Below are 230,686 nucleotides of genomic sequence, written 5' to 3'. Positions count from 1 at the left end.
CCTCCCCTTCGCAGGGGAGGGAACAGAATGGAAGCACAATATAAATTTGTGCTCGGACGGCCCCTCCCCCTGAGAAGGGGGAGGCTGGGTGGGGATCAGTAGTCCGTAATTACGCTTTCGCTTTTTCCAGCAGTAAATTAGCCAGCGCGCGCACGCCTAAACCTGTAGCGCCCGCAGCCCACTGATCGACGGCGCTTTTGCGGTAGGTTGCAGAGCAGTCAATATGCAGCCAGCCTTGACGGTATTCTTTAACGAAATAAGACAGGAACGCCGCTGCGGTACTTGCGCCGGCGCCGTATGCCGCACCGGCAATGTTATTGAGCTCGGCAAAGTTAGATGGCAACTGGCTGCGGTGGAATTCTGCCAGCGGCAAGCGCCAGAAAGCTTCATTCTCTTGCTCAGCGCTTTGCAGCATGTCGGCTGCCAAGGCGTCATCAAAGCTAAACAGGGCATGGTAATCGTTGCCTAGCGCCGTTTTAGCCGCGCCGGTCAAGGTTGCACAGTCAATGATCATCGCCGCATTCTGCTCAGAAGCATCAATCAGGCCATCAGCCAAGACCAAACGCCCTTCCGCATCGGTATTCATAATCTCAACGGTTTTACCGTTGCGATAGGTAATAATGTCGCCCAATTTGAACGCATTGCCACTGACTAGATTATCCGCGCAGCAAAGATAAAGTTTTACACGCTGGTTCAAACCACGAGAAACCGCCAGCGCCAGCGCTCCGGTGACCGTAGCTGCGCCACCCATGTCTGATTTCATGGAATCCATGAAGGCGCTTTGCTTCATGCTGTAACCGCCGGAGTCAAAGGTGATGCCTTTACCCACCAAGCAGGCCAGAACAGGCGCATCAGGGTTTCCAGTTGGGTTGTAATCCAGAGCTAACAGCACAGGAGAACGCTCCGAGCCGCGACCAACAGTGTGCAACCCCATATACCCTTGCTCGCGCAGATCTTCACCTTTGGTGATGCGGTAGCTGACATTGTCACAGGCAACGCTACACATCAGATCAACCGCGCGCTGTGCCAGCTGAGATGGCCCCACCTCTTCGGCTGGCGCATTGATCGTGTCACGCACCCAGTCGACGATCTTCAAACGACGATCTAATTCAGCGCGATCGGATTCGCTCAGATCGGGCCACTGCACTTGACGCGATCCTTTTGGCCCACGATAACCCTGCCAAAAAGCCCAGCATTTTTCCAAGTCCCAACCTTCACCGGCAAGATGAACCTGTTTGATGCCCTGTCCGTCAAGCTTGCGCGCAGCGCGCTGTACAGCAACAAGCTCGCCATTACCGTTCAAATGAATAACCATCCCTTCGCTACCGGAACTCAGCAATGCTTTTTCGCCCCAGCGCGCATCGGCTGGCTGATGGGATAGGCTTACGGGCATAAATTCGGTCGACATAAATCTTCTCCTGATATACCCAGCGTATTTGCAGCGACACGTCGTTGTATGGCAGCTCGAATAAGCGCGGGTATCATTATTAATCGTTAGTTTTTCAGTGAAATTGATTTGCGATTAGCGTGTTCTATCAATATCTGGATTGGAGTAATTTGGATTGTAGTAAAAGGGCCACCTTCACAGGTAGCCCTTTAACTTTTTACTCTGCTTCATCTAACCAGACTAGCAGGATAGCTTCCAGAATTTTTTCGTTCGATTTTGTAGGGTCATCGTCGAAATCTTCTAAATCGCAAATCCATTGGTGCATATCGGTGAAGCGAACGGTTTTAGGATCGATATCCGGAAACGCATCATACAGCGCTTCGCCAATCTCGCGGCTGTCTTGCCACTTCAGACCCATAATATTCTCCCAAACAAGCGTAACCGCTTATTTTTAATGCTCGCGAGCGTGGTTAACGGTATAACGTGGGATCTCAACAACCAGATCCTGATCGGCCACTTTTGCCTGGCAGCTCAGACGGCTTTCCGGCTCTAAACCCCAAGCTTTATCTAGCATGTCGTCTTCCAGCTCACTGCTTTCATCCAGCGAGTCAAAACCTTCGCGGACGATGCAGTGGCAGGTTGTACATGCGCAAGACTTTTCGCAGGCATGTTCAATTTCGATTCCGTTACGTAGAGCAACGTCGAGAATCGTTTCGCCTTCCTGAGCTTCAAGAACTGCGCCTTCAGGGCAGTGTTCCTGATTAGGAAGAAATACGATTTTTGGCATTTTTAAACCTCATCCACAGAATGACCAGCCAGCGCTCGGCGAACAGATGCATCCATCCGGCGCGCAGCAAATTCTTGCGTTTGTGCATCAAGCACTTTAATCGCAGCTTCAATATCTCCGGCAACATCACCCGCAGCGGCCTGCTCTAATGCAGTTACAGCCTGTTTAATGTTGCTCAGCTCTGACTCACTTAACAGCGCAGAATCCTCTGCCAAGGCACCGGTCAGACTCTCAAGCACGCGTGCGGCTTCAACTTTTTGTTCTGCCAGCATACGCGCGCTGATATCTCCACTGGCATTAGCCATGGAGTCTTTAATCATGGTGATGATTTCGTCATCGCTCAAACCATATGAAGGCTTGACCTGAATCGACGACTGAACGCCGGTGGATTTCTCCATCGCGGTAACGCTCAGCAGACCATCGGCGTCAACTTGGAATGTCACACGGATATGTGCGCCACCCGCAGGCATTGCCGGAATACCACGCAGTGTGAAACGCGCCAGAGAGCGGTTGTCTTGTACCAGCTCGCGCTCGCCCTGTACCACGTGGATCATCATGGCATTTTGGCCATCTTTGAAGGTGGTAAATTCTTGCGCGCGTGCCACTGGAATAGTGGTATTACGCGGGATCACCTTCTCAACCAAACCACCCATGGTTTCTAAACCAAGCGATAGTGGAATAACATCTAGCAGCAGCATTTCTGAATCGGGCTTATTACCCACCAGAATGTCGGCCTGAATAGCTGCGCCAATCGCCACCACGCGGTCAGGGTCGATAGAGGTCAACGGCATACGGCCAAAAAACTCCCCGACCAGCTCACGAACCAACGGAACGCGCGTTGAACCGCCAACCATAACCACTTCAATCACTTCATCAGCGGTCACGCCTGCATCTTTCAGCGCACGGCGGCATGACAGCAAAGTACGTTTTACCAACGTGCCAATCAGTTCATCAAACTGTTCACGAGTCACGCTGCCTTTCCAACCCGCAACTTCAACGTCGACTTTTTCAGCATCGCTGAGTGCGATCTTGGCCTCAACCGCCACGTCAAGGAACTGGCGCTGAATACGCGCATCGCTGCGATCGGCATAGCCAGATTGTTCACGCAGGAAATCGGCTAATAGGTGATCGAAATCATCGCCACCCAGCGCGGAATCGCCGCCGGTTGCCAGCACTTCAAATACGCCACGGCTTAGGCGCAAGATAGAAATATCGAAGGTGCCGCCGCCCAAATCATAGACCGCAATAACGCCTTCTTGGCCGGAGTCTAGACCATAAGCAATCGCTGCCGCCGTGGGCTCATTGAGCAAACGCAACACGTGCAGACCGGCTAAACGCGCAGCATCTTTGGTTCCCTGACGCTGTGCGTCATCAAAATAGGCAGGAACGGTAATGACCACGCCATCCAGCTCACCTTCTAAGGTCACTTTGGCGCGTTCAGCCAACGCTTTTAAGATCTCGGCAGACACCTGAATAGGGTTAACCGAGCCCCCTTCCGTGATCATCATCGGCAAACCATTTTCGCTCGCCTCAAACTGATACGGCATATGCGGATAACGCGCCTGAACATCAGCCAAAGAGCGTCCCATGAGACGCTTAGCGGAGCTGATGGTATTAACCGGATCTTGCGCTGCCTGTTGGCGAGCATCGTAGCCAACTACAATGTCATCTTTCAGATAATGAACGACAGAAGGCAGCAAATGACGGTCCTGCGCATCGGCCAGAGTTTCTGCTTGGCCGCTGCGCACGGTCGCCACCAATGAATTGGTCGTACCTAAATCGATACCCGCCGCTAAACGGCGTTGATGCGGAGCAGCACTCAGCCCCGGCTCACTAATTTGCAATAAAGCCATCTTGAGCTTCCGTTAAACAAGATTTGTCAGAACAATTTCTGTTTGAAAACATCCATTGAATCAACGCAATCAAAAATCGGTTATAGGCCCAGCAGTTTTTCTTCGAGTTGTTCCACTTGCTGCTGTAGCTTGTCGAGAAAACGTAGCTTACGCACGGTGTCTGCGGCTGATTCCCACTGCTGTTGATCCAGCTCGGAAAGCATTTGCGCACTGCGCGTTTTGGTCATTTTAGCGATCCGCGCAGAAAAGGCCATGAGCGCCTCTTCAGGATCGGCATGCCGCGCAATACCATCCAGCTCTTCACGCAGTTCAAGTTGTTCCATCAGGAACGACGTATCGCGCATGGTGTGCTGTTCATTGCCTAAGTCAAACCCTTGTAATAGCAGCATATACTCTGCGCGTTTAAGAGGGTGTTTTAACGTTTGGTAGGCATCATTGATGGTGGCAGCTTGTTGAATAGCCTGCATACGCTCGCGTTCCGGTTTAGACGCATAGCGATCGGGATGGAATTGGCGCTGCAATTCCTGATAGCGTGAAGCAAGAAGGCTGCCGTCCACTGGGTAGCGAACCGGCAGCCCGAATAATGTGAAGTAATCCATGCCGTGCTCTGATGTTGGTCTGTGGATGAGGTATCCCAGAATACCTCATATACCCTAAATAATTCGAGTTACAGGAAGGCGGCAAGTTTGTGGGTCCCTAGAAATATGGCTAGGGTCAACAAACGTAGCCAACGCACATGCGGCTCGAAGTATGACGGGTATACAAAACGTTGCGATACGTCAGTAGTCCGGCCAATCAGACGTTAAAGCTTTCGCCGCAGCCGCACTCGCTAGTCATATTTGGGTTGTTGAATTTGAAGCCTTCGTTCAGGCCTTCTTTCACGAAGTCCAGCTGAGTACCATCAAGATACGCCAAGCTTTTACCATCAACGATCACTCTTACGCCTTTGTCTTCAAACACCACATCATCTTCGTTAGGTGCATCAACAAATTCCAGTACATACGCCATTCCCGAACAGCCAGAAGTTCTCACTCCCAGACGTAAGCCATACCCTTTACCGCGGTTAGCCAAAAATGTCTGTACGCGCTGTGCGGCAGCGTCGCTCATGCTAATAGACATACAACAACCTCAATTCTTATTAAGCGTTTCTCTGATAACGGCTACTGGCGATTCAATCTTAAATCGCCAGTCCTGAAACCCACTGAAAAACGTCTACAGATTACTTAGCGGAATGCTTAGTTTTATAATCAGCAATCGCCGCTTTAATGGCATCTTCAGCCAGAATCGAACAGTGAATCTTCACCGGAGGCAGAGCCAGTTCTTCAGCGATATCAGTGTTTTTGATAGCCTGAGCCTGATCCAAAGATTTGCCTTTTACCCATTCGGTAACCAGTGAACTTGATGCGATTGCTGAACCACAGCCATAAGTCTTAAAGCGGGCGTCTTCAATGATACCCTCATTGTTGACTTTAATCTGCAACTTCATCACGTCGCCACACGCTGGTGCGCCGACCATGCCGCTACCAATGCTCGGATCTTCGTTGTCGAAGGAACCGACGTTGCGCGGGTTTTCATAATGATCAATAACTTTGTCGCTGTAAGCCATAACGTTACTCCTTAAATTTGAATCCTGAGATTAATGAGCAGCCCACTCGATGGTGCTGATGTCTACGCCCTGCTTGAACATATCCCACAGCGGAGACAGGTCACGCAGACGACCAATAGACTTACGAACCAGAGCGATGGCGTAGTCGATCTCTTCTTCCGTGGTAAAGCGACCCAATGAGAAACGAATTGAGCTGTGTGCTAACTCATCGTTCATTCCCAAAGCACGCAGCACGTATGACGGCTCCAAACTCGCAGAAGTACAGGCAGAACCAGAAGACACGGCCAGATCTTTCAGAGCCATAATCAGCGATTCGCCTTCGACGTAATTAAAGCTTACGTTCAGGATATTCGGTGCACCGTGCTCTAAAGAGCCGTTCAGGTACACTTCTTCAAGATCTTTCAGGCCATCCCACAAGCGGTCACGCAGCGCGCGCAGACGTGGAACTTCGGTAGCCATTTCTTCTTTAGCGATACGGTAAGCTTCACCCATACCGACGATCTGATGAACAGGCAACGTACCTGAACGCATACCACGTTCATGACCACCGCCGTGCATCTGTGCTTCAATACGAATGCGCGGTTTACGGCGAACGTACAGCGCACCAATCCCTTTCGGACCATAAATTTTGTGGGCGGAGAAGGACATCAAATCGACTTTCAATTTGCTCAAATCGATCGGCAGTTTGCCAACGCTTTGCGTCGCATCAACGTGGAAGATGATGCCACGGCTGCGGCACAGTTCACCGATAGCTTCGATGTCCTGAATCACGCCGATTTCATTGTTTACGTGCATGATAGAAACCACGATGGTGTCTTCACGCATGGCTGCTTCCAGCTCTTTAAGATCGATAATGCCGTTGCGCTGCGGTGCCAGATAGGTCACTTCAAAGCCTTCACGTTCTAACTGACGGCAAGTGTCCAGCACAGCTTTGTGTTCGGTTTTGCTGGTGATGATGTGCTTGCCTTTTTTCTGATAGAAATTGGCAGCGCCTTTAATCGCCAGGTTGTCAGATTCGGTTGCACCGGAGGTAAAGACGATCTCACGCGGATCGGCACCGACCAGTTCAGCAATGTTGTTACGTGCGATATCGACCGCTTCTTCCGCCTGCCACCCGAAACGGTGGGAACGCGAAGCCGGGTTACCGAAAGTACCGTCCAAGGTTAAAAACTGCATCATCTTTTCAGCTACGCGCGGATCGGCTGGCGTAGTGGCTGAATAGTCTAGATAAATCGGTAATTTCATTCTCTTGCTCCGTACATCACTTCCAAATTAGTACATTTAAAGAAAGTGTTATGGCTCGTCGTCGCAGCTGCTTATGCGCGCAGATTCACGTTAATCGTGTCCTGACGACCGTTAGTATTGGCACCACGACGCGTATCGGAATTCTGGCGATCGGCAACATCCAGCACTTCTTGGTTATTCACCAATTCAGCCAGAGTGATGTTATTCAGAAAACCGCTGATACGCTCACTCAGGTCACGCCATAGCGTGTGCGTCAGACAACGGGTTCCACCCTGACAACCTTCTTTACCCTGACAGCGCGTTGCATCAACAGATTCATCAACGGCAGTGATCACGGTACCTACGGCGATTTCGGCTGCGTCTTTACCCAGCAAATAACCACCGCCTGGCCCACGCACGCTGGAAACTAATCCATTTTTGCGCAGGCGTGAAAATAATTGTTCCAAATAAGAGAGCGAGATGCCCTGACGTTCGGAAATATCTGCCAGTGGAACTGGCCCTTCCTGGGAGTGCAATGCCACATCAAGCATGGCTGTAACAGCGTAACGGCCTTTGGATGTCAGTCTCATGGCAAATAGTAACCTTTAAGAAAAAAGATGAAACACGCTTACTTATCGAACGCGTTAATTTTCTCATTCCTGAGTAAAACAGTCAACTATTTAACCTAGTAATTCACTCAACTATTACATCTTGTTAAAAAAACGTTACCACTGGAACAACAATCCCTGTTTACTATCAGCATCTTACTCATCGGAATACCTGTGTATTTTACTATGATATTCCGATGAAAGCAGTCATGAATTAGTGCTTTCCGTGCTCTTGCTTCTCAATTGAAGCCAAAATACCGCGCAAAATGTTCAATTCTTGCGCTTCAGGGCGCGCACGCGTAAACAATCGACGCAGGCGGCTCATGATATTTCCTGGATGCGTTGGGCGAATAAAACCTGTCGCATGCAGCGTTTCTTCCAGATGAGCATAGAAGCGTTCGAGATCGTCTACCAACGGATACGGCTCTTCTTCTGCTACCGGCTGGTGAGCGGCAATACGATCAAGATGCGCAACGCGAATTTCGTACGCAATAATCTGTACCGCCATGGCTAAATTCAGAGAGCTGTACTCTGGGTTAGCAGGGATGGCGACATGATAATGACACTTTTGCAGCTCATCATTGGTCAAGCCCACGCGCTCACGGCCAAACACAATCGCCACTGGCGCATGTTCAGATTCCATCGCGCTGCGCTGGCCACATTCACGTGGTTCTAGCATTGGCCACGGCAGTGAACGCGAACGGGCGCTCGTTCCGACAACCAGGCTACAACCGGCAATAGCTTCATCAAAAGTGTCCACGATAGTGGCATTACCAATCACATCGCTGGCACCCGCAGATAAGGCGATAGCCTGAGAATCTGGCTTTACCAATGGATTGACGAGGTAGAGGTTGGTTAACCCCATGGTTTTCATAGCTCGTGCAGTCGATCCCATGTTTCCGGTATGGGAAGTCTCCACCAGCACAATACGAATGTTGTCCAGCATGCTAACTCTGATTTGGTTTGGATAATCGCGATATCTTAACATAAAGCGTCTATTGATCGTTTCTATTGATTTAATCCGTTTCTGATAGAATTCTCATTATTGGCTTTTCGTTGGCCTAGCAAAACGCCCCATCGCGATAGTTCTGCCAAATTATAAAGAAGAAACGAATTGAAATCAGACGTGGCTGTTTAATTCGCAGCCTGCTATACTGCGCGCCGTTTCCTGTTCTTTAACATCCCGTGGAAGATACCCATGCATCCGATGCTGAATATCGCCATACGCGCTGCGCGTAAGGCTGGTAACCTGATTGCCAAAAATTACGAAACTCCTGACGCTGTTGAAACTACACAGAAAGGCAGCAACGATTTCGTGACCAACGTTGACCGTGACGCTGAACACCTGATCATTGAGACTATCCGTAAGTCTTACCCTAAGCACACGATTATCAGCGAAGAGCGCGGTGAACTGGTCGGTGAAGATCACGACATTCAATGGGTAGTTGATCCACTGGATGGCACTGCAAACTTCATCAAACGTCTTCCACACTTCGCGGTATCTATCGCTGTACGCATCAAAGGCCGTACAGAAGTTGCTGTGGTCTATGATCCAATGCGTAACGAACTGTTCACTGCAACCCGCGGTCAGGGTACACAGCTGAATGGCTATCGTCTGCGCGGCACCACCGCTAAAGATTTAGACGGCACCATTCTGGCGACCGGGTTCCCGTTCAAAGTCAAACAGCACGCACCTGCTTATATTGCTATCCTTGGTAAACTGTTTACTCAGTGTGCAGACTTCCGTCGCACCGGCTCTGCAGCGCTTGATCTGGCCTATGTTGCCGCAGGTCGCGTTGACGGTTTCTTTGAGATCGGCCTGAAGCCTTGGGATTTTGCCGGTGGCGAATTGCTGGTTCGTGAAGCAGGCGGTCTGGTTACCGACTTTGTTGGCGGTCACAACTACCTGAGCTCCGGCAACATCATCGCGGGTAACCCTCGCGTGGTGAAAGCGATTCTGGCCAATGTCCGTGACGAACTGAGCGAAGCGTTGAAGCGCTAATACTTCCGCTCGTTGAGTAAAAAAACCGCCCTTTCGGGCGGTTTTTTCATTTTAGCGACTTGCCAGACAGTTAACCGTCACCGAGACGGAATTATTGGCAATACTCCAATTCCCCTTTCCCAGCGATAGTAACGAGCCAGAAACAATAAGCAGGATACAAACGTACCGTTTCATTGTGCGATCCATACAAAGACCGCTTCACAGCAACACCACCGGAGATCCTACCGTGAAAACAAGCACTGTGATGCGCTTGCATTAACGATCTGCGGATTTCCTTTCCTTCGATCCGGCGCCTGCTTGCAAGGCAGCGAAAAGGGCCGTCAGAAATCATACTCTGCAATTAATCGTTTATTAAACATGGCGTTTTTATCAAAACCACAAAAAATATTTGTATTAAAAACACCCACTAGGTGCCATAGATTCTTTGACTTCCACGGCAGGATAGGTTAAAAATAACCCACTGTGATGCGCTTGTTTATCTAGGCAATTTTATTACTGCAACATTGCTTTGATAATGAGACTTCGCCAGAAAGGCCGCTAACCTAACTGGCACAAAAAAACCGTCTTTAAGACGGTTTTTTTGTTTCTATCACAATACGTTAACGCCCAACAATCCTACCACTTCCCATCCCCGCAGGGATTGCGCTTTGATACATCAGCAAACCCACGAAGATCAGCAATACACCGCCGATAAACATCAACAATAATCCCCAATATGGGCTAAAGCTGCGGCCTCGTTCAATCGCCCAGCGAACAACTATCTGCCGCGCCATATGAACCAAAAGCGCAATTCCGCTGATCGTTAACGCCGTCCCCGCCGCCATCGCCATTGCAGCTAAAATACCCCAGCCATAAACTCCGATGACTTTGGAAAATAACAGCACCAAGATGGCCCCTGAGCACGGTCGCATTCCCATCGCTGCAACAACCGCAAACTGCGTTTTCCACGTAGTCGCCGCCGCAATTTCACTATCGCTCGCCACATGTTTATGCCCACAACCGCAGTTAGCCGAGTGACGATGCTCCTGATGAGCACTCTGATTCAACGGTTTAATAGCTGAAATCTGCAAGGGAGTAGAAGACGTCCGTTGCTTAAGCACGAAGACCTTCCTCAGAGCGCGCCAACAGAGAGCCGCACCTAAGACCATAACCAGCAGATAGCTGGCTTTCTCCAGCCAGAAACTACTTTGATGCAGATAGCGCGTTGAAAGCTGCAAAACGCCTAATACCCCTGAAACAAGAGCTATAGCGACCAGACCTTGTAGCAACGAAGCGGCTAACGTTAGGCGTACGCTGCTGCGTAATCGAGATGGATTGGTCGCCAGATAAGTCGTGATCACCACTTTGCCATGCCCTGGCCCCAAAGCATGAAGAACGCCATAGGCAAAACTCAGCGCAACCAGTGTTAAACCAGCCTGTTTTGAATTATCACCAACCTGCTGTAAAAGCTGAGACATCGATTGATGCAATGATTTTTGCCATTCAATCGCCACAAAAAGCCAATCGTTCCAGTGAACAGCGCCATACACCAACGCTGAAATCAGCAGCAATGCCGCTATCGCCAAAGGCATATAGCGCCATAGCGTCGACTTTTTTGGGATAGTCGGAACGATCAATGACATGTGATCTCCACGCGCTGCGCAAACTGTTTCCCTAACTCCATGTCTTCATCAGGAGCATCCGCTTTATCAAGATTTTGCGCATAGGCTTGTAGTGACGTATCAGGCTTAGGCGTTATCAATTCTAATTTACACCTCGCCTGAACATCGACAGGCAGGCTGATAGAGGTCGCATCAGCGTAGGTCATATCCACGTAATAAGTGGGATCGTAGGTCAGGACGGAAAAATGGGCGTTCAGAGGCTGCGGCTTTGCCAGCAGCATTTCAAATGACAAAATAGCGTTATTGCCATCGCGGCTGAGATGATATTGGCGTGGGCGATCGAGGAATTTGACCTTTTTGCCATCGTGATAAAATTCAGTGAAATAGTGCTGGCCAATCACGTTTGCCATCACTTCTGCGGCTAGCTGTTTCCAGATTTCCGACCCGTTCGCCGCATTGCCTGCATCGTAGAGCAGATCGGCTGATGTGAGCGGATCCATCGTCCACGTCATGTTCATTCCGATCAGTTGGTTATCGTTCATCACAAACGCATTTTTCATTTCAATAAAACTATGCGGGTGCGCTAACCCCGCGCGAGAAAAAATGAGCCCGCCGATCATGATTAACCAGCCAAAGCAGCACAGAAATCGCTGTTTTTTGATCCCAAAATACAACATAAACGCCCTATTTAATCCTTAGCAACAGCCGCAAAGCGCGGCAGGTAATCAAACTCATTCATTTCTGTATCACAAAAATACAAAAACTTGGCACATCAGCACCGCGCCTTTGCACAACTTTGCTATTCTTAGCCAACAAACATGTTCATTCACTGCTCGAAACTAAAGAGATATGAATATGAGTTTAGACACACCTCTGGTGCCTGAGCTCTCAGCACAGCAAAGGCACTGTAATCTTGTGCTATTGCTGTTCACACCGACAACCCCGCTACATCTGGCAACCATTGGCCGGATTAATCGTGTATTGCCCGAACAAGCCGAATTAGATATCCACAGCGTTGCACAAGAGATCATGCGTTTTCATGCGCTGCGTGTGATCTTCCATCCTAAACAAGGTTATCGGCTACAAGGTTCAGCTTACGATCAGCGGCTTTGTCTGCTGCACTGGTTAAGGCGCTCTCAACGGCTTGTTCCTAACAGCATTGAAACTATTTTTGTGCCCCGCATCAATGAGAGCCCAACAGGTATCACTACAGCTCATTTTTCACAACAAATCATCGATGTGCTCGTTCAGGCTGAAGCCACCTTGCAGCGTAATTTTAGCGACCAGCATCGCGATCTCATTCGGTCTTTTTTACACTACAGCCATTATCAAAGGCAAACCGCACAGCTCCCGGTCTTTCCGGCACATTTAAAGCGCTGGCTACAAGCCAAAGAAGAATACAGCGTGGCGCGAAATCTGTGCCATGCCGCTTTTGGGCAGCTACCCGCTCAGGCGCTCGATCTAGAATCAGAATTTACCACGCTGTTACTAACGCTCATTAAAACCTACCGCTATTTGCCCCACGCTTACCCAGAAGATCGGCGTTTGATGGATGAGATCGAGGTTGCCATTCGGCAAATAGAACATGCTACTCACGTGACATTTAGCCATCGGGAACAGCTTTGTACTCAGCTATTTGCCCATATGGGCCCCGCGATTGAACGCTGCTTATTTGGCTTAAAAATCAGTAATCTATTATTGGATGAAATCGAACGGCTTTATCCCGGGCTGATGAATATGACTCAACAGGCCGTTCGTCATATCGAACTCGATTACCATATTCATTTTCCACCCGAAGAACTGTGTCTAATCGCCGTGAGTTTTGGCGCATGGCTGATGCAGGAAGGCGTTCTGGCAGACAAATAGGCGGGTTTTCAGCGACAAAAAAGCCCGCTTTAAAGCGGGCTTTTCACATCAAGCCAAAAGATTATGCGTAAACCGGTAGGCGTGCGCAAATATCTAATACTTTCTGTTTAGTACGTTCGATGGTGGCTTCGTCGTTGATGTTATCCAATACGTCACACATCCAACCAGCCAGTTCACGCGCGTCAGCTTCTTTAAAGCCGCGGCGAGTAATAGCCGGAGTCCCCACGCGAACACCTGAAGTCACAAACGGGCTCTTCGGATCGTTAGGCACGCTGTTTTTGTTCACGGTGATATTGGCGCGACCCAGCGCGGCGTCAGCATCTTTACCGGTGATATTTTTATCAACCAGATCCAGCAGGAACAGGTGGTTTTCAGTACCGCCAGAAACCACTTTGTAACCACGGTTCAGGAATACTTCAACCATCGCTTTGGCGTTTTTAGCGACCAGTTGCTGATAAGCTTTAAACTCTGGCTCCATCGCTTCTTTCAAAGCAACGGCTTTACCGGCAATCACGTGCATCAGAGGGCCACCCTGTGCACCAGGGAATACCGCCGAGTTCAGCTTTTTATACATCTCTTCGCTGCCACCGTTCGCCAAAATCAGGCCGCCACGCGGACCAGCCAACGTTTTATGGGTCGTGGTAGTCACAACATGCGCATGTGGGACAGGGTTTGGATAAACACCCGCAGCGACTAAACCAGCAACGTGGGCCATATCGACAAACAGATAAGCACCGATGCGGTCAGCAATTTCGCGCATTTTCGCCCAGTCAACCACGCCAGAGTAAGCAGAGAAGCCACCGATGATCATTTTCGGCTGGTGTTTTTCAGCCTGAGCTGCCAAGTCGTCATAGTCGATATGGCCGCTTTCATCGATGCCGTAAGGAACGATGTTGTACAGTTTGCCGGAGAAGTTAACCGGAGAACCGTGAGTTAAATGGCCGCCGTGTGCCAAGTTCATGCCCAGCACGGTATCGCCTGGCTGTAACAGCGCAGTGTATACGGCAAAGTTGGCCTGAGAACCGGAGTGCGGCTGCACGTTGGCATAATCTGCGCCAAACAGCTCTTTCGCACGATCGATAGCCAGTTGTTCAACGATATCAACGTATTCGCAACCGCCGTAATAGCGCTTGCCTGGGTAACCTTCAGCATATTTGTTGGTCAGCTGAGAGCCCTGAGCCTGCATAACACGCGGGCTGGTATAGTTTTCTGATGCGATAAGCTCAATGTGCTCTTCCTGACGCACGACTTCCTGCTCCATTGCCTGCCACAGCTCGGCATCGTAATCGGCAATGTTCATTTCACGCTTTAACATCCGCTTCTCCTGACTCAGCTAACCTGAATTGTCTATTCGCTAGTGTTCAATAAAAATACACCCCGTAAGGCGACTGCCCACAGTGTAATATGTTTTCACCTTGTTACGATAGACCCTAGGCCATGTTTTTACGCAAACGTTTGGCTTGGCGCTACATAAGGCTTTAATACTGCACATGAAGACGCATGCCTGCAGGAGTTTTCTTCAAATGTGATATGCAACAATTTCACCTTGGCGAAACAAAAGCGATAAAAGCGCTAAGTAAATAACATCAGCACAACAAAAATAGGGATTTACAGCTCAAAGAAAAATCTGTAAGTTGCATTTTAAATACATCAATTAAAACACCTGCAATGACGAGGACTTTTTTATGTTGGATAGCCAAACCATCGCCACCGTTAAATCCACTATTCCATTATTAGCGGCTACGGGGCCGAAGCTCACTGCACACTTTTACGACCGGATGTTTGAACACAATCCCGAGCTAAAAGAGATTTTTAATATGAGTAATCAGCGCAATGGCGATCAGCGAGAAGCGCTGTTTAACGCCATTTGTGCTTACGCCACTAATATTGAAAATCTAGCAGCGCTGCTGCCCGCCGTTGAACGCATTGCCCAGAAACACGCCAGCTTTAATATTAAGCCAGAACAGTATCAAATCGTCGGTCATCACCTGCTGAAAACCTTAGAAGAAATGTTTAATCCGGGTGACGAAGTTCTGGAAGCTTGGGGCAAAGCCTATGGCGTTTTGGCCGATGTCTTTATCCAGCGTGAATCTCAGATTTACCAGCAAAGTGAAACCACTGAGGGTGGCTGGCGCGAACTTCGCCCGTTCAAAATCCTTAAGAAAGAAAAGCAAAGCGACTTAATCACCAGTTTTATTTTGGTTCCTGAAGATGGAAGTCGCGTAGCCGATTTCCAGCCGGGGCAATATTTGGCTGTTTATATCCGCCACCCAAGCCTGCCGCATCAGGAAATTCGCCAATATTCTCTGACCAATGAGCCAAACGGCGAATACTATCGTATTGCTGTAAAACGTGAAGGTCAGGGACAAGTATCGAATTTTATGCATGATATCGCGCAAGAAGGCGACGTGATCCACATCGCGCCTCCGCACGGTGATTTCTTCTTAGAAGTAAAAGAAAACACGCCTGTTGCATTAATTTCTGGCGGCGTCGGCCAAACCCCAATGCTTGGCATGCTACGCACGTTACAGGCTCGTGGTCATCAGGGCGAAATCCAGTGGCTACACGCAGCAGAAAACAGCAAGGTTCGCGCCTTTGCCGATGAAGTTAATACGATTATCTCCGCAATGCCTCAGGCTCAAAGCCACGTCTGGCTGCAAGAAACCAGCGCAGACGATCGTATTGATATCGATTTCAACTATCAGGGATTGATGGATATCACCCCACTCGCTGAGAAATTGAATAACCCAGAAATGCACTACTATTTCTGTGGTCCAGTTGGATTTATGCAGCATGTCGCCAAGCAACTACAAGCACTAGGCGTCGATGCCGACCGTATGCACTATGAGTGTTTTGGGCCACATAAGGTAGTGTGAGGGTTTTTGCATCATCGATTGATGATGTGATTATGTGATCACTGTGTAAGGTTTCGACCGCCAATCAGCAGCGGCTTTCACATGCCACTCTGTTGAAGGCGTTCGATAAGGGTGGGCCAGAGCGCCCACCCTTAACCCGCGCTCTTTTATCCGCAATGCCATCTCCGCGCCGGGTCGGCATGCGCCATCCATGGCGCCTCCTCCCCTAGTGGAAACCTCCTGTTTCCACTGCTCTAACTACCAAGACTTAAACAATTAAAAAAAATAGAGAAATAATATAAAAAGATAAGAAGGTAAAAATGTCTTTTGTCTTTTGTCTTTTCATGTTTAAAGAGTGCATTTTAGAGCCGCCAGCAGGGATGCTGGTGGCAGGTTGAGGGCGTACAGGATGTACGCTCCGAGACCGGTCGGCCAAACGACTCGGTAAAAAGCGCGAGAGTCGAGAGGTTGCGCGCTGGCAACCTCTCGTCGGACGCCTGCGCCAGTGGTTTCATAGAGCGCTATTTGCTCATGGGCGGACGAAAACCTTCACTACTCAAACATAAAAAAGGACGCAGCTACCGATCAGTCTCCCACCTCCACCCTCATCCCCATCTCCGTCACCTCCCCTTTCCCCAACAACACCAGCCCCGGTTGTCCATCCATATTATGGGCATCAACAGGATGGCTTTGCGGTTCAAGGCAAATAAACGGTTCATCAGGCATTTGAAACAGCATCAGATAAGGTACGGAACTGCGTAACGAAATCGTCGGCTGATTCGGCGTCACAAGATGAGCAATGCCACTCCACCCCGAATAGCCCTGATTCATCCACACATTATCCGGCACTTTCGTGCGGGTGAAATCCAGCGCTGCTGGCGTGTTACCCTGCCATGCTAAGGGCAAATGCAGTTCGCCCTCTGGCCAATAGCCTGAAGAGGAAAACTGAATTTGTGTCTGCGGTGTTTTCACAAAGAAAGGATGAAAGCCTAGCCCATAAAGCATCGGCTCCACGCCACAGTGGCGTAATGTAAGATGCGCGCTGAGTCCTTCGTCCGTGAGCCGATAAACCAAATTCGCCGAATAATCAAAACCACAGCTGTGTTGCACTCGTAGACCAAGGGAAATGTGTGTGCAGCTCAAATCTTGCAGTTGCCAGCGCTGTAGCCAGCCATCGCCGTGTAAAAAAAATTGGTTATCCAAGGCACTGTCCGGCAGACAAATTTCACGTCCGGCTAAGTAAAAGCGATTATCTCGCACTCGGTTCGCCAAAGGTAACATAGGAAACAACGCGCTTTCGCCCGGATGCCACCCAGTCGCCTGTTGATAAGGCCGAAGAATTTCCGTGCCACTACGCACGTCATCAAAGCTTAAGATCGCCGCGGACTGCGCTGTCACCCGCAGCCGAAACCGCGAGGTAGAGAGAGTATAGATATCCATCATGCTTGTTTCACGCTTGATTCAACGGGTTTGGTACTCCCCGCCAACTGATGTTCTAGCGCTTCCAGCGTAACACCTTTGGTTTCAGGCACGCTGCGTAATACAAACACAAACCCGAGCGCACAGATGATGCCATAAAGTAAGAAACTCCCCGATGCCCCCAAATTCGCATTCAACAGCGGGAAAGTGTAAGTCAGTAAGAAACAGGCAATCCACAGCGCCAAAGTCCCAACCGACATCGCCATACCGCGCACGCGGTTAGGGAAGATTTCAGACAGCAACACCCACGTCACCGGCGCAAGCGTCAGGGCATAAATCGCAATCGCAGCAAGCACCAGCAGCAAAACAGGCAATCCCATAATGCCCAGCGCATAAGCACCGGCAATCAGCACATAGATGATGGTCAGGCCTGCGGCTCCCAGCAGCATTAATTTGCGACGCCCCAGCTTATCCACCAGCGGTAAGGCAATAATGGTAAAGATCAGATTAATCAACCCGGTAGCCACTATCGATTTAAGCGTGCTGTTGATATCGAAACCGGCTGAAGCAAAGATCTCCTGCGCATAGTTAAAGATCACGTTGATCCCGCACCACTGCTGGAAAACCGCCAGCACGATCCCAATCACGATAATCGGCCTAACACGTGGATTCAGGAGCTCACTTGCCGCCACTTTCTGCGTATTTTCGCCAAGCGTTTCACGAATATCAGCCATCGTTTCTCGCGCATATTCGGCACTACCGATACGCCGCAGCATGCGTTCCGCTTTGTCCTGTTTACCGGCCTTCGCCAACCAGCGCGGGGAATCTGGTACCAAGAACATCAGGAATAAAAACAGCACCGCCGGAATCAGCTCTGCGCCAAACATCCAGCGCCAGCCAACTTGTCCATTCCAGCTTTGCAGAATGTCCTGCATGGTTGCCGAGCTGGCAACCGGTTCAGCGATCATCAGGTTAACCAACTGAGCGGCCAAAACGCCAATAACGATCGTCAGCTGGTTGATGGCTACAAATTTGCCCCGTTTTTCGGCCGGACTCACTTCAGCGATATACATTGGGCTCAGCGCGGAAGCAAGACCAATGCCTACGCCGCCAACGATGCGGTAAAACACGAACCAATCAAAGTGCGTTGCCACCGCCGTTCCCCACGCAGACGCAGAGAATAGAATGGCTGAAATTATCAGCGGCAGCTTGCGACCAAAGCGATCGGCGCACCAGCCAGAAATCAAAGCACCAAAAACACAGCCCGCCAATGCGGAGCTCATCGCCCATCCTGACTGAGCCGGATCGGTGATCCCAAAATAGGCTTCATAAAAGGGTTTAGCACCGCCAATAACCACCCAGTCATAGCCAAAAAGTAACCCGCCACAGGCCGCGACCAGACATATCATCCAGACGTAAGACATATTGAGATGGTTCTGCGTGGTTTTCATTTTTTCACCTTATTTTAACCTTGTAGGACAGAGGTTTACGCAGTCATAGAAATGTGGGCCACAACCGTGGCCCGTTGTGGCTTAGTGATTAAAGATGCCGTGTTGTACTGCTAGACATAACAAATGCGCTTTATCATGAGCCGGATTGCGTTTTAACAGCTCATCGGTGAGGCGTATAAAGCTCGCTTCATCGCTCAGCCCTAAATGCCCTAATGCCTCAACCCACAAGCAGTGTTGGCTATGCTGTTCCTGCGCCGATGCATCTAGAACAATCAGGTCAGGCAGAGAAACGGCGAAGAAATCAGGTTCTGATAAATCATTTCTATGCTGTTTAGCCCAATCGACCATGGATTGGAACTGCTGCTGAGCCTGCTCTCGCTCACCCAAACGCGCAGCCGCCATCGCTTGGTAAAACAGATAATCAACAGGCTGATCGTTGTAGTAACGTCCCGCACTCAGCGCAGAACCGCCCTGCAGTGCGTGCTGTAACGCAGATTGAGACTGCTCTTTTTCACCCATTTTCTCGGCGCAAATAGCCATTAAGAACCAGATGTCGTTGTCGCTTTGTCCCACCAAACGCCCTTCGCCGAGGTTGGAGGGATAGCTAAGCGACTGACGTAGCACGTCGTAGGCTTCGGCGTAATGGCGCTCCTGCATCAACGCCAACGCACGGCGCTGATGGTTAATTAAAAACTGCCCTGTGACTTTGCCTTCGCCGCCTTCCCATGGATGGAATTGGCGGCGCCACAGAATTTCAGCGGCCGCATCCACTTTATGGTGAATGTGATAAAGACTGAGCAGCTCAGCGGTGAGATCGTCACGTTTAAGCGCCACATCGCGGCGATCGTCCAGCAGTTGCAGGCGCTGTACGGTTGGAACCGCCGTTAGTTTTTGCAGATAGCTGAACTCAAACAACAGGCGTGGATTTTCAGGCTCAAGGTCAAGCGCACGCTGGAAATACTCCGCGGCTTGACCCAAATTGCCCTGCTTGTTAAATGCATAAATCCCAAGCACGCGGTGCAGCGCGGCAAAATCTGGCATCTGCCTTAATGCAAACAGCCAACAGGATTCGGCGCGGGCATAACTACGCTTGCTGTAGAAGAAACAGCCCAGGAGATATTGAGCAAAACCGTCTTGAGGAAGGCGTTGTAAAACAGCAATATCATCCAAGGTGTTAGGGAAGCGGACTTTAAGCGCAAAGTTCTCACGCGCCAGCTGTAAACAGTGGCTTCGCTCGCTTGCGTCCTGAGTTAATGCCGCACGATACAGCAGCGGGAGCGACTCTTGGCTGTTCAAAAGTTTCAGCAGCGCCAAAGCTTCTTTTTCTCGGCCTAATCCCACCAGCCATCCTGCTAACACGCAGGCGTTGACTCCTCGCGCTCCCGCAACCTGAGTCAATGCGCTCGCGTCGCCGTTCAAAACCGACTGCGCATACAGCAAGACATAGCTCAACGGATAGTGGGTCAACTGAGAAGTGACATATTCAAGCGCCTGTTTGGTCTCTCCCAACTGCTGTAAAACCAGTGCCTTTAACCCCATGGCTAAATTGTTTGCGCCGTTGAAATTCAGGCTCTGATTGATAAACGTCAGGGCTTGTTCCGCATCGCCTTTTCGCAACGCTAAGCGTGCCAAAGCATAAAACGCCGCATCGCGGCAATTTCCACTCCACGTGGCTTTGAAATAGTCATCATAGGCCTGTGTTTCTTGCCCTAGCTTTTCGCGGGCAGAACCCAGCAGCATGCTTGCCTGACCGCACTGCGGATTTTTATTCCAGCGCTGCGCACGTTGCAGAGCGGTATTGGCATGACTTGCCGCCAGCTCAAAATCAGCGCGGTTAAACTCAAGCGTTGCCAGCGCAACGTTACAGCGATAATCGAGAGGATCGATATCCAATGCACGGCGGTAATAATCAAAGGCTGAACGGCTGGCGTGGAGATATTGCTCAAGATGTTGGCCGATAAAATAAAGCTCATCGGTATTGGTGATTTGCTCTGGTTTTTGTGGCGCAGTCGCCGCCTGAGGCAGTGGGGTTTCTTCAGGGATATGCTCGAGATAGCTGATAATTTCGCAGCCATCGCGATCCAGCAACAAAAGCGTTAAGCGCTGCGGTGAACTAACAGGCAACGCGTGCAGCCATGCTTGAGCCGGTTGAAGAGAAAGCGGTTGGCGGAAAATTTCCTCGCCTTCGCCTTTCACCACTAGCGATACATCGTTCAACGGAGCAATGGCGTATAGACCAAGCTGTAATTCCCCGTTTATACGCTCAAGCTTAATCGCTGCCTGCGTATTGGCATTCTGCAAGGTTCCTAGCTTGCTGTATGGCAGAAAGTTCTGCACAAACACCTTTTCTTCGTAAGGCGCAAGCCAGGTAAAGTCCGGCTGGTTATCGGTGAATACGCCCGTCATCAGCTCAATGTAAGGACCGTTGTGATCGGTTAAGTTGCGATCCCACGCAAGGCCAAAATCGCAGTTGCCCCACGTCCACTGCTTTTTACCTGGGGAAACGTGGTGATCGGCGATATGCAGCAGACCGCCTTGCTCACCGTGATGATAAGCACCAACAAAATCGTAATCTGACTTATCAGCCATATATGACGTCGGCACGGGAATATTCTTGTAGCGGGAAATATCAACGCCAGCGGAGTAATCCACTTTATAGTAGGTGCCGGTTGCAATAGGGAAAGCCGAAACATCACGCTTGCCGTGGTCATACACCGCCGTGACATCGGGCGGGAACACGCTTTGGTGATCGTCGCCGCCTTTCACCGCAGGGTTTGCCCACCACAGGAAATGACGCGGCGTGGCGTTACCGTTGAAAACTTTGCCCTTAATTTCGATCAACGCTTTTTGTGGATACAGCGTAAAACCGGTCATAACCTGTAAACCACGCATCGGCTCAACCTCTCCCAGCCAAACCGTTTTACTGCCGTCGTCCTGTTGGCTAATCGTCACATCCACCGGCATAAACGTGGTTGGACGATGATGCTGCGGCCAGTTAAATTCAATTCCGCCAGAGATCCATGGCCCAACCAATCCCACCAGCGCAGGTTTAATGACTTCGTTGTAATACACAAAATCACGCTGCATCACTTTGTCGTAGGCTCGATGAATTCGTCCCCCGAGTTCAGGCAGCAACATAACGCGAATGAAATCATTTTCCAGCCATACGGCCTGATACTGACGATCTTCACATTCACCGGTTAACGTATCGATCACGCCATAGGGATAGACCGCGCCAGACGATCCTTGATAAACCCGCTTTTCTAAAAACATCGGGTTGGGATCTTCCGCTCCGGTGCGATAGGTCGGTAAGGTCACACTTTCTTGCCAAACTTTGACGTCGCCGTACATTTCCGCATCTCCAGTAAAAAAATGACAGTGAACTGATGTATGTTTGCAGTGTATGTGAGCGATTCTTTTCCGTTGTGAGCAACGCTCACGCAATACAGTTAACGGAGTTAAGTGAAATGTTTGATCTGGGATTGAATAATCAGCGGGTGCGTCATCTCAATAAGCGGATATTGATGGCGTTGATCTACCGCTATAAGCACGCCAGCAAATCGATGCTGGCGCAGCAAACGGGGTTATCCATTCCGGCGATTGGAAAAATACTGGAAGAGCTGCTGGATGAAGGGAAAATAGAGCACTCAGATCGCATGCTCAGCAACCGCGGATTAAGCGGTGGGTGCTATCAGATCCCCGCGGGTAATGCCCTTATTTTATGTATGAACATAACGCCAAACTGTATTGAGAGTCAGCTCGTCAACAGCCAGATTTTGCCCTTGGGTGAATATCAATTTACCGCCGTTTCAGCGCCCCACCCTCAAGATCTACTGACGGCCATTGAACAGGTCTATTACCAGCAGAGAAAGCTTTACCCACAGCGCACCATCCAGTTGGCACTGGCCGTTCACGGTCAGGTCGATCCTGTCACCGGCGTTTCACAAAATATGCCGCAGGCACCATGGAAAGAGCATATTGAAATGAAATATCTACTAGAGGAAAAGCTGAAAACTCGCGTTTTGCTCGACAATGACTGCGTGATGCTCGCGTTGGCGGAGAAATGGCAAAATACGGATAATCAGCAAGATTTTTGCGTTATCAATGTGGATTATGGGATTGGTTCGTCATTTGTGATTAACCAGCAGATTTATCGCGGTAGCTTATACGGCAGCGGACAAATCGGGCATACCATCGTAAATCCCGACGGCGTGGCCTGTGACTGTGGCCGCTACGGCTGCTTGGAGACCGTCGCCTCGCTTTCTGCGCTAAAAAAACGCGCGCGCATTTGGCTGAAATCTCAGCCACACAGCAGCATTCAAACCGATTGGGATTCACTCAGCAGCAAACACCTCATTGAGCGTTACCAGCAAGGCGATCTGCAGGTGCAATCATGGGTGGATAGCGCGGCAAGCGCCATTGGCCTCAGCCTGTATAACTTTCTGAATATTTTGAATATCAACCGGATCTATTTCTACGGTCGCAGCTGCGGCTTTGGCGATCGTTGGCTCAGTGCCATTATGCGTCAAACGGGGTTTAATCCTTTTGATCCCGCCGATCCGAATATGACAAACGCCACCCGCATCGGCTTTGGCCAACTGACCCGGCCACAGCAAATTATGGGGATTGGGTATTTATATGCCGAGAAGGCGTTGGAAGGGGTTTGAACATTCGGCTAGTTTAATTTTTCTTACCAAATCGATTCCCTCCCCGTCGAAGGGGGAGGGTTATAGCGTATTAGACCAATACTACTTCTTAATTTCAGCCCGCACTTTCCCTACCTGTTCAGCCGTAACGGGCTCTGCTTTATTTCCCCAGCTGCCGCGCAGATAACTCATCAAATCAGCGGCCTCTTGGTCATTCAGCGCCCAACCATAGCCCGGCATCGCATAAGACATATGCTGTTGCGTGACCGGCGTTTGCGCGCCGTCGAGCACCACGCGGATAAGCGTTTGCGGATTATCGGCATTCACCGTGAGGTTCCCTGCCAGACGCGGAATGGTGAAATCAACGCCCTCACCTTTCGGGGTATGGCAAGTAGAACAATAACGCGCATAGGTTTGAGCCCCAGACAGCATCGCACCCGCCGCCGGTTTGGTCGGCTTAGCGTCATTCGGTAAGGCTTCCAAGCTGAGCAGGTAAGTGGCGATTCCTTTTAGATCGCTATCTGTCAGGTATTGTGAACTGTGTGTAACCACTTCTCCCATTGGACCACTGAGCGCGGCATGGCGGCTGCGGCCTGTCTTGAGCAGTGACACTAAATCATCTTTGCTGACGTTTAGACCACGTAAAGAAGGCGCATACCAACCATCCAGCTCTGCACCGTTCAAGAAGCGTAGCTCGGCCTGATCCATACCTTGTTCCTGCATCGCCCAACCGCGCGGCGTATGGCAGGCACCGCAATGCCCAGCCCCTTGAACCAGATAGGCGCCGCGATTCCATTCATCGCCTTTTTCCGGCTGTGGCTGGTAAATGCCGTCTTGTAAGAACAATGAATTCCAGATACCTAAAGGCCAGCGCATAGAGAGCGGCCATGGAATATCGCTCTTTTGATTTTCAACCGTCTGCGGTTTCACTTCGGTCATCAGGTAGTCATATAGCGCCCGCATATCCTCAGGCGTCATTTTGCCATAAGAGGTGTACGGCATCGCGGGGTAGAGGTGATGCCCATCTTTCGCCACCCCTTTGCGCATGGCCTTATCAAAATCATCAAAGCTGTAGCTACCAATGCCGTATGTTTTATCTGGCGTAATATTGGTAGCGTAAATATCGCCCAACGGCGTTGCGAAGCGCATTCCCCCCGCCAGCGCTTGTCCTTGAGGAGAGGTATGACAGGCCGAGCAGTCGCCCGCTTTGGCCACATATTCACCGGCCGACATCGCACTTGCGCCCATACAGGTGCTTAACAACGTTAAAATCAGTAACGGTTTCATACGCTCTCCTTGTTCATCGCGGTTAGCTCGTTCACCGCTCTCCACGCCTGATCAACCGCAGAGTTCGCGTAAGGGCTCCAATCTGAATCCGAGTTGGCGATGGTAATACGCCCTATCGGCTGGCGTGCAGTATGAATAATTTGCTCGGCTTCTTTTTCATCATCGAACAGCCCGTTTAAGAAATAAGAGTAGCCGTGCGACCAGCGGTTAACCGTAATGGCTTGAATATCACGCTGATGATCGAAGCCTGCCTCACCAAACATGCCCTGCAGCTGCTCGCGGATCATTTTTTCATGCACTTCAAACGGTGTGCCTAAGAGCAATGCACGTCCCTTGCGCGACTGTTCACGCGGGCTTAAACCGCTGCCCGGCAGCGTGGGGACATACACCATATGCAGCCCGATAGGTTGGTTAGGATCGCGTGGATGCTGGTAGCCGCCCATGTTGACCGGATAATCTAGCTTCACGCGGCTATAAGGCGCGGCGGGAGAATAGATTTCATGCACCCCAAGTTTTACAAACGGCTGCCAGTTGCGGATCACCACTTTTGAATACACCAGCGGCGATTTCACGTTCTCTTTCAGCGCAGCGGCCTGTGTTTCAGGCATTTCCGGTACCAGATATGGGATCATCATGTTGTATCCCGCCATCACCACCTGCCCGGCACGAACACGATGCAGTTTGTCGCCCGTCAGATACGTCACATCAACGGAAGGTTTACCCTGCTCGTTCACGTTCGCGACATGTACACCGGTACTGTTTAAACGCAGCCGAACGAGAGAGTCTGGTTTATCTAACTGGCTGTAATCAAACTTCGCCAATACGATACTTTCCATCGTGTCACCCGGTGCAACGGCCGGAATTAAATGACGTACCATCAGGCGGGCCAAACCCGCGTTACCATCTGGGAAGTGGAAAATGTAGGGCTCATCGAGATCGGCCAGCGACTCGGCGTCCAGCGGAGGCAAATTCATGCCATCGAGCCCTGGTAATGCGCAAATACGCGCATCGCTACACGATGTAGCGTCAATACCAACCGCTTGGAAATCATTGGTACGCTGCTGGAAATAGCGGATCGCCATTTCACTCAGGCCCACTTTTTCTCGCAGGAATTGGCTGTAGCTATGGCTATCTAACCAAGCCACTTTTTCATCGGTATTGAGTTCAGGCAGATAATCTTTTTGTTCCGTGTGCAGCGCGATCAGCGCCTGACGATCGGATTCGGCTAGCGGAAAATCACTGATGAACGCGGTGATATCGCGGCCGTTTAAGCGTTCAGGGGCAATGTCATCGGCAACCGCTCGTCCCGGATCGCCGTTAACAATTTTATCAACGCCAAAGTTTTTGCGATCGAAATAAACACCACGGCTTAGCTTCATATCAGGATAGAAATTCTGATCGAAATCTTTCGCCATCTGTTCAATATCAACGTTGAGAGTTTTCAGCAGCCCCATTGCGACAGGGCTAAAGTTAGTACGCGGCGACTGGAAAGATTCACTGCCGCCGTAGCCGAGTATCGTTTTACCTTCAACGTTGAATTCGTTGCGCTTGGCATGCCCGCCAAAATCATCATGGTTATCGAGCAACAGAATGCGTTGATTTTTACCATGTAGCTGCTGCCAAAAGCAGGCCGCAGCCAATCCGCTGATCCCTGCACCGACGACCACCAGATCAAACCGATCTTCAATCGGCGTGCTTTTGGGATCGAAATGTTTGCCTTCACGCCCCAGTAAATGAGCCGCTTCAAACGATCCCGGATGGTTACCGCGTAAACCGGTCAAGGTTGGCGGATAGTAAAGGCTTTGGGTTAAAGCCTGAGGAGATGCTCGAAGTGCCTGCCACGGTGTTAATCCCGCTGCAATGGTGATTGCCATCCCATTGAGAAAGTCACGTCTTGTGATGCTCATAATGCTTCCCAGTTTTATTTTAAGATTTGAAATCGAAGGAAAATCACAATTATTTTACATGATGACAACGTATAGGTCAGCCATCAAATATTCTCAGGCTAAATATTGATATGACCCACCTCAGCCCTCCCCTTTGCAGAGGAGGGAGCAAAATGCTTTTTAGGATGGATTCAATTCTTCAAAGATATCTCCCCAAGAGCGGAAGACATGGAGGGGACATTGATTACCCGTGATTAATCATCACATGGCGCACCACGGTGTAATCCTCTAGGCCAAACATCGACATATCTTTGCCGTACCCAGAGAGTTTTTGCCCACCGTGTGGCATTTCACTCACCAGCATGAAGTGGGTATTCACCCATGTGCAGCCGTATTGTAAACGTGCGCTCATGCGGTGAGCACGGCCCACATCGCGCGTCCACACGGAGGAAGCTAAGCCATAGTTGGAATCGTTCGCCCAGCCCAAGACCTGCGCTTCATCATCAAACGGCGTGATGGTGATGACTGGCCCAAATACCTCTTTTTGCACGATTTCATCATCTTGTTTAGCCCCCGCTAAAATGGTTGGCTGGAAGTAAAAACCAGGACCATTAACGCGCGAACCACCGGTAGCTACCGTGATATGCGGCAACGCTTTGGCGCGTTCAACAAAGCCTTCTACGCGCTGTAGGTGCTGCTCGGTGATCAACGGCCCAAGCTCAGTGCTTTCATCGCCTGGATTCCCCATATCAAGCGTGGAGACCGTTTGCGCTAGCGCATCCACCACTTTTTGATAGATTGATTTCTGCACATACAGGCGGCAGGCCGCTGTACAGTCTTGCCCTGCGTTATAGAAACCAAATATGCGGATGCCTTCGACCACTTTTTCCACGTCGGCATCATCAAACACAATAACCGGCGCTTTACCGCCCAGCTCCATGTGTGTGCGTTTGATGGTAGACGCCGTGTGTTCAATAATATGCGCGCCCGTACCGATAGAACCGGTAAGGGAGACCATGCGCACTTTTGGGTGGCCTGTCAGTACGTCACCCACGTCTTTACCCAAACCGAACAGAACGTTAACGACGCCCGCAGGGAACAGATCGGCCAGCGTTTGGCACAGATGGAAAGCGGTCAACGGCGTTTGTTCCGATGGCTTCAGCACTACGGTATTACCCGCCGCCAGCGCGGGCGCTAATTTCCACGCGGCCATCATCAGCGGGTAGTTCCACGGTGCGATCGAGGCGATCACGCCAACCGGATCGCGGCGGATCATCGAGGTGTGATCAGGCAGATACTCACCGGCAACCGGGCCGCTTAAGCAACGGGTCGCACCAGCAAAGAAGCGGAAAACGTCGGCAATCGCAGGAATTTCATCTTCCAATACGCGCTGATAGGGCTTACCGCAGTTTTGCGATTCCAGCTTCGCCAGCACTTCGCCCTGCTGCTCAATCACATCCGCGACCTGCAACAGCAGCGCAGCGCGCTCCTTCGGCGTGGTTTGTCCCCATTCGGTGAACGCTTTGTCTGCCGCATTCACCGCCTCCTCAACCTGCGCGGCACTTGCCTGTGCAATATGTGCAATAACCTCCCCCGTGGCGGGATTGTACACAGGCAGCGCAGAACCTTGACCTTCGACCAAACGCCCGTTAATCAGCAGTTGTGTATGCATTGTTTTATCCTTCATTAAGAGAGGTGGCAGCGCAGCGCTGCCGGTTGTATACCCTTCTTATTTGGAGCTACTGCTGCGTTGGCTGCGCTCGTTCACCTGAATCACTTACTTATGTAAGCTCATCGGGATTAATGAGTCTCATCCCTGAGACTCACCCTACGGGCTTGCGCAAGCGCTGTTCAAATTGGTTCCAGACCAATTTGTCTCTCTCTTGCCGCCTTGCTGTAACTCCAACTAATTCGGGTATCTTCAGATACTTACAAACTAAAACATCTCACATCAAAATAGGCGTTATCGGCGCAGACAGTTTGTGGGCGGCCAGAGCGGAGCTACCGGAGCGTACATAAGTACGTGAGGATAGCGAGCACTGCCCAACCACAAAATGGCAAGTCAGATAGCCTATTTTTATTTACCCGCCCCTTCGACATCTTCCGAGCTTCTCGTCAGGTAATACGCACCTAAAATTGGGATCGCCGTCAGACACATCACGCACAGCGCAACCACGTTCGTGACCGGTACATCACGCGGGCGGTTAAGCTGATTTAGCAGCCACAGCGGTAACGTGCGCTCATGGCCTGCGGTGAAGGTGGTGACGATGATTTCATCAAATGACAGGGCGAAGGCCAGCATGCCACCCGCCAGCATGGCGGATGCCAAACTCGGCAGCATCACGTGGCGAAAGGTTTGCCAGCCATCGGCGCCCAGATCCATGGAGGCTTCAATCAAGCTGTGCGACGTGCGGCGAAAACGGGCAATGACGTTATTGAATACAATCACCACGCAGAAAGTGGCGTGGCCAATCACAATCGTCATCATCCCAGGTTCCATGTTGAGCGTTTTAAACGCCGAGAGCAGCGCGATACCCGTCACGATGCCGGGCAATGCAATCGGTAACAGGATCAGAAAACTGATGGTCTGCTTGCCAAAAAACTCACGACGATACAGCGCAGCCGCCGCCAAGGTGCCAAGAATAAGCGCGATGGTGGTTGCCATTGCCGCAATTTGCACCGAGAGCCATAGGGCATCCCAAACATCCTGCCTTCCCGCTGCAACCTCAAACCAGTGCAGAGTGAAGCCTTTTGGCGGAAAGCTGAACGCCGAGTCCTCGGTGTTAAAGGCATAGGCGGCAATAATTAAAATCGGGAAGTGTAAAAACACCAGCCCACCCCACGCGGCGATTTTGAGTCCCCACGGTGCAGCGTTGAGATCAGAGCGCATCGAAAGCCCCCAAACGTTTCACGATGGTTAGATAGATAGCAATCAGCACGATAGGCACCAGCGTGAAAGCCGCGGCCATCGGCATATTGCCAATCGCCCCTTGCTGGGCATATACCATGCTGCCGATGAAGTAACCGGGTGGCCCCACCAGCTGTGGCACAATGAAGTCACCCAGCGTGAGGGAGAAGGTAAAAATCGATCCGGCGGCAATGCCTGGAATTGCCAAAGGCAGCACGATATGACGGAAGGTTTGAACCGGACGCGCACCGAGATCCGCAGAGGCTTGTAACAGGGTTGGCGGCAAACGTTCCAGCGCGGCCTGAATCGGCAAAATCATGAACGGCAGCCAGATGTACACAAACACCATGAAGCGCCCAAGACCCGACGTCGACAGCGTACTGCCGCCAATATCAGGGATCCCCAGCACCCACGCCAGCACAGGCTCTAATCCCATGTAATGCAGGAACCATTGTGCCACGCCGTCTTTTGCTAACAGCAGCGTCCACGCATACACTTTAACGATATAGCTAGCCCACATCGGCATCATAATCGCGATGTAGAAGAAGGCTTTGCTACGACCGCTGGTGTATCGCGCCATGTAGTACGCGATAGGAAACGCCAGCAACCCGCAGGCCAGAGAAACCAGAATCGCCATCGTTAAGGTACGCACAATGATGTCGTAATTCGATGGATTGAACAGCGCCTTGAGGTTGTCGAGCGTGAAATCCGGCGTTACCGTCATGGTGAAATCATCAAAGGTATATGCCCCCTGCCATAGCAAGGTGAACAATGACCCTAGATAAATCACCCCAAACCATAGCAGCGGCGGCGTGAGTAACAGCAGTAAATAGAGCGTCGGGCGGCGGTATAAAAACGTGGAGAACCGGCGCGCCGGACGGTTACGAACTTCGGTGTAGTCCATGCCCATCTCCATCTCAGCGATCTCCCGCCAGCGCCACCATCGCATTCCTTTCCCAGCACAGGCGAACCGGTTCACCGGTATTCCGCACCGGCTGTAAAAGCTGCTCTTGCGTATTGCCCTGACTCACGAACAAACGAACGCCGTTGTCGATCATCACTTCATAGCGCGTTGCAGCACCTTGGTAATGGACGTCGCGTAAAACGCCCTGAACGTGGATCTCTTCTGGCTTCGCCACATCACGTGCAAAACGAATATGCTCTGGGCGGATCGAGAAGATCCCCGGCTGTCCGAGCAGAGTTTCTGCCGATGGGCCACGAATAACGTTTGAAGTACCGACGAATTCGGCCACAAAGGCGGTTTCCGGCTGCATATAAAGCTTTTGCGGCGTATCGACCTGCTCAATTCGCCCTTTGCTAAATACCGCCACGCGATCGGACATCGACAGTGCTTCGCTTTGATCGTGGGTGACAAAAATGAAGGTGATGCCCAGCTGGCGTTGTAGCTTTTTCAGCTCGGTTTGCATCTGCTCGCGCAGCTTGAGATCGAGCGCGCCAAGCGGTTCATCCAGCAGCAAAACACGTGGGCGGTTCACCAGCGCACGCGCCAAAGCCACGCGCTGACGCTGACCACCGGAGAGTTGAGAAGGTTTACGCTCGCCATAATCAGCCAGCGCAACGCTGTTAAGCGCTTCACGGGCACGGCTTATGCGCTCATTTTTAGCGACGCCTTTCACCATCAGTCCGTAGGCAATATTCTCCAGCACGCTCATGTGGGGAAATAGCGCGTAATCCTGAAACACGGTATTCACATCACGCTGGTAAGGTGGCAGTCCGGCAGCCTCTTGGCCTTGGATACGAATAGAACCGCTGGTTGGCTGCTCAAAGCCCGCAATCAAACGCAAACAGGTGGTTTTTCCTGAACCTGAAGGCCCTAGCAGAGAGAAAAACTCTCCCTCTTTAATCGTCAACGAAACGCGATCGACCGCATGAACGTCGCCGTAGAGTTTGGATACATCAATTAATTCAACAGAGACGCTCATTTTTATGTTCTCCGACAAAACTGTAAAATTTTTGGTGGATGCCTCAGTAGGCGTAGCGAGCGCAGAGAGTTTGAACATGGACAGCGCGCAAGAACCGGAACGTACACGTAGTACGTGAGGAGTCTGAGCACTGCCCTAGTTCAAAATATCAAGCGCAGTAGCCTAATGAGACATTCACTATCTGCCACCCATGATGGCAATATAGTCCTGCGTCCAACGGCTATACGGCACACACTGGCCTTGGCTTTCACACTTGGCCTGCGGTGTTTTCCAGAAGGCAATTTTGTCGAAGAATTTATAGCCGTTCGCTTCGCAACCGTTGCCACCTAATAAGGTGCTGGCTTTACAGCCCTCAGGCACGGCTGGCAGAGAGCCAAACCATGCGGCGACGTCACCTTGAACTTTTGGCGTGAGCTGCCAGTTCATCCATTTATATGCGCAGGTCAGATGCTTAGCCTGTGCGTGCACCATGGTGGTGTCTGCCCAGCCTGTCGCGCCCTCTTTCGGGAATACGGCATTGATTGGCTGGCCTTCGTTTTTCAGGCCGTTAGCTTGGAATGGCCATGAGCTACCGGCAGCGACGCCTTCGTTTTTGAAGTCACTCATCTGCACGGAAGCATCGTGCCAATAGCGGTGAATCAGCGGATGTTGCGTACGAAGTAAATCGAGTACCGCCTGATATTGGGTTTCGTTCAGCTCATACGGATCTTTGATCCCTAGCTCAGGCTTGGCGGTTTTTAAGTAGAGCGCGGCATCGGCGATATAGATTGGGCCGTCATAGGCCTGTACGCGCCCTTTGTTGCTTTTACCATCCGGCAGGTTTTGTGGTTCGAAGATTACGCCCCAAGTGTCTGGCGCTTTTGGAAATACTTTGGTGTTGTACATCAGCAGGTTAGGCCCCCACTGATACGGGGTGCCGTAAACTTCACCTTGGACGGTGTACCACGGTCCATTGACCATTCGAGGGTCGAGGTTTTTCCAGTTCGGAATTAAAGCGGGATTGATCGGCTGAACGCGTTTGCCATAAATCAGGCGCAATGAGGCATCGCCGGACGCGGTGACCAAATCGTAGCCACCTTTGGCCATCAGGCTAACCATTTCATCGGAGGTGGCTGCCGTTTTGATATTGACCTTGCAGCCGGTGTCTTTTTCAAACTGGGTCACCCAGTCATAGTTTTTGTCGCTTTGGCCACGTTCGATATAACCTGGCCATGTAATGATATCGAGCTGTCCTTCAGCCGGACCGAGCTTTTGCGGTAGTCCATCGGCCTGAGCAGTTGCAATCCCACCCAGTCCGCTGATACAGAGCGCCGAAAGCGCCGTGATAACTGTATTTTTCATTGCTATCCCCTGTCTGTGTAGTGCTGCTATTTAGTGCGGCAGATGGACTGCCTGCATTGTTATGTAATCAATTGCTTAGTGCTTAAAACTGCGCTTTTACTTTCGCCATGATGTGGCGCACAACGCTGTAATCCTGCAAAGCATCACCGGATAAATCCTTGCCATAACCAGAGCGCTTAAGACCGCCGTGCGGCATTTCGCTAACCAGCGTGAAGTGCGTATTAATCCACGTTGTCCCGTACTGAAGCTGCGCCGCTAGCTGCCACGCCCGATCGATATTTTTGGTCCAAACGGAAGACGCAAGGCCGTATTCAGATTCATTCGCCCAGTGCAACGCCTGCTCCAAGGAATCAACCGGCGTAATACTCACAACGGGGCCAAAAACCTCGCGCTGAACAATTTCATCCTGCTGCTGACAACCTGCGAGGATCGTAGGTGGATAGAAAAAACCGGGGCCGGAATGCATCTGCGCACCGGTGATCCGTTCGATATGCGGGTGACCCAGCGCCCGTTCGACAAAGCTGGCCACGCGATCGCGCTGTCTGGCGCTGATAAGAGGGCCCATTTCATTTTCGCTATCGTTGCTGCGCGCATAGCGTAAAGAGCTGGCTGCGTGGCCGAGAGATTCCACCAGCGCGTCATAAATTTTGCGGTCGGCGTAAACACGGCAAGCAGCGGTACAATCTTGTCCGGCGTTATAGAAACCGTAGCGACGTACTCCCGCGACCACTTCATCTAAATCGGCGTCATCGCACACGATCACTGGCGCTTTGCCACCCAGTTCCAAATGCGTGCGTTTCACGTTCTTGACCGCCGCCTGCATGATTTTCTGCCCGGTGACGATGTCGCCGGTAAGGGAAACCATACGTACCAACGGGTGATTCACCAGATAATTCCCCACGGTTTCACCGCGCCCATAAACAACGTTAATCACGCCCGTAGGGACGATGTTGCGTAATAAAGGGATCAGAGCCAGTGTGGAAAGTGGTGTGTGTTCGGAGGGTTTGAAGACGACGGTATTGCCCGCGGCTAACGCAGGAGCCATTTTCCATGCTGCCATCATCAAGGGGTAATTCCATGGTGCAATGGACGCCACCACGCCGATAGCATCACGGCGAATCATCGAAGTATGACCTTCCAGATATTCCCCTCCTAGCTGCCCATGCTGGCAGCGTACGGCTCCGGCGAAATAGCGAAAGGTATCAATAGCAGCGGGAATATCGTCTGAAAGAGCCTGATGGTAGGGTTTGCCGCAGTTGAGTGATTCAAGCTCGGCAAACATTGTTGCATGGCGTTCAATTACATCGGCAATTGCCAGCAGTACGGCAGCGCGTCGAACCGGAATAGTGCGAGACCATGATAGAAAAGCGCGTTGAGCAGACTCCACAGCGTCTGAAACCTGCTGAGCAGAAGCTTCGGCGAGCAACAGCAAAACTTCACCGTTGGCCGGATTGAGCAATTGCTCTTCTGGGCCTTCTCCCGTGACCAGCAGACCATCAATGAATTGCTGTGTGTTAAGTCCTTGCGTCGCGCTGCTCATGCTGCGTTCCTCTAGGGCAAAAGAGACATTATTAAAATGTCATTTATTTGTAATAAAAATGTAAATTAATTCATTTTAGCCTAGAGCAGCCGCTAGCTAGCGGCAAATACGAAATTATGAACGCTGCATTCGATTATTTAGATACCTGATGTTTTATAGGGATATAGGGGTGTTATAGCTTACGCGCCCCGCTATTCTCGCGGGCAATTTGCAGAAACGGGGTAACAAGCTCTGGCCTTGCACTGCCGCGCCGCCATGCCAATCCCACATCCAGCGGTTCTGGAGTATCGACTAGCGTGCGGGCTTCAATCATATTTCCCTCAAGCGACCACGGGCGATAGGCCATATCAGGAAGCAAAGCGACACCAATGCCAGCGGCAACCAAGCTGCGCACCGCCTCGGTGGATGCGGTGCGCATGGCGATGGTTGGCGTAAGTTTAGCTTTCTCCCATATGCGGCGTAGATGGCTGCCCATCTCGTCGGTGTTTAGCTGGATAAGCGGTTCTTTCACCACGTCGGCCAGACGAATGCTGTCATTTTCCAGCAACGGATGCAGTGGTGGGAGCCATAAGCGATATGGCGAGTGCATCAGCACTTCGGTTTGCAGCGCATCTCGGTCTTCGAGATTCGATAAAATAAGCACCCCAATATCAATCTCACCGTTTACCAATAAGTGTTCAATGTAAGGGCGTTCATCTTCAACCAGTTGGGTGGTGACATTGGGATAAGCCGCACGAAAACGAGTCAGCATATCCACCAGAAAGTAGCCGGCGACGAGGCTGGTTACGCCAATTTTTAGCGTTCCGCTAAGGTTCTCGCAACCCAACTCCAGGCTGCGCTTGGCATTTTCAACCGTGGCAAGAATCAAATATGACTGGCGTAGAAATTGATGTCCTTGATGGGTGAGTTCCATTCCCTTCGCATGGCGCTTAAATAATACGGCGCCAATCTCCTGCTCCAGCAACTGGATAGCCTGCGTTAATGAGGACTGGGAAACAAAAACCGTCTGTGCGGCGGCAGAAATCGATCCCGTTTCGGCAACGGCAATAAAATGGCGAAGCTGGCGTAAGGTCATCATGGGGAGATCATCCGTTTAAGTGCTGATGATCAAAGTGTAGACAGGAAAAGCATCTCGTTCGGTTTTATGTCAAAAGTATGACGGCGTTCGGATTTTCCGAATTGATATCTCTACTCACTGGGGAAAACTACGGTGGTCGGGGAATATTAAAATTGCGGAGTGCTAGATAGACGAAAGCCCTGAGTCATTGCTGACTCAGGGCTTCTGAATGTGGCGGAACGGACGGGGCTCGAACCCGCGACCCCCTGCGTGACAGGCAGGTATTCTAACCAACTGAACTACCGCTCCGCGTTGTTCCTTGTGGGAACGATGCGGATAATACGGATACCGCTCGGAGTCGTCAACTGTTTTTCTAACAAAGAATTTCAACTGAGCGCTTTTTCATCTTTTTGGCTATTTTTCAACAAATTCCGCGCAAAAAACTACTCAGCTTCAGCACGCCATAAACAGCTGCCGCCTTTCTTTTGCACCAAATCAAGCCGACGTTCATGTTCAGCTAATTCATCCGCATTGGCTCTCACCACTTTTAGCGCGTGTGCTTTACGGATTATCTTTTGTACTTCACCCGTTGGCCTCGCCTTCTCGCCTTCGCTCTCCATGGAGAATGTGAGCGACGTTTGCCCGCCCGTCATCGTTAAATAGACGTCGGCCAGTATTTGGGAGTCAAGTAATGCGCCGTGCAGTGTTCGCTTGGTGTTATCTATTTCGTAGCGATTGCATAAGGCATCCAAACTGTTGCGCTTGCCAGGGAACAAGCGGCGCGCCATGACCAAGCTGTCGGTGATCTTACAGAAGGTTTCCGTCTTTGGAATATCGCGATTGAGCTTACGGAACTCATAGTCCATAAACCCGATATCAAACGGTGCATTATGAATAACAAGCTCAGCACCGCGTATAAACTCCAGAAACTCGTCGGCGATATCAGCAAAAGTCGGTTTATCCAACAGGAAATCGTCGCTGATACCGTGAACACCATAAGCCTCTGGATCGACTAAGCGATCGGGCTTGATGTAAACATGGAAGTTACGCCCCGTTAAACGACGGTTGATGACCTCAACCGCACCAATTTCAATGATTCTATGTCCTTCGTAGTGAACCCCCAGCTTATTCATACCGGTGGTTTCTGTATCGAGGACGATCTGTCGAGTTATTCCTGTGCTCATAATGTCACTTTATGTCAGACTTAGGGTTTTGACTGCGGAGTAGTCTACCAGAGATGCTAAAACAGGTTGAGATTTTCACCGATGGTTCTTGCCTAGGTAACCCCGGTCCCGGTGGCTACGGTGCCATATTGCGCTACAAGCAACACGAAAAGACCCTAAGCGCAGGATACTACCTTACCACCAACAACCGCATGGAGTTGATGGCAGCCATTGTTGCATTGGAAACGCTAAAAGATCCCTGCGAGGTGGTATTGTGCAGCGATAGTCAATACGTTCGCCAAGGTATCACGCAGTGGATACATAATTGGAAAAAGCGTGGCTGGAAAACAACGGATAAAAAACCGGTTAAAAATGTCGATTTATGGCAACGCCTGGACCTCGCCATTCAATCACATAAAATTGAATGGGTGTGGATCAAGGGCCATGCCGGTCATGTAGAGAACGAGCGCTGCGATGAATTAGCGCGTACAGCCGCAGGTTCCCCCGATAGAGATGACACCGGCTACCAGCCTGACAACAAATAAAGCGAGATGTCAGGCGGTCTTTAGTCAGATCGTTTGCGAAAACTCTTCGTCGCGCCAACCGTTCCACGCCATCTCGCGCGCTGGCTTCTCTCTCGAAGAGCGGTCGGCGTGAGAGGAACGGTTCTTTTGCGCGCCACGATAATGCTTAGGCAGCCCAATACGGGTAAATGTTTGCCAAGGAATAAACCACCGCGACGATTCCACGGTAAAATTTGGCTGCGATTCTCATACAAAACTTCATAGTTTAGGAGTTGCAGCCAGTCTTGCATTCTCATCATGCTAAACATTCGGCTGCTGTAAGGCAGTCGATTACGCAGTTTGGGAACCAGTTTGCCTAAGCCAATCAAGCTGGTTGGATTAAACCCGGTTAAGATGAGCCAACCGTCATCCACGAGCACGCGGTCAACCTCACGTAGGATTCGGTGGGGATCGCTGGCGAAGCTTAGCGTATGGGCAAGCAGGCATGCATCAACGGATTTAGCGGCAAAGGGTAAACAGCATGGGTCGGCAATCACCTGTAGATTATCGCCTTTCACACCCACGCTAACCTGATGGGAAATACCGCATTTTTCGGTAGAGAGCTGAGAACTCAACGTGCCGATTTTAAGAAGATGATAACCAAATAGCTTCGGCCACCATGGCGCAAGCTGCTGCTCTAATGCGGCACGGTAATACTCTCCCCAAGGGATCTCACTCCAAGACAACGGAGGAGAAATCATTCGTGTTATCTGTGCTGGTTTCATCCGTTCACCTATACAGGGGGAATACCCCAATGGAGAGCTATCGATTATGAATCTTATCAGTATCCCTGCAATGCAAGATAACTACATTTGGCTGCTCGCCAACGATCAGCAAGAATGTTTGATCGTAGATCCCGGTGTTGCGGCTCCCGCTTTACACTACCTGACGGAAAATAAGCTTACTCCTAAAGCCATCCTACTCACGCATCATCATAATGACCACGTAGGCGGCGTGGGCGAGCTTTTGCAGCACTATCCGGATATTCCCGTATATGGGCCGCAAGAAACAGCCAATAAAGGCTGCACGCAGCAAGTTCGAGGACACGATGAAATTACCGTATTAGGTATGACTTTCAGCGTGTTGGATGTTCCTGGGCATACTCTCGGACATATTGCTTACTATGCTACCCCCTACCTGTTTTGTGGAGATACCTTATTTTCAGCGGGTTGCGGACGTATTTTTGAAGGTACGCCTGAGCAAATGTATGCCTCTTTACAGCTCATTGCGCAACTTCCTGATAACACCTTAATTTGTTGCGCTCATGAATATACTGAGTCAAATCTTAGGTTTGCAAGATACGTTTTACCAGAAAACAAAGAGATTGAAACATATCAGAAACAAGTTCACGAGTTACGGTTAAAACATCAACCTAGCGTGCCTTCTTTACTCAAAATAGAGAAGGAAATTAATCCTTTTTTACGTTGTTATGATAATGATTTACAACGAAATTTAGGATTCGAAAATCCACCAAATAAGACTTGGCAAGTTTTTGCCCGCCTACGCGACATGAAAGACAGCTTCTAAAGCTTTTTGTTGTGTTTTGAGGCTAGGCAAAGTATTATTGCTCGTCTTTTAATCACCAGTAGACACACACATGAAGGCTAAAGCAATTATCTTTGCCTCTATGTTGCTGGCCGGGTGCCAAGGCGTAAACCATCACGCTAATGAGCCCGAACAGTATGCACAGAGTTTGTCTTCAGTCAGTCGAAGTGAAGCAGGACAGCCCTCAAAGGACGCTCGAGCGACCTCCGCGCGATGGCTCAACGATAGTAGTAGTGACATTGCGCAGAAAGATTTGTGGGGCTTCATTAGTGACGATCTGAAGATGAAGGTTCCGGACAATAGCCGGATCCGCGAACAAAAAAATAAATTTTTAAGAAATAAGAGCTATCTCCACGATGTAACATTACGGGCAGAGCCGTATATGTACTGGATAGTCGAGCAGATTAAGCAACGTAAAATGCCGATGGAACTGGTACTACTACCCATAGTGGAGAGCGCTTTTAACCCACACGCAACGTCATCCGCTAACGCCGCAGGGCTTTGGCAGATAGTTCCTCAGACGGGGCGCAATTACGGGTTGAAACAGAACCAGTGGTATGACGGTCGACGTGATGTTGCCGCCTCTACCACCGCCGCATTGGATATGATGCAGCGAATGAACCGCATGTTTGGCGGTGACTGGTTATTGACGGTGGCTGCATTTAATAGCGGTGAAGGCCGTGTAATGCAGGCAGTCAAAGCGAATAAGCGTAAAGGTTTGCCGACTGATTTTTGGTCTTTGTCATTGCCACGCGAAACATCTATCTATGTTCCGAAGATGCTAGCACTGAGCGATCTGATCAAAAATAATAAACGTTATGGCATTAAACTGCCGCAGTCTAACGACCAACGTGCGCTGGCAAAAGTTGATGTAGGGCAACAGATTCAGTTGACTCAGGCCGCAGAAATGGCGGGCATGTCTCTGACGAAGATTAAGGCATTTAATCCTGGTTACAAAAAGAATGTAACCGCACCAAATGGCCCGCACTACATCATGGTGCCAAAAGCACATGTTGAGCAGTTTAAAGATTCACTGGCCGAAGGCGAGATAGCAGCAATCCAGCCCAGTGCACAGTTAGCATCAACGAACACCCCGTCTAAAGCGAAAGTTTCAGGCTATAAAGTTCGTTCGGGCGATACGATATCTGCAATTGCTAAGCGTTTAAATATCAGTCAGAAAGAGTTGTTGAGCATGAATAATCTGCGCAGCAACAGCAAACTGAAAGCCGGTCAGACATTGCAGGTTGCGGATAACGCCAGCACGTCGATCGCTGATAACAGCAGCATTACTTACAAGGTACGTAAAGGCGATTCACTGGCCAGCATTGCAAAACGTCATGGTGTAAACATCAATGATGTGATGCGTTGGAACAGCGTCATTACGAAAGCGAGTCAAATTCAGCCGGGCGATATGCTAACGCTGTATGTAAGAGACTCAGCTAACTCCAATAGCTAATGTTAGTAAGTAGAATCAGTTAAACGCAAAAAGCGCCGAAAGGCGCTTTTTTTATAGCTGGATTTTAACTCAACGATTTAGTCAGGTTTGAAATCAACCAATAATGGATTATGGTCAGATGCCTGTGTAACTAGCACCGATGCCTCAACAACACCAAGTCCACGGTAGAAAACAAAATCTAATGGCCGTCCAAAGGCCGTACGACGGCGATCGTTGGTAAAGTTAACCTCTTGTAGCTCCATCCCACTTGCAAACCGCTGTAGCGCATTAATGCGCTGTTTGCTCCAAGCGTTAAAATCGCCGGCCATGATCACTGGGCCTTTATGTAGAGCTATCTGTTCGCCAATCGGATCGAGCTGTTTGCTATATACGTCCACACCCAAGCTAAAATTTACAGCATGGATGTTTACAACCATTAATAACCGCCCGTCAAACAACGGATAAACCGTGACTAGCGCAGATTTTGATAATCGAATTAACGGTTCTTTTTCCCGCAGTGGGCAGCAATAAACCGGGTGTGCCGCGGCTAAAGTCATAACGCCAGAAGGATGCTGCGGGAACGAAAACGCAGGAACTTGATCGGCGGTAAGATAATTGCTTGTCGCAAATTTGACTAATTCAGGCGTAGTCTGCGCCTCTTGCAAAAGAACAAGCTGCGAGCTTCGACCATATTCCTTTAATACTGACAGCCAGTCTGAACGCTGCTGCTTAAAGATATTCCACACCATAATGCGTAGAACATTATCTGTTGGAAGAGATTGAGTAACGGGCAATGTTTGCCCCAGCTCATTCATTGCGCCGGGGAATACTCGCTCAGCAGGAAGACCCGCCACATACCTCATGGCATAATTTTTTTTCCGCACTTTCGCCGCCTGTTAGTTAAAACTCATTCAATCATTTCAACAATCGTTCGAGAATTATACGCCTTCCACAACGACATCAAAAAGAATCTAAAACACTTAGCTTGTTATAGGGACTAATACTGGGAAAAACAACTGTAGCGGGGGAAATGGCGAGTAAAGCTAGGTAAGTTAGGCATGAATTAGCGCTGATTTGGCGTTACCAAAACGCAAATACAAAAAAGCCTGCTATTGCTAGCAGGCTTTTTGCAAATAAGTGGCGGAACGGACGGGGCTCGAACCCGCGACCCCCTGCGTGACAGGCAGGTATTCTAACCAACTGAACTACCGCTCCACCGATTCTTTCTCTCACATCAGCATTCGTCTGATGTCAGTTTGTTCCTGTTATTTTCCGTGTCAGGGAAAAGGAACGAATTTAAAGCCTGACAGTTCCCTACTCTCGCATGGGGAGACCCCACACTACCATCGGCGCTACGGCGTTTCACTTCTGAGTTCGGCATGGGGTCAGGTGGGACCACCGCGCTATCGCCGCCAGGCATATTCTGTTATTTGTACCGCTCTCTGTATTTCTACAGCTAGCCATACAAACCAATCTGTTCACAAGCCTACTCTTTGTGTTTTCGCGTCTCTGCGTCTTAAAACACCTTTGGTGTTGTAAGGTTAAGCCTCACGGATCATTAGTACTGGTTAGCTCAACGTATCGCTACGCTTACACACCCAGCCTATCAACGTCTTAGTCTTAAACGTTCCTTTAGGAGACTCAAGGTCTCAGGGAAGACTCATCTCGAGGCAAGTTTCGCGCTTAGATGCTTTCAGCGCTTATCTTTTCCGCATTTAGCTACCGGGCAATGCCATTGGCATGACAACCCGAACACCAGTGATGCGTCCACTCCGGTCCTCTCGTACTAGGAGCAGCCCCTCTCAATCTTCCAACGCCCACGGCAGATAGGGACCGAACTGTCTCACGACGTTCTAAACCCAGCTCGCGTACCACTTTAAATGGCGAACAGCCATACCCTTGGGACCTACTTCAGCCCCAGGATGTGATGAGCCGACATCGAGGTGCCAAACACCGCCGTCGATATGAACTCTTGGGCGGTATCAGCCTGTTATCCCCGGAGTACCTTTTATCCGTTGAGCGATGGCCCTTCCATTCAGAACCACCGGATCACTATGACCTACTTTCGTACCTGCTCGAGCCGTCACTCTCGCAGTCAAGCTAGCTTATGCCATTGCACTAACCTCACGATGTCCGACCGTGATTAGCTAACCTTCGTGCTCCTCCGTTACTCTTTAGGAGGAGACCGCCCCAGTCAAACTACCCACCAGACACTGTCCTCAATCCCGATTAGGGACCGGAGTTAGAACATCAAACATTAAAGGGTGGTATTTCAAGGTTGGCTCCACGCAGACTGGCGTCCACGCTTCAAAGCCTCCCACCTATCCTACACATCAAGGCTCAATGTTCAGTGTCAAGCTATAGTAAAGGTTCACGGGGTCTTTCCGTCTTGCCGCGGGTACACTGCATCTTCACAGCGAGTTCAATTTCACTGAGTCTCGGGTGGAGACAGCCTGGCCATCATTACGCCATTCGTGCAGGTCGGAACTTACCCGACAAGGAATTTCGCTACCTTAGGACCGTTATAGTTACGGCCGCCGTTTACTGGGGCTTCGATCAAGAGCTTCGCCTTGCGGCTGACCCCATCAATTAACCTTCCAGCACCGGGCAGGCGTCACACCGTATACGTCCACTTTCGTGTTTGCACAGTGCTGTGTTTTTATTAAACAGTTGCAGCCAGCTGGTATCTTCGACTGGCTTCAGCTCCATCCGCAAGGGACTTCACCTACGCGCCAGCGTGCCTTCTCCCGAAGTTACGGCACCATTTTGCCTAGTTCCTTCACCCGAGTTCTCTCAAGCGCCTTGGTATTCTCTACCTGACCACCTGTGTCGGTTTGGGGTACGATTCAATGTTACCTAGAGCTTAGAGGCTTTTCCTGGAAGCTTGGCATCAACTACTTCATCACCGTAGTGACTCGTCATCACGCCTCAGGGTTGATAAAAGCACGGATTTACCAATGCTTTCCCCCTACACGCTTAAACCGGGACAACCGTCGCCCGGATAGCCTAGCCTTCTCCGTCCCCCCTTCGCAGTAACACCGAGTACAGGAATATTAACCTGTTTCCCATCGACTACGCCTTTCGGCCTCGCCTTAGGGGTCGACTCACCCTGCCCCGATTAACGTTGGACAGGAACCCTTGGTCTTCCGGCGAGCGGGTTTTTCACCCGCTTTATCGTTACTTATGTCAGCATTCGCACTTCTGATACCTCCAGCAACCCTCACAGGCCACCTTCAACGGCTTACAGAACGCTCCCCTACCCAACAACACCTAAGTGTCGCTGCCGCAGCTTCGGTGCATAGTTTAGCCCCGTTACATCTTCCGCGCAGGCCGACTCGACCAGTGAGCTATTACGCTTTCTTTAAATGATGGCTGCTTCTAAGCCAACATCCTGGCTGTCTATGCCTTCCCACATCGTTTCCCACTTAACTATGACTTTGGGACCTTAGCTGGCGGTCTGGGTTGTTTCCCTCTTCACGACGGACGTTAGCACCCGCCGTGTGTCTCCCGTGATAACATTCTTCGGTATTCGTAGTTTGCATCGAGTTGGTAAGTCGGGATGACCCCCTAGTCGAAACAGTGCTCTACCCCCGAAGATGAGTTCACGAGGCGCTACCTAAATAGCTTTCGGGGAGAACCAGCTATCTCCCGGTTTGATTGGCCTTTCACCCCCAGCCACAAGTCATCCGCTAATTTTTCAACATTAGTCGGTTCGGTCCTCCAGTTAGTGTTACCCAACCTTCAACCTGCCCATGGCTAGATCACCGGGTTTCGGGTCTATACCTTGCAACTTGACGCCCAGTTAAGACTCGGTTTCCCTACGGCTCCCCTATTCGGTTAACCTTGCTACAAAATATAAGTCGCTGACCCATTATACAAAAGGTACGCAGTCACCCCATAAAAGAGGCTCCCACTGCTTGTACGTACACGGTTTCAGGTTCTATTTCACTCCCCTCGCCGGGGTTCTTTTCGCCTTTCCCTCACGGTACTGGTTCACTATCGGTCAGTCAGGAGTATTTAGCCTTGGAGGATGGTCCCCCCATATTCAGACAGGATGTCACGTGTCCCGCCCTACTCATCGAACTCACAACGTATGCATTTTCAAGTACGGGGCTATCACCCTGTATCGCCGGACTTTCCAGACCGTTCCTCTGACACATACGCTGATTAAGGTTCTGGGCTGTTCCCCGTTCGCTCGCCGCTACTAGGGGAATCTCGGTTGATTTCTTTTCCTCAGGGTACTTAGATGTTTCAGTTCCCCTGGTTCGCTTCGTTAAGCTATGTATTCACTTAACGATAGTGTGACGAATCACACTGGGTTTCCCCATTCGGAAATCGTCGGTTATAACGCTTCATATCAGCTTACCGACGCTTATCGCAGATTAGCACGTCCTTCATCGCCTCTGACTGCCTAGGCATCCACCGTGTACGCTTAGTCACTTAACCTCACAACCCGAAGGTGTCTTTTTAGTGAACACGGTTACGAACCGGTTCAAGACAGCATTCAAGATTGCAAAAAATTGAGAGACTGCTTAATGCAAACTGTGTCAGTGTGTCTCACAGTTGCTTAAGCTTTCAAATTTCAGCTTGTTCCAGATTGTTAAAGAGCAATATCTTAAACACGACTCGTTAGAATCATCTTTAAGATTTTTTCGTTCATCAGAACGGATGATAATGTCTTTCACTCATTATCGGAATGGCGTCCCCAAGGGGATTCGAACCCCTGTTACAGCCGTGAAAGGGCAGTGTCCTAGGCCTCTAGACGATGGGGACACGAAAATACCGACAAAGCTCACGCTTTCTCGTTTCGTATCAGCATGAGTCTTAAAACTCACAACATCAACAGGTGCTCTTGCTCATTAATTTCATCAGACAATCTGTGTGGACACTGCACTTAACGCTATCTTTAGGTAAGGAGGTGATCCAACCGCAGGTTCCCCTACGGTTACCTTGTTACGACTTCACCCCAGTCATGAATCACAAAGTGGTAAGCGCCCTCCCGAAGGTTAAGCTACCTACTTCTTTTGCAACCCACTCCCATGGTGTGACGGGCGGTGTGTACAAGGCCCGGGAACGTATTCACCGTAGCATTCTGATCTACGATTACTAGCGATTCCGACTTCATGGAGTCGAGTTGCAGACTCCAATCCGGACTACGACATACTTTATGAGGTCCGCTTGCTCTCGCGAGTTCGCTTCTCTTTGTATATGCCATTGTAGCACGTGTGTAGCCCTACTCGTAAGGGCCATGATGACTTGACGTCATCCCCACCTTCCTCCGGTTTATCACCGGCAGTCTCCTTTGAGTTCCCGACATTACTCGCTGGCAACAAAGGATAAGGGTTGCGCTCGTTGCGGGACTTAACCCAACATTTCACAACACGAGCTGACGACAGCCATGCAGCACCTGTCTCAGAGTTCCCGAAGGCACTAAAGCATCTCTGCTAAATTCTCTGGATGTCAAGAGTAGGTAAGGTTCTTCGCGTTGCATCGAATTAAACCACATGCTCCACCGCTTGTGCGGGCCCCCGTCAATTCATTTGAGTTTTAACCTTGCGGCCGTACTCCCCAGGCGGTCGACTTAACGCGTTAGCTCCGGAAGCCACGCCTCAAGGGCACAACCTCCAAGTCGACATCGTTTACAGCGTGGACTACCAGGGTATCTAATCCTGTTTGCTCCCCACGCTTTCGCACCTGAGCGTCAGTCTTTGTCCAGGGGGCCGCCTTCGCCACCGGTATTCCTCCAGATCTCTACGCATTTCACCGCTACACCTGGAATTCTACCCCCCTCTACAAGACTCTAGCTGACCAGTTTCAAATGCAGTTCCCAAGTTAAGCTCGGGGATTTCACATCTGACTTAATCAACCGCCTGCGTGCGCTTTACGCCCAGTAATTCCGATTAACGCTTGCACCCTCCGTATTACCGCGGCTGCTGGCACGGAGTTAGCCGGTGCTTCTTCTGCGAGTAACGTCAATCACTGTGGTTATTAACCACAATGCCTTCCTCCTCGCTGAAAGTACTTTACAACCCGAAGGCCTTCTTCATACACGCGGCATGGCTGCATCAGGCTTGCGCCCATTGTGCAATATTCCCCACTGCTGCCTCCCGTAGGAGTCTGGACCGTGTCTCAGTTCCAGTGTGGCTGGTCATCCTCTCAGACCAGCTAGAGATCGTCGCCTAGGTGAGCCATTACCCCACCTACTAGCTAATCCCATCTGGGCACATCTGATGGCGTGAGGCCCGAAGGTCCCCCACTTTGGTCCGAAGACATCATGCGGTATTAGCTACCGTTTCCAGTAGTTATCCCCCTCCATCAGGCAGTTTCCCAGACATTACTCACCCGTCCGCCGCTCGTCACCCAGAGAGCAAGCTCTCTTGTGCTACCGCTCGACTTGCATGTGTTAGGCCTGCCGCCAGCGTTCAATCTGAGCCATGATCAAACTCTTCAATTAAAAGCTTGATTTGCTTAAGCAAGTTAAGCGATGCTCGAAAATTAACTTTCGTAATAATTCAACTAAATGAATTACTGCTTGGTCACTCTTCAAGACTTTAATATTTTATCGTCCGAGGACGTTAGATATTGTCTTGTGAGTGCCCACACAGATTGTCTGATAAATTGTTAAAGAGCAGCGAATTGCGAACATTCGTTCCAGCAACTCGGGAGGTGCATATTACGCTTTCCTCCTGAAGAGTCAAGCTTTTTTCTTTTCAGAAATTCGCATTGCTGCGATGCTTTTCTCTTCCTCACCGAGCGACGTTTGCGTCGTTGTTCCCGGTCAGTGGTGGCGCATTATAGGGACTTCTGAACGGCTGACAACCCCTAATTTAAAAAAACTTTTCAACCGCGCAAGTTTTAATCAAAAATTCGATTAATGGATGAATTTCATTCATTACCTGCTTTTATATTCATCAAACATAAAAAAGGCAGCCAATTGGCTGCCTTTCTATCTTTCTTTCTATATCACTATCTAGAGCCTTTAGAACGTCTCTATTACCTATTATTGTTTGGCAACGATTTGTTCATCAGCAACATCTAGCGTGATGTCTTTACCCGGAATCAGTTTTCCAGACAAAATTTGCTGGGCCAGCGGGTTCTCGATTTCCTGCTGGATAGCTCGTTTCAGCGGACGAGCCCCATAGACTGGATCGAAGCCCGCTTTTGAAAGCTGTTCTAATGCCGCATCGGTGATGGTTACGCTGTAGCCTTTCTCTTCGAGACGTTGGTACAGACGTTCCAGCTGAATCCGCGCAATCGCCTTGATGTTTTTCTGATCTAATGGATGGAACACAACGGTTTCATCTATACGGTTAATGAACTCAGGGCGGAAGTGGTGTGACACCACGCTCATCACCAACTCTTTCATTTCACCATAATCGAGCTGACCGAAACGATCCTGAATCAAATCAGAGCCAAGGTTTGAGGTCATAATGACCACGGTATTACGGAAATCGACCGTTCTGCCCTGCCCATCTGTCAGTCGTCCATCATCTAATACCTGCAGCAAGATGTTGAATACATCCGGATGTGCTTTTTCCACTTCATCTAACAAGATGACCGAATAAGGACGACGGCGTACAGCTTCAGTTAAGTAGCCACCTTCTTCATAACCGACATATCCAGGAGGCGCACCCACTAAACGTGACACGGAGTGTTTTTCCATAAACTCGGACATGTCGATGCGCACCATTGCGTCATCGCTATCGAACAAGAAGTTTGCTAGCGCTTTGCACAGCTCCGTTTTCCCCACGCCGGTTGGTCCTAAGAATAGGAAAGAACCAATTGGGCGGTTTGGATCAGACAACCCAGCACGGCTACGACGAATCGCATTCGAAACCGCTTCTACTGCTTCATTCTGGCCGATAACACGCTCATGCAGATCGTCTTCCATGCGCAGTAGTTTCGCGCGCTCGCTTTCTAACATACGTGATACTGGAATCCCTGTCCAACGTGCCAGCACTTCTGCGATTTCAACGTCGGTGACTTTATTGCGCAGCAGCTTCATCGTCTTACCTTCAGACTGCGTCGCTGCTTCTAACTGTTTTTCCAAACCAGGCAACTTGCCGTATTGGATTTCAGACATCTTGGCTAAATCACCGACACGACGAGCCTGCTCAAGCGCAATCTTCGCCTGTTCGATTTCAGCTTTGATATTCTGCGTACCGCTGAGTGAAGCCTTCTCGGCTTTCCACTCTTCTTCCAGTTCAGAATATTCACGCTCTTTATGCTCTAATTCTTCGTTGAGCATCTCTAAGCGCTTTTTACTGGCTTCATCAGATTCTTTATTCAGAGCCTGCTGTTCAAGTTTGAGCTGAATAATACGGCGCTCCAAGCGATCCAACGATTCTGGCTTAGAGTCCATCTGCATACGAATGCTCGATGCAGCCTCATCGATAAGGTCAATCGCCTTATCGGGCAGCTGACGATCCGCAATATAGCGGTGCGACAAATTCGCAGCCGCAACAATAGCAGGGTCTGTGATCTGCACGTGATGATGCAGCTCGTAGCGCTCTTTCAGCCCACGTAAGATCGCAATGGTGTCTTCTACCGTAGGCTCTGCTACGAATACTTTTTGGAAACGACGCTCAAGCGCAGCATCTTTCTCTATATATTGACGGTATTCATCCAGCGTAGTCGCACCAACGCAATGCAACTCTCCACGGGCTAATGCTGGTTTCAGCATATTCCCCGCATCCATTGCACCATCGCCTTTACCTGCGCCAACCATGGTGTGCAACTCATCAATAAACAGAATGACGTTACCTTCCTGTTTTGATAGATCGCTTAATACGGCTTTCAGTCGCTCTTCGAATTCACCACGGAATTTAGCCCCAGCGATCAGTGAGCCCATATCCAAGGAGAGAACGCGTTTGTTCTTCAGTCCTTCTGGAACTTCACCGTTGATAATTCGCTGTGCTAAGCCTTCAACGATAGCGGTCTTACCGACCCCCGGTTCACCAATGAGAACAGGGTTGTTTTTGGTACGGCGCTGCAATACCTGAATAGTACGGCGAATTTCTTCATCACGGCCGATCACCGGATCGAGTTTGCCTTGTTCGGCACGCTCGGTCAGATCGACAGTGTATTTTTTCAATGCCTGACGTTGATCTTCGGCATTTGCATCATCCACTTTCTCACCTCCACGCATCTGCTCAATGGCGGTACTGACTTTCTGAACGCTGGCACCTGCGGCTTTCAAGATATCGCCCAAATTGCCACGATCTTCTAACGCCGCAAGTACAAACAGCTCAGACGAGATAAAGGTGTCATTACGTTTTTGTGCCAACTTATCGCATAGGTTCAGAACACGAATCAATTCGTTCGATGGCTGAACATCCCCACCAGCGCCTTCAACCTGCGGCAAACGGGAGATAGCTTGTTCAAGCTCCTGACGTAAGCTCGCGGTATTAACACCAGCAGAGGTTAATAATGGTCGAACCGTGCCCCCATCCTGATTGAGCAGCGCGCTCATCAGATGTACCGGCTCTATAAATTGGTTATCACGCCCAAGTGCGAGTGACTGGGCGTCAGCGAGGGCAAGCTGGAACTTACTTGTTAAGCGATCCAGACGCATAATTCCTCCAAGATGTATCAAAGTTTCTACTGAAGAATATGTAAGGTCTACTCAACACTTTTCAAGGTCAATTAGCACGAAAATGACTACTTTTTGTTATGAGTCAAGTGGCAAACATTAAGTACAGTTTGTGGAAATGAGGATATGTGAATAACAAAAGCCTTAAAAAATAAGGCTATCGAAACCAAATCAGCGCCGCCATTCGCCCGGTAACGGGTTCTCGACGATAAGAGAAGAAACGCGATTTATCGCTTACGGTGCAGAGATCGCCACCTGATATCGTCTGAACACCAGCACGACATAAACGTAAACGAGCCAACTGATAAATATCAGCTAAATATTTGTCGCCATACTCAGCAAAAGCCCGTTCTGCATTGGCATCTTGCTCAATGAACTTTTCGCGGACCTCGCCCCCGACTTCAAAAGCAGTCGGGCCAATCGCAGGGCCGAACCAAGCAAGAATATCTTCTGGAGACGAATCAAAGCATGCCAACGTTTGTTCCAATAGACCGTCACATAAACCGCGCCAGCCAGCATGTGCAGCGGCAACTTCAGTTCCCTGGCGATTGCAAAAGAGAACAGGCAAGCAGTCAGCGGTCATCACCGCACAAACCTGCCCAGCGATATTAGTATAGGAAGCGTCGGCCTGATTATCAGCGCGATCGCTATTCTCATCTAAATGCAAAACACGAGTGCCATGCACTTGCTCTAACCAGAATGGTTCCGTTGGTGCAGCGGCAATATTTTTCAACCGGCGGCGGTTCTCTGCCACCACTGCGCCATCATCACCAACGTGCGTCCCTAGATTTAAAGCATCGTAGGGATGAACGCTAACCCCACCCTTTCGGGTGGTGTTAAAAGCAACAACGTTGTTTGGTGCTGGCCACAAAGGTGTGATCAACACATTCATAGCCAATCCATTTCGTCTTTGAACTCTTCAGTATCGGCCTGCAATGCTGAAATCAAATCGACCATATCCTGAGGCAATGGCGCATGCCATTCCATCTGAATACCGCTGATTGGGTGGTATAAACGCAGCATCGTTGCATGCAGCGCCTGACGATCAAAGCCACGCAAAATGGTAATAAACTCTTCCGATGCACCTTTTGGTGGACGAGGACGGCCACCGTATAACGGATCGCCTACCAGCGGATGGCTAATATGCGACATATGCACACGGATCTGGTGAGTACGGCCAGTTTCCAAACGCAAACGCAAACGTGTATGAGCACGGAAATGCTCCATAATACGGTAATGCGTCACCGCAGGTTTCCCCATTGGGTGAACAGCCATGTGAGTACGTTTGGTTGGATGGCGTGAAATAGGCTCTTCCACCGTTCCGCCCGCCGTCATGGTACCAATGGCTACCGCTTCATATTCACGCGTAATTTCGCGCGCCTGTAGCGCTTCAACCAAGCGTGTCTGGGCAGGAACGGTTTTAGCCACCACCATCAGACCCGTAGTATCTTTATCCAAACGATGAACAATACCCGCACGCGGCACGTCCACAATTTCAGGACAGTAATACAGTAAAGCATTCAGGATCGTGCCATCAGGATTACCGGCTCCTGGATGAACGACTAAGTCACGCGGTTTATTGATCACCAAAATATCGCTATCTTCATAAACGATATCTAATGGAATATTCTGCGGTTCCCAGCGAGCTTCTTCCTCAATTAGCGCATCAATGGCAATTTCTTCGCCACCGAGCACTTTTTCTTTTGGCTTGTTGATAATTTTCCCGTTAACCTTGACGCGATCGTCAAGGATCCACTCTTTTATACGAGATCGTGAATAATCAGGGAACAATTCGGCCAAAGCCTGATCTAAACGATGACCAAGCTGTGATTCCGTCACCGTTGCGGTTAGTTCTACTTGTTGTGCCATATGGGTTTCTTTCGTTAACGTTGGGTTTTCTCGGCGTTGCCGTTTAAAATAATGTGCTATTGTAGCTGGTCTTTGTCGGGAGCTTAACGGAGAGTCTCCCGGAACAACACAAAAAGGGTAATCAAAACGTCATGACGCGTATGAAATATCTGGTGGCTGCCGCCACGTTGAGCCTGGCGCTGGCAGGTTGCTCCAGTTCCAAAGATGCGGTACCTGATAATCCGCCTTCAGAAATTTATGCTACCGCTCAGCAAAAGTTGCAGGACGGTAACTTTAAAGCCGCTATTACGCAACTGGAAGCGTTAGACAACCGCTATCCGTTCGGGCCTTATTCTCAGCAGGTTCAGTTGGATCTGATCTACGCCTATTACAAATCAGCTGATTTGCCAATGGCTCAGGCGTCTATCGACCGCTTCATGCGTTTGAATCCAACACATCCTAATATTGATTATGTCCTGTACATGCGCGGCCTAACTGATATGGCTTTGGATGACAGTGCACTTCAGGGATTCTTCGGTGTTGACCGTTCTGACCGCGATCCGGAGCATGCCCGTCAGGCATTCCGTGATTTTAGCCAGCTGGTACAGCGCTATCCAAATAGTCAGTACAGCGCAGATGCCACCAAACGCCTTGTCTATCTGAAAGACCGTTTGGCAAAATATGAGCTGTCCGTTGCACAATACTACACCAAACGCGGTGCTTACGTCGCTGTTGTTAACCGTGTAGAGACGATGCTGCGTAACTATCCTGATACTCAGGCAACGCGTGATGCATTACCGTTGATGGAAAATGCGTACAAACAGATGAACCTGACCGCACAGGCTAACAAAGTCGCCAAAATTATTGCTGATAACTCGGCAAAAGCGTAACAGCTCATCATATTTGAACAGCAAAAAGGCAGCCAGTGGCTGCCTTTTTTGTATCTGATATACAGGGTTGAGAAAAACAGAGCGCAATAATGTTATTTTTAGGCCGTAGCAAAGCCGGAGCTTAGCCGTTTTTTCTGTCCCGATTTCCCCACTATGCTTGTTCTTCCTGTCTGACTCAAGCCCTAAATCGCCATGTCTTATTAAAAATCACAAATCGACTTATCTTTGCAAAAAGTGACAAAAATTCGTGATTTTAGTCTCACACTTTATTGAAAACGGCGTTATTCTAAAATTACCAAGACGGAAAAGACTGAGAGGTATGTATATGACAATTAGTATCACCAGTAAGCAAATGGAAATCACCACTGCCATTCGTCAACATGTCGAGGACCGTCTAAGTAAACTGGAAAAATGGCAAACGCATCTGATTAATCCGCATATCATTTTGTCTAAAGAACCAAAATTGTATGTTGCCGATGCCACGATTAATACGCCTAACGGACAGTTGATTGCCAGCGCAAAACATGAAGACATGTATGCCGCCATCAACGAACTGATTGCTAAACTCGAACGTCAGCTCAATAAAGTACAACACAAAGGTGAAGCGCGTCGCGCAAGTACCAGTGTCAAAGACGCTAACCTAGAAGAGGCCGACTTAGCAGAGGAAGACGTAGAATAAATCCATCCCCCAGTTACTCATCGACTAAACGCGCCAGGAGGCGCGTTTTTTGTTGACAGGCCAAAAGTAACACAGGTAAGTTAAGTTCTGGTTTTACTCTCATCGCTAACCACTACGACAGGCGTTTTACATGACTCAATCTATGTTTCTCTTCGCATTCTTTTTTACCTTCCCCTGATTGGGAGGCGTTTTTCCGTATAAAGAAAGCATGCGAAGAAAAACAAAAAAGCCTCCCAATCGGGGGGCTTTTTTCATTTCCACGCTTACAAACTCAACTTCAATACACTATAAGAAAGGCTCGATATGACAACAGATAACCCATTACTGGCATTACGTGAGCAGATCAGCGCTGTCGATAGCAAATTACTGGCGCTATTGAGTGAACGCAGAGAGCTTGCTGAGGCCGTTGCTCGAGCTAAACAAAAAAGTCACCGTCCGATTCGAGATAAAGAGCGCGAGCGAGAGCTTTTGAACTCTCTGACCGAACAAGGAAAAGCGCTTAATCTTGATGGTCACTACATCACTCGTTTATTTCAGCTCATCATCGAAGACTCCGTCTTAACCCAACAGGCACTGCTTCAGCATCAATACAATCACACCACACAAAAGTCTGCTCGCATTGCTTTCCTCGGGCCTAAGGGGTCTTACTCCCACCTTGCAGCTCGCCAATATGCCGCACGTCATTTCGAACAGCTGATTGAATGTGGATGCCATCGTTTTCAGGATATCTTCAATCATGTTGAAACTGGTCAAGCCGACTTTGCCGTATTGCCGATTGAAAATACCAGCTCAGGCTCAATCAACGACGTTTATGATCTGCTGCAACACACCAGCCTGTCGATTGTTGGCGAGCTCACCATTCCTATCGACCACTGCGTGTTAGTCACCGGCGAGACACGCCTCAGCGACATCAAAACGGTATACAGCCACCCACAGCCATTCCAGCAATGCAGCCAGTTCCTTAATGCCTACCCTGAGTGGAAAATTGAATACTGTGAAAGCACCGCCGCTGCGATGGAGAAAGTCGCAGCGCTCAACTCACCGCATGCGGCCGCACTTGGCAGTGAGGCCGGTGGCTCGCTTTATGGCCTACAGCCATTGGAACAAAATCTGGCAAACCAGCAACAAAATATCACGCGTTTTATCGTTCTCGCGCGTAAGGCCATTGATGTCACCTCTCAGGTGCCAGCAAAAACCACGCTGATTATGGCAACGGGGCAGCAATCAGGTGCGTTGGTAGAGGCCCTATTAGTATTTCGTGAGCACAATATTGTTATCACAAAATTGGAGTCTCGCCCTATCAACGGTAACCCTTGGGAAGAGATGTTCTATCTGGATGTACAGGCCAATATCAATGATGCGGCAATGAAAGCGGCATTGAAAGATTTGCAAGCAATCACTCGTTCGCTGAAAACACTCGGGTGCTACCCAAGCGAAAATATCGTTCCCGTTTGATTCCTATGAAAAACGCAAAAGCCTGCATAAGCAGGCTTTTGATATCTAAATTATCGCTTAGCTATTTCCGGCTATCATTTGCCTGACGTAACAGAGCTCGGCTTTCCGCTTGGAAATGCTGGGCGTGATCGCCAAACCAGTGTTCCACTTTTTTGAAGCTATCAATAAACGCCGCTTTATCATGGCTCTCCAGCAGGGCGATAGCCTCACCAAATCGCTGGTAGTAACGTTTAATCAGCGCCAAATTATTCTCTGATGACATGATGATATCCGCATACAGTTGCGGATCCTGAGCAAACAGTCGCCCCACCATCACCAACTCTAAGCGATAAATCGGAGACGAAAGCGCCAGCAGTTGTTCAAGCTGAACATTCTCTTCTGCCAAATGTAAGCCATAAGCAAAAGTCGCAAAGTGGCGTAGTGCCTGGATAAACGCCATATTCTGATCGTGCTCAACGGCGCTGATGCGATGGAGTCTCGCCCCCCAAACTTGTAGCTGTTCTAACAGCCATTGGTAAGCTTCCGGCTGGCGCCCATCACAATAAACCACCACCTGCTTTGCCAAACTGCCAACGTCAGGCCCAAACATCGGGTGCAGCCCTAATACGGGGCCACAGTGAGCGGCAAGCATAGCCTGCAACGGTTTATTTTTAACCGATGCAAAATCCACCAATAAACAATCATCAGGTAGCTTTGGTAAGCGCCCAATCGCCTGCTCAGTGAGATGAATTGGTACACTTACGATAACCATGCCCGCATCTGCGCATAGCGCTTCAGCTTTCGGCCAATCATCTTGTTCAAGAATACGCACTTCATAGCCGGAGAGGTGCAACATTTTCTCGAAGAGACGCCCCATCTGGCCTCGGCCCCCAACAATCACGACGGGACGTAAATCCGGCTTTAAGCTTTTAAAACCTTTGTCGTTTTCACTGGAGTAAGACTCACGCATCACGCGCCGCAAAACATCTTCAATCAGGTCGGGTGGCACACCTAACAGCTCAGCTTCTTTACGGCGGGATGCCAGCATTGATGCTTCACGTTCAGGAACGTAAATCGGTAAACCATAGCGGCTTTTCACTTCTCCCACTTCGGCTACCAGTTGCAGACGGCGTGCTAATAAATCCAGCAGTGCCTTATCAACTTCATCAATTTGATCCCGCAATGCGGTTAGTTCCGCCACCATGATGCTTATTCTCCTGCGCTACGGCTGCGTAGCGTTGCGCCTAGTTTTTGATGCATATCACGCAGAAGCGTATCCGTTGTTCCCCAATCAATGCAGGCATCTGTTACCGAAACACCGTATTTCATTTCACTGCGCGGCTGCTCTGAGCTTTGGTTACCTTCAAAGATGTTACTTTCTAGCATAACACCAATAATAGACTGATTTCCGGCACTAATTTGCTCAACTACTGACTCAGCGACCGCCGATTGGCGGCGGAAGTCTTTATTTGAATTGCCATGGCTACAGTCGATCATCAGCGCAGGGCGTAATCCAGCTTTTTGCATTTGGATTTCACACTCAGCCACATGCTCCGCAGAGTAGTTTGGCGTTTTGCCACCGCGCAAAATGACGTGCCCATGAGGGTTACCTTGAGTTTGCAGTAAACAAACCTGCCCTGATTGGTTGATCCCCACAAAGCGGTGCGCCATAGAAGCCGCTTTCATCGCATTGATCGCCGTTCCCAAACTACCGTCGGTACCATTTTTAAAGCCAACCGGCATCGACAACCCAGAGGCCATTTCGCGGTGTGTTTGTGATTCCGTGGTGCGAGCACCAATCGCCGACCAGCTAAAAAGATCGCCTAAAAACTGTGGTGAGTTAGGGTCTAATGCTTCAGTTGCCAATGGCAGCCCCATTTCAACCAAGTTCAAGAGCAGTTCGCGTGCTTTGATAAAACCAGCTTCAACGTCAAACGAGCCGTCCATGTGAGGATCGTTAATCAAGCCTTTCCAACCCACAGTCGTTCTTGGTTTTTCAAAGTACACGCGCATCACGATGTACAGCTGGTCACGCAACTCAGCTGAGATGGACTGCAAACGACGGGCATAATCAAGAGCAGCATCAGTATCATGAATAGAACAAGGGCCACAGACAACCAACAGACGATGATCTTTACCTTCCAAAATATTCGCAATGTCCTGACGAGAAGCCGCAATCTGTTCTTGCAGCTGCGAGCTCAGTGGAAAGCGATTTTTTAATTCTTCTGGCGTGATCAGTATTTGTTCGTCGCTAATGTGCACGTTATTTAATGCGTCTTTTTGCATAATCATGATAGTACCTGCCCTTTATTGAGTGATGACGCTCGTGATGATTTGAATCTTTGCTGCTTGCGTGAGTGCGTCTGAGAACCACCATATCATGCCATGTAAAGTTTTCAACCCATTAGTGTAAAGAAATAATTACCGTAAACTTTACACTACACTTCTCAACAAAATTTGAGGCAACGCCCAGTTTTGCTATTGCCCTGCAGGCCGAGGGTTTAAGCATGATAAAATACTGATTACATCATGGAGGACACATGCTTAAAGTCATCATTGTTGACGACGAACAACCCGCGCGCGACGAACTTAATGAGCTATTAACCAAACACGCCAGTATTGAGGTAATAGCCCAGTGTAACAACGCGTTGGAGGCTATCCCGACTATTCATAAATTACAGCCGGATGTGATCTTTCTTGATATTCAGATGCCACGAATTAGCGGCCTAGAATTGGTCTCTATGCTCGATCCCGACACCATGCCGTACATCGTTTTTGTCACCGCATTTGATGAATATGCTATTCAGGCATTTGAAAAACACGCCTTCGATTATCTGCTTAAGCCGATTGATAGCAGACGTTTAAGCAAGACATTAGAACGCTTGCAAAAAGGCATCAATGTAAAACAAAATTTACAGCCTTTTAGCGAACCTCAGCTTAAGCACATTCCTTGCCATGGTTTAAATCGTATTTTTTTGCTTAAGCTAGATGAAGTCGAGTACCTGTCATCCGAGCTTAGTGGTATCCACGTCGTCGGGATCCACCAAAGCGGATATACGCAGCTAACGCTCAAAACGCTGGAAGAAAAAACCCCCTTTGTTCGCTGCCATCGTCAATATATGGTGAACGCGGATCGCCTCAGCGAAATTCAGCTTTTGGATAATGGCTCAGCCGAAGTGATAACTCACACGGGAAAAAGAATTCCAGTGAGCCGCCGCTATCTGAAAAACTTAAAAGAGCGCTTGGGAATTACCTAATAAATGCACTTTACTGTAAAGGTGGTCGATTTCATTTTCCCCAATAAAGGTGGCGTGATGATAAAAAATCATATCTTTATTTTGTGCCTTGCCCTTGCAGCCTGCACGCAATATCCGGGCGGCGTAGATAAAGGCTCAATGTGGTTTAACGCTGGTTTTGAAGATGCCAGTATGGGGAAAGTGGTGCGCGATAACGATACGCTGATTGAATGGTATGGGAATCCTGATGTTGATCGGGCAGCATATTTAGACGGTTACAACCATGGTACACATCAGCTGTGCCAATCTTTTGCTATTGAGCAATGGGGATCGCAAGGTAAGCCTTTTCCTGCCAGCTGCGACAGCGCCGTGAATATTGCAGAATTACGTTTTAAATGGCAGCAAGGAATAAATAAAACATTGCCAAGATAGTAGGAAACAATAAAAAGCAACACGTCAGAATAGATATGTATCAGTATGTTTATTTAGATCAATTTTATTTGAAATTGCTTCACTGGTTTTTATAAACAGAGATCTCATTCGCAGATTAGCACATAAAGCTCATGGATATTATCCCTAGTACTTTTGGGTTAATTTTTAAAAGGGAACTTATGATAACGCTACAATTTGCGATAATTATTCTTTGTTTATTACTGGGGACGCGCTACGGCGGAATGGGGCTTGGTCTCATCAGTGGGATTGGACTCTTCTGCTTAACCTTTATTTTCGGTCTTGAACCCGGTAAACCACCGGTTGAAGTTATTCTGACTATCCTTGCCGTTATCGGTTGTGCTTCTGTTCTACAAACCGCAGGCGGCCTGAACGTTATGATGCAGTTTGCAGAGCGATTGCTGCGCAAACACCCACAGCACATCACAATTTTAGCGCCATTAACGACATGGACACTGACTTTCCTCTGCGGTACCGGCCACGTGGTTTACACCATGTTCCCGATTATCTCCGATATCGCCTTAAAGAAAGGTATTCGTCCAGAACGCCCGATGGCCGTCGCCTCGGTCGCATCACAAATGGCAATCACCGCGTCACCGGTCTCTGTCGCGGTTGTCTCCCTCGTCTCCATTTTGGGGGCAGCTCACGGAATTGGCCACGCCTATAGCATTCTAGAAATCTTGGCAATTTCCGTTCCTGCCTCACTCTGTGGCGTTATTGTTGCAGCCTTGTGGAGCCTGCGTCGTGGTAAAGACTTGGATAAAGATCCTGAATTTCAAGCAAAAATCAGCGATCCTAAACAGCGTGAATTTATCTATGGCACCAGCGAAACCTTGCTAAACCAGAAATTCGACAAGCGCGCCTACTGGTCTACATGGATCTTTTTCGCCGCAATCTTAGTGGTAGTTCTACTAGGTGCGTTCTCTGAATTACGCCCATCCTATGAAATGAAAGGCGTAATGAAACCACTGTCGATGAATCTGGTTATCCAGATGATGATGCTCATTGCAGGGGCCATCATCTTAATGGCCTGTAAGGTGAAACCTGCCGACATCTCAAGCGGTGCCGTATTTAAAGCCGGTATGGTTGCCATTTTCTCCGTATTCGGTGTGGCATGGATGAGCGACACTTTCTTCCAAGCGCATATGCAGGACCTTAAGCTTGTTCTAGAGGATGTGGTGAAGTCCCAACCATGGACTTATGCTCTGGTGCTGTTTTTAGTGTCTAAGCTCGTCAACAGCCAAGCAGCGGCGTTAACCGCGATTGCGCCAATGGGGTTACAACTCGGTGTCGATCCGAAGATGCTCATTGCCTTCTTCCCTGCTGCTTATGGTTACTTTGTTTTACCCACCTACCCAAGCGACTTAGCCTGTATTGGATTCGACCGGTCCGGTACCACAAAAATCGGTAAGTTCATCATCAACCATAGCTTTATCCTGCCTGGTTTTATTGGCGTAATAACCTCCTGTATCGTTGGTTATGTACTCGTCACATCCTTCATGTAGTTTTCAGGCTAACCGGTATTTGTCACAGCAAATACCGGTTCCTCCACAGGCTATTGTTCGCATATAAATAAAGAGCATAACCTGCTGGCGAAAACACAAAAAATAAGCTAAATGAACCCATTCTGAGCCAGCAGACGACCCGCTATAATGTGACGCTTGTCAACTTTGGCATTATCTCGTTACTGGAACCATCATGCTTTCTACACGCGCATACCGCGCAATGCCCCTGTGCCTGTCTATCTTGTCTGCTTTAACTAGCTCTGCTGCTTTTGCCGATACCTCGCTATTTACAGCGATGGATGATCCAACAACGGCGAAGAAGAGTTTCGACGGTAACGTTCAAGCAGGTTATAACTCTCAATCAGGTAACTCTGAGAGCTCGAACCTGCTGGCTAACACCACAATGACTTGGTTTAACCCTGAAACGGCATATAGCCTATGGGGAACGGCAAATAACACTAAATCAGGTGACACTCGTTCTTCAGAGAAATATCAGGCAGGCGCTCGTTCACGTTATAACCTTAGCCCTGACAACTATATTTTCGGGCAAGGCAGTTGGATCAACGACCGCTATGCTGGCTATGATTCCCGCTCAACAGGAACCTTAGGTTACGGCCGCCAAGTACTGGCAACGCCAGCGCAAAACCTGCGTGTAGAATTTGGTCCGGGTGTTCGTCACGACGAATATCATGGCGGTGGGCGTGAAACTCAGGCATTAGCCTATGCTGCTGGCAACTATGCTTACCAGCTGACTAAAAATACGCAATTCACACAGGGTGTTTCTGTTATGGCCAATGATGACACCACGGTCAACTCGGAAACCGCGCTAAACGTTGGGATCAATGACGACTTCTCTCTGCGTCTTTCATACAACGTGGTGTACAACACCGAGCCTCCGGCCAGTGCGCCAAAGAAAACCGACACGTCTACAGCTATTACCCTGCGATACAATCTGTAAAAATAACTTTATGACTCAATAGAAAAAGCCCGCTTAGCTGCGGGCTTTTTTGTGCCATTTGATCATGCGATAACAGCCATAAAAAAAGGGGTTAGCGCAATGCTAACCCCTTTAAAACTAATAACGTTTGGATGTTGCTTACGCTTTAGCGCCCAGACGCTCTTTGATACGAGCTGATTTACCGGTACGCTCACGCAGGTAGTACAGTTTAGCTTTACGAACGGCACCACGACGTTTAACAGTAATGCTGTCGATTACTGGTGAATGAGTCTGGAATACACGCTCAACACCTTCGCCGTTAGAAATCTTACGAACAGTGAATGCAGAGTGCAGACCGCGGTTACGGATTGCAATAACCACGCCCTCGAATGCCTGCAGACGTTTTTTAGAACCTTCAACGACCCATACCTTAACTTCCAGAGAATCACCTGGACGGAATGCAGGTACGTCTTGCTTCATCTGCTCTTGTTCGATCTGTTTAATAATGTTGCTCATAATATGTCTCTTACCCTAGGTAAACTGATATATCGGGTCGTTCAGCCTTGATAAACAAGTCGCTTAAACGTTCCCTTCATGGTCTTGCTGTTCTAGACGATGCTCCTTACGGAACTCGGCCAACAGCTTCGCTTGCTCGTCAGTCAGAGCTAGGCTTTCTAGAAGTTCAGGTCTTCTAAGCCAGGTACGGCCCAGCGACTGCTTCAAGCGCCAGCGACGAATCTCTGCATGATTTCCCGACAGTAAAACTGGCGGTACCTCCATGCCTTCTAACACTTCAGGGCGTGTAAAGTGCGGACAATCCAGCAGTCCGTCGGCAAATGAATCTTCCTCTGCTGAAGCTTGATGACCCAAAACTCCCGGAATAAACCGTGAGACAGAATCAATCAGCGTCATGGCAGGAAGCTCACCGCCGCTAAGTACGTAATCTCCGATTGACCATTCTTCATCAATTTCGGTTTGGATTACACGCTCATCTATACCTTCATACCGACCACAAACCAGAATTAACTTCTCATTTGTTGCCAGCTCGCAAACGCCTTGCTGGTCAAGTTTGCGACCCTGCGGCGAGAGATAAATCACTTTCGCCCCTTCGCCTGCCGCTGCTTTTGCAGCGTGGATAGCTTCCCGTAAAGGTTGCACCATCATCAACATCCCCGGACCACCGCCATAAGGACGGTCATCAACGGTGCGATGCCGATCGTGCGTGAAGTCTCGTGGACTCCAGCACTGCACGCTTAGCAGGCCATTCTTAACAGCCCGGCTAGTTACCCCGTAATCAGTGATTGCGCGGAACATCTCAGGAAATAAGCTAACTATACCGATCCACATAACTCAATCCACATAGCGCCATACCCTTTCAACAACGGATGCTACACGCCTTCCAATAATTGGAGGTTAAAAACCAGGATCCCAATCTACTTCAACAATGCGAGTAGTGAGATCGACTTTCTTGATTACCTGCCCGTCGAGGAACGGAATCAACCGCTCCTTGAGACCGAATGCATCTTTCAGGTTTGCCTTAACGACCATTACGTCATTAGAACCAGTTTCCATCATATCGATGATTTTACCCAGTTCGTATCCAGCGGAGGTGACTACCTGGCAGCCCATAAGGTCTTTCCAGTAATAATCGCCATCTTCTAGCTCTGGCAATTGCGACTCTTCCACTACGATCTCACGATTCGTTAGCGCATTCGCCGCATCTCGGTCATCAACACCTTTGATTTTGATAACCAAATCCTGATTGTGGCGCTTCCAGCTTTCTAGCTCGACATGCTGCCACTGACCAGCCTGCTGGATAAACCACGGCTGATATTCAAAAATGCTTTCGGCGTCTTCGGTGGATGAAAACACTCTGAGCCAACCGCGAATACCATATGAAGAACCCAGTTTCCCGAGTACCACGGGATTAGTAAGTTGTTTGCTCATTGTGACCACCGCAACGGATTAAGCAGCTTTCTTAGCTTCTTTGATCAGCGCAGAAACGCGATCAGAAACAGTTGCGCCCAAACCAACCCAGTGGTTTACGCGATCCAGATCCAGACGCAGAGATTCTGCCTGACCTGCTGCCAGCGGGTTGAAGAAACCAACACGCTCGATGAAACGGCCGTCACGTGCATTACGGCTGTCAGTTACTACTACTTGATAGAACGGACGCTTTTTAGCGCCGCCACGAGCTAAACGAATTGTTACCATAACATCCTCATTAGTTAATAGAACACCAGACCCCATCGAGGAACGGAGTCCGGTGTCTGTTGTTCTTAACGAACATAAAAGCCCGAAAATTTTACTCACTTTGGCGCGAAAAGCAACCGAAAGCGTACTTACGCCCCGGTTGCAGTTGCTAAAATAGGCAAAAGGAGGGATTAACGACCAGGGAATCCGGGTGGCATCATACCTTTCATGCCACGCATCATTTTCGACAAGCCGCCTTTCTTCATCTTCTTCATCATACGCTGCATTTCATCAAATTGTTTAAGTAAACGGTTGACGTCCTGCACTTGCATACCAGAACCCTGCGCGATACGACGTTTACGCGAGCCCTTGATAATTTCTGGGTTGGCACGCTCTTTCAACGTCATGGAGCTAATAATCGCCTCCATACGCACTAAGAGTTTGTCATCCATCTGAGATTTAACGTTTTCTGGTAGTTGCCCCATGCCTGGCATTTTTGCCAGCATTGAGGTCATCCCGCCCATGTTACGCATTTGCTTAAGCTGATCCATAAAGTCAGTGAGGTCGAAGCCGTCACCTTTCTTCAGTTTCTGTGCCAGCTTCTCGGCTTGTGCACGGTCAACTTTGCTCTCAATATCTTCGATAAGTGACAGAACGTCGCCCATACCAAGGATACGAGAGGCTACGCGGTCAGGGTAGAACGGTTCCAGCGCTTCGGTCTTTTCACCCACGCCCAAGAACTTAATCGGTTTACCCGTAATATGGCGAATAGATAAAGCCGCACCACCGCGCGCATCACCATCGACTTTTGTCAGCACCACGCCGGTTAACGGCAGCGCTTCATTAAAGGCTTTGGCGGTGTTCGCCGCATCCTGACCGGTCATGGCATCAACAACAAACAGCGTTTCAACCGGATTAATCGCGGCATGAACCTGTTTGATCTCGTCCATCATCGCTTCGTCAACGTGCAAACGACCCGCGGTATCGACGATCAGAACATCATAAAATTTCTGTTTAGCATGCTGCAAAGCACGGCTAACAATCTCGATTGGCTTCTCTTTAACATCAGACGGGAAGAAATCGATGCTCACTTGCTGAGCCAAAGTTTCTAGCTGTTTAATCGCCGCTGGGCGATAAACGTCGGCAGAAACCACCAACACTTTCTTCTTATGTTTCTCTTTAAGAAACTTACCGAGTTTACCCACGCTGGTTGTTTTACCCGCGCCTTGCAAACCCGCCATCAATACAACAGCAGGCGGCTGTGCGGCGAGGTTCAGCTCGGTGTTCACTTCACCCATGGCGTTCGTCAGTTCGTTTTTAACGATTTTGACGAACTCTTGCCCAGGGGTCAGGCTTTTGTTCACTTCGTGCCCTACGGCACTTTCTTTAACACGATTGATGAAGTCACGGACTACCGGTAGCGCAACGTCCGCTTCCAGTAATGCCATGCGTACTTCACGCAAGGTGTCTTTAATGTTTTCTTCGGTCAGCCGCCCGCGGCCGCTGATGTTGCGCAATGAGCGCGACAATCGATCGCTTAAATTTTCAAACATTGTTTCTGCTCAACGTTAAGACTGGCCGTCAAGGCGACGACGTAGATGGCGGCGAGTATAACACGAAGATGGCACCTTTCTCCTCCTTGCTGCGCGGATTGGTTGGAGCGTGACGCGGCTAACGCTATACTGGCCTCATAATTCACTCTGCTAATGCTAAATTCACCATGCCTGCATTTGCCATATTGGCCATGATTACCTACTTACTCAGCCTCGGTTTAATCATTCCGAGCCTGGTACAAAACAACCGAGCCTATCGCCGCTTGGCGCTTTTGTTCGCCGCTATTGCGCTCATTAGCCACGCCGTTGCGCTTCAGGCTCGTATTTTTGATGTCACCACAGGGCAAAATCTTAGCTTACTGAACATTGGTTCGATCGTAAGCCTGATGATCTGTTTTGTGATGACCGTCGTCGCCTCACGTGACCGTGGCTGGTTTTTGCTGCCGATTGTATACAGCTTTGCCTTAATTAATCTCGGGCTCGCCAGCTTCGTTCCAGGCGAATTCATCACCCATCTAGAAACGACGCCGTCTCTGATGATTCACATTGGTCTGGCGCTGTTCTCTTACGCAACACTGATCATTGCTGCGCTCTATGCCCTACAGCTTGCGCTTCTCGACTATCTGCTGAAAAACAAAAAACTCACGTTTACCGCTGATATGCCGCCGTTGATGAGCATCGAACGCAAGATGTTTCATATTACGCAGGTCGGTGTTGTGCTACTGACACTCACCCTGTGCACTGGCATGTTGTACATGGATAACTTGTTCAGCAAAGAGAACGTGCATAAAGCCGTACTGTCGATTTTGGCATGGTTTGTCTATGTTTTATTACTGTGGGGGCACTTCCGTGAAGGCTGGCGTGGACGCCGCGTCGTATGGTTCAGCTTGCTGGGCGCATTTTTACTGACGATGGCCTATTTTGGCAGCCGTCTTCTTCAGGAAGTCATGGTAAACTAACTCCCCTCCTCTTTTTCGCTCACCCCGTAATACCACGGGGTGAACCGTTCAATCGTTATAAGGAACACCTCCTTGGAGCACGTCTCTACGGGTACACTGATTACCATTCTGGTAATTATGGTCATTGTCTCAGCCTATTTTTCTGCGTCAGAAACAGGGATGATGACACTCAACCGCTACCGCCTCCGCCATCTCTCCAAGCAGGGATTACGTTCCGCTCGACGTGTTGAAAAACTACTCAAACATCCCGATCGCCTGATCAGTCTGGTGCTCATTGGCAACAACCTCGTCAACATTTTGGCTTCAGCCTTAGCAACCATTGTCGGGATCCGTTTGTATGGAAACGCAGGCGTAGCCATTGCAACCGGCGTTCTGACCTTCGTGGTATTAGTGTTTGCCGAAGTGTTGCCAAAAACGTTTGCCGCGCTCAATCCCGAAAGAGTCGCTTTCCCAAGCAGCGTATTATTGCTGCCGCTGCAAAAAATCATGATGCCATTAGTTTGGCTTCTAAATGGCATTACTCGCATTCTGCTGCGCATGTTTGGTATCCGGGCCACGGCGCATCCGAGCGACGCGGTCAGTAAAGATGAACTTCGGTCTATCGTGAACGAATCCAACTCACAGATTTCGCGCCGTAATCAGGACATGTTGATTTCAGTTTTGGATCTTGAAAAAGTGACCGTCGACGACATTATGGTGCCGCGCAATGAAATCGTCGGTATTGATATCAATGATGACTGGAAATCAATCTTACGCCAGCTAACACATTCACCACACGGACGCATCGTCTTATACCGCGGCTCACTTGATGATTCGATTGGCATGCTTCGTGTGCGCGAAGCCTATCGCCTGATGATTGAAAAGAAAGAGTTCAATAAAGAGAACTTACTGCGCGCCGCCGATGAAATTTATTATATTCCAGAAAGTACTCATCTCAGCGTCCAACTGCTTAAATTCCAACGTAATAAAGAAAAAATGGGCATCGTGGTAGATGAATACGGCGATATCAAAGGGCTGGTTTCCGTTGAAGATATTCTCGAGGAGATTGTCGGCGATTTCACCACGTCGATGTCCCCCTCTTTGGCAGAAGAAGTTATGCCACAAAGTGATGGCTCTGTGCTGGTAGATGGAACCGCGAATATTCGCGAGCTAAATAAGGCATTCAACTGGACGCTTCCCGCCGACGGCCCACGTACTATGAACGGTATGCTGCTTGAGGAATTAGAAGATATTCCACTGCCGGGCGCTCACGTCAACATTGGCCAGTACCATATCCAAATACTCGACGTACAGGACAATATGATTAAGCAGGTCCGTGTTTCGTCAGTGGCACGTACGAAAGCGAATGAGGACAGCGAGCGCTATAGCTCATAGCCCAATTCCCCCATTAAAAAAGGCGCATTCAGCGCCTTTTTTGTGTCTTGCGTTCAGAGAAACGAGACTAAATATGCAGCTCAGCCAGTTTTTCTTTAGGCAGGGCGAGATCGTCGTTATGGTTAACTCCAACGCCTTTCTCTAGGATATGACGAGCAATTTCATGCGCTTCCTGCAATGAGTGCATGGAATAGGTTCCGCACTGATATTCATTGAGTTCAGGAATTTTACGCTGGTCAGTCACCTTCAGCACATCTTCCATAGCCGCTTTCCACGCATTAGCCACGCGAGACTCTTCTGGCGTACCAATCAAGCTCATGTAGAAACCGGTACGGCAGCCCATTGGAGAGATATCGATAATCTCCACGCCGTTACCGTTCAGATGATCGCGCATGAAACCAGCAAATAGATGTTCAAGAGTATGGATACCGCGCTCAGGCAAGATCTCTTGGTTCGGGTGACAAAAACGCAAATCGAAGACCGTGATGTTGTCGCCGTGCGGGGTTTTCATATTTTTTGCTACACGCACCGCAGGTGCCGCCATACGCGTATGGTCTACAGTGAAGCTATCCAGTAGTGGCATTTCGTCACCTCCTCATAAAAAAAATGAATTTTTTTTTGGTTTAATGAAACCTTTTCTAACTCAGCGAGTCTGAATATATGAAAGACGCGCATTTGTTATCATCATCCCTGCTACAGAGATGCTATTTTGGCCACAGGTATTGTGGCCTTTTTCTTTTCTAGCGCCCAGCGTGTAAATGCAGATACTCTTCAAACCCCATAGCACCCGGCATTGAATCCTGAGCTTCCATAGCGGCCTGACGTTTAATCGATGCTTCCACCTGCTGCTGTAACTGTTCTTCGGTTAACACTTCCAATGGCTCTGAGCTCAACTGTTCGCGATAACGTTCGGAAAGTTCACGACCAAATCCACCCACGCCTTTTTCTTTCATCTGCTCCAGTACCTGAGCAGAATAGGTCAATGAAGCATCTTCAAAACAGGCTACCAGCTTAGTGCAAACTTGCTGATATTGCTTATTCCCATTGATGCTATCTAATACTTCAGCAACGCGTTGTAAATCCGCAAACAGCTCCTTGCCTACTTTAGCAAGTGGCTGACGCTCAGTATCACAGCCAATACCAATAGTTTGGCCAGGCTTACGCCCTTCAAGGATCACGCGGTTCCAGTTTTTACGCGTACACAGCAGTTCATCGCTGCTCATTTCAGGCGCATCAGCCAGTACACACCAAATCAGGAAAAGATCCAAGAAGCGTGACTGCTCAGCATTCACGCCAATGGCCGTAAATGGATTGATATCCAGAGAGCGCACTTCTATATATTCAATGCCGCCACGCAACAGCGCATCGGACGGAGACTCATCGCCTTTAGTGACACGTTTTGGGCGAATCGGTGCGTAGAGTTCATTTTCAATCTGCAAAACGTTGGCATTGAGCTGGCGATAATGACCATCGACCTTTACACCAAGCTTAGCAAACTCAGGAGATGGTGTATGAATCGCTTTTTTCAGCGCGGTGACATAGTCAGGCAGATTGTTGAACGTGATACCCAAATCATTCTGCGATTTATTGGTGTAACCTAAATCACTCAAACGCAGCGAGGTCGCATAAGGCAGATACAGCATATGCCCATCGCGCTCGAATGGAATATTGGTCTCACGACCGTTCAAGAACGATGAACAGATTGCCGGCGAGGCACCAAACAGATATGGGATCACCCAGCCAAAGCGGTAATAGTTGCGGATCAGGCGGAAATATCCCGCGGAGATCTGCTCTTTACCACTTTCGGCATCTTCAACACCAGCCCATGCACGCCAAAAATCAATAGGCAGCGAGAAGTTATAATGCACACCAGAAATGGTTTGCATCAGCGCACCGTAGCGATTCTTCAAACCTTCGCGGTACAACGTTTTAAATCGACCAACGTTAGATGACCCATACTGCGCCAGTACAATATCTTCTTCTTTATTGATAAAGCACGGCATGCTCATTGGCCACATACGCTCTGAGCCCAAATTGCGAGCTACATAGCGATGAATATCCGTTAAGAAGGAGAGCATGTGATCGATGCTGGGATCGACTGGAGTAATAAACTCCAGCAAAGACTCGGCAAAGTCAGTGGTTATCCAAGGATGAGTCAACGCTTTACCCAATATCTCTGGGTGACCAGAAGCGGCCAATTGGCCCTCAGGCGTTACGCGGAGCGTTTCACGCTCAATTCCGCGTCGAATTCCGTTAAGGGCATCTGGATGCGACTCCAGCCAAGTCAGTGCTTTAGATACGTCCGGGATCAAGTCGACCTCCCGCTAATCAAATAATAACTGCCAGCATTCATGTTCTGCCGCTGAGCGTTTCCACTCTCGCTTATGACCACCATGACATACCCTGTAGCGTCAGCCATGCTAACACCACATAACGTACCGCTTTCCCAATACTGAGATAAAGCGCCACGGGTACCCACGGCATTCGCAGCCAACCTGCTAACACACAGAGTAAATCACCAATGATAGGCACCCAACTGAGCAACAATGTTACCGCGCCATAGCGTTGTAACCAGCGTAACGACAGCTGTAACCCCCGCTGCGGTTTCATGTCCGGCAGCAGACGACCAATGATGACATTTGTTAATCCGCCCAGAATATTGCCAACAATCGCTGTCAGCACTAACCACCACGGAGAAACCTGCCCCGCTAACAGCAAGGCAGTTAAAACAATTTCTGAATTTCCAGGCAATAGCGTCGCGCTAGTGAAGCTACTGGCAAACATAGCGCCTAATGTCAGGAGAGAACTCATTACAACTTGCGCACGTCAACCCACGCCATATTGGCGCTTTGAGCGGCTTGAATGCCAAAGTCAGCATCTTCGAACACAACACAATCTTTAGGCGCGACGCCGATAAGCTCCGCACAACGTAAGAATGTGTCTGGTTCAGGCTTATGCCGCTTAACATCATCGGCACCGACGATCGCTTGAAAACAATCACGCAGCCCCAAATGGCGCAACAATGCATCTGCCATCCGGTGTTCACTCCCAGTTCCCACTGCCATCGGCCTTTTGCCTTTATAGGCTCGCACCACATCGATCAACGGAAGCGGCGTTACGCTATCCAGTAACATGGCTTCTACCGCAGCCGTTTTCAATGCGGCAAGATGATGTGGATCCATATCTGCTTGGTTATTTTCTATAATGACCTGGGCAATACGCCAAGTTGGAGAGCCATTCAGTGCCACCATCGCATGTTCATCGTAGGTCATTCCGTATTGGGAAAGTACCTGCCGCCAAGCCAGACGATGCGTCGGCTCGGTGTCGAGTAGAGTGCCGTCCATATCAAAAATCAGTCCTTGAAAGCGATCGTACATTGATTGCAGCTCCGTAACGATGGTGAATATATGGAAGGTTACTTTAACGCAAAGCTATTACGTTGTCGCTCTGAGAGTTTCAGGAGGAATTAATTGAAAAGCCAATGGATATGAAGAAAAATTGAGCTGAAAAATACTACGCACAGTGGATTTTAGATAAAAAAAAACCCCGTCAATGACGAGGTCTTAAGATGACATATTTGGGAGGTTATTCGGCGCAAGCGCCTCACTCTCTTAGTGTCATCAGTCTCTCTGACTATCATACGACAAGGTATGTTACATCAGAAAAACCAAATATGGTGCACTCAGGAAGATGACTCAACGCAAGCGTTTCGCCCTGCGGGCCGTTTTGCTAAAGCAACGTTATCATCCTTTGTGCTACCGCCAACACTTAATCACTATGCAATTCTGCATCTGCGATAAGTATTGTGAAATATGGTGCACCCAGGAAGATTCGAACTTCCGACCGCTCGGTTCGTAGCCGAGTACTCTATCCAGCTGAGCTATGGGTGCACAGGATACTGCTGATATCGTGACGCTGGTAAATCTTTAGCACCACAATCAATAATGGTGCACCCAGGAAGATTCGAACTTCCGACCGCTCGGTTCGTAGCCGAGTACTCTATCCAGCTGAGCTATGGGTGCACAGGATACTGCTGATATCGTGACGCTGGTAAATCTTTAGCACCACAATCAATAATGGTGCACCCAGGAAGATTCGAACTTCCGACCGCTCGGTTCGTAGCCGAGTACTCTATCCAGCTGAGCTATGGGTGCACAGGATACTGCTGATATCGCGACGCTGATAAATCACTGCATCACAACAAAATATGGTGCACCCAGGAAGATTCGAACTTCCGACCGCTCGGTTCGTAGCCGAGTACTCTATCCAGCTGAGCTATGGGTGCAAAATGGCGGTGAGGCGGGGATTCGAACCCCGGATGCAGCTTTTGACCGCATACTCCCTTAGCAGGGGAGCGCCTTCAGCCTCTCGGCCACCTCACCTTACGCATATCTTTCGATGCGTGCTGACTAACTTTGTTTAAGCTCATCGGCACTGCGTGGCGCACATATTACTTTCTGGGGTTTATAAGTCAAACATTTTTTCGAGACTCTGATTCGTTTGTGTAAAACACAGACAAAAAGCGCGATTTTAAGGCAAGCTGTTGATTTAATAATCACGAAATCAGCGTATAGCTCAGCTTAAATCTAAAAATGGATAGACAGAAAAAACGAAAAGAAGCGGTCTGGAGAAAGATAAAACGAAAGAAAGTTGAAAATGAGGGTATAGCAGAGGGAGTTTAGAGCGCAAATAACTGATTTAGCGTTAGCGCCCCGCAATGATGCGAGACGCTACACTAGGACTAGTAAGTCGTCTGTTGAGACTTTTCGGCCTGAATACGTTGGTAAATTTCTTCACGATGGACAGAAACCTCTTTCGGAGCATTTACACCGATGCGAACTTGGTTTCCTTTAACACCTAATACAGTGACCGTTACCTCATCACCAATCATGAGGGTTTCACCCACTCGACGAGTCAAAATTAGCATTCTTTGCTCCTTGAAAGATTAATTAGAGTCGGGTCTCTCAGCTTCCCCGCCATTATCCGTCATCTATTGTACCTATAACAAGTTCATAATGTGTAAGCAGATTAGGCTGGTCCACACTGTATGTACAAGTTTAGTCCAAAAGGTATACACCGTAGTAATTTTTATAACAAGCACGTTAACTAAAAAACAAAAAACGCCATACCTGACAATAAGATATGGCGTTTGTTTTTTGAACTACCTTAAGTTACAGCTTATCTGCAACCCAAGCTTCAACGCCTGCAAGCGCCTGAGGTAATGCAGCAGCATCGCTACCACCTGCCATCGCCATATCAGGGCGTCCACCGCCTTTACCACCAACCTGCTGAGCGACCATACCAATCAGCTCACCCGCTTTCACTTTGGCCGTAAGGTCTTTGGTTACACCAGCGACTAAGCTGACTTTACCTTCAGCGGTAGTTGCCAGAACCACAACGCCAGAACCAAGCTGATTCTTCAGCTCATCAACCATCGTGCGCAGCATTTTGGCTTCTACGTTATCCAGATGGCTTACCAAAAGCTTAACGCCTTTAACATCAACGGCTTTGCTGGAAAGTGATGCACTTTCCTGAGCGGCCTGCTGATCTTTAAGCTGTTGCAGCTCTTTTTCCAGCTGGCGAGTTTTATCCATAACGGCACGGATTTTATCCGCAACGCTATGAGCATCACTCTTCACTAACGATGCAGCTTCACGTAAAGCGTCGGCGTCTTGATGCATAACGGCAATCGCACCTTCGCCTGTTACGGCTTCAATACGACGCACGCCAGCCGCAGTACCCGCTTCAGAAGTGATACGGAACAAGCCGATATCCCCGGTCTGACGCGCATGAGTACCGCCACACAGCTCGGTGGAGAAATCACCCATGCTCAGCACACGAACGCTTTCATCGTACTTCTCACCAAACAATGCCATCGCGCCTTTCGCTTTGGCTTCATCGAGATCCATGATATTGGTCTCGATCGGCAGATTGCGGCGAACCTGAGCGTTGACGATATCTTCAACCTGACGAATCTGTTCAGGTTTCATGGCTTCAAAATGAGAGAAATCGAAACGCAGGTTACGATCGCTTACCAATGAGCCTTTCTGAGAAACATGATCGCCCAACACTTGACGCAAAGCAGCATGCAGTAAGTGCGTTGCTGAGTGGTTCAAACGAATACGGCTACGACGAGCTTCATCGATCGTCGCCTCAACGCTGTCCCCCACCTTCAACGAACCCTGTGCAACTTTCCCCTGATGTCCAATCGCTTGACCATACTTCTGAGTATCGGTTACGACAAAGCTCACGCCTTGCGCTGTCAGTTCGCCTTTATCGCCGACCTGACCGCCGGATTCAGCATAGAATGGGGTTTCGTTTAGAATAACCACACCTTCTTCGCCAGCATTCAGAACGTCAACCGCCTGACCATCACGGAACAATGCCGTCACGCTTGAACGCTGTTGGTTATGATCATAACCAGAGAACTTAGAGGCGCTATCAACACGGATCATGCTGTTATAGTCTGCTCCGAAGCCGCTCGACTCACGCGCACGACGGCGCTGCTCTTCCATTGCACGTTCAAAGCCAATCTCATCGACTTTCAAATTACGCTCACGGCAAACGTCAGCGGTCAGATCCAGTGGGAAACCGTAGGTATCGTACAAACGGAAAGCCGTATCACCATCCAGCGTATCGCCGGTCAGCTTTGATAGCTCGTCATCCAACAGCGCTAAGCCGCGTTCCAGAGTGCGGGCAAACTGTTCTTCTTCAGTTTTCAGAACCTGTTCAACCATTGACTGTTGGCGTTTCAGCTCATCAGCAGCAGAGCCCATCACATCAATCAGTGGGGCAACCAGCTTATAGAAGAAGGTCTCTTTCGCGCCCACCATATTACCGTGGCGCACAGCACGACGGATAATACGACGCAGCACATAGCCACGGCCTTCGTTCGAAGGCAGTACGCCGTCGGAAACCAAGAACGCACAAGAACGAATATGGTCAGCAATAACGCGCAGTGACTTGCTAGACAGATCGGTGGCACCGGTCACTTTTGCCGTTTCGGCAATCAGCGTACGGAACAGATCGATGTCATAGTTGGAATTAACGTGTTGCAGAACAGCGGCAATACGCTCCAATCCCATACCGGTATCAACAGACGGTTTTGGTAACGGCAACATGGTGCCATCAGACTGACGGTTGAACTGCATGAAGACGATGTTCCAGATCTCAATATAACGATCGCCATCTTCTTCAGCGCTTCCTGGAGGGCCACCCCAGATGTGGTCACCGTGATCGTAGAAAATCTCGGTACATGGACCACAAGGACCGGTATCCCCCATTTGCCAGAAGTTATCTGAAGCAAAAGGAGCACCTTTGTTGTCGCCAATGCGAATGATACGTTCGCGTGGCACGCCAACTTCGTCAGCCCAAATGTTGAAGGCTTCATCGTCGGTTTCGTACACGGTCACCCACAGTTTTTCTTTCGGCAGGTTAAACCAGTTTTCACCGGTTAACAGCTCCCATGCAAACTGGATGGCATCATGCTTGAAATAGTCACCGAAGCTGAAGTTACCCAGCATTTCGAAAAATGTATGGTGACGTGCGGTATAACCGACGTTTTCTAAATCGTTATGTTTACCACCTGCACGCACACAACGTTGAGACGTTGTTGCACGGCTGTAGTTGCGTTTATCGATGCCGAGGAAAACATCCTTGAATTGGTTCATACCCGCATTGGTGAATAACAACGTAGGGTCGTTATTCGGAACCAGAGAACTACTCTCTACGATCTGGTGTCCTTTGCTATGGTAGAAATCGAGAAACGCTTGACGGATCTCAGCGGTACTCTTGCTCATAATTGTCCCGGAGTCAGGCTAAAAGAACTGTAGTGAACAGACCCTCTCGCAATTGACTGCAAGTCGGCCGCGCACAAACATAAAGTGGGAATAAGATAAATTTTCTTCACTGGGAAGTAAAATCCCGCGTGCATTCAATCCGACAAATTGGAGAAAACAGCGTAAATTTCTTCCTGAAAGAAGCCTCGGTACAATAAAAATCGCTGCACCTTCGCTTTTTCTTTCCATTCTTGGGGGAGAGTTTGACCAAACTTACGATGCGCAGTTTGTTTTGCTAATGCACTCCAATCAATATCTGACGACGCAAAAGCGCCATGGATAAGATCGCGAGCAATGCCTTTCATACCTAATTCTTGCTGAATTCGTTGTACGCCATAGCCTTTTTGGCTGCGCATCACGAGATAGCGCTCAGCAAATCGACGATCGTCTAGCCAGTTATACTCATGGCAATAAGCGATGGCTTGTTCAACGTCCTCTTCAGAAACGTCTTGCGCCGCAAGTTTGCGGCGCAATTCAGTTTCGCTATGATCGCGTTGACCAAGTAACCGCATCGCCCGATTCAGTGTTTCAGTCACTCAGTCGTTCCTCGAGGCGGTACTCTATACCCGCATTGCGGGTATATTCTCAAGCACGGCGCGTGATTACGCGTCGTCTTCCAACAGCTCTTCATCAGCTGAAGGCTTATGGTTTGCGTTCTCTGCGGCTGCATGGCTCAACAACATTTCACGCAGTTTGGTATCTAACTCGGCACGAATAGCAGGGTTTTCCTGCAAGTATTTCATGGAGTTTGATTTACCCTGTCCAATCTTGTCGCCGTTATAAGCGTACCAAGCACCTGATTTATCAACCAACTTATGCTTAACACCCAGATCGATCAGTTCGCTTTCTTTAGAAATACCCGCGCCGTAAAGGATCTGGAATTCAGCCTGACGGAATGGTGGGGCAACTTTGTTTTTAACCACTTTCACGCGTGTTTCGTTACCGACAACTTCATCGCCATCTTTAATCGCGCCGATACGGCGGATATCTAAGCGAACAGAAGAGTAAAACTTCAGCGCGTTACCACCGGTGGTGGTTTCTGGGTTACCGAACATGACGCCGATTTTCATACGGATCTGGTTGATGAAGATAACCAAGCAGTTAGCGTTCTTGATATTAGCGGTCAGTTTACGCAGCGCCTGAGACATCAAACGCGCCTGTAAGCCGACATGGGAATCGCCCATCTCGCCTTCAATTTCTGCTTTTGGCGTCAGCGCAGCAACGGAGTCCACGACGATAACGTCAACCGCACCTGAACGCACCAGAGCATCACAAATTTCTAATGCCTGTTCGCCGGTATCTGGCTGAGAGATCAGCAAATCATCAACCTGCACACCTAACTTACCGGCGTAGATTGGGTCCAGCGCATGCTCAGCATCGATGAACGCACAAGTTTTGCCTGCCGCCTGTGCACTGGCAATAACCGACAGCGTCAGCGTGGTTTTACCGGAAGATTCTGGCCCGAAGATTTCAACCACACGGCCCATCGGCAAACCGCCAATGCCCAGAGCAACGTCCAGACTCAGAGAACCTGTAGATACAGAATCAATATCCAACGTCTGGGTATCACCAAGACGCATAATAGAACCTTTACCGAACTGCTTTTCAATCTGGCCTAACGCAGCGGCTAGAGCCCTTTGTTTGTTCTCGTCCATCTGTTACTCCATGCATAGCGAACCTGAAATTGGTGTTGATTATACTGTATAGTCATACAGTATCAAGCCTATTTTTCAAGAAACTCATTAAGCGTTGTTTGCAATGAAAAAACAACAGCTTGCAAGCGAATTGACTCACGGTCTCCGGAAAATTGTTGTTTTACAGCTAAAATTCGTCCTTCGCGGTCAGCAAAACCAAACCATACGGTACCCACCGGTTTAGCTTCCGATCCCCCATCAGGGCCCGCAATACCACTTACCGACAGCGCCAGATCGGCATTCGCAGCGTGCAAAGCGCCTTGCGCCATCTCACGTACGGTCTCTTCACTCACCGCGCCAAATTCATCCAACGTCGCTTCTGAGACACCAAGCAAATCATGTTTGGCGGTATTGCTGTAGGTGACGAAACCGCGATCAAACCAAGCCGAACTGCCAGCAATATCCGTAATGGATTTCGCCACCCATCCCCCGGTGCAAGACTCTGCGCAAGTTATCCATAGCCCTTGCTCTTTCAACTTATTGCCAACCAACATACTTAACTGATGTAAATGGTGCTCACTCATAAATAGCCCTTTGGCACAAAAGTTGTGAAACGATACTATCACTCATGCTGTATGCAGATCAGCCCATGCCCTTCTTTTTGCGGGATGTGTTCAGAAGAGAACTTTATCTGCTCGAAATAGCATTAAATCAAGTCAGTGAGACGTGTTCGAAGCGCTGGATCATCGCTAATGCTAAGCCCTGAGCTGGTTTAAACCGCTCGGTGGTGAAAGTGATGTGAGTACGGCTAAAAGGGAAAGTAAGCGTAAATTGTTGGGTAGCCGCCAGAGTATGCTCAACAAACAGCGGTTCTAAATTGTAGGGACAGTCGATCAGCAACGTTTTCGGATTAATCAGATGAATGATTTGACTCAGCGCCTTACCCAATAATTGCCCAGCATTGACCATAATCTCATCTACGTGTTCACGAGATTGTTGACGATTATCCCAGCTAAGCCCTGTCTGACGCTGGCCCAGTTGCGCATTGATAGCCGATAAGCTGATTAATGATTCGAGACATCCCTGCTGTCCACAGGTACAGGTTGGCCCCTGCGGCAAGACGGCTAAATGTCCAACCTCACCCGCCGTCCAACTTCCTCCTGAGTAGACCCCTTGCCGAGTCAATAACGCGCCGCCAATGCCCTCGCCAATACGAAGATAAAAACAAGTTTCATTTTCACCTGGAATTTCACCTTGACGTGCAATCAGCGCTGCCGCTTTAACGTTATTCCATATATCTACAGGTACTGAAACGGCCTTAGCTAAGGTTGAAAGTAGTTCGACTTTCCCCCATCCAAGATGGGAAGAGACATGCAGGATCCCCAATTTTTGATCCACAATCCCAGGAAAACCGATGCCAACCCCCATCAAAGCAGGATAGTTTTGCTGTAATCGCTGACAGTGGCGAGCAATCTCAACCATCACTTTTTCAGGTCTTGATGTGTCAAGATCGATAGTTTGTTCTTCGACAACTTCACAAAAATAATTACACGCCATCCAGTGTAAGCGATGACGTTCAATCATAATGCCTGCAGATATAATAGCCTCAGGTTTCAGCGCGATATGAATTTTAGGCCGGCCAATACTGTTAGTTTGCACAACACCCAGCTCTTCTACGTACCCGAGTGCCAGCAGATCTTCAACAATCAAAGAGATGGTATTTTTACTCAATCCTAGTGCATGAGAAATATCCAAACGAGAGCTGATCCGCTGATGACGCAAATAAGACAGTACACGTTTTTCATTGTACTGCCGTAACAGCGCGGGCCCCTTGCCTGAGTCTTTCATGCCGTCATTTTCCATCGAGGTTGACCATAGGCACGCATTATTACATAACGCTGAATCAGCTCGTCAACCTATTCCCCACACCAAACTCTCACACCATTTTTATAGGTTGCTAGCGGAACCAGTGACTCGTCTGCGGCTGGCTGTAGCATTACGGCATCAAATGGAGCGCCAACGGCCAACCCAAATCGCACAGGTAAATTCAGACGCGTAGCAGGACGTATCGAAGCCATTTCTAACGCACAAGCACGCGAAACTATAGAATTTTTTATTAGAAAATTGACGCCATATAATAACCCCTGTGCGGAACCTGCAAGCAGGGCGGGATTGTCAGCCATAGACAGTCGCCCTGAAGAACTCAGTACCACACTTCCACCAATGTGCGACTGATAAAGCCCCGGCGGCATACCGGCATGACAGGTTACATCGCTGACCAACATCGCACGCTCACCTTTGGCTCGAATAAATACCTTAAGCACTGAAAGGGGCAAATGTTCACCATCGGCAATCATCGCGCACCATAAATCATCTTGCGCCAATTGTTCCCAAATATAGTTGGGATGCCGCGGCAATACCAAATGCGCACCATTGCCAAGATGGGTAGACATTCCTGCGCCAGCGCGCACCGAGGAGGCGATTTGCTCTACGCTGGCAGCAGTATGCCCAATGGAAACGACTACATTTTGTTGGCAACAACGTCGAATAAAATCATCACACTGTGGCCATTCAGGCGATAAAGTGATCAATCGAATCCGCCCTTCTGCGGCCTTCTGCCAACGCTGAAATAATGCCCAATCAGGGGCTTTAATGTACTCTCGGTTGTGCGCGCCACGTGGTCCATCTTCCGCCGACAGAAATGGCCCTTCCAGATGAATCCCCGCAATGCACTGCTTAACTAGCGAGAGCTCCCGACAAGCGCTAGCCAACGTACGCACCATCTGCTCAATTTCCTGGTCATTGTTAGTGATCACTGTGGGCAAAAAAGTGGTGACACCTTGCGACCATAGCTGGCGGGCCACCTGCTCTGACGCTTTCTCGGCAAAGGGAAAATGGTTGAAATCAATACCACCGTAGCCATTAACCTGCAGATCGACTAACCCAGGGGCTATCAGCGGCAAAGAATCATCCGCCGGCAAGAGTCGAATATGCTGAATAATGCCCCCGCTGGCGCTAATTTCTACGGGCTGATTGTTACGGTAATCCCTGCCACGCACTATCACCTCAGACATGAGGTACCTCCCCAAACCCATCAATGTCAGTGTACAGCGTGCAGGCTGGATGAGTCCGCAACGCCGTTGCTGGGCATGAAACTGACTTTGGATAATGCAACGTATCCGCGATAGCCTGGCGCTTATTTTCACCTGGCACCATACAAAATAGGCGACCAGCCGCCATCAGGGTTGGAATCGTCAATGTCAGCGCATGGGTCGGTACCGCAGCCAACGACGGGAAACAGCCATCATTGACCTGTTGCTGCCGACAGGTGGCATCTAATTCAACGATTTTCATCACATAGGGATCGTTAAAATCAGCAACAGGAGGATCGTTGAATGCCAGATGACCATTTTCCCCAATACCCAAACACACCATGTCGATAGGTGCTTGTTGCAATAGGCGCGCATAATCACGACACAGTTGCTCAGGCTCTCCTGACGATGGAATAAGGTGTACTTCTCCAGGACAAACCACGTCAAACAGATGTTGCTTCAGATAATGGCTAAACCGCGCTGCGGAGTCGGAAGGCAAGCCAATATATTCATCCATGTGAAAAGCGACCACTCTGGACCAGTCAATATTTTTAGCCTGGCTCAGTGCGGCCAAAAACTCATTCTGCGACGGTGCGGCAGCAAAGATAATCCGAACCTGCTGTTGCTGTGTCAGCAATTGCCTCAGATGTAGTGCCGCATCTGAGGCAGAAGATTCCCCCATTGCTTGGCGGCAAGGAAAAACCTGAACATTAAGCAGTTCAACCTGTTGGGTAAAGCATGGTGATATCATCTTATCGTGTCCTGTTGTTCATCGAGATTCACTTTGATATAGCGGTTCAACCTTAGGTAATGACGGATTTTCTATCTGGTCTTGATTCAGCGCATTGAGCAGGCTATCAACTTGCAGGCTCACCGGGCTACGGCGCAACCATCCACTTAACGTATATACCGCCAGTGACAACAACACCGGAATAGCCACGATTTCAGCGGTACTCATGCCAGGGATCACAAATTTTACTAAGAAGAACGCTACAACGCCGACGGCCCACGAGCTAATAGCCGCAGTGGCATTACATTTCCGAAACCAAGGAAGTAGCCCAAGCAGCATGGGGATCGAAATGGGCCCCACCAAACCGCCAAACCAAATGATTAATAAAGAGAGCACACCCCCGAAGCGGTTAGCATTTATAGCAATGAGCAAAGTAATCAGAATAAATAACACCACCGTCATTCTCGCAACCACCAGCGAAGATTGCCCAGAGCCGAAGCGACGCGGAAACAGTACCGGTAAAATATCTCGGGTCACCACTGCGGTGATAGCATTGGTGTCGGAGGAGGTCATCGATAAGGTATGAGTAAACATGGCCACCAACACTAGGCCAATCAGCCCGTTTGGTAATAACTGCATCGCCATAATGGAATAAGACTGCGAGGGGTCGGTAATATTCGGAAACAGAATGGGGGCTGCCCACATCGGATAAAACAGGATTAATGGCCAGATCAAATACAACGCCGCTGACAACAACGCGGCTTTGCGGGCATCTTTACCACGCGGAGAAGCAATAAATCGCTGTGCAAGATTCCACGTTCCTCCGTTGTAGCTCAGGGTATAAATCACAAAATAGGCCAAAATAAAGCCCATGGAATATGGCCCAGCAACAATGTCCGTATGGCCTGCCGGCAGTTTGTCCCAAATAGCGGGCAGTTGACTAAAGCCACCAAGGTGGAAAGCAACAGCGCCTACCATCACGATGGCCGCAATAAATTGCACAACAAACTGACCAAAATCATTACAAGCATCCGCCCATAAGCCACCGAGCACGGTATAAAACAAGCACAACACACCTGAAATACTAATACCGAAGACCGGGTCAAGACCTGTAAATGCGTTGATGATGATTGCGATAGCAGCCCACTTAGCCCCAACGTCAAACGTCTTCAGTAATACACCGCTCCAAGCCAGGACTTGCTGAGTAGGCACGTTATAACGTGTAGCTAGGTACTCCATCGGTGATTCAATATTCATATGGATACGCAAACGTGCCCAGCGAGGGGCGAAAATAACCGACCCAATGAAGACCGCAATGGAGATGGGGAAAGCCCACCAAAAATAGATGGTGATGCCGTATTTATAGGCCACAGCGGCATAAGCGACGAACACCGCAGCGCTGTAGCCAGACATATGATGCGAAACACCCGACAGCCACCATGGCATTTTCCCTCCTGCTGCAAAAAAATCTTTGGTGCTGCCGACTTTACGCATAGCCCACAGCGTAATCATTACAATCATCAGCGCATAAAGCGCCATAACAACATAGTCTATCCCGTTCATCGCTAACTCCGTAGGCAAACCCACATTGGCGAATTCCGGCAGAAAAACGTGCCGGTCGACTAATTAATCCTAACTAAGGACCAATTAAACCTAGCACGCCGCATATGATCATTTTGTGAACATTATCACGGAGCTTTCTAATTTTTTTAATCGGAATGGGACCTATCCTATAGGTGAAATTCCAGTCGCTCCAAAGAAGAAGAGCCACATCACGTGGCTCTTCTTCATTTTGATAGTGAAAGTCCAGCGCTCTTATCTGGCATTACTCACCGCTTCACCTAACTGCCACACAGCCATCGCATAGTGGGTGCTATGGTTGTAGCGGGTAATCGTGTAGAAATTCGGCAGACCGTACCAATATTGGTAGCCAGTGCCCATATCAAGACGCAACAGGCTTGCCTGTTGGTACCCATCTAGAGAACTTTGAGGGCTAAGGCCGGCCTCTGCCAACGCAGTGATGGAGTAGTTGGTCTTAAAGCCGTTCTCAAGCGTTGGGGCTTGCCCATTGGCTGGTACCGCCACTTTTTTGCCTGGTTGCCAACCGTGCGCCTTAAAGTAATTGGCCACGCTACCGATGGCATCTTCAGGATCCCACAGATTGATATGACCATCGCCATTGAAATCAACCGCATAGCTCTTAAAGGATGATGGCATAAATTGGCCATACCCCATCGCCCCCGCAAATGAGCCCTTCAGGTTCAACGGATCGTCGCCCTCTTCGCGCGCCATTAATAAAAAGGTTTCCAGCTCACCAGAGAAATATTCAGCACGGCGCGGATAGGCGAACGACAGCGTTGCCAAGGCATCAATAATGCGGGTTTTCCCCATGACGCGTCCCCAGCGGGTTTCAACACCAATAATGCCAACAATAATCTCTGGCGGCACGCCGTACACCTGCTGAGCACGCTGCAAAGCATCCTGATATTGATTCCAGAACACAACCCCATTTTGTACGTTATCAGGAGTAATAAACTTGCCGCGATAGCGCAGCCAAGCACCGTTAGGCCCTGCTGGCGGACGCGTGGTTGGCGCTTGTCTATCCATCAATTTGAGCACGTAATCCAAACGTTTGGTCTGCGCCAACACATCGTGCAACTGCTGACGATCAAAACCATGCTCGCTGACCATTTTGTCTACGAAACGGTTCATCGCGGGATCGTAGGCAAAATCTCCCATTTGCACTTGGCCCGAGTGGGAAGGATCCAGTAAAAAACCGCCCTTGGCCGTTTGCGGCGTAGTTTCAGTCACGTCGTTAGAGGATTTTGGCTTGCTGCTACAGGCAGATAGCAAGACAACAATAGGCAGGAGCGCAGCTAGATAACGCATCGAATATCCATCGCAATGCAAGAAAAAGTGACCGATATGTTAGCGCGTTGTCTGGGGGGTGAAAACTGGAATCTCATCCAACGATGCTAAACAGACGTAAAACAGAGACCACCATAATTAATGTTTTTTATACCCGCTCACGCCTGAACATAAGACCTCACAAAATATAATTAACACTGGGAAAAATCTTATTTTTCAAAACAGTACAGAACAATAAACTGATTTAACGCTTATTTATGAAATGCTATACCATTAAATCCTTCAGTTATATATTATTTCCATTGATAATAGATATAAGCTATAAATGTCCTACGCTCATCCATGGAACGGAGGACTTATAGCCACTATGAAAACATCTAATTATTTACTTAACGGTTGGCTACGCCAGTAAAATCAATTTATTCATAAGAATATAGCCAATTTCCTGCTGTGCTCATGCGCGGTACGATTTTTTACACACTAATTACCACCACTATGAAGCTGTTCACTGGCAATCGGGGGATGCCATTAGTCGGTGTTAACGAGGTGAATATGTTAGATGACATAAGTTATAAAATTAATGACCTAATTTTATTTACGCCAGCCACCAGCGCTTTATCTTTTGTGAAACAACCGGATATTGAGCCTATTCTTATATCCAATATCACTAAGCGACTATTATTACTGCTACTTACTCACCAAGGTGAAGTCGTTAGTAGAAATCTACTATTTCAGAAAGTATGGGATAATTATGGTTTAATATCCAGCGATAGTAATTTAAATCAATGTGTTAGCAAGTTACGTCGTTTAATAAAAAGCATGGGGCTAGATGAAGAGTTCATCACAACCGCGCCTAAAATGGGTTTTATGCTGCGTAGCGAAATACAAATTGAAGCAGAGAAGTGTGAGCAAGATGAAAATAATTCTCAGCAAGAACCGTCAATTACTGAGAGAACGCATAGTCCTCCAGTTCAGCCAATAGAAACGCTCTTTGTACAAAAAAAAATCAGCGGCAGGCGAAAAAAATGGCTGTTATTGGCAAGCATTACGCTAGCCGTTGTAATTCTTATTGCAACGTTATCCATTTACTATCTATCCATAAGTAGAGAAATTTACATTGGTAAAGTCGGTGAGTGTAAAACGTTTATTGCGGACAACTCCCTCTATAGCCCTATCACAGAGGATGCTCGCAATAACATACTGGAATTCCTAAAGGCAAAAGAAGTTCGCTGCAAACCTGACGACTATATTTTGGTCAATCGAAGCAATAGGGTAAACAGCTATATTTCTGACATATCGAGAATCTTTGTTGTTAAATGCAAAATTTTGCGTGAGAACAAAATAGAAATATGTGAAAGCATCACTAATGAAAGATCCCTTTAGCTAAATTAAATTATCTTTAACTTTTCCAATGCCCGTAATTCCTTCGGGCATTTTTATTTCTGCGACCGTCACCACTTAAAAAGCTAAATTCATATTAAAAGGCTTATCACATCAAGTTCCCGTCAATTAACCCCCACAATAAAACAAAACTTAAAACTTAATAAACATTAATCAAAACAAACAATAAGAATAAAAAACTGTAACTACACAAAATGACAGTTTAAAATTCCAATTAATTTTTATTGAGTTAGGATAAAGGCATAAAACTAAGGGTTATTGATGATTCTACTTACATGGATGGTTTCTCTGGTTAGAGGCATTCCTGAATGGAAGAAGAAGGGAGAATAATTATGAAGCAAGTACGCCCGTTAAAAATATCAATGCTTGCCAGCTGTATTTCAGCTGCGCTGATTGCCTTTTCTATTCCAGCTTATTCACTGCCGGTCTCATCGTTACCAGACGACATTCGGGCAAAAATCCCCAACGCCGCAAACACAGAATATAATGCCGTCGCAGGCAGTCCTAACTACGTCTATGTCTGGGCCAATGAGCCCGTGAGAGTCTATGGCGATGACGTGACGCTAAATGGCCCCGGAGGCGAAGCCTTCAAACACACTGTCATGATCAATAATAATACTCAGACAGGTGCCAGCATCGGGGTTATTTTTGGCGATAATTTCACGGCAACTTCTGACGGTACCGACTACGACACCATCCGTACCCACGGTAATGCGAGCACGCCTGATAACCCTATGTTTGTCATTATTGGCGATAACGCCAAAATTTATGCCAAAGGGTCATCCGGCGACGCTATCAACACTGGCTATACATCCTATAGTTTTACAAACGGCACTGGCGGGCTTGGTTCAGCTAATGTTTATGTGGGCAAAAATGCACATATTGAAACATGGGGTCGCTCTGGGCACGGAATATCTGTATCAGCCTTTAGAGACGGAACGCTTGCCGCAAACAGCGTAACCGTTGGCGATGGTGCAACAATCATCAGCCATGGCGATAGCTCCAACGCTATCCGTACCGCTCAATCAGGATCCAGCATTAAAATCGGCAATGATGCTCAACTTAGCACCTACGGCAGCAGCGCTTACTCTGCTTACGCGACATCATCTAGCCAAATAGAATTAGGCAAAAATGTCCTACTCAGTACCGAAGGAACCTCGGCTCACGCACTTTACGCTACCAGCTCAGCAAAAATTCTGGTTGATGACGGCATGACCATTACCACTATAGGGAGTAAAGCATCTGGCATTTATAGTTTTAATAAGGGCGAAGTGACAGGTGGCAGCAATAATACAATTACAACAAACAATACAGATGCCTACGGTATCTACAGCTATTACGATGGCAACGTAGCGTTAGGCCAGACCAATATTATAACCTCAGGCAATGCGGCCTATGGTATCTATGCATATTCAGGTAAAGCCGCGGTAGGAGATGCGTCGTCTATCATCACAAACGGTGATGGCGCACACGGTGTATATGCACGTTTATACAATGCTCGATATACATCACCAGAGGTGACGCTGGGCGATGGCTCATCTATTCAGGTGAATAGCGCCAATGCAACTCACGGAATTTACAGCACGACAGCTGGCCTCGTCACTTTAGAGGGCGGGCTCAATGTGGCCACCGCAGGTCGCCAAACTGACGGTAGCTACGCACTCTATGCAGCCGGCGGCACCATCGATGGCTCTACCGGCGGTCAATATAATATTGACGGTGACATCAACACAGAAGGCACAGGCAGCCTTATCGATTTGAACCTAACCGACGGTTCAGTTTGGAACGGTGCAGCCTATCAAAGCAGCCTCGGTGAAAGCCGCGTAGCGCTGACCAATGCCTCATGGAATATGGACGGCGACTCCTCGGTGAGTGCGCTCACGCTAAATACAGGCAGCCAAATTAACTTTGCCCACAGCGATGCGGATCCAACATTCAAAACCTTAACCGTCACGGGCAACTACCACGGCGATGGCGGGCTATTGGTTATGAATACCCAGTTGGGCGATGATAACTCCCCGACCGACAAACTCGTTGTTACCGGTGATACCACTGGCTCCACTTATGTTGCGGTGAATAATGCGGGCGGCATAGGTGCACTGACCACCAACGGAATTAAAATCATCGAAGTTCAGGGTGATTCTAGCGGTCAATTCGTTCAGCAAGGACGTATTGTCGCAGGCCTGTATGACTATTATTTGCAGCGTGGTGATTCATCTTACACGCCGCCAACTGCTTATGATCCAGCGCAGTCAGTGCTAAATGACTGGTATTTGATTTCCAAACTTCCGCCTGAAGAGCCTGAGCCTCCAGTCGTTGAACCACCTGAAGAGCCCGAGCCTCCGGTCGTTGAGCCACCTGAAGAGCCCGAGCCTCCGGTCGTTGAACCACCTGAAGAACCTGAGCCTCCGGTCGTTGAACCGCCTGAAGAGCCTGAGCCTCCGGTCGTTGAACCGCCTGAAGAGCCCGAGCCTCCGGTTGTTGAGCCACCAGAAGAGCCTGAGCCTCCGGTCGTTGAGCCACCAGAAGAGCCCGAGCCTCCGGTCGTTGAGCCACCTGAAGAGCCCGAGCCTCCGGTCGTTGAACCGCCTGAAGAGCCCGAGCCTCCGGTCGTTGAACCGCCTGAAGAGCCTGAGCCTCCGGTCGTTGAACCTAAAGAACCTGAACCACCGGTAGTACCCAACAAGCCGAAAGATCTGGTCGTACGCCCTGAGGCGGGTAGCTACATTGCCAACCATGCAGCAGGAAATACTTTATTCACGACCCGATTGCACGATCGCTTAGGGGAAACCCAATATACCGACGTATTAACCGGTGAAGAAAAAGTGACCAGCATGTGGCTACGCCAGATCGGTGGGCGTAATAACTTTAAAGACAGCAGTGGGCAATTGAAAACCAGCACCAACCGCTACGTTATGCAATTAGGCGGTGTTATCGCGCAGTGGAGTACGGATGGTTTGGATCGTTGGCACCTTGGCCTGATGGCTGGTTACGCCAATGCGAAAAGCCACACCCACTCAAATAAATCGCGTCATGACTCGCGTTCAAGTATTGATGGCTATTCCGTCGGCGCTTACGGTACTTGGTATAACAACGATGCAGATAAGACAGGACTCTATGTTGATACCTGGCTGTTGTATAACTGGTTTAAAAACTCGGTAAACGGTGATGATTTACCATCCGAATCCTATGACTCTAACGGTTTCACCGGATCTGTGGAAAGTGGATATACCTTTAAAGTGCGCGAAAGCGAACGCCGCAAAGTGTTTATTCAGCCTAAGGCACAGCTAACGTGGATGGGTGTCAAAGCGGATCGTCACATTGAAAGAAACGGCACCCGAGTAGACAGCACGGGCAACAACAATCTGCAAACCCGACTTGGCGTTCGAGCCTATATGCAGGGTAATGCAGCGCAAGATGACAACAAAGATCGTACCTTCGAACCCTTCGCTGAGGTTAACTGGATCCATAATACCCAGCGATTCGGCGTAGAGATGAATAATGTCAAACTGTCCCAAGACGGTGCACGCAACATTGGTGAGGTAAAAGTCGGTATTGAAGGGCAATTCAGCCAACGCACCAGCGGCTGGATAAATATAGCCCAGCAAATCGGCGATGCCGGCTATAACGATACGTCTGGGATGTTAGGAATTAAATATAGCTTCTAAGCTTTGTTTCTAACGCCTTCGTTACATGAACAGCCCGCCTTCTTGACTACCTTCAATGAAGCAGGGCTGTTCATGTTAAGCAAATTTCGGGACCGGGGCTCGATATTCCATCGAACTCCGGCCTTTTGCAGTCAGGGCTATTCTGTAGTTTTGTACTAGTAGATGCTTTCCTTTATCGTACTTCTCAGCTCGTTAATACTACTTATCTGAGGTAAAAGCACTCCGATTACCATATAACACGCAAATATATCCCCACACTTTAAAATTTTTAATCTGCAAGAAAATCCCGTTTTTATACGCTGTCACATTAATAATATGTAGGAATACTTAGCCCCCGACAGACCTATAAAAGCCATCTGCGATACTGAACCACTATAGTATCAACTATATAATTGATACTATAGTGGCTCACCAATATCATAAATCTTCCTGAATAGGTGATGATATTTTCATTTCCATTACATCTGCCCCTAATGAATAGATATCAGAAAAATATTCTGGGTAGGTTTGCCCAACATGATACGGCTCTTTAATTAGAATAGGATTCTTGCAATGTAGACCTATGGTTGTAAGCCCCATAATTAAAGCATGATCATAATGGCCATCAACAATTACATTCCCTTCGTAACCATTAGGGTTACCATATATGATCAATTTATCATTCTCTTCTTCAGTTTTTATTCCTATTTTTAACATTTCAAGTCTATAGTCAGAAATACGATTTGATTCTTTATAACGAATGTGCTCAATGTTATAAAACACACTTTTTCCATTAGCAAATGCCGCTCTTGCTACAAGAGCAGGAACAGCATCGGGGGCAAGAGAACCGTCGAAATCAAGAGGTATAATTTCCTTTCCATCCGATTTTATATTAATAGAGTTATTACCTACACTAGTAATACTAGCACCACTTTCAATCAAATAATTAATAACAGCACCATTGCCGAGTTCTTCTTCAAAAAAACCATTTAGAATAACATTTGATGATAATGAAGAACAAAGAGTTAAAATTGCTGACGCACTTGCTGGATCTGAACCAATACTGAAATTTGATGGCTTAAATTTTTCTTTTCCACTGATGAAAAAATCCCTAAAACCATTATCATATCCAATATCTACTCCTGCACTACTCAAATTATTTATTGTTGTATGAACCATTGATGGTGCTGTAATTTCATCAATAACCTTTATATGCAAATCTCTATCACTTACCGCACCCAAGTAAAGAAGCCCACTTAAAAACTGAGAGCTTTTTCGACACGAAACTTCAGTATAAGAATTTAATTTCCTACTAGACTTTATTTTTATCGGTAAAAAACCGTCTTCACCAATACCCGTGCAGTGTACATTTAGTTTTTGTAAAGCACTAATCATTTCCTTTTGAGAGCGTTTAGCTAGCGAATTAATATAACTAGTAATAAAATATGATTCAGGTAAATATCCTGCAACCCCCATTAGCAATCGTAATACAATACCTGAGCTTTCAGGATTAAAGGTGATTATTTTATCTATATTATTAATATCAACTCCATTAATAACGGTATTATTCCCAATACAAGTAAATGAAGCCCCAAGATTCATACAATTTTTTATCATTGCAGTCGTATTATTTCCTGTGGCTAAATTAGCTATATGACACTTACCATTTGTAAGTGACGATGTTAATATAGCCCTTGTCGAAGAACTTTTTGATGACGGTAAATTAACTTCTCCATACATTGAATCAGTTGGTGATACTTTAGCATATAAAGGAAAGTTCCCACCATAATATTTCATGTACCCTCCACATTAAAAAAATTTTACTTTTGCGCCTAAATAATTCAAATGATGAATAAAATCTGGAAATCCATCATCTAATTTATCAGCTCCATCAACAATAGTTTTTTCTTTCGCACCTAATGCTATAATTATATTCGATGCACAAATTCTGTGATCTTCATAACTCTGCAACTCAGCCCCTCCTGCGACAGCCCCAGAACCTTTAAGGTATATTCCATCAAAGCGTCCGTTACTATCAAATAGTAAACTAGTCTCCCCCCCCATCAATCTTATATTTTCATTTATAACAAGTGATCTTTGACATTTATGATTATTAGTAGATGACACCTCCCTAAAAACCATCTTATTATAAGAGTTTATTGATGCGGATATAATATTAGATGCTACGGATGGAAGCTCGCACAAGTTAACTTCGTAAAGTTCATGAGTTCTAATACAATTGGAGTTAATTTCAACTATATTATTTCCCACATTTATTTTCAATCCTAACATTTCATATATATTAAACATTCTAACCTCATTAATAGTACCACCATAAAAATAATTTTTTATTCTTATCTTTGATTTTTTGTTAATACTAAGCAGAGAGGATGCAATATAACTTACAGAAGTAAAATCAGAAGGGATATTAATCTCAATATTTTTCATTACATAAGGAGTTAAGTGATAGTGATCATCAATTATTTTGATTTTACATTCAAGTAGTGACATTATATCTGTGGTAATCTTCACATATCCAAATCGACACCCACCACCCATAAATTTTATCTGGCCGTTAGTCAATGGAGATATTAATAATAAGAACGTCAAAAACTGTGTACTTTCATTTGTGCCAACCGGGCTTTTAAAATCATATTTTTTCCTTGATATTGAAAAAATATTTTCATTTATTTTTTCAATGTCTATGTTCAAATGTGAGAGATAGCCAATATCAATCAGAGATTTTCTATTGAACAGCGAGTTGTTACATTTTATTTTTATATCACCATCAGATAATGAAGCTAAAGCAAGAGTAATTCTAAATAGCATCCCTGAACCATTCGCCAATATAATGTCACTACATTTAAACGGAGGCCTTACTCCTTTAACTATAATTTTATTATGAGTCTTATACAAAACATTCAACCCAAATTGCTGTAATGCAATTAACAAATCCTCTGTTTCTTTACACCAAGATATATTATTAATAACTGTTTCAAACTCATTTATAAGACCAACTAACAGCGCTCTTTGAATATGTGGTTTCGAAGATGGAATGAACACATCACCATTAAGGATTGAATCAGAATCAATGCTCACTTTACTCATAATATCTACCTTTAGTTTTTAGTAATTTCGTTTCATCCTTTACATGACTCATAAATAAGGTTTAAACTAATTATTATTGAAACAAAAATAATCATTGGTTTTATTATTTTTTTTTCCTTTAGTAATTACTAGTTTCGCCCCAAAATACCCACCAAATATTTGACCTATAAGCATAACGATTCCAAGTGGCCAGATTATTTTTCCACCAAAAATGAAAAACAACACAGATGCTATATTTGATGATAAATTTAAAAAATTAGCATTCATCTGTGCTTTGTCAATGTGAACCCCCCACAATGAAATGTAAGCTATAGTATAAAAAGTTCCTGCACCAGCCCCCAGAAAACCATCGTAAAAACCAACCAATGAAATAATAAAACAAAATAGACATAGTGAAACTCTACGATTGACATTTTTATTATTAACTGTTGGTGTTAATATGAAATATATAGCTATCGCAATCATTATTATTGGTATTAATTTCCTTAAAAAACCAACATCAATAAACTGGATTAAAACTGTACCAACTGCAGCACCGACAAAAACACTAAAAAAAATGAATTTCCCAGTTTCTAGATCAATACCTCCTTTCCTCAAAAAACATAGCCCGGAGGTTACACAACTCCCAAAAGATTGGACTTTATTAGTTGCTAATGCATTAGACGGAGGCAACCCTAAAAGTAATAACGCACTAATAGATAAAAAACCACCACCACCTGAAACAACATTTATAGCACCTGAAATCATAGCAATGAAAAACATTACTATATATAAACTATAATCATGAAACATGACATACATGAGATGTCACCTCATTGAATAGAATTTAACCAACCTATCTACACTAATTAGAAAAAAAAGAACTTGATTATTCATCAAGTTATTATGCATTTTTTAGATATCTATTGTTTTTATTGATTTTTATATTTTTAACCAAGGAAATGAATTAATTTTTATTTTTATAATTGCAATGAATGTCGCAAAAGCCATCATATCTACCATTGAGTTCCATTCCTCCATTTAGTACTCCATTGGGCTATTTCTCAACAAGCTTCCATCTACGTACGGGTGATAGATACTACCTATAAATAGCTTGAAATATAATATAATAACAATCATCTCATCGACAAACCAGTGGAAAGCTGCCACTAATAATCACTATTAAATTTACACAATTAGTTTATTTATTCATATTATTAGCAGCTGTCAGATCATTTGCTAATGTTGATCTCTCATCGAGCTACACCTTACTCCCGACCAAACTACTCCTCACTGAACTATTGCTATCACTTATCTTGCCTTCACCAAACAGACCATCGCAGCAGCAACATCTAGTTTGAAGTATATTGCTCCGCATGATTTGCACACCACTGTGAGATGATCATTTTTCGATGCATGCAATAGTGCTAGCAAGGTTACATAACAAACTTGCGAAGCACTTCCAGATATTAACTATGTCAGTTTGCAGATCCCTACGTTAGTATAGTGCCCTAAAAAATCGTTCTGGATGACTGCTTCTCCAAACGATTTCGTGATGCTTAAACAGAATCTAAAAAATCACGATAATCTTAAAATTCAATATATTAGATATAGAAATTCTATGAGTGACATGACAAACCTAGACTCACACACCCCGATGATGCAGCAGTACTTAAAACTGAAAGCACAGCATCCTGATATCCTGCTGTTCTATCGTATGGGTGACTTCTACGAGCTATTTTATGATGATGCCAAACGTGCCTCTCAGCTCATGGATATTTCGCTAACCAAGCGCGGAGCCTCTGCCGGAGAGCCAATTCCCATGGCCGGCATTCCGCATCATGCCGTTGAAAACTATCTCGCAAAGCTGGTACAGCTCGGTGAATCCGTCGCTATTTGTGAACAAATTGGCGATCCGGCAACCACCAAAGGGCCTGTCGAACGCAAAGTGGTTCGTATCGTCACGCCGGGTACCATCAGCGATGAAGCGCTGCTTAAAGAGCGTCAGGATAACCTACTAGCCGCAATCTGGCAGGACGCGCGCGGCTTTGGCTTTGCGACTCTCGATATTAGCTCTGGCCGTTTTCGCGTTGCCGAACCAGCCGATCTCGAAACCATGGCCGCAGAACTCCAGCGCACTAATCCGGCAGAGCTGCTTTACCCCGAAGATTTCGGCTCTATGCCGTTGATTGAAAACCGCAGAGGCCTGCGCCGCCGTCCGCTTTGGGAGTTTGAGTTAGACACCGCTCGGCAACAGCTGAACCTCCAGTTTGGCACCCGCGATCTCAATGGTTTCGGCGTGGAGCAATCAACACAGGCGCTGCGTGCGGCTGGCTGTTTGCTGCAATATGTGAAAGATACGCAACGAACCACGCTGCCTCACATTCGTGGTATTACCATCGAGCGCCAGCAAGACGGCATTATTATGGATGCCGCTACCCGCCGAAATTTAGAGCTCACTCAGAACCTATCCGGCGGCGTTGAAAATACACTGGCCGCTATTTTGGATTGCACCGTTACGCCAATGGGCAGCCGTATGCTCAAACGCTGGGTGCATATGCCGAGCCGCGATCACAAAGCGCTCAATAATCGTCAACAGGCTATCGAAGCCCTTCAGCCTCTGGTTGAAGATCTTCAACCGCTACTGCGCCAAGTCGGCGATCTTGAACGAATTCTTGCCCGTTTAGCTCTGCGTACCGCTCGCCCACGTGATCTTGCGCGCATGCGCTATGCATTCCAGCAGCTACCTGAAATTCAGGCACTCATCGGCGACCATGCTACGCCTCACATTGCGACGCTGGCGAAAAACGCCGGTCAGTTTGATGAGCTGAAAGCATTGCTGGAAAGAGCGGTCGTAGAAACGCCTCCTGTTCTAGTTCGCGACGGTGGGGTCATCGCACCAGGCTACAACGAAGAGTTAGACGAATGGCGCGCGCTGGCCGATGGCGCTACCGACTATCTCGATCGTTTAGAAATTCGCGAACGCGAAAAGCTCGGTTTAGACACCTTGAAAGTCGGTTTCAACGGCGTGCATGGCTATTACATTCAGGTCAGCCGTGGCCAAAGCCATTTAGTGCCGATTCACTATGTACGTCGCCAGACCTTAAAAAACGCTGAACGCTATATCATCCCTGAATTAAAAGAGTATGAAGACAAGGTTCTGACCTCAAAAGGCAAAGCATTGGCGCTAGAAAAGCGTCTCTATGAAGAACTGTTCGACATGCTATTGCCTCATTTGGCCGATCTTCAGCAAAGCGCCACCGCGCTGGCCGAACTGGATGTGTTGAGCAATTTGGCCGAACGCGCTGAAACGCTAAACTATGTCCGTCCAGAACTCAGCGATAAGCCCGGTATTAAAATCGTTGGCGGACGCCATCCCGTGGTTGAGCAAGTGCTCAAAGAGCCTTTCATTGCTAACCCGCTGTCACTTTCCCCACAGCGCCGCATGTTAGTGATCACCGGCCCGAATATGGGCGGGAAAAGCACCTATATGCGTCAAGCCGCGCTCATTGTGCTTATGGCGCACATTGGTAGCTTTGTGCCTGCTGAGAAAGCCGTGATTGGGCCTGTTGACCGCATATTCACCCGCGTGGGCGCAGCCGATGATTTGGCATCGGGCCGTTCAACCTTCATGGTTGAGATGACCGAAACCGCCAATATCTTGCATAACGCCACGGAAAACAGTCTGGTGCTGATGGATGAGATTGGTCGCGGGACATCGACCTATGACGGCTTATCGCTGGCGTGGGCCTGTGCCGAGAATCTCGCCAGCCGCATTAAAGCCATGACGTTATTCGCCACGCATTACTTCGAATTAACCACGCTGCCAGAAAAACTGGAAGGCGTGTACAACGTTCACCTCGATGCCCTTGAGCATGGTGACACCATTGCCTTCATGCACAGCGTGCAAGATGGCGCGGCCAGTAAAAGCTATGGCCTTGCGGTTGCCGCGCTGGCAGGCGTTCCTCGTGATGTCATCAAGCGTGCAAGACAAAAACTCAAAGAGCTGGAAACCTTGTCGGCGCAAACCGGCAATAGCCAAATTGACGGATCACAGCTTCAGCTTCTAGCTGAACCTGAAGCCTCTCCTGCCGTAGAAGCTCTGGAAACGCTCGATCCCGATACACTCACGCCGCGTCAGGCATTGGATTGGCTGTATCGCCTAAAAGGCATGGTTTAAACTCTAAACTTGAAGCATAAAAAAAGGTGAAGCCGCAAAGCTTCACCTTTTTATTTTATGCATTATCGAAAGTCTTATTCGCGGAATAGAGCCTCAATGCTCAATCCCTGTCCTTGCAGGATTTCACGCAGACGACGTAAGCCTTCAACTTGGATTTGACGCACACGCTCACGGGTTAAACCGATTTCGCGCCCCACATCTTCCAAGGTAGCAGCTTCATAACCCAGCAGACCAAAACGACGCGCCAAAACTTCACGTTGTTTCGCGTTAAGCTCAAACAGCCACTTAACAATACTCTGCTTCATGTCATCGCTTTGCGTGGTATCTTCCGGACCACTTTCATTCTCATCGGTGAGAATATCCAGTAAGGCCTTCTCTGAATCGCCCCCCAGCGGAGTATCCACTGAAGTGATACGCTCGTTTAAGCGCAGCATACGGCTAACGTCAGTGACCGGACGATCTAACTGCTCAGCAATCTCTTCCGCGCTCGGCTCATGATCCAGTTTGTGTGAAAGCTCACGTGCAGTTCGCAGATAAACGTTCAACTCTTTGACAATATGAATCGGCAAACGGATCGTACGTGTCTGATTCATGATAGCCCGCTCAATCGTTTGGCGGATCCACCATGTTGCATAGGTAGAGAAACGGAAGCCACGCTCTGGATCGAACTTCTCGACGGCACGGATTAAACCTAAATTGCCTTCTTCGATCAGATCTAACAGCGCAAGGCCGCGATTGCTATAACGACGGGCGATTTTCACCACCAGACGCAGGTTACTTTCGATCATTCTACGACGAGACGCTTCGTCTCCGCGTAACGCTCGTCGGGCAAAAAAGACTTCTTCTTCTGCGGTTAGCAGCGGAGAGTAACCGATTTCGCCCAAATAAAGCTGAGTAGCATCAAGTACACGTTGTGAAACGGCCTGTGCCATCAGTTCATCGGATGAATCAACCTCGGTGGGTTCTTCAACGAGTACCTTCTCGTCAAACGCTTCTTCCCCGTTCTCATCGAAGTCTACTTCTTCATTTAACTCGTTAACTTTCAGCGTATTCTGGCTCATAGCTGTACCCTACCCGTGATATTGCGGGCAGAATACAGCGATTCTGCCCCGACTATCGCTGCGGCAAGTAGCGCAGCGGGTTTACGGATTTCCCCTTGTAACGAATTTCAAAGTGCAATCTTACTGAGCTGGTTCCGGTGCTCCCCATGGTTGCAATTTTTTGACCCGCCTTAACCTCTTGTTGTTCCCGGACCAGCATCGTGTCGTTATGGGCATAGGCGCTCAGGTAGTCATCATTATGTTTAATGATGATCAGATTTCCGTAACCACGCAGCGCGTTGCCGGCGTATACCACACGGCCATCAGCCGTGGCGACCACCGACTGGCCGCGTGAACCCGCAATATCAACGCCTTTATTTCCACCTTCGGCAGAAGAGAAGTTGTCGATAACTTTACCGTCAGTAGGCCAGCGCCAGGTTCCTACTGGAGCACTGCTGCTTACGCTACTGGCTGACGAGCTCGGAACTGTAGCTGCAGCAGTCGTTGTCGCCGCTGTAGCCGTAGATGCAGGCAACATTTTGCCAACATTCTGTTTACCCGAATTGTCAGAATACGCTGTGGTTGATTGAGAATCAACACCTGTGCTCTTAATTTGACCACTTGATGGTTGCGTAGGGACTCCGCTGGTTCCATCATTAGCAGCTAGCATGCCACCGCTGTTGCTGTTGGCGTCTAATTTGATTGTTTGACCAACATTGAGGCTGTACGGCGCAGGTATATTGTTTTTCTCTGCAAGATCGCGGAAGTCATTTCCAGAGATCCAAGCAATATAAAAAAGTGTATCGCCGCGTTTTACGGTATAAGTGCCGCCGTTATAGCTTCCCTTCGGAATATTCTGATAGCTACGATTGTATACAATGCGTCCGCCGTCACCGGCCTGAGCCGTGCTGGTATTTCCACCATTTGACAGCATACGGCCATTGCCGCCGCCATTTACCGAGCTTATCGGCGCAGAACTATTATCTGACGAACAACCAGCCAACCATAAAGTAATCAAAGTACACGCCGCTACCTGGCGCCACTTCATCATCGGGCTTCCCATGCTCATGCTTCCCCCATGACAGCAAAATCAGCGATATCCAACATATTCAGTCTCTTATCCGTCTAAATTACCGGTAGCCACAGCTTCAAGTAACCAGAACTTTACGCGCTCTGAACCGACTAGCCCAACCATTGGGCTAGCGAAGAAATACCAAACAAGACAAAAAATCAGGCAAGGTCACGATCAAAAACCTCACCCGCTGCATTTAGTTTCCAACCATATACTGCAATTAGTCATGAATTGGACACTAAAAACAGAGTGCGGGTCAAATGCGAATCAATAAGAAAAATCATTATGTCGATTTAACATAGCAGATATGTTCTCGATTATTCGCCTTGATGCACAAAAACATAGCCGATGCCCGACGGTAAAAAATAGGGGGCATGGCTGAAAAAATCAGGCTAACTCACCCTGAACGAGTGGCACAAATCTCACAGGTTCAATCGACTCAACGGAGAAATCATTTCCACGCCGCTGCACGCAGCGTAGCTGCTGAGTTTTATCAAATTCACCTACTGGCAGAACCAAGCGTCCACCGTCGGCTAACTGCAACAGCAATGCCTCAGGGATTTCAGGCGGAGCAGCGGTAACAATAATCGCGTCAAACGGCCCGCGCGATGCCCACCCCTGCCAGCCGTCACCGTGACGCGTCGACACATTATGCAAATCAAGCTGCTTAAGACGTCTTTTAGCCTGCCACTGTAGGCTTTTAATCCGCTCAACCGAGAATACGTGTTGTACGAGATGTGCCAGTACCGCGGTTTGGTAGCCAGAACCGGTGCCAATTTCCAGCACCTTAGACTCTGGCCCAACGCGTAACAGCTCCGTCATACGCGCAACCATATAGGGTTGAGAGATAGTTTGGCCTAAGCCTATCGGTAAGGCCGTATTGTCGTAGGCCTTGTGAGACATGGCCTCATCAATGAATTTTTCACGCGGAACTTCAGCCATTGCTTTCAGTACCCGCTCATCACCGATCCCTTGCTGCATCAACTGCTGCAATAAGGTCAGCACACGTCTATCTACCATTCCTCACCGACCTTAGTCTGTTCAAGCCACGAAGAAAGCAAATCCTGCGCGTGATACGCGGTTAAGTCCACCTGTAAAGGCGTAATGGATACGTAACCTTGCTCAACGGCGGCAAAATCAGTATCAGGTCCCGCATCATGTTTCGCGCCCGGAGGTCCGATCCAATATAAATCACGGCCACGCAGATCATGCTGATGAATCACCTTATCAGCCGGATGCCGACTACCACAGCGCGTCACTTTAATGCCTTTAATCTGTGACAAAGGCAAATCAGGTACGTTCACATTGAGAATACGCCCCGTGCGTAAAGGGTGCGCAGCCAACCCCTTCAGCAGGCGGACAGTCACCTGAGCCGCCGTGTCGTAATGCTGAAAACCATTGAGTGAAACCGCCAGCGCAGGAAAACCTAAGTGTCGCCCTTCCATTGCCGCGGCCACGGTTCCCGAGTAAATCACATCGTCACCCAGATTAGGCCCGGCATTAATACCCGATACAACAATTTCTGGATGAGGCCGCATCAAGGCATTCACGCCCAGATAAACGCAGTCGGTCGGCGTACCGTCGATCACGCTAATATCACCGTTCGCCAAAGTATCAATACGTAGCGGCGACTCAAGCGTTAATGAATTTGAAGAAGCGCTGCGATTCCGATTAGGGGCAACGACCTGCACCTGAGCAAACTCACGCAGCGCTGCCGCTAATGTTTGTAGGCCCGGGGCCATCACGCCGTCGTCGTTACTCAGCAAGATCCGCATTAGGGTTTTCCTGATTAAACAACTCACGCACGATGCTGGTAGCAAAGCTGCCTGCCGGAAGCGCAAACTCAACTTCTACCGTAGCATCGTCCCACCATGACCAGCTCATCTCCTGCGGTTTGACCAGCATAGCGCGACGCGCGGACTCCACGCGCTCACGCTTAACCAGCGCCAGAAGATCGCCATATTCAGCAATCGCCTGTTGCTCAAACTCTGCGGCTAAATCACGCGTCCCTAGATCGTTATCGCCCGGCAACGCCGCTGTAATTTGTAACTCACCGCTGTCTGTTCGCTGCTGTAGGCTTTCTAGCTCTTCCGCATTCGCCACAAACCAACTACCACGGCCCGTTAACTGCATGGCATCACCCAGCATTACCTGACGTTGAGACCCCTGTTCCAAACGCTTATTCGCGATCTGGTTAAACATCGCACTGCGGGCAGCAGACAGGTAAAAACTGCGCTTGGGGCGCTCTCTGACCTGAATCTCATTACGTGACCACTTTGCGGCCTGAACCAAATTGTTACCACCGCGGCCAAAACGCTGAGCGCCAAAATAGTTTGGAGCGCCTTCCGAGGCAATGGCCTGCAAACGCTGCTCTACGTCATCGCGTTCGGTAATATGGCGCAGCACCAAGCGGAACGTATTGCCTTTCAGCGTACCAATGCGCAACTTGCGCAAATGGCGTGCGCTGCGTACCACTTGGCAGCCTTCTAAAATAAACTGACTCAAATCCGGTGATTCTTTACCCGGAAGATGTAGGCAGAACCACTGCTCGGTGACCGCATGACGATCTTTTAGGCCAGCGTAGCTCACCGAGCGCTGCGGAATTTTGGCAAATCGAGCCAAATTATCCGCAACAAACTGCGTGTTACAACCTTCCTTACGAATACGCACCAGCAGATGCTCACCTTCGCCGTCGGGCTCAAACCCCAAATCTTCCGAAACAAAGAAGTCTTCTGGAAACGCTTTTAAAACACCCGTTCCGCGTGGGCGTCCATGCAAATAATGCAGTGCATCAAAATCCACGCGTTACTCCTTAATCAACAGTGCAACAGCTTCACAGGCAATGCCTTCACCGCGGCCGGTAAAGCCCAATTTCTCTGTGGTCGTCGCTTTAACGTTGACATCATCCATATGGCACTCCAAATCTTCCGCCAAATTCACGCGCATCTGCGGAATGTGCGGCGCCATCTTTGGAGCCTGAGCAATAATCGTAATATCGAGATTGCCTAAACGATATCCTTTAGCACGAATACGGCGATAAGCCTCACGCAGAAGTTCACGGCTATCGGCACCTTTAAACGCAGGATCGGTATCAGGGAAAAGTTTACCGATGTCGCCCAGCGCAGCGGCGCCAAGCAGCGCGTCAGTAGCCGCATGCAGAGCAACGTCGCCGTCTGAATGCGCCAGCAAACCAAATTCGTAAGGGATACGCACGCCGCCAATGATTAGAGGGCCTTCGCCACCAAATTTATGAACATCAAAACCGTGGCCAATTCTCATCAAGCATTCTCCTTTGGAGGCAGTGGGGTAACGAAATAAAACATCGTTGAGTTATCGCAAGCGCAAAAAAACAAGCACAAAACGATTAAGTACGCTGGGATAAATAAAACTCAGCCAACGCAAAATCCTCTGGCCTTGTCACTTTAATATTATCAGAACGGCCAGACACCAGCAGCGGATGATAACCACAATATTCCAACGCCGATGCCTCATCTGTCACGTTAGCGCCTTCATTGAGCGCGCGTTCCAGACACATCATAAGCAATTCACGTGGGAAAAACTGGGGCGTCAGCGCATGCCATAGCGCTTCACGATCGACCGTATGCGCAATCGCGCAACAACAATCGCCCGTTTCTGCGCGTTTCATGGTGTCACGTACCGGCGCGGCAAGAATACCACCGACTTTAGAGGTATGGCGTAACGCCAAGAGCTGGCTGAGATCTTCTTGGTGTAAACACGGACGAGCAGCGTCATGTACCAATACCCATGAAGCATCCGTCGCCGCTTTTAAACCAGCAAAAACCGAATCTGCACGCTGGGCGCCGCCAAATACCACCTGAATACGGGGATCTTTTGCTAGCGGCAAATCGTTAAAATAGCCATCGTCAGGGCTGATAGAAACAATCACCCGCTCAACGTCAGCATGGCATAGCAACGCCGCAATCGAATGCTCAAGGATCGTTTTTCCCGCAATGGTCAAGTACTGCTTAGGGCAGGCCGAACGCATTCGGCTGCCAACGCCAGCCGCGGGTACAACGGCAACAATGGGGAGGAGTGTAGACACGTCAGGATCACTCATACTTATCAGTTTGTTCTTATCAAGATTATTGTAATGAAGATCATGGATATGACGTTAGGCCCAATGACATAACTAAACTAACGGACATGATGAGTGAACGAAAAACGGTGTTCGAGGCTAGTTTCGTGCCGTAGACGATGAGAACGAAGGCGCTGGGGAAGACTGAGTTGCCCCACCATTATGTTTTGCCTGTTCTGGAACCAGACGATAAAACGTTTCGCCAGGCTTTATCATACCAAGTTCATTGCGTGCGCGTTCCTCAATGGCTTCTTGCCCGCCATTTAGATCGTCAATTTCTGCAAAGAGTTGATCGTTACGAGATTTCAGCTTGCCATTATTAGCCTGCTGACTCGCAACATCTTCTTTTACGCGCACATAATCATGGATACCATTTTTGCCGATCCACAATGAATATTGCAGCCAGCCCAACAGTATCAATAATAATAGCGTTAGTTTACCCATTCACGCCCCCTGAAAAACCGCACAATCATCCCACAACTTTTAGCGAGACTCCACACTCAAGGGAAAATTACTGCGTTATACAGATTTCTCTTTATCAGATCCGTATAAGAAGAACTCATCACCGTGAATAGTTTAGGATTATTCATAAAAATTAGTTGGAAAATAAAACAAAATAATTACAAGCCACCGCGAATTAAGCCACCCAGACCACGTCTTTCCATAAAAGCAGCGGTGAGATGACGAACTTCAGTCGACATTTGAGTTTCCAGCACTCGCTGAACTAAAAAGCGAGCATCTTCCAACTCAATCGTCCGTAGCAGATATTTTATACGCGGAACGCTATGGCCATTCATGCTGAGATTTCGATAGCCCATACCGATCAATAACAGCGCCCCCATAGGATCGCCCGCCATTTCACCGCATACGCTAATCGGTAAATTCAGACGTTCACACTCATTAACCACTTGATTAAGAACGCGCAGCATAGCCGGATGCAGGCTGTCATACAGCGATGCCACCCGCGTATTATTGCGGTCAACGGCCAGCAGATATTGGGTTAAATCGTTGGTGCCCACCGAGATAAAATCTACGCGCTCGGCCAAAAACGGCAATAAGAAAATCAGCGATGGAACTTCGAGCATTACGCCGATGCGTGGTTTCGGCAATGCATAGCCGATCATCTCTTCCACTTCCCGCCCTGCTCGCTCAATCAGGCGTTTCGCCTCATCCACTTCGCTCAGGCTGGTTACCATCGGCAGCAAAATGTTTAAATTGCCGCTGGCCGCATTAGCACGCAGCATCGCACGCACTTGAACCAAGAAGATCTCTGGCTGATCGAGGGTGATCCTAATCCCACGCCACCCAAGGCTTGGATTCTCTTCGTTGATCGGCATATACGGTAGCTGTTTATCCGCACCAATATCCAGCGTACGCAGCGTTACAGGTTTATTGGGATTGATCTGCAACATCCCTTGGTATTGCGCAACCTGTTCTTCTTCCGATGGGAAACCGCTTTGCAACATGAACGGTATTTCTGTGCGGTATAAACCAACCCCATCAACGCGGCTATCCTGACGTTGCTCATGTTCCGCACTCAAACCGGCGTTGAGCATAACCTGCACGCGTTCACCACTTTTTAGCTGAGCGGGTTTTTCGGCGTCGTCTTCCGCCATTTTGCTGAGCGCGATCTCTTCATTCACCAAGCGCTGATATTCATGCACCAACACAGGATCCGGTGCAACCAACACCTCACCGCGATAGCCATCAACGATCAGCTGACGCTCATGCAATAACGCAGGCTGAATATCAGCTCCCATCACCGTCGGCACGCCCATGGCACGTACCAGAATGGCAGCATGCGAGTTTGCCGCACCGTCACGCACCACCACGCCGAGCATCCGCTCCTGCGGAACCTCAGCCAAAAGCGTCGCGGTGAGCTCATCAGCGACCAGAATAAAACGATCTGGCCATTGGTTAATGCCGGTCGCGTTATCATCGAGATGGAAAAGCAAACGCTGCCCAAGGGCACGCAGATCGCTGGCACGCTCACGCATATAAGGATCTTGCAAACTGGCAAACTGTTCGGCAAAGCGCTCAATTACCTGCTTGACCGCCCATTCAGCGACGGATCCCGCGTCGATCTCATTCATGAGCTCGCGTTTAAGCCGCGCGTCATTGATCAAATGCGAATAGAGATCGAAGATGGCCGCGCTGTCTTTCTGCGAATTGGCCGTAAAACGTTTACTGAAGCGACGAAACTCTGCCGCCGCCTCTTCCAAGGCCTGCGTCAAACGCTCGCGCTCGCTGGCGCTGTCTAGGGTGGAAGCTTGGTAGACATGTTCAAGCGAAGGCTGGCTAACATCCATCCAACCTTCACCCACGGCAATTCCGGGAGAGGCGGCGATCGCACGGATCCTGCTCTGCCGCAGCTTGCCAAACAAACCGTTAAGCTGGGTTTGAGAAAGGATCCCAGCCAGCTGAGTCGCCAGCGTCACCAAAAACGACTCTTCGGTTTCATTAAATTGGCGAGACTCACGCTGCTGTACGGCAAGAACACCGAGCAGCTGGCGGCGATAAATCATCGGCACGCCAAGAAAAGCGCGGTAGCGCTCCTCTTTTACTTTGGGAACATATTTAAAACTGGGATGGCTCGGTGCGTCCGCTAAGTTAATTGGCTCGGCCAAACGCCCCACTAATCCAACGATGCCTTCGTCAAAAGCTAACGTCACCACACGCCCGCGCGGCTTTTTCAAACCACGCGTCGCCATCAGGTAATAGCATTGACGATCGTTATCAGCCAAATAGATCGAACAAACTTCCGTATCCATTGCCTGACACGTCTCATCAACCAGCACTTCCAATGCATCAGTCAGACTGGTGGCCGCAGCCACCTTCTCAACGATTTCCCGCAAACGCGTGAGCATGATTAAAGCCACTTAACCTCTTTTACGGCGATAAGCAGGAGATGGTGGGCGCGTCGTGGGCGGCAACACTTCCTGTAATGGCATGACCACGGGCGAAAATTCTTTCATCACCCGACGATAGACATCACGTTTAAATGAGACAACCTGGCGCACCGGATACCAAAAACTGACCCAGCGCCAGCCGTCAAATTCAGGCGTACTACTTCTTTGCATGTTGATTTCAGACTCATTGCACATTAATTGCAATAAGAACCAACGCTGCTTTTGGCCGATACACACCGGCTTTGTATCCCAACGCACCAAACGTTTAGGTAATTTATAGCGTAACCAGTTACGGGTTGATGCAAGAATTTTAACGTCCTTTCGCCCCAGACCCACTTCCTCAAACAGTTCGCGGTACATCGCCTGTTCGGCGGTTTCTCCAGGATTAATTCCCCCTTGAGGAAACTGCCAAGAGTTCTGACCAAAGCGACGGGCCCAAAGTACTTGCCCCTGCCGATTACAGATTACGATACCCACGTTCGGGCGGTAGCCATCATCATCGATCACTGGACTACCTCAATAGCAAATTCGCAAGATGGGCTGATTGTTTCACACTCCCCTGTGGTGGTAAACCACCGCATTAAATCGGGCAAAAAACGGATAACATTGGGATAACTCACAGATTCATCCATAGTTATAAACATTGTTCGCTCCACAACATCGTTTTTATTCACTTTTTCTGTGGATATATTTGTGTAGAACTTCAGGGGAAGTGATGTAAACCTTTGGATAGCTCAAAACAACCTGTTTTACACATCCTGACATTAATCTTATATATCAGTAAAATAGGCATAACCAATCATATCACTAATAAGCAAAAATGTGAGCTATGCACGGTTTGGATCTTAGCTTGTTCAAAGATCGTCCAATGGCGATTTTATCCACAGCTTATTCGCCAAACTTGCACACTGAGACGGCAATTTCCCAAAAAACCCCCTACGTCAAGCCTGTAAATCAAACCAGTGATCGGTAAATAAATGGGTTATCCCAAAAATCTGTGGATAAATAGGTGTAAGATCCTGTTCATTGTCGGTGTCTAGTCTTGCACAACAAATTTTTGAAATTGCCGCAAAAAAGAAAATTTCGATAATTTCTTATATGAATCATGGTATTATTTCCGGCTCGGTGCAAATAACTCGGCGCCAAATTTTACTCACAGCATGCAGCTCATTTTTTAACCAACTTGTGAGTTCTGGTAAAATTAGTGAAATTTCAACGATGACAACACCTCAACTGCCCACCACCACGCCTGAAAATGTGCAACAACTGTTAAACCGCGCCCAGTCACTGGCCGGTTATACATTGGGTGAACTCGCGGCTAGAGCGAACATCGCTATTCCACGCGATTTGAAACGGGATAAGGGTTGGGTTGGCATGCTGTTAGAGTTGTACCTCGGTGCCAGCGCGGGTAGTAAGCCTGAGCAAGACTTCCCCGAGATAGGCGTTGAGCTCAAGACAATCCCCATCGACAGCCGCGGAAAACCATTAGAAACCACCTTCGTTTGCGTGGCTCCTTTAACAGGAAACAGCGGCATAACGTGGGAGTCGAGCCATGTTCGTCACAAACTACAGCGCGTGCTGTGGATCCCTGTCGAAGGCGAACGGCAAATTCCACTGGAACAACGTCGAGTCGGTAGCCCGCTGCTGTGGACGCCCAACGAAGAAGAAAACGAGCAGCTCAAGCGCGATTGGGAAGAATTGATGGATATGATCGTGTTAGGTAAAGTCGAGCGCATTACCGCTCGTCACGGCGAAGTATTACAAATCAGGCCTAAAGCGGCCAATAGCCGCGCGTTAACCGAAGCCACTGGCGAACATGGGGAACCTATACTCACGCTCCCACGCGGTTTTTACCTCAAGAAAAACTTCACCGCAGCCCTGCTCGCACGCCACTTTCTGCTATAACGTAAAACTCACCTCAGCATTTCACTACGTTCATAGGATCCCTGAACGGTCAAGAAAGCGTATAATCTTCGTTTATCGTTTATTTAGGTAGTACTGAGTCATGTTTGAATGGATTGTGGATCCCAATGCCTGGTTAGCGCTCGGCACGCTGACTATTCTAGAAATCGTCCTTGGCATTGATAACATTATTTTCTTATCTCTGGTTGTCGCCAAACTTCCTAAAGCACAGCAAAACAAAGCCCGCCGCATCGGCCTGCTGGCCGCCATGGGGATGCGTTTATGCTTGCTAGCTTCGATTGCGTGGGTTGTGCGCTTAACACACCCGCTCTTTAGCGCGTTCGGTCATGCCGTTTCCACGCGCGACCTGATTTTGCTGTTAGGTGGTTTGTTCCTGATTTATAAGGCGATAAAAGAGATCCACGAGACCATCGAGGGCGGTGGCGAAGACATCACCACCAACGTCCATTCGTTTTTAGGTGCCATCGTGCAAATCATGCTGCTAGATATTATCTTCAGCTTGGATTCGGTGATTACCGCCGTCGGTCTTTCAGATCATCTCTTTATTATGATGGCGGCCGTGGTGATTGCCGTAGGCGTGATGATGTTTGCCGCTCGCCCAATCGGCGAATTTGTGGCCCGCCATCCATCGGTAAAAATGTTGGCGCTATCCTTCCTGATACTGGTTGGCTTTACCCTGATCCTAGAAAGCTTCGGCATACATGTCCCCAAAGGCTACATCTATTTTGCGATGTTCTTCTCGATGACGGTTGAAGCGCTGAACTTGCTGCGTAGCAAAAAAGAACAAAGCAGCGATTAATATCAGATTATTCATACATAAATAAAAAAGGAGAACTCTCGTTCTCCTTTTTTATTTGCCTAATCGGTCACAGTCTTTCTTATCCATTACAAAGATATGTTCGAGCTGGTCAACATGATATACGTACATGATTTTCATATTGTAATGACGAATCCCTTTCTCATTGCAGTGCGCAATAAAGTCATCTTTGGCATGTTTGGCTAAAGTGCTTTCAATCGGCTCATCCGATGGCGGAATAACACGGAAAACAAACACCAGCGTTTTCCCTTCCAGCCTGACCCGACGCAGCTTAAACATACTGTCCGGAGTATCAGCCTGCGGAGTCGCATCCACATAGCGTTTCAGCATTTCGCGACGATATTCAATCCATTGCAACGGATCTTCTTTTTTCTTTTCAATCCAACGAAACGCATATCCGCTGCTCAGTAAAGCCGCCAGTAGAGCAATTAAACACAATAACCCGATAGGCTTGCACCTGCGCTGCGCCAGCCACAGTGGCCTTTCGAGGCCACGATGGAGTTGGGTATTCGCCACGACACCCAATAAAAAGAATAACGAAAACAATGTCGATATAACGAGATTAAACGTCGTGCCATCAATAAATAAATACAATAGCATGGTATGAAAAACAGCAAATAATATCCAACTACATATCATTGGATATTTAAACATACCAAGAAGTAAAAGAAGTGTGACGGGACCATACACCAGACAAGCAATACGATAGGCATTTTCGTGCATGCTTTCTGGATACACCAATACCGTTAGTAAGGTAATAAATACAACACTTGCTGCAGCCATTATCCCGCAAAGCCGATAGAAACGGAGATGTTCCCCGACTTCACTTTCAACAAGGGATTGTTTATCTGCTGGACTATTTTCTTTCATAAGATAACGCGCAACACATACTGCCGATGAAAATACTTATAGCCAAAACATAGCATGCAATAAGGTATTACCGCAGAGTTACTTTATCTAAATACTATCTATTTTTAGGGGAGGCCCCATGAAACTCCCCCCTCCCCACCGTTAAATAGAGATGGCCCCCCATCCTATCTCCGATACTTATCTTTATATAATAAGGATATACCCAAAATAATTCGAGTTACATCGAGGCGGCAAGTGAGCGAATCCCGATGAACTTACTCAAGTCAGTGATTCGGGTGAGTGAGCGCAGCCAACAAAGATACAGCTTGAAGTATGATGGGTATAAACAGTTACTTAATCCCCATCGCATCGCGCATGGTAAAGAACAAATCGGTTTGATCGGTCAGGCCAACGACGTTACCCGCATGTGGCCCATAGGCCGCGACACGTAGCTGAGTGCCGGTATGCTCCTGTGAATCACCTTCAGAATTACCGTAGCTAATCGCCATCACCGCGCCATCTTTGGTGGTTAACGCCTGAGTTAACCCCGGCGCTTTGCTATCAGGTGCAATAATCTGGCTTGAATGGGCATGGTCTGCGGTCACAATCACCAAGGTATTACCGTCTTTGCGCGCAAATTCTAATGCTTTTTGCACCGCTTCATCTAAATCAACGGTTTCACCAAATTGCCCACAGGGGTTGGCAGCATGATCTTGTTTATCGATCGATGCACCTTCCACCTGCAAGAAGAAACCTTTTGGATTCTTATCTAACAACGAAATCGCTTTTTCAGTCATCTGTGCCAGCGTCGGCGTGGAAGCGCTGCGTTCAGGATTAACGCTACAGGTTACCGGCGCGCTATCCAGATTCCCATGATAGGTCGCTTTTGGCCCCTGCCAGCGTACCGGCATATTGCCATCAGAAAAGAGCCCCAGAACTGGTTTTTGCTGGTCTGCGACACTTAGTTTGTTTAGCGCATCTAGATTCGTAACCACCTGATAACCCAGTCCTTCGGCCTGCTGCATCAACGTTTTGTCTTTCCAATCGCCTGAATTTGCCGTTTCAGAGAACGTTTTAGCGCCCCCGCCCAGCGTTACGTCGGCACGGGTTTTTAACAGCTGCTCGGAAATAGAGCCTTCACCGCCATTTTCCAACGCATTCCCCGGACACAGCTCCAGCGTTTTACTTGGACCATAGCATTTACGTGAGGTTACGTGAGATGCCTGTGCCGCTGGCGTGGCATCCTGCAGCTCAGCCGTTGAGACGTTACCCGTGGCTTTTCCCGCCGCTTTCGCCATCTCTAATAAGGTGCGATGAGACTTACCGTTCACGTCCACGCCCAGAGCTCCATTGTAGGTTTTTACACCGGTGCTCCACGCGGTCGCTGATGCCGCTGAATCCGTAACATAGTCGGGTTTATGGGTTTTCTTATCTAAAGAGTAATGCGTGTATTGCCCCGTCAGCGGCAACGCATCGATCCCTTTAAATTGACCGCCAGCGCCTTCGGCATAGTTACGCGCCGAGGTAATCTCAGAATCCCCCATGCCGTCGCCAATCAACAAAATGACATTTTTGGCCGTTTTATTGCTCAAAGAGGCAATTAGCGCAGTGGTTTGATCCTGCGTCATGCGTCGCGCACCACCAAACTGAGTGATATCTCCTTGGGCTGCACGCGCCGTTAAATCGGCTAGTGCCGGATTAGCCGCCTGCGCCGGTGGCATCAACATCATTAGGCTTAACATAGACAACGAAAAAATTTTATTAGAGGCCACTTCACTATCTCCTTGTAAATAAATACTCTGCATATACGCGTCGTGCTTCAAGATGCAGGCAGTATAAGAAGCCTTAGTGAAGGTTTTGTGACGGAGTTGTTCTAGAAATATGACAATGTGGCGTAACCTCGAAATATTGGGGTAGATATATACCCAAAATAATTGGAGTTGGAGTTGCTTCAAGTATGAAGGGTATAGGCCCGCATAATCTTGCTAAAGTAGTAGCAGAAATAAATGAGGATGACGTTCCATCCTCTAAGAACACGTTCCATCTATGAAGGATGCTCAGCTATGCAATATCACCGCATTCCACACAGCTCGCTGGAAGTTAGCGAACTGGGCTTAGGAACCATGACGTTCGGGGAACAAAACAGCGAAGCTGATGCCCACGCTCAACTCGATCTGGCAATTGCCAGCGGAATTAACCTGATTGATACTGCAGAAATGTATCCGGTGCCGCCTCGCCCAGAAACTCAAGGTCTGACCGAGGCCTATATTGGCAGTTGGCTTGCCAAACGAGGCAACCGTGAAAAAATTGTGCTGGCGACCAAAATCACCGGCCCTGTGCGCAACAACGACAGCAGTATTCGTCCTGAACAAGCCCTCGACCGTAAAAATATCCGCGCTGCGCTGGATGCCAGCTTAAAGCGACTCAATACCGACTATATCGATCTTTACCAGCTACATTGGCCACAGCGACCAACCAACTGCTTTGGCCAGCTTGGTTATCGCTATACCGAACAGAAGCCTGCCGTCACTATTCTAGAAACCTTAGAAGCTCTTTCTGAACAAGTTCGTGCGGGTAAAATTCGTTACATCGGGGTTTCTAACGAAACGCCTTGGGGCGTCATGCGCTACCTACAGCTGGCGGAAAAACACGATCTGCCACGTATCGTTTCCATCCAAAATCCCTACAGCTTGCTCAATCGCAGCTTTGAAGTGGGATTAGCTGAAATCAGCCAATATGAAGGCGTTGAGCTGCTGGCCTATTCCTGCTTAGGCTTCGGCACTTTAAGCGGCAAATACCTCAATGGGGCGAAACCCGCGACGGCGCGTAATACGCTGTTTAGCCGCTTCACTCGCTACACCAGCAAACAAACCGAAGGTGCCGTCGCCGAATATGTCGCACTGGCGAAAAAACATGGGTTAGATCCCGCGCAGATGGCATTGGCGTTTGTGCGTCAGCAGCCATTTGTGTCCAGCACCTTGCTGGGCGCAACCACGCTGGAACAGTTGAAGAGTAATATTGAAAGCAGAAATTTGGTGCTAAACGAAGATGTGTTGAAGGCTATTGATGAAATTCATAGCCGGTTTACTTATCCGGCACCGTAAGCGCGAAAACAGCCCTCCCTTTACCGGGAGGGCACTTAAAGCATTTTAAATTCCACGCTTTCTACGCACAACGTCCCATCCCCAGACGCCCGCGATTGCCAAAGCAAAAACAACGCCGAAGCCCACGCCGATACCCACAACCGGGACACCGATTTTTACCACCAGCGAATACAGACCAAGCATCAGCAGCATGGCGGTGTTTTCACCCAGATTCTGTACCGCGATAGCATTACCCGCGCCTACGCTGTGTCTTCCACGCTCTTGCAGCAACGCATTTAGCGGCACCACAAAGAAACCGCCGCAAATCCCTACCAGCACGAGCAACGCATAAGAAACCGATGGGCTACTTTGCATCGCAAACCATGCCACCACGACGCCAATCAAAACGCCCGCAGGCAAACAGCGTTTCACCGTACTGAGCGTCACAAGTTTGGCCGCTGCCGCTGCACCAATCACAATCCCCACCGCAACCATTGCATTCAGCAAGGTTGGCGTGGTGTTATCCGTGATGTTCAGCACCACCGGCACCCACAGCACTAACAGAAAACGCAGCGTAACGCCTGCGCCCCAGAATAGGCTGGTGCCAATTAACGAGAAACGTGCTTCCTGATTGTTCCATAACACCCGACATGCATTGCCGAAGATCGACACCATACGGGCAGGGTTCCATGATTTCGCAGGATGCGCCGCATTCAGCTTCGGGATAAACCAGTTCGCTGCCACCGCCGCGCCATAAACCAATACGCACAGCGCCAATGCCGCGATCACATTGAGATCCGCCATCATGCCGCCAGCCACCGACCCAATGAGGATCGCCGCGATCGTGGAGGCCTCCATCAATCCGTTGGCTTTCACCAACTGATCGCCGCTGGTGATCTCGCCAAGAATGCCGTATTTAGCCGGAGAATATGCCGCAGCACCAATACCCACGAGGGTATATCCCAAGAACGGATTAAAGCCAAAACAGATAACCAACGCGCCCAACAGTTTCAGCGCATTGGCAACCATCATAACTCGCCCTTTGGAGAAGCTGTCGGCAAACTGCCCCACAAACGGGGCTAGAATGATATAAGTCGCCACAAACGCCATCTGTAAAACCGGCTGACTCCAATCAGGATAGAGCTGCTGTTTGATCACCGCGAGGGTGGCAAACAACAGCGCATTATCACCAAACGCCGAGAAAAACTGCGCCAGAATCACCGCCTTCATGCTGCGGTTTAACAACGGCGCTGTCGGACTTACTGCATCACTCATGCTGTTTCTCCGGTTGCTGTCTCTTTGTTCTCGGCCATTTGGCGTAGGGTAACGAAATCAATTTTCCCGCTCCCTAATACCGGCAACGGTTTAAGGAAACGAATATCGCGTGGCACAGCAAGTTCTGGCACACCGCTTTCACGCGCCTGTTTTAACAGGCGGTCACGGCTTAATTCAGCATCGGTCGTAAACAACACCAACGCTTCGCCTTTGCTGCTGTCACTGCGCGATGACGCCGCATGTTCATGATCGGGAGACACTTTTAAGGCCAACTGCTCCACGCTTTCCAGCGATACCATTTCTCCCGCTAACTTAGCGAAGCGCTTAACTCGCCCACGGATAACGCAATAGCCTCTATCATCTAACGTAACTACGTCGCCGGTGTCATACCAACCCGCTTCCATCACGCCGTCAGCATTTTCCGCCTGTGGAACTTCCAGCACGCCTGGATTCTCGACCCGCAGATAGCCTTTCATAATATTTGGCCCGCGCAGCTGCAAACGCCCACCCTGCTCTATGCCGGTCATCTTCATTAAGCGGGCTTCCATCGATGGCAAAATTCGACCAACGCTGCCGACTTTCGTCGACATTGGCACGTTAATCGCCACCACCGGCGCACACTCGGTCACGCCATAGCCTTCCAGAATGCGAATGCCAAATTTGTCCTGCCAAACCTGCGCCGTATGTGGCGATAGCTTCTCAGCGCCAGCCACCACGTAACGCAAGCGAGCAAAATCATAAGGATGAGCAAAACGCGCATAGTTGCCCAAGAACGTCGAGGTGCCAAACAGCACGGTACAGTTACGATCGTAGACCAGCTCCGGCACTACGCGATAATGCAAAGGGCTTGGATAGAGGAAAACGCGGCTGCCGGTCATCAACGGCGTGAACAAACCAACGGTCAAACCAAAGGCATGGAACAACGGTAAAGCCGACATGAAACGGTCTGCGGGCGTGAAGTCAGCCACGGTACGAATTTGCTCAACGTTAGCCATCAGGCTAGCGTGAGAATGCACCACGCCCTTCGGATAACCTTCAGAGCCTGAGGTAAACAGGATCAGCGCGGCGTCATCCGGCTTTTGCGGTAGCATCGCGCGTTCAGGACGCAGCAGATGTTTGATAATCCAAATTTTATCATCGCGCGTTACGGTATCTTTCAGATCTTCCAGATAGACCCAGTTAGCCTCGGTTACCTGCTCAGGCAAATGCGTCAGCTTGCCTTTTTCCAAAAACTGGCGAGACGTTACGATAGTTTTGATGTTGGCAGCCAGCATGGCATTCTTCACGCCGTTCACGCCCGCGGTATAGTTCAACAACGCAGGGACGCGGTTACGCATCGTGGCACCAATAATGGCTGCGGCGGTAACCGTTGCGTTTGGCAACAGCATGCCAACGTGTTCACCTTGCGCGGTGAATCGCTCGAGAATACGGCTCACCCCCAGCGATTTTTTCAATAACGTACGGTAGCTATCTTCTTTAAAAGAGACGTCTTCGATAATAGGTTTGGAAGCACCATAGCGCGTCATCGCCGCCAGCAGGCCTTGATATAACGTATGTTGTGGCTGGGAATCCATGCGCGCCTTCATCATGATGTCATGCAGACGCTCACCGGCTAACAAACGACGGTCGCGCGCACGCGGTGCTTCAGGCATGGCTAAATGCGTTGGCGGCAAAATGTGAATACTAATCTGTGGGAACCAACGGGTCTTGAACAGCCCGCGTAGACGACCAAACGGCGTAAACTCCGCGCCTTCGATTCGAACAGGAATAATCGCCGCGCCTGAACGTGCCGCCACAAACGCGGCTCCGTCATAAATCTTCATCATCGAACCAGTCACGGTGATACGCCCTTCTGGGAAAATCACCACCGGACGCCCCTGCTCAACCATACGGATCAGATGTTTAATCGCCATTGGCTTAGTGGGATCGAGCGCCACAATATCCACATACTTACTGATAAAACGCATATAGCGGCTATCAGCAATCGAGCTATAAACGGCAAACACTGGCCTAATGGGCAAATAAAGCGCCATTAAAACACCGTCTAAAAATGAGACGTGATTGGGGGTAATAAGCAATTTTTCATGCTTGAAGGAGTGCTCAAGACCCGTAATTTTTATGCGGAATATCAAGCGGAAAAAAGCGCGGAAAAAACGGAAAACCATACACATCTCCCTATGTTCAAAGGTTATACGCAATAAGTATTACGTACATTTTCATTGAGCATACTAAAGCCCTGATATTTTTTCAGGAAACAGATGAGAAATAATCATAATTTAAGAATAACTAACAGCCGTCGAGGCGGAGGCGTACAGGAATTTGGGGTAAAAAAAACCTACGCATCTGCGTAGGTCGGTGTAATTTATTGGCTCAGTAGCAAATGCACTGAAAAACCCACCAATCAATACCTCTGGGATGGCTAATGTAGAAGACATTCGGCTGCATCACTATGCATTTATCGCAAGATAACCATTCAAAATGCAACGATATGTAAATTACCTTTCAAACCCGAAACACCTCAGGTCAATGTGAGAAAAACCGTGGGGAAAACCGTGGGGAAAATGTGCAAAGCTGCCAACGCAGCAGTCGCTTCAAATACACCAAATTTCCCCAAAGTATTTGGCGTTGCGGCAAGGCGGCAAGAGAGTGAAGCCCGATGAACTTACATCAATAAGTGATTTGGGTGAACGAACGCTGCCAACGCAGCGGCAGCTTCAAATACACCAAACTTCCCCAAAGTATTTGGCGTTGCGGCAAGGCGGTAAGAGAGTGAAGCCCGATGAGCTTACATCAGTAAGTGATTTGGGTGAACGAACGCTGCCAACGCAGCGGCAGCTTCAAAGACGCAGGGGAAGCAAAAAAAAACCTACGCATCCGCGTAGGTCGGTGTAAACATTGGCTTCAGCCACAAATGTACTGAAATCACACCAATCAATACCTCTGGGATATTTAGGTTAAAACGTCGTTCCATTCGCTGCTAGCTGCGAATCGCAACATTCGTGGGCAAAATGTAACTAGCGGTGTTATTTCTGTCGTTCTGAGACATATCCCTGCAAACCGATATTGCACGGGACTTGCGGCGGCGGGGGTTTTCCGCAACACTGGCGTGTAACCGCTTCCCCTCACTGTATTTTTGGACAATCCCATGGCTACCATAAAGGATGTTGCCAAACTCGCGGGTGTTTCCGTAGCCACGGTTTCTCGCGTTATCAATAATTCACCTAAAGCCAGCGACAGCTCGCGCAATGCCGTGATGTCTGCCATGGAACAGTTGCAGTATCACCCCAACGCCAATGCCCGCGCGCTGGCTCAGCAATCGACTGAAACGATTGGCTTGATTGTATCTGACGTTTCTGACCCCTTTTTTGGCGCGATGGTCAAAGCAGTTGAACAGGTCGCCTATGCCACCGGTAATTTTTTATTAATTGGTAACGGTTACCACAACGCAGATAAAGAACGTCAGGCGATTGAGCAACTGATCCGCCATCGCTGTGCGGCGCTGGTGGTTCACGCCAAAATGATCCCAGATGAAGAACTGGCCCATCTCATGCAGCAAATTCCGGGAATGGTGTTGATCAACCGCACATTGCCGGGATTCGAAACCCGCTGTGTGGCTCTTGATGACCGCTACGGTGCTTGGCTTGCTACGCGCCATTTGATCCAGCAAGGGCACAAGAACATCGCCTGCATCTGCTCAAACCACCCCATTTCCGATGCGCACGATCGCCTACAAGGATATTTAGATGCGTTGCATGAGCATCATATTCCGGTTGACGATAGACTGATTGCCTACGGTTCACCGGATGAAATCGGTGGTGAACAGGCGATGACTGAGCTGCTTGGTCACGGCAAAGCCGTGACCGCTGTGACCTGCTATAACGATCCCATGGCGGCTGGCGCACTATCCGTACTGAGCGATAACAGCATTGATGTACCAGGACAAATTTCACTGATAGGTTTTGATGACGTGCTGATATCACGCTATCTACGCCCACGCTTAACCACGATCCGTTACCCTGTCGTTGCCATGGCTACGCAGGCGGCAGAACTAGCGCTGGCATTATCAACAGCATCGCCGCTGCCAGAAACCACGAATATGTTTAGCCCAACGCTAGTATGCCGTCACTCGGTCTCTACACCACGTTCGGTATGATAGACTCTAGGTTTTGCGAACAATGCAGGGAAGGTACTCATGATAACCATGCTGGATGTATCGCGACAGGCTGGCGTCTCCAAGGCCACTGTTTCCCGAGTATTAAATAATACCGGTCAGGTTAAAGAGAGCACGCGCGTTGCGGTATTTAAAGCGGTCGAAGAGTTGGGCTATCGCCCCAATCTGCTGGCGCAAGCATTGGCGAATCAGACCTCTAATACCATTGGTTTAGTCATCTCTAACTTTGATGGCCCTTATTTTGGCCGGCTGCTGCGCCAAGCTGCTCAGCTTATCGAAGCGAGCGGTAAACACATGATCGTTACCGATGGTCATGACACACCAGAAGGCGAACTTGAAGCCGTTCGACTGCTGATAGATCGTCGCTGCGATGCCATCATTCTCTATACGCGTTTTATGGAAGAGCCTGCGCTGATGCAGTTAATCAGCCAGCACCCTGCGCTGATGGTGATCAACCGCGATTTGCCTCAGGCTCGCGAGCGTTGTGTTTTCTTCGAACAGCAGCAGGCAGCCAGCGAAGTGGTCAACTATCTAATTGCTCGTGGCCACCAAAATATCGCGTGTATCACTGCACCAATAGATACCCCAACGGGGCAGTTGCGATTGGCAGGCTATCGAGAAGCATTAGAGCAAAACCACATCGCCTATCACGACGATTGCGTTGCCTTTAGCGATAGCAGCATCGCAGGCGGATACCGCGCCTGTTGCGAACTTCTCGCAAAGAACCCATCCTTTACCGCCCTATTCGCCTGCAATGACGATATGGCCATCGGCGCTTTGCGCGCGCTCCATCAAGCTGGAAAACGCGTTCCTGAAGATGTTTCTCTGTTTGGGTTTGATGATGAGCCTAGCGCGGAATATTTACAGCCACCGCTTTCTACGGTGTATTTACCTATCGATAAAATGATTTCTACCGCAATTCAGCAAGCGCTGCGCTTGAGCAACGGCGAAATCGTTGAGCCAGTAGAGCCGTTTGTGGGCGAATTGAAGGTGAGAGAGTCGGTCATCAACCGAAAATAATGTGTATTCCCCCTCCCCTGACAAGGGGAAAATCCCCCCATCCAACCACACCCTTCACAGGGGGAGGGTTAGGGTGGGGTCATTACCCAAACATCACCGAATCTGTAGTAGGTAACCCCTTCGACACTAATGTCGAACCTTCCTCCAAGTGTCGATAGCGACACACTTCCGACACACAAAAACCGCAACAAAAAACCTAATAATCAATTGAAAAGTAACGGTTAAATTAAAAATAAAATCTACTGGCACGTTTTGTGCTTAACAAGGAGGAATTTTACTTTTTGTAGTCTGAACCAGAGGACTGAACATGAACCGCTTTGTTATTGCGGATCCCCGATTATGTATCGGGTGCAACACCTGTATGGCCGCGTGCTCTGAAGAGCATAAGACTTATGGCCTGCAGACTGAGCCGCGTCTGGTGGTGGTGAAAGACAATCACGATTCTGTGCCTGTCATGTGCCATCACTGTGAAGACGCGCCATGCGCACAGGTTTGCCCGGTCAATGCGATTACCCATACCGACGACGCCATCCAGTTGAATGAAAGCCTGTGCGTGAGCTGCAAGCTGTGCGGTATTGCCTGCCCATTCGGTGCTATCACCATGAACGGCAGCAAGCCTTTGCACATTCCAGCCAACAGCAATACGCCAAAAGCCTTGCCTGCACCGCCAAACAAACGCGGCATCAGCCCATTCTTAGATTGGTATCCCGGTATTCGTAGCATCGCAGTGAAATGCGATTTATGTCAGTTCAGCGAGCAAGGGCCTGCCTGCGTTCGTGCCTGCCCAACTCACGCCATCATGCTAGTTGATGATAACCAACTGTCTCAGGCGAGCGCGGCCAAGCGTCAAAACGCGATGGACGCAATGGATGCCGATTTGATGATGTTTAGCTCATTCTCAGAGGGGTCCGACGCACAATGAATACCGTTGAATTATTGAGCTTCGCGCTCAGCATCTATCTTATTTCAGCCATACTGGCGTTGCTATTAGGTGCAACAGGTTCAGGCTGGATTGGCGCTCGCGTTGCAGCGCTAGGTGCATTGGTTGCGGGCGTTGCCGGAACCTGGAGTGCTTGCCAAGGGCTGGCGTTTACCCCTGAAATCGTTAGCGCTAACCTGTTTAATCACACGCCGGTGCTGTTCAGTACGCTCAACAGCCTGATGCTGCTGCTGACCTCGGTAGTGAGCCTGCTGTGCGGCGTTTATGCATTTAGCTATCTCAAGGGTTATGCCCCGAAAAAAGCCGCGCTGATTGGTTGCTTGATGAACCTGTTGAGCGCTGCCATCAGCCTACTAGTGCTAACCGATAACGCCGTTATCTTCGTTGCGTTGTTGGAGCTGATGACGCTGTTCACCGCGTTGCTAGTGTGGCAGTCGCAGGATGCCAAAGCGCGTAAGGCAGCCAGCTTATATTGGCTGATGTCGCGTTTAGGCACTGTGCTTATCATCGCCGCATTCTGGATTATCTACCGTCATAGCGGCACGCTGGCGTTAAGCGAATTCCATCTGGCAAGCCTGAGCCACGGCTTAGCCTCATGGGTCTTTGTGCTGGGCTTACTGGGCTTTGGCATCGTTTCTGGTTTAGTTCCGCTTCACGGCTGGATCCCACAGGTTCACTCCAGCGCACCAAGCCATGCAGCCACGCTGATTTCTTCCGTGATGCTGAAAGTCGGCCTGTTTGGTTTACTGAAACTGAGCATCGACTGGCTAGGTATGCCGCAGCTGTGGTGGGGCGCCGCGTTGATGATCGTCGGGGCGTTAACCGCCTTTATCGGTGGTTTGTACGCGCTGATGGAGCACGATATCAAGCGCCTGTTGGCTTATCACACCGTAGAAAACATCGGCATTATTCTGCTGGGTCTTTCCGCCTGTGTGCTCGGTTTAGCGCTGGGTAAACCTACGCTGGCGGTACTCGGTTTGATGGCTGGTCTGTTCCATATGGTTAACCACACGCTGTTTAAAGGCGTGCTGTTCCTCGGCGCCGGAGCAGTTATCCGCAGCACCGGTGCGAAAGATATCGAGAAACTGGGCGGCGTCGCGCGCCGTATGCCGTTAACCGCCACGGCGATGTTAATTGGCCTGATGTCGATGGCGGCACTTCCCCCGCTTAATGGCTTCGTCAGCGAATGGTTCACCTACCAATCCCTATTCTCTCTGAGCCACTCTTCCGCGGTGAGCATGCGAATTATCGCTCCGCTGGTGATGGTGGTTCTAGCCATCACCGGTGCGCTCGCCGTGATGTGTGTGGCGAAAATCTTCGGCGTAACGTTCTTAGGAGCACCGCGCAGTGAAGGTGCAGCGAATGCAGGCTGCGCACCCGCTTCCATGCTGTTCTCTCCGGTATTGTTAGCAATTGGCTGCTTGGCATTTGGTATCGGCGCACCTTGGGTTCTGCCATATATGCTGCAAATGGCAGCAGGCTCACTGGGCTTGATGCTCGATCCACATCAGATGACACAGGGCGCGGTGATGATTTCTGGCACCACCAATACCACCCTGCTTTCAACACCGATGATCGCCATTCTGCTGTTGGCCTTCCCGATTCTGCCAATGCTGCTCGTGGGGATGTACAAAAACTCACGCCTGCCACGCCGTAGCCACGGCGATGCATGGGCCTGTGGTTATGGCCACGAAGCGGAAATGGTGGTTACGGCAACCGGCTTCGCTCAGCCTTTGCGCGTGATGTTTGCCCCGATCTATCGCCTACGTAAAGTTTGCAACCCCGCGCCTCTGTTCGGTGGTCTGCTGCGTGACGGTGCAATGCGCGTTTATCCAGCGTTAGCGGTGATTGAACTCGCCCTGCTGCTAGTGGCGATTTTCGCCTGAGGAGAATGACATGAGTTCGCTTTCTATCCTTGCGCTAGCGTTGATTCAGGCTTTAGCCCTGTTGGCGCTGGCTCCGTTATTTAGCGGAATTTCCCGCGTGCTGCGAGCCAAAATACACAGCCGCAGCGGCCCTGATATTTTTCAGGACTACCGCGATATTTTTAAACTGTTTAGACGACAAAATATTTCGCCAGCGGCTTCGGGCGTGTTCTTCCAGATGATGCCTTATGTGATGGTTGGCACCATGCTCACCATCGCGACTGCCCTGCCGATTGTCACCGTTATCAGTCCGCTATCGCCGATTGGCGATTTGATTACCGTGGTGTATCTGTTTGCCGTTGCGCGTTTCTTCTTTGCAATTGCAGGTCTAGACACCGGAAGTACCTTTACCGGCATCGGCGCGAGCCGTGAATCCATGCTGGGCATTTTAGTTGAACCGATTCTGATGCTAGGCCTTTGGGTTACCGCGCTATTAGCGGGTTCAACCAATCTGGGTGTGATGAGTTTCCACGTTCTGAACTGGGATGTGAATTCCTCACTGGCTCTGGTGCTAGCACTTCTGGCCTGTGCATTTGCCACCTTTATCGAAATGGGCAAACTGCCCTTCGATATGGCCGAAGCCGAACAAGAATTGCAGGAAGGCCCGTTGACCGAATATTCCGGCTCGGCGTTTGCCGTTCTGAAATTAGGTATCAGCCTTAAGCAGTTGGTTGTTCTGCAACTCTTCATCGGCGTCTTTGTCCCTTGGGGCCAAATGGCCACTTTCAGCGCGGGTGCTTTGGTTCTGGCGATCGTGGTTGCCTTTATCAAACTGCTGGTTGGGATTGCCCTTATCGCCCTGTTTGAAAACAGCGTTGCCCGTTTGCGCTTCCTGAAAACGTCTTACACCAGTTGGGCCGGTTTCGGTCTGGCGGCAATGGCGTTCTTATCATGGTTAATTGCGTGAGGCCGGTTATGACAACCTTCGCTCACCTACTCACTATTTCACCCTCTCAGCTTACGGGGCATCACGGTTTATGAATCAGCAAAAAATAGGTCAACATTACATTCAGGAACTGCGTCAGCAGTTCCCTTCAGCGATTCTGGACGAAAGCTGGCAGACAGACACTCAGGCAACCATCACCATTAAAACCAATATGTTGCCGGAAGTGGTTGAGTTTCTGTATTACAAACAAGGCGGTTGGCTATCGGTTCTGTTCGGCAATGACGAACGTCCACTGTGCGGCAGCTATGCGGTGTACTACGTGCTCTCTATGGAAACCGGCACCAAATGTTGGATCACTGTAAAAGCGCTGGTCGATGAGAGAACGCTAGAGTTCCCGTCTGTTACCCCTCGCGTACCGGCTGCCGTTTGGGGCGAGCGCGAAGTGCGTGATATGTACGGTTTAATCCCGGTAGGATTGCCCGATGAGCGCCGTCTGGTGCTGCCAGATGATTGGCCAGATGAGCTGTATCCGCTGCGCAAAGACTCAATGGACTATCGTCAGCGTCCGGCGCCAACCACCGACGTTGAAACCTATCCGTTCATCAACGAAAGCAAAAGTGGCAAAATTGTCCCTATCGGACCACTGCACATCACCTCTGACGAACCGGGTCATTTCCGTTTGTTCGTTGACGGTGAAGATATCGTAGATGCCGACTATCGTCTTTTCTACGTCCATCGCGGCATGGAAAAACTGGCTGAAACCCGCATGGGTTATAACGAAGTGACCTTCCTGTCTGACCGTGTTTGCGGCATCTGTGGCTTTGCACACAGCACTGCGTACACCTCTTCGGTAGAAAACGCGATGGGCATTCAGGTTCCTGAGCGTGCACAGGCTATTCGTTCTATTCTGCTGGAAGTCGAACGTTTACACAGTCATCTGCTGAACCTCGGTTTATCGTGCCACTTCGTCGGCTTTGACTCCGGCTTTATGCAGTTCTTCCGCGTGCGTGAAAAATCCATGAAAATGGCGGAAATCCTCACCGGCGCACGTAAAACCTACGGTCTAAATCTGATCGGCGGTATCCGTCGCGATCTGCTGAAAGACGACATGATCCAAACCCGCAAACTGGCCGCTGAAATGCGTGCCGAAGTGAAAACGCTGGTTGATATCCTGTTCAGCACGCCAAATATGGAACAGCGTACCGTGGGCGTGGGTCGTTTAGATCCACAGATCGCGCGTGATTTCAGCAACGTGGGTCCAATGATCCGCGCCAGCGGCCATGCCCGTGATACCCGTGTGGATCATCCGTTCGCGGGTTACGATCTGCTGCCAATGGAAATTCACACTGAAACCGGCTGCGACGTGATTTCCCGCGTCAAAGTGCGCGTCAACGAAGTCTTCACCGCGCTGAATATGATCGACTTCGGTTTAGATAATTTGCCGGGTGGCCCGCTGGCCGTTGAAGGCTTCACCTATATTCCAAACCGTTTCGCACTGGGCTTCTCTGAAGCGCCACGCGGCGACGATATTCACTGGTCGATGACCGGTGATAACCAGAAACTCTATCGCTGGCGCTGCCGTGCGGCCACCTACTCTAACTGGCCAACGCTGCGCTACATGCTGCGAGGCAACACGGTATCCGATGCACCATTAATCATCGGCAGCCTTGACCCTTGCTACTCCTGTACCGACCGCGTAACGCTGGTCGACGTGCGTAAACGCAAGTCCGTTACCGTGCCGTACAAAGAAATCGAGCGCTATGGTCTGGAACGCAAAGACTCACCGCTGAAGTAAGGTCAGGAGAATACCCATGCTGAAATTATTAAAAACGGCGTTTAAGCATCGCAATGCGACGGTGGCTTATCCCGCCAAGCCAATGCAGGTTGATCCGAACTTTCGCGGGAAACCTGAATACAATCCAGAACAGTGCATCGCCTGTGGCGCATGCACTGCCGCTTGTCCGGCCAATGCGCTAACCATGGAAACCGATGCGCGTGAAGGTACGCGCACTTGGGCATTACATCTTGGCCGCTGTATTTTCTGCGCGCGCTGTGAAGAAGTGTGCCCAACGACGGCTATCAAATTGTCACAAGAGTTTGAAATGGCGGTATGGAACAAAAGCGATCTGTTCCAAACCGCTGAGTTCAAAGTCTGCAACTGCGTTGAATGTGGTGCGCCTTACGCGGCACAAAAAGAGATCGACTACGCTATGGCATTACTGGTTCAGGCGGGCAATTTAACGGAAGAGCAGGCCGAAGAACGCCGCTCGCAGTTTGAAACTTGCCCCAACTGTAAGCGTAAAAACAACATTACCCACTCAGCACGTATCACGCTTGGACGTCACCTGACACAGGAGGCGGCACAATGAGCCAAATCATTACTCAACAGCCAGCCGATGGCTCACCGATTATCGGCCCACGCGACGCCAACGGTTTACCGGTACCCATCACCGTCGATGAGCAGATTGCTAAACTTAAAAGCACGCTGCTGAAGGATATTCGTCGCTCAGCCTACGTTTACCGCGTGGACTGCGGCGGCTGTAACGGCTGCGAAATCGAAATCTTCTCTGCGCTAACGCCGTTATTTGATACCGAACGCTTTGGGATCAAGGTCGTTCCTTCGCCGCGTCATGCCGATATTTTGCTATTTACCGGCGCGGTGACCCGTTCAATGCGTATTCCAGCGATCCGCGCGTATGAATCCGCACCGGATCCAAAAATTGTGATCTCCTACGGTGCCTGCGGCTGCAGCGGTGGGATCTTCCACGATTTATACTGCGTATGGGGCGGCACGGACAAAATTGTTCCAGTTGACGTTTACATCCCAGGTTGCCCGCCAACCCCTGCCGCCACCATTTATGGTTTTGCCATGGCTTTGGGTTTGCTCGATCAAAAACTGAAAGGCGAACACCACCAGCAGGCTGAAGATGAGCAGGCTGCCATCTTGCATCCGGCGATCCCACAGCAGCTGCGCGTTATGATCGATCGTGAAGCGCGTCGTATGTCAGGTTATCGCTATGGCCGCCAGATCGCCGATAAGTTTATGGATCTTCTCGCTCAGCAAAACGATCTCACCGTTGAAGCACGCGTGGCGCAATTTTTAGCGCACGAAAATGATCCTCGCCTAACCGAGATCATCTCTCGCCTGCAGGCGGTGTGCCATGATGCTGCTCGCGGAGGCAATTTCTAATGACTGACCACGCCCGTCATCAGCCTTATCACGAACAAGACCCGATGGTTGTGTTCTACTCCCTTAGCCGTAAATTCGTGCAAAAAAAGGAAGATGAGGACAGAACTCCGCAGGAAGCGAAAGAAGTTATCTATTACAGCCTCGCGATTGGCCATCACCTTGGGGTGATCGACTGCCTGAAAACCTGTTTGGAATGTCCACTGACGGGGTATCGGGCGTGGGTAGCCAAGCTGCCGGAAGAGAGTACGGCACGCCGCAAACTGGAAGGACTTCCGCGCTATGGCGAAATCTGTATCGATAGTACGCACACACATTTGCTGGCCTGCGCTTTAGATAAAGCGCGTCCGCAGATGAATGAGCAAGAACAGACATGGACAGACGCACTGATCGCTGCGCTGCAGATGATCGAAAATGAACCCGCAATCTATCTGATGGTGAAAAGACGCGATGGCTAGTTTTTTAGAAGAGAGTGCTCACCCCGTTAAGAATCTATTGTTATGCGTTGGCAACAGCATGATGGGTGACGATGGCGCAGGGCCATTGTTGGCCGAAAAGGTCACTGACCATCCAGTCGCTGGTTGGGCCGTCATCGACGGAGGCACTTCGCCGGAAAGTTATTCCCACGCGATCCGTGAGATGAAACCAGAGCGTTTGATCATCGTCGATGCCACCGAAATGGGATTAGAACCCGGCGAGATCCGCATCATCGACGAAAAAGATATTGCCGAGCTGTTTATCGTCACTACCCATAATCTGCCGCTGAGCTATTTGATTGAGCAACTGCGTGAAGATGTACCGGATATCACCTTTGTGGGTATTCAGCCCGCTATCGTCGCATTTTATGCCCCGATGATGCAGCCGGTGAAAGACGCCGTTGAAACCGTTTATCAGCGTCTGAATAACTGGGGCGATCAGGGCGGATTTGAACTGCTGGTGGCCTACGAGGATGAGTTTGGGGTGAGTAGCCAAGGGTAAACCGTCAAACTCCATGTTAGAAATGTGCAAGATTCCGCCCGCCGATATATCCCTGTATCGGCGGCTCTTTCTCCCAAGGCTTACCCCTGAAAAAAACAAAAATAATATTGTTTTGCTTTTTTCGTGTTGAAAAAGTTCGTTATAGATTCACCAGCAAGGATACACGCTCCGAGACCGGTCGGCCAAGCAACTCGGTGATAAGCGCGAGAGTCGAGAGGCTGCGCGCCAGCAACCTTTCGTCGGACGCCTACGCCTCCAAAACATGGGAGTATGGATGGTGACTGGCGTTCGAAACCTTACACCACATCTAAAATCCACAAACGTTACTCCTCACTTCGACAAAACTGTCGAACTCGTCACCGCTTTGATGATGTCGATCAGCACGCCTCTATCCCCTGAGCCCTTATAGTTCAACGTATTAGCCATCACCCACAAGGGGTATAAAACTGGCACAATACATGCATATAAATAAGGTGAATAAACATTAAATAACGCTCGGCTTGCTGAGCGGTATGTATACGAGCCGGATTGTGTCCCTTCCGGCCGCATAAAATAGGAGCAATGTTGATGAAGAAAGTCATCACGGTCTGCCCTTATTGCGCATCAGGTTGCAAAATTAATCTGGTGGTCGATAACGGTAGAATCATTCGCGCTGAGGGTGCGAATGGCGTGACGAACCAAGGCGAGCTGTGCCTGAAAGGGTATTACGGCTGGGATTTTATCCACGATACTAAAATCCTGACCCCGCGCTTGAAGTCACCAATGATCCGCCGTGAACGCGGTGGGAAGCTGGAAAACGTCTCATGGGAAGAAGCGATTGAATTCGCAAGCTCCCGCCTGCTGGCTGTAAAAGAAAAATACGGCCCAGATGCCATCATGACCACCGGTTCTTCCCGCGGTCCTGGTAATGAAACTAACTATGTGATGCAAAAATTTGCTCGCGCAACGATCGGTACTAACAATATCGACTGCTGCGCGCGCGTCTGACACGGCCCTTCGGTTGCAGGTCTGCAGCGATCGGTCGGTAACGGCGCCATGAGTAACTCAATCGTTGAGATTGAAGATACCCAATGCATTTTTGTCTTCGGTTATAACGCCGCAGACTCCCACCCTATCGTGGCTCGCCGTATTATTAAGGCTAAAGCGAAAGGGGCTAAAATTATTGTTTGCGACCCGCGTTTCATCGAAACCGCGCGCATCGCCGACATTCATGTTCCGCTTAAAAACGGTTCTAACATCGCACTGCTGAATGCGCTGGCTCACGTCATCATTGAAGAAAACCTTCATGACCGTGAATTCATCCAACAGCATACCGAAGAGTTTGAAACCTTCCGCGATCTGGTCTTGCCGTATACGCCAGAATCGGTTGAAGAAACCACCGGTATCAGCGCGCAGATGATTCGTGAAACCGCACGTATGTATGCCAAGGCACCAACGGCAACCATTCTGTGGGGCATGGGCGTTACCCAGTTCTATCAGGGTGTCGAAACCGTCCGTACGCTTACCAGCCTTGCGCTGCTGACCGGTAACTTAGGTAAAGCACACGTGGGTGTGGGTCCTGTTCGTGGTCAAAATAACGTTCAGGGTGCTTGCGATATGGGTGCGTTGCCAAACACCTATCCGGGTTATCAGTATGTCACTGATGAAGCTGCCCGCGAGAAGTTTGCCAAGGCGTGGGGCGTTCCTTCCCTGCCAGCCCATATCGGCCACGCGCTGAGCGAAGTGCCGCATAACATCGACCACGGTCTGATTAAAGCGCACTACGTCATGGGTGAAGATCCATTACAGACCGAACCGGATCTGGCGACGATCCGTCGTACCTTTGAGAAGCTGGATATTCTGATTGTTCAGGATATCTTCATGACCAAAACCGCCGCCATTGCAGACGTGGTGTTCCCTGCAACGTCGTGGGGCGAGCATGAAGGTGTTTACACCGCAGCTGACCGCGGTTTCCAGCGATTCTACAAAGCCGTAGAGCCTGTGGGTGACGTTAAACGCGACTGGGAGATCATTAGCCTGATGTCCACCGCGATGGGTTACCCAATGCACTACAACAATACGCAGGAAATCTGGGACGAACTTCGCGAACTGTGTCCGATCTACTACGGCGCGACCTATGAAAAAATGGCCGATCTGGCCTACATTCAATGGCCATGCCCAACGCTCGAAAGCCCAGGAACGTCTTATCTGTATGAAGGCGGCAAGTTCGACACCCCTAACGGCAAAGGCCAGTTCTACACCTGCGAATGGCGTCCGCCGATTGATAAAGTCAGCGACGAATTCCCAATGGTATTGGCTACCGTACGTGAAGTGGGTCACTACAGCTGCCGCTCTATGACCGGTAACTGTAAAGCGCTGGCGGCTCTGGCAGACGAACCTGGCTTTATCCAAATCAATACTGAAGATGCCGCACGCTTTGGCATTCGCGATCAGGAACTGGTTTGGGTTCGTTCACGTCAGGGTAAAGTCATTACCCGCGCCAACGTGAGCAACCGTCCAAACAAAGGTGCGGTCTATATGACGTATCAATGGTGGATCGGTGCCTGTAACGAGCTGGTCGCCGAAAACCTGAGCCCAATTACCAAAACGCCAGAGTACAAATACTGTGCCGTCGCGGTAGATGCCATCAAGGATCAGGATGAGGCCGAACAGTACGTAGTTCGCGAATACGACAATATCAAACGTCGTCTGCGAGAAACGGCGGAAGGTTAGAGGTAGGTCGTTAAATATAAAAGCCCCGTATGGTTTTCAGCAATGCGGGGCTTCTTTCTATACATCTTCTATCAGAATGATAATCATTTTTTATCATTTTAAAATCCCGCATAAGTTTTAGATAAGCCAATCTTAACCTAGTGTTTTTAGTGAGCACAATCACATCTCGCCCCCCTATTCGCCTCTATACTCCCGTCAGGACTTACACTTAAATTAAAATTATTTAATAATAATGGATTATATAAACCAAAAATGAATTCACTGGAATATTATTTCCGTTCTGAAATGGAGTATTTACATCAGCGTGGAATCGATGTATCTAAAAATCATTCAAATTTAGCCTCATTCCTCGCTAATAGTAATGACCCCGATGTAAAGAGGTTGCTCTCTGGTTTCGCTTTTTTAACTGGTGGATTAAGAAAAAAAATTGAAGATGGTGTGCCAGAAATCACACATCATTTATTAGAGAAAATTTGGCCCACGCCACTCAGACCGATTCCAGCAACAAGTATTGCCAGCTTTTATTCCGAATCAATTGATACTATTCATACTCAATATGGTTCATGTGATATTCCTGCTGCTAGCCAAATTTACACGCGGAGTGACACTCATCGCATAAATTTCAACACCATACATGATCTGCATATAGAACCTGTCACTCTTGAGAAAAAGAGCCTAGTGAGAGAACCAGATAGAAACGAAATTACGCTGTCATTTGTTTATCATGGTAGTGATTTAACGTGGAAGTGTGGGGAGATATCACTTTTCCTAGGAGCAGAAAGAGAATGTGCTTCCCTGTTAAATTTATGGATATCATCCTATCTAGATAAAACCTATATAACTATAAATAAAATAAAAAAATCAATTAACTTAGCCATAAAAACGTTCAGGCATTCAGCAAGAAATGGAGTGCAGACATCAGGAACTGAGCGTTTCTGGCCGTTAAATCCTTTAATTGAGTATTTTTATCATCCTCATATTCATAATTTTGTCACGTTAGACTTATCATTAGATTACAGTGAAATTAATTTTGATAAAGATAAATATTTTGATATTACATTTAGCTTCAGCAAGCTATTACCCATAGATAATATTGAACAAGCATTTATTCCTCATTGTGTTCCCATTATTAATATAGACAAATACCAAACATCTAAAATAATATCCCCGCCAGATCAGCATACTTGTAGTCTAACCAATCATCACGTATATAAAATTTTATCCATACAAGCTATTTAGGAGCCAGATACGCAGAAAACGGGAGAGCTTATCCAGTTCCAGTCCGTATTGGCAACACATACCACAACATTTAAATCAGATATAAAAAACCCACATCACTATTTATTTTTATCTCATAATGAAACTGATATATCCGATCGTCCTCAATGCCGGATTGTAGTGGCACACTGAATTTGGCCACCTGAATAGAGGTGATATCATCACCTCATAGTCAACACAGGTGACATTATGACCGGACGTAACAGACGTAATTTTAGCCCCGAGTTTCGCCTCGAAGCTGCCCAGCTTGTACTCGATCAGCATTACACCGTTGCCGCCGCTGCCACGGCAATGAATATCGGCAAATCCACGATGGATAAGTGGGTCCGCCAGTTGAAAGAAGAAAGAGCGGGAAAATCACCCATAGCTTCACCAATGACACCCGAGCAGATTGAAATACGTGAGCTGAAGAAAAGAATTCAACGCGTTGAAATGGAAAGAGATATATTAAAAAAGGCTACCGCGCTCTTGATGTCAGACTCCCTGAACAGTTCTCATTAGTTGAGAAACTCAGAGCGCGGTTTCCCGTTGCCGTTGTGTGCAATGTGTTTGGGGTTCATCGCAGCAGCTATAAATACTGGCGGCAGCCAAAGAAGCCTGATGCCACACGTGTGACATTACTCAGTCTTATTCGTGAAAGTTATCGCGAAAGTAAAGGCTCCGCAGGTGCACGTAATATTGCCGCAATGGTCACCACTAAGGGCGTAAAACTGAGCCGCTGGCGGGCAACAAAGCTAATGAAAGAACTTAATCTCATCAGCTGTCAGCAGCCTGGCCATCGATATAAGAAGGCGTCTAAGGAACACGTTGAGATCCCCAATTATTTGGAACGCCAGTTTGCAGTAACAGAGCCTAATCAGGTTTGGTGCGGTGATGTGACTTATATCTGGACGGGTAAACGCTGGGCTTATTTAGCCGTTGTGCTTGATCTGTTTTCCCGTAAACCGGTTGGCTGGGCGATGTCATTTTTCCCGGACTCTGCATTGACAGGTAAAGCGCTGTCCATGGCCTGGGAAGCACAAGGAAAACCCGCTAATTTGCTGTATCACTCGGATCAAGGTAGCCACTATACCAGCAGGAATTTCAGACTGTTACTGTGGCGATATCAGATAAAACAAAGCCTGAGTCGCAGGGGGAATTGTTGGGATAATAGTCCAATGGAACGGTTCTTCAGAAGCCTGAAAACAGAATGGGTGCCGGAATATGGATACGTAAACTTCAGCGAAGCCAGCACAGCGATAACAAATTACATCACGGGATATTACAGCCAGCTCAGGCCTCATCAATATAATGGTGGTTTGACGCCGAATGAATCAGAACGATTGTTCTGGAAAAACTCTAAAGACGTGGCCAGTTTTGCTTGACCACTACAGATTAGCTTTTATCATGCTAATGGCGAAATATTAAAAGCTCAGCTACCACCGATTGTTTGCCAGTATCTCAGTTGGTCACCAGATGCCTCTTCGGTCAGCGCCAATCAAATAATCAATACCAGCGAAAGCATCCCTTATGAACTGGCTGTAACAAATATCACTCCATGCTCGAATAGCTATTTTGGTGTTACCAACAGCCATCAGCATTGGCGATTACTGTCTCTGTTATCTCTTAACTATTTGGCACTACGACAGGTAGAAACACTGAAAGAACTACTGCGCCTATTTGACTTCCACCCCAGTAATTTAAGCCAAAGTAATATTATCCAGCGTTGCATTGATGGAATTGTATCTGTTGATGCTAATCCGTTAGATTGGTTAGTTAAAGGCAATTCACATCGAGGTATTGCGATCACATTAATCCTAGACCCCGTCTGCTATCCCAACCTCGGCGAAATGTACCAGTTTGCAACCGCACTATGCTACGCGCTTTCAATAAGCCAAAGCACCAACAGTTTTATCCATATGGACGTCATTAACCAGCAAACAAATGAGCAATGGCATATTGGTCATGTTCAAGGCCACCACCCTATGCTGTAAGGATTTAGTATGACACGGAAGACAGGATTATTTTTCAGTTGCAAGGTCGGCGGGTTCACAGACGATACCTTTGACGTAGCGGAGTTTCATCTATATGAGAAACTCAGTGAGCTATTTACTTTAAAGCTGACCTTAGTCAGCAAGCACAACGATATTGATTTAGACCAACAGCTTTTACAAACGGCTTCATTGACAATTAAAGTCAATGAAGCCGAACAACGAACGATATCAGGCGTAGTGGCCAGCGCCGAACGTGGCGATTCAGGGTTTAGAAGAACGTTCTACTATCTCACTATCCGCCCTGAAATGTGGATAATGAGTCTGAATCAAGATAGCCGGATATACCAACAACAATCCGTACCCGATATTTTGCATTCACTGCTTCAGCAGAATAATGTGCAGTCAAATTGCACCCAATTACAAGATGCTCATTCAACCCGAGAATATGTAACTCAAAAGCGAGAATCTGCCTACGACTTCTTTAAACGCCTATCCGCAGAAGAAGGGATCACATATTGGTTTGATGACAAAGGGCTATGCTACAGCGACAGCCACTTGGGTATGCTGGTTGCCACCACCTTAACCTACAATCCTCATCCCCAGAGCGCAATTCAAGGCGATATCATCCACTCCGTGCGATTCGGCGCCCATATGCGACCGGAACAAACGACACAAAAAGATCGTAACTACCACCGTCCCTCCTATGCGCTAAAACATCAAGCTAGCGCCAAACACGGTGGAAAACATTCCGTATTCGAAAGCTACGGAAGATTTCAACAAGATGCTGAAGCCGAGCCCTTCACGCGCTACCGTATTGAGCAACTACAATCAGATTCACAGCTAGGGATAGCCAGCTCTAACTGCATAAAACTCATGCCTGGCCGAATTTTTATAATCGCTGAACACCCCGTTGAGTCAATGAACGACCGTTGGCAAATTGTGTCGGTAGATCATCATGGGAAAATGCCAGAATCTTTGGAAGAAGAAGACAATGGAGAAGGGACTACCCTCACTAATCAACTTATGTTTGTTCCTGGCCGCAATGATTGGCGACCAGACTATCGATATAAACCTTTAGCCGACGGTGATGAAATCGCAACGGTTGTAGGGCCTGCCGGCGAAGAAATTTACGTTAATGAAGATGGCTGCATCCGTGTTTATTTTCACTGGGATCGTTATGGAAAAGCAGACGAAAAAGCCTCTTGCTGGGTCCGCGTATCACAGGCATGGAATGGAAATGGATTTGGTGTGATGGCTATCCCACGCATCGGGCAAGAGGTTATCGTTTCATATTTAAATGGCGATATCGACCGCCCCATCGTAACAGGCTGCACTTACAACGGCAAAAACCACCCGCCTTACGCGCTCCCCGGCAATAAAACCAAAATGGTGTTGCGAAGCAAAACCTACAAAGGCGGTGGTTATAACGAACTTTCTTTCGAAGATGCCACCGATAATGAACAGGTTTATCTACGGGCCCAAAAAAATCAGCTTATATCGGTCAATAACGATGAGACCATTCAAATCGGCCACGATCGTACAGAATCCGTCGGCAATGATGAAATAGTGAGTATCACTCACGATCGCAAAAGCAATACTGGCCATGACGAGACTTGGAGTATTGGGCACGATCGCCGCACTACCGTTACACAAGATGATTACCTTGTGATTAATCGCAACCAAAAAATAGAAATCAGTAAAGATTACATTTCAAATATTGGGAATCATCGAAAAGAACAGGTAACGGCTAATTATCAGATAGATACTGGCGGCAATCATATGCACCGTGTTGTGGGTGAATCCCTACATGACGCCAGCAAGAAACTGCAACAAAAAAGCCCACAAATAGCCCTCGATGCCAGTGAAAAAATCGTTCTTCGCGGCCCTGCAGGGAAAATCACGCTAGATGCCAAAGGCATAACCCTAGAGGGAAACATATTTCTCAAAGGCCCTGTCGCCGCTACGCCAGGCGCAGCCCCCTCGTTTTCAGGTGCGACACAAGCATCCCCCGAAGAGGGGAAACCATTTGACGATCTCTGCTCCATGCAGCCCGACGGTAGTTGTCCATTGGATGACTGTCCATGTGACAAAGGGGATAAATAATGGCGCCATATAGGAAAAAGCATAGCGCGGCTATATGGCTAGGAGAGCAAGAACTTCGTTCAAGCTTAAGCCATGACTCGCGTTATTTACTTCTCCAGCCTGGTGTTATTGAGCGCTTAACCTACGCAGGTTTACATCAGCACAACGATTTTTTTCCTCCATTTCCTAAACTGATTGAACTGATAAAACAAAACGATCCATTTGTTCAATACCATTGGGTTTGGGAAAATACTCGTTATGATCGAGAGCGGGAAAAAGGCCCCATATTAATCAACGTTACGGATAATCCAACCACGTTAGAACAGTTCATCGTGCATTGGGGAAAGTTTAACGGCGGTATTATTATTTGCAGCGAGCAACCTGTTGACATATTGCTCTCTCATCTTGTGTCTGTATCCACATTATTAATGAGCAATGGCCATAGCGTTCGTTTTAATTGGCTACCTAATTCTTTGGGCGACATATTTAGCGTTTTAATTACTAAAAAAATAAATGCTCTCATCGGCCCATTAAAGAATATCTATTTCCACCAGACTAATCATATCTCATCGGCTTGGTGTCATTATTCATCAACGCATGACGAAACTGGTTACACTCCAATACTTAGACTTACCACTCGGGAAATAAAATATATTTCATTAATTAAAAACCAAAAAAACGATGAGTCATTAGCTAAAGATTTACTCGCTCACTCAGGCAGCGATAAAAAATATTATCCGCGTGTATTATCACTGATAAATACCTGTCAGCATCAGCTACAAAGATTTAATATCAAGCAACATGAGCATGTACAGCGCTTTATTCAAGTGTTTTTTTCTTATATGAAAAAAATGAACGATGAGCGTTTTGCATGCGTGTTGGCAAACCAGCAACAAACCGTTATTGATCGGCTTGATGCACTGGAATTATTGTTGCATGCACCCTTGAAATTTTACTCTAGTGAATATTTTTATCAGCAACTAATCAGTGATTGGCTGCTTATACCTGAAAATAAACACTGTTATTTTTATGATGGTGCCGCTGCAGTGATAAAGCTCTATCACCCACCGGAGCAATATTTTAATGATAACGTGGTGCGCGAACAGTTTTTACAACGCTGTGGCACATCGATGTCTTTAGCTAAGCATATTGCACAAAATAATCTTCCGCCATTGTCAGTGCGCAGAGAAGCGCAGTTATTACTTTCAGGAGATCTCTTTCGTGGCTAATTCTAGTGATAATGTTATTTCAGCTAAACCCTGTACCAGCGCCAAAGGCAGGATCCCGCTTATTCCCATTCGCTATGGCATTGTGCCTAAAAAAATAGGAGACACACAGCAATATGCTTGGAGCGGGTGCGGGTTTTCTCTCGAAGAAGGTTTTACCGGAATTGCTGAACTGCATTGTTCAAAATATACCCTGCGGGCGCTCCGTGAGGGCTACGTTTACACTTATATCGCCTCCCCCAAAAAAGGCAAAAAGCTCATTATTCATGAGCACCAAGGCAACGGAATATATCAGGAAATCCTAGTACAAAACTTAGAGCAGTACAACGCGCGTGATGCCTATGCCAGCGGCAATACAAGCCACAATATTTGGATTGAGGCCGATGCCACTGAGGTTTGGGTGGGATATAGCCCTCATCTTTGGACTAAGGCCAAGGTCGAAGACATATTAAACAGCATTGCTTCACGCCAGCGATTTATGCAGCCCGTCGATCCTGCGGAGTTGGTCGATGGTGGTGGCTCATACTCTACACAAAAAAACATCCTGCCACTGGCCGCCTTAGAACAGTGGGTGGAAGAGTATAAACCTGAAGGAAAAAGGATCGACATGACATGGAGCCAAGGTGAAAACTACACACCCGATCTCTATACGCTAAAAGCCATGGCCGGTTATTTTAAACAATATAATCCAAAGGCCCCTGCGGTTATTGCCCTGTTAGATGCCGAAGGCATCGGTATTGATGTGGGTTCTATTGCCAAACTGTATGCACATCAAACAACCGATGTAAAAGCCCAAGATAATGGTTCTAAGCTGCCATTAGCGCTTCAGTTAGATGTTAAAAAGCTGCAAGAGCCCAGCGCAGAGTTTCACCGTAAAAACGTTATCAGCGAATTGATATTTAATACCTTGATTAGCCTAAGTGCCTCTGAAGGAGATAAGTCGCTGGTGAATGGAATGCGTGATGTTGCACATTATATATCTCTAACTGAAGAGCAGCATTGTAAAGCTGGCTTTCGATTTGCCAAGCGAATAAATCAGCCACTATATATAAAGTTTCTGCAAGACAAACAAGAGATTGAGTATGAATTAGAAAAACTACTTGAGAGGGTCGATTGGGCTGCAATTGACCATCATTCATGGCTAAAAACGTTAGCGAAATATTATGAAGACAATCGGCTATCCATCGCCAGCTCATTCATGTCCTACGATCGCGACTTCAAGGCGTCTGCATATTCTCTAGAGCTTTCCACAGCAATGATTATTGACGGAGCTGGATTTCCACTTGCCGGACGTGAGGATAAAGATCCACGTAGTGGGTTGTTGTTGACTTGGATTAATGATGTTAACAGTCCATTGAATCAGGCACTATTCGCTTATAAACCCTTTGAAAAAGATGCGAGCACCGCAGGAGGATTATTGGCGGCATCTGATTTAGTCATTCAGGACATTTCTAAAAAAATCAGTTTTATGCAAGCAACTAGTGGCACGGATATTATAGCCAAAAACATTCAGACTACATTACTGAAATTGGTGAAAGGAAGTAAGTCTTGGGGGAAAACCATTAGCATAGCTAAGCGAGTAGAACAGGCCATTGAGGAAAATAATCCAGCCAAATTGTTAGGCGCCCTTCGTAGCCGCTACAACATTATTAGTGAAGTCATCGAAACAGTGCCTGCTATAAAAAATCTTACGGTATTGACTGAGAGTAATATGCTTGAGATATCAGCCAATACGAAAACAACTGCAGAGCGTGGCCCCTATAAGCGAGACTTAAAAGTTATCTCAGAAACAGAGATTCATGCAAAATATAATGAAAACTATGTTGCAGGGAAATATAGCACACAGTTCAGCGTAGGTTTTGTATCCACAGGACTACTAATTTTTGCAAGCATTTACCTATTCAGTGCTCTAAAAACATGTCAAGAAAACCCCACCATGATTAACATAAGCAGTTTTGTGGCTGCCGGGTTAGGGGAATTAGCTGCAGTAAATGCAGCATTAGTATCAATAAAAAACTTAGTCATACGCAAGAACCTAGATAATGGTATTGCTTTCGCAGGAGAGTACTATATAAAGGGAATCCCTCAATTGCTCGTATCAAAAGGAGCTGGAATGATTTTCGGTTGGGGGGCAATCCTCTTTACTTTTATTACAGATCTTATGAAAACAGGAAAAAGCAAGACAGATGGAAAAAACTTTCGCTTATGGTCAGCTATAACTATAGCTGTTGGTTCCAGTGTTATTATGAAGGCGGCTAGCTTAACTTCTGTACTAGCATTTATACCTATGATTGGATGGATAATTATTGGTATAACATTATTTGCTGTTGGTATATGGCTTGGGTTAGAAGCGGATGAACGAAATCACACACCTTATGAAGCCTGGGTGAATCGTACAGAGTTTGGGATGTTAATACCAGACGAAAATGTCGATGAAGATCTAACGTATTGGGGCTCTCCGAGTGAAGCATTGCAAGAATACTTTAACGTTCGTTATAAACCTATCCTAGTTGATGCAACCTTAGCAAAATATCTAAAATGCCCAGACGTTTATTCTCAGTGGCGTACAAAAGAAAGCTATGGGCGCATAGTTGGAATGGCTCCACCAATATTCGTTATTTATTTTCCTGATTATCTAAAAAATGTCAGTGACATTAGGGTTATTCCTGATGATAGTGATTATCTCATAGAAGAGGTGTCCCAAACAAATGCTGGAATTCTTTTACGCTTCACTAAAAAAGACTCAGAAAAAGCAATAGGCAGTGCGGTTTTGGACTTAAAATACCAACCAAATACTGGTGTCATGAATGAAATGTTCATCATCTCAGAAAACAAAATGGCACCTGATGTATATACACAACACATACCATATTAAACTCAAAATAATATAAAGAGCAACCAAATGAATGAAAAACTAAAAATAAATAAATGCTTTATTTCTATGAGTAAATACTGCCTAGAAATAAGGCCAAATGATGTGTATCTTGGGGCATTTTTAGCAAGATCGCTTCTCCTTATGTTTATTACAACCTATATATTTTTTACATTTACAATATATAATGAATTTGATGATGACTTTATTGGTTCATATCTTCCTTTAGCTGTTGTCCTGTTTTGGTTGTGTGGTATAGAATATATATATATTTCACAAATAACAAAGATATCAAACATTGTTTTTAACCGTAAAACAAAAAAATGTTATGCTTATTATCGTGGTATTACCTATATAAACAATCTTGATGACGTCATTATTTCCGGTGGGGCAAAAACCATGATATCGATGCATCATAGAAATGCTAAAGGTATTAGCGTAACTAAAAGTATAGAGATAGATGATGAATGGAATATTAAAGTAATAACTAACTACATTAAGTCATTTACAAGCCAAGGACCCGATGGTCTTGCTATACCTACTGAATACGAATGGATTGATAGAGAAAAAATAAGCATTGCATTTCCACCATTAAAAACATTGCGCCACTATGCACCTTGGCCTTTTTGCGGAAAAATAACCGATCCATTAGAAAAATCACTAAAAATATATATGTAGCCATTCTATGTATTGATCTATTACCCTCTCAATATAGTTGCATCACTTATCTGGTATCCCATTACCAAAATTTTCAATATTAAACCCCACCCAGTCCCAGAAGAAGCCTACGAAGGTGACGACAGTATACGTGTAACACCAGAAATGGCGGCCAAAGGAATCAGGCCGTGAAGCCTAATAGGAGCAATAGTATGTTAACAACAACGGAGGTTACTTGTGATTATCCTGGAAAAAAATTTAAACCTGAAGATGCATGGATTGGTAATCAGTTAGTTTCTATTAGCGATAACTGTTTAGAGATTCAAACCGCTAAGTTGGCATTCAGTTCTTTTTTAGGGCGTTTTTGGGCGCAAGCTATTTTATTAATTATTTTTTATATTGGTAGCCAAATGCCCGCCTCGTATCTACCAGGTATACCAGGATTATTATCACTAATATCAGTCGATATCGCTATTCTCTACAACGCTATGCTTAATATCAAAAAAAACTCTAACATTATTTTTAACCGTGCTACACAAATGGTCTACGTGCATCATGAGGGAATAGATTACATTTCGCCATGGAGTTCTTTATTATGGACTAGTACGATTAATATTAATGGAATAACTAAAATATATTTTACTTTATTACATAAGGACCCAGATAACACCCAATCGATTCATCACGTAGAATTAAGTAATGATAACCGCTCTGTAATGCACGGCTTAACAACATTTATCAATGTATTTATGCAGCAAGGCCATAAGGAATTAGTTATTCCTAAGGTTTATGAGTGGCGTAGCGTATTCAATACAAAAGTTACGCTTTCTCCCTCCGAGATCTGGCAGCACTATGCCCCTTGGCCTTTTCGTCGCCGATATTGCGATTCGGTAGAAATGAATATGAAAATCATACTTTGGCCAATTTGGACATTTTTGCTTTTCCCGCTTCTTACTCTCTTTGCTCTAAGTTGGTGGCTAATATGCAAGATTTTTAAAATTACACCTGCTTCAGTACCAGTTGCCGCCCGCCAAGAAGATAACAGCGAGCGATACACACCGCAATTTGCAGCAAATCGGCTGAAACCTTTCGAGGAAGATAAAGGAGAATAAATGAAACCATTAATCGTATTAGGTGATAAAACCAACCATGGTGGCGTTGTTGTTAGCGCTCAAGCAGGCTTTACTCAAGACGGTATACCTGTTGCCGCTCAAGGGGACCTAGTGACTTGCCCTATATTGGGCCATAGCCCGTCAACTATTATTGCCTCGGGAAGTGGCTTTACTTTAAGCGGCAAACAAGCTGCGCATGATGGCGATCAAACCACCTGTGGTGCGAAACTGATCGCTAGCCACTTTACCGTCCGGCATGAGTAAATCATCTTATCCCGAGCACTTTGTTCGATGAGGGCTCGGGTACCAACATATCAAAATGATTCGCGTTTTATCAGCTAAAGCCTCCCATTATCACCGCCAAGATCAACGAGTGAGATCTCCATTCCAACGATAATGTTGCCGATGTCGTATCGCGCAAATTATTCGACACTTATGTCGAATTTCCCTGTCGAGCTGGCAATTCAGCGCGCTATTTTTGGCGTTTAAAAAATCAGATTAGAAAGCAACCTTCTAATTTAAAACAAAAAAACACCCGTTCAAATACAGTTGGCATGATGTGTGCTTACTAGTACCGATAAGCAATCTGAGCATAGGCAGGTTCTTTCTGCCTCACTAAATATAATGAGAAATCAGGAGTTAATTGATGAACCGGTTCGTCATTGCAGATCCTAAAAAATGTATCGGCTGCCGTACCTGTGAAGTCGCCTGCGTCATGGCTCACCGTGAAGACAGCGAACTTCACAACCTGTCCAAAGACAACTTCACCCCACGCATTCACGTTATTAAAGGGGAAAACGTCAGCACAGCGATCCTGTGTCGCCAGTGCGAAGATGCCCCTTGTGCCAACGTTTGCCCAAACGGTGCCATTACTCGCCAAAAAGACTTTATCTATGTGTCACAGGAAAAATGTATCGGCTGCAAAACCTGCGTGGTTGCTTGCCCATACGGCACGATGGAAGTGATCACTTCTCCGGTCGTTCGTCAAAACGGCGCCTCCGCCATGATGGTTTCCTCTAAGGCTGAAGCCAATAAATGCGACCTGTGCCACAACCGCGCTAATGGCCCTGCGTGCGTTGAAACCTGTCCAACCAATGCATTAAAGCTTATCGACCGCAATGCTATGCAAGACATGATCAATGAAAAACGCCGTCGTGCAGCGCTCGATACCACAATCGATTTCATGTTCTAACGGTTTCACATTTTAACGCTTTCATCTCATGCAGTTTTAAATCCTATTGATTGAAGTTGCCGTTTACTTGCAGCGACTTCAAAACCAAAAGGCTTGATTAACAACCATTCATTATCCCCGGTTCGGGGTAAGGTCTCGTTATGAATTCACCTACAGTGAATAACTCAATCGTTGTCAATAATCTCGACGTTGTGAAAAGTAAAGTCGTCACCGTCTGCCCTTACTGCGGCGCAGGATGCAAAATCAACCTTTGTGTTGAAAACGGTAAAATAGTCCGTGCCGAAGGCGCAAACGGCGTCACCAATCAGGGTGAGCTTTGTCTGAAGGGTTATTTTGGCTGGGATTTTCTCAACGATACAAAACTGCTAACGCCGCGCTTGAATGAGCCAATGATCCGCCGAGAAAAAAGCGGAAAATTTGAAGTGGTCTCTTGGGATGAAGCCATCCGCTATACCGCTCAGCGCCTAAAAGAAATCAAACAAAAATACGGCGCGAAATCGATTATGCATACCGGTTCCTCACGCGGAACAGGCAATGAAACCAACTATGTGATGCAGAAGTTTGCTCGCGCAGTGACCGGCAATAACAACGTTGACTGCTGTGCGCGTGTCTGCCACGGCCCGTCGGTTGCTGGCTTGCAACAAACGCTGGGCAACGGTGCTATGAGCAACTCCATCACCGATATCGAAAACTCGAAATGCCTGCTAGTTTTTGGCTATAACTGCGCGGACTCCCACCCTATCGTGGCGCGTCGCGTGATTAAGGCCAAAGAAAAAGGTGCCAAAATCATCGTTTGCGATCCACGCAAAATAGAAACGGCGCGCATTGCCGATCAGCATCTGCAAATGAACAATGGCACCAATATGGCGCTGGTGAATGCCTTTGCCCACGTCCTGATTGAAGAAAATCTTTACGACAAAAGCTACGTGGCTAATTTCACCGAAGGCTTCGAGGAGTATCGCAAAATCGTTGCCGACTACAGCCCTGAAGCCGTCGAAAAACTGGTTGGCGTTCCCGCCGAGGATATTCGCCAAGCCATGCGCACCTACGCGGCGGCACCTTCCGCCACCATTATGTGGGGGATGGGCGTCACTCAGTTTGGTCAAGCCGTTGACGTGGTGAAAGGCTTATCAGGTTTGGCATTGCTGACCGGCAATTTAGGCCGTCCTGACGTGGGCGTTGGCCCTGTCCGTGGTCAAAACAACGTCCAAGGTGCCTGTGATATGGGCGTATTGCCTAACGAATTCCCAGGCTATCAGTCGGTGACAAACCCAGAAACTCGCGCCAAATTTGCCAAAGCATGGGGCATCAATGCGGACGATATGGACCCTAACGTCGGCTATCGCATTACTGAAGTGCCTCATTTAGCTCTTGAAGGCAAAGTGAAAGCCTACTACATCATGGGCGAAGATCCTCTGCAAACCGAAGCCGACTTAGGCCTCGTGCGCAAAGGCTTTGACGCCTTAGAGTTTGTGGTGGTGCAAGACATCTTCATGACCAAAACCGCTGAGCAAGCCGACGTTATTCTACCGGCCACCAGCTGGGGCGAACACGGCGGGATCTTCTCCTGCGCCGACCGCGGATTCCAACGTTTCGGAAAAGCTATCGAGCCGAAAGGCAACGTTAAGCGTGACTGGGAGATTATCAGCCTGCTGGCCACCGAGATGGGCTATCCGATGCATTACAACAGCAATGAAGAAATCTGGGATGAACTGCGCGAGCTGTGCCCGCTATATTACGGCGCAACCTACGAAAAAATTGGGGAGATGGGACACGTACAGTGGCCATGTCCAACGCTCGATCACCCAGGCACGCCTTATCTGTATAAAGACAACCATTTCGACACCCCGACAGGGAAAGGTCAACTGTTCGCGACCGCGTGGCGTGCTCCGGCCGAGATCCCAGACGAAGAGTTCCCTCTGGTGCTGTGTACCGTGCGTGAAGTAGGACATTACTCATGTCGCTCCATGACCGGTAACTGTGCCGCGCTGCAAACATTGGCCGATGAACCGGGTTTTGTGCAGATGCATCCTGAAGATGCTCAGCGTATGGGAATTTGCGATCAGCAAATCCTATGGGTTGAATCTCGCCGTGGCAAAGTGATCTCGCGCTGTAACTACAACGAACGCATCAATAAAGGTGCAGTTTATATGACGTATCAGTGGTGGATTGGCGCATGCAACGAGCTGACTCAGGATAATCTGGACCCCGTTTCTAAAACGCCAGAAACCAAATACTGTGCGGTTCGCGTTGAGCCAATCATCGATCAGGATTGGGCAGAGAATTACGCCTCTCAGACCTATAACGAAATGAAATCACGCCTGCGTCGTCATGTTGAAGACGCTGAACGTATGATGGTTCATGCCTAATCGTTAGCTCTTTTACTGTCACCTCTCTCTTTATGGGAGAGGTGATAAAGAAAATACTCACTTTACTAATCCTTTTTGCACACTCGCTGCCCCACATCAAAGATGTTTATCGTTTAAATACGGAAAATAGTCATCTTTGATATGACGTAGTCTTCAGGAGCCACCTTGAGTCAGAACGCAATCTTGCTGAGAGTAAAAGGCAAAGTCCAAGGTGTTGGTTTTCGTCCATTCGTCTGGCAACTGGCTCAACGGCTTAAGCTGCAAGGCGAAGTGAGTAATGATGCCCAAGGCGTATTAATCGCCCTACGTTTACCCGCAGATATCGCACACTTCTGTCACCTGTTACGTCAGGAGTGCCCACCGCTGGCGCGCATTGACACGATCAGTAAGCAAGAATGGCTCGGTGGTGAACTGCCTCATGAGTTCTGTATTATTGAAAGCGGTCAGGGCCAAATGGATACCCAAATTGTGCCCGATGCTGCGACCTGTCCTGAATGTCTGCGTGAGATGAGCGATGCAGCCAATCGACGCTTTGGCTATCCGTTTATTAACTGCACCCACTGCGGGCCACGGTTTACCATTATTCAACGTATGCCATACGATCGCCCTTTCACCGCGATGGCGACTTTTCCGCTGTGTCCCACCTGCGATCAAGAATATCGAAACCCGGCAAACCGGCGTTTTCATGCCCAGCCAACGGCCTGTGCCGCCTGCGGCCCCCATCTGTGGAGCTGTAATAGCGCTGGCGGGCAGCCTTTTATTGGCGCGCACGCGTGGAAGGAAGTGATTGATGTATTGCTTAACGGCGGCGTTGCGGCGATTAAAGGCATCGGCGGATTCCATCTGGCCTGCGATGCGTCAAACCCGCACGCGGTGCAGCTTCTGCGCCAGCGCAAGCGCCGACCGGCCAAGCCACTAGCCGTCATGTTACCCGATGAAAGCTGGGTACGCGCCTATTGCCGAGATAACGTCTCAGACGACTTACTCAAACTACTTAGCAGCCCTGCCGCCCCCATTGTGTTGCTACCAAAATCCACCTTGGTATTAGATGACATTGCGCCGCAATTGGATGAAGTTGGCGTCATGCTGCCGTCGAACCCCGTGCATCATCTATTGATGCAAAAAGTGGGGCGCCCCTTGGTGATGACATCGGGCAATGCCAATGGCTTGCCTCCCGCATTAAGCAATTCGCAGGCGCTGCACGATCTGGCCGATATCGCAGATATTTGGCTGCTGCATAACCGAGATATCATCCAACGCGTTGATGACTCCGTCATTCGCTGGCAACCGCATGGCGGCGAAATGCTACGCCGCTCGCGAGGCTATGTACCGGACGCGATTGATTTACCAGAGAGTTTCCAGCCGTTGCCTGCCGTGGCAGCTGTCGGTGGCGATCTGAAAAATACGTTTTGTCTGTTAAAAGGCAATCGGGCCGTGCTCAGCCAGCATCTCGGCGATTTAAGCGATGAAAGAGTCCAACAACAGTTCAGCCAAACATGGACATTGCTGCACCAAATTTATCAGTTTAGTTCTGAAGCGATCGCCTGTGATATGCATCCGGCCTACGTCAGCACCCAGTTTGCTCAGCAACAGGCTCAAGAACTGAACGTTGAATGTTTACCCATTCAGCATCATCACGCTCATCTTGCAGCCTGCATGGCAGAGCATGGTATTCCTTTAGATACGCCGCCGCTGATTGGGCTAGCGCTCGATGGCATTGGTTTTGGTGCAGATAATACCCTTTGGGGCGGTGAGTGCCTTCGCGTGGATTATCGCCAAATGCAGCGTCTGGGGGGATTACCCGCCGTTGCGTTGGCAGGCGGTGATTTGGCCGCTCGTCAGCCGTGGCGCAACCTGCTGGCGCAGTTGCTATGCTTCGTCCCCAACTGGCAGAGTTACCCAGAAGCCAAATTTATTCTTTCTCAGCCATGGCAAGTTTTACAACGGGCCATCGAGCGCGGACTCAATAGCCCGTTGGCGTCATCCACAGGGCGATTATTTGACGCAGCGGCAGCGGCATTAGGCATTTGCTCAGAAGCGATCAGCTTTGAAGGTGAAGCTGCCTGTCGCTTAGAAGCCTTGGCACAGCAGGCTCAGGAACGACACCCGCCAGTCTCATTGCCGCTGGATGTACACAACAATCTCGATATGGCCGTTTTCTGGCAACAATGGCTCCGTTGGCAGGCCGCCCCCGAAGATCGCGCCTATGCATTTCATTATGCATTGGCCGGCGGACTCGCGGATTTGGTGCGTGTTCATGCGAACGCAGCGAACTGCCGCACTATCGTAATGGCTGGCGGGGTCTTGCATAACCGTTTGTTACGCGAGCTGTTACAGCAAAATTTGGCTGAATTCACGCTATTACTTCCGCAAGCATTACCCGCTGGAGATGGTGCTCTGGCGTTAGGGCAGGCGGTCATTGCCGCCGCTCAGCGATGGGATGCGAGGGCGATCGCAAAGGCGTAAATGTTGCGCCATCACAATGCTATCAATCAGCCATCTAATGACGGTAATCAAGGTGCCACGGTGTGTATTCACCGAGGATATGCCCGCCATAAAAAATAAGATAACAACTATGCATGAACTAACCCTATGCCAGAGCGCATTTGACATCATCGAACAGCAGGCTCGAGCCAACAACGTGAAGCGCGTGACCGGTGTATGGCTGGAGATTGGCGCACTCTCATGTATTGAAGAGAGCGCCGTACATTTTTGCTTTGAAATCGTCTGCCGTGGCAGCGTAGCCGAGGGATGTGAACTGCACATCACAACCCAACCAGCTCAAGCTTGGTGCTGGGATTGTAGCCAGGCCATTACCGTATCAGCGCATGACGCAGGATGCCCACATTGCCAGAGCCATAATCTGCGCGTGGACAGCGGCGACAGCATGCAAATCAAACAAATCGAAATCGAATAGTTTTCGGGAGAGAATTTATGTGTACTACTTGCGGTTGCGCGGCTGGCGAACAGCGCATTGAAGGCGACGATCATCACGATCACGACCATCATCATGAGCATGGACACCATCACGATCACCACCATGGCCATGAACACGGTCATGATCACAGCCACGAACATGGTCACCATCATCATGAACATGAGCAGAACCATGAACACGGTCATCATCATGGGCATCAACATCAGCACGCGCAGGGTGAACATCCTCAGACCGTAGTGGTGCACCACCATTACCATCACACCGGCGACGTACATCATCATCACTATAACTACGTACTTGCCTCTGATGCTGAACTGCATCTTCACGACCACAAGCATAAACACAAGAATAAGAACAAAAATAAGCACGCAGAAAAGCGCCTAGAAAAGCATCTCGATAAACACGACGAAAAATTTACGCCAGAACAGCAAGATAACGATCTGCACTACGGTAAAGGCGAGGCGGGTAGCCATGCGCCCGGCATGACTCAACGCCGTATGCTGCAAATTGAGCAGGACGTTCTCGGCAAAAATAACCATCTGGCCGAGCACAACCGTGAGCACTTTACCCAGCAGCATATTGCCGCACTGAATTTGGTTTCAAGCCCCGGTTCAGGCAAAACAACGCTGCTGACGGAAACCCTCAAGCGTATTGCCGATCAATACAGCTGCGCCGTGATTGAAGGCGATCAGCAAACCACCAATGACGCAGAGCGTATTCGCGCCACCGGCGTTCCTGCTATTCAGGTGAACACCGGCAAAGGCTGTCACTTAGACGCACAAATGGTGCACGATGCAATGCATCGCCTGAACCTGCCAGACCGTAGCCTGCTGTTTATTGAGAACGTGGGTAATCTGGTGTGTCCAGCCAGCTTCGATCTTGGCGAACGTCATAAAGTTGCCGTGCTGTCCGTTACCGAAGGCGAAGATAAGCCGCTGAAATATCCACATATGTTCGCCGCCTCTTCGCTGATGATTATTAATAAAATCGATCTGCTGCCGTATCTGCATTTTGACGTTGAAGCCTGCATTGCCAATGCGAAACGCGTTAATCCACAGATCACCGTTATCCAACTTTCCGCCACCAGCGGTGAAGGAATGGATGCTTGGCTTGCATGGTTGGAGACAAACGTATGTGCTTAGGAATTCCAGGTCAGGTCGTTGCCGTAGGCGATGATATACATCAAATGGCAATGGTTGACGTGTGTGGCGTAAAGCGCGAAGTCAATATCGCGCTGGTATGCGAAGGCTCACCTCAAGAGATGCTTGGTCAGTGGGTGCTGGTTCACGTCGGTTTTGCCATGAGCATTCTCGATGAGGCCGAAGCCAAAGATACGCTGGATGCGCTAATGGCGATGCAAGAAGTTGAAGAGGACGTCGGTTATTTCCTGCGTAACGGCGAACCCGCTCCTCAGGCCAGTGAAAAGTAAGGTGGTATGAGATATGCAGTTTGTTGATGAGTTCCGCGATCCTGAACTGGCTAAAAAGCTGGTTCAGCGGATTACAGAGCGGGTTCGAACCTTACCTTCACACTGCAAACTTCCTCTTCAGCTGATGGAAGTTTGCGGCGGACATACTCACGCTATTTTTAAATTTGGCCTAGATCAGCTGCTGCCACCGGAGATCGAGTTTGTACACGGCCCCGGATGTCCCGTCTGCGTTCTGCCAATGGGCCGCATCGACGAGTGTGTCGAAATTGCCAGCCAGCCGGACGTGATTTTTTGTACCTTTGGCGATGCCATGCGCGTTCCTGGGCGCCACGGTTCTCTACTGGATGCCAAACGCAAAGGCGCTGATGTTCGCATCGTTTATTCGCCGTTGGATTCCCTCGCGCTGGCGCAGCAGAATCCAGACAAAGAAGTGGTGTTCTTCGGCCTTGGCTTTGAAACCACGATGCCAAGCACGGCGGTAACGCTGCAGCAGGCTAAAACGCTGGGGTTGAAAAACTTTTCGGTTTTCTGCCAGCACATTACGATCACGCCTACGCTGCGCAGCCTATTGCAGCAGCCGGATGTACGCATCGACGGCTTCCTCGCGCCCGGCCATGTCAGCATGGTCATTGGCGCTCATCCCTATGAGTTTATCTGCGAAGATTTCCACAAGCCCTTGGTTATCACCGGCTTTGAGCCGCTCGATATCTTGCAGGCGCTGGATATGCTGGTAGCGCAAATTGCCGAAGAACGCTGCAGCGTGGAAAATCAATACCGCCGCATCGTTCCCGATCACGGCAATGCTATCGCGCAGAAAGTTCTGGATGAAGTATTCGTCACCAAAGAGAGCAGCGAATGGCGTGGCTTAGGCGAAATCGCCCATTCCGGCGTAGGCTTAAGCCCTGCGTATGCTCAGTTCGACGCTGAATTACGCTTCCACCCGCAAGAACAGAAAGTCGCCGATGATCCAAGAGCGCGCTGCGGTGATGTACTCACCGGTCGCTGCAAACCGGCCGAATGTCCTCTGTTTGGCGTTGGCTGTAATCCGCAAAACGCATTTGGTGCGCTGATGGTTTCTTCTGAAGGGGCCTGTGCGGCGTTCTATCAATATCGTCGTGGGCTTGAATAAGAGAAGGTACGAAGAATGAGTGAATGGTCTAAAGATGATGTGATAACGATGGCGCATGGCAGCGGTGGCCGCGCGATGCAGCAACTGCTTGATACGCTGTTTTTGCCCCTGTTTAGCAATCCTGCTTTAGATGAACGTGAAGATCAGGCACGTTTGCCGCTGAGTGTTTTCAACCAGCACGGCGATCGCTTGGCCTTCACCACCGATAGCTATGTTATCGACCCGATATTTTTCCCCGGTGGCGATATTGGTAAGCTGGCCGTATGCGGCACCGCCAACGATTTGGCGGTAAGTGGCGCTCAGCCTAAATATCTCTCCTGTGGCTTTATTCTTGAAGAAGGGTTACCGCTGGCCGATCTGGAAAAGATCGTGCGTAGCATGGCGGCGACCGCGCGTGCGGCAAATATCCAGATCGTGACTGGCGATACCAAAGTGGTTCAGCGCGGCGCTGCGGATAAGATCTTTATCAACACCGCCGGTATTGGCGCGATCCCGAACGATATTCACTGGGGAACGTCAGAGATCCAGCCCGGCGACAAGCTGATCGTCAGCGGTACGCTTGGCGATCACGGTGCCACGATCCTGAATCTGCGTGAGCAGTTGGGGCTTGAAGCTGAACTGACCAGCGACTGCGCGGTACTGGCTCCGCTGATTGCGCCACTGCGTAATATCCCTGGCGTTCGAGCCCTACGTGATGCAACCCGCGGTGGCGTGACCGCCATTATGCATGAGTTCTCCAATGCGAGCGGCTGCGGTATCGACGTTATCGAGCAATTACTTCCGGTAAAAAGCGCGGTGCGCGGTATTTGTGAACTCCTAGGGCTAGAGCCGCTGAATTTTGCCAACGAAGGAAAGCTGGTGATAGCCGTTGCGCCAGAAGCTGAACAAGCGGTGCTTGATAGCTTGCATCTGCATCCATTGGGTGTGGACGCCGCAACGATTGGTGTGGTGACAGAAGGAAAACAAGTGCGCCTAACCGGAATGTATGGCACCTCTCGTCTGCTGGATTTACCACACAGTGAGCCGCTGCCAAGAATTTGTTGAGATTCGTGATTGTCCCCCTACCAACCTCCCCTTCGCAGGGGAGGAGCCGATCGAGCACTGAATTAATATCGAAAGCTGAACTGCTCCCTCCTCTGCAAAGAGGAGGAGCCGATCGAGCACTGAATTAATATCGAAAGCTGAACTGCTCCCTCCCCTGCGAAGGGGAGGGTTGGGGTGGGGTAACTCTCTCCTCAGCATAAGGAGAGGTATTGATCAATGAGTGCCTAACTTCCCTACCAGCAATTCCCGCACCGGCTGGTTAGTATTCATCGCCTGATACAAGATTTCATACAGATCGTGGATCTTATCCAGATAGTGTTCCAACACCGCATCCATCGAACGGTTGTTAACCTTGCCATCAATCTGACCATTCTCATCGATGGTTGAATGGCTAATTTCCACAAAATGATCTTCGCCCTGTTCATCGTTCATGCGCAGTCCGTACTGGATCTTTTTGCTGTAAAACTCATCTGCCAGCTTCACTTCAACCATAAAGTGATCAAACACCGTGAAGTTAACGCTGTCACCATCACCGCAGCTGAACTCATGAAAAATCTTCAGCTTTGAAGACGTCGCGGCTTTGATTAAGCTGCTTTTATACAAAGCCCACTGCGCCATTAATTTTTCATTTTTGTCATGGATATAAAGCGACTTTTCGGTTAATTCGCTGACCTTCATACTTCTTTGCCTCGCTCCACATTGTGGGTTGGAGTGTGTTACCTAGGGCATCGCCCCACTGATTGTTTGACGCTCAATCAGGCCGACATTCGGCAGCGTTGAGCGTTTCAATCACTACAAAAGCATAATCCGTGCCAATAAATAAAATAATTAAATAACCAATGTTATTCAGATAATTACGGGAATTAATCATTCAAAGTGACAAGATAAACAGGCGGGATGGTTCTGGCGAGTGATGACGTGTCGACACTTATGTCGACGCTATGACACGGGCGAAAAACGTACATTTCCGCCCGTGCGAGGAGAGGTTTTTAGTCCTTCGCAGAAATGCCTAAGCGCTGCATACGGGAAATCAACGTGGTGCGTTTCAGCCCAAGCCGTGCCGCAGCACCACGAGGGCCAGCCACGATACCGTTAGACTCACGCAATGCCGCCAGAATGCGCTCACGCTCGCTGAATTCACCGCCCTGCGCTGGATCGTGCGCCGCCTTTTCCGCAGGCGGTGTCACTGACCATGCAGAAGGCGCCGCTTGCGCAGGCTTATTCACCAACGGTGGCGAAAGGTGATATTGCAGCTCGTTAAGTTGCAAGTTTAATACCGGCCCACGCGTTAAGATAACGGCACGCTCAATGATATTTTCCAGCTCACGAATATTACCCGGCCACGGTAAATCGCACAGCATGCGGATGGTTTCCGTTGGAATACTATCGATAGTGCGATTCATACGTTTAGCTATTTTGCGCGTGAAGAATTTGACCAGCAGTGGAATATCTTCTGGGCGTTCACGCAAAGGCGGGATCACAATAGGAAAAACATTAAGGCGATAATAGAGATCGCTGCGATATTCACGATCCAGCACCATCTGTTTCAGATCGCGATTGGTCGCGGCAATCAGGCGCACATCTACCGGAATAATTTTATTCCCGCCCAGTCGCTCAATTTCTCGCTCCTGCAATACGCGCAGCAATTTTGGTTGAAGCTCAAGCGGAATATCACCCACCTCATCCAAAAATAGCGAGCTCTTATTCGCCAGCTCAAAACGCCCCATTCGCTGTGACGTTGCGCCGGTATAAGCGCCCTTCTCATGGCCGAATAAATCACTTTCCATCAGGCCACTAGGAATGGCGGCGCAGTTCATTTTAACCATGCGCTTTTGATTGCGTGTGCTGAGATTATGAATAGCCTGTGCGATCAACTCCTTGCCTGTTCCCGTTTCACCCAGGATCAGCACGCTACAGTCGCTCGAAGCCACCATTTCAACCTGTTCCAACACGCTTTTTATCGCCGCGCTTTGACCAACGATTTCACCAAAATCGCTGCCTTGGCGAATTTGTTCGGTTAAATAGCGATTCTCGTGTACCAAGCTATCTTTCAGGCGCGATATTTCACCGTATGCCAGCGCGTTATCCACCGCGATGGCGATACGTGCCGCAATTTGACGCAGCAGCTTAAGGTTATTATCACTGAATATCGCGGGCTGGCACTGCGCCAGTTTCAGAACGCCTAGCACTTTATTACCAAAGATCAGCGGCAGTTGGCAGATGGTCTGATGGCCAAACGCAAGCATCTGCGCTAGCTGGCGATCCTGCGGAGCAAGACGCGCTGAGTCCTGCAAATCCATCAACAGCATCTCTTCGCTTTGCACCACCTGTTGGGCAAGGGAGCCCTCCAGCGGCAGATATTTTTGTTCACGCAGCACCGGTTTTCCGCTTTGGTAGCAGGCGACATAGGCTTTAAAACGATCTTCCTGTTCATCAAAAACCGACAGGCCGATATAGTCGATGCCGAAGAAACGATGGATCTCTTTGGAAACCTCCGCAGCCAGCCCATCGAGCTCAAGCTTAGAGGTGACGGCATTCGTGACGTCCACCAAAATGCGATAGTGATCGCGCTCGCGGCGCAGGCTCTCTTCCTCAAGCTGAACATGTTCACGCTCAAGGATATTCTCTAATACGCTAGCAACTACCTCAGCCAACGGCTGTGCCAGAGCCAGCTCGCTTTCGCTGAACTGTTGATCGCCGTGTTTAATGAATTCGATACCACCTAATCTTTGGCGTGGCGTAGTCAGCGGCAGCTGATAATAGACGTTTAAATCGCGATACTGCACCAGTTCAGACACCTGTGGAAACTGCTGAACAAACGCATCGCGTCGACAGCAAATAGGCTGCTGGTCGGCCCAGACTTTTCCCCCCGGCCCTTCAGCTAACAATACGTCATTGGAGCATCGCATTTGTTTGCTTTCAGGTTCATAGCCGTAATGAGTAATACGATTGTGCAAGGGGTCAAGGCGTAAAATATTCACGCGATCAAAACGAATAACGGAGAATGACAAGCCGTGTAGTGCCCGCATTAGCTCAGAGAGTGAGCGCTGAGCAAGCAGCGTTTGTGTGGCCTGATGCAGCATATCCTGCCAGACCGGATTCATTCTGGTTGAAGACTGTATTTTGACGGTATTCATAGCTGAAGATGATGCGCGTGAAATGATTAGGACCGTTATTCTACGGGAAGCTAAGGTCGGATAGATATGATCTAAACGCTTAAATATCACAATTAATACTAATGATATCGGAGTAAATAATAACTATTATTCTTTAAGCATGTGCGTCAACAAATTGCTAACGCACATGAAACTTCTTAGCGCTATACCCAAGCAATACAAGTTACTTGAAGTATGACGAGGACAAATTTACATAATTTCTAACGCTAATAACTCTTCAATTGTCTGACGGCGGCGAATTAAACGCGGCTGATTATTTTCAAATAACACCTCAGGCAATAGCGGGCGGCTATTATAATTTGAAGACATCGATGCACCGTAAGCGCCGGTGTCATGAAAGACTAAATAGTCTCCGACCTGTGCCGCAGGAAGCGCGCGCGTTTCCACTTCCCCACCCGCCTTTTGTGTAAATACGTCGCCAGACTCACAAAGAGGACCGCCAATAACTGATTCAATCAGCGGCTGCCCACTCACATCTCGCCCGTCTGCTGGCATGAGCGAAATATGGTGATAGCTGCCATACATAGCCGGACGCATCAGGTCGTTAAAACCAGCGTCAACCAGAACAAAATGACGGCTGCCCATATTTTTAACCGAACGAACCTGCGCCACTAAAACGCCGGACTCAGCCACTAAATAGCGCCCAGGTTCAATTTCAAGATGTATTGGGTGACCAAGATGACGCGCGATACGTTCGCGAGCGTCGTTCCACAGAGCATAGTAGTTCGACACATTGATAGATTCATCGCCCTGCTGATAGGGGATAGACAAACCGCCACCCGCTGAAATAGCCTGAATATCGTGACCGAGTTCGATCACTTGGCGCGCCATGGTGTCACATACCTGTGCCAGATGCTGGTAATCCACGCCCGAGCCGATATGCATGTGCAAGCCAATCAGCTGCAACTCATAACGTTTGATCAGCGCGAGCGCCTGCGGCAGCTCTTCAAACCAGATACCGTGTTTGCTGTTCTCACCGCCCGTATTGGTTTTCTGGCTATGACCATGACCAAACCCCGGATTAACGCGCAGCCACACGGGATGACCCGGCGAGCGCTCGCCCAGTTGGGTGAGCATATCGGCGGAACCCGCATTCACAGGAATATTCAGTTCAACAACACGCGCCAGGGTGGCTTCGTCTAACACATCAGCGGTAAAGACGATTTGGCTTGGGTTACCCCCCGGCTGAAAACCTGCCATCAGCGCACGTTCAATTTCACCTAATGAAACCGCATCGACCTTAACGCCTTGCTCATGCATCAAACGTAAAATATGAATATTAGAACAGGCCTTCTGCGCAAAACGGATCACATCAAATTCACGCAGCTTTTCAATCTGCTGCTTTATGATATCGCCATCATAAGCCCACACCGGACAGCCAAAGCGTTGTGGCAGCGCCATCAGATTATCGATATTCAGCGCGGTAGTGCGATCATTTAGTGAACGTGGCATGAGATCCTCTTTGCGGTCAGTCTATTTTTTGTGTTGTTGGATGTTGTTCTCCGATTATTGCCACTGCAGATGACTTAAAGAAAATATCTATTTAGAGCAAGTCTATTCATTTATGATATAGGCTGTTCATCTTCGGAGCCCGCTGACTATGCCTGCTATTTCCCTACGCCAAATCGAAATTTTTCACGCAGTGATGACTACGGGGAATTTGACGGAGGCAGCAGCGCTGCTCAATACATCACAGCCAACGGTGAGCCGTGAACTGGCTCGGTTTGAGAAACTGCTGCAAATATCGTTGTTTGATCGGGTGCGCGGTCGCCTAAGACCCACCGCACAGGGACTTCAACTGTTTGAAGAAGTACAACGCTCCTACTACGGCATCGAGCGTATTGCCGATGCCGCCAAGCATATTCGTCAGTTCCAACAGGCGCAGCTTTCCGTCGCCTGCCTGCCCGCATTCTCTCAGTCGCTGTTACCTAACGTCTGCCGCACATTTTTAAGTGAATATCAGGATGTGAGTTTGAACGTGATCCCACAGGAATCGCCGCTACTGGAAGAGTGGCTGTCTGCCCAACGCTACGACCTTGGCCTGACCGAAAATACCTACACGCCACCCGGTACCGAACGCCAGACTCTAGCCACGTTCAACGAAGTTTGCATTCTACCGAGCGGGCATCCTCTGTTAAGCAAGTCTCATTTGGCACCACAGGACTTTGAAAATCAGCGCTATATCAGCCTTTCACCCAATGATAGCTATCGCCAGACGCTTGATGCGCTGTTTCACCGCGAACAGGTGAGCCGCCAAATGGTGGTAGAAACGCACAGCGCCGCATCCATTTGCGCAATGGTTCGCCAAGGCGTGGGTATTTCTATTGTGAACCCGCTAACCGCGCTCGATTTCGTTGGGCAAGGGATTGAGATCCGTCCCTTTAGCGTTGATGTTCCCTTCACCGTGAGCTTAATTCTGCCCAAGCATCGCCCGTCATCCGTGTTGGTGAGCGCGTTTATTCATCATCTTGAAGGCTATATTGCCGAGGTTTGTCAACGCCTCGCGAAACCATCGCATTAACGCTAAGAATAATCGGTTTTCTCTAGCCACTTGCCCTCTTTGTCTATACTGAAATCAGCGGCTACATGAATTCCCCTAATAGTAAGGAGCTCAAATGGCAGGTAAACCACCCTATCCAAGACACGCAGAAATTGTGGAAGTGAGAAAAGGTACGCAGGGCGCAACGGAAATTTGGTACGAGCTACGGGCAGACCATCCGCGGCCCAATACGCTGATTAGCGAGCATCCTACACACCAAGAAGCAGTAGACGCTAAACGTCGCTATGAAGATGAAAAGAAAGAATAATATGTTTGTATTTATACATAAAAAAAACTCAGCCAATAAGCTGAGTTTTTTTATTTCGTGTGTCGGCAATGAAACCATTATTTCGTTAACGCGATAATACCCAACGTTAAGCCAGCAACCGCCGCTGCCCCACCGGCAATCGCGCCAGCCGTTTCCCAGTTATCCTGAGTCGTACCTTTCATGCACGTGTCGGTATGCACCAAGCGACCCTGAGAGTCATAGACCGGTACGCAAGGCGAGTTGGTTGCACATCCGGCAAGTAACGCTGCAACCAACGCTACGCCAATTAACTTTTTCATGATACGCCTCGATGAGCGAATGCTCTAAATCCATATGTTGACGGATAAGACAGTATCACTAGCAAAGATATAAAGTGATGATGAATAATTGCAAAGTATTTGGATTGTAAAGAGTGTGGGGAAAACCGCTTAAATAAGGAGAAATTATGCTTTATCGCAACAGGGCAATTCCCCATACTCCGATAAATCATCCTTGCCATCAAGCAGCCTATTTAGCGTCTATACACCTAATTATCACAAAAAAGCATTTACGTTTCGGTAATAATCAGTGTATTACCATATAGAAACTTCATCACCCAAGGTCGTTATTTATTTGGCCTAGACTAAATCTTAGGGCTACTGGGTTCCATGTGTCGTTCTATCTGATCTAGCTTATTTCACGATGCATGAAATGATTAATGTTCAAAATGAAAACACATTTAAAATTGGTGAAAAAGATTAGTTCACACAGGCGAAATATTATGATTAATATAGGCTAAAAAGAAAATAATATTTTATTATCACGCAAAGCCGATATATATAACAAATCCATTCAAGTAGTCAGTATAGAAATAAACCTTAAAGCAGAGAAAGATATAAAATAATCATTATTTTACTTACAATAAAAATCTTATATATAACCTGCCCCTGCGTAACTCCCATTATATGAAAATTTTCTTTTCCATATAAAACATGCATTTTATTGGCATTTTTAAACAGCAATGTGAATCGCTTATCAGCGTATGAAAAATCTGAAAGTATGTAAAAAGCATGTAAAGATGAGGCGATTACATTTAAAAACATTGCTCGCCTTTGTGAAATAAAACACAATTAACCCTATAAAAACTACGCGTATGCTCACGAGCTAAAAATGGATGTAGGATAGAACGATGCTGAAGGTTCTCTTTTCAATCCCCCTCTCTTCTTTATGTCACACCGAATATCTACGACAGCGTAGCTATAAACGCTTTGCTGGCGCAGAGAAGCATCTTCGGGGATAGGCAGATTTAAAATTTTTGGCAGGAGCCATAACGTGACCTTATATGACATTAAACCGAAGTTTCAGAATCTATTAAGACCTATCGTTATCAAACTTCATGATTGGGGAGTAACAGCCAATCAGGTCACGCTACTGGCCATGCTGACATCAGTATTGTTGGGCGGATGGCTGATGTTTTTCCCCAATCCAATTTTATATATTTCGCTGCCGTTTTATTTATTTTTTCGCATGGCGCTAAACGCTATCGACGGCATGCTAGCCAGAGAGTTTAAGCAACAATCAACGCTCGGGGCCATTCTAAACGAGGTCGGCGATATTATTTCTGATGCTGCACTCTACCTCGCTTTCGCTTTTTTAACCGGCATCGCGCCTTGGCTGGTGATACTGGTGGTGCTGCTTTCTTGGCTCACTGAGTTTTGTGGCGTGATCGTCCAAACACTAACGGGGGTCAGGAACTATCGCGGCCCACTCGGCAAAAGCGATCGGGCGTTTGTACTTGGTGCATTAGGTCTCTTTATTGCGCTTTGGCCTCAGTATATCGGCGTTGCCAATATCGTATTTGGTGTTGCGGCACTGCTCCTCGCATGGACCTGTGTCAACCGTTGTCGCTGTGCTTTGGAGGCGAAAAATGCCTGATACCATGCATACGTTATATTATTGCCTCGGCGGGATTTTCAGCGTTTTGATGCTGGCGACCATTATTATTTTCGCCTTAAAAAAATGCCGTCCACAGCGCGACTGGTTGGAGTTACAACAGCGCATCAATAGTTGGTGGGTGATTATTTGCCTATTTTCGCTGGCAATGCTGTCGCCCAAATGGCTGGCTCTGACTTTCTTCGGTTTTATCAGTTTCCTATCGTTAAAAGAATACCTAACCCTAGCGCCAACGAGACGCTCAGACAGCGTGCCGTTGCTATGGATGTACGCCGCAATACCCCTGCAATATATCTGGATAGGTATGTCGTGGTACGGAATGTTTATTATCTTCATTCCTATTTATGTATTTTTATTCCTACCGGCGCGCATGGTTATCGTCGGCGATACCAAAGGTTTTCTTCACTCTGCGTCGGTCATGCACTGGGGAATGATGACTACGGTATTTGCATTGAGTCACGTTGCCTTTCTGCTAACCCTGCCCGGCGTTGATGCCAATGCGGGTGCTTTGCTGGTTATTTTCTTAGTCGCGGCGACAGAGCTTAACGATATATCTCAGTATTTGTGGGGAAAATCGCTGGGTAAAATCAAGGTCACACCTAAAGTCAGCCCGAATAAAACGCTGGCCGGCTTAATCGGCGGGGTGATGACCACCACACTGCTAGCGGCAATTTTTGGCCCCCTACTTACACCAATGGATTGGCTCCATTCATTGGCTGCTGGCGTCATTATTGGCCTAAGTGGATTCTGCGGTGATGTGGTGATGTCAGCGATTAAACGCGACTTCGGCGTAAAAGATTCCGGAAAGCTGCTGCCTGGGCACGGCGGTATTCTCGATCGCATGGATTCGCTGATTTATACCGCACCGCTGTTCTTCCACTTTTACTATTACTTCTACATTTAAGAGGCGCTCATGAACCGTATGCTGCGCTGGATTTTTACGCTGTGCGTTGCCTATCCTGTGGTTTGGATTTGGCTCGGCGTTCGCGTCTCTGGTCGTAAAAAATTACCGATAGATGGCCCAGCGATTATCGTGGCGAACCACAACAGCCACCTCGATGTACTGACACTCTTCACCCTATTTCCGCTCTCAACGTTGGTCAACGTGCAGCCCGTAGCTGCTGCAGATTACTTTCTGAAAAACAAACTGATTAGCTGGTTTGCACTGAAGGTGATCGGCATCATCCCCGTTTATCGTGGAGCCCATCAGGCCAACCCGCTACAAGCCTGCGTTGATGCACTGAATGAAAAGAAAATCGTGATTATTTTTCCCGAGGGCACGCGCGGAGAGCCGGGTAAATTTTCAGAAATAAAATCCGGTATCTGGCATTTGAGCCAACAGTGCCCCGAGGTTCCTATTATTCCTGTCTATATGCACGGCCTTGACCGTTCGATGGGGAAAGGTCAAAAAATCCCGGTGCCTTTCTTTATCGACATATTTATTGATGACGCATTGTTTTATGACGCAGACAAAATCACTTTTAAGCGATTACTACTAAATCGTTTTGTCGCTTTACAACAGCTTGCTACAAGGAAAACAGCATGATTCAGGAAGCACGTTTATTTCAGGAAGGCACATTCTTTACCAGCGACAAGACATCATTATATTTTCGCCACTGGCCTGCTACGGAAGGTCACAGTCATAAAGTCATCGTTCTGTTTCATCGTGGGCATGAGCACTCTGGGCGTTTGCAGCATGTTGTCGACGAACTGATGATGCCCGATACGCATTTTTACGCCTGGGATGCCCGTGGTCACGGCCAGTCACCGGGTGCTCGCGGCTATAGCCCAAGCCTTGCACGCTCGGTATTGGATGTGGATGAGTTTGTGCGTTTTGTCGCACAGGATGCACAGGTCAGACTCGATGATATTGTGGTGATTGCTCAAAGCGTGGGTGCCGTGCTGGTATCAACATGGGTTCATGATTTTGCGCCGAAAATTCGCGGTATGGTACTGGCGTCTCCGGCGTTTAAGGTCAAGCTATACGTACCGTTTGCCCGTTCTGGCCTTGGCTTAATGCAGCGTTTTCGTGGTCTATTTTATGTAAATTCCTACGTAAAAGGTAAATTCCTCAGCCATGATCCCGAGCGCATCGCCAGCTTTGAAAATGACAAACTGATTACGCGTCAAATCGCCGTGAACATCTTGTTAGACCTGTACAAAACGGCTGACCGCATTGTTTCCGACTCATCGGCGATTACGTTGCCAACTCAGTTGCTTATTTCCGGCGACGATTTCGTGGTACATGCAAAACCGCAAAAACAATTCTACGCCGGATTACGCAGTGCAATAAAAGAACAACATATTTTACCGGGCTTCTATCACGATACTTTGGGTGAAAAAGAACGCAGTTTAGCCTTCGATAAAATGAAAAGTTTTATCGACCAGCTTTATAAAGCCGAACCTTATTCATTCGATTACAGCCATGAAGATCGGTGGAGTCCGAGCGCCGATGCCTATCGTGAATTGCAAGCGCCGCCAAAAGCGCGGTCGCTGGAAGGTCTATTTTATGCCGCACTAAGCTTTGGGATGAAAACTATCGGCAAGAAGTCAAAAGGAATGCGGCTTGGTTACGAAACAGGCTTCGACTCCGGTAGCACGCTAGATTATGTCTATCGCAATCAACCCGAAGGTCAAGGCACTCTGGGACGCGTAATCGACCGTAACTATCTCAACAGCGTTGGCTGGCGCGGCATTCGGGTTCGTAAAATACATATCCAGCAGATGATCGAGCAGGCGGTCAAGTCCTTGCAAGACAGAAATATCCCCGTGCGCGTGGTGGATATTGCCGCAGGGCATGGCCGCTATGTGCTGGATGCACTGGAGAAACAACAAGGCGTTGAAAGCATATTGCTGCGTGATTACAGCGATTTAAATGTGGAAAAAGGTCAGGCGATGATCGCGGAACGCGGGTTAAGCGCTATCGCACAGTTTCAAAAAGGGAATGCTTTCGACTATGACTCCTTAGCAACGCTTAATCCGGCACCCACGCTAGGGATTGTTTCAGGGCTGTACGAACTCTTCCCTGATAATCATTTAATCAAAACGTCATTGGCTGGGCTTGCGGCAGCCATACCTGTCGGCGGCATATTGGTATATACCGGCCAGCCATGGCACCCGCAGTTAAAAACCATCGCGTATACCCTCACTAGCCATCAGAACGGGATTCCGTGGATGATGCGTGTACGTAGCCAGAAAGAGATGGATACGCTTGTGGAACAGGCTGGTTTTGAAAAATGCCATCAGGTTATTGATGAGTTTGGCATTTTCACCGTGTCACTCGCGATAAGAAAATAAAATGGCTCAGTGCAAACCTTCACAAAATAATGGCAGCCTTTGGAAACAGGGGCTGTGCTGGCTTCTGTTGCTAGGCCCACTATTTTTTCTCAGCTACGGGCAGGTAAATCAATTCACTGCGACAAGAGACGACGTGGAAAGCATAGTTTTCGGCTGGGAACATGCGATCCCGTTTATGCCGTGGACCATCGTGCCTTACTGGAGCATTGATCTACTGTATGGTCTTTCGTTTTTTATCTGTACCTCAAAGCAAGAACTAACACGCCACGGCTGTCGACTGCTTGCTGCATCGCTTATTGCCTGTATAGGTTTCCTATTTTTCCCACTAAGATTTTCGTTTATTCGCCCAGAAACGCAGGGCATATTTGGCTGGTTATTCCATCAGCTCGAGCAGTTTGATCTCCCTTATAACCAAGCCCCATCCTTGCATATCATCCTCGCGTGGCTACTGTGGTTACGTTTTCGTCAGCATTTGGGTCGTGAAGCGCGCTTCCTGTGCGGAGGATGGTTTTTACTGATTGCAGCGTCCGTGTTAACGACTTGGCAGCATCATTTTATCGATGTCATCAGTGGTTTTATCGTTGCGGTCGCTATCAGCTACGCGATCCCGATCAAAGGCCAATGGCATTGGAAGCGCCCATCTCCACACACGCTTCGGCTTGCAGCAAAATATGCCACCGCAAGTGCCTTATTTTTTCTAGCTGGGGGGCTTATCCCATATGGCTCTATTTTGCTGTGGCCAGCGACTGCTTTACTCATTGTCTCATTAGGCTATGTAGGTCTGGGTACTAGCATATTTCAAAAAAACGATGCAGGGCATTTATCGCTTTCTGCACGTTTATTGCTCTGGCCTTATTTAATTGGGGCGCGGATTTCTAGAAAGTGGTTTTCCCGCCATATCCCCGCGGTGTCCCCTATCCTCGATGGAATATCTTTAGGGGGATTTCCGGGTAAGTCCTCACCGCCTAGCGCAGTGCTTGACCTCACGGCGGAGTTTCATAGAAAAGTTCCTTCGACATTTCGCTGGTCAGCTTATCCGTTAATGGATTTAACCCCGCCTACGCTACAAGATATTGATGCGATATTGTGTAAACTCAGTCAGTTACGCTTAACCAATGGTACGGTTCTGGTTTGCTGCGCATTAGGTTTATCCCGCAGTGCAACGGTGGTGGCCGCTTGGTTGCTGGCTAAAAACCACGTGTCTTCTGTGCCGCAGGCTATTGCACTCATCAAACATCATCGCCCGCAAATTGTATTAACGCCTGCCCATATTGATGTGCTGGAAAAGTATAAGGAAACACGATGCCAAACATCAGCATGACAAACCGCATTATAGAGATTCATCTGTCAAGTTGGCGTTACTTCGCGGCGCTATCACTGCCACCGATGGTGCTAGCATTTGCCTTTTTACCGATATGCGAAGTTGCAGCACTGTGCATTTTATTTCTGGTTACGCACTACTACTGCTGGCGTCTATGGCTGGATGAACGACTTTTCCAGCTCCTCAATGAAGAAAGCAATCTTGCTGAATTTGATCAAGGAATGGGGTGCTTATGGGGAGCTGCTTCAGGTAAAACGCGCTCAATGAATGAACGCTGGCAAGGAGTGCGACGGCTGTTTTACCGGGCAATACTGGCGCTCTTAGCGCTATGGCTCGTTTCATTAGGCTTAGTGCTTTATGTCTCTTATAGACTTGGGTGATTATCAAAGGAAAGTTGAGTTTGGTAGGTTTTAGAAGAGTTGGAATTGGAGCGGGCGAAGGGAATCGAACCCTCGTATAGAGCTTGGGAAGCTCTCGTTCTACCATTGAACTACGCCCGCATCAATGTGGCGATCATTATAGTCCCTTCTGTCACGCCATCAAGCAGATTAAAACACTAAGTGACGAATAATTAAGCGGTTAGACCTTTGGGCGATCACAATTTAGGAAATCACTTCTTAAAAAAAATCCCCACGGTTTTAAAAAACGTGGGGATTTTTATTTTGTATGCGGCAGGCTAGCTACCGCTTACAAACTTATTTGACTGGACGCATTGCAGGGAACAGGATCACGTCACGGATGGTGTGGCTGTTGGTGAACAGCATCATCATACGGTCGATACCAATACCCAGACCTGCGGTTGGTGGCAGACCGTGTTCCAGAGAAGTCACATAGTCTTCATCGTAGAACATCGCTTCGTCATCACCTTCGTCTTTCGCGCGAACCTGATCCTGGAAGCGTTCAGCCTGATCTTCCGCATCGTTAAGCTCGGAGAAGCCGTTACCGATTTCACGGCCGCCGATGAAGAACTCGAAGCGGTCAGTGATGAACGGGTTATCATCGTTACGACGAGCCAGCGGAGAAACTTCTGCTGGATATTCGGTGATGAAGGTTGGCTGAATCAGGTTTTTCTCTGCGGTTTCGTCAAAGATTTCACACTGAATACGGCCTAGGCCCCAGCTCTTCTCGATCTTAATGCCCAGAGATTCAGCGATTTTGATCGCTTTGTCCAAGTCATCCAAATCTTCCATTTTAATATCTGGACGATAGTGGTTGATGGACTCTTTCATGGTCATTTTGATGAAAGGTTTGCCGAAGTCGAAAGTCTGGTCGCCGTACTGAACAATGCTGCTGCCCAGAACTTCCTGAGTCAGAGTACGGAACAGATCTTCGGTCAGAACGATCAGGTCTTTGTAATCCGCGTAAGCCATATAGAGTTCCATCATGGTGAACTCTGGGTTATGACGCGGAGAAACGCCTTCGTTACGGAAGTTACGGTTGATTTCGAATACGCGTTCGAAGCCACCCACAACCAGACGTTTCAGGTACAGTTCTGGCGCGATACGCAGATACATATCGATATCCAGCGCATTGTGGTGAGTGATGAATGGACGTGCAGACGCACCGCCAGGGATCACTTGCATCATAGGAGTTTCCACTTCCATGAAGCCTTTGTTCACCATAAAGCTACGGATAGCAGCCAGAGTTTTAGAACGAATACGGAAAGTCTCGCGAGACTCTTCGTTAGCGATCAGATCAAGATAACGCTGACGATAGCGAGTTTCCTGATCGGACAGACCATGGAATTTGTCTGGCAGCGGGCGCAGTGCCTTAGTCAGCAGACGAATCTCGGTACAATGGATAGACAGTTCACCCGTCTGAGTGCGGAATACTTTACCGCGCGCACCAATGATGTCACCCAAGTCCCATTTTTTGAACTGGTCGTTGTACAGGCCTTCAGGCAGATCGTCACGTGCCACATACAGCTGGATGCGACCACCCATATCCTGCAGAGTAACAAAGGAAGCTTTACCCATGATACGGCGGGTCATCATACGACCAGCAACAGAAACCTCGATGTTCAGATCTTCGAGTTCTGCTTTATCCTTTTCGTCGTACAGGCTATGCAACTTGTCCGAAGTAGCATCACGGCGGAAATCGTTAGGGAATGCGATCCCTTCCTTGCGCAGCGCGGCCAATTTTTCACGGCGAGACTGCATTTCGTTGTTAAGATCAAGAGCCTGATCGGCACCTTGTGATTGTTGTTCAGACATATTGTTTCCTCATAACCCGGCTTTCAAGCTTGCCTCAATGAATCTATCCAGGTCGCCATCTAACACGGCCTGTGTATTACGCGTTTCAACGCCAGTACGTAAATCCTTAATGCGAGAGTCATCCAGTACATAAGAACGGATCTGACTCCCCCAACCGATGTCAGACTTGTTGTCTTCCATCACTTGTTTCTCAGCATTTTTCTTCTGCATTTCGTATTCGTACAGCTTAGCTTTCAGCTGACGCATTGCCTGATCTTTGTTCTTATGCTGAGAACGGTCATTCTGACACTGGGTCACAATGTTGGTCGGAATATGGGTAATACGTACTGCGGATTCCGTACGGTTAACGTGCTGACCACCGGCACCAGAGGCGCGGTATACGTCAATACGCAAATCGGCTGGATTGATCTCGATATCAATATCGTCATCCACTTCTGGGTACACAAACGCAGAGCTAAATGACGTATGACGACGACCACCAGAGTCAAACGGGCTTTTACGTACTAGGCGATGAACGCCAGTTTCAGTACGCAGCCAGCCGTAAGCATATTCACCGGAGATTTTCACGGTCGCCGATTTCAGACCGGCTACTTCGCCGTCTGATTCTTCAATAATTTCGGTTTTGAAACCTTTGGCTTCCGCCCAGCGCAGGAACATACGCAGCAACATGCTTGCCCAGTCCTGTGCTTCTGTCCCGCCAGAACCTGCCTGAATGTCGATATAACAATCAGCGCTGTCGTACTCACCAGAGAACATACGACGGAATTCTAACTGAGCCAGTTTGGCGTCTAACTGATCCAGCTCAACGACGGCCTCATTGAAGGTCTCTTCGTCGTCAGCTTCGATAGCTAGCTCCAGCAATCCGGATACATCATCCAGACCCTGAGTCATTTGATTGATGGTATTAACGATTTCTTCTAACGAGGAACGTTCTTTGCCCAGCGCCTGTGCGCGTTCTGGCTCATTCCATACGTCGGGCTGCTCGAGCTCGGCGTTAACTTCTTCTAGCCGTTCTTTCTTGGCATCATAGTCAAAGATACCCCCTCAGAACTTCTGTCCGGTCAGACAGGTCCTGGATACGGCTTTTTACCGGATTAATTTCAAACATATTTTCTTATATCTTTCGTTAAGTGTTCAGCGACGGAACCATGTCATTCCTCTAAAGGAATTCCTAAACCGTCATAAAGAGACGATAAAAATAGCGTTAAGGCAGCGTAATGAACTAAAAAACTGCTTACGCCTAGCTTTCGACTCTATCAAAATGTCCTTACAGAATATAGCAACTCACACCTATAAATGGCAGTCATTCCGCGATTTTCAAGCTCTATTGCTGCAATTTCCGGCGAGGAACGATGCGATTAAAATGTATGGCTTATTGCAGGCTCGCTGTTATTACTTCTTCTTATAAAAGAGCGGCGTCTCACTACACTTAATCATCTGAGCAGTATAACGAGAACAAAAAGGGGCAGCTTGTGCTACCCCTCATACATTACATGGATTTTTGTTCGAGTGCGTCAGCGTGGCCAAAGGTGCTGGATCATCAGCTGTACACTGCGGTTGCCACGATATTCGTTAATGTCCAGCTTAAATGCCAGCTCCACTTCACGTACGCTCGGATCTGGCCACAGCGTGGTATCCACGTTAAAAGCGATACCATCTAGCAGCGGGCCGCCACCCACGGGCTCGAGCATCAGCTTCAGATGACGTTCACCCACCAGCTTCTGCTGCAAGATTTTAAACTTGCCGTCGAAGGTAGGATCGGGGAACGCCTGCCCCCATGGTCCCGCATCACGCAATAACTCTGCGGTTGGCAGCGAAAGTTCGTCCATCGCCAGTTCACCGTCAGACCAGATCACGCCTTCAAGCTGAGACGCATCCAGCCATTCACCCACCAGTTCAGCAAAGCGCTGGCGGAATTCATCAAAGCGCGATTCTTCTAGAGATAGCCCAGCCGCCATTGCATGGCCGCCAAACTTCATGATCAAACCGGGGTTCTGCGAATCAATGCGCTCCAGCGCATCGCGCATGTGCAAACCGTGAATTGAACGACCTGAGCCTTTCAGAATGCCATCGCCCGCCGGAGCAAAAGCAATCACCGGACGGTAAAAACGCTCTTTGATGCGGGAAGCGAGAATACCCACCACGCCTTGGTGCCATTCTGGATGATACAGTGCCAAACCGTACGGCATTTCAACCGTGGTACGTTCCAGCTCGCTGCAAATCTGTAATGCCTCAACCTGCATGCCCTGCTCTATCTCACGGCGCGTCACGTTCAAACTATCCAGATCGCTGGCAAGCTCGCGCGCTTTAGGCATCTCGTCGCAGAGCAGTAGCTCAACGCCAACCGACATGTTGTCCAAGCGCCCGGCAGCGTTAAGCCGTGGACCAAGCGCAAAACCTAAATCACTTGCCACTAGCTGACGGGCATCACGATTGGCAATTTCTAACAACGCACGGATCCCGACACGACATTTTCCCGCGCGGATACGGTTAAGCCCCTGATGCACCAAAATTCGATTGTTGGCATCCAGCGCGACAACGTCTGCCACCGTGCCTAATGCGACTAAATCAAGTAAATCAGCCAGATTCGGCGCGGCGATCCCGTGTTGTTCAAACCAGCCGTGCTCATTCAGATGCTTGCGTAGCGCTAACATCAAATAGAACGCCACACCAACGCCGGCTAATGACTTCGACGGAAAATCACAGTCGTTGAGGTTCGGGTTAACCATGGCATCAGCGGCGGGCAAGGTTTCGCCCGGCAGATGGTGATCGGTAACCAGTACTTTAATCCCGCGTGCATGCGCATTATCAACACCTGCGTGAGACGATATACCGTTATCAACGGTCATGATCAGCTCTGCACCCATGGCAGCAGCCTGCTCAACCACTTCAGGGCTTAGCCCGTAGCCATCTTCAAAGCGGTTCGGTACCAGATACTGAACGTTTGCCGCCCCCATGCTGCGCAGTGCCAACATAGAAAGCGCGGTACTGGTTGCACCATCGGCATCAAAGTCGCCAACGATAACAATGCGCTGATGCTCAGACAGTGCCTGATGGAGAAGCTCTACCGCGCGATCGATACCCGATAGCGTCTGGTATGAGAGTAAACCTTTTACCCCACGCTCCAGCTCTTGCATGCTAACAATGCCACGGTTGGCATAGACACGGCGCAATAGCGGATGGAGATCGTCAGGAAGTTCATGATTTTCCACCGCCTCTCGGCGGCGGAGCTGTGTTGATACGATCAAACCAATTAACCTTTAGCCTTGCTCATGGCTGCCTGCGCATCCAACATCGCCAACATCTCTTTCGGCCCCTGATAACCAGGGATCACGGTGCCGTCGTTAAGCACAATGGCAGGAGTTCCCTGCACGCCAAACTGCACGCCGAGCTCATAGTGTTTTTTGATATCAACATTACAAGTTGCTGGCTGAGTGGCCTCACCGCTCAATGCCGCATCGAACGCCTTACGACGATCGGCCATGCACCAGATTGACTGCATATCCTTTTCCGCCTGAGAGCTTAAGCCCTGACGCGGGAATGCCAGATAACGAACGGTGATACCCAGATCGTTATACTCTTTCATCTGCGAATGTAGTTTGTGGCAGTAGCCGCAGGTGATGTCGGTAAAGACCGTGATCACATGTTTTTCTTTTGGTGCTTTGTAGACAATCATTTCAGGCACCAGCTTTTGCAAACGGCCAACCAGAATCTGATTAGTCACGTTAACCGGCACCGCGCCGCTGACGTCATACATCGGCCCTTGCAGAATGTGCTTACCATCGCTGGTCACGTAAAGCACGCCGTTGTCGGTAAATACCGTTTGCAAGCCAGCAACCGGAGAAGGCTGAATCTCGGCTTTCTGTACGCCCAATGTTTTCAGCGACTGCTGGATTTCAGCATCACCTGCATGTGCTGCGCCAGTGACTGAAGCCGCCAGCAAAGACAGCCAAATTAAACCTTTCTTCATTGCGTAATCCTTGTATTTCCCTGCGCCTTACGCACGGGGATGATGCTGTTGATGTAGCTGTTTAAGTCGTTCAGTAGCTACATGCGTATAAATTTGGGTTGTGGACAGATCGCTATGTCCTAACAACATTTGTACGACACGCAAATCCGCCCCATGGTTCAGTAAATGAGTGGCAAAAGCGTGTCTGAGCACATGCGGTGATAAGCGAGAACTATCGATTCCTGCCAGTACCGCATAGTGTTTAATTCGATGCCAAAACGTTTGGCGCGTCATCTGCTGGGCACGATTACTGGGGAACAACACGTCTATCGTTTGTCCATTCAGCAGCCATGGCCGACCATATTCCAGATAATACTCAATCCAGTAAACCGCCTCTTCCCCCAGCGGAACCAGTCGTTCTTTATTACCTTTACCGATAACGCGCACCACGCCCTGACGCAAACTGACATCGGCCTGCGTCAGCCCCACCAGTTCAGAAACGCGTAGTCCGGTGGCATAAAGCACTTCGAGCATCGCCTTATCCCGCAATTCTATCGGGTTCTCAACGCTTGGTGTTTGCAGCAACGTATCAACCTGCTCCTCGGTGAGATCTTTAGGCAACCGCTGCGGTAGCTTTGGCGACGATAATAACGTCGTCGGATCGTCGCTGCGCATTTTTTCACGATAAAAATACTGAAACAAACGACGCATGGCGCTAAGTAAACGAGCAGAGCTGGTTGCTTTATAGCCGCCATCAACGCGTTCAGCTAAGAAACTTTGCAGGTCAGAAACCTGAGCCTGTAATAAATCAGAATGATGATGCGCCAGCCATTCAGCCAGCGACCGTAAATCCAGACGATAAGAGGCCAGCGTATTTTCGGCTAAGTTACGTTCTAACCACAGCGCATCTAAAAATTGTTCTATCAGTGCCTGATCTTGCTCGTGCACCGGCGACTCCGTTGATAAAGGCTCAAACCAAGGTTTAGTGTGCATTATGCCTGACACGGATTCAAATCTGATACACTCTGCTGTTATGTATTTGTAACCCGACGGCAGCAACGCCCCCGTGCTCTTTACATTACCGCAGCGTTGGCTACCTTCTTTCACCCTGATTGCCGCCTAGTCGCAGCTCGAATGTTTTTAGGTATTACTATGAAGATAGGTCTTTTTTACGGCTCCAGCACTTGCTATACCGAAATGGCGGCTGAAAAAATTCGCGATATTCTCGGCGCCGAGTTAGTCGATTTACATAACATCAAAGATATCCCCATCCAGCGCATGGAGGATTACGACATTTTGATCCTCGGCATTCCAACCTGGGACTTTGGTGAAATTCAAGAAGACTGGGAAGCCGTCTGGGATGCACTGCCAACCTTGAATCTACACAATAAAATTATCGCCATGTATGGCATGGGCGATCAACTTGGTTATGGCGAATGGTTCCTCGATGCCCTTGGTATGCTTCACGACCGTTTACTGCCGCTAGGCGTGCAGTTTGTCGGCTATTGGCCAACAGAGGGCTATGAGTTTACCAGTCCTAAACCTGTGATTGACGATGGCAAACTGTTCGTTGGTTTGGCTCTCGACGAAGCGAATCAATACGATTTAAGTGACAAGCGCCTAGAACAATGGTGCGAGCAGATCATGCTGGAGATCGCTGAATTACTGTAACGCGATGCTTATTGCACACATTGCATATAGAGAAACAAAAATGCCCGATGGAAATCTCGGGCATTATTCACTAATCACTCTGGTGCGTTTGCATCAAAGTTCGGCGCAAATGGCACCATGCTTCTGGCGTCAAACTGTCTGCCGCAATCCATAAACGCTTTTTCTTTCCCTGATTTTTCACACTTTTCAAGGGTAGCAATGCGCCAAAATCACTGATCCAAGGCGTCTTACATAACTCCCACTCATTGTGTTGCCATTGAATATGATTATCCTCCAGAAAGCTAAACTCTCCCTGAATCTTAGCGATCTGCTTTTGACTGCGGATACATTCAAACACCACTAAAGTCAGCAACACTAGCCAATAAAAACTATAGTTTTCCGGCCAGGGTGCTAGCAAAATTAACAAAATCAGAATGCCATGCGTAACCAACATCAATAGTTGCGTTCGCCATGACACCCGTACATCACAACGCCATTGGTCCACGATCTTTGTTTCGCGTTTGAATAAGTTTAACCATATGCGCTAATTCAGGATCCTTGGGTGAACCGTGGTTCATAAGCCAATTGAAAAGATCGGGATCGTCGCACTCAAGTAAGCGTACAAATGCCTGTTTATCTGTATCGCTCAGCGAATCATACTCATGTTCGAAAAACGGCATAATGGAGATATCCAACTCACGCATACCGCGGCGGCAAGCCCAATGAATGCGTGATTTATTTCCTATATCCATGATTTACTCACTCCTGATCAGTTAACCTTATTCTTATAAGATAATCTCGTAAGACACCCCGTAACTCACTGGGTTCCCAGTCGAGACGAGATACGCGGCTCCATTTTAGCGCGAATCCAACGAAGATTTAGAAAATAGGTTCACAAACTGACATATTTATTAGCGCATTATGTACCAGACAGTGCCTTAAACCTCGGCAAATATAAGGTTTATAGAAAAACTCGGAATTCTCCTCCCTCTTTGCCGCTTTAGTCCCACATATTTACCTCTGTGCGTGAGCATTTATCCCAACTGCACGATATTTCCATTTGCAATCCTACCCGCCTCTCTTAACATGGTTAGATTCCATTTCGGGACTGCATTGTAGGGAACCATCATGACTTTGAACTCTCTTTTCGCGCCACGCCAACCGGTAGCTTCTAACCACCTGCCCTTAACGATAATGTTGCTCAACGATTGGCAGTTGGTAAACGTGACGGGGCCTGACGCTAGCAAATATTTGCAGGGCCAGCTAACCGTAGACGTTGCAGCACTCACTGAGCATGAACACACCCTCTGCGGGCATTGTGACGCGAAGGGGAAAATGTGGAGTGACCTGCGTTTATTCCACCGAGCAGAAGGCTTCTCTTATCTGATACGCCGCAGCGTGGCAGAAAATCAAATCACCGAATTAAAAAAATATGCGGTGTTTTCCAAGCTCACTATCAGCGCAGACAATGACGCCGTGATCCTCGGCGTTGCCGGCTTGAAAGCCGACGCTGCGCTTGCAGCCTATTTCCCGCAGTTGCCTGATGCCAACACACCGGCGATGACGCATGAAGACACCACGCTGCTCTATTTATCTCAGCCAGAAGCGCGCTATCTGCTGATAACCTCTTTATCCACCGCTGAAATGCTCACAGATAAACTGCGTGGCAGCGCGCAGTTTAACGACGGTCAACAGTGGATTGAGCTTGATATCGAAGCGGGCCTGCCTGTTATTGACGTCGCCAATAGCGGCCAGTTTATCCCTCAGGCCACGAATCTTCAGGCGCTGAACGGCATCTGCTTTAAAAAAGGCTGCTACACCGGCCAAGAGATGGTAGCTCGTGCTAAATATCGCGGTGCCAACAAACGTGCGCTTTATTGGCTGCAGGGTTCCGCTAGCCGCGTGCCACAAGCAGGTGAAGATTTAGAGCTCAAGTTAGGCGAAAACTGGCGACGTACTGGAACGGTATTAGCCGCCGTTCAGCTTAACGACGGCAGTCTCAACGTTCAGGTCGTGCTCAATAACGATTTAGAAGCCGATAGCGTACTGCGAGTTCGTGACGATGAAGGTGGAATGCTTACGATTCAACCGCTGCCATATTCGTTGGTGGAAGGGTAATTCATCTCATTGCTTGACCCCACCCCAGCCCTTCGCAGGGGAGGGGGCCGAACGGTTCTCGGTATTAATTTCGCACTCGATATGCTCCTCCCCCTGCAAAGGGGGAGGCTGGGAGGGGGTCTGTCAAACTAAAAGCACTTACCCCAATTTCACCCGCGCGCATATTTCGCCGCAGCCAAAAATAGCTCATGATCGGGGCGAATACCGGTATACAACACAAACTGCTCAACGGCCTGAATAGCAAAAACTTCAGCGCCGCTAATCACCGTTTTCCCCTGAGTCTTGGCATAACGGATCATCGGCGTTTCAGATGGCAACGCCACAACATCAAAAATTACCTTCGCACGGTCGATCTCACCTTCGCTAAACGCCAGCGTATCAGCATCGGCACCCCCGCTCATGCCGATAGGCGTTGCGTTGATCAACACATCGGCTTCCACGCCCTGCATATCTGGCCGCCACTCATAACCATATAGAGAGGCCAGTTGCTGCCCGGTTTTTTCATTCTTCGCCACAATATAGCCTTGCTTAAAGCCTGCGTCTTTTAACGCACAGGCCACGGCCTTCGCCATTCCACCGCTGCCACGTAGAGCAAATACTTGCTCAGGGGAAACGGCATACTGTGCCAAAAGCTGGGCAATCGCTAAATAGTCGGTGTTATACGCTTTGAGATAGCCATCGGTATTCACAATGGTGTTAACTGAATCAATGGCTTTAGCAGATGCATCCATCTCATCCACCAGCGGGATAACATCCTCTTTAAACGGCATCGAGATCGCGCAGCCACGGATCCCCAGCGCACGCACACCACCAATTGCCGCTTTGATATCTTTGGTCGTAAAAGCTTTGTAGAGATAGTCCAGATCGAGCGCATCATAAAGATAATTATGAAAACGTGTGCCGAAGTTGCTCGGACGCGCCGCCAGCGACATGCATACCTGAGTATCTTTGTTGAGATGTTTAGTCATAGAACCTCTTCGCCAAAAAATGAATCCAGAAAAGCCGCAGACTGATACCTGCATTTGTCACTATCATGGACTAAAACCGATAGGGTGAAAATGGCTGAGTTTCTTGCTAAAAGTTCCTCTTTTAATCTGCTCTCAGACTGAGCCAAAATGCAAAAAAGGAGCCCTTAGGCTCCTTTCGTATAGGCATCAACTCGGTGGAACTTAGAAGTTGTAACCCGCAACTAGGTAGTAACCCCAGCCGGTAGATTTCACGTCAAAGTTACCTTTGCCGAAGTTCAGCTCAGTACCATCCTGCCATTGTCCACCGTTATGGAAATAACGCGCAACGAAGGAGTAGTGCCAGTGATCATAATTCAGGGCCAGAATGTGGCTAGAAGCGATAGAGTTGCTGCTACGAATACGCTGGCCATTCAGGTCGCTGTGGCCAGAATCTTTACCTAAGTCAGAACCCCAGTCGAAGTTGGTGAAGCCGATGTAGCTCAACTTACCGCCCAATACTTCGGTGATTGGCACGAAGTATTTAACTTTGAAACGGTAACCGTCCCATTCGTTTTCGTTAGCTGCATCGTAGTTCTGCCACTGGTATTTTGCATACACGTTCATCGACAGGCTCATTGGCAAGCCGGTATCAATGTCGGTACCCAGACCCATATACCATGTGCTCTGACGGCTATCGCTGTTACGACCCATATCGTAGATATAGTTATTCGCGAAATACCACTCTTTGAACGGGCCGAAGCTCAAATCGGTGCCGGTCAGCTTATCAATAGAGAAGCGCGGTTCAATTTCCATGAACAATGGAGAACCGTGGTTCCAGATACCGCGAGAGGTGCTGTCGCCGCCGAAGAACATTGGCGCATCCACATAACCGTAAAAGTCGAACCAATCTTTCTTAGCAAAAGCTTCATACTCAAGGTAAGTATCGTCTCTCAGCTGTGGTCCAAAGCGCGTATGAGCGCTCCCCACCACGTTAACGCTTTGATGCCACCAGTCAGAAAGATATTCGCTGTTGTTGTCTGCTGCTACAGCGGTAACGCTGCTTGAAAGTGCAAGCACGGTGCCTGCAGCTAAAATTATTTTTTTCATAATATTGCTACTTACCTTAAGCAAAATTCCCTGCCAGGGAAAAGACCCATGTAAACATCACCACAAATAGCCATCAATTGATCAACAACCCACCTTTCTGGCCGTGCGTATTATAGAAATTATTGCTCACAAAAATCTGTGATCTCTGAATACATTCTTAAATACGTAATCGATTGCGTTCACGTTTGCGATGAAAAAATTCGGAGGGATTCTACAATCTTTGCAGCAATAATCAAATTTAAAACCGAACTGTTGTTATACAAATTGCCCTGAAAGGCTTATGCCATCTGGCATTAGATGATAAACGCTCGCGGTTTTTGTGTCTGAACAAAAATTTGCGCAACTTACCAAAGGAAAAAATTGACGAAACTTTGCCGCTGTTACAATGTCGCAGGCGATAAATGTTTGAATGCTAATAAACCATTCACATTTTTGTGAAAATCATGACAAATAAGTTGATAAACAAATATCAACAAAACCAATTTATTCGAATTAAAACCATATAATTATCTGATAAACAAAAATAAAGTCATTCGTGTCGTAATTAGCGCAATTATATTTGAGCTTACACGTGTACACTGGAATAATTCTCAGATAACCTAGCTCTAGTTTTAAGCCACAGCATGATTTCCATTGTTCAACAGAGGTAGTGCCGCACTATGGCAAAGGCAAACATTGTTCAGCAGGGATATTCACTGGCAGAGGAAGTTGCCAACAGCATCAGCCACGGAATTGGTTTTATTCTGGGGATCGTCGGCCTCGTATTATTGTTGGTACAAGCCATTGGCACCGGCGCCGATGCCACAGCAATCGCCAGCTATAGCCTTTACGGCGGCAGCATGATTTTGCTGTTTCTTGCATCCACGCTCTATCACGCCATTTCGCATCAACACATTAAACGTTGGCTAAAGGTGTTTGACCACTGCGCCATTTATTTATTGATAGCTGGTACCTACACCCCATTCCTGCTCGTCGGATTAGATTCCACCCTAGCCAAGTGGCTGATGGGAGTTATCTGGGGTATTGCGCTGTTTGGTATTTTGTTCAAACTCGCGTTTGCCCATCGTTTTGAAGTGCTTTCACTTATCACCTACCTCACGATGGGGTGGCTGTCATTAATTGTTATCTATCAGTTGGCAACCAAACTGGCATGGGGGGGCGTAACGCTACTGGCCGTGGGTGGGATTGTTTATACACTTGGCGTTATTTTCTACGTCAGTAAACGAATTCCATACAACCACGCGATCTGGCATGCGTTTGTATTGGGCGGATGCGCCTGTCATTTTTTTGCGATTTATTTGTATGTGTAGATCGAATGGGCAGGTTTTGTTCGCCTATTCTCTGTGCGATATGGTGTAAGGTTTCGACCGCCTATTCTCTGTGCGATATGGTGTAAGGTTTCGACCGCCTATTCTCTGTGCGATATGGTGTAAGGTTTCGACCGCCTATCCACTCCGGTGGTTATATGCTGCATGAGTGAAGGCGTCCGAGTCGGGTGCGCCAGCGCGCGCACCCAACACCCGCGCGCTCTTATCCGAGACGCCATCTCCGCGCCGGGTCGGCATGCGCCATCCTTGGCGCCTCCTCCCCTAACGCTAACATCCTGTTAGCGTTGCTCTTTCTCCCAAGACTTAAACTAAAAAATAGATAGAGTTTTTGTCTTTTGTCTTTTGGGGTTGACCTTTTCCGGCACGTTGTTCTTCAGCCGAATAGAGGAATGCAAGCTAGGATTTGCCGACTGGACGTCGGCAAAAGAGCGACGGAGGCATGGATGCCGATTGTCGCTCGTTCCGTTAAAGCCGGAATGACGAGATGAGGGAACCTGCGAAGCAGGCTGAAGAACGGTGCCAAGCCGGGTTGTTAGGGGGCGGCGATTGGCCCCCTAACACGGACGCCTACACGATGCGTATGTAGGCCTCAATATTTTGGGCGGACGTAATATGCACCATACCTAAAGGACGTTCACACAATACAAAGGTAAAATTCATTGCCTAAAAGCGGACACAACATCCACCACGTTTAAACCTTATTCTCCACTACCTTCCCACCCACGTACTTGCTCATCTTAATCACTATCGGCGACAGCAAAATCAACGCCACGAGGTTTGGCAATACCATCAGTCCGTTGAACATATCCGCCATATTCCACACCAGCTCGACTTTGAAGAACGAGGCAATAAAGATGAAGGCAATCACCACCAGTTGATAGGCACGTACCGCACGTTGGGAATTGAATAGATAACGAATATTCATTTCACCATAGTAGTACCAGCCAACAATCGTTGAGAAAGCAAAGAAGAATAGCGAAACCGAAATAAACAGGCTGCCAAAATAGCCATAAACATAGGTGTACGCTTGCTGAGTCACCGCAATGCCTTGCCCGGTGAATACACCAAGGAAGTTGGTCTGGGTTTTACCACCCAGTTCCCACATGCTCATACCCGATGTGATAATCGCCAATGCGGTTAGTGTGACGATAACGCACACCACAAACACGCCCATCATCGCGATATAGCCCTGTTGTTCTGGACGCTCAACCTTAGCCACCGCGTGAGCATGCGGCGTTGAGCCCATCCCTGCTTCGTTGGAAAACAGACCGCGAGCGATACCAAAACGCATTGCCTGCTGAATCGCAATCCCTGCACCACCGCCCAACACCGCCGTTGGATTAAATGCCGCCACAAAAATCGATTTAAACGCCGGTAAAATATAGTGGGCGTTGTGCACCAAAATAACCAAGGTTCCCAACAGATAAAACACGGCTTTAATCGGCACTACTTTCTCGGTGAATGAGGCGATGCTGCTGATCCCGCCCATAATCACCACGCCGGTGATCACCGCCAATACAATACCGATCACCCAACCCGGCACGCCCAGAGAACTATTAAACGCCGCCGCAATAGAGTTGGACTGCACCATATTGCCGATAAAGCCCAGCGCAATAATCACCAACACGGAGAAAATACAGGCCAGCCATTTGCAGTTCAGCCCCTTCTCAATGTAATACGCAGGGCCGCCGACCACTTGGCCGTTTTTATCTTTTGATCTGAATTTTTGCGCCAACATCGCTTCCGCGTAAATCGTCGCCATTCCCAGAAACGAGGAAACCCACATCCAGAAAATCGCACCGGGGCCACCCGCCACAATTGCCGTGGCGGGGCCCGCCAGATTGCCGGTACCGACCTGACCAGCAATAGCCGTTGCAACCGCCTGAAATGAACTCATGCCCTGCTTATCAGCCTTCGCGCCCGACAGAGAAATACCGCCGAACAGCGCTTTAAAACCAGATCCAAAATGACGGATCTGAATGAAACCCAAACGCAGCGTGTAGTAAATACCTGTACCACACAGGAGGAAAATCAGCAGTTCATCCCAAAGCAGACTGTTAACCTGATTAACTAACTGAGTAATGAATTCCATAATGCCTTACCTGTTTTTATGCCAGTGCGTGTGTGGTCACACGTCATGGTTGTTGTTTTAAGCCAATAGTTCACCCGTAGCCTGTAAAAGCACCAAGGTGGGTTGCCATAATGAAAAATGCAGATGTATCAACAAATAAGGCCAGATAGGCCCCGCTGATCTCGTCTTAAAAAGGGGAACATTTCACGGTGAGAACTCTATCACACTTTTGTCGCCAGACTTGTCCAGAAACCGACCATCAGTAACATGAGTAAAAATGATGATTAGCGTAAGTAATAGGATGAAATAACAATGTAATTATTTAATATTTATCACTTTTTACATTATCACCCAGCCAAGCTTTAATTGTAGTTATTGGGTTTTGTCATTAGAAAATCTCACCCAAAATTAATGAAAAAAAGTAAGGCTTAAAGATATTCCTGAACGCGATAAATAAAAAAAGCCTCATCAAGCAAACGATGAGGCCGAAACCGAAGAGATGTTATGTCAGACAACCTTCGGGGTAGGTGAAATCACAATAATAAAAATTAAAACAGCTCGCTCATGTTCAGTTGGCTCATCAACAGCGCGTTATCGCTGTAATCTACCGGCACGGCAACAACCGCTGGGCCCTGTACGTCCATCGCTGCACGCAATGTGCTTTCCAATGTTTCTGAAGACGTAACGGCAAATCCCTTGGCACCAAACGCTTCCGCGTAGGCTTTAAAGTCGATTGGGCCAAATTTCACCCCCGACGTGCGGTGGTATTTTTTGTCTTCTTGGATCGCAACCATATTGTATTCTTCATCTACCCATATGATATGCAACAGGTTCACACCTAATCGTACCGCCGTTTCCAACTCCATGCTGGACTGCATAAAACCGCCATCGCCGGAAACCGAGACCACTTTACGGCTAGGATCGACCAGCGCAGTACCAATCGCCCACGGTAACGCAACCCCCATCGTCTGCTGCCCGTTTGAAATCAGCACCTGACGCGCACGGAAGCTGTATAGATAGCGGGCGATCCAAATATGGAAGCTCCCCATATCGACGCACAGCGTCACATCGCTATTCACAATGTCCTGCATAGCTCTCACCAAGCGCAGTGGATGAATGGCAAACTGGGTTAAGCTTCTTCCTTTCTGTGCTAAAAGATCGCGCTGCTGACGGCGCTCTTCCAAAATAGCCACCGCGTCGCTGCTTAAATCAAGCGCGGTGTGAATATGTTCAGACAGCAAATCTAGCGTCTCTGCGATATCCCCCACCAGCTCAATATCCGGCTGATAATCGCTATCGGTTTCGGCAGGCATAATGTCGATATGAACCAAGTCGGCATCATCGTTGTTCCACTGCGCTGGCTCGTATTCAATCGGGCTGTAACCAATCGTTATCACCAAATCAGCGTTACGCAGTAAGCGGTCGCCCGCCTGATTATTAAACAGCCCTACGCGCCCAGCAAAACGATGGAAATGAGCCTGATCGATAACCCCAGCCGCTTGATAGGTGCTGGTTACCGGCAGCCCGCTTTTATGCAATAGGCGACGAATAGCATCAGCGTTGCGCGGCTGACTTGCCATCAGGCCAAGTAAAATCACCGGGTTTTTCGCTTTTTCCAGCCGGCGAGCCACCTGTACGATACTTTCAAAAGGAGCCGCGCCCAGAGTAGGATGCTGTGTTGTTAACACCCTGCTGTTGACCGGCTCATTGAGAATATCCATCGGCAAGCTGATAAAACTGGCTCCGGGACGGCCAAACTCGGCGGCACGAAAGCCGTTAGCCATCACTTCAGATAATGCCGACGCCGAAGTCACCTCAGCGGAATATTTGGTTACCGGACGGAACATCGTCACGGTATCCATCGTCTGATGCACCTGTTTGAGATGATCGGCGCGCTTCACCGCCCCGCCCAGCGCAACCAAAGGATCGCCTTCTGAGGTCGCCGTCGCTACGCCGGTGATTAAATTGGAGCAGCCTGGCCCGGATGTCACTAGGGCCACACCGGCTTTGCCGGTTAAGCGCCCAACCGCTCCCGCCATAAATGCCGCATTGGCTTCATGACGAACGGCAATCGTCTCAATGCTGGAATCAACCAACGAGTTAAACACCCTATCAATTTTCGCTCCGGGGATACCAAATACGTGTTTAACCCCCTGAGCTTCTAACTGAGCGACGATCAGATCCGCCCCGCACTGCCATGCTTTATTGCTATCAGACTTTTTCATGGAACCACACTCCTCGCAGCCAAAAAGGCTTAACTTTCAACGGAACGAATCGCCGTATCTAAATTTGCAGGGCACAAATCGGCCTGCATAAAATCATCATCATGAGGGAAATCGATCAGCAATTTATCGATAGAACCAAAGGTCAAAACGCCGCTCTCCACCTGATAATCAAGAATATGTCCACCGCAGTCGCGTTCAGCGGTGATGAAGTGTTCGTGATACCCAGCAACGTTGATACCTTGCATGTAGTTAGGTGTCAGAAAACCAATCAACACCCCTTCGCGATGTTCTATGTGGTATGTCGGCTGAGCCTCAATGGCCTCCTGCATCGGTTTATAGGGGCGGTGCTGTTCCGGCACGGTGCGCGTTTCTACGTTACGGAATACCCCGTCAATGCGTAGCGCACAGAAGGCGTTTTGGCTGGTGAGCATTTTGTCGATAACCTGATGGATCTCATCGCGGCTATGCAAACGATTGATGCGGTATTCTTCAGTCGGTTGAAAAAAGGTCATCACCGCAAAAGGCGTTTTCTGTTCTGGCTTGGCGCGACGAGCGCTGCCGTCACCACGTAGCTGGAAAATATTGCGGTTAAACGCGATCATTTCGCCATCAAGATGGTTAAAAGTGCCTAAGCCAAAGTCGCCATGCTGGAGCAAATCGGCCATCGTCGTCTCCCCTTCGTAAACCCCGCTTAATAGCGCACTCATTAGAGAAGTTTGATAAATGACGCGTTCTGGATGTGCACGTTGCAGCTGCATAGCCGTTTTTGCGATGTCTGCCACGCATGTGCAGTCAGAAGGATGTGATTTCATGAGGTGATCCAGTTATTCAATTATTAGCGTTATTAACTAAAGGTTGACTCCTTTCAGCAATGAGTTCCAATATGATGTTGTGTTCACTTTGAGACGTTTTTGATATGGAACTACGCCATTTACGCTATTTCGTCGCGGTGGCTCAAACAGGTCACTTTACGCGTGCAGCAGAACAGTTAGGGATCTCGCAGCCCCCTCTCAGCCAGCAAATTCAAAGACTTGAACATGAGGTTGGCGCCCCACTGATTAAGCGTTTAACGCGCGGAATTGAGCTAACCGAAACGGGTAAAACGCTCTACAAAGATGCCTGTGAAATCATCAAACTCACCGATGCAGCGCTTGAGCGAGCACGCAACGTCGCCCGAGGCATTAGTGGAACTGTCAACATCGGTTTCGCCTGCTCTACGGCGTTCAACCCTGCGGTTTTTTCTCTGCTACACAGCTTTAGAGAAAACTACCCGATGATGCATCTTCAGCCGCAGGAGAAAGAGATGTCCGGCTTGATGAATGCGTTAGAAGAGGGAAATATTGATTTCGCGTTTATTCGCCTGCCGTGCGAGCGCAGTAAAGACTTTATGTGTCGGGTCATCGACACCGAAGAGATGATGGTGGCACTCCCTCGCCAACACCCGCTTAGCCATAACGGCTCAGTTTCCCTGATCGATCTCAAAGATGAATCTCTAATCACTTTTCCACGCGAGGTGGCGCCCAGCCTTTACGACCAAACGATCCATGCCTGTGAAATCGCCGGATTTTCGCCCAATTTAGGCCAGCAATCGCCTCAGTTGACCTCGGCGATCAGCATGGTAGGCGGAGGTTTTGGCATGGCCATCGTGCCTGACTCATTAAGCAAGATTGACGAGAAAAACGTGGTGTGTTTGAAACTGAAAGACACACAGCTGACCAGTGATATTGCCATTGCGTGGCGCCGCGGCGACAGCAGCCATATTATTTTGCACTTACTCAATTTGCTGTAACGTTCACTTCCATCATAAACATCCATAAAAAAACCGCCCTGAAGCAACTTTAAGCATCAGGGCGGTTTTTATTGAACAGTCTAAGCGCTATTCGTATTCAGAGATCGGCACACAAGAACAGAATAAATTACGGTCGCCGTAAACATCATCCAGACGTTTTACGGTTGGCCAGTATTTATTCTCACGCGTTGATTCCGTTGGGAATACGGCCAGTTCGCGAGAATATGCGTGCTCCCAGTGATTAACCAGTTCAGCCTGAATGTGTGGCGCATTCACCAGCGGGTTATCCGCCAGCGTCCATTCGCCGCTGCTCACGCGTTCAATTTCAGCACGGATCGCCAGCATCGCATCGATAAAGCGATCCAACTCAGCTTTGCTTTCAGATTCCGTTGGCTCAACCATCAACGTGCCCGCAACCGGGAACGACATAGTTGGCGCATGGAAGCCAAAGTCGATCAAACGTTTAGCAATATCCATTTCACTAATGCCGGTTTGCTCTTTCAGCGGACGAATATCCAAAATACATTCATGCGCTACGCGACCATCACGGCCTGCGTACAGAATCGGATACGCCGCTTTCAAGCGTGTTGCGATGTAGTTGGCATTTAGGATCGCGGTCTGGCTGGCTTTCTTCAGCCCTTCAGCACCCATCATACGGATGTACATCCAGCTAATCGGCAAAATCGATGCACTACCAAACGGTGCCGCAGAAACCGCGCCTTTTTGCGTGGTTAAACCATCAATTTGCACCACGGTATGCCCCGGTACAAACGGAGCCAAATGCGATTTCACACCGATTGGGCCCATACCCGGTCCGCCGCCGCCGTGCGGGATACAGAACGTTTTATGTAAGTTCAGGTGAGATACATCGGCGCCAATATAGCCCGGCGTAGTAATCCCAACCTGCGCATTCATGTTCGCACCGTCGAGGTAAACCTGACCGCCGAACTGGTGCACGATCTGGCACACTTCGCGGATTGTTTCTTCATACACGCCGTGCGTTGACGGGTAGGTCACCATGATGCAGGAAAGTTCATCGCCCGCCTGCTCAGCTTTAGCGCGCAGATCGTGCAGATCGATATTACCGGAGTCATCACAGGCCACCACTACCACGCTCATACCTGCCATCTGCGCCGAGGCAGGGTTAGTACCATGCGCAGAGCTTGGAATTAAGCAAATATGGCGCGCAGCGTCGTTGCGGCTTTCGTGGTAGCGACGAATGGCCAGCAAACCCGCGTATTCACCTTGCGCACCAGAGTTTGGCTGCATACAAACGGCGTCATAACCGGTTAGCTGAACCAGCCATTGCGACAGCTGGGATATCATCATCTGATAGCCCATCGCCTGCTCTGGTGGGCAGAACGGATGTAATTCAGCAAATTCAGGCCACGTGATTGGGATCATTTCCGCAGCAGCATTCAGCTTCATGGTGCAAGATCCCAGTGGGATCATAGCCTGATTCAGCGCCAAATCTTTGCGCTCCAAGCGATGCATATAGCGCATCATCTCGGTTTCGCTGTGATAGCGGTTAAACACGGGATGCGTCAGAATCGGGTCGGTACGCAGCATGTGGGCAGGAATGCTGCCAGCGCTGTCTTCAGCAACCAGAGCATCTAGGGTATCGATATCCAATCCGTGGTTATCACCCAGCAGAATGGCAAACAGCGCTTCAACGTCTTCGCGGCTGGTCGCCTCATCTAAAGAAATCCCCACTGCGCCCGGAATGTCGCTACGCAGGTTAAAACCAAAGCCCAGCGCACGCGCCAATACTTCGGCCTTGTCTTTCACGGTTACCGTGAGGGTGTCAAACCAGCTGTGGTTGCGAACGGTGACATCTTTTTGCTTCAGGCCCGCTGCCAAGATATCGGTCAAACGATGAATGCGATCGGCAATGCGTTTCAGGCCGACGGGGCCATGATAGACCGCATACAGGCTGGCAATATTCGCCAGCAAGACTTGAGAAGTACAGATATTGGAGTTCGCTTTCTCACGGCGGATGTGTTGCTCACGCGTTTGCATCGCCATGCGCAGTGCGGTATTCCCTGCGGCATCGCGAGAAACCCCAATAATACGCCCTGGCATGGAGCGCTTAAACTCATCACGGCAGCCAAAGAATGCCGCATGCGGACCACCGTAGCCCATCGGTACGCCAAAACGTTGCGCAGAACCAAACACAACGTCAGCACCCAATTTGCCCGGCGCGGCCAGCAGCACCAGAGCCATAGGATCGGCGGCAATACAGGTAATCACCTTGCGGCTTTTCAGCTCATTCATCAGATCGGTGTAGTCGTGCAGCTCGCCGTAGGTCCCCACCTGTTGCAGCAATACGCCAAACACATCCTGATGATCGAGCACTTTATCTGCATCATCAACGATCACATCAAAGCCGAAGGTTTCAGCTCGGGTACGCACCACGTCTAGCGTTTGCGGATGAACATCGGCAGCCACAAAGAAACGATTCGCATCTTTCAGCTTGCTAGCACGCTTCGCCAACGCCATGGCTTCCGCTGCGGCGGTGGCTTCATCCAGTAAGGACGCCGAAGCTAATTCAAGACCGGTGAGATCCTGCGTCAGTTGCTGGAAGTTCAGCAACGCCTCAAGGCGACCTTGAGAAACTTCCGGCTGATACGGCGTATAAGCGGTATACCAGCCTGGGTTTTCCAGCATATTGCGCTGAATAACCGGTGGCATCAGTACGCCGTGGTACCCCATACCAATGAAAGATTTGTAGCGCTGATTCTGACCCGCAATTGCTTTCAGCTCAGCCAACGCCTGATGTTCCGTTACGGCATCACCGACCGCAGGCGGAGTAGGTAACTGAATATCGGAAGGAACGATCTGCTCGATCAGTTCATGCAAAGAGCGTGCGCCAACGGTTTCCAGCATTTGCTGTTGCTGCTGGGCAGACGGACCGATATGGCGAGCGATAAAGGATTCGCTGTTTTCGAGCTGGCTGAGAGTCTGGGTCATGAGTGACTGATTCCTAAATGTACATACAGAAGAAATGCTGATTTGACACAAATAAATGCGGCACGAACTCACTTTCTCCCCGCTAAGAACACGGGGAGAAAGTATGAAGCACGATCAAGCGCGGTTACGCCCAACACCGTTCACAACGCAGGCTTTAATCTTCGATAGAAGATTCGTAGGCTGCGGCATCCAGCAACCCAGCAATTTGCGCTTCGTCTGATGCTTTGATGCGGAACAGCCAGCCTTCGGAGTACGGAGCGCTGTTGACCAGCTCTGGCGCACCTTCTAGTTCATCGTTGATGGCAACGATTTCGCCGCTGATTGGGGCATAGATATCGGAAGCCGCTTTCACAGACTCGGCAACAGCGCAGTCATCGCCCGCATCGAAAGATGTGCCGACTTCTGGCAGATCGATAAAGACCATATCGCCCAGCAGTTCCTGCGCATGCTCGGTGATACCAACGCTATACACTCCTTCGCCTTCTGCGCGAACCCATTCGTGAGATGCGGTATATTTCAATTCAGTAGGCACGTTGCTCATCGACATCCTCTCTTAAATGTTTGTTAAATTTTACTTTATAAGTCTGATTCAATTGGCGTAGCCAATTTGAGTGCGGTCAGCGCGTAGGAACCTAATTAATCAGGCTTTTACCGTTGCGCACAAAACCGGGTTTAAGGACACGTACTGGCATTTCACGGTTACGGATCTGCACGATAGCTTCTTCGCCAATGCTTGCAGGTACGCGGGCCAATGCAATACTGACACCTAAAGTTGGTGAGAAGGAACCACTGGTGATCACACCTTCTTGAAGATTTCCGTTGGCATCAGTAAAACGCACCGGCAGCTCATTACGCAGCACGCCTTTTTCGGTCATCACCAAACCAACCAACTTTTCGGTACCGTTCTCACGCTGCTGTTCTAGCGCTTCACGGCCAATAAAATCACGATCTTCTGGCGTCCAAGCAATGGTCCAGCCCATATTGGCGGCTAACGGCGAAACGCCTTCGTCCATTTCCTGTCCATATAAATTCATGCCAGCTTCTAAACGCAGAGTGTCACGCGCGCCCAAACCACACGGCTTAACGCCCGCTTTCACCAGCTTCTGCCAGAACTCCGCCGCTTCGCCGATTGGCAAAGCAATTTCATAGCCGTTTTCGCCGGTGTAGCCCGTTGTCGCAATAAAGTAGTCGCCGGCCTGTACGCCGAAGAACGGTTTCATGCCGCTAATCGCTTGTTTTTGTGCATCAGTGAACAGCGTCGCAGCGCGTTCTTGTGCCTGCGGGCCTTGCACCGCAATCAGCGCCAGATCGTCGCGCACGGTGATTTCAACGTGATAAGGCTCGGCATGCTCGGTGATCCACGCCAAATCTTTTTCTCGCGTGGCGGAGTTAACCACCAAGCGGAAATATTCTTCTTCAAGGAAATAAACGATCAGGTCATCGATAACGCCCGCGGAGGCGTTCAACATGCCGGTATAGAGCGCCTTGCCCGGTACCGTTAGCTTTGCCACATCGTTCGCGAGGAGGTAGCGCAGGAACTCACGCGTACGCGGCCCACGAAGATCGACGATGGTCATGTGTGAGACATCAAACATGCCCGCATCTTGACGCACCGCGTGGTGCTCATCGAGCTGGGAACCGTAGTGCAGTGGCATCATCCAGCCGTGAAAATCAACCATACGCGCGCCACAGGCGACGTGTTGATCGAAGAGTGGAGTCTGTTTGGCCATCTTAACCCTCTTTTCCTGAACGTTTGTCATCCGGTACAAGCCATTCGCTATAGAGTCCCGGGCGCGCTAATAAGATACTTTTTGCCTAAAAATGTTGATGTGAAGCCTAAAGCTAAACGCCAATAAACATCGCTACGCAAACGATACCCTACCCCAGACGTTATCACCGATATCAGCGATTAACCATAAGTTAAAATAAGACCAGACTTTATCGATAGTGAAATTTAGAGAAGGGATAATGCAGAAGTTTCATCTACAAAACTGCGTCGAATGGCACATTATTAACATTTTCACCGCAACTGCATTGCAGTTATATAACGTATATCGCAATTTCATTAGGGAAAATAGCGGATGTTAAATTGCCATGCATGAGAAAAACTAATTCAAAACAGACGGCAACATTAGAATATTTCAAATCAGGTGGGAGGGATAACAAGAAAGAACAAAAAGGTGGGAGCGGCTAACATAAATACATAGCTAGCCGCGAAGCACTATTTTTACAACGTCTGTATTTACAGGCTCTATTTTTGCAAACTTTCAGGCAAATCCGCTAAGCCCATGGCATGACGAACCAAACGCGGTTTTAGCCCTGGAAGGTTATCAGCCAGCGCCATGCCGACATCACGCAGCAGTTTCTTGGCTGGGTTATCGCCGTCGAACAGCTGGCGGAAACCTTGCATGGCCGTCAGCATTAGCGCGGCGCTGTGCTTACGGGTACGCTCATAGCGGCGCAGGTACATATAGCGACCAATATCTTTGCCCTGACGCTGTAGACGTTTGATCTCGGAGGCCAATTCAGCCGCGTCCATAAAACCAAGGTTCACACCCTGCCCAGCCAATGGGTGGATGGTATGCGCCGCATCCCCCACCAGCGCTAATCGGTGCGCGGCAAAGCTGCGGGCATAGCGCCCAACCAGAGGATGTGACTGTCGAGCGCTGACGACTTCGCACAGACCAAGACGCGTATCAAACGCAACGGCCAATTCACGGTTGAAATCACACTCAGGCAAAGCGGCTAAGCGCTGAGCTTCTTCCGGGGAAACGGACCACACGATGGAGCATAAATGCGCATCTTCCAGCGGCAAGAAAGCCAAAATACCGTTTGGGCGGAAAATCTGACGCGCGCAGCCTTCATGGGGCCGTTCGGTTTTAATGGTAGCCACCAACGCATGGTGCCCATAGTCCCAAAACGTCAGCGGAATATCGGCATGCTGACGCAACCATGAATGCGCACCATCGGCACCAATCACCAGACGAGCCGTAAGCATCTGCCCATTATCTAACGTGATGAAAGCTTCGTTTTCGCCCCACGCCACCTGTTGGAGTGTCGCTGGCGCAATCATTGTGACCTCAGACTGTCGGCTCACTTTATTCCACAGCGCCAGTTGGATAACACGGTTTTCAATGATATGGCCAAGGTGGGTATGCCCATACTCTTGGGCACGAAACGCAATACGCCCAAAGCTGTCACTTTCCCAAACTTCCATGCCCTGATAGGCGCTCGCTCTCAGGGCGAGGATATCTTGCCAAACGCCCAGATGCTGTAGCAAACGCTCGCTGGCAGCATTAATGGCAGAAACACGCAGCGCAGGTTCAGGCGTTAGCTCAGCGTGCTCGGGGATACGGTTTTCAATCACCGCAATGCGCAGCCCGCTGCCCTGAAGCGCTGCCGCCGTTGCCAACCCCACCATGCCACCACCGGCAATAACCACATCAAAAGATTGCATTGTGATTCTCTGTTTCTGTTAATGAATCCTATTCCTTCAATCACTCAGGCAACTTAAACAGCGCTGAGCACGACAGGAATAAACTTAGCGTTCTACCCAGCCAAGGGTGCGCCGCGCCAGCGTTTCGCGCAGCGGAGGAACCAACTCCATCGCCATTAGGCCGAGATTACGCCCAACAACCAACAGAGCCAGACGATTGGCAAATAGATGAATCAGACCGTCGGTAACACCGATTGTGGCCTGTTGATCGGGTTCTCGGCGCTGTTGATATTGGCTTAATACTTGATAGCTGCCGATATCATTGCCCTGCTGTTCTGCTTGAGCAATAGTTTCCGCCAAAGACATGACGTCACGCAGGCCAAGATTAAATCCCTGCCCCGCGATGGGGTGTAGCGTTTGTGCCGCGTTTCCCACCAGCGCAAGGCGATGGCTAATATGTTGCTGGGCAGACGTTAAGCGCAGCGGATAGCTATGGCGTTTCCCCGTTTTCACCATGGTACCTAAACGCCAGCCGAAAGCCTGTTGCAGCTGGTGTAAAAATTCAGCATCGCTCCAGCTGTCGACCTTAGCCTGATCTTCAGCCGCATGGCACCACACCAGCGAACATCGGCCTTCACTCATCGGCAACATCGCCAACGGGCCGTTTCGGGTGAAGCGCTCAAACGCTTTGCCCTGATGCGGTAGAGAGGTCGTGACGTTGGCAATAACTGCTATCTGACCATAATCCTCGCTGCGCCAGTCAACGTTACAGTGCTGTGCTAACGCCGATGATGAGCCATCTGCTGCCACCAGTAACTCACCAGAAAGACGGGTACCATTATCCAGCGTGATAGTAGCGCTGTGCTGTTGGCGCTCGACGTCGACCACTTTTGCCGGACAGTGTAGAGTGACGCCGGGCGCTTTTTCTAACAGTTTGAACAGTCGCGAACCGGCCTGATGCAGCTCAATAACCTGACCTAAATACGGGATCTGATAGTCAGATGCTTCAAGCCCCACAAAACCGGCATGACCCTGATCGCTGACGTGAACACGCTCAATCGGTGTTCCACACGCTTTCAGCGCTGGCCACACACCGATACGCGCTAATTGCTGGCAGGTGCCGTAGGCTAACGCAATGGCGCGCGCATCAAATCCCGGATGTTTTCGGCTGTCTGGCAAAACCGCTTCAACGACCTCAACCTGAACGCGTCCTGCGCTCAACGCGGAAACCGCCAACGCCAGCGTTGCGCCCGCCATGCCTCCGCCTACAATGATCATTTTCATGCCGTGTATCGTTCCTCAGCTAGCGGCTTTTGCCTGTGCCATCAGCGCTTCAATATCGTCAGCATGCTTAACCACATCTTTGGTCAGCACCTCAAAGCCCTTCTCGGTGATGAGAATATCGTCTTCGATACGGATGCCAATTCCGCGATACTCCGCCGGAACATCAGCATCTGGCGCGATATATAACCCCGGTTCGCAGGTAAGCACCATGCCCGGTTCTAACACGCGCTCACGAGCAGAAGAACCGTAATCACCGACGTCATGTACATCCAAGCCTAACCAGTGGCTCAAACCATGCATGAAGAACTGACGATGCGCCTGATCGGCAATCAGCTGATCTACGTCGCCCTTCATCACGCCTAATTTGACTAACCCTTCAACCATCACGCGTACTGCGGCGTCGTTAGCTTCACGAATACTGTGGCCTGGGCCAAAGATTTCAAACGCTTTATCCATTGAGGCCAGCACCAGATCGTAGATCTCACGCTGAGGTTGGGTAAATTTGCCATTGACGGGGAAGGTGCGTGTGATATCACCGGCATAGCCTTTATATTCACAGCCCGCATCAATTAACACCAACTCGCCGTCTTTGAGCTCGCTTTCGTTTTCGGTGTAATGCAGGATGCAGCCGTTTTCGCCGCCGCCCACGATGGTGTTGTAGGAAGGGTAACGCGCCCCATGACGGGTGAATTCATGCAGGATTTCACCTTCGAGCTGGTACTCAAACATACCGGGACGGCATTTCTCCATTGCTCGAGTATGGCCCAGCGCGGTGATTTCACCTGCGCGGCGCATCGCTGCAATTTCTTCCTGCGATTTAAACAGACGCATTTCATGCACCCAAGGACGCCAATCGATCAGCGTTGCCGGCGCGCGGAAATTCTGGCGCATGCCGCGACGCAGTTTTTCTAGCGCGGCAAACGTAATCTGGTCTGCAAAATCATATTGGCCCTGAGCGTGATAAACCACATCTAGCCCATTCAACAACAGGTGAAGTTGCTCTTCAATATCACCATAAGGCAGTGCGCGATCGACGCCGAGTTTTGCCGGCGCAGCCTCTTGCCCTAAACGACGCCCAAACCAAATCTCGGCGGTTAAATCACGCACGCGATTAAACAGCACGCTGTGATTGTGGGTTTCGTCGCTTTTAATCAGGATCAGCAAGGCTTCAGGTTCGTTAAAGCCGGTCAGATACCAGAAGTCGCTGTTCTGGCGATAAGGGTATTCACTGTCAGCGCTGCGGGTACATTCTGGCGCAGCAAAAAAAAGCGCGGCACTACCGGGTGCCATCTGTGCCAAAACAGCCTGACGGCGACGTTGAAATTCTTGCTGGGTCATGACCTTCTCCTGAAATCGGCAATTGCGAGCACATGGCGTGGCGCTCTACGAAATGAGCAGCCAACACGGATGCAGCTTCAAGTATGAAGGATATAGACTATCATGCGGATTGCGTAATGGGATAAGCAAGATCAATCAGGCGGTAGGAGTTCCGCCTGATTTCATCGTTGCGCTTGGCGTGATGTTAATTTAGTGCAGAGTGGGTTTTTGCATTTCAGCCGCATTTGGCTTTTTCTGTGAGAACTCGCTGTGACACAGCATCGCTGCCATACGCACATATTCCGCGACTTCTTCCAGAGATTGTTCCAGCTCTTCCTGATCTTCGTCTTCTTCGTAGCCTAACTGAGCAATGCTACGCAGATCGTCGATAGCTTCGCCGACTTCGCCTTTAATCTGGCCAAGATTTTTTTGCATCATTCCTAGCCCCAGCAAGAAATGGTTTACCCAGCCGGAAAGCGCATCGACACGATCAAACACGGTTACGTCGTCGCTATCTGGCAAAAGCAGTTGGAAGCCAAAACCATCGTCTTCTAACGCATCACGGGTATGCTGATAAGTCACCTGAAGTGGCTGTGCGAGCGTTTGAGAAAACGCTTCGCCGTCGTTGGTTAGATCGTGGATCATCGTGCGCCAATTATCGTTATGATTGCCGCCACACAGTATCCCGCTGATCAAGCCATGCATTTCAGCGGGAGTTAATCCAACGCCTTGCTGCTGCAAAGCCTGAGTAAAAACAGAATATTCGGGTACAGTAATCTCAATTGGCATACGTTTTGGTCATCGTTGGCAGATAAAGTTCGTGTTATGCTACCATCAAGATCAGTCGCTATACCAGAAAAGGGCACGCTATAAGGCTTGTCATACCCAAAGTCATTGAAGTTGCATTCACATTTGCGGCTTTCGCTACCAAGGGTATATGTCCAAAATAGTTGGAGTTACATCAAGTCGGCAAGCAAGAGCAGCCAACACAGATAAATCTTCAAGTATGAAGGGCATGAGTCAAAAGGCTTGTATCTGCATAGCGAGGTATATATAGTTGGCGCCCGATTTAGTGACCCTCGCGGTTTTGAAACTGGCGCAAAATCTAGGCAGGAAGGTGGTATGTCTGCACAACCGGTAGATATTCAAATTTTTGGTCGTTCGTTAAGAGTTAATTGCCCGCCAGAACAACAAGAAGCGTTGAATCAGGCTGCAGAGGATCTTAATCAGCGGTTGCAAGATCTCAAAGTTCGCACTAGAGTCACCAATACGGAGCAACTAGTTTTCATCGCGGCATTAAACGTATGTCACGAACTGGCGCAAGAACGCTTGAAAACTCGCGATTATGCTTCCAATATGGAACAAAGAATTCGCATGTTGCAGCAGACCATCGAACAAGCTCTGCTGGAACAAGGTCGCATCACTGATCGTCAGGGTGCGCAGTTCGAATAAGTGTGACTTATAGTTGTAACATGTTGATTAGCTAACGATTTTTAAAGAAAGTCGTATCATTTTAAGAAAAATGTGATAAGCTAATTAACAGTAAAGGATACAAAATTTCTCTGAGGTGTTCGTGTGCGGGCCAGTCCCCTGAGCCGATATTTAATACCTCAAGAATGCGGCGGATCCGTAATCGGTGAGCACGCTCGGTCTCCGAGAAGCCTTAAGATTGCGTCGTTGCGTTCACCTTGAACCATGGGTTCAAGGGTTACAGCCTGCTGCGGCACCTCGGAGATTCCCTTACACCAAACATCCTTAAACGGGTGTGTCATGTCTAATAACGTCTCTCTCAGCAATTCTACTTTAAATTCCTGTCTATCTCGTTCGGATATCCGCCGTTCAGTTCGCCAATTGCGTAAAAACCTTAGTGCTGATTTCCAACGTCAGGCTGCACAAGATATTGCTATGCGCGTGATGCAACTACCGCGCGTTCAAAATGCACACACCGTTTCCCTATTTCTCTCTTTCGACGGTGAGCTGGATACCAGACCGCTGATTGAACGTCTTTGGCAGGCGGGAAAATCGGTTTATCTTCCGGTCCTGCATCCCTTCAGCCGCGGTAACCTACTGTTTTTACACTACGCCCCTGAAAGCGAAATGGTTCTGAATCATTTTGGCATTGAAGAACCACGCCTTAACGTACAGAAGGTATTGCCTGTGTCTCGGCTGGATATCATTTTCACCCCGCTGGTTGCATTTGACGCCACAGGGCAAAGATTAGGCATGGGCGGCGGATTTTATGACCGTACTTTGCAGGATTGGGAAAGTGCCTACGCGCAACAATGCGGGCCGTACCCTATAGGATTGGCGCATGACTGCCAGAGAGTCGATGCGTTACCGGTACAAGAGTGGGACGTTCCACTGCCAGAAATCATCACGCCCAGCACTCACTACCGCTGGTAAGATGACAAAACTCTCCAATAAAAACGGCAGCCATTAGCCTGCCATTTTTATTAATGCTAATAAGCTCTCGCTTAGAGATTAGTACAGCAAACGGGCACGAATCGTCCCCGTAATTTCTTTCATGCGCAGCAACGCCGCTTCCGCGCGTTCAGTCTCGGTTTCGATATCAATAACGACATAGCCGATTTGAGCATTGGTTTGCAGATACTGCGCGGCAATGTTTACGCCCTCTTCCGCAAAAATCTGGTTAATCTGCGTCAGTACGCCTGGGCGGTTTTCATGAATATGCAGCAGACGGCTGACATTTTCTTCATGCATCGGCAAGGAAACCTCAGGGAAATTCACCGCCGACAATGAAGAACCATTATCAGAATATTTTGTGAGTTTACCCGCTACCTCAGCACCGATATTTTCCTGTGCTTCCTGCGTGGAACCGCCGATATGCGGCGTCAGCAAGACGTTATCAAACTCACACAGCGGCGAATTAAACGGATCGCTGTTGGTGGCTGGCTCCGTTGGAAACACGTCGATGGCCGCGCCAGATAAATGCTTAGAAGATAACGCGTTGCACAAGGCTGGGATATCCACCACGGTGCCGCGCGATGCGTTGATCAGAATGGCGCCGGGCTTCATGAGCGCCAACTCTTCAGTACCAATCATATCTTTGGTGGAACGCGTTTCGGGCACATGCAATGTCACGACATCGCTCATGTTGAGCAAATCAGAGAGATGGCGTACCTGCTGCGCATTCCCCAGCGGCAGTTTGTTCTCGATATCGTAGAAGAAGACGTTCATACCAATCCCTTCAGCCAAAATACCCAGCTGAGTTCCGATATGACCGTAACCAATAATACCCAGTTTTTTACCGCGCGCTTCGAAACAGCCCACAGCCTGTTTATTCCACTCACCGCGATGTGCACAGGCATTGGCCGTTGGAATGCCGCGTAACAGCAGCAACAGCTCGCCCAGCACCATTTCGGCTACCGAGCGTGTATTAGAGAACGGCGCATTAAATACCGGAATGCCACGTTTTGCCGCAGCGGTAAGATCAACCTGATTGGTACCAATGCAGAAACAGCCTACGGCAATCAATTTTTCAGCCGCAGCGAAGATATCTTCGGTCAGGTGGGTTCGGGAACGAATGCCAACGAAATGTGCATCACGAATGGATGACTTCATCGATTCCGAGTCCAGCGCACCTTTATGATATTCGATGTTGGTGTAACCCGCTGCACGTAGATTGTCGACGGTGCTTTGATGAACCCCTTCAACTAAAAGGAACTTAATCCTGTCTTTCTCCAAAGATACTTTTGCCATGACCCGACCCTAACCCCTGTTAATTCGAACCTTAGTGTGGCCGCAACGGAAAACAAAACTCCTGCGGCATGCAGCCAACATAACAAATATTACGCATCCAGCAAGCCAACCGATTGCCTACATGGGGGTGAGCAACGGGTTGAAAACGTTAAAAGTTGGCGAAAAATGCTACTGCTTTTAATCGTGACAGCGTGAAAGTATCGTCAAGCGCAAATATGTGACATATGTCACCGAATTTAGGGGGTGTGATAAATAAATGGAATTCTATGTTTAAAACGAAGTTAACGAAGAGGGAAGAATAAGATAAAAAACCGAAGGCAGTACGCATAAAAAAACAGCCCCGAAGTTTCGGAGCTGCTGATTCATCATGGCTGATAATTTAAGCCGTAATGGTTTTCACGCCGTCAGCCGAGCCAACCAGCGCTACATCCGCGCCACGATTCGCGAACAGGCCAACGGTGACCACACCGGCAATACCGTTAATCTGTTTTTCTAACGCAATCGCATCCATAATTTTCAGATTATGCACGTCTAAAATCACGTTGCCGTTATCGGTCAGAACGCCTTGGCGATATTCTGGCTGACCACCTAACTTCACCAGCTCACGCGCAACGTAAGAACGCGCCATCGGAATCACTTCTACAGGCAGCGGGAAGTTACCCAGAATATCTACCTGCTTAGAAGAGTCGACGATACAAATAAATTTCTTCGCCACGGCCGCCACGATCTTCTCGCGAGTCAGTGCAGCACCGCCGCCTTTGATCATCTGCATATGGCCGTTGATTTCATCCGCACCATCAACATAAATATCTAACGAATCGACTTCGTTAAGATCGAAAACGGTAATACCCAAACTTTTCAGTTTCTCAGTGGAAGCATCAGAGCTTGATACCGCGCCCTCGATCTGCCCTTTCATGGTACCCAGTGCATCAATAAAATGCGCGGCGGTTGAGCCCGTGCCCACACCCACGATGGTGCCTGGTTTTACATACTTGAGCGCTTCCCAACCCACTGCTTTTTTCAGTTCATCTTGAGTCATTACCGAATCCTATGGACTATGCTACGAAAACGTGTGCGTATTATAGAGTAACTGCCTGTAAATGGCGTGTCAGAAGGCGGCTTTTTCGCCCTAAGCGATCACCTTTTCCATGATAAGAGTGCATTTTCTCCTCTTGAAGGGGAAAAAATGTGGCATATTGCAGTTATTAAGATATAAAAATCATAAGAGCAGGGGACGAAGAACAACATGAAACGCCCGGACTACCGGACTTTGCAAGCACTGGATGCGGTAATACGCGAACGTGGCTTTGAGCGTGCGGCACAAAAACTCTGTATAACTCAGTCAGCGGTTTCACAGCGAATCAAGCAGTTAGAAAACCTGTTCGGTCAGCCCCTGCTGGTTCGTACCGTCCCTCCTCGCCCAACGGAACAGGGACAGCGTTTGCTGGCTTTGTTGCATCAGGTTGAGCTACTTGAAGAGGAGTGGCTAGGCAACGATAGCAGCACCGATGGCCCGCTACTGCTCTCTCTCGCCGTCAACGCCGATAGTTTGGCAACTTGGCTGCTGCCTGCCTTAAAACCGGTGCTGGCGGATTCACCGCTGCGCTTGAACCTTCAGGTTGAAGACGAAACGCGAACTCAGGAACGGCTCCGTCGTGGTGAAGTGGTCGGCGCGGTGAGTATCCAGCCACAGCCACTACCTAGCTGTTTAGTCGACCGCCTTGGTGCGCTTGATTACCTGTTTGTGGCGTCACCGACTTTTGCTGCACGTTACTTCCCAAATGGCGTGAACCGTTCTTCCCTGCTGAAAGCTCCAGCCGTCGCCTTTGACCACTTAGACGACATGCATCAGGCGTTCCTGCAGCAGAACTTTGATCTGCCGCCGGGCAGCGTACCGTGTCACATCGTCAACTCCTCTGAAGCCTTTGTACAGCTAGCATTGCAGGGAACCACCTGCTGTATGATCCCGCATCTTCAGATCGAAAAAGAGCTGAAAGAAGGCTCGCTGATAAACTTAACTCCCGGTATGGTTCAGCGCCGTATGCTTTACTGGCACCGCTTTGCACCAGAAAGCCGCATGATGCGCCGAGTCACCGACGCGCTGCTTTCTCACGGGCACAACGTACTGCGCCAAGATTAAGCGACCCGTGGTTGCTATAAAAAACCATAAAAAAAGCACACCACGAGGTGTGCTTTTTTGCGCTATCAGCAGCCGTTATTTATTCAGGCTGAAGACCACATCAACCTGATCGTCAAACTGGATAGTTTGCTGTTCATAGGTCTGCGCAGCAGAGGTCTTTTGCATTGCATCAGCCGCCATATACATACGGCTTACTGGGGCTGGCTGGTAGTTAGATACGTGATAACGAATGCTGTACACCGGTCCAAGCACTACGCCAAAACCTTTTGCCAGAGACTGGGCCTGACTCACTGCATTTTTGATCGCTTCCTGACGTGCCTGTTCGCGATAAGCTTCTGGCTTAGCAACGCCTAACTCAACGGAGCGAATTTCGTTGAGATTCGCTTTCAATGCACCATCCAACAAACCATTCAGTTTATCCAACTGGCGCAGAGTGACTTGCACGCGGCGATCCGCACGATAGCCTTTCAGCTCGCTTTTGCCGTCTTTCAGGTAATCGTACTCTGGCTGAGTGCTTAAGTTAGCCGCACTGATGTCTTTTTTCTCAATACCGTTGGTATTCAGAAAATCAAAATATTTAGCTACACGCTGATCAACCTGCGTCTTGGCGCTCGCCGCATCTTTTGCAGAAGCGGTAACTTGGAAAGTCAGCGTCGCAATATCAGGAGTTGCGTCTACGCTTGATGTTCCAGAGGTCACTAGATGTGGTCCTTCTGGCATTTCAGCCGCCTGAGACAGCGCGGGTAACGCGCTTAATCCCATCGCTGCAACCATCGCTAAGGCTTTTAGCTTCATGGTGTCTCCTTGTAGACATACTCGATGTTTAGTGGTTTCAACTGCCGGTATATGGCGCTGAAAGATGGACAACATCCTGAACTAAAAAAAGCGCTAACGCATTAGGAACAATCCAGAATTTTATCCATCAACCGCCAACTACACCTTACAAATGTAGCCCATTTCTTGCCAACTGCAGGGCAATAACCCACATCACACAGGCAACCAGAAGATTAATCACCCGTTGAGCTTTGGGCGTACTTAACCACGGTGCTAACCACGCAGCGAGCAATGCCAATGAAAAGAACCAAATCGCAGAAGCGCTGACGGCACCAAAAGCAAACCAACTGCGGGCGTCCACTGAGAGCTGTCCACCTAGGCTGCCTAAGACGACGAACGTATCTAAATAGACATGCGGGTTAAGCCATGTCACGGCCAGCATGGTCACAACAATCCGCCAGCGGCTTTGCTGCGCCACGTCAGCCCCCGTTTGAATCCCCTCTTTCGCCATTGCCGCACGAAAAGCGCCCCAGCCATACCACAGCAAAAATGCCACTCCGCCCCAAGTCACTAGCATCAACAACAAGGGTGACTGACTCAATAGCGCGCTACCACCAAAAATACCGCCGCAGATTAAAACGATATCGCTGAGCGCGCATAGACAAGCAATCATCAGATGATACTGCCGACGGATCCCCTGGCTTAAAACAAATGTGTTTTGTGGGCCCAGTGGCAAAATCATGGCTGCGCTCAGGGCAAAGCCCTGTAAAAAAACAGAAAGCATGGGTAGTTCCTCGAAAATATAGCTGCGCCCCAAAGAGAAGATGGGCCGGAATGGCAGCGATATTACGCCGAGATGTTAAGAAGAGGAAATGGATGATTCTTATCGGGGATTAGAGCGGCTAATAGAGGGGAAATATAACGCGGTCCCCCTCCCAACGCTTCCTTTGCTAAAGGACGGTTATGGAAGGGGCACTCGCTAAGGATTATTCCTGTTCAGCCTTGCGCACAGCGGTTTGATACAGATGAACATCCATTTGCGGGAATGGAATTCCAATATTATTGGCATCCAGACCACGTTTGAAGTTTTCCATCAGATCAAAATAGACCGGCCAGTAATTAGCATTCGTCGTCCAGACTCTCACCACAAAATTCAGCGATGAAGCCGCCATTTCATTCAGTCGAATGGTCACACCTTGGTCTTGCATAATACGTTTATCAGCAGCAACAATATCGCCTAATACTTTTTTGACCAGATCGATATCCGCATCGTAGGCCACACCAACGGTAATATCTACGCGGCGATTTGGCTCACGGGAATAGTTAATAATATTGCCAGCAATGATTTTCCCGTTGGGTACCACGATAGTTTTATTATCCGAAGTTAGCATGGTTGTAGAGAAAATCTGAACATCTTTCACCGTACCGGAAACACCGCCAAGATCAACAAACTCTCCCGTGCGGAACGGACGGAATAGAACTAACAATACGCCTGCAGCAAAGTTAGAGAGTGAACCTTGCAATGCCAGACCAACGGCTAAGCCTGCGGCACCAATCACCGCAATAACGGAGGCTGTTTGCACACCAATACGACCTAATGCCGCGATAATGGTGAACGCCATAATGCCGTAGCGAACTAATGCTGAAAGGAAATGAGCGACTGTGAGATCAACGCCGCGCGCCTTCATTAGACGGGTAATTGCACCAGAAACAATTTTGGCAATAATCGAACCGACAATGAAGATAACAATCGCAGCAACAATATTCACTGCATACTGAATTAGTAAGTCCTGATTTTTCACTAACCAGTTTCCAGCACTATTAATTCCATCGGCAACGTTCAGGTCTTTCATAAACCATCCTTCCTTTAACAAATCAAAAGTAGCGCAACATGCTCAATTTATGCCGTTTTGTACGGCATGTTTGTGTAAGGTTAACGGACAATGCGCTATACGCCAACTAATCAAAGCTTAAATAACAATAATTGGGATTAGTCGAACCAACCATTACGAATATTTTAGCCATAATAAAAATACAAAAAAAACACCCTAACGAGAACGCTAGGGTGTTTTAATTTCGTCTATCACGCTAAGCAAATTAGCGTGATGCAACAAGCATTACAGAACGTCTTTGCAGTTCAGTTCGTCAAATGCCAGTTCCAGACGAGCAATCATGCTAGTCTGAGCGGCACGCAACCAAACGCGTGGATCGTAGTATTTCTTGTTAGGTTTGTCTGCGCCTTCTGGGTTACCCAGCTGGCCCTGCAGATAGCCTTCGTTTTTCTTGTAGTAGTTCAGAATACCTTCCCACGTTGCCCACTGGGTATCGGTATCGATATTCATTTTAACTACGCCGTAGCTGACCGCTTCTTTGATTTCTGCAGCAGTAGAACCAGAACCACCGTGGAATACGAAGTTCAGGCTGTTGTGTGGCAGGTTGTGTTTCTTAGAAACGTATTCCTGAGAGTTATGCAGGATTTTTGGCGTCAGCTGTACGTTACCTGGCTTGTATACGCCGTGTACGTTACCGAAAGAGGCAGCGATAGTGAAACGTGGGCTGATTGCGTTCAGTTTAGTGTACGCGTAATCAACGTCTTCTGGCTGAGTGTACAGCGCAGAGCTATCCATATGGCTGTTATCAACGCCATCTTCTTCGCCACCGGTGCAGCCCAGTTCGATTTCCAGCGTCATGCCTAATTTAGACATACGGGTCAGATATTTGGAGCAGATCTCGATGTTTTCTTCCAGAGACTCTTCAGACAGGTCGATCATGTGAGAAGAGAACAGTGGTTTGCCAGTAGCAGCGAAATGTTTTTCGCCAGCGTCCAACAGGCCGTCTAACCATGGCAGCAGTTTCTTAGCGCAATGGTCAGTATGCAGGATCACTGGAACACCGTAGTGTTCAGCCATCTGGTGTACGTGATGCGCACCAGAGATTGCACCCAGGATTGCAGCACCCTGAGGAACGTCGGTTTTCACGCCTTTACCAGCGATAAATGCAGCACCGCCGTTTGAGAACTGAACGATAACCGGAGCACGTACTTTAGAAGCAGCTTCCATTACCGCATTGATTGAGTCTGTACCAACACAGTTAACTGCAGGCAATGCGAAATTGTTTTCTTTAGCGATCTGGAAAACTTTCTGAACATCATCACCAGTGATGACACCCGGTTTAACAAAATCAAAAATTTTAGACATGTTACGTCGTCCTGTTTCGTGGGCCGTAAGTAAAAAATAAATCGTTTTCAGCTACTTGCTACACGCTTATCACAATGGAGCATCGTGTATCCAAATAGATAGAACAACGGGAGGCTCGGCCTCCCGTTACGGTTCATTACTGCTTAGCACGTTCTTCCAGCATCACTACCGCTGGCAATTTTTTGCCTTCAACGAATTCTAAGAATGCGCCGCCGCCAGTAGAGATGTAGGAAATTTTGTCTGCGATACCGAACAGATCGATAGCTGCCAGAGTATCACCGCCGCCCGCGATAGAGAATGCTTCGCTATCAGCGATTGCTTGAGCAACGATCTCGGTACCTTTACGGAAGTTAGGGAACTCGAACACGCCGACTGGGCCGTTCCACAGAATGGTTTTCGCATTCTTCAGAATCTCAGCCAGCTGGTGTGCTGAAGCATCACCCAGATCCAGAATCTGTTCGTCATCTTTAATGTCATTTACTGATTTCAGCGTTGCAGCCGCAGTTTCAGAGAACTCGGTAGCAACACGTACGTCGGTAGGTACTGGGATATCACAGGTAGTCAGCAGTTTTTTCGCTTCATCAACCAGATCGGCTTCGTACAGTGATTTGCCTACGTTGTGGCCTTGAGCAGCAACGAAGGTGTTCGCGATACCGCCACCAACAATCAGCTGATCCGCGATTTTAGACAGAGAGTCCAGAACGGTCAGTTTGGTAGAAACTTTTGAACCACCAACGATAGCAACCATTGGGCGTGCTGGGTTACCCAGCGCTTTGCCCAGTGCTTCCAGCTCTGCAGACAGCAGAGGACCCGCACATGCGATAGGTGCAAATTTACCTACGCCGTGGGTTGAAGCCTGTGCACGGTGTGCAGTACCGAATGCGTCCATGACGTAAACGTCACACAGCGCGGCGTATTTTTTTGACAGGGTTTCGTCGTCTTTCTTTTCGCCTTTGTTGAAGCGAACGTTTTCCAGAACAACCAATTCACCTTCTGCAACGTCAACACCGTCCAGATAGTCTTTAGCCAGACGAACTGGAGACTTCAGGTGGTCTTTCAGATAGTTAACAACCGGCAGCAGAGAGTACTCTTCGTTGTATTCGCCTTCGGTAGGACGACCCAGATGGGAAGTAACCATTACACGAGCGCCCTGCTTCAGAGCAGCTTCGATAGTTGGCAGCGACGCACGAATACGCGCATCAGAAGTCACTTTGCCTTCTTTAACTGGAACGTTCAGATCTGAACGGATCAGGACACGTTTACCAGCCAAATCCAAATCGGTCATCTTAATTACAGACATGGTGAACCCTCTCGTTGATTCTCTTAAAGTTGCTTGACCGTCACAGCTGCACAGGCGGCTGTGCCGTACTGGAAACCGCTTGGAACATCGCCAGCGTAGTATCTAACATACGATTGGCAAAACCCCATTCGTTGTCACACCAGACCAACGTTTTTATCAAGTGTTGACCGCTGACGCGCGTCTGCGTGCCATCAACAATGGCACTGTGCGGGTCGTGATTAAAATCGGTCGAAACCAGTGGTAATTCTGTATAGTCAACTATACCACGAAATGAGGTGCTTGCTGCCTTTTGCAGTAGGTGGTTGACATCACTCACCTTTACTGCGGCCTGCACGCTAACGCTCAAATCGATTGCCGTAACGTTAATCGTCGGCACTCGCACTGAAATCGCTTCAAAGCGATCGCAGAACTTAGGAAAAATGCGGGTGATACCAGCGGCCAATTTCGTGTCGACGGGAATTATCGACTGGCTGGCCGCGCGTGTCCGACGCAGGTCGGAATGATACGCATCTATCACCGGCTGATCGTTCATTGATGAGTGAATCGTTGTCACCGTGCCGGATTCAATCCCAAACGCATCATCGAGCAATTTAATGACTGGGATAATGCAGTTAGTCGTGCAGGATGCGTTAGACACAATGTGGTGTTCTGGCTGCAATTCCTGCTGGTTCACACCGTAGACTACGGTCGCATCGAGATCGTGGCTGCCTGGATGGGAGAACAAAACTTTTTTGGCTCCCGCCATAATATGGGCTTCGCCATCGGCTCGACTGCCATAAACACCGCTACAGTCGAGTACGATATCCACACCCAGCTCACGCCACGGTAAATCTGCAATCTGCTTCTCATGCAGCAGACGAATTGTGTCATCGCCCACCCACATCGTATCCCGCTCCTGGCGGACATCCCAAGCAAAGCGCCCGTGACTGGTGTCGTATTTCAACAAATGAGCCATGCCTTCAGCATTTGCCAATTCATTTATCGCTACCACGGACATTTCTACTCTACGGCCGGATTCGTATAACGCGCGTAATACGCTGCGTCCGATACGGCCAAAACCGTTTATTGCGATGCGAATAGTCATATCACTCCCTGCGCCAAACGCAGTTTAAAACGAAAGTTTTAAGGCGAGAGCATAGAGTAATCCAGCATCGAAAACGATGGAAATCCCGCTGTCACATAATCCTGATAATTGATGCTTCATCAATCAACTGAAACGCTTCAGCCAAGAATAAACCAAAGCCTCAATAAAAGAAATAACCGCAATAAAATGGGCGTTATGCCTCGCTTTCTTTCGCTTAAAATGTGCTATAGTTCACAAATTATGGGTATTAAAGCGCGCCGCTAAGCATAAAAAAACGGGACTGCCCTGCGGCAATCCCGTTTTTATCAGCGATAGCTACCGAATTATTTCAGCAACGCTTTCGCTTTAGCCACTACGTTGTCTACGGTGAAGCCAAACTCTTTGAACAGCAGCTCAGCTGGCGCAGATTCGCCGAAGGTAGTCATACCGACCACGGCACCGTTCAGGCCAACATACTTGTACCAGAAGTCAGCGATACCGGCTTCAACAGCAACGCGAGCGCTAACTGCCGCTGGCAGTACGGACTCACGATAGGCAGCATCTTGCTTATCGAAGACTTCAGTTGCAGGCATGGAAACTACGCGAACTTTACGACCTTCTGCAGTCAGCTGATCTGCAGCGTTCACAGCCAGCTCAACCTCAGAACCGGTCGCAATGAAGATAAGCTCTGGCTGACCAGCGCAATCTTTCAGGATGTAACCGCCGCGAGAGATGTTAGCCACCTGCTCTGCCGTACGATCCATCTGAGCCAGATTCTGACGCGAGAAGATCAGCGCTGATGGGCCATCGTTACGCTGAATAGCGAACTGCCATGCAACCGCAGATTCAACTTGGTCACATGGACGCCACGTGTTCATGTTTGGTGTCACACGCAGGCTAGCCATCTGCTCAACCGGCTGGTGAGTTGGGCCATCTTCACCCAGACCGATAGAGTCATGGGTATAAACGAAGATATTACGGATTTTCATCAGCGCAGCCATGCGAACGGCGTTGCGCGCATACTCCATAAACATCAGGAAGGTCGCGCCGTATGGCAGGAAACCGCCGTGCAGAGCAATACCGTTCATGATGGCTGACATACCGAATTCACGTACACCGTAATGGATGTAGTTACCGGCCAGATCTTCGTTCAGCGGCTTAGAACCAGACCACATGGTCAGGTTACTTGGTGCCAAGTCAGCAGAACCACCTAGGAATTCAGGCAGCACTTTACCGAAAGCTTCCAGCGCGTTTTGAGACGCTTTGCGGCTTGCGATTTTCGCTGGGTTGGCTTGCAGGTGATCGATGAATTTCTTGGATTCTTCAGCCCAGTTAGCTGGCAGCTCACCGCTTACGCGACGTTTGAACTCAGCGGCCAGTTCAGGGAATGCAGCCTGATAGGCAGCAAATTTCTTATCCCAGGCGCTTTCTTTGGCTTTGCCCGCTTCTTTAGCATCCCACTGAGAATAGATTTCCTGAGGGATTTCAAACGGAGCGTAGTTCCAGCCCAGCGCTTTACGAGTTGCTTCAATTTCAGCGGCACCCAGTGGCGCACCGTGAGCTTCGTGGGAACCTGCTTTGTTCGGTGAACCGAAACCGATGGTAGTTTTGCACATCAGCAGAGATGGCTTGTCGGTCACTTTACGTGCGTCTTCGATAGCCGCTTTGATCGCGTCGCTGTTGTGGCCATCTACGCCACGGATAACGTGCCAGCCGTAAGCTTCAAAACGCTCAGCGGTATTATCGGTGAACCAGCCTTCAACGTGACCATCGATAGAAATACCGTTGTCATCATAGAACGCGGTCAGTTTGCCCAGCTTCAAGGTACCCGCTAAAGAGCAAACTTCATGAGAGATGCCTTCCATCATGCAGCCATCGCCCAAGAATGCATAGGTGTGGTGATTGACGATATCGTGACCTGGGCGGTTGAACTGCGCGGCCAAAGTACGTTCAGCAATCGCCATACCCACCGCATTCGCGATGCCCTGACCCAGTGGGCCAGTGGTGGTTTCTACGCCTGGGGTATAACCGTATTCAGGGTGACCTGGAGTTTTAGAATGTAACTGACGGAAGTTTTCCAGCTCGGTGATTGGCAGGTCATAGCCAGTGAGGTGCAACAGGCTATAAATCAACATAGAGCCATGGCCGTTAGAAAGCACAAAGCGGTCACGATCGGCCCAATTTGGATTGGTCGGGTTGTGATTCATGTAATCGCGCCACAGGACTTCCGCGATATCAGCCATACCCATAGGGGCACCTGGGTGACCAGAATTGGCTTTCTGCACAGCGTCCATACTGAGTGCACGGATCGCATTGGCAAGCTCTTTACGAGAGGACATGTTCTACTCCAAGTCGGATTTAAAGAAACAGGGTTCGGGGTATTTTCTCAGACTACGTATGAAAACAGCAATCCCTAAGGCTAAATGAGTCGATGAAGTCTCATTATATTTCTCTTAATACCAGATTAATCCGCTTTCATACGGGGTCTGTATAGACAGAATACATACTCAATGACAGCCCATTTGGTGCTGGATACACTATCACAGATCGTCATTCAATCTCTGGAAAGACTGCACCCAAGGAAAATAACATGAACAAAATAACACTTCCTCTTATCGCTCTAACAGCCTCTACCTTCCTCAGCGGCTGCCAAAACATGAATGCTGAAGGCCTGATGCAGTCTGGCGCACAGGCCTTTCAGGCAGCAACGCTTTCTGATGCACAAGTCAAAGCTTTAAGTGAACAGTCTTGTGCGGAAATGGACAGCAAGAACCAAATCGCTCCTGCGGACAGCACCTATGCCAAACGCCTAGCGACCATTTCTAAAGCACTGGGCAGCGACATCAATGGTACCCCAGTCAACTATAAAGTCTACGTGACGAAAGACGTCAACGCGTGGGCCATGGCCAACGGCTGCGTACGTGTTTACAGCGGACTTATGGACATGATGAATGACAACGAAGTCGAAGGCGTGCTTGGGCATGAAATGGGCCACGTGGCATTAGGCCATTCACGTAAAGCGATGCAGGTGGCTTATGCCACCACGGCTGCGCGTACCGCCATTGCCGCCAGCGGCGGCGTTGGCGCACAGCTATCCCAATCACAGCTTGCCGATCTGGGAGAAAAACTGGTGAATTCACAGTTCTCACAAAAACAAGAAAGCGAAGCCGATGACTACTCTTTCGATCTGCTTAAAAAACGCGGAATCAACCCGGTTGGGCTAGCCACCAGCTTCGACAAACTGGCCTCACAGGAAGCTGGGCGTCAAAGCAGCATGTTTGACGATCACCCATCCTCTCTGGCCCGTGCGCAACACATTCGCGATCGCATCGCCGCAGAGCAATAATATTCCTAGGCTCCGATATCATTTCGGAGCCATTTTCCACTTATCTCCCGGCCGCAAAATTGCTTCTCTTTTAATCGTAAATTAACTACTTCCAGAATGTACCTATGATAGTCTCAGCCGATTTTATTGCATAAAAATCATACAATTAACCTATCATTTGTCAACGGAAGATAAAGATAATGAACATTAAAACGCTTATCGCGATAGCAATCGCATCAGCCACATTAACCGGCTGTGAGCACATTAATACCCAAATGGCCGCGCAGTCTGGCGTACAAGCGATTCAGGCCGCAACGCTCAGCGATGCAGATGCAAGATCCCTCGCGAATCAATCCTGTAAAGAGTTGGATAACCAAAGCCAAATCGCCAGCAGCAAAAGCAAATACACCAAGCGCTTAAACAAAATTGCGAAGGCGATGGGTAACAACATCAACGGCATGCCGGTTAATTACAAGGTGTACATGACCGATGACATCAATGCCTTCGCGATGGCAAACGGCTGTATTCGCGTATACAGCAGCTTGATGGACATGATGACCGACGACGAAATTGAAGGCGTGTTAGGCCATGAAATGGGGCACGTTGCACTTGGTCACAGCCTGAAAGCCATGAAGGTCGCTTATGGCACCATCGCGGCAAGAACGGCAGTGGCCTCCACCAGCGGCGTAGCCGCCGAACTGTCACAAACGCAGTTAGCCGATCTGGGCGAAGCGCTGATCAACTCGCAATTCTCACAGCATCAAGAATCTGAAGCCGATGACTTCTCATATGATTTCCTGAGAAAGCACAAGCTGAACACGCTGGGGCTGGCAACCAGCTTTGAGAAACTGGCCGAGCTCGACGGTGGCCGTAAAGGCAGCATGTTTGATTCACACCCACCATCAACCGAACGCGCACAGCACATCCGCGATCGTATCGCTGCAGACAAATAAAATCTGCCGCATAAAAAAACCGCAGCTTTGCTTTAGCTGCGGTTTTTATTTAACGAAGAAAACAAAACGAGCTAGTCGTCGGCTTTCTCGCCTTTCGCTTCTTTGGCTTCGATTTCACGATACCAGCGTGGATGATGCTTACGCGCCCAGCGACGGCTGACTTTACCTTCCACCATACCTTTGATCGATCCCTTAACCCAGAAAGCCATATACATATGGATCAGGATCGCGTGGATCAGCACGATTGCCGCAGCCGCATGGATCAGCAGCGAATAACGTACCATTTCGATCGGGAAGTGCTGGGCAAAATACGGACGCCAGATAATGATGCCGGTGATCAGCAACACGAAAATCAGACTCATGATGCTCCAGAACATCATTTTCTGACCGGCGTTATATTTACCCACGTCAGCAACTTCGTGCTCATTGCCTTTGAGCACTTCAACGATGTTCACCACCCACGGCACGTCTTCACGTTCAGGAATGTTGTGCTTCACAAAACGGAAGAACATAAACATCAGCGCCACAAAAATCAGCACGCCAAAGAATGGGTGCATGATGCGCCCCATCTGCGGTGTACCAAACGTTTGTGTCAGCCACTGCAACGTTGGGAAGAACAGCGCGATGCCAGACAGCGAGACCAAGAAGAAACAAATTACCACCGTCCAATGACAGGCACGGTCGATGAATTTGGTACGAACGATCATTTTACTTTTACTCATGATGGTTCCCCTTCTCGTCATCACTCTCTTCTTCGTCGCTCACCTCTTTGTTCGGACCCACACCAATATAGTGATAAATCAAACCGGCAAAGGTTGCGATAAATCCAGCGACTGACAGCGGCTTCAGCACCCCTTTCCACAAACCAACCGCCATATCGATCTTCGGATCTTTCGGCAGGTTGTGGTACAACTCTGGCTTATCCGCATGATGCAGAACATACATCACGTGAGTGCCACCAACACCTTCAGGGTTATAAATACCCGCGTGCTCAAAGCCACGTTTTTTCAGCTTCTCAACGCGCTCGCTCGCCACTTCCAGCATCTCTTTCTTGCTGCCGAAATGAATCGCACCGGTCGGACACGTTTTCACACAGGCGGGTTCTTGTCCCACGCTCACGCGGTCAACGCACAGCGTGCATTTGTACACGCGGTTGTCGTCTGGATTTAAGCGAGGAATGTTGAACGGACAGCCCGCAATGCAGTAGCCACAGCCGATACAGTGCTCAGACTGGAAATCTACAATGCCGTTTGCATACTGAATGATTGCGCCAGCCGACGGGCATGCCTTCAGGCAGCCCGGATCGGTACAATGCATGCAGCCATCCTTACGGATGAGCCACTCCAGCTTGCCGTTTTGCTCAACTTCCGAGAAACGCATCAGCGTCCAAGATTTAGCGCTCAAATCGGCAGGGTTATCGTAAACCCCGACGCAGTGCCCTACCTCGTCACGAATATCGTTCCATTCAGAACAGGCTACCTGACAGGCTTTGCAGCCAATGCAGGTAGACACGTCGATAAGCTTAGCCACTTCTTCTTTGTAGTCGCGAGCCTGCGGCGGCGGCGTTAAGGCATTAGTCGCCGAACGCTTGATAATGTCTTGTGATTGCATGGACATAAGTTCGGCTCCTTACACCTTTTCCACGTTAACTAAAAACGCCTTGTACTCTGGCGTTTGCGAGTTAGCGTCGCCTACGAACGGAGTCAGGGTGTTGGCGATAAAGCCTTTGCGCGCCACGCCTTCAAAGCCCCAGTGAATTGGAATACCAACGGTATCCACTTCCTGACCATTGACCTGCAAGGTACGCAGACGGCGAGTCACCACCGCTTTCGCTTTGATAAAGCCGCGTTTGCTGCTGACTTTCACCGTATCACCGTGCTCAATGCCTTTCGCTTTGGCCAAACCTTCGCTAATTTCTACGAACTGTTCAGGCTGAACGATGGCGTTAAGGCGCGCATGCTTCGTCCACGTGTGGAAATGCTCGGTCAGACGATACGTGGTACCGACATAAGGGAACTCAGCTTTGCTGCCCATACGTTTGGCATCCGCTTCATACAAGCGAGCCGCAGGGTTAGAGATAACGTTTGGATGCAGTGGATTAGTGCCCAGCGGTGTTTCAAACGGCTCGTAATGCTCAGGGAATGGCCCTTCCGCCATCTTGTCGATGGCAAACAGGCGACCCAGGCCTTCCGGCTGCATGATAAACGGTCCGACGCCGCTGCCCGGTGCGGCGGTGTTGTAGTCTGGAATATCGTTTCCGACCCATTTGCTACCATTCCACTCGATCAGCATGCGCTTAGGATCCCACGGTTTACCCATTGGATCTGCCGACGCACGGTTATAAATAATGCGGCGGTTCAACGGCCATGCCCAAGCCCAGCCCAGCGTGTTGCCTAAGCCTGACGGATCGCTGTTATCACGATTCGCCATCTGGTTGCCCTTGCTGGTCCAGCTACCGGCATAAATCCAGCAGGCGCTTGCCGTGGTGCCGTCATCACGCAGATGAGCAAAGGTATCCAGCAACTGACCTTTCTTGGCTAACAACGTGCCGTTAGCATCGTACAAATCGGCCAACGCATAACCGTTGTTTTCTTTCGCCACTTCTTCAGATTCAGGATGATCTGGCTGCTCATAGCCCCAGCCCATTTTCAGCAACGGCTCAACGCCTTTACCACCTTCATTCTGATACATGGTGCGCAGGCGATGGTACAGACCCGCAAGAATTTCGCCGTCGTTACGCGCTTCACCTGGGGCGTCTGCGCCTTTCCAGTGCCATTGCAGCCAACGACCTGAGTTCGCAATCGAACCATCTTCTTCGGCGAAGCAGGTTGAAGGCAGACGGAAGACTTCAGTCTGGATCGATGCCGTATCAACCTCGTTCATCTCACCGTGGTTTTGCCAGAAGTTTGAGGTTTCTGTCACCAACGGATCGATAATCACCAGATATTTCAGCTTAGAAAGCGACTCAACGACCTTATTCTTATCTGGGAACGACGCCACTGGGTTAAAGCCTTGGCAGATATAGCCGGTGACTTTGCCCTGATCCATCATCTGGAAGTACTTCATCACGTCGTAGGACTGATCCCACTTCGGCAGCCAATCAAAGCCCCAGTTATTTTCTTTCTGCGCATCGTCACCATAGAAAGCCTTCATCAAGCTGACGAAGAATTTCGGGTAGTTACCCCAATAGTTAACCTGACCCGGCAGCGTCGCTTTTGGCGTATTGGCTGCAAGATAGGTTTCGAGATTGGTGTGCTTTTCCGATGGCAGCGTCAAATAGCCCGGCAGGCTGGTAGACAGCAAACCAAGATCGGTAAGACCTTGAATATTAGAGTGACCACGTAAGGCGTTAACACCACCGCCGGCCATCCCCATGTTGCCTAACAGCAACTGGATCATCGCCATGGTGCGGATGTTCTGCGCACCCACGGTGTGCTGAGTCCAACCCAATGCATACAGGAACGTGGTGGTGCGGTCAGCCGCGCTCGTAGAAGCCAGCACTTCGCAGATTTTCAGGAAATCCGCTTTTGGCGTGCCGCAGATGTTTTCCACCACGTCCGGCGTATAACGGCTAACGTGCGCTTTCAGCAGGTTCCACACGCAGCGCGGATGCTGCAAAGTGTCGTCGCGCTTGGCGTAGCCATTTTCGTCGAACTGATAGTTCCACGTGGTTTTGTCGTACTGACGTTTAGATTCGTCATAGCCGCTGAACAAGCCGTCTTCAAACGAGAAATCATCCCGCACCAGCAGGCTGGCATTGGTGTAGTTTTTAACGTATTCAGCGTTAATTTTGTTGTTAGAAATCAGGTACAACAAAACGCCCGACAGGAAAGTAATGTCGGTGCCAGAGCGGATCGGCGCATAAATATCCGCCACAGAAGCAGTGCGGGTAAAGCGCGGATCGACCACAATCAGCGTGGCGTCATTGTTGTTTTTGGCTTCCATCGCCCAGCGGAATCCGACCGGATGCGCTTCAGCGGCGTTGCCACCCATCACCATAACAACGTTGGCGTTTTTGATATCAACCCAGTGGTTGGTCATCGCACCGCGACCAAATGTTGGAGCAAGACTTGCTACCGTTGGTCCGTGTCAGACGCGCGCTTGGTTATCAACCGCCAACATGCCCAGTGAACGGGCGAATTTTTGCGTTAGCATACCGGTTTCATTGCTGGCCGCAGAGGCGCACAACATGCCGGTTGAAAGCCAGCGGTTAACCGTGACGCCTTCGGCGTTTGTCGTTTCAAAATTCTTATCACGGTCGTTTTTCATCAGCTTGGCGATGCGCTCAAAAGCATCGTCCCAGCTAATGCGCTGCCATTTATCAGAGCCTGGCGCACGGTATTCAGGGTAACGTAGACGATTTTCACTGTGGATGTAATCCAGCAGGCCAGCACCTTTCGGGCAAAGTGCGCCACGGTTTACCGGATGATCCGGGTCCCCTTCAATGTGAAAAATCGTTGATTTCGCGTTCTTGGCACCATCGCCAAGGCTATACATCAATAACCCACAGCCAACAGAACAATAGGTACAGGAGTTACGGGTTTCTTTTGCACGCAGCAACTTATAGTTACGTGACTCCGCCAGCGCCATAGTAGGAGTGAATCCTAAAACTGCCGCTGTTGTACCAGCCATCCCGCCGGCGCAGATTCTAAAAAACTGTCTGCGACTGACGTCCATTGCCATCCTCATTGCTTCAATGATGTTTTTGTCAGCGGCAAACTAACAGTTACAACCCTGCTCATATTGAGTCAAATCAAAAAATAGAACTATTCACTCAATATTTACCCCTTAATAAGTAGAAAGGGTAACGTTTCGTTAACTCCTATGGCACACAGAGTAAGGATTTGTAGGATTTATCTGCAACTAAGTAGTCATTCAAAAAATTAGATTAAAAAAGTGATTTACTGTTAAAAAGACAGCGACTGGCGCCGCTTTACAGTATCAATAGACCCATGAGCTGTTGGCATAGCAATTGATTACTGGCTGATCGCAACTAAATCAATATGGCGGGCGTTACCCTGCAGACTTTTGACTAAAACACGGTTGGTGAACTCAAACACTCGACCAGTAACATTTATCTTTATTCTATTACCATCACAGGTAATGTTTGCACTTCCAACATCGCTAATTAATACGGGTGCAGGAAACTGTTTTTTGTCTTTCAACGAAATGACGCGATGCTCCATCAAGTAATATTGATAGAAAAAAGGAACTGTCGCACCGCCGGTATCATCAAGTAGCACACTCACGTAAACACCATCACAGGCCTGATATGATTTAACCAGATGGCTATTATTCAATTGGTCAGAATCAGAAAATAAATATAATAGGGCTACAGCCCCACAAATGAACCCTCCAATAAATAGCATAATTTTAATAACCATTTTCTCTCGCATAGCGGATACCCGCTTCAATCATCTCTTGATCGCTAGGATCATCACCAAAAGGATACTCCTCCCAACACTGCGTCCCCTTAGCGGCGTTTAAGGTCTTGTGCATTCGGTGGTGCAGCAGGAACTTTTGTCATAAATTATTCCCAAAAAAAAATAGAATTGATATTTATATAAATCATTAGAATGATTAAACATAATTATTTCAACTCCATCCTAATAGAGTAATTATATTTAATTCCGAGAGACTAACCTCATATTTAAAACATTCTATTCAATATTGAAAAATCTTGTTTACACTTTTTTTATCCCACACCGCCAACGTTGTACCCTACCTTTATACCGAGCATCTTATTCTGTTCTTATCGCATGGGTATCTACAACGATGAGGCGAAAAAAATAACCATCCATAACGAAAAAAGGCGGCCCGAAGGCCACCTTGATATCAGTATAAACGCGAAAACTATTCGCCTTTTTTATCTGCCTGAATGTAGAGCATTTCCAGCGCCAGCGTTGCAGCGGCCAAAGCTGTAATTTCAGATTGGTCGTAAGCCGGAGCGACTTCCACCACGTCCATACCGACGATATTAAGATCTTTAAGGCCACGTACCAATTTGAGCGCACGATCAGAAGTCAGCCCACCAATAACAGGAGTACCGGTACCTGGTGCAAAAGCAGGATCCAAACAGTCGATATCAAAGGTCAGATATACCGGCATATCGCCTACGATCTGTTTGATCTGCGCTAACACATCATCCACGCCACGATCGTTTACCTGTGCGGCATCCAACACGGTAAAACCATTATCGCGATCGAATTCAGTACGAATACCGATCTGCACCGAGTGGTTTGGATCGATCAGACCTTCGTTAGGTGCATGGAAAAACATCGTACCGTGATCGAATTTGCTGCCGTTAGCATAGGTGTCAGTATGCGCATCGAAATGCACCAGCGCCATCTTGCCAAAATGCTTAGCATGCGCACGCAGCAAAGGCAGGGTTACAAAGTGGTCACCGCCGAAAGTCAAACAGCGCTTACCAGACTCCAGCAGTTTCTCTGTATGCGCCTGCAGAGAGTCGCTCATGTCCTGCGCATCACCGAAGTTAAATACGACGTCGCCACAGTCAACCACGTTTAAGCGATCGCGCAGATCGAAGTTCCACGGCCAGCGGTTGCCTTCCCACGCCAGATTAGTAGAGACCTGACGAATTGCCGCAGGGCCATGACGCCCACCAGCACGACCTGAAGTCGCCATATCGAAAGGTACACCGGTGATAACCCAATCGGCATCGCTGTCGTATGGCTGGAAGTTCAGCGGAAAACGCAGGAAGCCAAAGGCGTTAGAAACCAGTGAGTTATCGGGTTTATTGCCTAGGGTGCTCATAATCAATCCTCGTAAAAGGCCGCAGTTGTTGCTGGCCGAAGTCAAAGTACCGATGAAAAAAAATCCCTTCCGCGTCGTTAGCCCGACGAGAAAGGGATTTATTGTTCGCTTTTAAAGCTGCTGTTGGCAATTATCGCCGCAAACTTTCAACTCTTCAAGCCCGACGTGAGTCTTTATCTACCCTGAAAAACAATTGTATAAAAGGTCTTTTTTCTCAAAGAGATAACAGCAAAGAACTCAGCTACTAAATAAGATATTTATAAAAATTAAAAATATTACTAATTCATAGAAGAACACTTATTAATAAATGTATTTATGTTTACACGCCTAGTTTATTTAATTTTAAATAGCTATGAGCTCACTTTTATTATTTAAGGTTATTTGAATAAATTTAATTCTATTTTTTTATGAGAAATATGTATCTAACATTGATATTGCATTTCAACCCAAATAAAATCAGGAATTAGATATCATGTCAAATAACACTAATATCACCTTCAATGCAAAATGGATAAATACTTCATCATATGTTGGAGTATTTGAATTTGAACTCACTAACAACACCGGAGAGATGCTCATTAATCCTGAGATTACAATAGACTTTGGAGAAGATTCATATATTGAATATAATGATGGGATTATGTTTACGCCCACTTATGGTAGCTTAGTGGGTTACTTGGAAGAGCCTAATGTTGCTAATAATCAAACAGTGACTTTCTCGGTCACCGCTAATGACTCATGTGGTATGTCTCCTGTGGCTTATTGGGTAAATGGCCTCAACGCTATTAATAGCGTTGCCAGCACAGATACCGACGCACAAACAAAACCCACTAACCTGAAATTCTCAAGTGTGGGTGCGAACAGTTTTACGTTGAGCTGGGATGCACCAACTGGCGATGTCGATCACTATGATGTAGCCTATCAACCAGAGGATGACCCTCAGGCCGCATTACAAATCGAGACCACGGAAACTCAGGTCACCATAAATAATCTTATGGAGACAACCTCATATATCATCGCTATTGCTACTTTCGATACCCCTGACAATTGGACATCAATCGTTGAAGCAAATGTGACCACCACCGCCCAAACACCTGATACCACTGCACCTACCGCACCTAGCAATCTGAAGTCTGCCAACATTAGCGTTAACAGCATTTCTCTAAGTTGGGATGCAGCAACCGATGACGTTGGCGTCGACCATTATGTGGTGACCTACCAACCAGTGGGCGATACTCAGGCTGCACTTGAAATTCAAACCACCATCACCAGTGTTATTTTGAGTAACCTAACGGCGGAAACAAATTACGCTATTTCGCTAACTGCCGTAGATGCCGCAGGCAACCAATCACCTGCAACCACCGCTACGATTGAAACAGCGACCCCCTCTGCTGATACCAGCGCGCCTTCTGTACCTAATGGCCTCGGCGTTAGTGCTATTACCGATACCTCCTTAACGCTAACATGGAAAGCATCAACGGATAACGTTGGTGTTACCGGCTACAAAGTCAAATACACCTCAGCCAGTGGTAGCAGCGTCACCAAAGATGTCATCACGACAACCTGTGAACTAACCGGCCTGACTGCCAATACAGTATATAGCCTAAGCGTAGCCGCCTATGATGCCAATAATAACGTTTCCGCCTATTCTGCGATCATCACGGCAACCACTCAGGCACCGCTAGCCACGACCACCAGTTTTGCGCCTTATATCGATGTCACGATCAATGCAAACTGGGGGACAAATCCTCCGGGGATCAACACTAGCCTGGTTTCCGATGCCATTGCACTCGGAGTGAAGAAATTCCATCTGGCTTTTCTCGTACAAGATCGTGCCTCTAACCAGTTAGTTTGGGGCAATACTTATTTCCCATACAGCGCTGTTAAGCCAGTCTGCGACATTATTCATGCAGCTGGCGGCGAACCGATTGCGGCGTTTGGCGGCGCCAGCGGCACCGATCCTTCAGTTACCCAAACTCAAGCAGATCTCACCACTATCTATCTCAACTTGAAAAAAGATTTCGGTATTCAGCATATCGATTTTGATTTTGAAAGCGCGGGGCAATACAACTACAAAGTGGCGTTCCCTGCCGCATTGGCAGCGCAAAAACAGGATCCAACGCTGTGGTTTAGCCTGACGCTACCGGTGATGCCAACAGGGTTGACCGGTGAAGGTATTGCCATGATCACTTATGCTAAGCAGATCGGTCTGGCACTTAACGTGCAAATTATGGCGATGGATTACGGCGCATCGGGTCTGGATATGGGGGCGGCGGCCGTGAGTGCCATTGATGCCACGAAAAATAACCTATCCAGCATTTATCCAGATAAATCCTCTGCTGATCTCTACAAGATGATCGGTGTGATCCCTATGATTGGCCAGAACGATACCGCTGGTGAAATGTTTAGTTTTCAGGACGCCACCAAAACGGCGCAATATGCAAAACAGCACAGCCTAAATCTGGTTTCAATGTGGTCGCTTGGTCGTGACTTCCCTGGTATGGGTGATTTATCCACCTGTACGCAGAATTCGGCACAAACCAAAAACTATGAATACACTACAACGTTTTTGAATGCCATTGGGAATGAACCTGAGCCAGAGCCAGAACCTGAACCTGAGGAAGACCAACGTAATGTTTTTCACGTTGAACAACATGGCGACCCCTATGCACTTAACGATCTACAGCGCCGTCAATCTGTTCCTGCGCCAATTCAGCCAACAGGCTATTGGGCCAAAGCCGGCAGCGTATTGACCGTTGAGTATGCTGTATCAGGTAATACACCAACAGATGCACCACAAATTTGGATCCACTGTATTGTCGAGGGATACGATGAGGCTCAACAATATTATAGCGATAAGCAAAAAATACCGCTTGAAGTTGGGGTCAATAAAATCAACGTCGCACAAACCGGCGTAGTATATATTGCATCTAATAATATTCCTGACCCTGCGGTAAATATGAAAGTCACTATTGTTAGTGGTGGAAATCTGATGCCGGTTTTTGTATTAGGCAGAGATGATGCCAATGCGAAACAATGGCTGAAAGATGTTGCACAGGCCGTCAGTAAAAACACATCACCTTACGCAGAGTTGGTCGGGAAGCGTATGATCATTACCCTCCCAATTCACGAATTTAAAAGTAATGTCACCGATCCCGTCGCAATATTAAATTCATGGGATAAAATTATTGATTGGGCTGAAACACAATACGGGCTGACACAAAATGGCCCATATCCGAATATTGCAACCGCCGTGCGTTATCACTTCTTTACTAAAGCCGATAGCACGGGCGGATACATGAGTTCAACTAACGAATGGATGGCGACAAATCAGGACGGCATCAAAGATATCACGGACAATATTAATCTATCGTGGGGACCGTGGCATGAACTCGGCCACCAGTATGAAGTTATTGCCTTTCAGACAAAAAGTGAGGTTCTCGAAAATCTGACCTCTTTATACGTCCAGAGGGAACTGGGGCTCACTTCACGCCTGCTGGCGGATAACTGTTGGCAACGTACTCGTGATTATCTGCAGCAATCGGGCAATAATTACGATGCTGAAGAGGATTTATGGACAAGCGTCACCATGTTCTGGCAGCTTGATCTCACCTTCGGAAAGGATTTTTATCAACGCCTAACTGATAATATTCGCATGCTTTCGGTATCGGAGTTACCTGATAGCGATGAAGAAAAAAAATCTTTATTCATTGCGTTAGCCTGCAAGGTTTCAGGTTTTGATTTATCGCCATTCTTTGAACAGTGGGGATATCGCTCAACCGCGAAAGCCCCTATCAATTTAGCAAAAATGAAGTTAAAGAAACTCAACGACAAAATTTGGCTCAATGAAGATGAAAAAGTTCTTTATCGTTATTTACTCGAACAGCAAGGCATTTCAGGACGATTATCACTGCCATTAACGGTTTTGATAGGAGAGGAATTTACGGTACAAGCCATAGTGACAAACCGTCCAGATGCGGAGTTAAGCTATAGCTGGAAAACGCCTGAAGGATTCGAATTAGTTTCTCATAATGGCCCGACCGCCGTTTTCCGCTCCGCTACAGAATGTATTGCCAACGCCTACGTTAGCGTCGTGTGTGCGGTGTCAGATAAAGACAATACTATAGATATGGGTGCTAAAATTCAGCTGAAATCCTCAGGAGAACAGCAACGGCCCGAAACTATCTATTGCGCACAAATACTGAAACGTTATGGAAAAGATAAGCTTCACACATGGGATGATAGTAATCCAACTGGCACGCCAGGTGATATATATCTATATCACAGCGCGGGTAGCTATCGATTCTTCCAATTACGCAATAAAGATTACTGGTATTTCCCAACAACGAAAAGTAGCAATAGTGACTGGTCTTATATTGGTGAATACAATACGGATATATACCTAGCCAATAAATAGTTTGATCTTATTTTAAAAATAATAAATCCCAGACTGTCACACTGTCTGGGATTTTATTTTTAGTCATTCGATACTACTACGTAATCCTATCCTCGAATGCATTTTTACCATCCGGGCAGAATACAATTTACTGATTCACCACATCGAGAAAACGTTTTATCTCTAGCAACTGCTCTGGATTGTATCGACAGGTTCCCACTTCAATTTTGGGTTTGTTACGCCCGTGGAAGTCACTGCCACAGGTGACATAAGCGCCCTGCTCCAGAGCAAAATCATATAAACGCTGCGCCAGTTCATCATCATGGTAGCTGGAGAAAACTTCGATTCCTGCCACGCCAGATTCCAGCATTAGCTCAAGTATCGCCTCATGCTCTTCTTTCACGTTGGCCCCAATATGGGCAATAACGGGAATGCCGCCGTTGTCACGGATCAAATCCGTCATCTCCTCCAGAGCCGGGTAGGTCACTGGCTGATAGCAGGCTTTACCGGGGCCGAAAAAATCCCAGTAAAAATTGATTAATGGCATATCGGCACGAGCGCCACCGGAACGGTACGGCAGTAATAGTGGATTATTAGCATTACGCTCATCTTCAAGAATAGCCTCGCCCATCTGCTCTTCCTGAGGCAAACGGCCATTCGCCAGCCGCGCTAAATGTTCGTCATCAATAAAAAAACCGAATTCACGGAGCTTCGCCAACTTCACGGGCACTAGCTCACGCTGAATATCGTTGAAGTTTTCATACACCTGCGTGAAATCATCCGATGGCGTAAAGCCATAGCCTAACAAATGAAAATTACGTCCTTGAAAGGTACAGTCGATTTCAATCCCCGAAATGATATTCAGCGCATCACTTCGCCACTTTTCAGATTCAGCAAATGAAAACGCCGAATTGTGGTCGGTTACCGCCAGCGTTGTAACGCCCTCACGAACGCAGCGAGCAATCAGTTCTGCAACCGGATAATCTGCGTCATCACTATGATGCGAGTGCATATGCAGGTCGACTTTTTCCATGTGAATACTCCCATTCTTCAGATCGGTGTGATTTCTCACTATACATCAGCCACAAAAAAGGGTGCCGAAGCACCCTTATACTTTGTGATCTCGATGTCTGTTAGAACAGCCTATCACTCATCTTCGAGATAGGTGTATCCGTAGAGACCAGACTCAAATTCATCCAAGAACTGGGTTTGCAGCTCAGGTTCGAGATCGGTTTTGCGCACCTGATCGCGAAAACGGGTCAGCAACACTTCAGGATCGAGCTGAACATATTCCAGCATTTCGGCAACCGTATTGCCCTCATCCGAGTCTTGCACCTCAACGCTGCCATCTTCAAAGACGAAGACGTCAACCGAGGCTGTATCGCCAAACAGATTATGCATGTTGCCCAGAATCTCTTGGTACGCACCGACCATGAAGAAACCAATCAACGGCGGATTTTCTGGATCGTACTGCGGCATCGGCATCGTCGTTGCGATCCCATCACCGTCGATGTAATGATCGATGGCACCATCTGAGTCACAGGTAATATCCAGCAGCACCGCACGGCGCTCAGGCGCCTGATCCAAACCACTCAATGGCAGAACCGGGAACAGCTGATCGATCCCCCACGCATCAGGCATCGACTGGAACAGCGAGAAATTCACATACAGCTTGTCGGCCATGCGCTCTTGCAGTTCATCAATGATCGGACGGTGTGCACGATTGCTTGGGTCAAGATGCTCTTGGATCTGGCTACAAATCGTCAGATATTGCTGCTCAGCCCATGCACGCTGGGTTAGATCTAAAATACCGTGCGCATATTGGCTATGCACATCATTGAGATCGAGCTGGCTGTCGTGTAGCCATTCACGCAATGAACGCTTGGTATCAGAATCCTGCATCTCTTCCCACGTAGACCATAGGCTTTGCAGTGCACGAGGTGCATCTTCGGCCGGAGCCACAGGTGCATGGAATTCGTTGCGTTCAACACCAATGACATTGGAAACCAGAACCGTGTGATGCGCCGTTACCGCACGACCAGACTCTGTGATGACCGTAGGATGCGGCAAACCGTGCTCGTTACAGGCATCGCCGATACCCCAAATAACGTTATTCGCGTATTCGTTCAGGCCATAGTTCACCGAGCAATCAGACTGGGAACGTGTTCCTTCGTAGTCCACGCCCAAACCGCCGCCGACGTCAAAGCACTGAATGTTCACACCCAACTTATGCAGCTCAACGTAGAAACGCGCAGATTCACGCACGCCGGTAGCGATATCGCGAATATTCGCCAACTGAGAGCCTAAGTGGAAATGCAACAGCTGCAGGCTATCTAAACGACCGGCTTCACGTAGGGTTTCAACCAGCTGCAGCACTTGCGTTGCCGCCAAGCCAAATTTAGATTTCTCACCGCCGCTCGACTGCCATTTGCCCGAGCCTTGCGAAGATAAGCGCGCACGCACGCCAAGGCGAGGAACCACGTTCAGGCGTTCGGCTTCTTCCATCACCAGCTTGATTTCAGACATCTTCTCGATAACCAGATACACCTTGTGACCCAGTTTTTCGCCGATTAATGCCAAGCGGATGTATTCACGATCTTTGTAGCCGTTACACACAATCACCGAACGCGTCATACCAGCATGGGCGAGTACCGCCATCAACTCCGCCTTCGAACCCGCTTCTAAACCTAAAGGTTCGCCGGAGTTCACTAAAGACTCAATGACGCGTCGATGCTGGTTTACCTTAATCGGATAAACCAAGAAGTAGCCGCCTTCATAGCCGAAAGATTCACGCGCACGTTTAAACGCGGCGTTAATTGAACGTAGGCGATGTTGCAGGATCTGCGGGAAACAGAACAGCGCAGGCAAGCGCTGGTTGCTCTCTTTTTGCAGCTTCTCTACCAGTTGCGTCAGATCGACGCGCGCTTCTGGGACGTCGGGATCTGGACAAACTGAAATATGACCCAACTCGTTGACGTCATAATAGTTGCCACCCCAGTAGGCGACGTTATAAGTACTCAGCATTTTGCTGGCATTACGATCATTCATGGCAACCTCCTGCATAGAACGCAATTGATGATGTCCGGCCGCTTCCTGCGGGCGTTGACGAAGTTCGTTAGACATGACGAACTCCTTGTGCACTGCCGTGGCAAATAATGGAATTATTCACAGCACGCTTATTCACTATCGCAGCAACATCTGCGCTTAACAACCCACACGCCGGGATTTTTGGCGTGACCACAAAGCTCAGCACCGGACAAAATGCCGGACTGATATAAGTATAAGAGCAAAACACGTCGCTAACTCCGTGGGTCGGGGAGTGCATTCTTAAATGCAGGATAAACCCCAATGAAAATTCACCTGCGCGTTGTTTGGTAGCAATACCACGCCGCAGGTTACCCTTGTTCAGTCATCAGTTGCCGCTATCGGCGTAAGAATCCTGAGTCGCTCCCCATCTTCACCAAAGCGGTGAATAACATCGGGAAAATGCGAGAAATGCAGATAAATAGGAAGGAAGGCGCAAAGCGCGGAACAGCGGAGCGCCATGAAGACGCAGAATATTGCCGGAAGCAATAGTGTGAAACGCGACCGTTGTCGCTGAGATATTCGTGCGGATCATTACCTGAACCACCTCCATGCCTGCGGTTAAAATAACGCGCAGATCCAAAAAGTTAACAGTGTGTTGAGACTGACAGTATGAGCAACAACTCATACCCTCCTCGGCCGGAAGTGAGACACATAGCCGCCCCTTATCACTTGTATTTTCAGCAAGTTATCTAAAAACCACTGCTGTTAACACATTTTAGCGATTCGGTTAAAGCGTCATGCACCGGTAAGCCGCGCGCAGTTTATACAATCAACAGCGGGAAATTGCAAAATGAAATTTTGCTAAAAACTGTTTCTGTGCGTTTACGCAGGTGTAAAAGAAACCGACTGTATAGAAAAAAATACTCGTTTGCGGACATAAAGTGACAAAAAGACTAGAAAACTACGGCGGGTCTGTCTTAAAATAGCCGTCCAGATGGTAATCCATCTATACTTATTTACTGATAAACTGCTGAACGGCTTTGCCTGAGGGGCGTTGCAGGATGCATCAGGCACCAGAGCTAGCCACAAGCTAGATACTGATGTACATACCCCAGCATTACGCAGTGATTTTAAACCCGTCTTTTAAAGGTAAAGAACACCATGGCTAAACACCTTTTCACGTCTGAATCAGTGTCCGAAGGACATCCTGATAAGATTGCTGACCAAATTTCTGACGCCGTGCTTGATGCGATCCTCGAACAGGATCCAAAAGCGCGCGTTGCATGTGAAACCTATGTCAAAACCGGCATGGTGCTAGTGGGTGGTGAAATCACCACTAATGCATGGGTAGACATTGAAGAGCTGACCCGTAAAACCGTTGCTGAAATCGGCTATGTAAGCTCTGATATGGGCTTTGATGCTAACTCTTGCGCCGTTCTGAGCGCTATCGGTAAGCAGTCTCCAGATATCAACCAAGGCGTTGACCGTACCGATCCTTTAGAACAGGGTGCTGGCGACCAAGGTATTATGTTTGGTTACGCGACCAACGAAACCGAAGTATTAATGCCTGCGCCAATCACCTATGCCCATCGTCTGATGGAGCGTCAGGCTGAAGTACGTAAAAACGGCACCCTGCCATGGCTGCGCCCAGACGCCAAAAGCCAGGTAACCTTCCTGTACGACGACGGCAAAATTGCCGGTATCGATGCAGTGGTTCTCTCCACTCAGCACTCTGACACCATCAGCCTGCCTGATTTGAAAGAAGCTGTGATGGAAGAGATCATCAAGCCGGTCCTGCCGCCAGAATGGTTGTCTGCCAATACCAAATACTTCATCAACCCAACAGGCCGTTTCGTTATCGGTGGCCCAATGGGCGACTGTGGTTTGACTGGCCGTAAAATCATCGTTGATACCTACGGCGGTGCAGCACGTCACGGTGGCGGCGCATTCTCTGGTAAAGATCCTTCAAAAGTTGACCGTTCAGCGGCATACGCTGCCCGTTACGTAGCAAAAAATATCGTTGCTGCAGGTCTGGCAGACCGCTGTGAGATTCAGGTTTCTTACGCAATTGGTATCGCTGAGCCAACCTCAATCATGATCGAAACATTTGGCACTGAGAAAATCTCTACCGAGCAACTCACCCTGCTGGTACGTGAATTCTTCGACCTGCGTCCATACGGTTTGATTCAGATGCTTGATCTGATCCAACCAATCTACCGTGAAACCGCAGCCTATGGTCACTTTGGCCGTGAACATTTCCCATGGGAAAAAACCGACAAAGCCGCACTTCTGCGTGAAGCTGCTGGTTTGAAATAAGGTTAATTCCAATGAAAAAAGCAGGCCTTTGTGCCTGCTTTTTTGTTGCCTAAAAATCGACACATCGCTATTGCCGTCAAAATGAAAACGATTACATTAAATTCATACTTAAACTAAAAATACGTTTAATGATTAAAAACCATCCATATAAACCAATATGACACCATTGTATTTTATGGATCAAATCGTTTTAAAACCAATAAATTAGCCATTGATTACTGTAAGTAAATCCATAATCTCACGCTGACTCACTCTCCATATGAATGCCACATTAGTGTAAACGATTACATTTATGTGATCGGGAGCACTTACATTAGCGCCATAGATTCTTAACATGATAAGCATACAAACGAGTTTCTTTTCGGAGGCAGTATGAGTACTACCGTGAGTACACAATCGGTTCGCAAGACCCGTTCAAATGCCAGTCTAACGTTCTTTGTCTGCTTTTTAGCTGCGCTGGCAGGCTTACTGTTCGGGCTGGATATTGGTGTTATCGCTGGTGCTTTGCCATTTATCAGCGAGACGTTTCAAATCACCAGCTCCCAACAAGAATGGGTTGTGAGCTCTATGATGTTTGGTGCGGCAGTCGGTGCAGTAGGTAGTGGCTGGTTGAACTTCCGCATTGGCCGTAAATACAGTTTGATGATTGGCGCAATCCTGTTTGTGGTCGGCTCACTGTTCTCTGCCTTCGCACCTGACGTTGAAATCCTGATCCTTTCTCGCGTACTACTGGGATTGGCGGTGGGTATCGCATCTTATACAGCTCCGATTTATCTTTCTGAAATTGCTCCAGAAAAGATTCGCGGCAGTATGATTTCAATGTACCAATTGATGATCACCATCGGTATTTTGGCCGCCTATCTTTCTGACACTGCCTTCAGCTACACCGGCGCATGGCGCTGGATGCTGGGTGTTATCACCATTCCAGCCATTCTGTTGTTGATTGGTGTTTTCTTCCTGCCAGACAGCCCACGCTGGTTAGCCGCACGCGGCAGCGATGAAAAAGCCCGCCGTGTGTTAGAAAAACTACGTGATACCAGTGAACAAGCCAAAAGTGAGCTGGATGAAATTCGCGAAAGTCTGAAAGTGAAACAAAGCGGTTGGGCGTTGTTTATTAACAATAAAAACTTCCGCCGTGCCGTTTATCTAGGCGTGTTGTTACAGGTGATGCAGCAGTTCACCGGTATGAACGTCATTATGTATTACGCACCAAAAATCTTCGACTTAGCCGGATTTGCCAGCACGTCGCAGCAGATGTGGGGCACGGTTATCGTGGGTCTGGTTAACGTATTGGCCACCTTCATCGCCATCGGTTTAGTTGACCGTTGGGGCCGTAAGCCAACCTTGATTCTCGGCTTCATCGTGATGGCTTTAGGTATGGGCACCTTGGGTACCATGATGAACATCGGTATCAGCTCCGTCTTTGCTCAGTACTTTGCCGTTATCATGCTGCTGATCTTCATCGTCGGTTTTGCCATGAGCGCCGGCCCGCTGATTTGGGTGCTGTGCTCTGAAATCCAGCCGTTGAAAGGCCGTGATTTTGGTATCACCTGTTCAACCGCAACCAACTGGATTGCCAACATGATCGTCGGGGCAACCTTCCTGACCATGCTGAACTCTCTGGGTAGCGCACACACCTTCTGGGTCTATGCCGGTCTGAACGTTATCTTCATCTTCATTACGCTAGCGCTAATCCCTGAGACCAAGAACATCTCTCTGGAACACATCGAACGTAATCTGATGCAGGGTAAGCCACTGCGTAAGATTGGGTCTAAGTGATTTAAATTGATGTAATATCGATTCGTAGGTTCTATACGCTTCGAACACTGAACGAACAAGGCGGCAATTGTGTCACCTTGTTCGTATTTATATTAGAGCGGTGAAAGGTTTCGTACGCCGGTTAGCTTTTATGTTTCCATGAAACCGCTGCCGTAGGCGTCCGATGAGAGTCCCGTTGCGCGGGGACTCTCAACTCGCGCGCTTTTTACCGAGTCGTTTGTCCGACCGGTCTCGGAGCGCACATCCTGTACGCCCTCAACCTGCCACCAGCATCCCTGCTGGCGGCTCTAAAATGCATTCCTTAAACATAAAAAAACAAAAGACATTTTTGTCTTCTTATCTTTTTATTTTATTTCTCTCTTTTCTTTTCATTGTTTAAGTCTTGGTAGAGAGAGCCGCCGGTACAGGGATGTACCGGCGGAGTTTGGGGCGCCCTGGATGGGCGATACCAAACCGGAGCGGAGATGGCGTCTCGGATAAAAGCGCGAGGATTGAAGGGGCGCGCGCTGGCGCCCCTCATCGGTCGCCTTCTACCCAGTTTGTATGTGAATACAGCAGCGGATAGGCGAACGAAACCTTACACCATTCACCATTCACCATTCACCACATAAACGAGAGACAGCCGAAACCTTCCCGCAATACCATTAATCACCCGAACACGAATACAAAAAAGGCCCCTATTCAGGGGCCTTTAAACTTATTCCAGCTATTCGCTATTACTTAGCAGCAGCTTCTTCCGCATCGCCCAGCAGAACGGATTCCAGCGCGATTTCAATCATGTCGTTGAACGTGGTCTGGCGTTCTTCAGCAGTGGTCTGCTCGTGGGTACGAATGTGGTCAGACACGGTGCAGATAGTCAGCGCTTTCGCACCAAACTCAGCGGCAACGCCGTAGATACCAGCGGCTTCCATTTCCACACCCAGAATGCCGTACTTATCCATCACGTCGAACATAGACGGGTCTGGCGTATAGAACAGGTCAGCAGAGAAGATGTTACCTACGCGTGCGTTGATGCCTTTGGCTTTCGCTGCGTCAGATGCGTTACGCACCATGTCAAAGTCCGCAATTGCTGCATAGTCGTGGTCTTTGAAACGCATGCGGTTAACTTTAGAGTCGGTACATGCACCCATGCCGATAACGACGTCACGCAGTTTAACGTCCATGCGCACTGCGCCACATGAACCCACGCGGATGATTTTTTTCACGCCAAAATCAGTGATCAGTTCTTTCGCATAGATAGAACATGATGGGATACCCATGCCGTGGCCCATAACAGAGATCTTACGGCCTTTATAAGTACCGGTGAAGCCCAGCATGCCGCGCACGCTGTTTACCTGACGGACGTCTTGCAGGAAAGTTTCAGCAATGTGTTTGGCGCGCAGCGGATCGCCCGGCATCAACACAACGTCTGCAAAATCACCCATCTCGGCATTAATATGCGGCGTAGCCATAATTCGTATCCTTTTGGTATGTAAGTCTAAATATCAAGCTAACTGTGAAATGAAACGCCACCCGACTCATTAAAGCCGGGTGGCGCTCAGAAATTAAAACATCACTTTACCGTAATCCATCGGAGACAGACCAAAGTAGTTTGCTACGGTTTGGCCAATATCTGCGAAGGTTTCACGGTGGCCCAACGAGCCCGGTTTTACTTTAGGTCCGTAAACCAGAACTGGGATGTGTTCACGGGTATGGTCAGAGCCTTCCCATGTTGGGTCACAGCCGTGGTCAGCGGTGAAGATGATGATATCGTCATCTTTCACTAATTTCAGCATCTCTGGCAGACGACGGTCAAACAGCTCAAGCGCAGCAGCATAACCAGCAACGTCACGGCGATGGCCATAAGAGGAGTCGAAGTCGACAAAGTTAGTAAACACAATAGTGTTATTGCCCGCTTTTTCCATCTCGATAAGCGTTGCATCAAACAGCGCATCAATACCGGTCGCTTTCACTTTCTGCGTAATGCCGACGTTAGCGTAGATATCAGCAATTTTACCGATAGAAACGACTTCGCCGCCCTTCTCATCAACCAGTTTTTTCAGCATGGTTGGTGCCGGTGGCTCAACCGCTAAGTCATGACGGTTGCCGGTACGCTTGAACTCACCTGGCTTATCACCCACGAATGGACGCGCAATCACGCGGCCAATGTTGTAACCACCCTTAGTCAGCTCTTCACGTGCAATTTCACACAGCTCATACAGGCGGTCTAGCCCGAAGGTTTCTTCATGACAAGCAATCTGGAATACGGAGTCAGCAGAGGTATAGAAAATCGGTTTGCCGGTTTTCATGTGTTCTTCACCCAACTGGTCCAGAATCACAGTACCCGATGAGTGGCAGTTACCCAGATAGCCCGGCAGGTTGCCGCGCTTGACCAGAATATCTAACAGCTCCTGTGGGAAGCTGTTTTCATGATCGGAGAAGTAGCCCCACTCGAACAGAACGGGAACACCGGCAATCTCCCAGTGACCCGACGGAGTGTCTTTGCCGGAAGAGAGTTCGCTCGCATAGCCATATGCGCCGATGATATCGGCGTTTTTATCTAAACCCTGCGGGAAACGACCGGTTGATTCTTCAGCCGCTTTACCTAAGCCTAAACGGCTCAGGTTAGGTAAGGTCAGCGGGCCTTTGCGACCAATGTCAGCTTCGCCGCGCGCACAGGCATCAGCAATATGGCCTAGCGTATCGGAACCCACATCGCCAAAGCGTTCAGCATCTTCACTCGCACCGATACCAAATGAGTCTAATACCATGATAAATGTACGTTTCATCTTACTCTCCTGCGCTTTAGCGCTGTGACCAAAGAGCCGATGCAAACTTGGCGACTCTCTGGTTTTAATCCGAAGGCTGGTTTAACCAACACCTGTTAAGTATGGCGTTTACTCGGTGATACGGCGATAAACTACCGGATTTTCTGCCGGAGCCTTGTCACCCAACACAATTGCGCTGCGTACTGCACGAGCAGCCTGTTGCCAATCTTCTTCATTGGACGCATGCACAATCGCCAATGGACGCTGCGCATCCACGCTGTCGCCCAAACGAACCATATCAGTTAAACCAACGCTGTAATCGATGCTGTCAGTCGCACGGCGACGTCCGCCGCCCAGTCCAACCACTGACATCCCGAGTTCACGGGTATCCATAGCAGTAATAATACCACCGTGTTCAGCAAAGACCGGCTTGCTTAATGTGGCCTGTGGTAAGTAGCTATCGTAGCGCTCAACAAAATCAGCCGGGCCGCCTTGTGCTGCCACCATACGGCCAAAGATCTCTGCCGCTTTGCCGTTATCCAGCACCGCTTGCAGCTTATTGCGTGCGTCCTGTTGATCTGCGGCCAAATTACCAGAAATCAACATCTCAGCACATAAAGCCATAGTCACTTCAAACAAGCGCGGGTTGCGGTATTCACCCGTCAGGAACTGCACGGACTCGCGAACTTCAACGGCGTTACCGGCGCTTGACGCCAGAACCTGATTCATATCAGTCAGTAACGCGGTTGTTTTACAGCCTGCGCCGTTAGTTACGCCAACGATAGACTGCGCCAGCGCTTCGGAGAGCTCAAAAGTAGGCATGAAGGCACCGGAACCCACTTTCACGTCCATCACTAATGCATCAAGCCCTTCCGCCAATTTCTTCGCCAAAATAGACGCAGTGATTAGCGGAATTGAGTCGACGGTCGCGGTAATGTCACGCGTCGCGTAGAAACGTTTATCTGCCGGTGCCAAAGAGTTGGTCTGGCCGATAATAGCCACACCCACTTCAGAAATAATTTTACGGAAACGCGCATCGTCAGGGAAAATGTCAAATCCTGGGATTGCTTCCAGTTTATCTAGCGTACCGCCGGTATGCCCTAAACCACGGCCAGAAATCATCGGAACATAACCACCGCATGCCGCCACCATTGGGCCAAGCATCAATGAAGTCACGTCACCCACGCCACCGGTGGAGTGTTTATCCACAATCGGGCCGTTCAGATTCAATGATTTCCAGTCCAGAACCGTACCGGAATCTCGCATTGCCATGGTAAGAGCAACGCGTTCAGGCATGATCATATCGTGGAAAAAGATAGTCATCGCCAATGCCGCGATCTGACCTTCAGAAACGGTATTGTCACGAATACCGTTGATGAAAAAACGAATTTCTTCCTCGCTGAGCGCGTGGCCATCACGTTTTTTACGAATAATTTCTTGTGCTAGAAACAAGGTTGTATCCCCCTGCTGATTATATCCTTAGAGCTTAGAGCGCATGCTCAAGACATTGGATATGTGTGTAGGTTAAAGAGGTATGTTCTGCGGAACGCCCCGCCCCTTTCTGCTTGAAGTTGCCGCTACGTTGGCTATGTTTGCCGCCTTAATGCAACGTCAATCATTTTGGGTATCGAACAAATAATTTAAATAAAACAATAAATATCACCGCGACGAAACCGTCGCGGCGAAAAACATTAAGACAAAAACTGAATTAGTAAGCGCTGCCAGTGCCTTTGGCATCGTAGCCCAGCGTTTTCAGCAGGCTTGCCAACAGGCTGGAAGCACCAAAGCGGAAGTGACGGGAATCAGCCCAGTCATCACCCAGCAAACGACCAGCCAGAGCCAGATATTCTGCGGCATCTTCAGCGGTGCGAACGCCACCAGCAGGCTTGAAGCCAACGGTTTTGCCTACGCCCATATCACGGATCACGGTCATCATGATTTCTGCGCTTTCCAGCGTGGCGTTAACAGGAACTTTACCGGTAGAGGTTTTGATGAAGTCAGCACCCGCTTTGATAGAGATTTCAGATGCTTTACGGATAAGCGCAGCGTCTTTCAGCTCGCCGGTTTCGATGATCACTTTCAGCAATACATCTGCTTCGTTACAAGCGTCTTTGCAGACTTTAACCATGTCGAAACCAACCTGCTCGTTGCCCGCCATCAGCGCGCGGTATGGGAATACCACGTCAACTTCGTCGGCGCCGTAAGCGATAGCCGCTTTGGTTTCAGCCAGTGCAATAGCGATATCATCGTTGCCGTGCGGGAAGTTAGTCACGGTAGCGATATGAATTTCAGGGGTGCCCTGCTCGCGCAAAGTTTTACGCGCAATTGGGATGAAACGTGGGTAGATGCAAACTGCTGCGGTGTTACCAGCTGGGCTTTTTGCCTGATGGCACAGAGCGATCACTTTTTCGTCGGTGTCGTCTTCGTTCAGGGTAGTCAAATCCATCAACTGTAACGCACGTTTTGCAGCAACTTTTAAATCAGTCATTTTACTCTCCAACTGGGCTGAACTGGCTTTGCCTAGATTCAGACACAATGATTTAGGGCTCGGAGGCTTCACAGTTCACGATAAGCGCGAAAGCCTTGAAGGTATCCCAATACGTTGGCGAGCGGACTTGGTTCCTTGAAGATTCTGTTCCGTCATTCTGACCGGAAAGCAACTGAGATCCATCTCACCGCATGTGGCCCTTCATGGTCAACATCATATGTTACTATTTGAACACAAACCCTCCGTCACATTTGTGCTCACTGTCACAGTAGATGAAAAACCAACTGTAACAACTCGAGATTATATGTGATTGTCATCACGAAATAACCTCTTATATAGATGAAAAACGCATTACTTTCTCACGGCCCATATCAGGATCAATAGATCGCTGGCTTATCCTCTTTAGAATGACGATAAAACAGCACTATTGCCCGCAGAGAGGCGTTATGACGAATTCCATCAATAC

183 protein-coding genes, 9 tRNA genes, 3 rRNA genes, 1 other RNA gene and 1 other annotated feature (1 of these 197 only partly in view) are annotated in these 230,686 nt (G+C 48.7%); of the genes, 72 read left to right on the top strand and 124 right to left on the bottom strand.

Annotated elements, in window-relative coordinates; translation table 11 throughout:
- Positions 1-109: 109 nt before the first annotated feature.
- The 10 genes from pepB to trmJ all read right to left on the bottom strand — a co-directional run bounded on the left by pepB (position 110) and on the right by trmJ (position 8,411).
- Positions 110-1,408 carry an aminopeptidase PepB gene (gene pepB, locus AB3Y96_RS04610; protein ID WP_063585791.1) on the bottom strand — a complete coding sequence of 433 codons (1,299 nt, stop codon included), beginning with the start codon at positions 1,406-1,408 and terminating at the stop codon, positions 110-112.
- A gap of 196 nt (positions 1,409-1,604) precedes the next feature.
- Positions 1,605-1,805, bottom strand: a complete 201-nt coding sequence (gene iscX / locus AB3Y96_RS04605) for a Fe-S cluster assembly protein IscX (RefSeq protein ID WP_025800422.1) — start codon at positions 1,803-1,805, stop codon at positions 1,605-1,607.
- 33 nt (positions 1,806-1,838) lie between these two features.
- Positions 1,839-2,174 carry an ISC system 2Fe-2S type ferredoxin gene (gene fdx / locus AB3Y96_RS04600; protein ID WP_025800421.1) on the bottom strand — a complete coding sequence of 112 codons (336 nt, stop codon included), beginning with the start codon at positions 2,172-2,174 and terminating at the stop codon, positions 1,839-1,841.
- Between the two features lie 2 nt (positions 2,175-2,176).
- Complete coding sequence (hscA, locus tag AB3Y96_RS04595) at positions 2,177-4,027, bottom strand: Fe-S protein assembly chaperone HscA (protein WP_367298586.1); 1,851 nt, start codon at positions 4,025-4,027, stop codon at positions 2,177-2,179.
- An 80-nt stretch (positions 4,028-4,107) separates the two neighbouring features.
- Positions 4,108-4,626 carry a co-chaperone HscB gene (gene hscB, locus AB3Y96_RS04590; RefSeq protein ID WP_040047046.1) on the bottom strand — a complete coding sequence of 173 codons (519 nt, stop codon included), beginning with the start codon at positions 4,624-4,626 and terminating at the stop codon, positions 4,108-4,110.
- Between the two features lie 196 nt (positions 4,627-4,822).
- Entirely contained in the window at positions 4,823-5,146 is a 324-nt protein-coding gene (gene iscA / locus AB3Y96_RS04585; protein ID WP_025800418.1) for an iron-sulfur cluster assembly protein IscA, read from the bottom strand.
- 100 nt (positions 5,147-5,246) lie between these two features.
- Positions 5,247-5,633 (bottom strand): Fe-S cluster assembly scaffold IscU, encoded by a 387-nt coding sequence (iscU, locus tag AB3Y96_RS04580; protein WP_025800417.1) that lies wholly within the window; start codon positions 5,631-5,633, stop codon positions 5,247-5,249.
- 30 nt (positions 5,634-5,663) lie between these two features.
- On the bottom strand, positions 5,664-6,878 hold the full coding sequence (locus AB3Y96_RS04575; RefSeq protein ID WP_025800416.1) for an IscS subfamily cysteine desulfurase: 1,215 nt from the start codon (positions 6,876-6,878) through the stop codon (positions 5,664-5,666).
- 71 nt (positions 6,879-6,949) lie between these two features.
- Complete coding sequence (gene iscR, locus AB3Y96_RS04570) at positions 6,950-7,447, bottom strand: Fe-S cluster assembly transcriptional regulator IscR (RefSeq protein ID WP_004847474.1); 498 nt, start codon at positions 7,445-7,447, stop codon at positions 6,950-6,952.
- 232 nt (positions 7,448-7,679) lie between these two features.
- The gene (trmJ, locus tag AB3Y96_RS04565; protein ID WP_025800415.1) at positions 7,680-8,411 is read right to left on the bottom strand and encodes a tRNA (cytosine(32)/uridine(32)-2'-O)-methyltransferase TrmJ; all 732 of its coding nucleotides are present in this window, start codon (positions 8,409-8,411) and stop codon (positions 7,680-7,682) included.
- A 252-nt stretch (positions 8,412-8,663) separates the two neighbouring features.
- Between trmJ and suhB the strand changes: the two genes are divergently transcribed.
- Positions 8,664-9,467 (top strand): inositol-1-monophosphatase, encoded by an 804-nt coding sequence (gene suhB, locus AB3Y96_RS04560; RefSeq protein ID WP_072307668.1) that lies wholly within the window; start codon positions 8,664-8,666, stop codon positions 9,465-9,467.
- A 599-nt stretch (positions 9,468-10,066) separates the two neighbouring features.
- Here the strand turns inward: suhB and AB3Y96_RS04555 are convergent.
- The gene (locus tag AB3Y96_RS04555) at positions 10,067-11,089 is read right to left on the bottom strand and encodes a nickel/cobalt transporter (protein WP_367298585.1); all 1,023 of its coding nucleotides are present in this window, start codon (positions 11,087-11,089) and stop codon (positions 10,067-10,069) included.
- Positions 11,080-11,745 carry a DUF1007 family protein gene (locus AB3Y96_RS04550; RefSeq protein ID WP_367298584.1) on the bottom strand — a complete coding sequence of 222 codons (666 nt, stop codon included), beginning with the start codon at positions 11,743-11,745 and terminating at the stop codon, positions 11,080-11,082. Before AB3Y96_RS04550 ends, AB3Y96_RS04555 begins: the two co-directional genes overlap by 10 nt.
- Positions 11,746-11,923: 178 nt before the next feature.
- On the opposite strand from AB3Y96_RS04550, the gene AB3Y96_RS04545 reads away from it, so the two are divergent.
- Positions 11,924-12,934: a PRD domain-containing protein gene (locus tag AB3Y96_RS04545; RefSeq protein WP_367298583.1), complete on the top strand. Its 1,011-nt coding sequence runs from the start codon at positions 11,924-11,926 to the stop codon at positions 12,932-12,934.
- 61 nt (positions 12,935-12,995) lie between these two features.
- On the opposite strand, the gene glyA is transcribed toward AB3Y96_RS04545, so the two are convergent.
- Positions 12,996-14,249 carry a serine hydroxymethyltransferase gene (gene glyA, locus AB3Y96_RS04540; RefSeq protein WP_063585795.1) on the bottom strand — a complete coding sequence of 418 codons (1,254 nt, stop codon included), beginning with the start codon at positions 14,247-14,249 and terminating at the stop codon, positions 12,996-12,998.
- Between the two features lie 370 nt (positions 14,250-14,619).
- On the opposite strand from glyA, the gene hmpA reads away from it, so the two are divergent.
- The gene (hmpA, locus tag AB3Y96_RS04535; protein ID WP_367298582.1) at positions 14,620-15,810 is read left to right on the top strand and encodes an NO-inducible flavohemoprotein; all 1,191 of its coding nucleotides are present in this window, start codon (positions 14,620-14,622) and stop codon (positions 15,808-15,810) included.
- A gap of 564 nt (positions 15,811-16,374) precedes the next feature.
- On the opposite strand, the gene AB3Y96_RS04530 is transcribed toward hmpA, so the two are convergent.
- From AB3Y96_RS04530 to AB3Y96_RS04520, 3 genes are all read right to left on the bottom strand, one after another.
- Positions 16,375-17,232 carry an aldose 1-epimerase gene (locus AB3Y96_RS04530; protein ID WP_367298581.1) on the bottom strand — a complete coding sequence of 286 codons (858 nt, stop codon included), beginning with the start codon at positions 17,230-17,232 and terminating at the stop codon, positions 16,375-16,377.
- Complete coding sequence (locus tag AB3Y96_RS04525; protein ID WP_072307663.1) at positions 17,229-18,659, bottom strand: sugar porter family MFS transporter; 1,431 nt, start codon at positions 18,657-18,659, stop codon at positions 17,229-17,231. The genes AB3Y96_RS04530 and AB3Y96_RS04525 overlap by 4 nt, the downstream gene beginning before the upstream one ends.
- Positions 18,660-18,740: 81 nt before the next feature.
- The gene (locus AB3Y96_RS04520; RefSeq protein WP_367298580.1) at positions 18,741-22,010 is read right to left on the bottom strand and encodes a DUF5107 domain-containing protein; all 3,270 of its coding nucleotides are present in this window, start codon (positions 22,008-22,010) and stop codon (positions 18,741-18,743) included.
- A 116-nt stretch (positions 22,011-22,126) separates the two neighbouring features.
- Between AB3Y96_RS04520 and AB3Y96_RS04515 the strand changes: the two genes are divergently transcribed.
- Complete coding sequence (locus tag AB3Y96_RS04515) at positions 22,127-23,326, top strand: ROK family protein (protein WP_072307661.1); 1,200 nt, start codon at positions 22,127-22,129, stop codon at positions 23,324-23,326.
- 81 nt (positions 23,327-23,407) lie between these two features.
- On the opposite strand, the gene AB3Y96_RS04510 is transcribed toward AB3Y96_RS04515, so the two are convergent.
- The 11 genes from AB3Y96_RS04510 to dnaQ all read right to left on the bottom strand — a co-directional run bounded on the left by AB3Y96_RS04510 (position 23,408) and on the right by dnaQ (position 36,451).
- On the bottom strand, positions 23,408-24,592 hold the full coding sequence (locus AB3Y96_RS04510; RefSeq protein ID WP_367298579.1) for a cytochrome c: 1,185 nt from the start codon (positions 24,590-24,592) through the stop codon (positions 23,408-23,410).
- Positions 24,589-26,499 carry an NAD(P)-binding protein gene (locus AB3Y96_RS04505; protein WP_367298578.1) on the bottom strand — a complete coding sequence of 637 codons (1,911 nt, stop codon included), beginning with the start codon at positions 26,497-26,499 and terminating at the stop codon, positions 24,589-24,591. Before AB3Y96_RS04505 ends, AB3Y96_RS04510 begins: the two co-directional genes overlap by 4 nt.
- 223 nt (positions 26,500-26,722) lie before the next feature.
- Positions 26,723-28,150 (bottom strand): aminobutyraldehyde dehydrogenase, encoded by a 1,428-nt coding sequence (gene patD / locus AB3Y96_RS04500; protein WP_025800402.1) that lies wholly within the window; start codon positions 28,148-28,150, stop codon positions 26,723-26,725.
- Positions 28,151-28,555: 405 nt separating this feature from the next.
- Positions 28,556-29,368, bottom strand: a complete 813-nt coding sequence (locus tag AB3Y96_RS04495; RefSeq protein WP_367298577.1) for an ABC transporter permease — start codon at positions 29,366-29,368, stop codon at positions 28,556-28,558.
- On the bottom strand, positions 29,358-30,302 hold the full coding sequence (locus tag AB3Y96_RS04490; protein WP_043491192.1) for an ABC transporter permease: 945 nt from the start codon (positions 30,300-30,302) through the stop codon (positions 29,358-29,360). The genes AB3Y96_RS04495 and AB3Y96_RS04490 overlap by 11 nt, the downstream gene beginning before the upstream one ends.
- A gap of 1 nt (position 30,303) precedes the next feature.
- A complete protein-coding gene (locus AB3Y96_RS04485) occupies positions 30,304-31,329 on the bottom strand; it encodes an ABC transporter ATP-binding protein (RefSeq protein ID WP_367298576.1) in 1,026 nt (341 codons plus the stop codon).
- A 177-nt stretch (positions 31,330-31,506) separates the two neighbouring features.
- Positions 31,507-32,670, bottom strand: a complete 1,164-nt coding sequence (ydcS, locus tag AB3Y96_RS04480) for a putative ABC transporter substrate-binding protein YdcS (protein ID WP_367298575.1) — start codon at positions 32,668-32,670, stop codon at positions 31,507-31,509.
- Between the two features lie 82 nt (positions 32,671-32,752).
- Positions 32,753-34,210: a gamma-aminobutyraldehyde dehydrogenase gene (locus AB3Y96_RS04475; RefSeq protein ID WP_367298574.1), complete on the bottom strand. Its 1,458-nt coding sequence runs from the start codon at positions 34,208-34,210 to the stop codon at positions 32,753-32,755.
- Between the two features lie 172 nt (positions 34,211-34,382).
- On the bottom strand, positions 34,383-35,288 hold the full coding sequence (locus tag AB3Y96_RS04470) for a LysR substrate-binding domain-containing protein (protein ID WP_063585805.1): 906 nt from the start codon (positions 35,286-35,288) through the stop codon (positions 34,383-34,385).
- Between the two features lie 211 nt (positions 35,289-35,499).
- A tRNA-Asp gene (locus tag AB3Y96_RS04465) sits at positions 35,500-35,576 on the bottom strand.
- Positions 35,577-35,710: 134 nt separating this feature from the next.
- Positions 35,711-36,451, bottom strand: coding sequence for a DNA polymerase III subunit epsilon (gene dnaQ / locus AB3Y96_RS04460; protein ID WP_072307654.1), 741 nt, complete (start codon positions 36,449-36,451; stop codon positions 35,711-35,713).
- A gap of 53 nt (positions 36,452-36,504) precedes the next feature.
- Between dnaQ and rnhA the strand changes: the two genes are divergently transcribed.
- A complete protein-coding gene (gene rnhA, locus AB3Y96_RS04455; protein WP_072307653.1) occupies positions 36,505-36,975 on the top strand; it encodes a ribonuclease HI in 471 nt (156 codons plus the stop codon).
- A gap of 20 nt (positions 36,976-36,995) precedes the next feature.
- Here rnhA and AB3Y96_RS04450 read toward each other — a convergent pair whose 3' ends face one another.
- Positions 36,996-37,718 (bottom strand): class I SAM-dependent methyltransferase, encoded by a 723-nt coding sequence (locus AB3Y96_RS04450; protein WP_072307652.1) that lies wholly within the window; start codon positions 37,716-37,718, stop codon positions 36,996-36,998.
- A 46-nt stretch (positions 37,719-37,764) separates the two neighbouring features.
- On the opposite strand from AB3Y96_RS04450, the gene gloB reads away from it, so the two are divergent.
- Both gloB and mltD read left to right on the top strand, forming a co-directional pair.
- Positions 37,765-38,520 (top strand): hydroxyacylglutathione hydrolase, encoded by a 756-nt coding sequence (gene gloB, locus AB3Y96_RS04445; protein WP_367298573.1) that lies wholly within the window; start codon positions 37,765-37,767, stop codon positions 38,518-38,520.
- 70 nt (positions 38,521-38,590) lie between these two features.
- Positions 38,591-39,994: a murein transglycosylase D gene (mltD, locus tag AB3Y96_RS04440; RefSeq protein ID WP_367298572.1), complete on the top strand. Its 1,404-nt coding sequence runs from the start codon at positions 38,591-38,593 to the stop codon at positions 39,992-39,994.
- Positions 39,995-40,071: 77 nt separating this feature from the next.
- Here the strand turns inward: mltD and AB3Y96_RS04435 are convergent, their stop codons facing one another.
- The 9 genes from AB3Y96_RS04435 to rluD form a co-directional block, all read right to left on the bottom strand.
- Positions 40,072-40,857: an endonuclease/exonuclease/phosphatase family protein gene (locus AB3Y96_RS04435; RefSeq protein WP_071889959.1), complete on the bottom strand. Its 786-nt coding sequence runs from the start codon at positions 40,855-40,857 to the stop codon at positions 40,072-40,074.
- A gap of 254 nt (positions 40,858-41,111) precedes the next feature.
- Positions 41,112-41,188: transfer RNA gene (locus AB3Y96_RS04430), tRNA-Asp, on the bottom strand.
- 86 nt (positions 41,189-41,274) lie between these two features.
- A 5S ribosomal RNA gene (gene rrf / locus AB3Y96_RS04425) occupies positions 41,275-41,390 on the bottom strand.
- 120 nt (positions 41,391-41,510) lie between these two features.
- Positions 41,511-44,419: ribosomal RNA gene (locus AB3Y96_RS04420) — 23S ribosomal RNA — on the bottom strand.
- A gap of 251 nt (positions 44,420-44,670) precedes the next feature.
- A tRNA-Glu gene (locus AB3Y96_RS04415) sits at positions 44,671-44,746 on the bottom strand.
- Positions 44,747-44,884: 138 nt separating this feature from the next.
- Positions 44,885-46,427, bottom strand: a 16S ribosomal RNA gene (locus AB3Y96_RS04410).
- Together the 16S, 23S and 5S rRNA genes with 2 tRNA genes alongside form the textbook arrangement of a ribosomal RNA operon.
- A gap of 546 nt (positions 46,428-46,973) precedes the next feature.
- The gene (clpB, locus tag AB3Y96_RS04405) at positions 46,974-49,547 is read right to left on the bottom strand and encodes an ATP-dependent chaperone ClpB (protein ID WP_072307624.1); all 2,574 of its coding nucleotides are present in this window, start codon (positions 49,545-49,547) and stop codon (positions 46,974-46,976) included.
- A gap of 175 nt (positions 49,548-49,722) precedes the next feature.
- Entirely contained in the window at positions 49,723-50,457 is a 735-nt protein-coding gene (gene yfiH, locus AB3Y96_RS04400) for a purine nucleoside phosphorylase YfiH (protein ID WP_367298571.1), read from the bottom strand.
- Positions 50,454-51,434 carry a 23S rRNA pseudouridine(1911/1915/1917) synthase RluD gene (gene rluD, locus AB3Y96_RS04395; RefSeq protein ID WP_072307626.1) on the bottom strand — a complete coding sequence of 327 codons (981 nt, stop codon included), beginning with the start codon at positions 51,432-51,434 and terminating at the stop codon, positions 50,454-50,456. The genes yfiH and rluD overlap by 4 nt, the downstream gene beginning before the upstream one ends.
- A 131-nt stretch (positions 51,435-51,565) precedes the next feature.
- Here rluD and bamD point away from each other — a divergent pair, with 131 nt between their 5' ends.
- The 3 genes from bamD (at position 51,566) to pheA (ending at position 54,437) form a co-directional block, all read left to right on the top strand.
- A complete protein-coding gene (gene bamD / locus AB3Y96_RS04390; protein WP_072307627.1) occupies positions 51,566-52,303 on the top strand; it encodes an outer membrane protein assembly factor BamD in 738 nt (245 codons plus the stop codon).
- Positions 52,304-52,628: 325 nt separating this feature from the next.
- Positions 52,629-52,982, top strand: coding sequence for a ribosome-associated translation inhibitor RaiA (raiA, locus tag AB3Y96_RS04385; protein WP_072307639.1), 354 nt, complete (start codon positions 52,629-52,631; stop codon positions 52,980-52,982).
- A gap of 129 nt (positions 52,983-53,111) precedes the next feature.
- Positions 53,112-53,237 (top strand) — a sequence feature (Phe leader region).
- 48 nt (positions 53,238-53,285) lie between these two features.
- Positions 53,286-54,437 (top strand): bifunctional chorismate mutase/prephenate dehydratase, encoded by a 1,152-nt coding sequence (gene pheA, locus AB3Y96_RS04380; RefSeq protein WP_367298570.1) that lies wholly within the window; start codon positions 53,286-53,288, stop codon positions 54,435-54,437.
- A 61-nt stretch (positions 54,438-54,498) separates the two neighbouring features.
- On the opposite strand, the gene tyrA is transcribed toward pheA, so the two are convergent.
- Together tyrA and AB3Y96_RS04370 are read right to left on the bottom strand one after the other, a co-directional pair.
- Positions 54,499-55,620, bottom strand: a complete 1,122-nt coding sequence (tyrA, locus tag AB3Y96_RS04375) for a bifunctional chorismate mutase/prephenate dehydrogenase (protein ID WP_367298569.1) — start codon at positions 55,618-55,620, stop codon at positions 54,499-54,501.
- A 5-nt stretch (positions 55,621-55,625) separates the two neighbouring features.
- Positions 55,626-56,708 (bottom strand): 3-deoxy-7-phosphoheptulonate synthase, encoded by a 1,083-nt coding sequence (locus AB3Y96_RS04370; protein WP_282100176.1) that lies wholly within the window; start codon positions 56,706-56,708, stop codon positions 55,626-55,628.
- A gap of 248 nt (positions 56,709-56,956) precedes the next feature.
- On the opposite strand from AB3Y96_RS04370, the gene btsR reads away from it, so the two are divergent.
- From btsR to AB3Y96_RS04350, 4 genes are all read left to right on the top strand, one after another.
- Positions 56,957-57,673 (top strand): two-component system response regulator BtsR, encoded by a 717-nt coding sequence (gene btsR / locus AB3Y96_RS04365; RefSeq protein ID WP_072307630.1) that lies wholly within the window; start codon positions 56,957-56,959, stop codon positions 57,671-57,673.
- A gap of 57 nt (positions 57,674-57,730) precedes the next feature.
- Positions 57,731-58,084 carry a DUF2799 domain-containing protein gene (locus AB3Y96_RS04360; RefSeq protein ID WP_081329534.1) on the top strand — a complete coding sequence of 118 codons (354 nt, stop codon included), beginning with the start codon at positions 57,731-57,733 and terminating at the stop codon, positions 58,082-58,084.
- A gap of 179 nt (positions 58,085-58,263) precedes the next feature.
- Positions 58,264-59,607, top strand: coding sequence for an anaerobic C4-dicarboxylate transporter (locus AB3Y96_RS04355; protein ID WP_072307632.1), 1,344 nt, complete (start codon positions 58,264-58,266; stop codon positions 59,605-59,607).
- Positions 59,608-59,800: 193 nt separating this feature from the next.
- On the top strand, positions 59,801-60,565 hold the full coding sequence (locus tag AB3Y96_RS04350; protein ID WP_040047198.1) for a YdiY family protein: 765 nt from the start codon (positions 59,801-59,803) through the stop codon (positions 60,563-60,565).
- Between the two features lie 138 nt (positions 60,566-60,703).
- Here the strand turns inward: AB3Y96_RS04350 and rplS are convergent, their stop codons facing one another.
- From rplS to ffh, 5 genes are all read right to left on the bottom strand, one after another.
- Entirely contained in the window at positions 60,704-61,060 is a 357-nt protein-coding gene (rplS, locus tag AB3Y96_RS04345) for a 50S ribosomal protein L19 (RefSeq protein WP_004090612.1), read from the bottom strand.
- Positions 61,061-61,123: 63 nt separating this feature from the next.
- Positions 61,124-61,891 carry a tRNA (guanosine(37)-N1)-methyltransferase TrmD gene (gene trmD, locus AB3Y96_RS04340; protein WP_130985325.1) on the bottom strand — a complete coding sequence of 256 codons (768 nt, stop codon included), beginning with the start codon at positions 61,889-61,891 and terminating at the stop codon, positions 61,124-61,126.
- Between the two features lie 66 nt (positions 61,892-61,957).
- The gene (rimM, locus tag AB3Y96_RS04335) at positions 61,958-62,491 is read right to left on the bottom strand and encodes a ribosome maturation factor RimM (RefSeq protein ID WP_072307634.1); all 534 of its coding nucleotides are present in this window, start codon (positions 62,489-62,491) and stop codon (positions 61,958-61,960) included.
- A gap of 18 nt (positions 62,492-62,509) precedes the next feature.
- The gene (gene rpsP / locus AB3Y96_RS04330) at positions 62,510-62,758 is read right to left on the bottom strand and encodes a 30S ribosomal protein S16 (RefSeq protein ID WP_025801540.1); all 249 of its coding nucleotides are present in this window, start codon (positions 62,756-62,758) and stop codon (positions 62,510-62,512) included.
- Positions 62,759-62,928: 170 nt separating this feature from the next.
- Positions 62,929-64,290, bottom strand: coding sequence for a signal recognition particle protein (ffh, locus tag AB3Y96_RS04325; RefSeq protein ID WP_025801541.1), 1,362 nt, complete (start codon positions 64,288-64,290; stop codon positions 62,929-62,931).
- Between the two features lie 167 nt (positions 64,291-64,457).
- Between ffh and AB3Y96_RS04320 the strand changes: the two genes are divergently transcribed.
- On the top strand, positions 64,458-65,249 hold the full coding sequence (locus tag AB3Y96_RS04320; protein ID WP_072307635.1) for an inner membrane protein YpjD: 792 nt from the start codon (positions 64,458-64,460) through the stop codon (positions 65,247-65,249).
- Between the two features lie 72 nt (positions 65,250-65,321).
- The gene (locus tag AB3Y96_RS04315; RefSeq protein WP_072307636.1) at positions 65,322-66,623 is read left to right on the top strand and encodes an HlyC/CorC family transporter; all 1,302 of its coding nucleotides are present in this window, start codon (positions 65,322-65,324) and stop codon (positions 66,621-66,623) included.
- A 67-nt stretch (positions 66,624-66,690) separates the two neighbouring features.
- On the opposite strand, the gene luxS is transcribed toward AB3Y96_RS04315, so the two are convergent.
- From luxS to mltB, 19 genes are all read right to left on the bottom strand, one after another.
- On the bottom strand, positions 66,691-67,206 hold the full coding sequence (gene luxS, locus AB3Y96_RS04310) for an S-ribosylhomocysteine lyase (RefSeq protein ID WP_040047202.1): 516 nt from the start codon (positions 67,204-67,206) through the stop codon (positions 66,691-66,693).
- Between the two features lie 157 nt (positions 67,207-67,363).
- On the bottom strand, positions 67,364-68,935 hold the full coding sequence (gene gshA / locus AB3Y96_RS04305) for a glutamate--cysteine ligase (RefSeq protein WP_367298568.1): 1,572 nt from the start codon (positions 68,933-68,935) through the stop codon (positions 67,364-67,366).
- A gap of 70 nt (positions 68,936-69,005) precedes the next feature.
- Positions 69,006-69,434: a YqaA family protein gene (locus AB3Y96_RS04300; protein ID WP_025801546.1), complete on the bottom strand. Its 429-nt coding sequence runs from the start codon at positions 69,432-69,434 to the stop codon at positions 69,006-69,008.
- A complete protein-coding gene (yqaB, locus tag AB3Y96_RS04295; protein ID WP_025801547.1) occupies positions 69,434-70,000 on the bottom strand; it encodes a fructose-1-phosphate/6-phosphogluconate phosphatase in 567 nt (188 codons plus the stop codon). The genes AB3Y96_RS04300 and yqaB overlap by 1 nt, the downstream gene beginning before the upstream one ends.
- A gap of 436 nt (positions 70,001-70,436) precedes the next feature.
- Positions 70,437-70,513, bottom strand: a tRNA-Arg gene (locus tag AB3Y96_RS04290).
- A 55-nt stretch (positions 70,514-70,568) separates the two neighbouring features.
- Positions 70,569-70,645 (bottom strand) — tRNA-Arg (locus AB3Y96_RS04285).
- A 55-nt stretch (positions 70,646-70,700) separates the two neighbouring features.
- Positions 70,701-70,777, bottom strand: a tRNA-Arg gene (locus tag AB3Y96_RS04280).
- Between the two features lie 54 nt (positions 70,778-70,831).
- A tRNA-Arg gene (locus AB3Y96_RS04275) sits at positions 70,832-70,908 on the bottom strand.
- 4 nt (positions 70,909-70,912) lie between these two features.
- Positions 70,913-71,005 (bottom strand) — tRNA-Ser (locus AB3Y96_RS04270).
- Positions 71,006-71,364: 359 nt separating this feature from the next.
- Positions 71,365-71,550, bottom strand: coding sequence for a carbon storage regulator CsrA (gene csrA, locus AB3Y96_RS04265; protein WP_004091602.1), 186 nt, complete (start codon positions 71,548-71,550; stop codon positions 71,365-71,367).
- Between the two features lie 244 nt (positions 71,551-71,794).
- Positions 71,795-74,422 carry an alanine--tRNA ligase gene (alaS, locus tag AB3Y96_RS04260; RefSeq protein ID WP_367298567.1) on the bottom strand — a complete coding sequence of 876 codons (2,628 nt, stop codon included), beginning with the start codon at positions 74,420-74,422 and terminating at the stop codon, positions 71,795-71,797.
- Positions 74,423-74,556: 134 nt separating this feature from the next.
- Positions 74,557-74,997 (bottom strand): recombination regulator RecX, encoded by a 441-nt coding sequence (recX, locus tag AB3Y96_RS04255; RefSeq protein WP_367298566.1) that lies wholly within the window; start codon positions 74,995-74,997, stop codon positions 74,557-74,559.
- A gap of 66 nt (positions 74,998-75,063) precedes the next feature.
- Positions 75,064-76,116 (bottom strand): recombinase RecA, encoded by a 1,053-nt coding sequence (recA, locus tag AB3Y96_RS04250; RefSeq protein ID WP_025801550.1) that lies wholly within the window; start codon positions 76,114-76,116, stop codon positions 75,064-75,066.
- Positions 76,117-76,184: 68 nt separating this feature from the next.
- Complete coding sequence (gene pncC, locus AB3Y96_RS04245; protein WP_072307643.1) at positions 76,185-76,679, bottom strand: nicotinamide-nucleotide amidase; 495 nt, start codon at positions 76,677-76,679, stop codon at positions 76,185-76,187.
- Positions 76,680-76,806: 127 nt separating this feature from the next.
- The gene (locus AB3Y96_RS04240) at positions 76,807-77,943 is read right to left on the bottom strand and encodes an ROK family protein (protein WP_072307644.1); all 1,137 of its coding nucleotides are present in this window, start codon (positions 77,941-77,943) and stop codon (positions 76,807-76,809) included.
- Between the two features lie 68 nt (positions 77,944-78,011).
- On the bottom strand, positions 78,012-79,169 hold the full coding sequence (locus tag AB3Y96_RS04235) for an N-acetylglucosamine-6-phosphate deacetylase (RefSeq protein WP_367298565.1): 1,158 nt from the start codon (positions 79,167-79,169) through the stop codon (positions 78,012-78,014).
- Positions 79,162-79,938 (bottom strand): 6-phosphogluconolactonase, encoded by a 777-nt coding sequence (locus tag AB3Y96_RS04230; RefSeq protein WP_072307646.1) that lies wholly within the window; start codon positions 79,936-79,938, stop codon positions 79,162-79,164. Before AB3Y96_RS04230 ends, AB3Y96_RS04235 begins: the two co-directional genes overlap by 8 nt.
- A gap of 18 nt (positions 79,939-79,956) precedes the next feature.
- The gene (locus AB3Y96_RS04225; protein ID WP_367298564.1) at positions 79,957-81,480 is read right to left on the bottom strand and encodes a sodium:solute symporter family protein; all 1,524 of its coding nucleotides are present in this window, start codon (positions 81,478-81,480) and stop codon (positions 79,957-79,959) included.
- 252 nt (positions 81,481-81,732) lie between these two features.
- A complete protein-coding gene (gene mltB / locus AB3Y96_RS04220) occupies positions 81,733-82,806 on the bottom strand; it encodes a lytic murein transglycosylase B (RefSeq protein WP_072307648.1) in 1,074 nt (357 codons plus the stop codon).
- A gap of 435 nt (positions 82,807-83,241) precedes the next feature.
- Here mltB and AB3Y96_RS04215 point away from each other — a divergent pair, with 435 nt between their 5' ends.
- Together AB3Y96_RS04215 and AB3Y96_RS04210 are read left to right on the top strand one after the other, a co-directional pair.
- Complete coding sequence (locus AB3Y96_RS04215; protein ID WP_081329535.1) at positions 83,242-84,168, top strand: winged helix-turn-helix domain-containing protein; 927 nt, start codon at positions 83,242-83,244, stop codon at positions 84,166-84,168.
- A 350-nt stretch (positions 84,169-84,518) separates the two neighbouring features.
- Positions 84,519-87,854 (top strand): autotransporter outer membrane beta-barrel domain-containing protein, encoded by a 3,336-nt coding sequence (locus tag AB3Y96_RS04210; protein ID WP_367298563.1) that lies wholly within the window; start codon positions 84,519-84,521, stop codon positions 87,852-87,854.
- Positions 87,855-88,271: 417 nt separating this feature from the next.
- On the opposite strand, the gene AB3Y96_RS04205 is transcribed toward AB3Y96_RS04210, so the two are convergent.
- The 3 genes from AB3Y96_RS04205 to AB3Y96_RS04195 all read right to left on the bottom strand — a co-directional run bounded on the left by AB3Y96_RS04205 (position 88,272) and on the right by AB3Y96_RS04195 (position 91,742).
- Entirely contained in the window at positions 88,272-89,630 is a 1,359-nt protein-coding gene (locus AB3Y96_RS04205) for a 3-phosphoshikimate 1-carboxyvinyltransferase (RefSeq protein WP_367298562.1), read from the bottom strand.
- Positions 89,631-89,642: 12 nt separating this feature from the next.
- Positions 89,643-90,941, bottom strand: coding sequence for a 3-phosphoshikimate 1-carboxyvinyltransferase (locus AB3Y96_RS04200; protein ID WP_367298561.1), 1,299 nt, complete (start codon positions 90,939-90,941; stop codon positions 89,643-89,645).
- Positions 90,942-91,007: 66 nt separating this feature from the next.
- Positions 91,008-91,742 (bottom strand): TSUP family transporter, encoded by a 735-nt coding sequence (locus AB3Y96_RS04195; protein WP_367298560.1) that lies wholly within the window; start codon positions 91,740-91,742, stop codon positions 91,008-91,010.
- A 799-nt stretch (positions 91,743-92,541) separates the two neighbouring features.
- Here AB3Y96_RS04195 and mutS point away from each other — a divergent pair.
- Positions 92,542-95,100 carry a DNA mismatch repair protein MutS gene (gene mutS, locus AB3Y96_RS04190; RefSeq protein WP_072310288.1) on the top strand — a complete coding sequence of 853 codons (2,559 nt, stop codon included), beginning with the start codon at positions 92,542-92,544 and terminating at the stop codon, positions 95,098-95,100.
- 74 nt (positions 95,101-95,174) lie between these two features.
- Here the strand turns inward: mutS and rpoS are convergent, their stop codons facing one another.
- The 10 genes from rpoS to rppH form a co-directional block, all read right to left on the bottom strand.
- Positions 95,175-96,161, bottom strand: a complete 987-nt coding sequence (gene rpoS / locus AB3Y96_RS04185; protein ID WP_025801555.1) for an RNA polymerase sigma factor RpoS — start codon at positions 96,159-96,161, stop codon at positions 95,175-95,177.
- Between the two features lie 52 nt (positions 96,162-96,213).
- Positions 96,214-97,191 carry a murein hydrolase activator NlpD gene (gene nlpD / locus AB3Y96_RS04180; protein ID WP_081329641.1) on the bottom strand — a complete coding sequence of 326 codons (978 nt, stop codon included), beginning with the start codon at positions 97,189-97,191 and terminating at the stop codon, positions 96,214-96,216.
- A gap of 408 nt (positions 97,192-97,599) precedes the next feature.
- Complete coding sequence (locus tag AB3Y96_RS04175; RefSeq protein ID WP_072310290.1) at positions 97,600-98,232, bottom strand: protein-L-isoaspartate(D-aspartate) O-methyltransferase; 633 nt, start codon at positions 98,230-98,232, stop codon at positions 97,600-97,602.
- Positions 98,226-98,987 carry a 5'/3'-nucleotidase SurE gene (gene surE, locus AB3Y96_RS04170; protein WP_367298559.1) on the bottom strand — a complete coding sequence of 254 codons (762 nt, stop codon included), beginning with the start codon at positions 98,985-98,987 and terminating at the stop codon, positions 98,226-98,228. The genes AB3Y96_RS04175 and surE overlap by 7 nt, the downstream gene beginning before the upstream one ends.
- On the bottom strand, positions 98,968-100,014 hold the full coding sequence (truD, locus tag AB3Y96_RS04165; protein ID WP_072310292.1) for a tRNA pseudouridine(13) synthase TruD: 1,047 nt from the start codon (positions 100,012-100,014) through the stop codon (positions 98,968-98,970). The genes surE and truD overlap by 20 nt, the downstream gene beginning before the upstream one ends.
- Before the next feature lie 3 nt (positions 100,015-100,017).
- Positions 100,018-100,491: a 2-C-methyl-D-erythritol 2,4-cyclodiphosphate synthase gene (ispF, locus tag AB3Y96_RS04160; RefSeq protein ID WP_025801560.1), complete on the bottom strand. Its 474-nt coding sequence runs from the start codon at positions 100,489-100,491 to the stop codon at positions 100,018-100,020.
- Positions 100,492-100,576: 85 nt separating this feature from the next.
- On the bottom strand, positions 100,577-101,290 hold the full coding sequence (gene ispD, locus AB3Y96_RS04155) for a 2-C-methyl-D-erythritol 4-phosphate cytidylyltransferase (protein WP_367298558.1): 714 nt from the start codon (positions 101,288-101,290) through the stop codon (positions 100,577-100,579).
- 117 nt (positions 101,291-101,407) lie between these two features.
- A complete protein-coding gene (gene ftsB / locus AB3Y96_RS04150) occupies positions 101,408-101,752 on the bottom strand; it encodes a cell division protein FtsB (protein ID WP_072310295.1) in 345 nt (114 codons plus the stop codon).
- Positions 101,753-101,928: 176 nt separating this feature from the next.
- Positions 101,929-104,175: a phosphoenolpyruvate--protein phosphotransferase gene (ptsP, locus tag AB3Y96_RS04145; protein ID WP_072310348.1), complete on the bottom strand. Its 2,247-nt coding sequence runs from the start codon at positions 104,173-104,175 to the stop codon at positions 101,929-101,931.
- Between the two features lie 12 nt (positions 104,176-104,187).
- Positions 104,188-104,724: an RNA pyrophosphohydrolase gene (gene rppH / locus AB3Y96_RS04140; protein WP_072310296.1), complete on the bottom strand. Its 537-nt coding sequence runs from the start codon at positions 104,722-104,724 to the stop codon at positions 104,188-104,190.
- Positions 104,725-105,435: 711 nt separating this feature from the next.
- Between rppH and mutH the strand changes: the two genes are divergently transcribed.
- Positions 105,436-106,122 (top strand): DNA mismatch repair endonuclease MutH, encoded by a 687-nt coding sequence (gene mutH, locus AB3Y96_RS04135; RefSeq protein ID WP_130985331.1) that lies wholly within the window; start codon positions 105,436-105,438, stop codon positions 106,120-106,122.
- Positions 106,123-106,222: 100 nt separating this feature from the next.
- Complete coding sequence (locus AB3Y96_RS04130) at positions 106,223-106,939, top strand: TerC family protein (protein WP_072310297.1); 717 nt, start codon at positions 106,223-106,225, stop codon at positions 106,937-106,939.
- A 51-nt stretch (positions 106,940-106,990) separates the two neighbouring features.
- Here AB3Y96_RS04130 and AB3Y96_RS04125 read toward each other — a convergent pair whose 3' ends face one another.
- A complete protein-coding gene (locus AB3Y96_RS04125) occupies positions 106,991-107,827 on the bottom strand; it encodes a polysaccharide biosynthesis protein (protein ID WP_072310298.1) in 837 nt (278 codons plus the stop codon).
- 329 nt (positions 107,828-108,156) lie between these two features.
- Positions 108,157-109,611 carry an alkaline phosphatase gene (gene phoA, locus AB3Y96_RS04120; RefSeq protein WP_367298557.1) on the bottom strand — a complete coding sequence of 485 codons (1,455 nt, stop codon included), beginning with the start codon at positions 109,609-109,611 and terminating at the stop codon, positions 108,157-108,159.
- A gap of 258 nt (positions 109,612-109,869) precedes the next feature.
- Between phoA and AB3Y96_RS04115 the strand changes: the two genes are divergently transcribed.
- Positions 109,870-110,910 carry an NADP(H)-dependent aldo-keto reductase gene (locus tag AB3Y96_RS04115; protein ID WP_072310299.1) on the top strand — a complete coding sequence of 347 codons (1,041 nt, stop codon included), beginning with the start codon at positions 109,870-109,872 and terminating at the stop codon, positions 110,908-110,910.
- Positions 110,911-110,955: 45 nt separating this feature from the next.
- Here AB3Y96_RS04115 and lplT read toward each other — a convergent pair whose 3' ends face one another.
- Positions 110,956-112,164, bottom strand: a complete 1,209-nt coding sequence (lplT, locus tag AB3Y96_RS04110; protein WP_072310300.1) for a lysophospholipid transporter LplT — start codon at positions 112,162-112,164, stop codon at positions 110,956-110,958.
- On the bottom strand, positions 112,161-114,329 hold the full coding sequence (aas, locus tag AB3Y96_RS04105; RefSeq protein ID WP_367298556.1) for a bifunctional acyl-ACP--phospholipid O-acyltransferase/long-chain-fatty-acid--ACP ligase: 2,169 nt from the start codon (positions 114,327-114,329) through the stop codon (positions 112,161-112,163). The genes lplT and aas overlap by 4 nt, the downstream gene beginning before the upstream one ends.
- Positions 114,330-115,309: 980 nt before the next feature.
- Here aas and galR point away from each other — a divergent pair.
- The 28 genes from galR to hypE all read left to right on the top strand — a co-directional run bounded on the left by galR (position 115,310) and on the right by hypE (position 149,284).
- Positions 115,310-116,317 (top strand): HTH-type transcriptional regulator GalR, encoded by a 1,008-nt coding sequence (galR, locus tag AB3Y96_RS04100; protein ID WP_072310302.1) that lies wholly within the window; start codon positions 115,310-115,312, stop codon positions 116,315-116,317.
- Positions 116,318-116,356: 39 nt separating this feature from the next.
- Positions 116,357-117,355, top strand: coding sequence for a LacI family DNA-binding transcriptional regulator (locus tag AB3Y96_RS04095; RefSeq protein WP_367298555.1), 999 nt, complete (start codon positions 116,357-116,359; stop codon positions 117,353-117,355).
- A gap of 307 nt (positions 117,356-117,662) precedes the next feature.
- Entirely contained in the window at positions 117,663-118,277 is a 615-nt protein-coding gene (locus AB3Y96_RS04090; RefSeq protein ID WP_025801574.1) for a 4Fe-4S dicluster domain-containing protein, read from the top strand.
- Positions 118,274-120,181 carry a proton-conducting transporter membrane subunit gene (locus AB3Y96_RS04085; RefSeq protein ID WP_367298554.1) on the top strand — a complete coding sequence of 636 codons (1,908 nt, stop codon included), beginning with the start codon at positions 118,274-118,276 and terminating at the stop codon, positions 120,179-120,181. The genes AB3Y96_RS04090 and AB3Y96_RS04085 overlap by 4 nt, the downstream gene beginning before the upstream one ends.
- Before the next feature lie 10 nt (positions 120,182-120,191).
- The gene (locus AB3Y96_RS04080) at positions 120,192-121,127 is read left to right on the top strand and encodes a respiratory chain complex I subunit 1 family protein (protein WP_367298553.1); all 936 of its coding nucleotides are present in this window, start codon (positions 120,192-120,194) and stop codon (positions 121,125-121,127) included.
- 70 nt (positions 121,128-121,197) lie between these two features.
- Positions 121,198-122,901, top strand: coding sequence for an NADH-quinone oxidoreductase subunit C (locus tag AB3Y96_RS04075; RefSeq protein WP_072310307.1), 1,704 nt, complete (start codon positions 121,198-121,200; stop codon positions 122,899-122,901).
- 16 nt (positions 122,902-122,917) lie between these two features.
- Positions 122,918-123,475 carry a formate hydrogenlyase complex iron-sulfur subunit gene (locus AB3Y96_RS04070; RefSeq protein ID WP_072310308.1) on the top strand — a complete coding sequence of 186 codons (558 nt, stop codon included), beginning with the start codon at positions 122,918-122,920 and terminating at the stop codon, positions 123,473-123,475.
- Positions 123,472-124,296: an NADH-quinone oxidoreductase subunit B family protein gene (locus AB3Y96_RS04065; protein ID WP_072310309.1), complete on the top strand. Its 825-nt coding sequence runs from the start codon at positions 123,472-123,474 to the stop codon at positions 124,294-124,296. Before AB3Y96_RS04070 ends, AB3Y96_RS04065 begins: the two co-directional genes overlap by 4 nt.
- Positions 124,296-124,751, top strand: coding sequence for a formate hydrogenlyase maturation HycH family protein (locus AB3Y96_RS04060; RefSeq protein ID WP_367298552.1), 456 nt, complete (start codon positions 124,296-124,298; stop codon positions 124,749-124,751). Before AB3Y96_RS04065 ends, AB3Y96_RS04060 begins: the two co-directional genes overlap by 1 nt.
- Positions 124,744-125,271 carry a hydrogenase maturation peptidase HycI gene (gene hycI, locus AB3Y96_RS04055; RefSeq protein ID WP_072310310.1) on the top strand — a complete coding sequence of 176 codons (528 nt, stop codon included), beginning with the start codon at positions 124,744-124,746 and terminating at the stop codon, positions 125,269-125,271. The genes AB3Y96_RS04060 and hycI overlap by 8 nt, the downstream gene beginning before the upstream one ends.
- A gap of 567 nt (positions 125,272-125,838) precedes the next feature.
- Entirely contained in the window at positions 125,839-127,983 is a 2,145-nt protein-coding gene (gene fdhF / locus AB3Y96_RS04050; RefSeq protein WP_081329639.1) for a formate dehydrogenase subunit alpha, read from the top strand.
- 252 nt (positions 127,984-128,235) lie between these two features.
- The gene (locus AB3Y96_RS04045; RefSeq protein ID WP_367298551.1) at positions 128,236-129,222 is read left to right on the top strand and encodes a type VI secretion system baseplate subunit TssF; all 987 of its coding nucleotides are present in this window, start codon (positions 128,236-128,238) and stop codon (positions 129,220-129,222) included.
- A gap of 228 nt (positions 129,223-129,450) precedes the next feature.
- Positions 129,451-130,625 (top strand): IS3 family transposase gene (locus AB3Y96_RS04040; protein ID WP_139130908.1). Its coding sequence is split into 2 segments (ribosomal slippage): positions 129,451-129,718 and positions 129,718-130,625, totalling 1,176 coding nucleotides; the frame shifts between segments, so codons are not numbered across the junction.
- Between the two features lie 9 nt (positions 130,626-130,634).
- Positions 130,635-131,234: a type VI secretion system baseplate subunit TssF gene (locus AB3Y96_RS04035; RefSeq protein WP_367300272.1), complete on the top strand. Its 600-nt coding sequence runs from the start codon at positions 130,635-130,637 to the stop codon at positions 131,232-131,234.
- Between the two features lie 9 nt (positions 131,235-131,243).
- Complete coding sequence (gene tssI / locus AB3Y96_RS04030; RefSeq protein WP_367298550.1) at positions 131,244-133,337, top strand: type VI secretion system tip protein TssI/VgrG; 2,094 nt, start codon at positions 131,244-131,246, stop codon at positions 133,335-133,337.
- Positions 133,337-134,545, top strand: coding sequence for a DUF4123 domain-containing protein (locus AB3Y96_RS04025; protein ID WP_367298549.1), 1,209 nt, complete (start codon positions 133,337-133,339; stop codon positions 134,543-134,545). Before tssI ends, AB3Y96_RS04025 begins: the two co-directional genes overlap by 1 nt.
- A complete protein-coding gene (locus AB3Y96_RS04020; protein WP_367298548.1) occupies positions 134,538-137,417 on the top strand; it encodes a T6SS effector BTH_I2691 family protein in 2,880 nt (959 codons plus the stop codon). The genes AB3Y96_RS04025 and AB3Y96_RS04020 overlap by 8 nt, the downstream gene beginning before the upstream one ends.
- A 27-nt stretch (positions 137,418-137,444) precedes the next feature.
- Positions 137,445-138,092, top strand: a complete 648-nt coding sequence (locus AB3Y96_RS04015) for a hypothetical protein (protein WP_367298547.1) — start codon at positions 137,445-137,447, stop codon at positions 138,090-138,092.
- A 191-nt stretch (positions 138,093-138,283) separates the two neighbouring features.
- A complete protein-coding gene (locus AB3Y96_RS04010; protein WP_367298546.1) occupies positions 138,284-139,183 on the top strand; it encodes a hypothetical protein in 900 nt (299 codons plus the stop codon).
- Positions 139,184-139,447 (top strand): PAAR domain-containing protein, encoded by a 264-nt coding sequence (locus AB3Y96_RS04005; RefSeq protein ID WP_367298545.1) that lies wholly within the window; start codon positions 139,184-139,186, stop codon positions 139,445-139,447.
- A 382-nt stretch (positions 139,448-139,829) separates the two neighbouring features.
- Entirely contained in the window at positions 139,830-140,375 is a 546-nt protein-coding gene (gene hydN / locus AB3Y96_RS04000; protein ID WP_234618831.1) for an electron transport protein HydN, read from the top strand.
- 140 nt (positions 140,376-140,515) lie between these two features.
- Complete coding sequence (gene fdhF / locus AB3Y96_RS03995; RefSeq protein ID WP_367298544.1) at positions 140,516-142,744, top strand: formate dehydrogenase subunit alpha; 2,229 nt, start codon at positions 140,516-140,518, stop codon at positions 142,742-142,744.
- Positions 142,745-142,909: 165 nt separating this feature from the next.
- The gene (gene hypF, locus AB3Y96_RS03990; protein ID WP_367298543.1) at positions 142,910-145,210 is read left to right on the top strand and encodes a carbamoyltransferase HypF; all 2,301 of its coding nucleotides are present in this window, start codon (positions 142,910-142,912) and stop codon (positions 145,208-145,210) included.
- Between the two features lie 109 nt (positions 145,211-145,319).
- On the top strand, positions 145,320-145,661 hold the full coding sequence (gene hypA, locus AB3Y96_RS03985) for a hydrogenase maturation nickel metallochaperone HypA (protein WP_072310315.1): 342 nt from the start codon (positions 145,320-145,322) through the stop codon (positions 145,659-145,661).
- A 17-nt stretch (positions 145,662-145,678) separates the two neighbouring features.
- Entirely contained in the window at positions 145,679-146,824 is a 1,146-nt protein-coding gene (gene hypB / locus AB3Y96_RS03980) for a hydrogenase nickel incorporation protein HypB (RefSeq protein WP_367298542.1), read from the top strand.
- Positions 146,815-147,111, top strand: coding sequence for a hydrogenase maturation factor HybG (gene hybG / locus AB3Y96_RS03975; RefSeq protein WP_072310317.1), 297 nt, complete (start codon positions 146,815-146,817; stop codon positions 147,109-147,111). The genes hypB and hybG overlap by 10 nt, the downstream gene beginning before the upstream one ends.
- Before the next feature lie 13 nt (positions 147,112-147,124).
- Positions 147,125-148,240, top strand: a complete 1,116-nt coding sequence (gene hypD, locus AB3Y96_RS03970; protein ID WP_043491034.1) for a hydrogenase formation protein HypD — start codon at positions 147,125-147,127, stop codon at positions 148,238-148,240.
- A gap of 15 nt (positions 148,241-148,255) precedes the next feature.
- Complete coding sequence (hypE, locus tag AB3Y96_RS03965; protein WP_367298541.1) at positions 148,256-149,284, top strand: hydrogenase expression/formation protein HypE; 1,029 nt, start codon at positions 148,256-148,258, stop codon at positions 149,282-149,284.
- Positions 149,285-149,497: 213 nt separating this feature from the next.
- Here hypE and hycA read toward each other — a convergent pair whose 3' ends face one another.
- The 3 genes from hycA to lysA all read right to left on the bottom strand — a co-directional run bounded on the left by hycA (position 149,498) and on the right by lysA (position 153,912).
- Positions 149,498-149,962, bottom strand: a complete 465-nt coding sequence (hycA, locus tag AB3Y96_RS03960; RefSeq protein ID WP_072310320.1) for a formate hydrogenlyase regulator HycA — start codon at positions 149,960-149,962, stop codon at positions 149,498-149,500.
- Positions 149,963-150,273: 311 nt separating this feature from the next.
- Complete coding sequence (gene flhA, locus AB3Y96_RS03955; RefSeq protein ID WP_072310321.1) at positions 150,274-152,421, bottom strand: formate hydrogenlyase transcriptional activator FlhA; 2,148 nt, start codon at positions 152,419-152,421, stop codon at positions 150,274-150,276.
- Between the two features lie 228 nt (positions 152,422-152,649).
- On the bottom strand, positions 152,650-153,912 hold the full coding sequence (lysA, locus tag AB3Y96_RS03950; RefSeq protein WP_367298540.1) for a diaminopimelate decarboxylase: 1,263 nt from the start codon (positions 153,910-153,912) through the stop codon (positions 152,650-152,652).
- A 148-nt stretch (positions 153,913-154,060) separates the two neighbouring features.
- On the opposite strand from lysA, the gene AB3Y96_RS03945 reads away from it, so the two are divergent.
- Positions 154,061-154,981 carry a LysR family transcriptional regulator gene (locus AB3Y96_RS03945; protein ID WP_367298539.1) on the top strand — a complete coding sequence of 307 codons (921 nt, stop codon included), beginning with the start codon at positions 154,061-154,063 and terminating at the stop codon, positions 154,979-154,981.
- A gap of 94 nt (positions 154,982-155,075) precedes the next feature.
- The gene (locus AB3Y96_RS03940) at positions 155,076-155,267 is read left to right on the top strand and encodes a YaiA family protein (RefSeq protein ID WP_072310324.1); all 192 of its coding nucleotides are present in this window, start codon (positions 155,076-155,078) and stop codon (positions 155,265-155,267) included.
- A 77-nt stretch (positions 155,268-155,344) separates the two neighbouring features.
- Here the strand turns inward: AB3Y96_RS03940 and AB3Y96_RS03935 are convergent, their stop codons facing one another.
- A complete protein-coding gene (locus AB3Y96_RS03935) occupies positions 155,345-155,566 on the bottom strand; it encodes a membrane protein (protein WP_025801597.1) in 222 nt (73 codons plus the stop codon).
- Between the two features lie 1,012 nt (positions 155,567-156,578).
- Here AB3Y96_RS03935 and AB3Y96_RS03930 point away from each other — a divergent pair.
- The 6 genes from AB3Y96_RS03930 to AB3Y96_RS03905 are packed head-to-tail and all read left to right on the top strand — an operon-like array spanning position 156,579 to position 162,197.
- On the top strand, positions 156,579-157,181 hold the full coding sequence (locus AB3Y96_RS03930; RefSeq protein WP_072310326.1) for a CDP-alcohol phosphatidyltransferase family protein: 603 nt from the start codon (positions 156,579-156,581) through the stop codon (positions 157,179-157,181).
- Positions 157,174-158,103 (top strand): phosphatidate cytidylyltransferase, encoded by a 930-nt coding sequence (locus tag AB3Y96_RS03925; RefSeq protein ID WP_367298538.1) that lies wholly within the window; start codon positions 157,174-157,176, stop codon positions 158,101-158,103. Before AB3Y96_RS03930 ends, AB3Y96_RS03925 begins: the two co-directional genes overlap by 8 nt.
- Before the next feature lie 9 nt (positions 158,104-158,112).
- Positions 158,113-158,745: a lysophospholipid acyltransferase family protein gene (locus AB3Y96_RS03920; protein WP_072310328.1), complete on the top strand. Its 633-nt coding sequence runs from the start codon at positions 158,113-158,115 to the stop codon at positions 158,743-158,745.
- Entirely contained in the window at positions 158,742-160,496 is a 1,755-nt protein-coding gene (locus tag AB3Y96_RS03915; RefSeq protein WP_367298537.1) for a bifunctional alpha/beta hydrolase/class I SAM-dependent methyltransferase, read from the top strand. The genes AB3Y96_RS03920 and AB3Y96_RS03915 overlap by 4 nt, the downstream gene beginning before the upstream one ends.
- Position 160,497: 1 nt before the next feature.
- On the top strand, positions 160,498-161,817 hold the full coding sequence (locus tag AB3Y96_RS03910) for a phosphatase PAP2/dual specificity phosphatase family protein (RefSeq protein WP_367298536.1): 1,320 nt from the start codon (positions 160,498-160,500) through the stop codon (positions 161,815-161,817).
- Positions 161,799-162,197: a hypothetical protein gene (locus AB3Y96_RS03905; RefSeq protein ID WP_367298535.1), complete on the top strand. Its 399-nt coding sequence runs from the start codon at positions 161,799-161,801 to the stop codon at positions 162,195-162,197. Before AB3Y96_RS03910 ends, AB3Y96_RS03905 begins: the two co-directional genes overlap by 19 nt.
- 46 nt (positions 162,198-162,243) lie before the next feature.
- On the opposite strand, the gene AB3Y96_RS03900 is transcribed toward AB3Y96_RS03905, so the two are convergent.
- The 6 genes from AB3Y96_RS03900 to xerD all read right to left on the bottom strand — a co-directional run bounded on the left by AB3Y96_RS03900 (position 162,244) and on the right by xerD (position 168,927).
- Positions 162,244-162,317 (bottom strand) — tRNA-Gly (locus AB3Y96_RS03900).
- A 195-nt stretch (positions 162,318-162,512) separates the two neighbouring features.
- Entirely contained in the window at positions 162,513-164,030 is a 1,518-nt protein-coding gene (gene lysS, locus AB3Y96_RS03895) for a lysine--tRNA ligase (protein WP_040046179.1), read from the bottom strand.
- A gap of 9 nt (positions 164,031-164,039) precedes the next feature.
- A protein-coding gene (gene prfB, locus AB3Y96_RS03890; protein ID WP_096386376.1) for a peptide chain release factor 2 occupies positions 164,040-165,138 on the bottom strand; the annotation gives its coding sequence in 2 pieces (ribosomal slippage) (positions 164,040-165,062 and positions 165,064-165,138; 1,098 coding nt in all).
- A gap of 406 nt (positions 165,139-165,544) precedes the next feature.
- Complete coding sequence (gene recJ / locus AB3Y96_RS03885) at positions 165,545-167,278, bottom strand: single-stranded-DNA-specific exonuclease RecJ (RefSeq protein WP_367298534.1); 1,734 nt, start codon at positions 167,276-167,278, stop codon at positions 165,545-165,547.
- A 5-nt stretch (positions 167,279-167,283) separates the two neighbouring features.
- Positions 167,284-168,000, bottom strand: a complete 717-nt coding sequence (gene dsbC, locus AB3Y96_RS03880) for a bifunctional protein-disulfide isomerase/oxidoreductase DsbC (protein ID WP_367298533.1) — start codon at positions 167,998-168,000, stop codon at positions 167,284-167,286.
- Positions 168,001-168,027: 27 nt separating this feature from the next.
- Complete coding sequence (xerD, locus tag AB3Y96_RS03875) at positions 168,028-168,927, bottom strand: site-specific tyrosine recombinase XerD (RefSeq protein WP_043491009.1); 900 nt, start codon at positions 168,925-168,927, stop codon at positions 168,028-168,030.
- 204 nt (positions 168,928-169,131) lie between these two features.
- Between xerD and fldB the strand changes: the two genes are divergently transcribed.
- Positions 169,132-169,650, top strand: coding sequence for a flavodoxin FldB (fldB, locus tag AB3Y96_RS03870; protein WP_072310340.1), 519 nt, complete (start codon positions 169,132-169,134; stop codon positions 169,648-169,650).
- A 70-nt stretch (positions 169,651-169,720) separates the two neighbouring features.
- On the opposite strand, the gene AB3Y96_RS03865 is transcribed toward fldB, so the two are convergent.
- Complete coding sequence (locus AB3Y96_RS03865) at positions 169,721-170,134, bottom strand: protein YgfX (protein ID WP_072310341.1); 414 nt, start codon at positions 170,132-170,134, stop codon at positions 169,721-169,723.
- Positions 170,115-170,381, bottom strand: coding sequence for an FAD assembly factor SdhE (gene sdhE / locus AB3Y96_RS03860; RefSeq protein ID WP_072310342.1), 267 nt, complete (start codon positions 170,379-170,381; stop codon positions 170,115-170,117). Before sdhE ends, AB3Y96_RS03865 begins: the two co-directional genes overlap by 20 nt.
- 376 nt (positions 170,382-170,757) lie before the next feature.
- On the opposite strand from sdhE, the gene ygfZ reads away from it, so the two are divergent.
- On the top strand, positions 170,758-171,747 hold the full coding sequence (ygfZ, locus tag AB3Y96_RS03855; protein WP_072310343.1) for a tRNA-modifying protein YgfZ: 990 nt from the start codon (positions 170,758-170,760) through the stop codon (positions 171,745-171,747).
- A 149-nt stretch (positions 171,748-171,896) separates the two neighbouring features.
- Here ygfZ and AB3Y96_RS03850 read toward each other — a convergent pair whose 3' ends face one another.
- Positions 171,897-172,715, bottom strand: a complete 819-nt coding sequence (locus AB3Y96_RS03850) for a shikimate 5-dehydrogenase (protein ID WP_072310344.1) — start codon at positions 172,713-172,715, stop codon at positions 171,897-171,899.
- 201 nt (positions 172,716-172,916) lie between these two features.
- The gene (locus tag AB3Y96_RS03845; protein WP_072310345.1) at positions 172,917-173,801 is read right to left on the bottom strand and encodes a nucleoside-specific channel-forming protein Tsx; all 885 of its coding nucleotides are present in this window, start codon (positions 173,799-173,801) and stop codon (positions 172,917-172,919) included.
- 659 nt (positions 173,802-174,460) lie between these two features.
- On the opposite strand from AB3Y96_RS03845, the gene AB3Y96_RS03840 reads away from it, so the two are divergent.
- The gene (locus tag AB3Y96_RS03840; RefSeq protein ID WP_072310346.1) at positions 174,461-175,111 is read left to right on the top strand and encodes a hemolysin III family protein; all 651 of its coding nucleotides are present in this window, start codon (positions 174,461-174,463) and stop codon (positions 175,109-175,111) included.
- 709 nt (positions 175,112-175,820) lie between these two features.
- Here the strand turns inward: AB3Y96_RS03840 and AB3Y96_RS03835 are convergent.
- The 3 genes from AB3Y96_RS03835 to budA form a co-directional block, all read right to left on the bottom strand.
- Positions 175,821-177,221, bottom strand: a complete 1,401-nt coding sequence (locus AB3Y96_RS03835) for an alanine/glycine:cation symporter family protein (RefSeq protein WP_367298532.1) — start codon at positions 177,219-177,221, stop codon at positions 175,821-175,823.
- A gap of 527 nt (positions 177,222-177,748) precedes the next feature.
- Positions 177,749-179,425, bottom strand: a complete 1,677-nt coding sequence (gene alsS / locus AB3Y96_RS03830; protein ID WP_367298531.1) for an acetolactate synthase AlsS — start codon at positions 179,423-179,425, stop codon at positions 177,749-177,751.
- Positions 179,426-179,454: 29 nt separating this feature from the next.
- Entirely contained in the window at positions 179,455-180,237 is a 783-nt protein-coding gene (gene budA / locus AB3Y96_RS03825) for an acetolactate decarboxylase (RefSeq protein WP_072309045.1), read from the bottom strand.
- 104 nt (positions 180,238-180,341) lie between these two features.
- Here budA and AB3Y96_RS03820 point away from each other — a divergent pair, with 104 nt between their 5' ends.
- Entirely contained in the window at positions 180,342-181,214 is an 873-nt protein-coding gene (locus AB3Y96_RS03820; RefSeq protein ID WP_072309046.1) for a LysR family transcriptional regulator, read from the top strand.
- Between the two features lie 87 nt (positions 181,215-181,301).
- Here the strand turns inward: AB3Y96_RS03820 and gcvP are convergent, their stop codons facing one another.
- The 7 genes from gcvP to AB3Y96_RS03785 form a co-directional block, all read right to left on the bottom strand.
- Positions 181,302-184,184: an aminomethyl-transferring glycine dehydrogenase gene (gene gcvP, locus AB3Y96_RS03815; protein WP_367298530.1), complete on the bottom strand. Its 2,883-nt coding sequence runs from the start codon at positions 184,182-184,184 to the stop codon at positions 181,302-181,304.
- Positions 184,185-184,338: 154 nt separating this feature from the next.
- Positions 184,339-184,725, bottom strand: a complete 387-nt coding sequence (gene gcvH, locus AB3Y96_RS03810) for a glycine cleavage system protein GcvH (RefSeq protein ID WP_025799171.1) — start codon at positions 184,723-184,725, stop codon at positions 184,339-184,341.
- Positions 184,726-184,816: 91 nt separating this feature from the next.
- Entirely contained in the window at positions 184,817-185,914 is a 1,098-nt protein-coding gene (gcvT, locus tag AB3Y96_RS03805) for a glycine cleavage system aminomethyltransferase GcvT (protein ID WP_367298529.1), read from the bottom strand.
- Between the two features lie 521 nt (positions 185,915-186,435).
- On the bottom strand, positions 186,436-187,641 hold the full coding sequence (gene ubiI / locus AB3Y96_RS03800) for an FAD-dependent 2-octaprenylphenol hydroxylase (protein ID WP_072309049.1): 1,206 nt from the start codon (positions 187,639-187,641) through the stop codon (positions 186,436-186,438).
- An 84-nt stretch (positions 187,642-187,725) separates the two neighbouring features.
- Entirely contained in the window at positions 187,726-188,904 is a 1,179-nt protein-coding gene (gene ubiH, locus AB3Y96_RS03795; RefSeq protein WP_367298528.1) for a 2-octaprenyl-6-methoxyphenyl hydroxylase, read from the bottom strand.
- Between the two features lie 15 nt (positions 188,905-188,919).
- On the bottom strand, positions 188,920-190,242 hold the full coding sequence (gene pepP, locus AB3Y96_RS03790; RefSeq protein WP_367298527.1) for a Xaa-Pro aminopeptidase: 1,323 nt from the start codon (positions 190,240-190,242) through the stop codon (positions 188,920-188,922).
- A gap of 189 nt (positions 190,243-190,431) precedes the next feature.
- Complete coding sequence (locus AB3Y96_RS03785; RefSeq protein WP_072309052.1) at positions 190,432-191,010, bottom strand: YecA family protein; 579 nt, start codon at positions 191,008-191,010, stop codon at positions 190,432-190,434.
- Positions 191,011-191,343: 333 nt separating this feature from the next.
- Here AB3Y96_RS03785 and zapA point away from each other — a divergent pair, with 333 nt between their 5' ends.
- From zapA to AB3Y96_RS03770, 3 genes are all read left to right on the top strand, one after another.
- Positions 191,344-191,673, top strand: coding sequence for a cell division protein ZapA (gene zapA / locus AB3Y96_RS03780; protein ID WP_004846886.1), 330 nt, complete (start codon positions 191,344-191,346; stop codon positions 191,671-191,673).
- 104 nt (positions 191,674-191,777) lie between these two features.
- A non-coding RNA gene (ssrS, locus tag AB3Y96_RS03775) (6S RNA) lies at positions 191,778-191,960 on the top strand.
- Between the two features lie 31 nt (positions 191,961-191,991).
- Positions 191,992-192,624, top strand: a complete 633-nt coding sequence (locus AB3Y96_RS03770; RefSeq protein ID WP_367298526.1) for a 5-formyltetrahydrofolate cyclo-ligase — start codon at positions 191,992-191,994, stop codon at positions 192,622-192,624.
- A gap of 78 nt (positions 192,625-192,702) precedes the next feature.
- Here AB3Y96_RS03770 and serA read toward each other — a convergent pair whose 3' ends face one another.
- Together serA and rpiA are read right to left on the bottom strand one after the other, a co-directional pair.
- Entirely contained in the window at positions 192,703-193,941 is a 1,239-nt protein-coding gene (serA, locus tag AB3Y96_RS03765; RefSeq protein ID WP_367298525.1) for a phosphoglycerate dehydrogenase, read from the bottom strand.
- Between the two features lie 379 nt (positions 193,942-194,320).
- Positions 194,321-194,980 carry a ribose-5-phosphate isomerase RpiA gene (gene rpiA, locus AB3Y96_RS03760; RefSeq protein ID WP_025799156.1) on the bottom strand — a complete coding sequence of 220 codons (660 nt, stop codon included), beginning with the start codon at positions 194,978-194,980 and terminating at the stop codon, positions 194,321-194,323.
- Between the two features lie 207 nt (positions 194,981-195,187).
- Between rpiA and AB3Y96_RS03755 the strand changes: the two genes are divergently transcribed.
- On the top strand, positions 195,188-196,081 hold the full coding sequence (locus AB3Y96_RS03755) for a LysR family transcriptional regulator ArgP (protein WP_043490926.1): 894 nt from the start codon (positions 195,188-195,190) through the stop codon (positions 196,079-196,081).
- 75 nt (positions 196,082-196,156) lie between these two features.
- Here AB3Y96_RS03755 and AB3Y96_RS03750 read toward each other — a convergent pair whose 3' ends face one another.
- The 7 genes from AB3Y96_RS03750 to tkt form a co-directional block, all read right to left on the bottom strand.
- Positions 196,157-196,876 (bottom strand): oxidative stress defense protein, encoded by a 720-nt coding sequence (locus AB3Y96_RS03750; RefSeq protein WP_367298524.1) that lies wholly within the window; start codon positions 196,874-196,876, stop codon positions 196,157-196,159.
- A gap of 145 nt (positions 196,877-197,021) precedes the next feature.
- Positions 197,022-197,639: an arginine exporter ArgO gene (argO, locus tag AB3Y96_RS03745; protein ID WP_072309055.1), complete on the bottom strand. Its 618-nt coding sequence runs from the start codon at positions 197,637-197,639 to the stop codon at positions 197,022-197,024.
- A gap of 202 nt (positions 197,640-197,841) precedes the next feature.
- Complete coding sequence (gene mscS, locus AB3Y96_RS03740) at positions 197,842-198,708, bottom strand: small-conductance mechanosensitive channel MscS (protein ID WP_367298523.1); 867 nt, start codon at positions 198,706-198,708, stop codon at positions 197,842-197,844.
- Between the two features lie 264 nt (positions 198,709-198,972).
- A complete protein-coding gene (gene fbaA / locus AB3Y96_RS03735) occupies positions 198,973-200,052 on the bottom strand; it encodes a class II fructose-bisphosphate aldolase (protein ID WP_072309057.1) in 1,080 nt (359 codons plus the stop codon).
- 136 nt (positions 200,053-200,188) lie between these two features.
- Positions 200,189-201,352, bottom strand: a complete 1,164-nt coding sequence (gene pgk, locus AB3Y96_RS03730) for a phosphoglycerate kinase (protein WP_072309058.1) — start codon at positions 201,350-201,352, stop codon at positions 200,189-200,191.
- A 40-nt stretch (positions 201,353-201,392) separates the two neighbouring features.
- Positions 201,393-202,436, bottom strand: a complete 1,044-nt coding sequence (gene epd, locus AB3Y96_RS03725) for an erythrose-4-phosphate dehydrogenase (RefSeq protein ID WP_072309059.1) — start codon at positions 202,434-202,436, stop codon at positions 201,393-201,395.
- Positions 202,437-202,759: 323 nt separating this feature from the next.
- Complete coding sequence (gene tkt / locus AB3Y96_RS03720; RefSeq protein WP_072309060.1) at positions 202,760-204,754, bottom strand: transketolase; 1,995 nt, start codon at positions 204,752-204,754, stop codon at positions 202,760-202,762.
- Positions 204,755-205,005: 251 nt separating this feature from the next.
- Between tkt and AB3Y96_RS03715 the strand changes: the two genes are divergently transcribed.
- Together AB3Y96_RS03715 and AB3Y96_RS03710 are read left to right on the top strand one after the other, a co-directional pair.
- A complete protein-coding gene (locus AB3Y96_RS03715) occupies positions 205,006-205,761 on the top strand; it encodes a M48 family metallopeptidase (RefSeq protein WP_072309061.1) in 756 nt (251 codons plus the stop codon).
- A gap of 176 nt (positions 205,762-205,937) precedes the next feature.
- Complete coding sequence (locus AB3Y96_RS03710; protein WP_254663931.1) at positions 205,938-206,693, top strand: M48 family metallopeptidase; 756 nt, start codon at positions 205,938-205,940, stop codon at positions 206,691-206,693.
- Between the two features lie 71 nt (positions 206,694-206,764).
- Here the strand turns inward: AB3Y96_RS03710 and fdnI are convergent, their stop codons facing one another.
- The 5 genes from fdnI to speB form a co-directional block, all read right to left on the bottom strand.
- Entirely contained in the window at positions 206,765-207,415 is a 651-nt protein-coding gene (fdnI, locus tag AB3Y96_RS03705) for a formate dehydrogenase-N subunit gamma (protein WP_072309063.1), read from the bottom strand.
- Positions 207,408-208,310, bottom strand: a complete 903-nt coding sequence (gene fdxH / locus AB3Y96_RS03700; RefSeq protein ID WP_072309064.1) for a formate dehydrogenase subunit beta — start codon at positions 208,308-208,310, stop codon at positions 207,408-207,410. The genes fdnI and fdxH overlap by 8 nt, the downstream gene beginning before the upstream one ends.
- Before the next feature lie 12 nt (positions 208,311-208,322).
- Entirely contained in the window at positions 208,323-211,370 is a 3,048-nt protein-coding gene (fdnG, locus tag AB3Y96_RS03695) for a formate dehydrogenase-N subunit alpha (RefSeq protein ID WP_367298522.1), read from the bottom strand.
- Positions 211,371-211,669: 299 nt separating this feature from the next.
- The gene (locus tag AB3Y96_RS03690) at positions 211,670-212,089 is read right to left on the bottom strand and encodes a hypothetical protein (protein ID WP_367298521.1); all 420 of its coding nucleotides are present in this window, start codon (positions 212,087-212,089) and stop codon (positions 211,670-211,672) included.
- A 457-nt stretch (positions 212,090-212,546) separates the two neighbouring features.
- Positions 212,547-213,467 carry an agmatinase gene (speB, locus tag AB3Y96_RS03685; protein ID WP_046459071.1) on the bottom strand — a complete coding sequence of 307 codons (921 nt, stop codon included), beginning with the start codon at positions 213,465-213,467 and terminating at the stop codon, positions 212,547-212,549.
- Positions 213,468-214,107: 640 nt separating this feature from the next.
- On the opposite strand from speB, the gene AB3Y96_RS03680 reads away from it, so the two are divergent.
- Positions 214,108-217,884, top strand: a complete 3,777-nt coding sequence (locus AB3Y96_RS03680) for a fibronectin type III domain-containing protein (protein ID WP_367298520.1) — start codon at positions 214,108-214,110, stop codon at positions 217,882-217,884.
- Positions 217,885-218,011: 127 nt separating this feature from the next.
- On the opposite strand, the gene AB3Y96_RS03675 is transcribed toward AB3Y96_RS03680, so the two are convergent.
- Positions 218,012-218,896: a PHP domain-containing protein gene (locus AB3Y96_RS03675; protein ID WP_072309068.1), complete on the bottom strand. Its 885-nt coding sequence runs from the start codon at positions 218,894-218,896 to the stop codon at positions 218,012-218,014.
- A gap of 113 nt (positions 218,897-219,009) precedes the next feature.
- On the bottom strand, positions 219,010-220,986 hold the full coding sequence (gene speA / locus AB3Y96_RS03670) for a biosynthetic arginine decarboxylase (protein ID WP_072309069.1): 1,977 nt from the start codon (positions 220,984-220,986) through the stop codon (positions 219,010-219,012).
- A 1,065-nt stretch (positions 220,987-222,051) separates the two neighbouring features.
- Here speA and metK point away from each other — a divergent pair.
- A complete protein-coding gene (gene metK / locus AB3Y96_RS03665) occupies positions 222,052-223,206 on the top strand; it encodes a methionine adenosyltransferase (protein ID WP_072309072.1) in 1,155 nt (384 codons plus the stop codon).
- 372 nt (positions 223,207-223,578) lie between these two features.
- On the top strand, positions 223,579-224,985 hold the full coding sequence (locus AB3Y96_RS03660; protein WP_025799118.1) for a sugar porter family MFS transporter: 1,407 nt from the start codon (positions 223,579-223,581) through the stop codon (positions 224,983-224,985).
- Positions 224,986-225,701: 716 nt separating this feature from the next.
- Here AB3Y96_RS03660 and deoD read toward each other — a convergent pair.
- The 4 genes from deoD to deoC form a co-directional block, all read right to left on the bottom strand.
- The gene (gene deoD, locus AB3Y96_RS03655) at positions 225,702-226,436 is read right to left on the bottom strand and encodes a purine-nucleoside phosphorylase (RefSeq protein WP_040046209.1); all 735 of its coding nucleotides are present in this window, start codon (positions 226,434-226,436) and stop codon (positions 225,702-225,704) included.
- A 93-nt stretch (positions 226,437-226,529) separates the two neighbouring features.
- Entirely contained in the window at positions 226,530-227,753 is a 1,224-nt protein-coding gene (deoB, locus tag AB3Y96_RS03650; protein ID WP_072309073.1) for a phosphopentomutase, read from the bottom strand.
- A 108-nt stretch (positions 227,754-227,861) separates the two neighbouring features.
- Complete coding sequence (gene deoA / locus AB3Y96_RS03645; RefSeq protein ID WP_367298519.1) at positions 227,862-229,184, bottom strand: thymidine phosphorylase; 1,323 nt, start codon at positions 229,182-229,184, stop codon at positions 227,862-227,864.
- A 256-nt stretch (positions 229,185-229,440) separates the two neighbouring features.
- Positions 229,441-230,220, bottom strand: a complete 780-nt coding sequence (gene deoC / locus AB3Y96_RS03640; protein WP_072309075.1) for a deoxyribose-phosphate aldolase — start codon at positions 230,218-230,220, stop codon at positions 229,441-229,443.
- Between the two features lie 446 nt (positions 230,221-230,666).
- Here deoC and AB3Y96_RS03635 point away from each other — a divergent pair, with 446 nt between their 5' ends.
- A protein-coding gene (locus tag AB3Y96_RS03635; RefSeq protein WP_139130944.1) for a YjjI family glycine radical enzyme crosses the window boundary here: on the top strand, positions 230,667-230,686 show its 5' portion. The gene runs 1,543 nt beyond the window's last position; only the first 20 of its 1,563 coding nucleotides appear in the window; it begins with the start codon at positions 230,667-230,669; the stop codon falls past the right edge of the window.

The organism is Hafnia alvei, from assembly GCF_964063325.1.
In the GTDB taxonomy this organism is placed as follows: Bacteria; Pseudomonadota; Gammaproteobacteria; order Enterobacterales; family Enterobacteriaceae; genus Hafnia; species Hafnia alvei_B.
This window is presented reverse-complemented; position numbering and strand designations above follow the sequence as displayed.

Excerpts from the sequence above, each read along its gene's own strand:
- AB3Y96_RS04240 (WP_072307644.1), bottom strand. The coding sequence starts at position 77,943 with ATGAAAGACTCAGGCAAGGGGCCCGCGCTGTTACGGCAGTACAATGAA.
- AB3Y96_RS03915 (WP_367298537.1), top strand. The coding sequence starts at position 158,742 with ATGATTCAGGAAGCACGTTTATTTCAGGAAGGCACATTCTTTACCAGC.
- AB3Y96_RS04490 (WP_043491192.1), bottom strand. The coding sequence starts at position 30,302 with ATGGAGATGGGCATGGACTACACCGAAGTTCGTAACCGTCCGGCGCGC.
- galR (WP_072310302.1), top strand. The coding sequence starts at position 115,310 with ATGGCTACCATAAAGGATGTTGCCAAACTCGCGGGTGTTTCCGTAGCC.
- alsS (WP_367298531.1), bottom strand. The coding sequence starts at position 179,425 with ATGAAAAAGTCTGATAGCAATAAAGCATGGCAGTGCGGGGCGGATCTG.
- AB3Y96_RS04230 (WP_072307646.1), bottom strand. The coding sequence starts at position 79,938 with ATGATATCACCATGCTTTACCCAACAGGTTGAACTGCTTAATGTTCAG.
- mltD (WP_367298572.1), top strand. The coding sequence starts at position 38,591 with ATGAAGGCTAAAGCAATTATCTTTGCCTCTATGTTGCTGGCCGGGTGC.
- tkt (WP_072309060.1), bottom strand. The coding sequence starts at position 204,754 with ATGTCCTCTCGTAAAGAGCTTGCCAATGCGATCCGTGCACTCAGTATG.
- deoC (WP_072309075.1), bottom strand. The coding sequence starts at position 230,220 with ATGACTGATTTAAAAGTTGCTGCAAAACGTGCGTTACAGTTGATGGAT.
- fdxH (WP_072309064.1), bottom strand. The coding sequence starts at position 208,310 with ATGTCCATGCAATCACAAGACATTATCAAGCGTTCGGCGACTAATGCC.
- yqaB (WP_025801547.1), bottom strand. The coding sequence starts at position 70,000 with ATGTACGATCGCTTTCAAGGACTGATTTTTGATATGGACGGCACTCTA.
- iscU (WP_025800417.1), bottom strand. The coding sequence starts at position 5,633 with ATGGCTTACAGCGACAAAGTTATTGATCATTATGAAAACCCGCGCAAC.
- AB3Y96_RS03840 (WP_072310346.1), top strand. The coding sequence starts at position 174,461 with ATGGCAAAGGCAAACATTGTTCAGCAGGGATATTCACTGGCAGAGGAA.
- AB3Y96_RS04350 (WP_040047198.1), top strand. The coding sequence starts at position 59,801 with ATGCTTTCTACACGCGCATACCGCGCAATGCCCCTGTGCCTGTCTATC.
- mutH (WP_130985331.1), top strand. The coding sequence starts at position 105,436 with ATGACAACACCTCAACTGCCCACCACCACGCCTGAAAATGTGCAACAA.
- fldB (WP_072310340.1), top strand. The coding sequence starts at position 169,132 with ATGAAGATAGGTCTTTTTTACGGCTCCAGCACTTGCTATACCGAAATG.
- AB3Y96_RS04195 (WP_367298560.1), bottom strand. The coding sequence starts at position 91,742 with ATGTATGTCATGTTTCATGATTATAGTTTATATATAGTAATGTTTTTC.
- iscX (WP_025800422.1), bottom strand. The coding sequence starts at position 1,805 with ATGGGTCTGAAGTGGCAAGACAGCCGCGAGATTGGCGAAGCGCTGTAT.
- AB3Y96_RS04070 (WP_072310308.1), top strand. The coding sequence starts at position 122,918 with ATGCTGAAATTATTAAAAACGGCGTTTAAGCATCGCAATGCGACGGTG.
- AB3Y96_RS04215 (WP_081329535.1), top strand. The coding sequence starts at position 83,242 with ATGCGCGGTACGATTTTTTACACACTAATTACCACCACTATGAAGCTG.
- luxS (WP_040047202.1), bottom strand. The coding sequence starts at position 67,206 with ATGCCACTACTGGATAGCTTCACTGTAGACCATACGCGTATGGCGGCA.
- hydN (WP_234618831.1), top strand. The coding sequence starts at position 139,830 with ATGAACCGGTTCGTCATTGCAGATCCTAAAAAATGTATCGGCTGCCGT.
- AB3Y96_RS03820 (WP_072309046.1), top strand. The coding sequence starts at position 180,342 with ATGGAACTACGCCATTTACGCTATTTCGTCGCGGTGGCTCAAACAGGT.
- tyrA (WP_367298569.1), bottom strand. The coding sequence starts at position 55,620 with ATGGTGGCGGAACTAACCGCATTGCGGGATCAAATTGATGAAGTTGAT.
- ubiI (WP_072309049.1), bottom strand. The coding sequence starts at position 187,641 with ATGCAATCTTTTGATGTGGTTATTGCCGGTGGTGGCATGGTGGGGTTG.
- AB3Y96_RS04555 (WP_367298585.1), bottom strand. The coding sequence starts at position 11,089 with ATGTCATTGATCGTTCCGACTATCCCAAAAAAGTCGACGCTATGGCGC.
- ygfZ (WP_072310343.1), top strand. The coding sequence starts at position 170,758 with ATGACTTTGAACTCTCTTTTCGCGCCACGCCAACCGGTAGCTTCTAAC.
- AB3Y96_RS04360 (WP_081329534.1), top strand. The coding sequence starts at position 57,731 with ATGATAAAAAATCATATCTTTATTTTGTGCCTTGCCCTTGCAGCCTGC.
- gcvT (WP_367298529.1), bottom strand. The coding sequence starts at position 185,914 with ATGGCCAAACAGACTCCACTCTTCGATCAACACGTCGCCTGTGGCGCG.
- hypE (WP_367298541.1), top strand. The coding sequence starts at position 148,256 with ATGAGTGAATGGTCTAAAGATGATGTGATAACGATGGCGCATGGCAGC.
- AB3Y96_RS04075 (WP_072310307.1), top strand. The coding sequence starts at position 121,198 with ATGAATCAGCAAAAAATAGGTCAACATTACATTCAGGAACTGCGTCAG.
- hycI (WP_072310310.1), top strand. The coding sequence starts at position 124,744 with ATGGCTAGTTTTTTAGAAGAGAGTGCTCACCCCGTTAAGAATCTATTG.
- mscS (WP_367298523.1), bottom strand. The coding sequence starts at position 198,708 with ATGAAAGACCTGAACGTTGCCGATGGAATTAATAGTGCTGGAAACTGG.
- mutS (WP_072310288.1), top strand. The coding sequence starts at position 92,542 with ATGAGTGACATGACAAACCTAGACTCACACACCCCGATGATGCAGCAG.
- AB3Y96_RS04115 (WP_072310299.1), top strand. The coding sequence starts at position 109,870 with ATGCAATATCACCGCATTCCACACAGCTCGCTGGAAGTTAGCGAACTG.
- ispD (WP_367298558.1), bottom strand. The coding sequence starts at position 101,290 with ATGAGTGATCCTGACGTGTCTACACTCCTCCCCATTGTTGCCGTTGTA.
- AB3Y96_RS03920 (WP_072310328.1), top strand. The coding sequence starts at position 158,113 with ATGAACCGTATGCTGCGCTGGATTTTTACGCTGTGCGTTGCCTATCCT.
- AB3Y96_RS04205 (WP_367298562.1), bottom strand. The coding sequence starts at position 89,630 with ATGAAATATTATGGTGGGAACTTTCCTTTATATGCTAAAGTATCACCA.
- AB3Y96_RS04575 (WP_025800416.1), bottom strand. The coding sequence starts at position 6,878 with ATGAAATTACCGATTTATCTAGACTATTCAGCCACTACGCCAGCCGAT.
- AB3Y96_RS04370 (WP_282100176.1), bottom strand. The coding sequence starts at position 56,708 with ATGATTATGCAAAAAGACGCATTAAATAACGTGCACATTAGCGACGAA.
- rnhA (WP_072307653.1), top strand. The coding sequence starts at position 36,505 with ATGCTAAAACAGGTTGAGATTTTCACCGATGGTTCTTGCCTAGGTAAC.
- deoD (WP_040046209.1), bottom strand. The coding sequence starts at position 226,436 with ATGGCTACGCCGCATATTAATGCCGAGATGGGTGATTTTGCAGACGTT.
- hycA (WP_072310320.1), bottom strand. The coding sequence starts at position 149,962 with ATGAAGGTCAGCGAATTAACCGAAAAGTCGCTTTATATCCATGACAAA.
- AB3Y96_RS03785 (WP_072309052.1), bottom strand. The coding sequence starts at position 191,010 with ATGCCAATTGAGATTACTGTACCCGAATATTCTGTTTTTACTCAGGCT.
- budA (WP_072309045.1), bottom strand. The coding sequence starts at position 180,237 with ATGAAATCACATCCTTCTGACTGCACATGCGTGGCAGACATCGCAAAA.
- AB3Y96_RS04525 (WP_072307663.1), bottom strand. The coding sequence starts at position 18,659 with ATGAAAACCACGCAGAACCATCTCAATATGTCTTACGTCTGGATGATA.
- nlpD (WP_081329641.1), bottom strand. The coding sequence starts at position 97,191 with ATGATGAAGTGGCGCCAGGTAGCGGCGTGTACTTTGATTACTTTATGG.
- csrA (WP_004091602.1), bottom strand. The coding sequence starts at position 71,550 with ATGCTAATTTTGACTCGTCGAGTGGGTGAAACCCTCATGATTGGTGAT.
- AB3Y96_RS04520 (WP_367298580.1), bottom strand. The coding sequence starts at position 22,010 with ATGTACGGCGACGTCAAAGTTTGGCAAGAAAGTGTGACCTTACCGACC.
- AB3Y96_RS04320 (WP_072307635.1), top strand. The coding sequence starts at position 64,458 with ATGCCTGCATTTGCCATATTGGCCATGATTACCTACTTACTCAGCCTC.
- gcvP (WP_367298530.1), bottom strand. The coding sequence starts at position 184,184 with ATGACCCAGACTCTCAGCCAGCTCGAAAACAGCGAATCCTTTATCGCT.
- AB3Y96_RS03925 (WP_367298538.1), top strand. The coding sequence starts at position 157,174 with ATGCCTGATACCATGCATACGTTATATTATTGCCTCGGCGGGATTTTC.
- AB3Y96_RS03945 (WP_367298539.1), top strand. The coding sequence starts at position 154,061 with ATGCCTGCTATTTCCCTACGCCAAATCGAAATTTTTCACGCAGTGATG.
- AB3Y96_RS04475 (WP_367298574.1), bottom strand. The coding sequence starts at position 34,210 with ATGAGCAGCGCGACGCAAGGACTTAACACACAGCAATTCATTGATGGT.
- AB3Y96_RS04200 (WP_367298561.1), bottom strand. The coding sequence starts at position 90,941 with ATGAGTAAAGTGAGCATTGATTCTGATTCAATCCTTAATGGTGATGTG.
- AB3Y96_RS04470 (WP_063585805.1), bottom strand. The coding sequence starts at position 35,288 with ATGATGACCTTACGCCAGCTTCGCCATTTTATTGCCGTTGCCGAAACG.
- AB3Y96_RS04130 (WP_072310297.1), top strand. The coding sequence starts at position 106,223 with ATGTTTGAATGGATTGTGGATCCCAATGCCTGGTTAGCGCTCGGCACG.
- lysS (WP_040046179.1), bottom strand. The coding sequence starts at position 164,030 with ATGTCTGAACAACAATCACAAGGTGCCGATCAGGCTCTTGATCTTAAC.
- patD (WP_025800402.1), bottom strand. The coding sequence starts at position 28,150 with ATGCATACACAACTGCTGATTAACGGGCGTTTGGTCGAAGGTCAAGGT.
- trmJ (WP_025800415.1), bottom strand. The coding sequence starts at position 8,411 with ATGCTGGACAACATTCGTATTGTGCTGGTGGAGACTTCCCATACCGGA.
- dsbC (WP_367298533.1), bottom strand. The coding sequence starts at position 168,000 with ATGAAGAAAGGTTTAATTTGGCTGTCTTTGCTGGCGGCTTCAGTCACT.
- rpoS (WP_025801555.1), bottom strand. The coding sequence starts at position 96,161 with ATGAGCCAGAATACGCTGAAAGTTAACGAGTTAAATGAAGAAGTAGAC.
- recA (WP_025801550.1), bottom strand. The coding sequence starts at position 76,116 with ATGGACGAGAACAAACAAAGGGCTCTAGCCGCTGCGTTAGGCCAGATT.
- fbaA (WP_072309057.1), bottom strand. The coding sequence starts at position 200,052 with ATGTCTAAAATTTTTGATTTTGTTAAACCGGGTGTCATCACTGGTGAT.
- AB3Y96_RS04095 (WP_367298555.1), top strand. The coding sequence starts at position 116,357 with ATGATAACCATGCTGGATGTATCGCGACAGGCTGGCGTCTCCAAGGCC.
- dnaQ (WP_072307654.1), bottom strand. The coding sequence starts at position 36,451 with ATGAGCACAGGAATAACTCGACAGATCGTCCTCGATACAGAAACCACC.
- AB3Y96_RS03690 (WP_367298521.1), bottom strand. The coding sequence starts at position 212,089 with ATGCGAGAGAAAATGGTTATTAAAATTATGCTATTTATTGGAGGGTTC.
- gloB (WP_367298573.1), top strand. The coding sequence starts at position 37,765 with ATGAATCTTATCAGTATCCCTGCAATGCAAGATAACTACATTTGGCTG.
- ydcS (WP_367298575.1), bottom strand. The coding sequence starts at position 32,670 with ATGAAAAATACAGTTATCACGGCGCTTTCGGCGCTCTGTATCAGCGGA.
- raiA (WP_072307639.1), top strand. The coding sequence starts at position 52,629 with ATGACAATTAGTATCACCAGTAAGCAAATGGAAATCACCACTGCCATT.
- AB3Y96_RS04125 (WP_072310298.1), bottom strand. The coding sequence starts at position 107,827 with ATGAAAGAAAATAGTCCAGCAGATAAACAATCCCTTGTTGAAAGTGAA.
- AB3Y96_RS03680 (WP_367298520.1), top strand. The coding sequence starts at position 214,108 with ATGTTTACGCCCACTTATGGTAGCTTAGTGGGTTACTTGGAAGAGCCT.
- surE (WP_367298559.1), bottom strand. The coding sequence starts at position 98,987 with ATGCGGATCTTGCTGAGTAACGACGACGGCGTGATGGCCCCGGGCCTA.
- AB3Y96_RS04085 (WP_367298554.1), top strand. The coding sequence starts at position 118,274 with ATGAATACCGTTGAATTATTGAGCTTCGCGCTCAGCATCTATCTTATT.
- btsR (WP_072307630.1), top strand. The coding sequence starts at position 56,957 with ATGCTTAAAGTCATCATTGTTGACGACGAACAACCCGCGCGCGACGAA.
- AB3Y96_RS04355 (WP_072307632.1), top strand. The coding sequence starts at position 58,264 with ATGATAACGCTACAATTTGCGATAATTATTCTTTGTTTATTACTGGGG.
- AB3Y96_RS03850 (WP_072310344.1), bottom strand. The coding sequence starts at position 172,715 with ATGACTAAACATCTCAACAAAGATACTCAGGTATGCATGTCGCTGGCG.
- AB3Y96_RS03935 (WP_025801597.1), bottom strand. The coding sequence starts at position 155,566 with ATGAAAAAGTTAATTGGCGTAGCGTTGGTTGCAGCGTTACTTGCCGGA.
- AB3Y96_RS04485 (WP_367298576.1), bottom strand. The coding sequence starts at position 31,329 with ATGAGCGTCTCTGTTGAATTAATTGATGTATCCAAACTCTACGGCGAC.
- AB3Y96_RS04505 (WP_367298578.1), bottom strand. The coding sequence starts at position 26,499 with ATGAGCATCACAAGACGTGACTTTCTCAATGGGATGGCAATCACCATT.
- AB3Y96_RS04010 (WP_367298546.1), top strand. The coding sequence starts at position 138,284 with ATGTTAACAACAACGGAGGTTACTTGTGATTATCCTGGAAAAAAATTT.
- AB3Y96_RS04545 (WP_367298583.1), top strand. The coding sequence starts at position 11,924 with ATGAGTTTAGACACACCTCTGGTGCCTGAGCTCTCAGCACAGCAAAGG.
- serA (WP_367298525.1), bottom strand. The coding sequence starts at position 193,941 with ATGGCAAAAGTATCTTTGGAGAAAGACAGGATTAAGTTCCTTTTAGTT.
- AB3Y96_RS04495 (WP_367298577.1), bottom strand. The coding sequence starts at position 29,368 with ATGCGCTCTGATCTCAACGCTGCACCGTGGGGACTCAAAATCGCCGCG.
- speB (WP_046459071.1), bottom strand. The coding sequence starts at position 213,467 with ATGAGCACCCTAGGCAATAAACCCGATAACTCACTGGTTTCTAACGCC.
- hscA (WP_367298586.1), bottom strand. The coding sequence starts at position 4,027 with ATGGCTTTATTGCAAATTAGTGAGCCGGGGCTGAGTGCTGCTCCGCAT.
- AB3Y96_RS03715 (WP_072309061.1), top strand. The coding sequence starts at position 205,006 with ATGAACAAAATAACACTTCCTCTTATCGCTCTAACAGCCTCTACCTTC.
- AB3Y96_RS04550 (WP_367298584.1), bottom strand. The coding sequence starts at position 11,745 with ATGTTGTATTTTGGGATCAAAAAACAGCGATTTCTGTGCTGCTTTGGC.
- hypB (WP_367298542.1), top strand. The coding sequence starts at position 145,679 with ATGTGTACTACTTGCGGTTGCGCGGCTGGCGAACAGCGCATTGAAGGC.
- phoA (WP_367298557.1), bottom strand. The coding sequence starts at position 109,611 with ATGCAGAGTATTTATTTACAAGGAGATAGTGAAGTGGCCTCTAATAAA.
- hypA (WP_072310315.1), top strand. The coding sequence starts at position 145,320 with ATGCATGAACTAACCCTATGCCAGAGCGCATTTGACATCATCGAACAG.
- AB3Y96_RS04515 (WP_072307661.1), top strand. The coding sequence starts at position 22,127 with ATGTTTGATCTGGGATTGAATAATCAGCGGGTGCGTCATCTCAATAAG.
- hscB (WP_040047046.1), bottom strand. The coding sequence starts at position 4,626 with ATGGATTACTTCACATTATTCGGGCTGCCGGTTCGCTACCCAGTGGAC.
- AB3Y96_RS03905 (WP_367298535.1), top strand. The coding sequence starts at position 161,799 with ATGCCAAACATCAGCATGACAAACCGCATTATAGAGATTCATCTGTCA.
- AB3Y96_RS04530 (WP_367298581.1), bottom strand. The coding sequence starts at position 17,232 with ATGATGGATATCTATACTCTCTCTACCTCGCGGTTTCGGCTGCGGGTG.
- aas (WP_367298556.1), bottom strand. The coding sequence starts at position 114,329 with ATGGTTTTCCGTTTTTTCCGCGCTTTTTTCCGCTTGATATTCCGCATA.
- speA (WP_072309069.1), bottom strand. The coding sequence starts at position 220,986 with ATGTCTAACGAACTTCGTCAACGCCCGCAGGAAGCGGCCGGACATCAT.
- AB3Y96_RS04005 (WP_367298545.1), top strand. The coding sequence starts at position 139,184 with ATGAAACCATTAATCGTATTAGGTGATAAAACCAACCATGGTGGCGTT.
- fdx (WP_025800421.1), bottom strand. The coding sequence starts at position 2,174 with ATGCCAAAAATCGTATTTCTTCCTAATCAGGAACACTGCCCTGAAGGC.
- hypD (WP_043491034.1), top strand. The coding sequence starts at position 147,125 with ATGCAGTTTGTTGATGAGTTCCGCGATCCTGAACTGGCTAAAAAGCTG.
- yfiH (WP_367298571.1), bottom strand. The coding sequence starts at position 50,457 with ATGAATGTGTTGATCACACCTTTGTGGCCAGCACCAAACAACGTTGTT.
- AB3Y96_RS03940 (WP_072310324.1), top strand. The coding sequence starts at position 155,076 with ATGGCAGGTAAACCACCCTATCCAAGACACGCAGAAATTGTGGAAGTG.
- AB3Y96_RS04235 (WP_367298565.1), bottom strand. The coding sequence starts at position 79,169 with ATGTCTGAGGTGATAGTGCGTGGCAGGGATTACCGTAACAATCAGCCC.
- alaS (WP_367298567.1), bottom strand. The coding sequence starts at position 74,422 with ATGAGCAAGAGTACCGCTGAGATCCGTCAAGCGTTTCTCGATTTCTAC.
- pgk (WP_072309058.1), bottom strand. The coding sequence starts at position 201,352 with ATGTCTGTAATTAAGATGACCGATTTGGATTTGGCTGGTAAACGTGTC.
- AB3Y96_RS04175 (WP_072310290.1), bottom strand. The coding sequence starts at position 98,232 with ATGGTAGATAGACGTGTGCTGACCTTATTGCAGCAGTTGATGCAGCAA.
- pepB (WP_063585791.1), bottom strand. The coding sequence starts at position 1,408 with ATGTCGACCGAATTTATGCCCGTAAGCCTATCCCATCAGCCAGCCGAT.
- AB3Y96_RS04025 (WP_367298549.1), top strand. The coding sequence starts at position 133,337 with ATGGCGCCATATAGGAAAAAGCATAGCGCGGCTATATGGCTAGGAGAG.
- AB3Y96_RS03675 (WP_072309068.1), bottom strand. The coding sequence starts at position 218,896 with ATGGAAAAAGTCGACCTGCATATGCACTCGCATCATAGTGATGACGCA.
- AB3Y96_RS04300 (WP_025801546.1), bottom strand. The coding sequence starts at position 69,434 with ATGAGTTCTCTCCTGACATTAGGCGCTATGTTTGCCAGTAGCTTCACT.
- gcvH (WP_025799171.1), bottom strand. The coding sequence starts at position 184,725 with ATGAGCAACGTGCCTACTGAATTGAAATATACCGCATCTCACGAATGG.
- rplS (WP_004090612.1), bottom strand. The coding sequence starts at position 61,060 with ATGAGCAACATTATTAAACAGATCGAACAAGAGCAGATGAAGCAAGAC.
- ftsB (WP_072310295.1), bottom strand. The coding sequence starts at position 101,752 with ATGGGTAAACTAACGCTATTATTATTGATACTGTTGGGCTGGCTGCAA.
- AB3Y96_RS04210 (WP_367298563.1), top strand. The coding sequence starts at position 84,519 with ATGAAGCAAGTACGCCCGTTAAAAATATCAATGCTTGCCAGCTGTATT.
- rimM (WP_072307634.1), bottom strand. The coding sequence starts at position 62,491 with ATGAGCAAACAACTTACTAATCCCGTGGTACTCGGGAAACTGGGTTCT.
- hybG (WP_072310317.1), top strand. The coding sequence starts at position 146,815 with ATGTGCTTAGGAATTCCAGGTCAGGTCGTTGCCGTAGGCGATGATATA.
- fdhF (WP_367298544.1), top strand. The coding sequence starts at position 140,516 with ATGAATTCACCTACAGTGAATAACTCAATCGTTGTCAATAATCTCGAC.
- suhB (WP_072307668.1), top strand. The coding sequence starts at position 8,664 with ATGCATCCGATGCTGAATATCGCCATACGCGCTGCGCGTAAGGCTGGT.
- lplT (WP_072310300.1), bottom strand. The coding sequence starts at position 112,164 with ATGAGTGATGCAGTAAGTCCGACAGCGCCGTTGTTAAACCGCAGCATG.
- iscR (WP_004847474.1), bottom strand. The coding sequence starts at position 7,447 with ATGAGACTGACATCCAAAGGCCGTTACGCTGTTACAGCCATGCTTGAT.
- ptsP (WP_072310348.1), bottom strand. The coding sequence starts at position 104,175 with ATGCTCACGCGTTTGCGGGAAATCGTTGAGAAGGTGGCTGCGGCCACC.
- deoB (WP_072309073.1), bottom strand. The coding sequence starts at position 227,753 with ATGAAACGTACATTTATCATGGTATTAGACTCATTTGGTATCGGTGCG.
- AB3Y96_RS03835 (WP_367298532.1), bottom strand. The coding sequence starts at position 177,221 with ATGGAATTCATTACTCAGTTAGTTAATCAGGTTAACAGTCTGCTTTGG.
- pheA (WP_367298570.1), top strand. The coding sequence starts at position 53,286 with ATGACAACAGATAACCCATTACTGGCATTACGTGAGCAGATCAGCGCT.
- rluD (WP_072307626.1), bottom strand. The coding sequence starts at position 51,434 with ATGGCACAACAAGTAGAACTAACCGCAACGGTGACGGAATCACAGCTT.
- AB3Y96_RS03660 (WP_025799118.1), top strand. The coding sequence starts at position 223,579 with ATGAGTACTACCGTGAGTACACAATCGGTTCGCAAGACCCGTTCAAAT.
- AB3Y96_RS04060 (WP_367298552.1), top strand. The coding sequence starts at position 124,296 with ATGACTGACCACGCCCGTCATCAGCCTTATCACGAACAAGACCCGATG.
- pepP (WP_367298527.1), bottom strand. The coding sequence starts at position 190,242 with ATGACCCAGCAAGAATTTCAACGTCGCCGTCAGGCTGTTTTGGCACAG.
- zapA (WP_004846886.1), top strand. The coding sequence starts at position 191,344 with ATGTCTGCACAACCGGTAGATATTCAAATTTTTGGTCGTTCGTTAAGA.
- metK (WP_072309072.1), top strand. The coding sequence starts at position 222,052 with ATGGCTAAACACCTTTTCACGTCTGAATCAGTGTCCGAAGGACATCCT.
- mltB (WP_072307648.1), bottom strand. The coding sequence starts at position 82,806 with ATGCGTTATCTAGCTGCGCTCCTGCCTATTGTTGTCTTGCTATCTGCC.
- iscA (WP_025800418.1), bottom strand. The coding sequence starts at position 5,146 with ATGTCTATTAGCATGAGCGACGCTGCCGCACAGCGCGTACAGACATTT.
- sdhE (WP_072310342.1), bottom strand. The coding sequence starts at position 170,381 with ATGGATATAGGAAATAAATCACGCATTCATTGGGCTTGCCGCCGCGGT.
- bamD (WP_072307627.1), top strand. The coding sequence starts at position 51,566 with ATGACGCGTATGAAATATCTGGTGGCTGCCGCCACGTTGAGCCTGGCG.
- flhA (WP_072310321.1), bottom strand. The coding sequence starts at position 152,421 with ATGAATACCGTCAAAATACAGTCTTCAACCAGAATGAATCCGGTCTGG.
- AB3Y96_RS03910 (WP_367298536.1), top strand. The coding sequence starts at position 160,498 with ATGGCTCAGTGCAAACCTTCACAAAATAATGGCAGCCTTTGGAAACAG.
- rpiA (WP_025799156.1), bottom strand. The coding sequence starts at position 194,980 with ATGACTCAAGATGAACTGAAAAAAGCAGTGGGTTGGGAAGCGCTCAAG.
- AB3Y96_RS04225 (WP_367298564.1), bottom strand. The coding sequence starts at position 81,480 with ATGAACGGGATAGACTATGTTGTTATGGCGCTTTATGCGCTGATGATT.
- AB3Y96_RS03770 (WP_367298526.1), top strand. The coding sequence starts at position 191,992 with ATGTCTAATAACGTCTCTCTCAGCAATTCTACTTTAAATTCCTGTCTA.
- pncC (WP_072307643.1), bottom strand. The coding sequence starts at position 76,679 with ATGAGTGAGCACCATTTACATCAGTTAAGTATGTTGGTTGGCAATAAG.
- AB3Y96_RS04045 (WP_367298551.1), top strand. The coding sequence starts at position 128,236 with ATGAATTCACTGGAATATTATTTCCGTTCTGAAATGGAGTATTTACAT.
- AB3Y96_RS03750 (WP_367298524.1), bottom strand. The coding sequence starts at position 196,876 with ATGAAGCTAAAAGCCTTAGCGATGGTTGCAGCGATGGGATTAAGCGCG.
- ispF (WP_025801560.1), bottom strand. The coding sequence starts at position 100,491 with ATGAGAATTGGCCACGGTTTTGATGTTCATAAATTTGGTGGCGAAGGC.
- hmpA (WP_367298582.1), top strand. The coding sequence starts at position 14,620 with ATGTTGGATAGCCAAACCATCGCCACCGTTAAATCCACTATTCCATTA.
- trmD (WP_130985325.1), bottom strand. The coding sequence starts at position 61,891 with ATGTGGATCGGTATAGTTAGCTTATTTCCTGAGATGTTCCGCGCAATC.
- AB3Y96_RS04065 (WP_072310309.1), top strand. The coding sequence starts at position 123,472 with ATGAGCCAAATCATTACTCAACAGCCAGCCGATGGCTCACCGATTATC.
- clpB (WP_072307624.1), bottom strand. The coding sequence starts at position 49,547 with ATGCGTCTGGATCGCTTAACAAGTAAGTTCCAGCTTGCCCTCGCTGAC.
- AB3Y96_RS04015 (WP_367298547.1), top strand. The coding sequence starts at position 137,445 with ATGAATGAAAAACTAAAAATAAATAAATGCTTTATTTCTATGAGTAAA.
- rpsP (WP_025801540.1), bottom strand. The coding sequence starts at position 62,758 with ATGGTAACAATTCGTTTAGCTCGTGGCGGCGCTAAAAAGCGTCCGTTC.
- argO (WP_072309055.1), bottom strand. The coding sequence starts at position 197,639 with ATGCTTTCTGTTTTTTTACAGGGCTTTGCCCTGAGCGCAGCCATGATT.
- AB3Y96_RS04510 (WP_367298579.1), bottom strand. The coding sequence starts at position 24,592 with ATGAAACCGTTACTGATTTTAACGTTGTTAAGCACCTGTATGGGCGCA.
- AB3Y96_RS03755 (WP_043490926.1), top strand. The coding sequence starts at position 195,188 with ATGAAACGCCCGGACTACCGGACTTTGCAAGCACTGGATGCGGTAATA.
- AB3Y96_RS04450 (WP_072307652.1), bottom strand. The coding sequence starts at position 37,718 with ATGAAACCAGCACAGATAACACGAATGATTTCTCCTCCGTTGTCTTGG.
- ffh (WP_025801541.1), bottom strand. The coding sequence starts at position 64,290 with ATGTTTGAAAATTTAAGCGATCGATTGTCGCGCTCATTGCGCAACATC.
- ubiH (WP_367298528.1), bottom strand. The coding sequence starts at position 188,904 with ATGAAAATGATCATTGTAGGCGGAGGCATGGCGGGCGCAACGCTGGCG.
- fdnI (WP_072309063.1), bottom strand. The coding sequence starts at position 207,415 with ATGAGTAAAAGTAAAATGATCGTTCGTACCAAATTCATCGACCGTGCC.
- epd (WP_072309059.1), bottom strand. The coding sequence starts at position 202,436 with ATGACTATTCGCATCGCAATAAACGGTTTTGGCCGTATCGGACGCAGC.
- AB3Y96_RS04080 (WP_367298553.1), top strand. The coding sequence starts at position 120,192 with ATGAGTTCGCTTTCTATCCTTGCGCTAGCGTTGATTCAGGCTTTAGCC.
- tssI (WP_367298550.1), top strand. The coding sequence starts at position 131,244 with ATGACACGGAAGACAGGATTATTTTTCAGTTGCAAGGTCGGCGGGTTC.
- AB3Y96_RS04090 (WP_025801574.1), top strand. The coding sequence starts at position 117,663 with ATGAACCGCTTTGTTATTGCGGATCCCCGATTATGTATCGGGTGCAAC.
- lysA (WP_367298540.1), bottom strand. The coding sequence starts at position 153,912 with ATGCCACGTTCACTAAATGATCGCACTACCGCGCTGAATATCGATAAT.
- glyA (WP_063585795.1), bottom strand. The coding sequence starts at position 14,249 with ATGTTAAAGCGTGAAATGAACATTGCCGATTACGATGCCGAGCTGTGG.
- AB3Y96_RS03845 (WP_072310345.1), bottom strand. The coding sequence starts at position 173,801 with ATGAAAAAAATAATTTTAGCTGCAGGCACCGTGCTTGCACTTTCAAGC.